General features: G+C 57.8%; 200 protein-coding genes, 3 tRNA genes, 1 other RNA gene and 2 pseudogenes (1 of these 206 cut by a window edge). 103 read left to right on the top strand and 103 right to left on the bottom strand.

The window, feature by feature from the left end; genetic code table 11:
• Positions 1-142: the start of a homogentisate 1,2-dioxygenase gene (gene hmgA / locus KGB06_RS13885; protein WP_223516608.1), read on the bottom strand. 1,163 nt of this gene lie to the left of the window's left edge; only the first 142 of its 1,305 coding nucleotides appear in the window; it begins with the start codon at positions 140-142; the stop codon falls past the left edge of the window.
• A 164-nt stretch (positions 143-306) separates the two neighbouring features.
• Between hmgA and KGB06_RS13880 the strand changes: the two genes are divergently transcribed.
• Positions 307-1,101, top strand: a complete 795-nt coding sequence (locus KGB06_RS13880; protein ID WP_223516606.1) for an IclR family transcriptional regulator — start codon at positions 307-309, stop codon at positions 1,099-1,101.
• A gap of 33 nt (positions 1,102-1,134) precedes the next feature.
• Here KGB06_RS13880 and KGB06_RS13875 read toward each other — a convergent pair whose 3' ends face one another.
• The 4 genes from KGB06_RS13875 to KGB06_RS13860 all read right to left on the bottom strand — a co-directional run bounded on the left by KGB06_RS13875 (position 1,135) and on the right by KGB06_RS13860 (position 9,753).
• Positions 1,135-3,528 carry a dermonecrotic toxin domain-containing protein gene (locus KGB06_RS13875; RefSeq protein WP_223516604.1) on the bottom strand — a complete coding sequence of 798 codons (2,394 nt, stop codon included), beginning with the start codon at positions 3,526-3,528 and terminating at the stop codon, positions 1,135-1,137.
• 172 nt (positions 3,529-3,700) lie between these two features.
• On the bottom strand, positions 3,701-6,262 hold the full coding sequence (locus KGB06_RS13870) for a LuxR C-terminal-related transcriptional regulator (RefSeq protein WP_223516602.1): 2,562 nt from the start codon (positions 6,260-6,262) through the stop codon (positions 3,701-3,703).
• 306 nt (positions 6,263-6,568) lie between these two features.
• Positions 6,569-7,936 carry a DUF1329 domain-containing protein gene (locus KGB06_RS13865; protein WP_223516601.1) on the bottom strand — a complete coding sequence of 456 codons (1,368 nt, stop codon included), beginning with the start codon at positions 7,934-7,936 and terminating at the stop codon, positions 6,569-6,571.
• A gap of 23 nt (positions 7,937-7,959) precedes the next feature.
• Positions 7,960-9,753 (bottom strand): DUF1302 domain-containing protein, encoded by a 1,794-nt coding sequence (locus tag KGB06_RS13860; RefSeq protein WP_223516599.1) that lies wholly within the window; start codon positions 9,751-9,753, stop codon positions 7,960-7,962.
• A gap of 794 nt (positions 9,754-10,547) precedes the next feature.
• Here KGB06_RS13860 and KGB06_RS13855 point away from each other — a divergent pair.
• From KGB06_RS13855 to KGB06_RS13825, 8 genes are all read left to right on the top strand, one after another.
• Positions 10,548-12,767, top strand: a complete 2,220-nt coding sequence (locus KGB06_RS13855; protein ID WP_223516598.1) for an S-type pyocin domain-containing protein — start codon at positions 10,548-10,550, stop codon at positions 12,765-12,767.
• 1 nt (position 12,768) lies between these two features.
• A complete protein-coding gene (locus KGB06_RS13850) occupies positions 12,769-13,029 on the top strand; it encodes a bacteriocin immunity protein (RefSeq protein WP_223516596.1) in 261 nt (86 codons plus the stop codon).
• A 275-nt stretch (positions 13,030-13,304) separates the two neighbouring features.
• Positions 13,305-13,568, top strand: a complete 264-nt coding sequence (locus KGB06_RS13845) for an immunity protein (protein ID WP_223516569.1) — start codon at positions 13,305-13,307, stop codon at positions 13,566-13,568.
• A gap of 153 nt (positions 13,569-13,721) precedes the next feature.
• Positions 13,722-14,156 carry a bacteriocin immunity protein gene (locus KGB06_RS13840; protein ID WP_223516567.1) on the top strand — a complete coding sequence of 145 codons (435 nt, stop codon included), beginning with the start codon at positions 13,722-13,724 and terminating at the stop codon, positions 14,154-14,156.
• 124 nt (positions 14,157-14,280) lie between these two features.
• On the top strand, positions 14,281-14,409 hold the full coding sequence (locus KGB06_RS13835) for a bacteriocin immunity protein (RefSeq protein WP_223516701.1): 129 nt from the start codon (positions 14,281-14,283) through the stop codon (positions 14,407-14,409).
• Positions 14,388-14,468 carry a hypothetical protein gene (locus tag KGB06_RS30095; protein WP_411741849.1) on the top strand — a complete coding sequence of 27 codons (81 nt, stop codon included), beginning with the start codon at positions 14,388-14,390 and terminating at the stop codon, positions 14,466-14,468. Before KGB06_RS13835 ends, KGB06_RS30095 begins: the two co-directional genes overlap by 22 nt.
• The gene (locus KGB06_RS13830) at positions 14,458-14,721 is read left to right on the top strand and encodes a bacteriocin immunity protein (RefSeq protein ID WP_223516565.1); all 264 of its coding nucleotides are present in this window, start codon (positions 14,458-14,460) and stop codon (positions 14,719-14,721) included. Before KGB06_RS30095 ends, KGB06_RS13830 begins: the two co-directional genes overlap by 11 nt.
• A gap of 212 nt (positions 14,722-14,933) precedes the next feature.
• Positions 14,934-15,701 (top strand): N-acetylmuramoyl-L-alanine amidase, encoded by a 768-nt coding sequence (locus KGB06_RS13825; protein ID WP_223516563.1) that lies wholly within the window; start codon positions 14,934-14,936, stop codon positions 15,699-15,701.
• A gap of 73 nt (positions 15,702-15,774) precedes the next feature.
• On the opposite strand, the gene KGB06_RS13820 is transcribed toward KGB06_RS13825, so the two are convergent.
• The 4 genes from KGB06_RS13820 to KGB06_RS13805 form a co-directional block, all read right to left on the bottom strand.
• On the bottom strand, positions 15,775-16,686 hold the full coding sequence (locus KGB06_RS13820; protein WP_223516561.1) for an SDR family oxidoreductase: 912 nt from the start codon (positions 16,684-16,686) through the stop codon (positions 15,775-15,777).
• A gap of 111 nt (positions 16,687-16,797) precedes the next feature.
• A complete protein-coding gene (locus tag KGB06_RS13815) occupies positions 16,798-17,700 on the bottom strand; it encodes an alpha/beta fold hydrolase (protein WP_223516559.1) in 903 nt (300 codons plus the stop codon).
• Positions 17,700-18,482, bottom strand: a complete 783-nt coding sequence (locus KGB06_RS13810; RefSeq protein ID WP_223516557.1) for a class II aldolase/adducin family protein — start codon at positions 18,480-18,482, stop codon at positions 17,700-17,702. Before KGB06_RS13810 ends, KGB06_RS13815 begins: the two co-directional genes overlap by 1 nt.
• Positions 18,483-18,676: 194 nt before the next feature.
• Positions 18,677-19,129, bottom strand: a complete 453-nt coding sequence (locus tag KGB06_RS13805; RefSeq protein ID WP_223516555.1) for a flavodoxin — start codon at positions 19,127-19,129, stop codon at positions 18,677-18,679.
• A gap of 100 nt (positions 19,130-19,229) precedes the next feature.
• Here KGB06_RS13805 and KGB06_RS13800 point away from each other — a divergent pair.
• Positions 19,230-19,705: pseudogene (locus KGB06_RS13800) on the top strand (PAS domain S-box protein).
• Positions 19,706-19,759: 54 nt separating this feature from the next.
• Entirely contained in the window at positions 19,760-20,365 is a 606-nt protein-coding gene (locus KGB06_RS13795; RefSeq protein WP_223516554.1) for a hypothetical protein, read from the top strand.
• Between the two features lie 3 nt (positions 20,366-20,368).
• Here the strand turns inward: KGB06_RS13795 and KGB06_RS13790 are convergent, their stop codons facing one another.
• Positions 20,369-21,328: a MerR family transcriptional regulator gene (locus tag KGB06_RS13790; protein WP_223516552.1), complete on the bottom strand. Its 960-nt coding sequence runs from the start codon at positions 21,326-21,328 to the stop codon at positions 20,369-20,371.
• 207 nt (positions 21,329-21,535) lie between these two features.
• Here KGB06_RS13790 and KGB06_RS13785 point away from each other — a divergent pair, with 207 nt between their 5' ends.
• From KGB06_RS13785 to KGB06_RS13735, 11 genes are all read left to right on the top strand, one after another.
• Positions 21,536-22,105 (top strand): antibiotic biosynthesis monooxygenase, encoded by a 570-nt coding sequence (locus KGB06_RS13785; protein ID WP_223516551.1) that lies wholly within the window; start codon positions 21,536-21,538, stop codon positions 22,103-22,105.
• An 84-nt stretch (positions 22,106-22,189) separates the two neighbouring features.
• On the top strand, positions 22,190-22,900 hold the full coding sequence (gene folM / locus KGB06_RS13780; protein WP_223516549.1) for a dihydromonapterin reductase: 711 nt from the start codon (positions 22,190-22,192) through the stop codon (positions 22,898-22,900).
• A 21-nt stretch (positions 22,901-22,921) separates the two neighbouring features.
• Positions 22,922-23,500, top strand: coding sequence for a GTP cyclohydrolase I FolE (gene folE / locus KGB06_RS13775; RefSeq protein ID WP_223516547.1), 579 nt, complete (start codon positions 22,922-22,924; stop codon positions 23,498-23,500).
• The gene (gene folX / locus KGB06_RS13770) at positions 23,500-23,871 is read left to right on the top strand and encodes a dihydroneopterin triphosphate 2'-epimerase (protein ID WP_008054404.1); all 372 of its coding nucleotides are present in this window, start codon (positions 23,500-23,502) and stop codon (positions 23,869-23,871) included. Before folE ends, folX begins: the two co-directional genes overlap by 1 nt.
• Before the next feature lie 68 nt (positions 23,872-23,939).
• Positions 23,940-24,236 (top strand): DUF1244 domain-containing protein, encoded by a 297-nt coding sequence (locus KGB06_RS13765; protein ID WP_007944633.1) that lies wholly within the window; start codon positions 23,940-23,942, stop codon positions 24,234-24,236.
• A complete protein-coding gene (locus KGB06_RS13760; protein ID WP_223516545.1) occupies positions 24,229-24,567 on the top strand; it encodes a HopJ type III effector protein in 339 nt (112 codons plus the stop codon). The genes KGB06_RS13765 and KGB06_RS13760 overlap by 8 nt, the downstream gene beginning before the upstream one ends.
• A 207-nt stretch (positions 24,568-24,774) precedes the next feature.
• Entirely contained in the window at positions 24,775-26,025 is a 1,251-nt protein-coding gene (locus KGB06_RS13755) for an aspartate aminotransferase family protein (protein ID WP_223516543.1), read from the top strand.
• Positions 26,026-26,152: 127 nt separating this feature from the next.
• Positions 26,153-27,127, top strand: coding sequence for an amino acid ABC transporter permease (locus KGB06_RS13750; RefSeq protein WP_223516541.1), 975 nt, complete (start codon positions 26,153-26,155; stop codon positions 27,125-27,127).
• A 6-nt stretch (positions 27,128-27,133) separates the two neighbouring features.
• The gene (locus KGB06_RS13745; protein WP_317849403.1) at positions 27,134-27,925 is read left to right on the top strand and encodes an amino acid ABC transporter ATP-binding protein; all 792 of its coding nucleotides are present in this window, start codon (positions 27,134-27,136) and stop codon (positions 27,923-27,925) included.
• Between the two features lie 46 nt (positions 27,926-27,971).
• Positions 27,972-28,805: a transporter substrate-binding domain-containing protein gene (locus tag KGB06_RS13740; RefSeq protein WP_223516539.1), complete on the top strand. Its 834-nt coding sequence runs from the start codon at positions 27,972-27,974 to the stop codon at positions 28,803-28,805.
• Between the two features lie 161 nt (positions 28,806-28,966).
• Complete coding sequence (locus KGB06_RS13735) at positions 28,967-30,250, top strand: NAD(P)/FAD-dependent oxidoreductase (protein WP_223516537.1); 1,284 nt, start codon at positions 28,967-28,969, stop codon at positions 30,248-30,250.
• Between the two features lie 150 nt (positions 30,251-30,400).
• Here KGB06_RS13735 and trxB read toward each other — a convergent pair whose 3' ends face one another.
• The gene (trxB, locus tag KGB06_RS13730) at positions 30,401-31,363 is read right to left on the bottom strand and encodes a thioredoxin-disulfide reductase (RefSeq protein WP_223516535.1); all 963 of its coding nucleotides are present in this window, start codon (positions 31,361-31,363) and stop codon (positions 30,401-30,403) included.
• A 313-nt stretch (positions 31,364-31,676) separates the two neighbouring features.
• Here trxB and cysZ point away from each other — a divergent pair, with 313 nt between their 5' ends.
• From cysZ to KGB06_RS13715, 3 genes are all read left to right on the top strand, one after another.
• The gene (cysZ, locus tag KGB06_RS13725) at positions 31,677-32,423 is read left to right on the top strand and encodes a sulfate transporter CysZ (RefSeq protein WP_223516533.1); all 747 of its coding nucleotides are present in this window, start codon (positions 31,677-31,679) and stop codon (positions 32,421-32,423) included.
• A 216-nt stretch (positions 32,424-32,639) separates the two neighbouring features.
• The gene (locus tag KGB06_RS13720; RefSeq protein WP_223516531.1) at positions 32,640-34,229 is read left to right on the top strand and encodes a family 20 glycosylhydrolase; all 1,590 of its coding nucleotides are present in this window, start codon (positions 32,640-32,642) and stop codon (positions 34,227-34,229) included.
• A gap of 47 nt (positions 34,230-34,276) precedes the next feature.
• Positions 34,277-35,476, top strand: a complete 1,200-nt coding sequence (locus KGB06_RS13715) for a glycosyltransferase family 4 protein (protein WP_223516529.1) — start codon at positions 34,277-34,279, stop codon at positions 35,474-35,476.
• A gap of 119 nt (positions 35,477-35,595) precedes the next feature.
• On the opposite strand, the gene KGB06_RS13710 is transcribed toward KGB06_RS13715, so the two are convergent.
• From KGB06_RS13710 to KGB06_RS13700, 3 genes are all read right to left on the bottom strand, one after another.
• On the bottom strand, positions 35,596-36,699 hold the full coding sequence (locus KGB06_RS13710; protein ID WP_223516528.1) for an NADH:flavin oxidoreductase: 1,104 nt from the start codon (positions 36,697-36,699) through the stop codon (positions 35,596-35,598).
• Positions 36,700-36,894: 195 nt separating this feature from the next.
• Entirely contained in the window at positions 36,895-37,377 is a 483-nt protein-coding gene (locus tag KGB06_RS13705) for a glutathione peroxidase (RefSeq protein WP_223516526.1), read from the bottom strand.
• Between the two features lie 121 nt (positions 37,378-37,498).
• Positions 37,499-37,984 (bottom strand): peptidylprolyl isomerase, encoded by a 486-nt coding sequence (locus tag KGB06_RS13700; RefSeq protein WP_223516524.1) that lies wholly within the window; start codon positions 37,982-37,984, stop codon positions 37,499-37,501.
• Here KGB06_RS13700 and KGB06_RS13695 point away from each other — a divergent pair.
• The 3 genes from KGB06_RS13695 to KGB06_RS13685 are packed head-to-tail and all read left to right on the top strand — an operon-like array spanning position 37,953 to position 41,357.
• Positions 37,953-38,291, top strand: coding sequence for a DUF3565 domain-containing protein (locus KGB06_RS13695; protein WP_223516522.1), 339 nt, complete (start codon positions 37,953-37,955; stop codon positions 38,289-38,291). The two genes, KGB06_RS13700 and KGB06_RS13695, sit on opposite strands and share 32 nt — an antisense overlap.
• A gap of 60 nt (positions 38,292-38,351) precedes the next feature.
• The gene (gene pta / locus KGB06_RS13690; protein ID WP_223516520.1) at positions 38,352-40,451 is read left to right on the top strand and encodes a phosphate acetyltransferase; all 2,100 of its coding nucleotides are present in this window, start codon (positions 38,352-38,354) and stop codon (positions 40,449-40,451) included.
• Positions 40,452-41,357 (top strand): acyltransferase, encoded by a 906-nt coding sequence (locus tag KGB06_RS13685; protein WP_223516519.1) that lies wholly within the window; start codon positions 40,452-40,454, stop codon positions 41,355-41,357. It abuts the gene before it with no gap.
• A gap of 154 nt (positions 41,358-41,511) precedes the next feature.
• On the opposite strand, the gene cysN is transcribed toward KGB06_RS13685, so the two are convergent.
• The 3 genes from cysN to KGB06_RS13670 form a co-directional block, all read right to left on the bottom strand.
• The gene (cysN, locus tag KGB06_RS13680; protein ID WP_223516518.1) at positions 41,512-43,410 is read right to left on the bottom strand and encodes a sulfate adenylyltransferase subunit CysN; all 1,899 of its coding nucleotides are present in this window, start codon (positions 43,408-43,410) and stop codon (positions 41,512-41,514) included.
• 9 nt (positions 43,411-43,419) lie between these two features.
• Entirely contained in the window at positions 43,420-44,337 is a 918-nt protein-coding gene (cysD, locus tag KGB06_RS13675) for a sulfate adenylyltransferase subunit CysD (protein WP_007942729.1), read from the bottom strand.
• 233 nt (positions 44,338-44,570) lie between these two features.
• Positions 44,571-45,329: a Nif3-like dinuclear metal center hexameric protein gene (locus KGB06_RS13670; RefSeq protein ID WP_223516517.1), complete on the bottom strand. Its 759-nt coding sequence runs from the start codon at positions 45,327-45,329 to the stop codon at positions 44,571-44,573.
• Between the two features lie 102 nt (positions 45,330-45,431).
• On the opposite strand from KGB06_RS13670, the gene algW reads away from it, so the two are divergent.
• The 3 genes and pseudogenes from algW (at position 45,432) to KGB06_RS13655 (ending at position 47,660) form a co-directional block, all read left to right on the top strand.
• Positions 45,432-46,592 carry a Do family serine endopeptidase AlgW gene (gene algW, locus KGB06_RS13665; protein WP_223516516.1) on the top strand — a complete coding sequence of 387 codons (1,161 nt, stop codon included), beginning with the start codon at positions 45,432-45,434 and terminating at the stop codon, positions 46,590-46,592.
• Between the two features lie 49 nt (positions 46,593-46,641).
• Positions 46,642-46,844, top strand: a pseudogene (locus KGB06_RS13660) (hypothetical protein); the annotation flags it as partial.
• A 393-nt stretch (positions 46,845-47,237) separates the two neighbouring features.
• A complete protein-coding gene (locus KGB06_RS13655; protein WP_223516515.1) occupies positions 47,238-47,660 on the top strand; it encodes a hypothetical protein in 423 nt (140 codons plus the stop codon).
• 76 nt (positions 47,661-47,736) lie between these two features.
• On the opposite strand, the gene hisC is transcribed toward KGB06_RS13655, so the two are convergent.
• The 10 genes from hisC to KGB06_RS13605 all read right to left on the bottom strand — a co-directional run bounded on the left by hisC (position 47,737) and on the right by KGB06_RS13605 (position 55,701).
• Positions 47,737-48,789, bottom strand: a complete 1,053-nt coding sequence (hisC, locus tag KGB06_RS13650) for a histidinol-phosphate transaminase (protein ID WP_223516514.1) — start codon at positions 48,787-48,789, stop codon at positions 47,737-47,739.
• Between the two features lie 2 nt (positions 48,790-48,791).
• Entirely contained in the window at positions 48,792-50,117 is a 1,326-nt protein-coding gene (gene hisD, locus KGB06_RS13645) for a histidinol dehydrogenase (protein WP_223516513.1), read from the bottom strand.
• Between the two features lie 124 nt (positions 50,118-50,241).
• The gene (gene hisG, locus KGB06_RS13640) at positions 50,242-50,877 is read right to left on the bottom strand and encodes an ATP phosphoribosyltransferase (RefSeq protein ID WP_007942738.1); all 636 of its coding nucleotides are present in this window, start codon (positions 50,875-50,877) and stop codon (positions 50,242-50,244) included.
• A 142-nt stretch (positions 50,878-51,019) separates the two neighbouring features.
• Entirely contained in the window at positions 51,020-52,285 is a 1,266-nt protein-coding gene (murA, locus tag KGB06_RS13635; RefSeq protein WP_150782105.1) for a UDP-N-acetylglucosamine 1-carboxyvinyltransferase, read from the bottom strand.
• 22 nt (positions 52,286-52,307) lie between these two features.
• Positions 52,308-52,547 (bottom strand): BolA family protein, encoded by a 240-nt coding sequence (locus tag KGB06_RS13630; protein ID WP_007912386.1) that lies wholly within the window; start codon positions 52,545-52,547, stop codon positions 52,308-52,310.
• A gap of 113 nt (positions 52,548-52,660) precedes the next feature.
• A complete protein-coding gene (locus KGB06_RS13625; protein WP_223516512.1) occupies positions 52,661-52,966 on the bottom strand; it encodes a lipid asymmetry maintenance protein MlaB in 306 nt (101 codons plus the stop codon).
• On the bottom strand, positions 52,963-53,616 hold the full coding sequence (locus KGB06_RS13620) for a phospholipid-binding protein MlaC (RefSeq protein WP_223516511.1): 654 nt from the start codon (positions 53,614-53,616) through the stop codon (positions 52,963-52,965). The genes KGB06_RS13625 and KGB06_RS13620 overlap by 4 nt, the downstream gene beginning before the upstream one ends.
• 11 nt (positions 53,617-53,627) lie before the next feature.
• Positions 53,628-54,095, bottom strand: a complete 468-nt coding sequence (mlaD, locus tag KGB06_RS13615) for an outer membrane lipid asymmetry maintenance protein MlaD (protein WP_223516510.1) — start codon at positions 54,093-54,095, stop codon at positions 53,628-53,630.
• Positions 54,095-54,892 (bottom strand): lipid asymmetry maintenance ABC transporter permease subunit MlaE, encoded by a 798-nt coding sequence (mlaE, locus tag KGB06_RS13610; protein ID WP_007942748.1) that lies wholly within the window; start codon positions 54,890-54,892, stop codon positions 54,095-54,097. The genes mlaD and mlaE overlap by 1 nt, the downstream gene beginning before the upstream one ends.
• Entirely contained in the window at positions 54,892-55,701 is an 810-nt protein-coding gene (locus KGB06_RS13605) for an ATP-binding cassette domain-containing protein (protein WP_007942749.1), read from the bottom strand. The genes mlaE and KGB06_RS13605 overlap by 1 nt, the downstream gene beginning before the upstream one ends.
• A gap of 276 nt (positions 55,702-55,977) precedes the next feature.
• Here KGB06_RS13605 and KGB06_RS13600 point away from each other — a divergent pair, with 276 nt between their 5' ends.
• The 10 genes from KGB06_RS13600 (at position 55,978) to KGB06_RS13555 (ending at position 63,001) form a co-directional block, all read left to right on the top strand.
• Entirely contained in the window at positions 55,978-56,952 is a 975-nt protein-coding gene (locus KGB06_RS13600) for a KpsF/GutQ family sugar-phosphate isomerase (RefSeq protein WP_223516509.1), read from the top strand.
• Positions 56,952-57,476, top strand: coding sequence for a KdsC family phosphatase (locus KGB06_RS13595; RefSeq protein ID WP_223516508.1), 525 nt, complete (start codon positions 56,952-56,954; stop codon positions 57,474-57,476). Before KGB06_RS13600 ends, KGB06_RS13595 begins: the two co-directional genes overlap by 1 nt.
• Before the next feature lie 7 nt (positions 57,477-57,483).
• On the top strand, positions 57,484-58,056 hold the full coding sequence (gene lptC / locus KGB06_RS13590; protein ID WP_223516507.1) for an LPS export ABC transporter periplasmic protein LptC: 573 nt from the start codon (positions 57,484-57,486) through the stop codon (positions 58,054-58,056).
• The gene (gene lptA / locus KGB06_RS13585) at positions 58,043-58,591 is read left to right on the top strand and encodes a lipopolysaccharide transport periplasmic protein LptA (RefSeq protein WP_223516506.1); all 549 of its coding nucleotides are present in this window, start codon (positions 58,043-58,045) and stop codon (positions 58,589-58,591) included. The genes lptC and lptA overlap by 14 nt, the downstream gene beginning before the upstream one ends.
• Positions 58,591-59,316 carry an LPS export ABC transporter ATP-binding protein gene (lptB, locus tag KGB06_RS13580; protein ID WP_007942755.1) on the top strand — a complete coding sequence of 242 codons (726 nt, stop codon included), beginning with the start codon at positions 58,591-58,593 and terminating at the stop codon, positions 59,314-59,316. Before lptA ends, lptB begins: the two co-directional genes overlap by 1 nt.
• 183 nt (positions 59,317-59,499) lie before the next feature.
• Entirely contained in the window at positions 59,500-60,993 is a 1,494-nt protein-coding gene (locus tag KGB06_RS13575; protein WP_223516505.1) for an RNA polymerase factor sigma-54, read from the top strand.
• A gap of 74 nt (positions 60,994-61,067) precedes the next feature.
• Positions 61,068-61,376, top strand: coding sequence for a ribosome hibernation-promoting factor, HPF/YfiA family (gene hpf / locus KGB06_RS13570; RefSeq protein WP_046026821.1), 309 nt, complete (start codon positions 61,068-61,070; stop codon positions 61,374-61,376).
• Between the two features lie 12 nt (positions 61,377-61,388).
• The gene (gene ptsN, locus KGB06_RS13565; protein WP_223516504.1) at positions 61,389-61,853 is read left to right on the top strand and encodes a PTS IIA-like nitrogen regulatory protein PtsN; all 465 of its coding nucleotides are present in this window, start codon (positions 61,389-61,391) and stop codon (positions 61,851-61,853) included.
• 2 nt (positions 61,854-61,855) lie between these two features.
• Positions 61,856-62,713 (top strand): RNase adapter RapZ, encoded by an 858-nt coding sequence (gene rapZ / locus KGB06_RS13560; protein ID WP_223516503.1) that lies wholly within the window; start codon positions 61,856-61,858, stop codon positions 62,711-62,713.
• Positions 62,714-62,728: 15 nt separating this feature from the next.
• Positions 62,729-63,001 (top strand): HPr family phosphocarrier protein, encoded by a 273-nt coding sequence (locus KGB06_RS13555; RefSeq protein ID WP_223516502.1) that lies wholly within the window; start codon positions 62,729-62,731, stop codon positions 62,999-63,001.
• Between the two features lie 157 nt (positions 63,002-63,158).
• Here the strand turns inward: KGB06_RS13555 and pmbA are convergent, their stop codons facing one another.
• Positions 63,159-64,505: a metalloprotease PmbA gene (pmbA, locus tag KGB06_RS13550; protein ID WP_027924526.1), complete on the bottom strand. Its 1,347-nt coding sequence runs from the start codon at positions 64,503-64,505 to the stop codon at positions 63,159-63,161.
• 107 nt (positions 64,506-64,612) lie between these two features.
• Here pmbA and yjgA point away from each other — a divergent pair, with 107 nt between their 5' ends.
• Entirely contained in the window at positions 64,613-65,137 is a 525-nt protein-coding gene (gene yjgA / locus KGB06_RS13545; protein WP_007901505.1) for a ribosome biogenesis factor YjgA, read from the top strand.
• Between the two features lie 60 nt (positions 65,138-65,197).
• On the opposite strand, the gene tldD is transcribed toward yjgA, so the two are convergent.
• The 8 genes from tldD to mreB form a co-directional block, all read right to left on the bottom strand.
• Complete coding sequence (gene tldD, locus KGB06_RS13540) at positions 65,198-66,640, bottom strand: metalloprotease TldD (protein WP_223516501.1); 1,443 nt, start codon at positions 66,638-66,640, stop codon at positions 65,198-65,200.
• A gap of 18 nt (positions 66,641-66,658) precedes the next feature.
• On the bottom strand, positions 66,659-67,507 hold the full coding sequence (locus KGB06_RS13535) for a carbon-nitrogen hydrolase family protein (RefSeq protein ID WP_223516500.1): 849 nt from the start codon (positions 67,505-67,507) through the stop codon (positions 66,659-66,661).
• A gap of 221 nt (positions 67,508-67,728) precedes the next feature.
• Positions 67,729-71,532: a YhdP family protein gene (locus KGB06_RS13530; protein WP_223516499.1), complete on the bottom strand. Its 3,804-nt coding sequence runs from the start codon at positions 71,530-71,532 to the stop codon at positions 67,729-67,731.
• Between the two features lie 75 nt (positions 71,533-71,607).
• Positions 71,608-73,065: a ribonuclease G gene (gene rng, locus KGB06_RS13525; protein WP_223516498.1), complete on the bottom strand. Its 1,458-nt coding sequence runs from the start codon at positions 73,063-73,065 to the stop codon at positions 71,608-71,610.
• A gap of 57 nt (positions 73,066-73,122) precedes the next feature.
• Positions 73,123-73,719 carry a Maf family protein gene (locus KGB06_RS13520; RefSeq protein WP_223516497.1) on the bottom strand — a complete coding sequence of 199 codons (597 nt, stop codon included), beginning with the start codon at positions 73,717-73,719 and terminating at the stop codon, positions 73,123-73,125.
• Positions 73,720-73,767: 48 nt separating this feature from the next.
• A complete protein-coding gene (gene mreD / locus KGB06_RS13515; RefSeq protein ID WP_223516488.1) occupies positions 73,768-74,259 on the bottom strand; it encodes a rod shape-determining protein MreD in 492 nt (163 codons plus the stop codon).
• Positions 74,259-75,413: a rod shape-determining protein MreC gene (gene mreC, locus KGB06_RS13510; RefSeq protein WP_223516697.1), complete on the bottom strand. Its 1,155-nt coding sequence runs from the start codon at positions 75,411-75,413 to the stop codon at positions 74,259-74,261. The genes mreD and mreC overlap by 1 nt, the downstream gene beginning before the upstream one ends.
• Positions 75,414-75,555: 142 nt before the next feature.
• Complete coding sequence (gene mreB, locus KGB06_RS13505; RefSeq protein WP_002555108.1) at positions 75,556-76,593, bottom strand: rod shape-determining protein MreB; 1,038 nt, start codon at positions 76,591-76,593, stop codon at positions 75,556-75,558.
• A 211-nt stretch (positions 76,594-76,804) separates the two neighbouring features.
• On the opposite strand from mreB, the gene gatC reads away from it, so the two are divergent.
• The 6 genes from gatC to KGB06_RS13475 all read left to right on the top strand — a co-directional run bounded on the left by gatC (position 76,805) and on the right by KGB06_RS13475 (position 82,030).
• Positions 76,805-77,092: an Asp-tRNA(Asn)/Glu-tRNA(Gln) amidotransferase subunit GatC gene (gatC, locus tag KGB06_RS13500; RefSeq protein ID WP_046026838.1), complete on the top strand. Its 288-nt coding sequence runs from the start codon at positions 76,805-76,807 to the stop codon at positions 77,090-77,092.
• A 16-nt stretch (positions 77,093-77,108) separates the two neighbouring features.
• Positions 77,109-78,560: an Asp-tRNA(Asn)/Glu-tRNA(Gln) amidotransferase subunit GatA gene (gatA, locus tag KGB06_RS13495; RefSeq protein ID WP_223516486.1), complete on the top strand. Its 1,452-nt coding sequence runs from the start codon at positions 77,109-77,111 to the stop codon at positions 78,558-78,560.
• 10 nt (positions 78,561-78,570) lie between these two features.
• Positions 78,571-80,016, top strand: a complete 1,446-nt coding sequence (gatB, locus tag KGB06_RS13490; RefSeq protein ID WP_150782085.1) for an Asp-tRNA(Asn)/Glu-tRNA(Gln) amidotransferase subunit GatB — start codon at positions 78,571-78,573, stop codon at positions 80,014-80,016.
• Between the two features lie 150 nt (positions 80,017-80,166).
• Positions 80,167-80,541, top strand: a complete 375-nt coding sequence (locus KGB06_RS13485) for a septal ring lytic transglycosylase RlpA family protein (RefSeq protein WP_223516484.1) — start codon at positions 80,167-80,169, stop codon at positions 80,539-80,541.
• A 50-nt stretch (positions 80,542-80,591) separates the two neighbouring features.
• Positions 80,592-81,653: a calcium/sodium antiporter gene (locus tag KGB06_RS13480; RefSeq protein ID WP_223516482.1), complete on the top strand. Its 1,062-nt coding sequence runs from the start codon at positions 80,592-80,594 to the stop codon at positions 81,651-81,653.
• Entirely contained in the window at positions 81,650-82,030 is a 381-nt protein-coding gene (locus KGB06_RS13475) for a carboxymuconolactone decarboxylase family protein (protein WP_223516480.1), read from the top strand. Before KGB06_RS13480 ends, KGB06_RS13475 begins: the two co-directional genes overlap by 4 nt.
• Positions 82,031-82,188: 158 nt before the next feature.
• On the opposite strand, the gene KGB06_RS13470 is transcribed toward KGB06_RS13475, so the two are convergent.
• The 5 genes from KGB06_RS13470 to kdgD form a co-directional block, all read right to left on the bottom strand.
• Entirely contained in the window at positions 82,189-83,130 is a 942-nt protein-coding gene (locus KGB06_RS13470) for an AEC family transporter (protein WP_223516478.1), read from the bottom strand.
• Positions 83,131-83,290: 160 nt separating this feature from the next.
• Positions 83,291-84,844 (bottom strand): galactarate dehydratase, encoded by a 1,554-nt coding sequence (garD, locus tag KGB06_RS13465; protein WP_223516476.1) that lies wholly within the window; start codon positions 84,842-84,844, stop codon positions 83,291-83,293.
• Between the two features lie 11 nt (positions 84,845-84,855).
• Positions 84,856-86,235 (bottom strand): MFS transporter, encoded by a 1,380-nt coding sequence (locus KGB06_RS13460; protein WP_223516467.1) that lies wholly within the window; start codon positions 86,233-86,235, stop codon positions 84,856-84,858.
• 182 nt (positions 86,236-86,417) lie between these two features.
• Positions 86,418-87,863, bottom strand: a complete 1,446-nt coding sequence (locus KGB06_RS13455; protein ID WP_223516465.1) for an aldehyde dehydrogenase family protein — start codon at positions 87,861-87,863, stop codon at positions 86,418-86,420.
• A 61-nt stretch (positions 87,864-87,924) separates the two neighbouring features.
• Positions 87,925-88,836, bottom strand: a complete 912-nt coding sequence (kdgD, locus tag KGB06_RS13450; RefSeq protein WP_223516463.1) for a 5-dehydro-4-deoxyglucarate dehydratase — start codon at positions 88,834-88,836, stop codon at positions 87,925-87,927.
• Positions 88,837-89,072: 236 nt separating this feature from the next.
• On the opposite strand from kdgD, the gene KGB06_RS13445 reads away from it, so the two are divergent.
• Entirely contained in the window at positions 89,073-90,377 is a 1,305-nt protein-coding gene (locus KGB06_RS13445; protein WP_223516461.1) for a phospholipase, read from the top strand.
• A 14-nt stretch (positions 90,378-90,391) separates the two neighbouring features.
• The gene (locus KGB06_RS13440; RefSeq protein ID WP_223516459.1) at positions 90,392-90,583 is read left to right on the top strand and encodes a hypothetical protein; all 192 of its coding nucleotides are present in this window, start codon (positions 90,392-90,394) and stop codon (positions 90,581-90,583) included.
• A gap of 631 nt (positions 90,584-91,214) precedes the next feature.
• Here the strand turns inward: KGB06_RS13440 and KGB06_RS13435 are convergent.
• From KGB06_RS13435 to KGB06_RS13420, 4 genes are all read right to left on the bottom strand, one after another.
• On the bottom strand, positions 91,215-91,964 hold the full coding sequence (locus KGB06_RS13435) for a FadR/GntR family transcriptional regulator (RefSeq protein WP_223516457.1): 750 nt from the start codon (positions 91,962-91,964) through the stop codon (positions 91,215-91,217).
• Between the two features lie 174 nt (positions 91,965-92,138).
• Positions 92,139-93,866 (bottom strand): ABC transporter ATP-binding protein/permease, encoded by a 1,728-nt coding sequence (locus KGB06_RS13430; RefSeq protein WP_223516456.1) that lies wholly within the window; start codon positions 93,864-93,866, stop codon positions 92,139-92,141.
• A gap of 96 nt (positions 93,867-93,962) precedes the next feature.
• The gene (locus KGB06_RS13425; RefSeq protein ID WP_007942792.1) at positions 93,963-94,523 is read right to left on the bottom strand and encodes a response regulator transcription factor; all 561 of its coding nucleotides are present in this window, start codon (positions 94,521-94,523) and stop codon (positions 93,963-93,965) included.
• Positions 94,516-95,778, bottom strand: a complete 1,263-nt coding sequence (locus KGB06_RS13420; protein WP_223516454.1) for an ATP-binding protein — start codon at positions 95,776-95,778, stop codon at positions 94,516-94,518. Before KGB06_RS13420 ends, KGB06_RS13425 begins: the two co-directional genes overlap by 8 nt.
• A gap of 317 nt (positions 95,779-96,095) precedes the next feature.
• Here KGB06_RS13420 and KGB06_RS13415 point away from each other — a divergent pair, with 317 nt between their 5' ends.
• Positions 96,096-96,812, top strand: a complete 717-nt coding sequence (locus KGB06_RS13415) for an SIMPL domain-containing protein (protein WP_223516452.1) — start codon at positions 96,096-96,098, stop codon at positions 96,810-96,812.
• 224 nt (positions 96,813-97,036) lie between these two features.
• Here the strand turns inward: KGB06_RS13415 and KGB06_RS13410 are convergent, their stop codons facing one another.
• Positions 97,037-97,405 (bottom strand): DUF6124 family protein, encoded by a 369-nt coding sequence (locus KGB06_RS13410; RefSeq protein ID WP_223516450.1) that lies wholly within the window; start codon positions 97,403-97,405, stop codon positions 97,037-97,039.
• A 1,419-nt stretch (positions 97,406-98,824) separates the two neighbouring features.
• Here KGB06_RS13410 and KGB06_RS13405 point away from each other — a divergent pair.
• The 8 genes from KGB06_RS13405 (at position 98,825) to KGB06_RS13370 (ending at position 109,586) form a co-directional block, all read left to right on the top strand.
• Positions 98,825-100,450, top strand: coding sequence for an ABC transporter substrate-binding protein (locus KGB06_RS13405; protein ID WP_223516448.1), 1,626 nt, complete (start codon positions 98,825-98,827; stop codon positions 100,448-100,450).
• 306 nt (positions 100,451-100,756) lie between these two features.
• On the top strand, positions 100,757-102,358 hold the full coding sequence (locus tag KGB06_RS13400; protein WP_223516446.1) for an ABC transporter substrate-binding protein: 1,602 nt from the start codon (positions 100,757-100,759) through the stop codon (positions 102,356-102,358).
• A gap of 176 nt (positions 102,359-102,534) precedes the next feature.
• Positions 102,535-103,947 carry an OprD family outer membrane porin gene (locus tag KGB06_RS13395; RefSeq protein ID WP_223516444.1) on the top strand — a complete coding sequence of 471 codons (1,413 nt, stop codon included), beginning with the start codon at positions 102,535-102,537 and terminating at the stop codon, positions 103,945-103,947.
• A gap of 77 nt (positions 103,948-104,024) precedes the next feature.
• Positions 104,025-105,620 carry an ABC transporter substrate-binding protein gene (locus KGB06_RS13390; RefSeq protein WP_223516442.1) on the top strand — a complete coding sequence of 532 codons (1,596 nt, stop codon included), beginning with the start codon at positions 104,025-104,027 and terminating at the stop codon, positions 105,618-105,620.
• 74 nt (positions 105,621-105,694) lie between these two features.
• Positions 105,695-106,705, top strand: a complete 1,011-nt coding sequence (locus KGB06_RS13385) for an ABC transporter permease subunit (RefSeq protein WP_223516441.1) — start codon at positions 105,695-105,697, stop codon at positions 106,703-106,705.
• A 10-nt stretch (positions 106,706-106,715) separates the two neighbouring features.
• Positions 106,716-107,627, top strand: coding sequence for an ABC transporter permease subunit (locus tag KGB06_RS13380; protein ID WP_223516439.1), 912 nt, complete (start codon positions 106,716-106,718; stop codon positions 107,625-107,627).
• A 10-nt stretch (positions 107,628-107,637) separates the two neighbouring features.
• On the top strand, positions 107,638-108,606 hold the full coding sequence (locus KGB06_RS13375) for an ABC transporter ATP-binding protein (protein ID WP_223516437.1): 969 nt from the start codon (positions 107,638-107,640) through the stop codon (positions 108,604-108,606).
• Positions 108,606-109,586 (top strand): peptide ABC transporter ATP-binding protein, encoded by a 981-nt coding sequence (locus tag KGB06_RS13370; protein WP_223516435.1) that lies wholly within the window; start codon positions 108,606-108,608, stop codon positions 109,584-109,586. The genes KGB06_RS13375 and KGB06_RS13370 overlap by 1 nt, the downstream gene beginning before the upstream one ends.
• A 189-nt stretch (positions 109,587-109,775) precedes the next feature.
• Here KGB06_RS13370 and KGB06_RS13365 read toward each other — a convergent pair whose 3' ends face one another.
• From KGB06_RS13365 to KGB06_RS13350, 4 genes are all read right to left on the bottom strand, one after another.
• Positions 109,776-110,030 (bottom strand): hypothetical protein, encoded by a 255-nt coding sequence (locus KGB06_RS13365; RefSeq protein WP_223516433.1) that lies wholly within the window; start codon positions 110,028-110,030, stop codon positions 109,776-109,778.
• 155 nt (positions 110,031-110,185) lie between these two features.
• Positions 110,186-111,424 (bottom strand): MFS transporter, encoded by a 1,239-nt coding sequence (locus tag KGB06_RS13360; RefSeq protein WP_223516431.1) that lies wholly within the window; start codon positions 111,422-111,424, stop codon positions 110,186-110,188.
• The gene (locus KGB06_RS13355; RefSeq protein WP_223516429.1) at positions 111,417-111,701 is read right to left on the bottom strand and encodes a hypothetical protein; all 285 of its coding nucleotides are present in this window, start codon (positions 111,699-111,701) and stop codon (positions 111,417-111,419) included. Before KGB06_RS13355 ends, KGB06_RS13360 begins: the two co-directional genes overlap by 8 nt.
• 490 nt (positions 111,702-112,191) lie before the next feature.
• On the bottom strand, positions 112,192-113,775 hold the full coding sequence (locus KGB06_RS13350) for a peptide chain release factor 3 (protein WP_223516427.1): 1,584 nt from the start codon (positions 113,773-113,775) through the stop codon (positions 112,192-112,194).
• 456 nt (positions 113,776-114,231) lie between these two features.
• Between KGB06_RS13350 and KGB06_RS13345 the strand changes: the two genes are divergently transcribed.
• From KGB06_RS13345 to KGB06_RS13325, 5 genes are all read left to right on the top strand, one after another.
• Positions 114,232-114,948: an ABC transporter permease gene (locus KGB06_RS13345; RefSeq protein ID WP_223516425.1), complete on the top strand. Its 717-nt coding sequence runs from the start codon at positions 114,232-114,234 to the stop codon at positions 114,946-114,948.
• 20 nt (positions 114,949-114,968) lie between these two features.
• Positions 114,969-115,862, top strand: coding sequence for a glycine betaine ABC transporter substrate-binding protein (locus KGB06_RS13340; protein ID WP_223516423.1), 894 nt, complete (start codon positions 114,969-114,971; stop codon positions 115,860-115,862).
• Between the two features lie 12 nt (positions 115,863-115,874).
• On the top strand, positions 115,875-116,567 hold the full coding sequence (locus KGB06_RS13335; protein WP_223516421.1) for an ABC transporter permease: 693 nt from the start codon (positions 115,875-115,877) through the stop codon (positions 116,565-116,567).
• Between the two features lie 222 nt (positions 116,568-116,789).
• Entirely contained in the window at positions 116,790-117,947 is a 1,158-nt protein-coding gene (locus KGB06_RS13330; protein ID WP_223516419.1) for a betaine/proline/choline family ABC transporter ATP-binding protein, read from the top strand.
• Positions 117,948-118,414: 467 nt separating this feature from the next.
• Positions 118,415-119,578 carry a type III PLP-dependent enzyme gene (locus KGB06_RS13325; protein WP_027924486.1) on the top strand — a complete coding sequence of 388 codons (1,164 nt, stop codon included), beginning with the start codon at positions 118,415-118,417 and terminating at the stop codon, positions 119,576-119,578.
• 58 nt (positions 119,579-119,636) lie between these two features.
• Here KGB06_RS13325 and KGB06_RS13320 read toward each other — a convergent pair whose 3' ends face one another.
• Complete coding sequence (locus KGB06_RS13320; RefSeq protein ID WP_223516417.1) at positions 119,637-120,404, bottom strand: tetratricopeptide repeat protein; 768 nt, start codon at positions 120,402-120,404, stop codon at positions 119,637-119,639.
• A complete protein-coding gene (locus KGB06_RS13315) occupies positions 120,401-121,081 on the bottom strand; it encodes a Fe2+-dependent dioxygenase (RefSeq protein ID WP_223516415.1) in 681 nt (226 codons plus the stop codon). Before KGB06_RS13315 ends, KGB06_RS13320 begins: the two co-directional genes overlap by 4 nt.
• Before the next feature lie 208 nt (positions 121,082-121,289).
• Between KGB06_RS13315 and KGB06_RS13310 the strand changes: the two genes are divergently transcribed.
• Together KGB06_RS13310 and KGB06_RS13305 are read left to right on the top strand one after the other, a co-directional pair.
• Positions 121,290-123,614, top strand: a complete 2,325-nt coding sequence (locus KGB06_RS13310) for a TonB-dependent receptor (protein WP_223516413.1) — start codon at positions 121,290-121,292, stop codon at positions 123,612-123,614.
• A 233-nt stretch (positions 123,615-123,847) separates the two neighbouring features.
• Positions 123,848-126,376 carry a PepSY domain-containing protein gene (locus KGB06_RS13305; protein WP_223516411.1) on the top strand — a complete coding sequence of 843 codons (2,529 nt, stop codon included), beginning with the start codon at positions 123,848-123,850 and terminating at the stop codon, positions 126,374-126,376.
• Between the two features lie 122 nt (positions 126,377-126,498).
• Here the strand turns inward: KGB06_RS13305 and KGB06_RS13300 are convergent, their stop codons facing one another.
• From KGB06_RS13300 to ptsP, 4 genes are all read right to left on the bottom strand, one after another.
• The gene (locus KGB06_RS13300) at positions 126,499-128,040 is read right to left on the bottom strand and encodes an alkaline phosphatase D family protein (protein ID WP_223516409.1); all 1,542 of its coding nucleotides are present in this window, start codon (positions 128,038-128,040) and stop codon (positions 126,499-126,501) included.
• A 165-nt stretch (positions 128,041-128,205) separates the two neighbouring features.
• Positions 128,206-129,945 carry a PTS fructose-like transporter subunit IIB gene (locus tag KGB06_RS13295; RefSeq protein WP_223516407.1) on the bottom strand — a complete coding sequence of 580 codons (1,740 nt, stop codon included), beginning with the start codon at positions 129,943-129,945 and terminating at the stop codon, positions 128,206-128,208.
• 11 nt (positions 129,946-129,956) lie between these two features.
• Complete coding sequence (gene pfkB / locus KGB06_RS13290; protein WP_223516405.1) at positions 129,957-130,898, bottom strand: 1-phosphofructokinase; 942 nt, start codon at positions 130,896-130,898, stop codon at positions 129,957-129,959.
• Positions 130,898-133,759 (bottom strand): phosphoenolpyruvate--protein phosphotransferase, encoded by a 2,862-nt coding sequence (gene ptsP, locus KGB06_RS13285; RefSeq protein WP_223516403.1) that lies wholly within the window; start codon positions 133,757-133,759, stop codon positions 130,898-130,900. The genes pfkB and ptsP overlap by 1 nt, the downstream gene beginning before the upstream one ends.
• Before the next feature lie 290 nt (positions 133,760-134,049).
• Between ptsP and cra the strand changes: the two genes are divergently transcribed.
• The gene (gene cra / locus KGB06_RS13280) at positions 134,050-135,045 is read left to right on the top strand and encodes a catabolite repressor/activator (protein WP_223516401.1); all 996 of its coding nucleotides are present in this window, start codon (positions 134,050-134,052) and stop codon (positions 135,043-135,045) included.
• Between the two features lie 3 nt (positions 135,046-135,048).
• Positions 135,049-135,825, top strand: coding sequence for a TatD family hydrolase (locus KGB06_RS13275; protein ID WP_223516399.1), 777 nt, complete (start codon positions 135,049-135,051; stop codon positions 135,823-135,825).
• On the opposite strand, the gene KGB06_RS13270 is transcribed toward KGB06_RS13275, so the two are convergent.
• The 4 genes from KGB06_RS13270 to ampD form a co-directional block, all read right to left on the bottom strand.
• Positions 135,826-136,215 (bottom strand): hypothetical protein, encoded by a 390-nt coding sequence (locus KGB06_RS13270; protein WP_223516398.1) that lies wholly within the window; start codon positions 136,213-136,215, stop codon positions 135,826-135,828.
• Between the two features lie 253 nt (positions 136,216-136,468).
• Positions 136,469-137,173, bottom strand: a complete 705-nt coding sequence (locus KGB06_RS30090; RefSeq protein WP_411741848.1) for a methyl-accepting chemotaxis protein — start codon at positions 137,171-137,173, stop codon at positions 136,469-136,471.
• Positions 137,174-138,680: 1,507 nt separating this feature from the next.
• Positions 138,681-139,517, bottom strand: coding sequence for a regulatory signaling modulator protein AmpE (ampE, locus tag KGB06_RS13260; protein ID WP_223516394.1), 837 nt, complete (start codon positions 139,515-139,517; stop codon positions 138,681-138,683).
• Positions 139,514-140,074, bottom strand: a complete 561-nt coding sequence (gene ampD / locus KGB06_RS13255; RefSeq protein ID WP_223516393.1) for a 1,6-anhydro-N-acetylmuramyl-L-alanine amidase AmpD — start codon at positions 140,072-140,074, stop codon at positions 139,514-139,516. The genes ampE and ampD overlap by 4 nt, the downstream gene beginning before the upstream one ends.
• Positions 140,075-140,226: 152 nt before the next feature.
• Here ampD and nadC point away from each other — a divergent pair, with 152 nt between their 5' ends.
• A complete protein-coding gene (gene nadC / locus KGB06_RS13250) occupies positions 140,227-141,075 on the top strand; it encodes a carboxylating nicotinate-nucleotide diphosphorylase (protein WP_223516391.1) in 849 nt (282 codons plus the stop codon).
• Between the two features lie 107 nt (positions 141,076-141,182).
• Here the strand turns inward: nadC and KGB06_RS13245 are convergent, their stop codons facing one another.
• From KGB06_RS13245 to rlmE, 17 genes are all read right to left on the bottom strand, one after another.
• A complete protein-coding gene (locus KGB06_RS13245; RefSeq protein ID WP_223516389.1) occupies positions 141,183-141,488 on the bottom strand; it encodes a DUF6388 family protein in 306 nt (101 codons plus the stop codon).
• 250 nt (positions 141,489-141,738) lie between these two features.
• Positions 141,739-141,814: transfer RNA gene (locus KGB06_RS13240), tRNA-Thr, on the bottom strand.
• Between the two features lie 131 nt (positions 141,815-141,945).
• Positions 141,946-144,051, bottom strand: a complete 2,106-nt coding sequence (gene pnp, locus KGB06_RS13235; protein ID WP_007942868.1) for a polyribonucleotide nucleotidyltransferase — start codon at positions 144,049-144,051, stop codon at positions 141,946-141,948.
• Positions 144,052-144,246: 195 nt separating this feature from the next.
• Complete coding sequence (gene rpsO, locus KGB06_RS13230) at positions 144,247-144,516, bottom strand: 30S ribosomal protein S15 (protein ID WP_003177875.1); 270 nt, start codon at positions 144,514-144,516, stop codon at positions 144,247-144,249.
• Positions 144,517-144,633: 117 nt separating this feature from the next.
• A complete protein-coding gene (gene truB, locus KGB06_RS13225; RefSeq protein WP_027924464.1) occupies positions 144,634-145,551 on the bottom strand; it encodes a tRNA pseudouridine(55) synthase TruB in 918 nt (305 codons plus the stop codon).
• 3 nt (positions 145,552-145,554) lie between these two features.
• A complete protein-coding gene (gene rbfA / locus KGB06_RS13220; protein WP_007942872.1) occupies positions 145,555-145,956 on the bottom strand; it encodes a 30S ribosome-binding factor RbfA in 402 nt (133 codons plus the stop codon).
• Between the two features lie 159 nt (positions 145,957-146,115).
• On the bottom strand, positions 146,116-148,647 hold the full coding sequence (infB, locus tag KGB06_RS13215; RefSeq protein ID WP_223516387.1) for a translation initiation factor IF-2: 2,532 nt from the start codon (positions 148,645-148,647) through the stop codon (positions 146,116-146,118).
• A 27-nt stretch (positions 148,648-148,674) separates the two neighbouring features.
• Positions 148,675-150,156 (bottom strand): transcription termination factor NusA, encoded by a 1,482-nt coding sequence (gene nusA, locus KGB06_RS13210; protein WP_007942874.1) that lies wholly within the window; start codon positions 150,154-150,156, stop codon positions 148,675-148,677.
• A 47-nt stretch (positions 150,157-150,203) separates the two neighbouring features.
• Entirely contained in the window at positions 150,204-150,662 is a 459-nt protein-coding gene (rimP, locus tag KGB06_RS13205; protein WP_010463487.1) for a ribosome maturation factor RimP, read from the bottom strand.
• 138 nt (positions 150,663-150,800) lie between these two features.
• A tRNA-Met gene (locus tag KGB06_RS13200) sits at positions 150,801-150,877 on the bottom strand.
• A gap of 96 nt (positions 150,878-150,973) precedes the next feature.
• A tRNA-Leu gene (locus KGB06_RS13195) sits at positions 150,974-151,059 on the bottom strand.
• Positions 151,060-151,081: 22 nt separating this feature from the next.
• Complete coding sequence (gene secG / locus KGB06_RS13190; RefSeq protein ID WP_109787598.1) at positions 151,082-151,465, bottom strand: preprotein translocase subunit SecG; 384 nt, start codon at positions 151,463-151,465, stop codon at positions 151,082-151,084.
• A gap of 4 nt (positions 151,466-151,469) precedes the next feature.
• The gene (gene tpiA / locus KGB06_RS13185; RefSeq protein ID WP_223516386.1) at positions 151,470-152,225 is read right to left on the bottom strand and encodes a triose-phosphate isomerase; all 756 of its coding nucleotides are present in this window, start codon (positions 152,223-152,225) and stop codon (positions 151,470-151,472) included.
• Positions 152,226-152,291: 66 nt separating this feature from the next.
• Complete coding sequence (gene glmM, locus KGB06_RS13180) at positions 152,292-153,629, bottom strand: phosphoglucosamine mutase (protein ID WP_223516384.1); 1,338 nt, start codon at positions 153,627-153,629, stop codon at positions 152,292-152,294.
• Between the two features lie 16 nt (positions 153,630-153,645).
• The gene (gene folP / locus KGB06_RS13175) at positions 153,646-154,497 is read right to left on the bottom strand and encodes a dihydropteroate synthase (protein WP_223516382.1); all 852 of its coding nucleotides are present in this window, start codon (positions 154,495-154,497) and stop codon (positions 153,646-153,648) included.
• 8 nt (positions 154,498-154,505) lie between these two features.
• The gene (ftsH, locus tag KGB06_RS13170) at positions 154,506-156,416 is read right to left on the bottom strand and encodes an ATP-dependent zinc metalloprotease FtsH (protein WP_033048677.1); all 1,911 of its coding nucleotides are present in this window, start codon (positions 156,414-156,416) and stop codon (positions 154,506-154,508) included.
• A gap of 200 nt (positions 156,417-156,616) precedes the next feature.
• A complete protein-coding gene (gene rlmE / locus KGB06_RS13165) occupies positions 156,617-157,249 on the bottom strand; it encodes a 23S rRNA (uridine(2552)-2'-O)-methyltransferase RlmE (RefSeq protein WP_223516380.1) in 633 nt (210 codons plus the stop codon).
• 105 nt (positions 157,250-157,354) lie between these two features.
• Here rlmE and KGB06_RS13160 point away from each other — a divergent pair, with 105 nt between their 5' ends.
• Positions 157,355-157,663 (top strand): YhbY family RNA-binding protein, encoded by a 309-nt coding sequence (locus KGB06_RS13160; RefSeq protein WP_007942889.1) that lies wholly within the window; start codon positions 157,355-157,357, stop codon positions 157,661-157,663.
• Between the two features lie 9 nt (positions 157,664-157,672).
• Here the strand turns inward: KGB06_RS13160 and KGB06_RS13155 are convergent, their stop codons facing one another.
• The 8 genes from KGB06_RS13155 to grpE all read right to left on the bottom strand — a co-directional run bounded on the left by KGB06_RS13155 (position 157,673) and on the right by grpE (position 168,134).
• Entirely contained in the window at positions 157,673-158,077 is a 405-nt protein-coding gene (locus tag KGB06_RS13155) for an MFS transporter (protein ID WP_223516378.1), read from the bottom strand.
• A 28-nt stretch (positions 158,078-158,105) separates the two neighbouring features.
• On the bottom strand, positions 158,106-158,582 hold the full coding sequence (gene greA, locus KGB06_RS13150) for a transcription elongation factor GreA (RefSeq protein ID WP_223516377.1): 477 nt from the start codon (positions 158,580-158,582) through the stop codon (positions 158,106-158,108).
• Complete coding sequence (gene carB, locus KGB06_RS13145; protein ID WP_223516375.1) at positions 158,579-161,800, bottom strand: carbamoyl-phosphate synthase large subunit; 3,222 nt, start codon at positions 161,798-161,800, stop codon at positions 158,579-158,581. The genes greA and carB overlap by 4 nt, the downstream gene beginning before the upstream one ends.
• 118 nt (positions 161,801-161,918) lie before the next feature.
• Positions 161,919-163,055 carry a glutamine-hydrolyzing carbamoyl-phosphate synthase small subunit gene (gene carA / locus KGB06_RS13140; RefSeq protein ID WP_223516373.1) on the bottom strand — a complete coding sequence of 379 codons (1,137 nt, stop codon included), beginning with the start codon at positions 163,053-163,055 and terminating at the stop codon, positions 161,919-161,921.
• Positions 163,056-163,314: 259 nt separating this feature from the next.
• A complete protein-coding gene (gene dapB, locus KGB06_RS13135; protein WP_223516371.1) occupies positions 163,315-164,118 on the bottom strand; it encodes a 4-hydroxy-tetrahydrodipicolinate reductase in 804 nt (267 codons plus the stop codon).
• 10 nt (positions 164,119-164,128) lie between these two features.
• Positions 164,129-165,253 carry a molecular chaperone DnaJ gene (gene dnaJ / locus KGB06_RS13130; RefSeq protein WP_223516369.1) on the bottom strand — a complete coding sequence of 375 codons (1,125 nt, stop codon included), beginning with the start codon at positions 165,251-165,253 and terminating at the stop codon, positions 164,129-164,131.
• A gap of 295 nt (positions 165,254-165,548) precedes the next feature.
• Complete coding sequence (gene dnaK / locus KGB06_RS13125; protein WP_223516367.1) at positions 165,549-167,465, bottom strand: molecular chaperone DnaK; 1,917 nt, start codon at positions 167,463-167,465, stop codon at positions 165,549-165,551.
• Between the two features lie 102 nt (positions 167,466-167,567).
• A complete protein-coding gene (grpE, locus tag KGB06_RS13120; RefSeq protein ID WP_223516365.1) occupies positions 167,568-168,134 on the bottom strand; it encodes a nucleotide exchange factor GrpE in 567 nt (188 codons plus the stop codon).
• A 240-nt stretch (positions 168,135-168,374) separates the two neighbouring features.
• Between grpE and recN the strand changes: the two genes are divergently transcribed.
• The gene (recN, locus tag KGB06_RS13115; RefSeq protein WP_223516363.1) at positions 168,375-170,048 is read left to right on the top strand and encodes a DNA repair protein RecN; all 1,674 of its coding nucleotides are present in this window, start codon (positions 168,375-168,377) and stop codon (positions 170,046-170,048) included.
• Positions 170,049-170,123: 75 nt separating this feature from the next.
• On the opposite strand, the gene fur is transcribed toward recN, so the two are convergent.
• Positions 170,124-170,528: a ferric iron uptake transcriptional regulator gene (gene fur / locus KGB06_RS13110; RefSeq protein ID WP_003197684.1), complete on the bottom strand. Its 405-nt coding sequence runs from the start codon at positions 170,526-170,528 to the stop codon at positions 170,124-170,126.
• A 97-nt stretch (positions 170,529-170,625) separates the two neighbouring features.
• Between fur and KGB06_RS13105 the strand changes: the two genes are divergently transcribed.
• Positions 170,626-171,147 (top strand): outer membrane protein assembly factor BamE, encoded by a 522-nt coding sequence (locus KGB06_RS13105; RefSeq protein WP_223516361.1) that lies wholly within the window; start codon positions 170,626-170,628, stop codon positions 171,145-171,147.
• Positions 171,148-171,207: 60 nt separating this feature from the next.
• On the opposite strand, the gene KGB06_RS13100 is transcribed toward KGB06_RS13105, so the two are convergent.
• The 3 genes from KGB06_RS13100 to KGB06_RS13090 are packed head-to-tail and all read right to left on the bottom strand — an operon-like array spanning position 171,208 to position 173,360.
• Positions 171,208-171,522: an RnfH family protein gene (locus KGB06_RS13100; protein ID WP_223516359.1), complete on the bottom strand. Its 315-nt coding sequence runs from the start codon at positions 171,520-171,522 to the stop codon at positions 171,208-171,210.
• Positions 171,515-171,949, bottom strand: coding sequence for a type II toxin-antitoxin system RatA family toxin (locus KGB06_RS13095; protein WP_223516357.1), 435 nt, complete (start codon positions 171,947-171,949; stop codon positions 171,515-171,517). Before KGB06_RS13095 ends, KGB06_RS13100 begins: the two co-directional genes overlap by 8 nt.
• Positions 171,950-171,956: 7 nt before the next feature.
• Positions 171,957-173,360 carry a sodium-dependent transporter gene (locus tag KGB06_RS13090; protein ID WP_223516356.1) on the bottom strand — a complete coding sequence of 468 codons (1,404 nt, stop codon included), beginning with the start codon at positions 173,358-173,360 and terminating at the stop codon, positions 171,957-171,959.
• A 118-nt stretch (positions 173,361-173,478) separates the two neighbouring features.
• Here KGB06_RS13090 and smpB point away from each other — a divergent pair, with 118 nt between their 5' ends.
• Entirely contained in the window at positions 173,479-173,961 is a 483-nt protein-coding gene (smpB, locus tag KGB06_RS13085; protein ID WP_007942908.1) for an SsrA-binding protein SmpB, read from the top strand.
• 136 nt (positions 173,962-174,097) lie between these two features.
• Here smpB and KGB06_RS13080 read toward each other — a convergent pair whose 3' ends face one another.
• The gene (locus KGB06_RS13080; RefSeq protein WP_223516354.1) at positions 174,098-174,865 is read right to left on the bottom strand and encodes an FCD domain-containing protein; all 768 of its coding nucleotides are present in this window, start codon (positions 174,863-174,865) and stop codon (positions 174,098-174,100) included.
• A 263-nt stretch (positions 174,866-175,128) separates the two neighbouring features.
• On the opposite strand from KGB06_RS13080, the gene KGB06_RS13075 reads away from it, so the two are divergent.
• The 17 genes from KGB06_RS13075 (at position 175,129) to KGB06_RS12995 (ending at position 191,889) form a co-directional block, all read left to right on the top strand.
• A complete protein-coding gene (locus KGB06_RS13075) occupies positions 175,129-176,823 on the top strand; it encodes a lactate permease LctP family transporter (protein WP_223516352.1) in 1,695 nt (564 codons plus the stop codon).
• A 149-nt stretch (positions 176,824-176,972) separates the two neighbouring features.
• A complete protein-coding gene (locus tag KGB06_RS13070) occupies positions 176,973-177,797 on the top strand; it encodes a (Fe-S)-binding protein (RefSeq protein ID WP_223516350.1) in 825 nt (274 codons plus the stop codon).
• Positions 177,794-179,248, top strand: coding sequence for a LutB/LldF family L-lactate oxidation iron-sulfur protein (locus tag KGB06_RS13065; RefSeq protein WP_223516348.1), 1,455 nt, complete (start codon positions 177,794-177,796; stop codon positions 179,246-179,248). The genes KGB06_RS13070 and KGB06_RS13065 overlap by 4 nt, the downstream gene beginning before the upstream one ends.
• Positions 179,248-179,919 carry a lactate utilization protein C gene (locus KGB06_RS13060; protein ID WP_223516346.1) on the top strand — a complete coding sequence of 224 codons (672 nt, stop codon included), beginning with the start codon at positions 179,248-179,250 and terminating at the stop codon, positions 179,917-179,919. Before KGB06_RS13065 ends, KGB06_RS13060 begins: the two co-directional genes overlap by 1 nt.
• On the top strand, positions 179,916-182,726 hold the full coding sequence (locus tag KGB06_RS13055) for an FAD-binding and (Fe-S)-binding domain-containing protein (RefSeq protein WP_223516344.1): 2,811 nt from the start codon (positions 179,916-179,918) through the stop codon (positions 182,724-182,726). Before KGB06_RS13060 ends, KGB06_RS13055 begins: the two co-directional genes overlap by 4 nt.
• 200 nt (positions 182,727-182,926) lie before the next feature.
• A complete protein-coding gene (locus KGB06_RS13050) occupies positions 182,927-183,205 on the top strand; it encodes a hypothetical protein (RefSeq protein ID WP_223516342.1) in 279 nt (92 codons plus the stop codon).
• Positions 183,206-183,305: 100 nt separating this feature from the next.
• Positions 183,306-183,699, top strand: a transfer-messenger RNA (tmRNA) gene (gene ssrA / locus KGB06_RS13045).
• 165 nt (positions 183,700-183,864) lie between these two features.
• Positions 183,865-185,076, top strand: a complete 1,212-nt coding sequence (locus KGB06_RS13040; protein WP_223516340.1) for a tyrosine-type recombinase/integrase — start codon at positions 183,865-183,867, stop codon at positions 185,074-185,076.
• Between the two features lie 104 nt (positions 185,077-185,180).
• Entirely contained in the window at positions 185,181-186,071 is an 891-nt protein-coding gene (locus KGB06_RS13035; RefSeq protein ID WP_223516338.1) for a DUF6387 family protein, read from the top strand.
• Positions 186,072-186,255: 184 nt separating this feature from the next.
• Positions 186,256-186,528, top strand: coding sequence for a helix-turn-helix transcriptional regulator (locus KGB06_RS13030; RefSeq protein ID WP_411741847.1), 273 nt, complete (start codon positions 186,256-186,258; stop codon positions 186,526-186,528).
• A gap of 1 nt (position 186,529) precedes the next feature.
• Positions 186,530-187,054 carry a Rha family transcriptional regulator gene (locus KGB06_RS13025; RefSeq protein WP_223516336.1) on the top strand — a complete coding sequence of 175 codons (525 nt, stop codon included), beginning with the start codon at positions 186,530-186,532 and terminating at the stop codon, positions 187,052-187,054.
• Positions 187,055-187,353: 299 nt separating this feature from the next.
• Positions 187,354-187,563 (top strand): hypothetical protein, encoded by a 210-nt coding sequence (locus tag KGB06_RS13020; protein WP_223516334.1) that lies wholly within the window; start codon positions 187,354-187,356, stop codon positions 187,561-187,563.
• On the top strand, positions 187,560-187,802 hold the full coding sequence (locus KGB06_RS13015; protein ID WP_223516332.1) for a hypothetical protein: 243 nt from the start codon (positions 187,560-187,562) through the stop codon (positions 187,800-187,802). The genes KGB06_RS13020 and KGB06_RS13015 overlap by 4 nt, the downstream gene beginning before the upstream one ends.
• Positions 187,799-188,107 (top strand): hypothetical protein, encoded by a 309-nt coding sequence (locus tag KGB06_RS13010; RefSeq protein WP_223516330.1) that lies wholly within the window; start codon positions 187,799-187,801, stop codon positions 188,105-188,107. Before KGB06_RS13015 ends, KGB06_RS13010 begins: the two co-directional genes overlap by 4 nt.
• Before the next feature lie 3 nt (positions 188,108-188,110).
• Entirely contained in the window at positions 188,111-189,061 is a 951-nt protein-coding gene (locus tag KGB06_RS13005; protein WP_223516328.1) for a toprim domain-containing protein, read from the top strand.
• Positions 189,048-190,853 carry a DUF927 domain-containing protein gene (locus tag KGB06_RS13000; RefSeq protein WP_223516326.1) on the top strand — a complete coding sequence of 602 codons (1,806 nt, stop codon included), beginning with the start codon at positions 189,048-189,050 and terminating at the stop codon, positions 190,851-190,853. The genes KGB06_RS13005 and KGB06_RS13000 overlap by 14 nt, the downstream gene beginning before the upstream one ends.
• A gap of 511 nt (positions 190,854-191,364) precedes the next feature.
• On the top strand, positions 191,365-191,889 hold the full coding sequence (locus KGB06_RS12995) for a hypothetical protein (RefSeq protein ID WP_223516324.1): 525 nt from the start codon (positions 191,365-191,367) through the stop codon (positions 191,887-191,889).
• A 442-nt stretch (positions 191,890-192,331) separates the two neighbouring features.
• Here KGB06_RS12995 and KGB06_RS12990 read toward each other — a convergent pair whose 3' ends face one another.
• The 9 genes from KGB06_RS12990 to KGB06_RS12950 all read right to left on the bottom strand — a co-directional run bounded on the left by KGB06_RS12990 (position 192,332) and on the right by KGB06_RS12950 (position 206,504).
• The gene (locus KGB06_RS12990) at positions 192,332-194,452 is read right to left on the bottom strand and encodes a 3-hydroxyacyl-CoA dehydrogenase NAD-binding domain-containing protein (RefSeq protein ID WP_223516322.1); all 2,121 of its coding nucleotides are present in this window, start codon (positions 194,450-194,452) and stop codon (positions 192,332-192,334) included.
• Positions 194,453-194,524: 72 nt separating this feature from the next.
• Complete coding sequence (locus KGB06_RS12985) at positions 194,525-196,303, bottom strand: acyl-CoA dehydrogenase C-terminal domain-containing protein (protein ID WP_223516313.1); 1,779 nt, start codon at positions 196,301-196,303, stop codon at positions 194,525-194,527.
• A 6-nt stretch (positions 196,304-196,309) separates the two neighbouring features.
• Positions 196,310-198,829: an efflux RND transporter permease subunit gene (locus KGB06_RS12980; protein WP_223516311.1), complete on the bottom strand. Its 2,520-nt coding sequence runs from the start codon at positions 198,827-198,829 to the stop codon at positions 196,310-196,312.
• Between the two features lie 16 nt (positions 198,830-198,845).
• Positions 198,846-199,937 carry a WD40/YVTN/BNR-like repeat-containing protein gene (locus KGB06_RS12975; protein WP_223516309.1) on the bottom strand — a complete coding sequence of 364 codons (1,092 nt, stop codon included), beginning with the start codon at positions 199,935-199,937 and terminating at the stop codon, positions 198,846-198,848.
• Positions 199,938-200,062: 125 nt separating this feature from the next.
• Positions 200,063-201,421, bottom strand: a complete 1,359-nt coding sequence (locus KGB06_RS12970) for a DUF1329 domain-containing protein (RefSeq protein ID WP_223516307.1) — start codon at positions 201,419-201,421, stop codon at positions 200,063-200,065.
• A 41-nt stretch (positions 201,422-201,462) separates the two neighbouring features.
• Positions 201,463-203,457 carry a DUF1302 domain-containing protein gene (locus tag KGB06_RS12965; protein ID WP_223516305.1) on the bottom strand — a complete coding sequence of 665 codons (1,995 nt, stop codon included), beginning with the start codon at positions 203,455-203,457 and terminating at the stop codon, positions 201,463-201,465.
• Positions 203,458-203,709: 252 nt separating this feature from the next.
• Positions 203,710-204,186, bottom strand: coding sequence for a 2,4'-dihydroxyacetophenone dioxygenase family protein (locus KGB06_RS12960; RefSeq protein ID WP_223516303.1), 477 nt, complete (start codon positions 204,184-204,186; stop codon positions 203,710-203,712).
• Positions 204,187-204,297: 111 nt separating this feature from the next.
• On the bottom strand, positions 204,298-205,167 hold the full coding sequence (locus KGB06_RS12955; protein WP_223516694.1) for a TauD/TfdA dioxygenase family protein: 870 nt from the start codon (positions 205,165-205,167) through the stop codon (positions 204,298-204,300).
• 284 nt (positions 205,168-205,451) lie between these two features.
• Positions 205,452-206,504: an AraC family transcriptional regulator gene (locus tag KGB06_RS12950; protein ID WP_223516301.1), complete on the bottom strand. Its 1,053-nt coding sequence runs from the start codon at positions 206,502-206,504 to the stop codon at positions 205,452-205,454.
• A 109-nt stretch (positions 206,505-206,613) separates the two neighbouring features.
• Between KGB06_RS12950 and KGB06_RS12945 the strand changes: the two genes are divergently transcribed.
• From KGB06_RS12945 to KGB06_RS12930, 4 genes are all read left to right on the top strand, one after another.
• Positions 206,614-207,636: an alpha/beta fold hydrolase gene (locus KGB06_RS12945; RefSeq protein WP_223516299.1), complete on the top strand. Its 1,023-nt coding sequence runs from the start codon at positions 206,614-206,616 to the stop codon at positions 207,634-207,636.
• A gap of 37 nt (positions 207,637-207,673) precedes the next feature.
• The gene (locus KGB06_RS12940) at positions 207,674-209,329 is read left to right on the top strand and encodes a 3-(methylthio)propionyl-CoA ligase (protein WP_317849398.1); all 1,656 of its coding nucleotides are present in this window, start codon (positions 207,674-207,676) and stop codon (positions 209,327-209,329) included.
• 140 nt (positions 209,330-209,469) lie between these two features.
• Positions 209,470-210,786: an MFS transporter gene (locus tag KGB06_RS12935; RefSeq protein ID WP_223516297.1), complete on the top strand. Its 1,317-nt coding sequence runs from the start codon at positions 209,470-209,472 to the stop codon at positions 210,784-210,786.
• 58 nt (positions 210,787-210,844) lie between these two features.
• Positions 210,845-211,855, top strand: coding sequence for a YeiH family protein (locus KGB06_RS12930; RefSeq protein ID WP_223516295.1), 1,011 nt, complete (start codon positions 210,845-210,847; stop codon positions 211,853-211,855).
• Between the two features lie 1,437 nt (positions 211,856-213,292).
• On the opposite strand, the gene KGB06_RS12925 is transcribed toward KGB06_RS12930, so the two are convergent.
• Both KGB06_RS12925 and KGB06_RS12920 read right to left on the bottom strand, forming a co-directional pair.
• Positions 213,293-214,165, bottom strand: coding sequence for an oxygenase MpaB family protein (locus KGB06_RS12925; protein ID WP_223516293.1), 873 nt, complete (start codon positions 214,163-214,165; stop codon positions 213,293-213,295).
• Positions 214,166-214,243: 78 nt separating this feature from the next.
• Entirely contained in the window at positions 214,244-214,666 is a 423-nt protein-coding gene (locus KGB06_RS12920; protein ID WP_223516285.1) for an ester cyclase, read from the bottom strand.
• A 131-nt stretch (positions 214,667-214,797) separates the two neighbouring features.
• Here KGB06_RS12920 and KGB06_RS12915 point away from each other — a divergent pair, with 131 nt between their 5' ends.
• Complete coding sequence (locus KGB06_RS12915; protein ID WP_223516283.1) at positions 214,798-215,691, top strand: LysR family transcriptional regulator; 894 nt, start codon at positions 214,798-214,800, stop codon at positions 215,689-215,691.
• A 1,057-nt stretch (positions 215,692-216,748) separates the two neighbouring features.
• Here the strand turns inward: KGB06_RS12915 and KGB06_RS12910 are convergent.
• The gene (locus KGB06_RS12910; RefSeq protein WP_223516281.1) at positions 216,749-217,675 is read right to left on the bottom strand and encodes an HNH endonuclease; all 927 of its coding nucleotides are present in this window, start codon (positions 217,673-217,675) and stop codon (positions 216,749-216,751) included.
• A gap of 308 nt (positions 217,676-217,983) precedes the next feature.
• On the opposite strand from KGB06_RS12910, the gene dsr1 reads away from it, so the two are divergent.
• The 7 genes from dsr1 to KGB06_RS12875 all read left to right on the top strand — a co-directional run bounded on the left by dsr1 (position 217,984) and on the right by KGB06_RS12875 (position 229,110).
• On the top strand, positions 217,984-221,811 hold the full coding sequence (dsr1, locus tag KGB06_RS12905) for an anti-phage defense-associated sirtuin Dsr1 (RefSeq protein ID WP_223516279.1): 3,828 nt from the start codon (positions 217,984-217,986) through the stop codon (positions 221,809-221,811).
• A gap of 1,155 nt (positions 221,812-222,966) precedes the next feature.
• A complete protein-coding gene (locus KGB06_RS12900) occupies positions 222,967-224,811 on the top strand; it encodes a DUF6119 family protein (RefSeq protein WP_223516276.1) in 1,845 nt (614 codons plus the stop codon).
• Between the two features lie 969 nt (positions 224,812-225,780).
• The gene (locus tag KGB06_RS12895) at positions 225,781-226,380 is read left to right on the top strand and encodes a hypothetical protein (RefSeq protein WP_223516274.1); all 600 of its coding nucleotides are present in this window, start codon (positions 225,781-225,783) and stop codon (positions 226,378-226,380) included.
• 361 nt (positions 226,381-226,741) lie between these two features.
• Positions 226,742-226,951: a hypothetical protein gene (locus KGB06_RS12890; RefSeq protein WP_223516272.1), complete on the top strand. Its 210-nt coding sequence runs from the start codon at positions 226,742-226,744 to the stop codon at positions 226,949-226,951.
• Between the two features lie 299 nt (positions 226,952-227,250).
• Positions 227,251-227,679 carry a class I SAM-dependent methyltransferase gene (locus KGB06_RS12885; protein ID WP_223516270.1) on the top strand — a complete coding sequence of 143 codons (429 nt, stop codon included), beginning with the start codon at positions 227,251-227,253 and terminating at the stop codon, positions 227,677-227,679.
• A 507-nt stretch (positions 227,680-228,186) separates the two neighbouring features.
• Positions 228,187-228,390: a hypothetical protein gene (locus KGB06_RS12880; protein ID WP_223516268.1), complete on the top strand. Its 204-nt coding sequence runs from the start codon at positions 228,187-228,189 to the stop codon at positions 228,388-228,390.
• A 342-nt stretch (positions 228,391-228,732) separates the two neighbouring features.
• Positions 228,733-229,110 carry a DUF6124 family protein gene (locus KGB06_RS12875; protein ID WP_223516267.1) on the top strand — a complete coding sequence of 126 codons (378 nt, stop codon included), beginning with the start codon at positions 228,733-228,735 and terminating at the stop codon, positions 229,108-229,110.
• A 130-nt stretch (positions 229,111-229,240) separates the two neighbouring features.
• Here KGB06_RS12875 and KGB06_RS12870 read toward each other — a convergent pair whose 3' ends face one another.
• Positions 229,241-229,663, bottom strand: coding sequence for an organic hydroperoxide resistance protein (locus KGB06_RS12870; protein ID WP_223516265.1), 423 nt, complete (start codon positions 229,661-229,663; stop codon positions 229,241-229,243).
• Positions 229,664-229,809: 146 nt separating this feature from the next.
• Between KGB06_RS12870 and KGB06_RS12865 the strand changes: the two genes are divergently transcribed.
• The coding region (locus tag KGB06_RS12865) for a hypothetical protein (RefSeq protein ID WP_223516263.1) at positions 229,810-230,686 on the top strand (877 nt) is incomplete at its 3' end.

Below are 230,686 nucleotides of genomic sequence, written 5' to 3'. Positions count from 1 at the left end.
ACAATTCGGTGTAGAGGCCATACGGGGCTTTTTGCGGGGAGTTCTGGCCGACGGGCAATGCGCCAGGCAACGCTTCACTGCTGAACTCGTTGCCGAAGCCAGACTGATAAGCCAGCGCTGACGCGGTTGAATCAGGGTTCATGGAGCCTCCTGAACAGGGAGAAGGCGATGACCTGTCACTCTGTTGCAGAGGTTCGGCACGCCCGGGTTATTTTTATCGTAATCTGATTACGCATAACGTAATTTGATTGGTATTGACCGTCAAGCTATAAAGACGCCCATTCGTCCCGGGATCAGACCGCCTCCATGGAAACGCCGCGCAACAACGACAAACAAAAAGTCCGCTCGGCCGAGGTCGGCACCGATATTCTCAAGGCTTTGGCCGAGTTGTCGCCCTCGACCTCGCTTTCGCGCCTGGCCGAACACGTGCAGATGCCGGCGAGCAAGGTTCACCGCTATTTGCAGGCGCTGATCGCCAGCGGTTTTGCCGAACAAAACACCGCCACCAACCATTACGGCCTGGGCCGTGAAGCGTTGCGCGTGGGGCTGGCGGCACTCAACAGTATGGACGTGCTGAAAGTCGGCGCCCTGCCCTTGGCCGAGTTGCGCGATGAACTGAACGAAACCTGCTTTCTGGCGGTGTGGGGCAATCAGGGTGCGACCGTGGTGCACATCGAACCCGCCGTGCGCGCGGTGACGGTGGTGACGCAATTGGGGTCGGTGTTGCCGTTGCTCAGTTCATCTACCGGTCTGGTGTTTGGTGCTTTTCTGCCGAAACGGGAAACCGTGGACTTGCGCGATCAGGAACTGCAAACCGCAACCGCCCATGCGCTGGCGGACGATCAAGCCTATGCGGCGTTATGCGAACAGATCCGCGAACGCGGTCTGCATCATGTGCATGGCTTGCTGATGCCGGGGGTCGACGCGTTGTCGGCACCGGTCTTCAATGCGGTCGGGAACGTGGCAGCGGTGATGACCATTGTCGGCCCGACCTCGTTGTTTCACGCCGACGAAAACGGCCCGGCGGCGCAACGACTGCTGGCGGCGACGCGGGCCGTGAGTTGGCGGATGGGGTATCAAGCCGACGATGTCAGTCGTTGAGTCAGACGCGACATCGGCGATCAGTCATTGCCACTAGCTGATGGTGGTTTTACTGGTGATGCTCTCAGGGTCGTCGAGAATTTCCTGAATGACCTCCAGCGCCCGCTCATGCAATCGCGGTTGCCCGGTTATATCAGCGAACAGTTTCTCGACGGTATACACATCACCCAGCAATCCGATCAGGTCTTTCTGCAATTTGGTAGCCTTCGACAGCCCATAACCTGCCTTGCCCAGGGTCGCCAACTCAATCACCGCCTTCGCGAAATGACTCAGGGCCTTGGACCGATTGCCCTCGGTATAGGCGTGAACACCTTGCACCAGATTCTGAGTCAGCAAGGCGACACTCAATGCGATACCGACGGGGGCGTAGACAATGGCGATGACGCTCACCGCCGATACCACGGCGTTGTACACCAGGCCGGTGATGATCTCTTCAAGGCTTTGCGTTTTCTCGTCGACATCAGAAATGACTTTGGTCAACACGTCGTAATAGCACCAGTACAAATCCGTGATCCGACTGTTACGCCCCAGTGTCGGCGCCTCGATAAAATTGGCAACCTGCTCGAGATCCGTCAGATAAGTACCAACCTGCGGCTGATATTTCCCAAACACCCGATCGTAGAAGTAGTCGCCGAGGCCGTGGGTTTTCACCGCTCCCACGAAGTCCTCGAACGGCCTCAGCTCGCGTCCATCCGGAGCATCCGGGGTATACAGATATTCCACAATCTTCCCGGCAACATGCAGCCTGAAGACGAATACCCCTACGACTAAACGTCCCCTCAGATGAAGTTTGTACAGCGCACTGTGGCGCACCTCGTCAGGCGCCTCGCCCTCCGGGCTGGTCGCTTGCGGATGATCGAACGCCGCAACAACCTTCATCAGTTCATCGACGTGTTCCTTCACCAACCGACCGGTGAACAGCGCCTGCGTGACTGCCACACGCATCTGGCGCTGCATGATCCCCATGTATAACTGCTGCTTGAAATAGCCATTGGAGCGGTCGATGTAGGTTGCACGCAACATGTCGATGTACTTCTCGCCCGGACGCAGCGTTCTCGACCATCCGGCAACTTGGTGAATAGAGAGTTGGTTAATGGGTGGATGGTCAGTCGCTACCGTGAAACGCGGGTAGCCGTCTCTATCGGCGTTATTAGAGTAAAAATGCACCTCGTCGGCAATCAGCCGGGTCAGTGTCATCTGTTGACCCCGTTCGATTTCCACAAAAATCCGGTGAGGGTCGACAGCGACTTGTTCACCTCTGGACAAGAGCACTTCTTCAATCTGTCGTTTGATCAACTGGTGGCAAAAACGCTCGTAGCTGACAAATCCGCCCTCACGCACTTCAATTGTTTTCAGTGCCCGAAGTTCGCAAGTCATCCGGGTAAAGTTCTGGCGCTGCTGGTCTGTAGCGGTCCGATAACCATAGGGTGTGTGGTGTTCTTCTTGAGCCACCAGCCAGGCCCGATGGTTATAAACAAGGGTGTTCAGCACTTCGTCCCCCGTGTAAGGGGTAGGCGCGAGTGCCACGCCACGCCATAGATTGGGCAGTTTCAAGACTTGTTTCAGATAACCGCCGATTGCCTCGCGATCCAGTGAGTGGGAGCGCCACAACAAGTAGTCTCGCCCCTCGGATGTTTGCGTCCAACCGCCAATATCAACACTCACTTGTCTTAGCGTCGATAGCTTGTACCAGTCCTGCCCGCCAGGCGAATCCGGAGCATACAGAAGCCAGTCGTCCTGGCTGGGGCTGCGGCTGCCGACGGCAACCAGCCCCAGGAGTGGCCGGCTATCGTCACGCAACTGCAATGGCGCGATGATCAAGTTCGCATCCCCGTCCACAGCACGTTGAACCCGTTGGAGACTGTTGTCGTCGAGATGACCCTGGAGCTTCGCGGCAAATGCACTCAGCAGCAATTGATCCCGGGTGACACTGTTCATGGCGGTGAGCACCCCATTGCGCTGGAACAGATCCCGGAATGCGGCACCGTAGGCGGCGCGCACATCCTCGGCCAACGTCTGCTCCAGCCATTGCTGGTTCAATCCCGGAGGAAGGCCTTCACCCTCAAATGTGATGCTTCCCCGCTCACCTTCCTCGTGCAGCCCGCACGGGAGCAAATCCGTCAGGGAGCGTTTGTCCTCCTGCATGACTCGACGCCCGGCCACATTGAAGCTGTAACGGCTGGAGGTCATCAGGTCGTCGGGATCCAGCGTGCTGCCAAACTCCAGTTGCAGTACCTGACTGGCAATACTTTTTGCGTAGGTCTGCAGACTGGCGTGTGTTCCCAGTTGTTTATCCAGTTCGGCCTGACTTGTAATCAGCTGTTGTTCCAGTTCGACATAATTAAGTTGCTCGCTAACATCGGCACGTTCAAGCCACTGCGGACGACTGCCATTAGTTACGGGTATGTATTTGTTCATGACGTTCATATTGCTGCCCTTGGTTAATAAAAATGACGGAACGAAAAAATCGCACCGCCCAAATTAACCCAAGACCAAAAAACACCAAAACCACTTAGCAATACCAACTATTTACAATTCAAACCACATGTAAAAATCCAGATCTTGAACATCAAGCCCGGGACTTGATTGATCACCTGAATCAATCCCACAACCCCAACAACTTTGCCTTCGCCACCGCTTGCGTCCTGCGTTCAACCCGTAACTTTCCATGTATGCGCCGGCTATGGGTTTTAACGGTATGCAACGATATAAACAGTGCATCGGCAATTTCTTGATTTGAATGACCAAGCGCAATCAGCTTTAAAACTTGCAGCTCACGCTGACTTAATGTTTCCGTTGCATCTGCACGACTGCAAAGTTCATTGCAAGACAACAGCGAAGTCTGCTCATCGTGCAACCACAAGGGCTGACGCAGGTTTAACTCATTTAACGCCTGGAATGTTTGATACCGGGCCACGTTACGTACGCCCTCCTGCAACACGTCACTGGCCTTCGTGGTTTGACCGCCAAGCCAAAACACTTCGGCCAAAGCCAGTTCTAATTCGGTAGCGAGCGCCCACATTCCACGCGTCTGCGCTTGTCTCATCAATGATTCAATCTGTGCTGCTGCATCGATTGCATCCAGCTCTGAGCGAGTTCGGGCGAGGATCAACAAATACTCGATGCGCGGGATCAGCTCAAGTGTGGCCGGTGGCGCCTGCCGCGCCTGCGGCCCGCGATAGTGCTTGAGTACCCGGCTCAAGGCTTCGCACGCCAGTTCGGCGCGCCCCTGTTGCAACCAGAAATGGCTACTGACTTGCAGCAGCACGCCTCGATAAACCGTGTCTGGAACATGCCGTTGCTGCATCAGTCTCTCTGCGTCGCGCAGCAGGACGAACGCCTGAGCATAATCGCGCTGATTTGCCGCCACTTGTGCCAGACCAAGAAAGCCGTACAGCACGCGCTTGTCGTGACTGCGTAAGCACTGCTGCAGACCGACCTGAAAAAATGCCTCGGCGCGCTCATCGTGCCCTTGGCACAATGCAAGCCGGCCCCGACGTAACGCGATTCGACCGAGCAATGGCACCGGTCGCTCGACTGGCTGACTCAGTAATTCATGGATGATGGCGAGCAGGCTTTCCGCGCGCTGGGGAGCGCCGCGCTGTTCAAGCAATTGCGCATGATCGAGCTCCAGGAGCCCTTCGAACACCAGCGAGTCCTGCGCACGCGCCAGGCACAACGCCTCACGATTCAACGCTTGCGCCACATCAAGCTCGCCCCGCAACAATGCCTGCTGAGTCAACCCCGACAAGCACATCACGCGCACCGTCCAGAGCTCGGGGCCGAGGTCGTTCAACGCATCGAGAAAATGTGCGCGCGAACCGTCCATCCGCCCCTGCAAATGCAGGAGCCACCCCTGTTGCGCCTGCCACCGTGCAACCAGTTGCCGCTGCAGAATCGCCGAAGGCTGCGGAGTGAATCGCGACAACTGTTCGATGCATTCGGCAGCTTGCTCGAATCGCCCGGCAAACAACGAGGCCGCCGTGATCAAGCCGACCAGTTGCGGTGAGCCGAACATAAGCTCTTCGCCTTGATGCTCATACAAACGCAATAACAGCACGACGGTCTGTTCCTCGAACAAGTGCTCGAAACTGAAATGCTGCAACAAGCTCACGGCGACTTCGAATTCTTCAGCCAGCAATGCCTGTTCAAACGCTGCTTTCCAGTCAAGTTCAGTGGCGAACCACTGGCAGGCACGACGATGCCAGGAGCGCCCGGCAGGCCATTGTTCATCGCGCATCAATTGCGTAAGCGGCGGGAAAACCCGTAGCCAGTCGGTGGAATCTTGCCAGGGTTCGATAAAGCACCCCAGTTCCTGCAAGGTCTTGAGGCATTGCGCGCCCTCACCCGCGCCAAACAGGTGATCGCACAGCCGTGCATTAAATCGTGGCAAATGCGCGAGCACCCGCCAGACCTCGGTCAATTCCGGGGTCAGGGAGGTGAACAGTTCATGTTCAAGGTAATCGAGCAACGTGTCCGGTCGACCGTGCAGTGAGTCGTTGCGTGACCAGTCGCACTTTTGCAGCAGCGCCACGCGAACCCCGGCGCACCAGCCGCCGCTGCGCTGGATGATCTTGCTGGCGGCGGTATTGGCATCGGCTGGCGTCAGGTGGTGCAACAGCGAGGCGATTTCAGCCTGATTGAAGGCCAGCGCGGAGCACTCACATTCGAACAGTTCGTCATCGAGCAACAATCGTGGCCAATTGCATTGCGGGCGACGGCGGGTCCCCATCCACCAGCTCAACATCGGGTTGCTGACGGCCAGCATGCGATCGAGCAGTTGATCGAGTCCCGGGTTCGGCACGCGGCAATAATCGTCAAGAAACAGCCAGGTCGGCGATTGCAAACGAGCCAGCGCGCGGAGCATCGCGGCCTCTTCCGATGACGCCAGCCCCAGTGACTCCGCCAGACGCTGACGAAAGTCCTCCACGCTCATGGCGACACCCGACAGTGGCAACCAGCACACCCGGCACTGCGGAGGTGCCTGCAACAGGCAGTCGGCGAGCAGCGCCGACTTGCCACTGCCGGCGGGAGCGCAAATTAATTTCACCCGCGCGGACGACGCCAGCAACGGCTCGCTCAAGCGATCACGCGACAGGTGATGCGAAGACAGACGGGGCAAAAATCCAGATCGGTCCAGACACGGAGTCATGGCGGTCATTACGGCGTGCCTTTTTATAATTGTGGGGCAACCCTAGACCTGTCTAACCCGCTTGTTGAGAAGTATTCAGCACGCTGATTGGTGCCCATAAAAAAGGCGACCGTGCGGTCACTGTCGATCAGTCAAGGCGTTGAACGCCGCAATCCTTGTGGGAGTGAGCCTGCTCGCGATGACGGCGGTACAGTCAACACTTACGTTGCCTGACAGTCCGCCATCGCGAGCAGGCTCGCTCCCACAGGTTTTGCTCCTTGACTGATCGACAGTGACCGCACGGTCGCCTTTTGCCCTGCGTCTGTATCAACCGTTTTACCGGACACCCTCGGCACGCAACGCCGATGGCGTGTAGTCGGCAGCCTTGGCTACGAAGCCAAACTCGAAACTGTGTTTCTCTTCGTTCTTCATTCCCAGCGCGATGTATCGGCCGGCAATAATGTCGTAGAGCGCTTCCAGCGTATAAGCCTGGGCCTGGTGATCGTAATAGTACTGAGCATGCCCCTCAGCCACTCGCCACAGTTGACCGCGACCGTCGTAGTGATCCACCAGCGCTGCTTGCCAGCTGTCTTCGTCGATGTACATGTGGCGCTTGGCGTAGATGTGGCGCTCGCTCGGCTTGACCGTGCCGATCACTTCCCAGACGCGGTGCAGTTCATAACGGGTCAGGTCCTGGTTGATGTGGCCGGCCTTGACTATGTCGTCGTATTTGAGGCTCGGCGAGTCGAGTTTGTAGCTGTTGTAGGGGATGTACATTTCCTTCTTGCCAACCAGTTTCCAGTCGTAGCGATCCGGTGCACCGGAGAACAGGTCAAAGTTGTCAGACGTGCGCAGACCGTCAGCGGCGGTGCCCGGTCCGTCATAGGCCACTTGCGGGGCGCGACGCACACGACGCTGACCGGCATTGTAGATCCACGCCAGACGCGGTTCCGTCACCTGATCGAGGGTTTCGTGCACCAGCAGCACGTTACCCGCCAGGCGCGCTGGCGCGGTGACCGACTGTTTGAAAAAGGTCAACACGTTGCCGGCTTTGTCCCCGTCCAGATCCTTGATCAGTTGCGGGACGGCAATTTCTTCCTCGAAGCGGATCGGCGTGTAGCTGCCGTTCGTTTGCGGGGTCACCTGGGTGATGATGCGTTTGACGTTGCCACCGTGGTAACGGGTGATGTGGTTCCACAGCACTTCGACACCGTTCTTGGGAATCGGGAACGCGTAGTAACGATTACCGGTAAAGCCAGCCAGGCCGTTACCGTCGTTGATGGTGGTCACATTCAGCGCACTGCGCTTGGCCGACTCGAAAATTTCCGGCGGCACAGCCACGGTGCGATGGGTCGGGTAAACCGGAATTTTGTAGGTTTCCGGATAGCGCTTGAACATCGCCACCTGGCCTTCTGACAACTTGTCCTTGTACTTGTCGACGGTCGCGGCGGTGATGACAAACAGCGGTTTTTCGCTGGCGAACGGGTCAGACAGGAAGCCTTTGCTGTCAACGGCGCCAGCGTTTTTCGGGATGCCGCCGGTCCAGGCAGGGATCGAGCCGTCGGCGTTGCCAGCCTTCTCGGCGCCCAGCGGCGTAAGGCTGGTACCCAGTTTGTTGGCTTCTTCCGGCGAGACTGCCGCCATCACGTTGGCAGCCAGCAAGCTCAGGGCCAGGGCGCCGCATTGCAGAATCATCTTGTGCATTGAAATCATCCTTCTCAGCCAGATCAGAAGTTCACGCCGAAGCTCAGCGCCACGAAGTCGCGGTCTTCGAGGACGTTGAAGTCACCGCCAAAGAAGTCGGTGTAACTCAGGCTCGCGGTATAGGTGTTGCGGTAGTCGGCATCGACACCGACGCTGACCGCCTTGACGCCTTTGTTGAACAGCCCGTTGGGGCCATAGCCAGCGACGTCGTGCGCCCAAGACAAGTTGGGTTTGAGGTTGATCCCGCCGATCACGTTGGCGTAGTCAAGGATTGCCCGGGCGCGGTAGCCCCAAGAGGTCGAGGTCACGAAACCTTCGGTTTCACCGGCGAAGCCGTACTGGCCGTAGACCGAGTCGCGGCCATAACGCAGTTCGCTGCGCCGCTCCAGACCACCGACGAATACCGCTGCCGCTTCACCAACCACGGTCAGTCGTTGCGCACCCAGTACCTGGTCGAAGAACTGCGTCATGGTGCTCTGGATTTGCGTGACTTCCTTGCGGCGGTAGCCTTTGTTGTCGCCGCCAGGCGTCGTGACGATGGGCGATGCGGCACCGCCGGCAATCGGGTTAAGCAAGGCCAGGGTCAGGTCGTTGGTGTTGACCTGTACCGGAGCATTAGGGCGATAGCTGATCTCGCCGCTCCATGCGGTGCCGGTCGGTAATGTCGTAGCGAAGCTCGCGCCATAGAGACGAATGTCTTCCGGGTAATCGAGGTAATACTGACCGCGACCCAGCATCACACTTTGGGCCAGACCCGCGCCGCTCCCCGGTGCCAGACGGTTGGCGACGGCGACCATGCCCGGCAGGCTGGCCAGTGTCGATGCGCCGGCCGTGACGGTACCGACCGTTGGTGTGCGGCTGTGGTAGTTGATGAAATACAGGCCGTACTCGGTGTCATCGCCGAGCCAGCGCAAGGCCATGCCCCACTGCCCGGAATCCCTCGCATCGCGGTCGCCGCCACGGGGAACGACCACACCTTCGCGGGTCACTAGAATCGGCTGGCCAAACGCGGCTGCCACCGGCGCCAACGGCGCAATCGCGGGGCTGCCGACGGTGTAGTTGTTGTTGCAACCATCCGCCGCTACGTCGACAGCGAAGAACGTGCCGCAGTTGTCGAGAACGGTCTGGTCCCACTCCAGTTGGTAGAACCCGTCGACCGAGAGCTGATCCGTCAGGCCTTGGGAGACGTACAGCATGTTCACCGGAATCAGGCCTTCCTTGATCTCGGCACCCGGACGACGAAACGCAGAAACGTCAACCGGGTTGATGCTGTTGATCGAGTTGCCGATGAAGGTACTTTCACCCCAGCTCACCACTTGCTTACCGGCGCGCACGCTGCCCGGAAGTTCGGCGATGGAGTAGTTGTGATAAACGAAGGCGTCGAGGATTTGCGAGCCTGCGGACTTGGCGCCTTCCTTGCGGCCGTGGTCGCTGATTGGCTTGAACGGGCGAGTTTCGTCCTCCAACTCGAAGTCGTACCAGTACTTGCCACGGACGAATACACCGGTGTCGCCATACTTCAGTTCGAGGTCGTGAATGCCTTTGAAGATTTTGGAAAAGGTTTCGCCTTTCGAGAAGTTCTGCCGCCCGTCATCACCGGTCGATGACTGTCCGGTCCCGCCGTTGACAATGCCCACCAAAGAATCATCGGCATCGCGCATGCCCCAACTCGCGCCGACGGACAGTGAGGAGTCAAACGTCCCCTCGATCTCCCCGATATTGAATGAAACAGCCTGCGCCTGGGCGCAGCAACCCAAGGCAACCGTAGCGGCCAGCGCTTGCGGTGTGAAGATGGCGCGCATTGTTGTTTTTGTCATGCGTCTTCCCCGGTGAGTGACAGAAGGCCCCACCCTACTGCCGCAACCCGGGAGCGATAAGCGCACCAAGGAGGTATTCGTGGTGTACCTCTAAAGGATGAATGGCCAGACGGGACGCGGGTTTGCGCGGGGCATGGATGGGCTGGATGGAGGGTTATCAGCCAGATGCATGGGTGAGGTGAATGCCGACTTGTAGCAGCTGCCGAGCAACGCGAGGCTGCGTCCGGCTGCGCAGCAGTCGTCAATTGACCCTTGCGAATCTCAGGTGATTTCATAGGGAATGTTTACGACTGCTACGCAGGCGGACGTCCGAACGCGGCCCGAACCTTCGGCAGCTGCTACAGGCCAAGACAACACGGGACTGTTGCTCAGACTGCAACACTGCATGTCGCGAATCGCTATTTTTCCTTTGGGCTCAGCGACTTATTCTTGCCGGGCTTTCACGGTGAACAGCCGGATAGCACGAAGCGATGGTGTGAGATCAGTCCACTCCATTGGCGACAGAATTCAGATGAATCGACGTTTTATCGATTGATCGCCCTGTGTTCACTGACGTTGATTTGTAGCTCCTGATCCAACGTCTTACTTTGGCCGCTGCGTTTGCAGCGGCCTTTTTTATGGGCAAGACACAAAAATTTCTGAATTTAACGCGGGAAAAATCTTTCGATCTGGATAGAAGCAGCAACTACTTACTATCCAAAAAGAAAACGCCTACACGTTTCACAGACCCAACATTTTCACCCCTGACATAAGCTTTTTCTTCAGCGAGCGACAACCACTCATGGAAGAACGATATGCCAGAGAAACAAGCTCCCCCGCCGACCTCACATGTTGCCGGAGAACATGGGAAAATTGAATTGCCAACAACTTATGTTGGTAAACAACCAAAGCCTGGAACAAACCCAATAGGAGGTGGATTTCGCGTCCCGCCGACTCGCCCCGGAGGAATTGGCTCCGGCCTCACACTAAACGAACAACTTCGGCGCGAAACCCGGGATAATATTAAAGTTACGGAGAGCTCCGTAAAAGCCGAACACAGTGCAAAACTTCAGAACTTACCAGGATCGACAGAAATTGATCTGGCAAACCTGAGAGCTCAACATCCGATATCAATAACGAGCCCAACACAAGCGTATCAACACGAACTCAACATCAGAAATTTATTAATCCAACAAAAGACAGCTGAACTACACACTCAAACCTCAGTAGCTAATTCCTTCTATGGACACAGCCCAATCGGCAAAACAATTGGTGATTATTTAGCCAAAGCTCAAACGCTTGAAAGACCTGTAACACCTTACGGGCCCGTTTATGCAAGGTGGGTGGCCTCCTATAAAGCCGCTTACTCTGCAAACTTCCTAACAGAGCAGATTCAACTTTTACATACCCAACAAATACATGTGCAGAACCTTCTTGTCGCTACTCAAGCGCAAGAACAACGACAACTAGAAGCGGAGCGCGAAGCTCATCGAGTGGCGGCAGAGCTGGCGCGCGTAAATGAGGAGGCTGCGGCAAGAGCTCGTGAGCAAGCGCGACTTGCCGCTTTGGAGAACGCGCGGCGAGTGGCGGAGGAACAGGCTCGAGAGCAAGCAAGACTGGCCGCATTGGAAAGCGCACGGCAATTGGCGGCTGAGCAGGCACGGATTACGGCGGAAGCGGCAGCACGGCAGGTCGCTGCGGAACGGGCTCTTCTCGAAGCACAAGCCGAGGTCAAACGGCAGGAAGAACAGGCGAAAGAGGCGAAAGAGCGAGAGGAGGCTAACGCCAAAAAGCAGGTGGAAAACCTCGCAAGATTGAATGAGATGGCTGCGATGTACAAAGCGTGGGAAGCCTCCCGTGCTAGCCGGCCGTTTCCCGTATTAGGCTGGTCCGCGGCAGCGGGCCCGGTGTTCACCTTGGAAAACGGGCGTCTGGCCGCCGGTGCCGCAACTACTCAAGCAGTCAGGACAGCTCTGCAAACCTCAGTTACCACTGTGGTCACGGCAAGCACCGCAGCGGCAAGCGCGGTGATGGTTGGATTTGCCGCGCTGTTGTTTCCTTCACCATTGGGTAATGGCGAGCGCCCCCAATTGAGTGCCCGCCTGTCGAGCTTGGTGCCCGACAACGTTCATACCTGGGATCTCTCGATCACGGAATACGAGCCCGACAACCTCCACGCCTTGAGCATCCCTCTCTCGGATCTCACCACAGATATTGACGACTTGCATGCCGTTGCCAAAGCCAATGGGAAAGTCAGATTGCCGGTCGCTATCGGCTCAAGGAAGGAGGGGAACTCAACTGAGTACTTTGTCGTAACTACCAATGGCACATCGGTGCCGGGCGACGTGCCGGTACGACTCGCCACTTTCGATTCAGACCTGAATGTCTACAGGTCTTACAACCCGGATGCCCCATCAATCGGCATAGCCTGGACGCCGATTGTCAAGCCTGGCGATGCGTCAACCACCCTCCCCGCAAGTGAACCGAACATAGCCGTTTATGACGGAACTGCCTTAACCGCCTTAGAAGGAAGGCTTGATGAATTTCCGGAGCTGGATCTATACAGCTTTGGCGGCTTTATTACAGTCTTCCCGACAGAGTCGGGGCTTCCTCCGATCTTCACGATGTTCAGGGATCGGCGGGATGAACCCGGTGTAGCTAGTGGTTATGGCGACCCCGTATCGGGCATTTGGCTGGAGCCCGCTTCAAAAGGCATTGGTGCGGTGATTCCCAATCAGATTGCAGGCAAGCTTCGAGAGCAGAACTTCTCGAATTTCAGATCTTTTAGAGAGACGTTTTGGAGATCTATAGTTGAAGATCCTGCATTGGCTAAACAGTTCACTACCCAAAACATTCAACAAATGAAAAACGGAAGAGCCCCTTTCTCGCATAAAAAGGACTGGGTAGGAGGTAAAATAAAATTCGAACTACATCATCTCCATTCTGTTTCCGACGGTGGCGATGTCTACGATTTTGACAACATACGAGTCGTCACTCCAAAACTACATACCGAGCTTCACAAAGGAGGAAACTAATATGAGAAAGCTTAATATTTCCGACTATACCGAAACAGCGTTTCTCGAGTTCTTGAACAAAATTTGCCGCTCTGAATACACTACGGAAAAAAAACTAATACGCGCAGTACTCTTGTTTGATGAGTTGACAGAGCATCCAGACGGAGCTGACTTAATTTACTACGCAGAGTCAGACGAAGATTCCACACCCGAAGCTATCATTGAAAAAGTAAAAGCGTGGCGAGCCGCCAACGGAAAGCCAGGCTTTAAAATAGAAGAATAGAGATAAAACTGTGGAGCCGGCAGACGTGCTTGGCTCCACTTTCCGGCATGTCACCTCAAAAGCGACAATCTAGAGTCATAAAAAAGAAACCTATTAAAAGGGGACTGTCACTAACCGCTCCCCGGCTCACCGGAATGGAACAACGCTCACACAGCCACACTTGAGGATTATAAATTTAGCAACAGTGAGGCTTTATTGTACTCGGAAGAGGCACTCAATGCTGAAAGCAAACAAATCGACCGTTTTTACAAAAATCTTCTCAAAGGAGAGTTCCAGTGAGCACTATCGAACAGATTATAAAAAATGAGCCTATTGAAGATGTCGTGACAGCTTTCGGTATTGGCTTGGCCTATCCTTCGCTCGATAGAATGATTGGACGCTATAGATTTGAAGTCATCGCAAATGGCGAACTGCTTCGAACCTACTCACGACTTTTCGATGAGGGGATACTCGCTAACGATGAAGGACCGGTCGCCACCAAAGGACCGAACTGGATAGAACCGAAATTCATTACAGAAAAAAATATACCTGATTTGTAGCTGATACCAAGCCGCTGCAATCCGGCGGCTTGGTATTTACAACATTTAAATCGAATACTTCTACAAATTCCCCATCATTTCCTTCGGCGCTTCAATATTGTCCTTCGGATGCGCCGCCCTTCAAAACTCACTCCAACAAATGGGGCAGATAAGATGAACCTTAAAAAAACACTTGAAGAATATAACGAATCCGAATACACGACCCTTATACAACGCCTGTTCAACGGAGAGTATTCATCGGAAGCAGAACTCGATGAAATCGTTGAGAACATCGTAAATACTTCGGAGCATCCGAACGGGTCGGACATTTTGTATTACCCGGAACCGGGTGTTGAGGACAGTCCTGCCGGTGTATTAAACGCCATTAAACATTGGCGAGCAGAAAACGTAAAACCCGGCTTCAAAGCAGAAAACTATAATCTGGAAAAGGGAGCATGCGATCACGCATATTTCATTTACATTACCTTACTACAACGAAGACCTCTGCACCCCCATTACTTCCTTCAGTGCCCCAATATTGTCCTCGGGCGCGCAGCCACTAAAAAAACACATACAGAGTTTTACAATAGAAGAAACCAACATGAGTAAGCTAAATATTCCCGACTATACCGAAGCAGAGTTTCTCGAGTTCTTAAAAAAATTTGCTGATCTGAACATCCTACGGAAAAAGATTAAATACGCGCAGTACTCTTGTTTGAGGAGTTGACAGAGCATCCAGACGGATACTGACTTAATTTACTACTCAGACTCAGACGAAGATTCCACACCTGAAGCTATCATTGAAAAAGTAAAAACCTGGCTAGCGGCGCAGTCTACGACATGGAAAATCTTAGTATATTGACACCACAGCAGCACATTGAAACCCACTCCAAAAAAGGAGACAAACAGGATGAACTTTAAAAACAAATTTGAAGAATATACAGAATCTGAATATACAAGCCTTATAAACCGTTTAGTTGTAGGCGATTACTCATCAGAGAAAGAGCATGACGCAATTGTTGACAACATCGTAAGCACTTCAGAACATCCAAACGGAACAGACATCCTGTATTACCCCGAACCGGGTGTCGAAGACAGCCCTGCCGGCGTATTAGAAGCTATAAAGCAATGGCGAACCGCCAACGGAAAAACAGGCTTCAAAAAAGAAGAATAGCGATAAAACCGTGGAGCAGACAGACGTGCCTGGCTCCACTTTCAAAGCTGCCACTCCTCAACCCAGACTTCTACTGCCTACGCATTCTTCGGAAAGCGACTACAGGCTTCTGTAAACACGCGAAGCGCCCCCGCCATTAATGTTAATTACAGGTCATTCATCCACGCCTAGGGTGCGCTGACTTTAACTTAACTATTAACGAGCAATCTTTCATGAAACCTATCATCTACAACAAACTTCATTCTACTCAGAGTTCCAACAGCCGCGTACGCTTTCTGATTTTCCACTACACGGCCGGTAACTTCTCCAGTTCAGTCAATGCATTGACCGGCCCGAATGTCAGCGCACACTATCTGGTTCCGGACATCACCGATCCGAGCTACTTGAACGCAGGCCACACCACGCAGGAAGTCTTCAGTCTTGTCGACGAAACCCGGCGCGCCTGGCATGCGGGCGTCAGTCAATGGGGTAACCGAAGCAATCTGAATGACACGTCTATCGGTGTCGAAATCGTTAACCTGGCGACGTTCAGCCAAGGGGTTTTCAATTTTCCGCCGTATCAGCCTGAACAAATTGCCGCGATGGAAGAACTGGCGCTGAACATCCTTGAACGCTATCCGGATATCAGCCCGACCCAAGTCCTGGGCCACTCTGATGTTGCGGTCGGTCGCAAGAGTGACCCAGGGCCGAAATTCCCTTGGCATGCACTTTATTTGAAAGGCGTTGGCGCCTGGTTCGACGATGCCACCCGCGACACCTATTTGCAGCAATACAACGAAACCGGCATTCCTGCCCGAGCCGAATTGCTGAAACTGTTCAGAACCTATGGCTATGACGTTTCAAATGCATCAACCGATCAAGGTTTCGCACAACTTGTTCGAGCCTTTCAGTTGCACTTCCGCCCTGAAAATTACGACGGGATCATGGATGCGCAAACGGCAGCAAGTCTGGCGGCATTGGTTCGCAAATATTTTCCTTGATAGCCACAGCAAACTAAAACGCTCTGAACATTAACAACCAGCAAGGTCAGAACGGTGACCTTGCTGGCTTCCATTAAAGCGAATACTTCTGCAGATTCCCCATCATTTCCTTCAGCGCTTCAATATTGTCCTTCGGATGCGCTGCCCCCTCAAAATCACAAATCTGCTCCCACCGCGCCGCCACGTCTTCCGGTGAGAACCCCACCCGCGGATCAAACCCGGCACCCAGGCTGCGCTCCCAACGCACCTTGCCCATCCAGCCGCCGCCAACTTCAAACAACCCGGAAGTCTCTTTGCAATTTTCACTGGCCAAATACACCACCAGCGGGCTGACCAGTTCCGGTTTGAGTTGCTCGAAAACTTGCGGCGGGATCAGGCCTTCGGTCATGCGAGTGCCGCCGGTAGGCGCGATGGCGTTGACCTGGATGTTGTTCTTGCGGCCTTCGATGGCGAGTGTGCGAGTCAGGCCGTAGAGGCCGAGTTTGGCCATACCATAGTTGGACTGGCCGAAGTTGCCGTAAATGCCCGATGTCGACGCAGTGAAGATCACGCGGCCGTAGTTTTGCTCACGCATGTGCGGCCAGGCGGCACGGGTGACTTTGTAGGCGCCTTCGACGTGGACGCGGTAAACCAGATCCCAGTCGGCATCCTCCATTTTGTGGAAAGTCTTGTCGCGCAGGATCCCGGCGTTGTTGACCACTACATCGATACGACCGAAAACATCGAGCGCGTGCTGGACGATTTTATCGCCGTCAGTGACGGAGTCGTGGTTGGCCTCGGCAGTCCCGCCGGCCTCGCGAATTTCGGCCACTACGCGGTCTGCTGCCGACGCGTTAGCGCCCTCACCTTGCGCTGAGCCGCCGAGATCGTTGACCAACACTTTGGCGCCCTGTTTGGCGAACAGCAGCGCATGTGCCCGCCCCAGGCCGCCGCCTGCACCGGTGACGATCACGACTTTATCTTCGAAGCGCACAGTCTCATTCATGGGGGAACTCCAGCAGGCCAAGGGACGATGAACCCGAGTGTCAGGCACGGCGCTGCTGGTCACAATGAACAAGGGTCGGGCTGAATGGTGCCCGATAAGGCTGGGGGATAATCAGGAACAGGCAGCCCTGCGCGGGGGTAATGCCTGCCGATCACGAAACTCCAGATAGTGCTTGAGTACCTGCCCCGGCGCTTCGATCTGGGGGTAATGGCCAATTTCGGCCAGCAGGATCGTGTCCGGATTGGGGATCAGTTCGCGATAGCGCGCGACCATATGTGCACCGGAAATCGGATCGACCTCGCCATCAATGACGCGCAGCGGCACTTCACCGCGCTGCATGGCGCCGACCCAACGCTCGCGCTGGACACGCCGCTCTGGAATATACGTGATGAGCTTGTGCATGATCCGCGAACCTTGGTTGCTGTTGATCAGCCCCCAGAAATCATCCATCTCACTTTCGGTCGGCCGGGTCATCCGCCCGAAAATCCGCCGAAAACTCTTCACCAGCGCGTCACGCGTGAAAGCGCGGCCAATCATCCAGCCCAAGGGGCTGAGCAACAGTTTTTGCGCCAGCAGCGGACGATGGGTTTCCGGAAACAGGCCACCGTTGAGGAACACACAACTGGCGATGTGAATGCAGGTTTCGTAATGTCGGGCCAACAGTTCCTGCGCCACGCTGTCGCCATAATCGTGGGCCAATACGTGCACCGGTTGCGTGACACTCAAATGCGCCAGCAACGCCTGTTGCAAGTCGGCCTGTTCGATCAGGCTGTATTCATGGTTCACCGGTTTGGCCGAATCGCCGAAGCCAAGCATGTCGCAAGCAATTACTCGATAGCGCTGGGCCAGTGGTTGCCACAGGTAATGCCAATCCCAACTGGCGGTCGGGAAGCCGTGGATGAGCAACAGCGGCTCACCCTGCCCGGCCGTCCAATAGCGGATAGTCTGGCCATGGAATACAAACGTCTGGCCGCGTTTGCGCCAGACACACAGGGGGATCTCGGCGAGTGGCATTAGAGTTTATAACCCGGGTTTTGTTGATCGAGTTTACGTAGCAGCGCTGGCCAGGCCAACGCGCCACCCATCCCTTGAGTACTTTTGGTCACGCCGGCGATCATCGCCTTGGCGCCGTCCAGAATCTGCGGTTCGATAGCGATCAGTTCGGCGCCGCCGTTCTGTGCCAGCACCTGAATATCGCAGGCGCGCTGGAAGGTGAACATCATCAGGAACGTGTCGGCGATGGTGCTGCCACAGGTCAGCAAACCGTGGTTGTGCAGCATCAGGAAATTGTTTTCACCGAGGTCGGCTTGCAGGCGCGCCTTCTCTTCATGGTTCAGCGCAACGCCTTCATACGCGTGGTAAGCCAGGCTGGACAGGACAAACAAGGATTGCTGGCTGATCGGCAGAACGCCCTGCTTTTGCGCCGACACCGCAACGCCGGCAGCAGTATGAGTGTGCAGCACGCAGACCACATCGTGGCGGACTTCATGCACGGCGCTGTGAATGGTGTAACCCGCCGGGTTGATGTCGTATGGACTGTCCATCAACTTGTTGCCGGCCTGATCAACCTTGACCAGGCTCGATGCCGTGATCTCATGAAACATCAGCCCGAACGGGTTGATCAGAAAATCTTCGGTACCGGGCACTTTGGCCGAGATGTGCGTAAAGATCAGATCGTCCCAGCCATGCGCGGCGACCAGACGATAGCAGGCCGCCAAATCGACTCGGGTCTGCCACTCGGCGGCACTGACTTTACCTTTGACACTGTGGGGCGACTGGACGGGGGCAACATTCACGGCATGACCTCCTATTCTTATTGTTCTGCTGTCGTCACAGCAGTCTAGTCAGCCCCCGGTCTTCGTGTAGTTGCATTGGCAGCCAGCTTGATGGCCTAGCGAGTCAGTGGCGCAATGAGTCTGGATCCATGTCAAAGGACCGACGCCAATAACCATATTCAGCAATTTCATCAGAACCATGACGAACCCGATTTTCACTGCAATGCGCTGACCAAATCTGCCAGCCAGGGCTCGGCATCGGTTTCGGGGGTCACAGTTTCGCTGGCGTCCAGGCGCAGCATGGGCAGCACTTCACGCAGACCCAGTTCACTGAACAATTCACGCATCTGCTCGCCGCCGCCACAGAAGGTATCGCCATAGCTCGCATCGCCCAGGCCGATGACCGCTCCCGGCAGACCGCGCCAGGCAGCGGGCAACTGATCACGAATCATCGAATACAAGGGTTGCAGGTTGTCCGGCAATTCACCCATGCCGGTGGTCGACGTCACCGCCAGAAACGCTTGCGGTTCGAAAGCCAGGACATCGGCCAGCGACGCGCGTGGGTTGTGCATTGTTTCGAAACCGGCGGTCTTCAAAATACTCGCGGCGTGACGGGCGACTTCTTCGGCCGTGCCGTAAACCGAGCCGGAAAGGATGGCGACTTTCATCTATCTGATCCTGAAACTGAGTGAAAACCGGATATTAACAGCAGGACCTGCATTGTTCTTTTAGAATGCAGCACTCAATCACTGCGGAAAGGATTCTCCGATGATCAATGCTCAGCTGCTGCAAATGGTGATCAATGCTTCTAACGACGGCATCGTGATTGCCGAAAAGGAAGGCGAGCAGGACAACATCCTGATTTACGTCAACCCGGCATTCGAACGTCTGACGGGGTACACCAATGAAGAAATCCTCTATCAGGATTGCCGCTTCTTACAGGCCGGCGACCGGGATCAGGCAGCGCTTGCCACCATTCGCGAAGCGTTGAACAGGGAAGGATACTGCAGGGAAATCCTCAGGAACTACCGCAAGGACGGCACCCCATTCTGGAATGAACTCTCGCTGTCGACGGTGAAAAACCCGAACGACGGGCAGACTTACTTCGTCGGTGTACAGAAGGACGTCACGGCCCAAGTCAAAGCGCAACAACGTGTGGTGCAACTGGAAGCCCAGTTGGCCGAAGCACACGCCGAACTTTCTGCGCTGAAGCGACGAACGGCAAAAACAAAACGGTGAATTAATGGTCATTAACTACAATCACCAATGACTTTGTATCTATACCTTTCGAGCATGCCATGCAGCGCGACGCACTCCTGACTCAGGACGAACTGGATTTCATCCAGACAATGCAACATAACCCACAGCTCAATGTGCGGGATGCGACGTCGAGCCTGCTCGTTAATAGTGGTTCGCAGATACGTGATTTGCTCACGCGCCTCGCGGCTCATGAGCAAGTCACCATTCATGCCAACTTCGAAAATCAGCAAATGACCTTTCCGCTGCACCTGGTGGAAGACGAGTTTCATGCGCTGCATTTGCGTTTGGGCGTGCCAAGCATTTACGAGGACGGGCCAATGGTTCGTCCTTGGCGCCTGGCACTTGAAGAACCGGTGGCGCTGGAGAATGCCAAAGGCCAGCCAGGCACAATGTATGTGCACGAAATCTCGTTCAAAGGAGTTTTGCTGGAAGTCCGCAACAAGACCAAGCCACCCAAACACTTCGCCTTGTGGTTCAGCCCGTCAGGCTACGAACGGATTGCTTTGCGCGGTACCTTTGAGCGTGAAACCGAGCAAGGTTTCTTCGCCTACGAATTGAGTCAGTCTGACAAGGACGAAACCGAGCGTCTGCGCCAGTACATCCTTCAGCAACATCGCCTGACACACCCCGCGCTGCACATCTGAATTTCAGGTTTCAAGGTTTCCCGCCAGGAACTGTTTCAGACGCTGGCGCATTACCCTTCCGTCGTTCCCCAGACACCCGATCGATGATCCGGTCAGGCTTTCCTGAGCCAGTTCCGACTTATCCCCGGCAAGCATCAACTGACAATCCAGGCTCATCGCCAGACGATTGAGCCGTCGTGGTAATTCAGGGGCCGGCGAATTATTGGACACCAAAACCAAAGCATTGGGTTTGACCCGCTCGCAGACCAGGGTCAACTCGTCGAAAGGCTGTCCAATCGCCAATAACTGAATAGCCGAGTCAACACTGCTCAGGAACAGCGCCGTGAGCAGCACGTCGAGTTCACGGCATTGATCGGCCATCGCACAGACAATGATCCGACGCGGTTGCATGACCCGCGCCATCATCAGCCGTTGCAACACGCGAGAACGTAGAAAGGCGTCCAGAAACAGCCACTCGCTGGTCTGGCCGAATGCTTCATGGCGATGCAACAGTTGTTTCCAGAGCGGAAGAAAAATGTCCTGAAACACTACCGACAGCGGATAACTGGAGAAAATCTGCCCATAGATTTGATCCAGTTGAACTTCATCAAAGGCCTTCACCGCAACCTGGACCTGTTGCTGCCACTGAGCGTAGTCGGCGTGCACGAGTTCGGTGGGAATGATCTGCGCCAGCACTTTGAGTGGCTCGGTCTTGGCCAGGATCTTGCCGACTTTGCTGACCGCAACGCCGCGGTCGATCCAGTCGAGGATGCTACGAACCTTCTCGATATCGTGCATTGAGTACAGACGATGCCCACTTTCGGTGCGAGTAGGCTGGATCAAACCATGACGCCGCTCCCAGGCGCGCAGCGTAACCGGGTTGATGCCCGTCAGACGCGCTACCTCACGAATAGGAAAGAGCTCTTCCCGATCCAGGGACAGATCCGATTGCGGGGTAGAAGTAACGTCAGTCAGGACAGGCATCGGATAGTCGACGTCCACGGATGAAATTGGATCCCATTCTAACTCTCCCGCCGACTATTCAACACCTTGATAATCGACGCTCATGCTGGTGTATTGGCCAGAATCAGGAATAATCCTTGCTTGTCTCAAAGCGCAGCCCACCACCCCGGTGTTGCGCCTGGCGAAACTCCTACCCGGAGTAACGCAACTGTCATATGGAGATACACAATGTCTACCTCACCCGTCACCCTGATGGTTGCGCGTCGCGTTGCCGAAGGGCGCTATCAGGACCTTATGGTCTGGTTGCGCGAAGGCGAACAATTGGCCACCGATTTTCCCGGCTATCTTGGCTCTGGCGTGCTCGCTCCGCCGCCCGACGATGACGAATTCCAGATTATTTTCCGCTTTGCCGACGAGCAGACCCTGCACGCTTGGGAACACTCTGCGTCACGCACGGCCTGGCTGGCGCGCGGCAGCGACCTGTTTGGCCACAACACGGAACATCGCGTCAGCGGAATTGAGGGCTGGTTCGGCGCGGTCGGTCAGCGCCCGCCACGCTGGAAACAGGCGGTGGCAATCTGGTTGGCATTCTTTCCGGTGTCCCTGTTGTTCAATTTTGTCCTCGGGCCTTTGCTGAGCGAAATGAGCCTGCTGCCACGGGTGTTCATCAGCACGCTGTGCCTGACGCCGTTGATGGTCTACTTCTTCATTCCATTGTCGACCCGTCTGCTGGCCAACTGGCTGAACAGCGCGGTACCACGGCCGCTGCCCTCCGAGCCCCTCCCACAAAATCAATGATCCCAATGTTGGGGTGAGCCCCACGGTAGGTGAATGCCGCCGCGCGCTGGTATAGTTTTGCTCTTACCGCGACGCGAGCCATTCATGACTTCTTCCGCAGCCCCCATCCTCATCACCGGTGCCGGCCAGCGTGTTGGCCTGCATTGTGCGCAGCGTTTGATTGAAGACGGCCAGCGGGTAATCTTCAGCTACCGCAGCGAACGTCCCGGTGTCCAGACGTTGCGCGATCTGGGCGCCACCGCGGTGTTTGCCGACTTCTCCACTGAAGCCGGGATCCTCGCATTCATCACCGCCCTGAAAACCCACACTAATAGCCTGCGGGCGATTGTCCATAACGCCTCCGAATGGCTGACCGAAACGCCGGACACCGACGCCGCCGCCTTCACCCGCATGTTCAGCGTGCACATGCTTGCGCCTTACCTGATCAACCTGCACTGTGGGGACTTGCTGCAACGCTCACACCCTGCGGACATTGTGCACATCAGCGATGACGTGACCCGCAAAGGCAGCAGCCAGCACATTGGCTACTGCGCCAGCAAAGCCGGGCTCGACAGCCTCACCCTATCCTTCGCTGCGAAATACGCGCCAACAATCAAGGTCAACGGAATCGCGCCCGCCCTGCTAATGTTCAACCCCGAGGATGACGCGGTTTACCGCGCCAAGGCGCTGGCCAAATCCGCGCTGGGCATCGAACCCGGCAGCGAAGTGATCTACCAGAGCCTGCGCTATTTGCTCGACAACCCTTATGTCACCGGCACCACCCTGACCGTCAACGGCGGACGGCACATCAAATAAGATGCCCCGCGAGGATGCTACATGTCGCTAACCCTGCCCCAGAACGCCCTGTCCCAGAGCTACCGCGAGATTCTCATCGGTCTCGGTGAGAACCCGGATCGCGAAGGCCTGATCGACACCCCGGTGCGGGCGGCCAAAGCCATGCAGTACCTCTGTCATGGCTACGAACAAAGTGTCGAAGAGATCGTCAACGGCGCGCTGTTCGCCTCCGACAACGATGAAATGATCATTGTCGACAACATCGAGTTGTACTCGCTCTGTGAACATCACCTGCTGCCCTTCATCGGCAAGGCCCATGTGGCTTATATTCCAACGGGCAAGGTGCTGGGTCTGTCGAAAATTGCGCGACTGGTGGACATGTTCGCCCGTCGCCTGCAAATCCAGGAAAACCTCACCCGGCAAATCGCCGAGGCGGTGCAACAGGTGACCAATGCCGCCGGCGTAGCGGTGGTCATCGAAGCCCGGCACATGTGCATGATGATGCGCGGTGTCGAGAAACAGAATTCGACCATGAACACCTCGGTGATGCTCGGCGCCTTCCGCGAGTCGAGCAACACCCGCCAGGAGTTCCTGCAATTGATTGGACGGAGCACGTCGTAATGCCACAACTTCAACCAGGAATGGCACGCATCCGGGTCAAGGACCTGTGCCTGCGGACCTACATCGGAATCAACGAGGATGAAATCCTCAACAAACAGGATGTGCTGATCAACCTGACCATCCTGTATGCGGCCCAGGAAGCGGTGCGTGACAACGACATTGATCACGCGCTGAACTACCGCACCATCACCAAGGCAATCATCGCCCACGTAGAGGGCAATCGTTTCGCCCTGCTCGAACGGTTGACTCAGGAGTTGCTGGACTTGGTGATGGCCAACGAGTCGGTGCTGTACGCCGAGGTTGAGGTCGACAAACCTCACGCGCTGCGATTCGCCGAATCGGTGTCGATTACGCTCGCGGCAAGCCGCTGACCGCGTCTGGCGCATTGTTCGCCAGACTTTTATCATCCGCGCCACGAAATGACCGAACAGAGGCCCCCATGACCGATCAACAACGCCTGGAACTTGAAGCCGCCGCCTTTCGCCGGCTGGTGGCCCACCTGGACAGCCGCAAGGATGTACAGAACATCGACCTGATGAACCTCTCCGGTTTCTGCCGCAACTGCCTGTCCAAGTGGTACAAGGCCGCCGCAGACGAACGCCAGATCGACGTCAGCCTCGATGACGCCCGCGAAGTGGTTTACGGCATGCCGTACGCCGAATGGAAAGCCCAATACCAGCAAGAAGCCAGCGCCGAACAACAAGCGGCGTTTGCCAAAGGAAAACCCAATGAGTGATTTGAATACCCTGCGCGCCAGCCTCAAGAGTGGCGAACACGTCTTTGCCGATACCCTGGCCTTCATCGCCGCCGGTTACGACTATCAACCGCAGGCTTTCAACAACGGTGGCGTGGAAAACGCGGCCGGTCAGAACGAAGGTTCGTGCAAGACCCTGGGTCTGGCGCTGCTGGAAGGTCTGAGCGATGAAGAAGCGCTGCTGGCGTTTGGCGAGCATTACCGTTCGGTGGTCGCAACGCCTGATGGCAGCGACCACGGCAATATCCGCGCTTTGATTGCCAATGGCCTGGCCGGGGTGAAGTTCACTCAGAAACCACTGACTCACCGCTGAATAAAATGCAGGAGCACGGCTTGCCGGCGATAACGATCTCAAGGACGCCATCGCCGGCAAGTCGGAACGCCGCCCGCGTGCTCCTACAGTCGCGGCACACCACATCCCGACTTTTAAGATTGACCCGGCAACTTTATTTCGTTTGCCGGGTAACGCTGCTCGCGGCTTAGATAAAAAGAAGCATCCCTTCTTCAGAGTCGGTCATCCATGAGCAGCGAATCCATCAGCCAGTCGATCAACATCGTTCATCCTGTCACGCTCAGCCACGGCAAAAATGCCGAGGTCTGGGACACCGATGGCAAGCGTTACATCGACTTCGTCGGCGGCATCGGCGTACTGAACCTCGGCCATTGCCACCCGCGCATCGTCGAAGCCATTCGCGAACAAGCCACGCGACTGACCCACTACGCATTCAACGCCGCCCCGCATGTGCCTTACATCGAGCTGATGGATCGCCTGACTGCGTTCATTCCGGTGGACTACCCGGTCAGCGGCATGCTCACCAACAGCGGCGCGGAAGCGGCGGAAAATGCCCTGAAGATCGTCCGTGGTGCAACCGGCCGCACCGCCGTGATCGCCTTCGACGGTGCCTTCCACGGCCGTACCCTCGCCACCCTCAACCTCAACGGCAAGGTCGCCCCCTACAAACAGAAAGTCGGCGTGCTGCCGGGCCCGGTGTTTCACTTGCCGTATCCGAGCAAAGACAACGGCGTAACTTGCGCCGACGCCTTGAAGGCCATGGACCGACTGTTCAGCGTCGAGATCGACGTCGATGACGTGGCGTGTTTTATCGTCGAACCGGTGCAAGGCGAAGCGGGCTTCCTGACGATGGACGTGGAATTTGCCCAAGCGCTGCGAAAGTTCTGCGATGAAAAGAACATCCTGTTGATCGCTGATGAAATCCAGTCCGGTTTCGGCCGCACCGGCCAGCGTTTTGCGTTCTCGCGACTGGGCATCGAGCCAGACTTGATCCTGCTGGGCAAAAGCATTGCCGGCGGCGTGCCACTCGGTGCGGTGGTCGGGCGTAAAGCGTTGCTCGACACCTTGCCCAAGGGCGGTCTGGGCGGGACTTATTCGGGCAATCCCATCGCCTGCGCCGCCGCGCTGGCGACGCTGGATGAAATGACGGATGCCAACTTGCAAGCCTGGGGCGCGCAGCAGGAAGAAGCGATTGTCAGCCGTTACGAAGCCTGGCGCGACAGCAAACTTTCACCGTATCTGGGTCGTTTGACCGGCGTGGGTGCGATGCGCGGCATCGAGCTGATCAATGCCGATGGCACGCCGGCGTCGGCCCAGTTGACGCAACTATTGGCATTGGCACGAGACGCCGGTTTGCTGTTGATGCCCAGCGGCAAGTCGCGCCACATCATCCGACTGTTGGCGCCATTGACCACCGAAGCGGCGGTGCTGGAGGAAGGGCTGGACATCCTTGAGGCATGCCTCGCCAAACTGTCTTGATAGCAAATGAGTTCAGGGACTGACATAGCGAATTAAGTTCGCTTGTTGTCCCCGAATCCGCACCGCAATACTGACTAAAACCCCCTTTACTTAGCGAGATCATCACCACCTACACATTGAGGCAGTCATGTATCACGACAATATAATTTATAAGAAAAAGTCCAACGATCCTCAATTCCTGCTCGCCGTCGCCGTGGTGCTGTTCCTCGGCTCCTACCTGATGAACCTGGGCAACAGCGCCCTAAGCCATTTTCTGCAACCGCTGCTAGGCAATGCCCCGGACAGCCTCACCGCTCGCAACATCGCCATCGGCCTTGGTATTGCGGCACTGGGCACGCTGAACTTCCATGTCCTCGGGCGCTTGAAGTTCAAGGTGCAAACCACCGTGGTGTGGGTCGAGCTGCTGATCCTGTTTCTCGCTTTCTTCGATACCTTCGACCTCTCCTACAGTTTCATTCTCGACAAAGTCGGCTTCCTGATCCTCCAGGGCGCTGCCACCACCTTGTACATCTCCGCCTTGGCCATTGTGATCGCGTTTGTGCTGGCGTTGATCGGCGCAGTGGCCAAGTTGTCGAACAATGGCTTGGCCAATGCCCTCGCCTCGTTCTACACCTCGTTCTTTCGCGGCGTGCCGCTGCTGATTCAGATCTACCTGATTTACCTGGGCCTGCCGCAACTCGGCTATGTGGTTGACGCGGTGCCGGCCGGCATCCTTGCGCTGTCGCTGTGCTATGGCGCCTACATGACCGAAATTTTCCGTGCCGGTATCCAGAGCATTCCGGTCGGCCAGTGGGAAGCTTCGCGTGCCCTGAACATCAGCCCGTTCAAAACCCTCAGCCGCGTGATCATGCCCCAGGCCTTGCGGGTGATTATTCCGCCGACCGGCAATCAGTTTATCGCCATGCTAAAGGACAGTTCGCTGGTGTCGGTGATCGGCGTCTGGGAACTGATGTACCTGGCCAAGACCCAGGGTCGGGCAGACTTCCGCCACCTGGAGATGTTGATCACTGCGGCGATGATCTACTGGGCGCTGTCGTTCATTCTCGAACGGGTGCAGGCGCGAATCGAAAAACGGGTCAACCGTTCCACGGCAAGGGGCTGATACGCGATGACTCGAACCAATACCGCTGAACAACTCGACCTGGCCGCGGCTGTAAAACCTGGCCCCGCGATGATTTCGATCACTGGCCTGAACAAGTGGTACGGCAATTTTCACGCCTTGCGCGATGTCGACCTGAACGTCGCCACCGGCGAAATTCTGGTGGTGTGCGGGCCGTCAGGCTCGGGCAAATCGACGATGATTCGTTGCATCAATCACCTGGAAAATTTTCAGAAAGGCCACATACAAGTCAACGGCATCACCCTCACCAGCGAAGCGGAAAGTGTCAGCGCCGTACGCAGCGAAATCGGCATGGTGTTTCAGAGCTTCAACCTGTTCCCGCACTTGAGTGTGATGGATAACCTGACGCTGGCCCCGCAACTGGTACAGGGCGTGTCATCCGCCGAAGCGAAAAAACGCGCGCTGGTTTATCTCGAACGCGTACGAATTGCCGAGCATGCCGACAAGTACCCCTCGCAACTGTCCGGCGGTCAGCAGCAGCGCGTGGCGATTGCCCGGGCGCTGTGCATGAATCCCAAAGTGATGCTGTTCGACGAACCGACCTCCGCGCTGGACCCGGAAATGGTCCACGAGGTGCTGGACGTCATGAGCGAATTGGCCACCGACGGCATGACCATGATCTGCGTGACCCACGAAATGGGTTTTGCCAGCAAGGTAGCCGACCGGGTGCTGTTCATGGATCAGGGACAGGTCATCGAACAAGCCACCCCTGCCGAGTTTTTCAACAACCCGCAGACCGAACGCGCGCAGAAATTTCTGTCGCAAATCATCGGTCACTGAGAAGCGCTTTACCCCCGCATAACAATAACGAGAAGTGGAGATGGACATGCTCAGTAAGAAACACGCAATCACCCTCGCAGCCTCCTTGTCACTGTTGTTTGTCGGCGTCGCCAATGCCGGTGCCGTGCTAGACAAAATCCAGAGCAGCAAGACGTTGACCGTTGCCACGTCGGCGACCTGGCCACCGCAGGGATTCATCAACGACAAGAATGAAATCGACGGTTTTGATATCGATGTGTCCAAGGAAATTGCCAAGCGTCTCGGCGTCGAGGCCAAATTCATCACACCCGACTGGGATGTGATTACCGCAGGCAAGTGGAATGGCCGCTGGGATGTTTCTGTGGGCTCGATGACCGCGACGAAGAGTCGTGCGCGGATTCTCGATTTCCCCGGGACTTATTACTACGTGCCTTATGTGTTTGCGGTGCACAACAAATCCACGGTCTCCGACCACAAAGCACTCAATGGCAAAACCATCGGCGTCGAAGGCGGCACTACGTCAGAAGACTATTTCAGCCAGGCGCTGGCCATCGAAACCACTGACGTACCGCCAGTTGTCTACGACGTAAAAACCGAAAAAATGAAGACCTACGCCGGCTCCGTCGGCCCGCTCGACGATCTGCGCCTGGGCGATGGCACCCGGCTGGACGCAATCCTCACGCAACGCAGCACCCTGGATGCCGCCGTCAAGAAAGGCTATCCACTGCGCGCCGTCGACAACGCTGTGGTGTTTTATGAGCCGCTGGCCATTGCCACCGACAAGGGTGACCCGGAGCTAAAAGCCAAGCTGGGTGAAATCATCGGTGAGATGCACAAGGACGGCACGCTGACCAAGCTGTCGGACAAGTGGTACGGCGTGGATTACTCGACTCTCAAGTAGTACGCCTGTCCACTGTGGGAGCGAGCCTGCTCGCGATGGACGTCAACGATGACACGGCTTTGCTGAATGCCCGCGTCGCCCTTGCGTTTTTTCGCGAGCAGGCTCGCTCCCACAATGTTTGACGTACGCATAATTTACTGGCCATTTCTCAAGGATTGACCATGTCCTTCCCCAACACCTGGTATTCCCAAACCTCGCTGCCACGCGCAGCCAGGCCAGAATTGAACACCAACGAAACCTGCGATGTGTGCATCATCGGTGCCGGTATCGCCGGTCTCACTGCTGCCCTGGAGCTGACCCGTCGCGGCAAGCGCGTGATCATCCTTGAAGCCAATCAGGTGGCCTGGGGCGCGTCCGGCCGCAATGGCGGCGTGGTCTCACCGGGTTGGGCTGAGGGGTCTGGAGCGATTCGCAAGAAACTTGGGCTGGAACACGCCAGGGCGCTATTCCAGATGTCGGCCGAAGGTGTGGAGATCGTCCGCCGCAATATTATCGAACTGGCTTTGCCCGGTTGCGCGCCATCCGCTGGCACGATTCGGGTCAAGCGCTACGACGACGGCGCTGGTGTGAAAAACCACATCGAAACCATGCGCCGCGACTTCGGTTATGAACTCAACTACCTCGATACCGCCCAGGTCCGCGAACGGGCTCACACCTTGCGCTATTTCCAAGGCGTCGAAGATCCGAACGCCATGCACTTCCACCCGCTCAATTATTGCCTGGGCCTGGCCCATGCCATTGAAACGGCTGGTGGCAGAATTTTCGAGCAATCGAAAATGCTCGCCTGGCATCGCGAAGGTAACGACAAAATCGTCAAGACCGCGCGTGGCACCGTAAGCTGCAAAGATCTGGTGTTTTGCGCGGGCGGTTATGGCGGCCCTGAGCTGCAAAAACTCAGCCGCGCTTACCTGCCCATCGCCACCTACGTGGTGTTGACCGAACACTTGGGCGACTCGATCAAAAACGTCCTCGACTCCGGTGCGGCCTTCTCCGATGACCGTCGAGCTTCGGACTACTATCGCATCGTCGAAGGTGACCGCCTGCTTTGGGGCGGACGCATTACCACCCGCAACGAACAGAATGAGAAAGCGCTTGCAGCCATGCTGAAGGCCGACATGGTGTCGGTTTATCCGCAACTGGCTCCGGCAAAAATCGAATTGGCCTGGTCCGGCCTGATGGGTTACTCCACCAATAAAATGCCCAACCTCGGGCTACTGGAACCGGGCGTCTGGGCCTGCACTTCTTTTGGTGGTCACGGTTTGAATACCGGCTCAATCGGCGGCAGGGTGATTGCCGAAGCCGTGTGCGGGGAAAGTGCGCGCCATGAGTTGTTCAAGCCTTACCTGCTGGACTGGAATGGCGGGCCGTTTGGTCGAGTGGCGGCCAATGCGATCTATAAATCGCTGAAGGTGATGGACTATGTCCAAGAGCGGCTCAAGGGCTGAAGGTCCCACACTTCCCCTGTGGGAGCGAGCCGGCTCCGGGCGGCGTTCCGACGATGGCAATTTATCATTCAACATTGATGTCGATTGATACACCGCTATCGCGAGCACAAAAAAACCGGCTGAAAGCCGGTTTTTTTCATTTCAACGATCTCAGAACTTGGCGTTCTGCAGGTCGTCCAGGTAACGCTCAGTGTCCAGTGCTGCCATGCAGCCAGCGCCGGCCGAGGTGATGGCTTGACGGTAAACGTGGTCAGCCACGTCACCGGCGGCAAAGATACCTTCGACGCTGGTCGCCGTCGCATTGCCTTCACGGCCGCCTTGCACCACCAGGTAGCCGTCTTTCAACGTCAGCTGACCTTCGAACAACGAGGTGTTCGGGGTGTGGCCGATGGCGATGAACACGCCGTCGACTTTCAGCTCGTCGAAGCTGCCGTCGTTGTTCTTCAGGCGAGCACCGGTCACGCCCATGTTGTCGCCCAGTACTTCGTCCAGGTTCGAGTTCAATTTCAGCTCGATCTTGCCTTCGGCAACCCGGGCATTGAGCTTGTCGATCAGGATCTTCTCGGCGCGGAAGGTTTCGCGACGGTGGATCAGGGTCACCTTGCTGGCGATGTTGGCCAGGTACAGGGCTTCTTCAACAGCGGTGTTGCCGCCGCCGACCACAGCCACAGGCTTGTTGCGATAGAAGAAACCGTCGCAGGTCGCGCAGGCCGAAACGCCTTTGCCCATGAACGCTTCTTCGGACGGCAGGCCCAGGTAACGAGCGCTGGCGCCGGTCGCAATGATCAGAGCGTCACAGGTGTACGTCGCACTGTCGCCGACCAGGGTGTACGGCTTGGAAGCGAAGTCCACGGCATTGATGTGATCGAAAACGATCTCGGTTTCAAAGCGCTCGGCGTGTTCTTTCATGCGCTCCATCAACGCCGGGCCGGTCAGACCGTGGACGTCGCCCGGCCAGTTGTCGACTTCGGTGGTGGTGGTCAGTTGACCGCCGGCTTGCATGCCGGTGATCAGCAGTGGCTTGAGGTTGGCACGGGCGGCATAGACCGCAGCGCTGTAACCGGCAGGGCCGGAACCGAGAATAATCACTCGCGAATGACGGGCTTCAGACATGACCTGCTCCTGTTGACCGGCCCTGAACACCGGGCGCGGAACGCCGGGTTGCCGGCGGGAATAAAAAAGGACCGTGGTTGACCTTGGGGAAGGTTTGAGAACGACAGTCCTGCAAAAAGATTGGGTGCAGCGTATCGAGGGGGCGAAGATTAAGGAAATACGGTTTAACAATCCAGCTCATAGGTGGTCTCTATCCCACTGCCGAGACTATAAAGACGTCTTTGTTACAGTGAATGTCGATTCCACTGCCGCGCTTTCCCCCTTCTGGCAAAGCCGGTAAGGTCGGCGCGATTACCTCTGCCCGGAGCACGTTATGCCCGCACCTGTCCTGTCCGGACCGCAATACCTGCGCGAAGGCCTCAAGCTGGTTCTGAGCCCCAGCCTGCGTTTATTCGTGTTATTGCCGCTGGCAATCAACCTGGTGCTGTTCGTCGGATTGATTTATCTGGCCGGCCATCAATTCAGCCTGTGGGTCGATACGCTGATGCCGACCCTGCCCGACTGGCTGAGTTTTCTCAACTACATCCTCTGGCCGATTTTTGTGGTGCTGGTGGTGTTGATGGTGTTTTTTACCTTCACCATGCTCGCCAACGTCATCGCCGCGCCTTTCAACGGCTTCCTCGCGGAAAAAGTCGAAGTGGTGGTGCGTGGCACCGACGATTTCCCGGCCTTCAGCTGGGGCGAGCTGACCGCCATGATCCCGCGCACCCTGGCCCGGGAGATGCGCAAACTCGGCTATTTCCTGCCACGGGCAATCGGGCTGTTCATCCTGTCCTTTATCCCGGTGGTGAACATCATTGCCGCACCGCTGTGGCTGCTGTTCGGGGTGTGGATGATGGCGATCCAGTACATCGACTATCCGGCGGACAACCACAAGCTGGGCTGGAACGAAATGCTCGCCTGGCTGCGGCAGAAACGCTGGCAGAGCATGAGCTTTGGCGGCAGCGTGTATCTGGTGCTGCTGATCCCGGTGGTGAACATCCTGATGATGCCGGCCGCCGTGGCCGGGGCGACGTTGTTCTGGGTGCGTGAGCGCGGCGCGGAAGCGTTGGAAAAGTGACCGATCGCCATTGCAGCATTGAAAATTGCACCAGTTCTCTCGGGGCCGTTTGATGGGTCACTGCCATGTTTTTTCATGAGTGAGTCTTCCGACCTGTTATTTCTGACAGTAGTCAGCAAACTGATTTCTATAGCTAATAGAACGTTGGCTCACCCGCGTTGAGAATATCCAAGTTGTCCGGGTCGAATCCTTCCTTGTCACTTGGAGATCAGACCAATGAATAACAAATCAAGACGACTTCCCCCCACCCTCGACGATAAGCGCTTTCCATGGACCAGCTTCAGCCCTGCTGTCCTGAATGCTGCGGACGAAGTAAACGGCGTTCCATTTACTATCAGTGCGAGCACGATAATTTTTATCCAAAGCGAAAACCTGCGGCCCTTGGCAACGCGTTTAGCTTTCGGGTTCGCAGGGGCAGCCGGACTTGAAAAACCGCCCACCATTCTTCTCAAGTCCGAAAGAACTCAGCATGCTGGTGATGTAGACCTGACACTGACGGCGCCAATCACGGGGAGCGTACCGATCCCTCCCAATGGGCAAAGTGAGTGTTACCGGATCGATATCCTGGAAACTGTTCAAGTCTACGCAGCAACGCTAAAGGCCATGGCCCGGGCATTGACGACCCTGAATAAAGCAGCCTGGGTTTCTTCGACACTCACTGCAGCGGTAATCATCGATGCCCCGGTCTACGCCGAACGCTCGGTAATGATTGATGTGGGACGCAAGTATTACAGTGTCGAATGGATGAAAAACCTGTTACGCGAGATGGCCTGGAACCAACTCAATATGCTGCATTTGCACCTGACGGATAACGAGGGGGTACGGGTAAACTTCCCTTCCTTCTGCGACATCGCCAGCCCCGAAGCCTGGACTGCAGCGCAACTCACGGACATTCTCGACACCGCTGCCTCTTATCACATTGACGTCATCCCTGAGATTGAAACACCCGGGCATATGAATTGGATTCTGCGTAACAGGCCAGAGTTTCAACTTGAGCTCTCGAACGGCACGATTGTTTCGAAGGCGCTCGACTTCAGCATCCAAGCTGCTCGAGACTTTCTCAAAACTCTGGTCAGCGATCTGCTCAACATGTTCCCGAACAGCCGCTATCTGCATTTGGGGGCTGACGAGTATTTTCTCAGTCCAATCAGCCACAACAACACGCCACAATTAGCGCAGTATGCGCGTCAAGAATCCGGCAATCCCAACGCGACCTCAGAGGATGCCGTGAGATTCTTCGTCAACGACCTTGCCAAGCTTGTCCAGGAAAACGGCAAAATCGCGCGGGTCTGGAACGACGGAGCCGTCAATCGAAATGCGGCTATCAATCTGGACAAAACAGTAGAAATCGAATGCTGGAGCCTGTGGGGTTCGATTGGCGGTCGTAACGAGATGAGTGCGAAGGAATTAGTTGATGCCGGCTACACCGTGAAGAACTCTCACGGCGACTTTTACTTCATCATTCGCAAGGATTGGGAGAATGTAATCCACCCCAAACATTCGCCTCATGGAATCTATGATGTTTGGCGTCCCAACTACTTCATCGCCGAGGCAGGAAGGGAAATAACGGTGATTCCTCCGAATATTCCAACTATGGCGGGTGCGGGCATTCAGGTCTGGGCAGACGAACCTGACTACCTCCCTCCTGAAGCGGTCTGGTCAGATCTGATTAAGTGGATACTGCCTCTGGGTCAGCGAACCTGGGACTCGCCGCATGCAGCTCCTGATTATAAATCTCTGTCGGAAATCGCGCGTTCTGTTGCTCATCCTCCACCTGAACCAGCCGACAAAAATACGTCGACGTAAAGCCGGCGATCGTCACAAATCCATCATCGCTCTGAAATAACCAAGACATGGCCTCAGCCGACACTGAGGTCATGACGACAGCTCTGCATATCACCCTGATCACTGAAACATTCCCACCGGAAATCAACGGCGTGGCCAATACCCTTGGTCGCTTGTGCGATGGCTTGCGCGCGCGTGGGCATCAGGTGGAATTGGTGCGGCCACGTCAGGTGTGTGATCAGCTGTTGAGCAGTGACGATGATTTGCTGTTGTGTCGCGGCTGGCCGCTGCCAGGTTATCCCGGTTTGCAATGGGGCCAGTCGTCTATGCACAAGCTGCTAAGGCGCTGGACGCGGCATCGCCCGGACGTGCTGTACATCGCCACCGAAGGGCCACTGGGCTTGTCGGCGTTACGCGCAGCACGGCGGCTGGGGATCTCGGTGGTCAGCGGTTTTCACACCAACTTTCAGCAATACTCCAGCCAATACGGGCTGGGGGTCCTGACCCGATTGCTGACTCACTACCTGCGCTGGTTCCACAACCGCTCGACCCTGACACTGGTGCCGAGCCCCAGCCAGCGGATGGAGCTTGAGCGTCGGCAATTCGAGCGTTTGGCATTGCTCTCTCGGGGTGTCGACAGCCAATTGTTTCATCCGAGCAAAAGGCTGATATCGCTGCGCGAACAGTGGGGATTGGCCGAAGATGACATTGCAGTCATTCATGTCGGGCGCTTGGCACCCGAGAAAAACCTGGGCTTGCTCAAGCGCAGTTTCGACGTGCTGAAATCCACTTATCCACAGCGCAACCTACGCTTGATCGTGATCGGCGACGGCCCGCAACGAACGGCGCTGGAGCAGGAACTGCCCGAGGCGGTTTTCTGCGGTTCACAACGGGGCGAAGCGTTGGCCAGTCACTATGCGTCAGGCGATGTATTTTTGTTTCCGAGCATGACCGAAACCTTTGGCAACGTGGTGCTTGAAGCACTGGCGTCGGGATTGGGTGTGGTCGCGTACGACCAGGCGGCTGCGGCCCAGCATATTCGCCATGGCTACAGCGGCGTGCTGGCAATGCCGGGGGATGAAGAGGCGTTCTGCGAGGCGGCAGTGTGGCTGCTGGAAGAGCGCGAGACGTTGCGTTGCGTGCGGTTGAATGCGCGCCAACATGCGAGCAGGCAGGGTTGGGCGGCGATTATCGAGCAGTTTGAGGGGCAGTTGCGGGGGGCTTGTGTCCGGGAAGTGGTGGTACCTGAGGCACAGACCTTATCCTGACTCTTCGGTGACATTGTGTCCGTCTTCGCGAGCAGGCTCGCTCCCACATTGGATTTGTGAACGACACAGAACCACTGTGGGAGCGAGCCTGCTCGCGAAGAGGCCCTTCCAGGCGCCGCTTAAACCAAGCTCATCAATGCCTCGCGGCTGAATGGCAGGATGTCTTCTTCACGCCCGTCGCGCACTTTCTGCGCCCAGTCCGGATCGACCAACAACGCACGACCCACAGCCACCAGGTCAAACTCCTCGTTGTTCAAACGCTCCAGCAGTTTTTCCAGGCTGGCCGGTTGGGCGATCTTGTCGGTGTTGACCATGAATTGCAGGAACTCGCCATCCAGGCCAACGCTGCCCACGGTGATGGTCGGTTTGCCAGTGAGTTTGCGGGTCCAGCCCGCCAGATTCAGCTCGGAGCCGTCGAATTCAGGCTCCCAGAAACGGCGTGTCGAGCAGTGGAAAATGTCCACGCCGGCATCGGACAACGGCTTGAGGAATTCACCCAGTGCTTGCGGGGTTTGCACCAGACGCGCGGTGTAATCCTGCTGCTTCCATTGGGAGAAGCGGAAGATGATCGGGAAACCTTCGCCGACCGCCGCGCGCACGGCTTGAATCAGCTCGATCGCGAACCGTGAACGGTTCGCCAGATCGCCACCGTACTCGTCGGTGCGCTGGTTGCTGCCTTCCCAGAAGAACTGGTCGACCAGATAACCGTGGGCGCCGTGGATTTCCACGCCGTCCATGCCAATGCTCTGGGCATCTTTGGCGGCTTGGGCGAACGCGGCGATCACGTCCTGGATGTCTTGCCTGGTCATGCCGTGAACCACGACCTGACCGTCTTTCAATTTTTCCGACGGGCCGTAACCCGGAACGCTGGCGTCCGGTTCGGTGCCGATACGGCGCACACTGCCGACATGCCACAGTTGTGGAACGATCTTGCCGCCTTCGGCATGTACGGCGTCGACGACTTTCTTCCAGCCGGCCAGCGCCGCTTCTCCGTAGAAGTGCGGTACGTTCGGGTAGCCGTTCGAGGCCTTGTGACCGACGGTCGTGCCTTCGGTGATGATCAAACCCACACCGGCAGCAGCGCGACGACGGTAGTACTCGATCACTTTGGAGTTGGGCACGCCACCCGGCGAAAACGAACGGGTCATCGGCGCCATGACGACACGGGTCGGCAGTTCAAGGGTGCCGAGATGGAACGGTTTGAACAGGGCTTTGACGGGCATGGGACGCTCCACGGGGAATGATTTTATGACGATGATAATATGGGGAGCGCAGCGTATTGAATAGCACTATTGATTGCAGTGATTAAGGCCTAAAAGTTCGTAAATATTGTAGGAGCCGGCTTGCTGGCGAATCAGGCGATGCGGTGTGTCAGATACGCCGCGTTCGCTGGCAAGCCAGCTCCTACAAGGAGGATGTCAGCTCAGTGCTTTTTCGATGGCATGAACGACGGTCGGATCATCCGGCGACGTTCGAGGCGAGAACCGCGCCAGCACACGACCGTCCTTGCCCAGCAGGAATTTTTCGAAGTTCCAGGTAATGTCACCCGGGAATTCCGCACCCTCGCCCGCCAGCAGGCGATACAACTGATGACGCTCATGACCGTTGACTTCCAGCTTGCTGGACAACGGAAAGGTCACGCCATAGTTGAGGCTGCAAAACTCCTGAATCTCTTTCTCGGAACCTGGCTCCTGCCCGGCAAACTGGTTGCAAGGCAAGCCCAGCACGCTGAAACCTTTACCTTTGTATTGCTGGTAAAGGTTCTCCAGCGCCGCGTACTGTGGGGTCAAGCCACATTTGGAGGCGACATTGACCACCAGCACGACTTGCCCCTTGAAGGGCGCCAGCGGTAGTTCCTGTCCATCCAAGGCTGTCAACTTAAGGTCGTGAAAAGCACTCATGACGAACTCCAAATTCCCGTGTTCTTCTCGAAACAGCCACTTGGTATGCCACCAAGGACAGCCGCGGACTAAAAAGGCGCCCTCGGGCGCCTCTCCAGTTCTCTGAGCTTAGCGCAGAAAATCAGTGGTGATGGCCACCTTCGCCATGGACGTGACCATGAGCGATTTCTTCCTGGCTAGCATCACGGATGTCGATGATCTTGACCTGGAAATTCAGGCGCTGACCGGCCAATGGGTGGTTGCCGTCAACGGTGACTTCGTCGCCGTCCAGATCGCGAATGGTGACGATCTGCATCTGGCCGTCCGGAGCGGAAGCGTGGAACTGCATGCCCACTTCCAGTTCATCGACGCCTTCGAACATGCTGCGGCTCAGGGTGCTGACCAGTTCGGCAGCGTATTCGCCGTAGGCATCTTCAGGTTCAACGGCTACGGTCAGCTCGTCGCCGACGGTTTTGCCTTCCAGAGCCTTTTCCAGGCCCGGGATGATGTTACCTGCGCCTTGCAGGTAGACCAGCGGCGCGCCACCGGCGGAGCTGTCGATGACCTCACCAGCGTCGTTGGTCAGGGTATAGTCGATGGAGACAGCCTTATTGGCGGCGATCAGCATGGGGCGAGACCTTTTGCATAAGAGTGAAGAAAGGCCAAGTTTAGCGAAGCAATCGTCCGAAAGCGAACACAACCCGGACAGAAGGTTCGAGGCGCCTGGCGTAACGGTCACCGGATTCCATCAGGATGAGGACGGGCATTGGGTGGCCGAGCTTTCCTGCGGCCACACCCAGCACCTGCGCCACCAGCCACCGTGGCAATCGCGCGCCTGGGTCCTGGACCCCGCGCAACGTATTGAAAAAATAGGCCAGCCCTTTGAATGCGGTTGGTGCGCACAAGGCCCGGTTAGCGATAACCTTGACGACTGAATTTCGGTAGACGACCAGACATAGATCGTCACCATTGCCATGCACCTTTAGAGAATCCGCATGCAAACTTTTTTTATTGCACCCACCGACTTTGGTGTGGGTCTGACCTCCATCAGCCTCGGGCTGGTACGCACGCTTGAGCGTGCAGGCCTCAAGGTCGGTTTTTTCAAACCGATTGCCCAGCCACATCCGGGTGACACCGGACCGGAACGCTCCACCGAACTGGTGGCCCGCACCCACGGCTTGAAGCCGCCTCAGCCGCTGGGCCTGGCACATGTCGAGCGCATGCTCGGCGATGGTCAGCTGGATGAGCTGCTCGAAGAAATCATCACGCTTTATCAGCAAGCCGCCGTCGGCAAGGATGTGCTGGTCGTCGAAGGCATGGTCCCGACCCGCAGCGCCAGCTACGCCGCGCGGGTCAATCTGCATTTGGCCAAGAGCCTGGATGCCGACGTGATTCTGGTCTCCGCACCGGAAAGCGAAGCCCTGACCGAACTCTCCGGTCGCGTGGAATTGCAGGCGCAATTGTTCGGCGGGCCGAAAGACCCGAAAGTCCTCGGCGTGATCCTTAACAAGGTCAAGACCGACGAAAGCATGGACGTCTTCGCCACGCGCTTGAAGGAACACTCGCCATTGCTGCGCAGCGGTGATTTCCGACTGCTGGGCTGCATTCCGTTCCGGCCGGAATTGAACGCCCCGCGCACTCGCGATGTTGCGGATTTGATGGGCGCACAAATCCTTAATGCCGGAGATTACGAAACCCGGCGCATGACCAACATCATCATATGCGCCCGCACCATGCGTAACACCGTGGAGCTGCTCAAGCCCGGCGTGCTGGTGGTGACGCCCGGTGATCGCGACGACATCATCCTCGCCGTCAGCCTCGCCGCCATGAACGGCGTACCCCTGGCCGGGCTGCTGCTGACCAGCGACACCCTGCCCGACCCGCGCATCATGGACCTGTGCCGTGGCGCGTTGCAGGCGGGTTTGCCGGTGCTGTCGGTGAGCACCGGCTCCTACGACACCGCCAATCAGTTGAACGGTTTGAACAAGGAAATCCCGATCGACGACCGCGAACGCGCGGAGATCATCACCGATTTCGTCGCCAGCCACCTCGATGCCAACTGGCTGCACCAGCGCTGCGGCACCCCGCGTGAGATGCGCCTGTCGCCCGCCGTATTCCGCTACCAATTGATCCAGCGCGCCCAGGCGGCCAACAAACGCATTGTGCTGCCAGAAGGCAGCGAGCCGCTGACCGTGCAAGCGGCGGCGATTTGTCAGGCGCGTGGCATTGCCCGTTGCGTGCTGCTGGCCAAACCGGCGGACGTCGAAGCCGTGGCTCGCGCTCAGGGTATCGAGTTGCCACCGGGGCTGGAGATTCTTGACCCGGACTTGGTCCGCGAACGCTACGTAGAGCCGATGGTTGCGCTACGCAAGAGCAAAAGCCTCAACGCGCCAATGGCTGAGCAGCAACTGGAAGACACCGTGGTGATCGGCACCATGATGCTGGCGCTGGATGAAGTCGACGGCCTCGTGTCCGGCGTCATTCACTCCACCGCCAACACCATTCGCCCGGCCCTGCAATTGATCAAGACCGCGCCGGGCTGCACCCTGGTGTCGTCCGTGTTCTTCATGCTGTTTCCGGAAGAAGTACTGGTCTACGGCGACTGCGTGATGAACCCGCATCCGAGTGCCAGCGAACTGGCCGAAATCGCCCTGCAAAGCGCCGACTCGGCCGCCGCGTTCGGCATCACCCCGCGTGTGGCGATGATCAGCTATTCCAGCGGTGAGTCCGCCAGTGGCGAAGAAGTCGAGAAAGTGCGCGAAGCAACGTTGCTCGCCCACGAACAGCAAAACTCGCTGTTGATTGACGGCCCGTTGCAATACGACGCCGCTGCCAACGAAACCGTGGCCCGGCAATTGGCACCCAACAGCCAGGTCGCCGGTCGCGCCACGGTGTTCGTGTTCCCCGATCTGAACACCGGCAATACCACCCACAAAGCCGTGCAGCGCAGTGCCGATTGCGTGAGCCTCGGCCCGATGCTGCAAGGCCTGCGCAAACCGGTGAACGACTTGCCGCGCGGTGCGCAAGTCGATGACATCGTCTACACGATCGCATTGACCGCGATCCAGGCAGCCAACCGACCTATGGATGTTTAAATGCTGGATCTCCTGCCTGCCGCCGCGCGCGGCGTGATTGCATCGTTGTTGCTGGTCCTCAATACCATTGTGCTGTGCTCGTTTCTGTTCTGCGTGGCGATTTTCAAGGCGCTGCCGTTCGCCATTACCCAACGCTTCACACTCTGGCTGATGAACCACACCCATGAGGCCTGGATCAGCAACAACAAAGCCTGGATGAACCTGGTTTGCCGCACCCGCTGGCACCTCAGCGGCCTGGAAGGTCTGGACTATCAGCACTCGTACCTGATCACCAGCAACCACCAGAGCTGGGTCGACATCATGGTGCTGCAATACGTGCTCAACCGACGCATCCAGCCGCTGAAGTTTTTCCTCAAGCAAGAACTGATCTGGGTGCCGGTGATTGGTCTGGCGTGGTGGACGCTGGGCTTTCCGTTCATGAAGCGCTACTCCAAGGCGTATCTGGAAAAGCACCCGGAGAAAAAAGGCAAAGACCTGGAAACCACCCGCAAGACCTGCGCAAAGTTTCGCAACAACCCGGTGGGGATTTTCAACTTCGTTGAGGGCACCCGCTTCACCGAAGGCAAACATGCGCAGCAGAAATCACCGTTCAAGTATTTGCTCAAACCCAAGGCTGGCGGCATTGCGTTTGTGCTGGATGCGATGGGTGAGCAGCTGGAGTCCATCGTCAACGTAACGATTCACTATCCGGGCGGGCGTCCGGGGTATTGGGATTTGCTCTGCGGGAATGTGAAGGATGTTGTCGTGCATTTTCAGGAACTGAAGATTCCGCCGCAGTTTATAGGCAAGAACTACGACCAGGATGGGGAGTATCGATTGCAGTTTCAGGGGTGGATCAACCAGTTGTGGCTGGACAAGGATGCGTTGCTGGAGCAGATGCATCGCGAGTATCCACCTAAGCAATAGAGTGCCTGTTCGGGCCTCTTCGCTGGCAAGCCAGCTCCTACAAGGGAAATACGCTCAACTGTAGGAGCTGGCTTGCCAGCGAAAACGATTCCAAGGGCACAAAAAAAACCGCCGATGATCACTCATCGGCGGGTTTTTTATGACCGGCTAACGCTTAGATCGCGCCGCGACTACGCAGCAGATCCAGCACCTGCTTGACGCTTTCTTCCAGCGACAGCGATTGGGTGTCGACCACAAGGTCAGCGTCCAGCGGCACGTCGTACGGGAAGGAGTCGCCCGGGATGTTGTCGCCACCAGCGGCGTACAACCCTTGCGGATCACGTTCAGCACAAACGGTCGGCGAGGCCTGGACGTAAACAGTCAGCAAACGCTCCTTGCCGATCAGCTCCCTGGCCTGCTCACGACCTTCAGCATTTGGCGCAACGAATGCAGCCAGGGTCAACAGACCGGCTTCGTTGAACTGACGCGCAACGTGCGCCGCACGACGCCAGTTCTCGGTACGCCCGGCGCGATCCTGTGGCAGACCTTTGTTCAGGTCATGACGCAGGTTCTGACCATCCAGCACAAACACCGCACGGCCCATGTCGAACAGTTTGCGTTCAACCGCGTAAGCCAGGGTGCTTTTGCCAGCGCCCGACAGGCCGCTGAACAACACGGTGGCCGGTTGCTGGCCGAAGCGCTGCGCGCGTTCTTCGGTGGCGACGTGAGCGAGTTTGCCATGGTGCGTGCTGCTGCCATGCGCCACTGGCTGAGCGATGATCATCCCGGCGGCGACGGTGCCATTGGTCAAACGATCAATGACGATGAACGAACCGGTGGTGCGGTTACTCGCGTAACCGTCCAGCGCGATGGCCGCATCGAGGCTGATCTTGACCCGACCGATCTCGTTCAGCTGCAAGGCGCTGGCCGGACCTTCTTCCAGGGTGTTCACGTCAACGCGGTTGACGATGCTGGTGATCGAACCCGGCACGTACGTCGTGGCGCGTTTGATGTCGTATTTCTTGCCCGGTAGCATCGGTTCTTCGGCCATCCACACCAGCATGGCGTCGAAGGCGTCAGTCACTTGCGGCTGGTTGTCGGCGTGCACCAACAGATCGCCGCGGGAGATGTCGATTTCGTCTTCCATGGTCAGTGTCACTGCCTGACCCGGACCTGCATGCTCCAGCTCACCTTCGAAGGTGACGATGGATTTCACGCGGCTGCTCTTGCCCGACGGCAGCACAACGACTTCGTCGCCCTTGTGCACGACGCCGCTGGCCAGGGTGCCTGCAAAGCCACGGAAGTTCAGGTTCGGACGGTTGACGTACTGCACCGGGAAACGCAGGTCGGTGTAGTTGCGGTCGCTGGCGATTTCGACGGTTTCAAGAATTTCCATCAACGACTGGCCGGTGTACCACGGCGAGCGCTCGGACTTGTTCACCACGTTGTCGCCCTTGAGCGCCGACATCGGCACGAAGGCCATGGTGGTCGGCTTGAAGGCGATGCCTTCGGCGAACTTCAGGTAATCGGCCTTGATCGACTCGAAGACTTTTTCGTCGAAGCCATTGAGGTCCATCTTGTTGATGGCAACCACGATGTGTTTGATGCCCAGCAACGAAGCAATAAAGCTGTGGCGACGGGTCTGGGTCTGCACGCCGTAACGGGCGTCGACCAGGATGATCGCCAGGTCACAGGTGGACGCACCGGTTGCCATGTTGCGGGTGTACTGCTCATGGCCGGGGGTGTCGGCGATGATGAATTTGCGTTTGGCGGTGGAGAAGTAACGGTAAGCGACATCGATGGTGATGCCCTGCTCACGCTCGGCCTGCAGGCCGTCGACCAGCAAGGCCAGGTCGATGTCATCGCCGGTGGTGCCGACTTTTTTCGAGTCGCGGGTAATGGCTTCCAGGTGATCTTCGTAGATCATCTTGGAGTCGTGCAGCAGGCGCCCGATCAGGGTGCTCTTGCCGTCATCGACGTTGCCACAGGTCAGAAAGCGCAGCATTTCCTTGCGTTCGTGCTGGCCCAGGTAGGCGAGGATGTCCTCGCTGATCAAATCAGATACGTGCGACATGACAACCCCTTAGAAATAACCCTGACGTTTCTTTTCTTCCATCGAGCCTGCGCCATCGTGGTCGATGACCCGGCCCTGGCGTTCGGAAGTTCGCGTCAGGAGCATTTCCTGAATGATGTCGGTCAGGCTGGTCGCCTCGGACTCGACCGCACCGGTCAGCGGGTAGTCGCCGAGCGTACGGAAACGGACCTTCTTCTTGACGATGCGCGCCTTGTCTTCATCGCTCAGGTGATTGAGCAGGCGTTCGTCGTCGATCATGATCCAGGTGCCGTTCATCTCGATAACGTCGCGCTCGGCGGCGAAATACAGCGGCACAATCGGGATGCCTTCGAGGTAGATGTACTGCCAGATGTCCAGTTCGGTCCAGTTCGACAACGGGAACACGCGGATCGATTCGCCCTTGTTGACGTTGCCGTTGTAGACGTTCCACAGCTCCGGACGCTGGTTTTTCGGGTCCCAGCGGTGCTTGGTGTCGCGGAAGGAATACACGCGCTCTTTGGCACGGGATTTCTCTTCGTCACGACGGGCACCACCGAAAGCGGCATCGAAACCGTACTTGTCGAGGGCCTGCTTGAGACCTTCGGTTTTCATGATGTCGGTGTGCTTGGCACTGCCGTGGGTCAGCGGGTTGATGCCCTGCGCAACCCCGTCAGGGTTGACGTGCACCAGCAGGTCAAGGCCGAGTTCTTCAACCATGCGGTCGCGGAACGCGTACATTTCCTTGAACTTCCACTGGGTGTCGACGTGCATCACCGGAAACGGAAGTTTGCCCGGGAAGAATGCCTTGCGCGCAAGGTGCAGCATCACGGCGGAGTCTTTACCGACGGAGTACAGCATCACCGGGTTATCGAACTCGGCGGCGACCTCGCGGATGATGTGGATGCTTTCGGCCTCCAGCTGTTTCAGATGCGTCAGTTTGTCGACCATGGCTACTCACGAAAACGATCTTATGGACGGCCAGCGGGCCGTGTTCGAGCGAGGAATCCTAGCACAGCGACCTCTTCTAATCAGGACGCCAGCTAGATCGAAAGGGTATATGAATATACCCCCTCGTTTGGGCCGTTGAATGGCTATCCCCCATAGGAGCAAGGCTTGCCCGCGATGGCATCCTTGAGATCGCTATCGCGGGCAAGCCTTGCTCCTACAAGGGAGGTCGGTCATCAGATCGGGTTCGGGCAATCGATGAAGATGTGTTCGAGGGCAAACCGGCGCGCCAGATAATCGCCCAGCGCCTGTACGCCATAACGCTCGGTGGCGTGGTGGCCGGCGGCGATGAAGCTGATGTCGTTTTCCCGGGCGCTATGGAAAGTCTGCTCGGAGGCCTCGCCACTGAGGTACAGATCGACACCGGCCAAAATCGCCTGGTCGATGTAACCCTGGCCGCCACCGGTGCACCAGCCTACCCGGCGAATCGTCGCACTGCCTTCGATCAGCAGCGGCTCGCGGCCCATGACTTCCTGGACACGACGGGCGAAATCACGCGCCGTCATCGGCTCGCTCAACGAACCGACCAGGCCGACGACTTTAAGGTTGTCTGGATCCAGCGGGCCTTCGACGGTGATATCCAACTGCCGGGCCAACTGCACGTTGTTACCGACTTCCGGGTGCAGATCCAGCGGCAAATGGTAGGACAGCAGGCTGATGTCGTGCTTGAGCAAGGTTTTCAACCGACGCTGCTTCATGCCGGTAATACACGGGTTTTCGCCCTTCCAGAAATAACCGTGATGCACCAGCACCAGATCGGCCTGGGCTTCGACGGCAGCGTCCAGCAGCGCCTGGCTGGCGGTGACGCCACTGACAATGCGCATCACTTGCGGTCGGCCTTCGACCTGCAGGCCGTTAGGGCAGTAATCGGCAATTTTGGCGCTGGCGAGGTAACGGTCGGCTTCTTCGACCAGGGTGCTCAGGGCGACGGCCATAAAAGACTCCTAAATATCCCGTTCAGAGGCGCGCGTGGCCTCGTATAATGCGCGACATTATGGGCGGTCTCATACCGCCTGCAACCTTTCAGGACGTGCTTAATGCTCAAGGCGCTGCGTTTTTCCGGCTGGCCGCTGTTGGCCGGTGTGCTTATCGCTCTTTTGATAATTCAGCGTTACCCGCAGTGGGTCGGGCTTCCAAGCCTTGACGTGAATTTGCAGCAAGCACCGCAAACGACCAGCGTGCAACAGGGGCCGGTGTCTTACGCCGACGCCGTCACCACGGCCGCACCGTCGGTGGTCAACCTGTACACCACCAAAGTCATCAACAAACCGAGCCATCCGCTGTTTGAAGACCCGCAGTTCCGCCGCTTCTTCGGCGACAATTCGCCCAAGCAGAAGCGCATGGAATCGAGCCTCGGTTCCGGTGTGATCATGAGCCCGGAAGGCTATTTGCTGACCAACAACCATGTGACCATGGGTGCCGACCAGATCGTGGTGGCGCTCAAGGATGGCCGCGAAACCCTGGCCCGTGTGATTGGCAGCGACCCGGAGACCGACCTCGCGGTCCTGAAGATTGATCTGAAGAACCTTCCTTCCATCACTGTCGGCCGTTCCGACAACATCCGCATCGGCGACGTGGCGCTGGCCATCGGCAACCCGTTCGGTGTCGGCCAGACCGTGACCATGGGCATCATCAGTGCCACTGGGCGTAACCAGTTGGGCCTGAACAACTACGAAGACTTCATCCAGACCGACGCCGCGATCAACCCCGGCAACTCCGGTGGTGCGCTGGTGGACGCCAGTGGCAACCTGACTGGCATCAACACCGCGATTTTCTCCAAGTCCGGCGGTTCGCAAGGCATCGGGTTTGCGATCCCGGTCAAACTGGCCATGGAAGTGATGAAGTCGATCATCGAACACGGCCAGGTGATTCGCGGTTGGCTAGGCATTGAAGTACAGCCGTTGAGCCAGGAACTGGCGGAGTCGTTTGGTCTGTCGGGACGTCCGGGGATTGTGGTCGCGGGGATTTTCCGGGATGGTCCCGCGCAGAAGGCTGGCCTGCAATTGGGCGATGTGATTCTCTCCATCGACGGTGAGCCAGCGGGTGATGGGCGCCGTTCGATGAACCAGGTCGCACGGATCAAACCGATGGACAAGGTCACGATTCAGGTGATGCGCAATGGCAAAGAGCTGAAGCTCACGGCCGAGATCGGCCTGCGTCCGCCGCCGGCGCCGGTCAAAGAGAAAGAAGAAGAGTAAGCATTAACCCAAGGAATATGGGCTAACAGCAGACATGTCGTCTTGAACAATGGCCGCGGTGGCAAGTCTTGCCCTCGGCCTGTTGCGAGATGCGGTCTTCGCCGAAGAGTCCGACACCCTCGAACTGAACACCTTCAGCGTTACTTGCGACTACTAATCCCATCGGCGGGTTACCGCGCCACTCGCTCCTCCAGCGCAACTAAAACCGACACCGCGAAACGCGACGTCCCGCAGTCCGTTTGCATGGTTCCTGCCGTGAGTTCAAATATCTGGGCGGTTACCGGCCAACCACACCGTTGACCTGCTGGCGCTTCGCAGGGCCTGCGAAAACGTCACCGTGACCCTGGTGGGTAATGGAGGGTTAAATGTGATATCGACTCACACACAAGTCCCGATAAACAACAACCAGGTTACTTCCAGCCGAGGTCTGTTCTACTCAATGAATTTTATCAACGAATCGCATCATGAGTAACAATAAGTACTGCGACGATTACTAACCTCAATCAACAATGCTTATTCCAAATCAAGCTAAGCAACTGTCATTTCTGACAGTAGCCCTCGAACCATTCCAAGGTTACCGTTCATATCGCAAAAGGCAGAATCACAGAATAAAACTTACTATTTATAACTAAAGGAGCTGCACTCGTGACCAGTCTTAATCCTGTAACAGCAAATAGCGCCCAGAAGATAGGCACCTTTACGGCCACCATTGAGCGCGAACCCGATTTTCTTGCTAAAGACGTGTTATTACACATGTTCGCAGGTGAGAAATCTGGCGGAATAATTATTGGTTCTACATCTTCGACTTATAATCTTGCTATTGGCTTTCCCCCTGGCATCGATGAAAACAAAAAGGTAACACTACGCTACCCAACTGACTTCCCAACCCAAAACCATCTTCAATGGTCTTACAACTTTGGAACAACCAACCTCATCGCTCAAACCGGCGAAATAACAATAACATTGACATCAAACAGCGGCGTGAGCCGAGCCACCGGTGTGTTCGAATTCATTACAAACGAAACAACACCTCGAAAAGTCTCTGGCACATTTGACGCAAGCCGCTGAGAAAGTACGCCAAGAGCAGCCTGACCAAGCTCACGATAATTAAGCTTGGTCAGTGCAACAATTCCCGTAATGATTCCTACAGATCACCGAGGCCGTCGATCAGCGCCTGATTCTGCTCAGGTGTGCCGATGGAGATCCGCAGGAACTGGGCAATCCGCTCCTGCTTGAAGTGCCGAACGATCACACCCTGCTCCCGCAACTTCGCCGCCAACCCGGCCGCATCGTGCGTTGGGTGACGGGCGAAAATGAAGTTCGCCGCCGACGGCAATACCTCAAAGCCCTTCGCCTCCAACTGCCCGATGACCTTGTCACGGCTATCGATGACCAACCGGCAGGTCTTGTCGAAGTACTCGCGATCCTCAAACGCCGCCGCAGCCCCCACTATCGCCAGACGATCCAGCGGATAAGAGTTGAAGCTGTTCTTGATCCGCTCCAGCGCCTCGATCAGGTCCGGATGCCCCACCGCCAGGCCAACCCGCAGGCCGGCCAGCGAACGGGACTTGGACAGGGTCTGCGTCACCAGCAGGTTTGGATAACGGTCGACCAGGCTGATGGCCGTCTCACCGCCAAAGTCGATGTAAGCCTCATCAACCACGACCACCGAATCCGGGCTGGCCTTGAGAATTTGCTCGACGGCGTCCAGCGCCAGCAGGCAACCCGTGGGGGCGTTCGGGTTCGGGAAGATGATCCCGCCGTTCGGCTTGGCATAGTCGGCCGGGTTGATCTGGAATTGCTCGTCCAGCGGCACGGCGTCGAACTTGATGCCATATAACCCGCAATAAACCGGATAGAAGCTGTAGCTGATGTCCGGGAACAGCAGCGGCTGATCGTGTTGCAGCAAACCGTGAAAGATGTGCGCCAGGACTTCATCGGAACCGTTGCCGAGGAACACCTGATTGCCCTGGACGCCGTAGTACCTGGCAACAGCCTGCTTGAGCACATCGCTGTTCGGGTCCGGGTACAAACGCAGGTTATCGTTCAGTTCGGTCTGCATGGCGGCCAACGCTTTGGGCGATGGACCGTATGGATTTTCGTTGGTGTTGAGCTTCACCAGTTTCGTCAGTTTCGGCTGCTCGCCCGGCACGTAAGGCACCAGGCTCTTGACGAAGGGGCTCCAGAATTTACTCATCTTCAGTTCCCCTGCTTGTCGTCAATGATGCGGAATTCGGCGCTGCGGGCGTGGGCGGTCAGCGACTCGCCACGGGCCAGTACGGAAGCGGTCTTGCCCAGTTCGGACGCACCCTGCTCGGAGCAGAAGATGATCGACGAGCGTTTCTGGAAGTCGTACACACCCAGCGGCGACGAGAAACGCGCGGTGCCGGAAGTCGGCAACACGTGGTTCGGACCGGCGCAGTAGTCGCCCAGCGCTTCGGATGTGTGGCGACCCATGAAGATCGCGCCTGCGTGACGGATGTGCGGCAACCAGGCTTGCGGATCAGCGACCGACAGCTCCAGGTGTTCCGGGGCAATGCGGTTGGCCACTTCGATGGCTTGCGCCATATCGCGGACCTTGATCAGCGCACCACGGCCATTCATCGAGGTTGCGATGATCTCGGCACGCTCCATGGTCGGCATCAATTTGTTAATGCTCGCGGCAACCTTGTCGAGGAACTCGGCATCCGGACTGACCAGAATCGCCTGGGCGTCTTCATCGTGTTCGGCCTGGGAGAACAGGTCCATGGCGATCCAGTCCGGATCGGTCTGGCCGTCGCACACCACGAGAATCTCGGACGGGCCGGCGATCATGTCGATACCGACCTGACCAAATACGTGACGCTTGGCGGTGGCGACATAAATGTTGCCCGGGCCAACCACTTTGTCGACCTTCGGCACGCTTTCGGTGCCGTAGGCCAACGCGGCAACCGCTTGCGCGCCGCCGATGGTGAATACGCGGTCGACGCCGGCGATGCAGGCCGCGGCCAGTACCAGTTCGTTGATTTCACCGCGCGGGGTCGGTACCACCATGACCACTTCGGTCACACCAGCCACTTTGGCCGGGATCGCGTTCATCAACACCGAGGACGGGTACGACGCCTTGCCGCCCGGTACATACAGACCGGCGCGGTCCAGCGGCGTGACCTTCTGGCCGAGCACCGTGCCGTCGGCTTCGGTGTAGGTCCAGGAATCCTGTTTCTGTTTTTCGTGGTAGCTGCGCACGCGGGCTGCGGCTTTTTCCAGGGCTTCGCGCTGAGGCACGGTGATCCTGGTCAGCGCCAGTTCCAGACGTTCGCGCGGCAGGATCAGGTCGGCCATCGAGGCGACTTCCAGGCCATCGAACTTCTGGGTGAATTCCACCAGCGCCGCATCGCCACGCTCGCGCACGGCTTTGATGATGTCCAGCACCCGCTGATTGACCGAGTCGTCAGACACACTTTCCCAGCTCAGCAGATGATCCAGATGATGTGCGAAATCCGGGTCAGCAGCGTTGAGTCGGCGAATTGCAGTCGGTGCGGTCATAGCGAGAGCCTCATAGGAATGGCAAAAACTCAGGCGCCCGAAGCTACCATCGATCCGCTTGGGCACCTGAGAATTCTGGCTATGAGGCGGATAGACGGGCGCGACTTAACGTCGCGCAGGTAAATCAGCCGCGGTGTCGAGACTCCACTGCCTTGCGCAGGGTGTCGATCAACGCCTGGATTCGGGCGTGCTGCATTTTCATCGAAGCTTTGTTGACGATCAGCCGGGAGCTGATGTCGGCAATGAAATCCTGGGGTTCCAGGCCATTGGCGCGCAGGGTGTTGCCGGTGTCGACCACGTCAATGATCTTGTCCGCCAGACCAATCAGCGGCGCCAGCTCCATCGAGCCGTAAAGCTTGATGATGTCGACCTGGCGACCCTGCTCGGCGTAGTAACGCTTGGCAACGTTGACGAACTTGGTCGCCACCCGCAGGCGGCCCTTAGGCTCGACATCGCCGACACGGCCGGCAGTCATCAGCTTGCAGAGGGCAATTCGCAGGTCCAAAGGCTCGTACAAGCCCTGGCCGCCATATTCCATCAGCACATCTTTACCGGCGACGCCGAGGTCCGCGGCACCATGTTCGACGTAGGTCGGCACATCGGTGGCGCGCACGATCAGCAGACGTACGTCAGGCTGGGTCGTGGGAATGATCAGCTTGCGACTCTTGTCCGGATTCTCGGTCGGCACGATACCCGCTTCAGCCAGAAGCGGCAGGGTGTCGTCAAGGATGCGGCCCTTGGACAGTGCGATGGTCAACATGGGAAACGTCAGTCCTTATCAAGGTACTCATGCCCGGTCGCAAACGGCGCCGGACATACTTCGAGGCTTTCTCAACAATGAAAAGACTGCCTCGATTTGAAACGAATTCAACGGGCACGTCCATGTGCCCATGCAGCAAAAACTAGCCCGGTACGCGGCGGATCTTGGCGCCGAGCATTTGCAGTTTCTCTTCGATGCACTCGTAACCACGGTCGATGTGGTAGATGCGGTCGATCAGGGTGTCGCCTTCAGCGATCAGCGCCGAGATGACCAGGCTGGCCGAAGCACGCAGGTCGGTGGCCATGACTGGTGCGCCCTTGAGCTTTTCGATGCCGGTGACGATGGCGGTGTTGCCTTCGACCTGGATATGAGCGCCCATGCGGTGCAGTTCGTATACGTGCATGAAGCGGTTTTCGAAGATCGTCTCGATCACTGCGCCCGTGCCTTCGGCAATGGCGTTCAGGGAGATGAACTGCGCTTGCATGTCAGTCGGGAACGCCGGGTATGGGGCAGTCCGCACGTTGACGGCTTTTGGCCGCTTGCCGTGCATGTTCAGCTCGATCCAGTCTTCGCCGCAGGTGATTTCAGCGCCCGATTCCTTGAGTTTCTCAAGCACGGCTTCGAGGATGGTCGGATCGGTATCCTTGACCTTTACACGGCCGCCGGTCACGGCAGCAGCGACCAGGTAAGTACCGGTTTCGATTCGGTCGGGCATCACCTTGTAAGTGGTGGTGTGCAGACGCTCGACGCCATCGATGGTGATGGTGTCGGTGCCCGCGCCGGAAACCTTGGCACCCATGGCGTTCAGGAAGTTGGCCAGGTCGACCACTTCTGGCTCGCGTGCGGCGTTTGCCAACACACTGCGACCCTTGGCCAGGGCAGCGGCCATCATGATGTTTTCGGTACCGGTCACGCTGACGGTATCGAAGAAGAAGTTCGCGCCGCGCAAGCCGCCTTCTGGCGCCTTGGCCTTGATGTAGCCGCCTTCGACGTCGATGACCGCGCCCATGGCTTCAAGGCCACGGATGTGCAGGTCAACCGGACGCGAACCGATGGCGCAACCGCCAGGCAGTGCGACTTCGGCTTCGCCGAAACGGGCAACCATCGGGCCGAGTACCAGGATCGACGCACGCATGGTTTTAACCAGTTCGTACGGTGCGATCAGGGTCTTGATGGTGCGTGGGTCGATTTCGACGCTGAGCTTCTCGTCGATCACCGGCTCAATGCCCATGCGACCGAACAGCTCGATCATCGTGGTGATGTCGTGCAGGTGCGGCAGGTTGGCCACTGTAACCGGGCCATCACACAGCAGGGTGGCAGCCAGGATCGGCAGGGCAGAGTTCTTTGCCCCGGAGATGCGGATTTCGCCATCAAGACGAACGCCACCGGTAATAATCAATTTATCCATAAGAATCTCGACGCCCTTGGGCTCAGGTGCGCTCGGCCCAGGCCGCGCTGCTGAAAAATTTCATAGTGACCGCATGGATGCTGCCATCGGTGATCCATGGGTTCAAATGGGCATAGATCTGCTGCTGACGCTTCACCGGGCTCAATGCCGCCAGTTCATCGCTAATCACGTTCAGCTGGAAATTGCAGCCTTCGCCCTCAACTTCTACCAACGTTCCGGGCAGCTTTCCTTCAAGGAAGCTCTTCACTTCTACGGCCTGCATGCTCAACCTCAATCGGCGCCCTGTGCGCACGGGTCGGACATCATACAAAAAAGCCCCGCGCCTGCGAACCCCGCTAAGCAGGACTCTGACGGGGGGCTTCTTTATAGATGCGGTCAGGGGTGCGCCAACAGCTCGGTCAATTCGCTGACCTGAGCGATTTCACGCATGTCTTCGGGCATCGCGCGAATGCTCAGCGCCTTACCGGCCGCCTCTGCATCACGCATGAAGCACAGCAGCAGCGACAAGCCGACGCTGCTGGATTTCAACACTGCCGAACAATCAACCACCAGTTCAGTAGCCGTGCTGGACTTGATCAACGCCTGCCCCTGCTTGCGCAGATCCGGGCCGGTGCGATAGTCCAGCATGCCACTCAACTGCAGCTCGCCGGTTTCGCTGATGCGAATGGCCGACACACTCATTGGGGTTTTTTCTCGGGGGATTTTTCAGTGGCTTCCTTGGCTTTGGCGACTTCCCCGGCCCAGCTGTTGATGGTCTGGTCCAGGTTGTTGCCATTGCGCTGCATCGCATCAGCGAATTGATCACGGAACAGCTTGCCGATGTTGATCCCGTTGATGATCACGTTGCGCAGCTTCCACTCGCCATTGATCTTTTCCAGTGTGTAAGACACAGGATAGATCGCGCCGTTACTGCCTTTGACGGTCATGCCAACACTGGTGCGATTGCCGGACTCGTCTTTGGCGGGATCAACGGTGATGCCCTGGTTGTTGTATTCAAGCAAAGCATTGCCATAAAACTGGAACAGACCCTTTTTGAAGTTTTCTTCAAAGGTTTTCATCTGCGCCGGCGTGGCTTTCTTTGAATACTTGACCGTCATGATGCTCTTGGAAATACCCTCGGCATCCACCACAGGTCCGACGATCGTGTTCAGCGCCGTATAAAAGTCCTGCGGGTCCTGCTTGTACTTCTCTTTATTGGCCTTCAGATCGGCCAGCATACGGTTGGTGGTGTCTTGTACCAGTTCGTGCGCGGAAGGCGCCGCCACGGCGTGGGACACCAACGGAAACACCGCGAGCATTACCAACAGGCCACGTCGCAAGGTAGAGATCATTTAACAGTTCCTCATTTAGCTTCTTTGCTAACGGTATTGAGCAGGAATTTACCGATCAGGTCTTCGAGCACCAGCGATGACTGCGTGTCATGGATGGTTCCACCATCCTTGAGCAAGGCTTCTTCGCCGCCCACGCTGATACCGATGTACTTCTCGCCCAACAGGCCAGCGGTCAGAATAGATGCAGTGGAGTCAGTCGGCAGGTTATCTACTCGCTTTTCCAGTTGCATGGTCACCCGACCGGTGAAGCTGTCGCGGTCCAGATCGATCGCTGTGACCTTGCCGATGGTCACACCGGCCATGGTCACTTTGGCTCTGACAGTCAAACCGGCGATATTGTCGAAGTAGGCATAAAGTTTATAGGTGTCGGTGCTCGGGCTCGGGGACAGTCCACTGACCCGCAAAGCCAGCAACAGCAAAGCCAGGATGCCAGCCAGCAAGAAAAGGCCGACACCGATTTCCAGGGTGCGGTTTTGCATCAGAAATCTCCAAACATCAAAGCGGTCAGAATAAAGTCCAGGCCGAGAACAGCCAAAGAGGCATACACCACGGTCTTGGTAGTGGCACGACTGATCCCCTCGGAAGTGGGCTCACAGTCATAGCCTTGGAATACGGCGATCCAGGTCACGACGAACGCGAAGACGATGCTTTTGATGATGCCATTGAGCACATCATCAGTGAACGTCACGCTGTTTTGCATGTTCGACCAATAGGAGCCTTCGTACACACCCAGCCAGTCGACAGCCACCCACGAGCCGCCCCAGATACCCACCACGCTGAAGATCATCGCCAGCACCGGCAGGGAAATGAAGCCGGCCCACAGGCGCGGGGCAACAATGTATTTGAGCGGGTCGACACCAATCATTTCCAGACTGGACAACTGTTCGGTGGATTTCATGTTGCCGATTTCGGCCGTCAGCGCCGAACCGGCACGCCCGGCGAACAACAGCGCTGTCACAACGGGACCCAGTTCACGCAGCAGCGTGAGCGCAACCATCTGCCCGACCGCCTGCTCCGAGCCGTAGCTCGACAGAATGTTGAAGCCTTGCAGCGCCAGCACCATCCCGATGAACACCCCGGAGACCACAATGATCACCAGGGACATGACGCCCACTGAATGCAGTTGCTTGATCAGCAGACCAAAACCGCCGCCGATGCCACCGCGACCGAGCAAGGCATGAAACAGGAATATCGTCGAACGACCGAACACCGCCAGCACATCGATGCCGGCGTGGCCAAACCGGCGCACGCGTTCTATTAATGAAATCTTGCGCATCAACGCTTCCCCAGAAGATCTGCGCGGTAATCCGTCGCTGGAAAGTGGTATGCGACCGGACCGTCGGGTTCGCCGGTCATGAATTGACGGATCCGTGGCTCCTGCGAGTTCATCAACTCCTCGGGAGTCCCCTGCCCCAATACCTGGCCTTCGCCGACGACATAGATGTAGTCGGCGATGCTCGCGGTTTCGGCCAGATCGTGGGAGACCACGATACTGGTGATGCCCAGCGCATCGTTGAGCAAGCGGATCAGGCGCACCAGCACGCCCATGGCGATGGGGTCCTGGCCGACAAAGGGCTCGTCGTACATGAGGATCTGCGGGTCGAGGGCAATCGCCCGGGCCAGCGCAACACGACGCTTCATGCCGCCGGACAATTCGTCAGGCATCAGGTCGATAGCACCACGCAAGCCCACGGCCTGCAATTTAAGCAGGACGATGTCACGGATCATTTCTTCCGGCAGCTCGGTATGAACGCGCAGCGGGAAGGCGACGTTCTCGAACACGTCAAGGTCGGTAAACAGGGCGCCGCTCTGGAACAGCACTCCCATGTGCTTGCGCGCATCGAACAGATCACTGCGCGACAATTTCGGCAGGTTCTGACCGTTGACCCAGACTTCGCCCTTTGTTGGACGCAATTGTGCACCCATCAATCGTAACAGCGTGGTTTTGCCACACCCGGACGGTCCCATGATGCCGGTGACCTTGCCACGCGGGATACGGATATCGACGTTATTGAAAATGCTGCGCGTACCGCGCTTGAAGGACAGTCCCTTCAGCTCGACCGCGTAGGCGTTATCGGCACTCATCTAATCTCCTTGCGATGCAGCCTCTCACTCGGACGCCTGACTCTCTGACGAAAGCACATACCTCCCCGGGCAGGCCGAACTGGCCGCGAACTATATCACTGCAAAGGCCCGGCGCCCAAGGCCAAAGCCAGCCCATCTTCAGTAACATCATCGGCAAAAAGCCTTGTTTAGAGGGGATTGCGTCATCGGGAATGACAAAGCGCAACGAACTTGCGTGAGGGTTTTGATCATTACCGCTATAATCGCCGCCTTTCATCAGGCTATACGATTTCCGACATGAGCCAATCCAGTGACCTGATTCAATCAGCACAACGCACCATCCGCCTCGAACTGGAAGCCGTAGAAGGCTTGCTGCCCCACATCGACGCAGATTTCGTACGCGCTTGCGAGATGATTCTGGCCAGCAAAGGCCGCGTGGTTGTGGTCGGCATGGGTAAATCAGGACACATCGGCAGCAAGATCGCCGCGACCCTGGCCAGCACCGGCACCACGGCTTTTTTCGTCCACCCCGCCGAAGCCAGCCACGGCGACATGGGCATGATCACGCGGGATGACATCATCCTGGCCCTGTCGAACTCCGGCTCCACCAATGAAATCCTGACCTTGCTGCCCCTGATCAAGCGTCTGGGCATTCAATTGATCAGCGTGACCGGCAACCCGGAATCCCCGCTGGCCAAGGCCGCCGAGGTCAACCTCAACGTTCACGTCGAACACGAGGCCTGCCCGCTGAACCTGGCACCCACCTCCTCCACCACGGCCGCCCTGGTGATGGGCGATGCCCTGGCCGTCGCGCTGCTGGAAGCTCGTGGCTTTACCGCTGAAGACTTCGCCTTTTCCCACCCCGGTGGCGCGCTTGGCCGACGCCTGCTGTTGAAAGTGGAGAATGTCATGCACGCCGGTCAAGATTTGCCACAGGTTCAGCGTGGCACCCTGCTTAAAGACGCATTGATGGAAATGACCCGCAAGGGCTTGGGCATGACCGTCATTCTGGAAGCTGATGGCAAACTGGCCGGGATCTTCACCGACGGTGACTTGCGTCGCACACTGGATCGCAGCATCGACATCCACAGCGCCACCATCGAACAGGTCATGACCGCTCATGGCAAGACCGCCCGCGCCGAAATGCTCGCCGCCGAGGCCCTGAAAATCATGGAAGACCACAAAATCAACGCGCTGGTGGTGGTCGACAGCGAAGACCGTCCGGTCGGCGCCCTGAACATGCACGACTTGCTGCGTGCGGGAGTAATGTAATGAACACGGACCTGCTGCAACGCGGCCAACAGATCAAACTCGCGGTGTTCGACGTCGATGGCGTGCTGACCGACGGGCGCCTGTACTTTCTCGAAGACGGCAGTGAATTCAAGACGTTCAATACGCTCGACGGCCAAGGCATCAAGATGCTGATGGCAGCGGGCGTGCAGACCGCTATCATCAGTGGCCGCAAAACCCCGGTGGTCGAACGACGAGCGAAAAACCTCGGCATCCCCCACCTTTATCAGGGGCGCGAAGACAAACTGGTGGTGCTGGACGAGCTTCTGGCTCAACTCAACCTAAGCTATGAACAAGTTGCCTATCTCGGTGACGACTTGCCGGACCTGCCGGTGATTCGCCGCGTCGGCCTGGGTATGGCGGTAGCCAACGCCACCAGCTTCGTGCGTGAAAACGCCCATGGCATTACCGTTGCCCGGGGTGGCGAGGGTGCCGCTCGCGAATTCTGCGAATTGATCCTGCGCGCCCAGGGCCGCCTCGATGCGGCCAACGCTGCGTACCTGTGAGCCGACTATGCTGAGCAAAAAGTTTCGTAACATCCTGTTATTCAGTTGCATCGCCGCGCTGTTCGCTGCGGTCGGCTACTGGAACATCAGCCCGGAACGCTTCCTCGACAAACCAGTGGTCAAGGTCGATGAAAGCACGATCGACTATTACGCGACCAACGCCCACAGCGTGCAGTTCCTGCCGGACGGCAAATTGCAGTACGAAATGACGTCCGACAAGGTCGAACACCTGAAAGCGTCCGAGGTCACATTGCTGACCAATCCGGACCTGAACATGTTTCGCGGCACCGAGTTTCCCTGGCACGTCCAGAGTGAACACGGGGAAGTCAACCCGGATGGCACCCAGGTCGAGCTGATCGACTCGGTACGCATCACCCGTTTCGACGAAAAAAACCGCAGGACCCTGATCACCACCACCCGTATGACTGTGTTCCCGCAGCAGCAATATGCGCAGACCGATCAACCCGTTAGTATCGACGGCGCTGGCGGTGTATCGACAGGCATCGGAATGAAAGCGTACTTGAAAGAAAGCAGGATACACCTGCTATCTAACGTAAGAGGACAGTATGAGGCTCGTTAAAACCCTCCCTATTTTGCTCAGTCTGGGCGCAGCACTGGGAAGCGTGAGCGCCTGGGCTCTGCCGGAAGATCAGCAACAGCCTATTCGCATTCAGGCCGACGACGCCCAGCTGGACGACAAGAACGGCGTTGCCACCTATACGGGCGACGTGATCATCACCCAGGGCTCGATGAAGGTTACCGGCAATAAAGTGACCATGACCCGCACCCCGACTGGCGACATTGACGTGGTGACCTCGGTGGGCAATCTGGCCTACTTCGAGCAACTGCAAACTGCAGGCGACCCCAAGCCTGTCCAGGGTTGGGGTGTGACCATCCAGTACCATGCCGCGCAAAATCGCGTAGTACTGATCGACAAGGCAAAAGTTGTCGACAAGGACAACAACATCACCCTAGGCGAGAAAATCGTCTACGACACCGAGAAAAAACTCGCCAGCGCCGGTCGCGCTACCGGCAGCAAGGTGACCGAGTCGCGTCCGCGTATCGACATGGTGATCCAGCCGAAGAAAAAAACCGACGAGCAAAAGGCCCCGTAATGGCAACTCTGAAAGCTCAGCATCTGGCCAAGAGCTACAAGAGCCGCCAGGTCGTGCGTGACGTCAGCCTGTCGATCGACAGCGGTCAAATCGTCGGCCTGCTAGGTCCCAACGGCGCCGGCAAGACCACCTGCTTCTACATGATTGTCGGCCTGGTGCAGGCCGATCAGGGCCGTGTGCTGATCGACGATCTGGACGTCAGCCACCAGCCAATGCACGGTCGTGCAAAGGCCGGTATCGGCTATCTGCCGCAAGAAGCGTCGATCTTCCGCAAACTCTCGGTCGCCGACAACATCATGGCGATCCTCGAGACGCGCAAGGAACTCGACAAGGCCGGACGTCGCAAAGAGCTGGAAAGCCTGCTGCAGGAATTCCACATCAGCCACATCCGCGACAACCTCGGCATGAGCCTGTCGGGCGGTGAACGCCGCCGCGTGGAAATCGCCCGGGCATTGGCTACCAACCCGAAATTCATCCTGCTCGACGAACCCTTCGCCGGCGTGGACCCGATTTCGGTCGGCGACATCAAACAGATCATCTACCATCTCAAGGCCAAGGGCATTGGCGTGCTGATCACTGACCACAACGTCCGTGAAACCCTGGATATCTGCGAAACCGCCTACATCGTCAACGATGGCCAGCTGATCGCCGAAGGCGATGCCGCCACTATCCTGGCCAACGACCTGGTTAAAGAAGTCTATCTGGGCCATGAGTTCCGCCTGTAAGCGTTGATGTGTCTGGCTAGTCGACTGAGCGCTTATCACAGTAAAAATCAACAGGTTTTTATTGTTACAGCGCTCTAGGCAAACACTTCAGTTTCAGGCATATAATTTGCTTATGTTTGGCGCTCCGGCGCCCTGTAGTGGATGGCGCATGTGCGCCGGCGAATAAGGTGTTAAGCCCCTGCCATGAAACCATCGCTAGTCTTGAGAATGGGCCAGCAGCTGACGATGACACCGCAGCTGCAACAGGCCATCCGCCTGCTCCAATTGTCGACCCTGGACCTGCAACAGGAAATCCAGGAGGCCCTGGAGTCCAATCCGATGCTCGAACGCCAGGAAGAAGGCGACGACTTCGACAACGTCGACCCCTTGGCCGACAAAGCCGAGCAGCAACCCAACGCCGACATTCAGGAACCCTCCTACCAGGAAACCGCCCCCACGGTGGACAACCTCGAGGAAGGCGACTGGAACGAGCGCATTCCCAATGAACTGCCGGTCGATACCGCATGGGAAGACGTTTACCAGACCAGCGCCAGCAGCCTGCCGAGCAACGATGACGACGAATGGGATTTCACTACTCGCACATCGGCTGGCGAGAGCCTGCAAAGCCACCTGTTGTGGCAACTGAACCTGGCACCGATGTCCGACACCGATCGCCTGATCGCCGTGACTCTGATCGACTGCATCAACAATCAGGGCTATCTGGATGAAACTCTCGAGGAAATCCTCGAAGCCTTCGATCCGGAACTGGACATCGAACTGGACGAAATCGAAGCCGTCCTGCACCGCATCCAGCAATTCGAGCCGGCCGGTATCGGCGCTCGTAACCTGGGCGAATGCCTGCTGCTGCAATTGCGCCAATTGCCAGCCAATACGCCTTGGCTCGCCGAAGCCAAACGCCTGGTCAGCGACTACATCGATCTGCTCGGCAGCCGCGACTACTCCCAGCTGATGCGCCGGATGAAGATCAAGGAAGATGAACTGCGACAGATCATCGAGCTGGTCCAGAGTCTCAACCCGCGCCCCGGCTCGCAGATCGAATCCAGCGAAGCCGAATACGTCGTTCCCGACGTTATCGTGCGCAAGGACAACGAACGCTGGCTGGTGGAACTGAATCAGGAATCAGTACCACGACTGCGGGTCAACGCCCAATACGCCGGGTTTGTCCGTCGCGCCGACACCAGCGCCGACAACACCTTCATGCGCAATCAGTTGCAAGAGGCCCGCTGGTTCATCAAGAGCCTGCAAAGCCGTAACGAAACACTGATGAAAGTCGCCACCCAGATCGTCGAGCATCAGCGCGGCTTCCTGGAATACGGCGACGAAGCCATGAAACCACTGGTCCTGCATGACATTGCCGAAGCCGTGGGCATGCACGAGTCGACGATTTCACGGGTGACCACGCAAAAATTCATGCATACCCCACGGGGTATTTATGAGCTGAAATACTTTTTCTCCAGCCACGTCAGCACCTCCGAAGGCGGTGAATGCTCGTCCACAGCGATCCGCGCGATCATCAAAAAGCTGGTTGCCGCGGAAAATCAGAAAAAGCCGTTGAGTGACAGCAAGATCGCTGGTTTACTGGAGGCACAAGGCATTCAGGTGGCTCGCCGCACCGTCGCCAAGTACCGCGAGTCCCTCGGGATCGCGCCTTCGAGCGAACGCAAGCGGTTGATGTAGAGCCACGCCACAGCGTTCCAGTGGTAGATCATTTGATCTACCGCTTTATGCACTGGCAACGAAGGAGAAGCTGTATGCAAGTCAACATCAGTGGACACCAACTGGAAGTGACCGAACCTCTTCGCACCTACATCGGCGAAAAACTCGAACGATTAGAGCGGCATTTCGACAAGATCACCAACGTGCAGGTCACGATGACGGTCGAGAAGCTGAAGCAGAAAATCGAAGCCACCCTGCATATTCCCGGCAATGAAGTGGTCGCAAACGCGGAACATACCGATATGTACGCGGCGATCGACTCACTGACCGACAAGCTGGATAAACAACTCAAAAAGCATAAGGAAAAGACCCAGAGCCTCCTCCAGGGTGCGACCGGTCGTTAACACTCCCAACCCATGATCCGACTTGAAAACATCCTGACCCCCGGCCGTTCCCTCGTGAACGTGCCGGGCGGCAGTAAAAAGAAAGCCCTCGAGCAAATTGCCAACCTGATCGCCCGGGAAGTGCCGGATCTGGAGATGCAAGATGTCTTCGAGGCATTGATTGCCCGTGAAAAACTCGGCTCGACCGGTTTTGGCAACGGCATCGCCATCCCCCACTGTCGCCTGAAGGGCTGCGAGTCACCCATCAGCGCCTTGATGCACCTTGACGCCCCCATTGATTTCGACGCCATCGACGGCGCCCCGGTTGACCTGCTGTTTGTACTGCTGGTCCCGCAAGCGGCTACCGATGCGCACCTGGAACTGCTCCGCCAGATCGCCAGCATGCTCGATCGCAAGGAAGTCCGTGATCGTCTTCGCAGCGCTCCGAGCAACGAAGCCTTGTATCAGGTTGTCCTGGACGAGCAAAACGGTCAGTAATCATGCGCTTGATCATAGTCAGCGGCCGCTCCGGCTCAGGTAAAAGCACCGTCCTCGATGTTCTCGAGGACAACGGCTACTACTGCATCGACAACCTGCCCGCCGGCCTGCTGCCGGAGTTGGCGGAACGCGCACTGATTCATACCGAACTGGCACAACCGCTGGTCGCCGTATCCATTGATGCGCGTAACTTGCCGAGTCACCTTTCGCGGTTTCCCGAACTGCTGGATGAAGTCCGGAGCCGGCATATCAAGTGCGATGTGCTGTACCTGGACGCCGACGTAGAAACCCTGCTCAAGCGCTTTTCCGAAACCCGCCGTCGTCACCCGCTGAGCAACGCCAACCGTTCGTTGGCAGAAGCCATCGAGGACGAAAGTAATCTGCTGGGTCCGATCGCCGATCTGGCAGATCTCAAAATCAATACCACCCACCTGAACCTGTATCAGCTGCGCGATACCATCAAGCTGCGCCTGTTGAACCAGCCGGAAGCCGGTACTGCGTTCCTGGTCGAGTCTTTCGGATTCAAGCGCGGCATGCCGGTCGACGCAGACCTGGTGTTCGACGTGCGCTGCCTGCCCAACCCTTATTGGAAGCCGGAATTGCGCGCTCAGTCCGGGCTTGATCAACCGGTGGCCGAGTACCTGGCAGCCCAACCGGACGTCGAAGAGATGTTCCAGGACATATCATCGTATTTGCTCAAGTGGCTGCCGCGCTTTGCCGCGAGCAACCGCGCTTATGTCACCATCGCCATTGGCTGCACCGGAGGACATCATCGCTCCGTCTACCTGACCGAACGTCTGGGCCAGGTCCTGCAACAATCCCTGAAGAACGTCCAGGTCCGCCACCGCGACCTCAGCTAAAGGATTCACATCGCGATGCCTGCTCTGGAAATCGAAATCATCAACAAGCTGGGCCTGCATGCCCGTGCTTCTGCAAAATTTGTTGGAGTGGCGGGTAAGTATCCGTGTCAGATCAGGGCAGGGAAGACGCCAGAATCAATGGTTGACGGGAAAAGTATCATGGCCATGATGATGCTCGCCGCCGGCAAAGGCACCAGAATTCACTTGAGTACCGAAGGCGAGCAAGAACAGGAAGCGCTGGATGCGCTGGTGGCGTTGATCAATAACTTTTTCGAAGAAGGCGAGTAAAAACTGCCCTCTGTAGCAGCTGCCGCAAGCTGCGTCAGGCTTCGCCAGCTGCTACAACGTCCGCATAGGCGGCTGACTCCCACAGGGGACGGTGCAAGGCGCATAAAAAAGGCGCGCCACCCGATTGGGTGGCGCGCCTTTTTTGAAGCGGTAAGGGTCAGCTACCCGCCACCGTCATCCGCTCGATCAGCACCGACCCCGTGCGAATGTTGCTGCGCAACTCCAGGTCATTACCAACCGCAACGATCTGCTTGAACATGTCACGCATGTTGCCGGCGATGGTGACTTCCTGCACCGCGAACTGGATCTCACCGTTCTCGACCCAGAAACCCGCCGCGCCTCGGGAGTAATCGCCGGTGACCATGTTCAGGCCCTGGCCCATCAGTTCCGTGACCAACAAGCCACGACCCATGCGGCGCAACAACGCGGCCTGATCTTCGTCCCCATGGGTGACGAACAGGTTGTGCACGCCGCCAGCGTTGGCGGTGCTTGGCATGCCGAGCTTGCGCCCGGAGTACGTGCCGAGGATGTAGGAGACCAACTCACCCTTTTCGACGAACGGTTTGGCGTAAGTCGCCAGGCCATCGCCATCGAATGCGGAACTGCCCAAGGCGCGCATCAAGTGCGGACGCTCGTCGATGGTCAACCATTCCGGGAACAGCTTCTGACCCAGCGTGCCTTCCAGGAACGATGATTTTCGATACAGACTTCCGCCGGAAATGGCCGAGAGGAAGCTGCCAAACAAACCACCGGCCAACTCAGCGGAAAACAGCACCGGCACTTCGCAGGTCGGCACCGGACGCGCACCCAGACGGCTCGCCGCCCGTTGCGCGGCACGCTGACCAATGCTCACCGGGTCGGCCAGCAAATTGCCCTGACGGTTTACGTCGTACCAGTAATCGCGCTGCATCTGACCGTCGGCCTCGGCGATCATCACGCAGCTCAAGCTGTGGCGCGTCGACGCGTAGCCGCCGATAAATCCGTGGCTGTTGCCGTACACGCGGCAACCCTGATGGGTGCTGAGCGTGGTGCCGTCAGCGTTCTTGATCCGGCTGTCGGTGGCAAACGCGGCGGCTTCGCAGGCCAACGCTTGTTCGATGGCTTGCTCCGGCGTGATATCCCATTGGTGGAACAGGTCGAAATCCTGCAGATCGCGAGCCATCAGCGCGGCATCAGCCAGGCCCGAGGCTTCGTCTTCGGAAGTGTGTTTGGCGATGGCCAGCGCCGCAGCGACGGTCTCGCGAATCGCCTCAGGACCGCTCGCCGAGGTGCTGGCCGAACCTTTGCGCTGGCCGACGTACAAGGTGATGCCAAAGCCCTGATCGCGGTTGAATTCGACAGTTTCGACCTCACGCTGACGGACCGACGTTGACAGGCCCTGCTCCAGGGACACGGCAACTTCGCAGGCGCTGGCGCCCTGACGCTTGGCTTCAGCGATGATCTGCTCGACTTGTTCTTGCAGTGCCGGCAACGCTTGTGGGCCGACGCTTTCAACTGCACTCATGCTGTTCTCCACTCAAATTCTGCTTTCGGTATGGCCTTCGAGCGACCGGGCCGGACAAGCGGCCCCCGACTGGTTATCATGGCGGCGTTTCTTTGCGGACGGCCACCATGGTTGATTCTTACGACGACTCCCTCGATACGGGAGAAAAAAGCAAATCCCAGGTTAAACGCGAGCTTCATGCTCTGGTTGACCTTGGCGAGCGCCTTACAACACTCAAGCCTGACTTGCTGGCAAAACTGCCGTTGACCGACGCTATGCGCCGGGCCCTGGCCGATGCGCCCAAGCACACCGCGAATATCGCGCGTAAACGGCACCTTATGTTCATCGGCAAACTGATGCGCGATCAGGACACTGACGCCATTCTGACTTTGCTCGATCAACTCGATGCCTCCACCCGGCAGTACAACGAACGTTTCCATGGCCTGGAACGCTGGCGCGATCGCTTGATCGCGGGCGACGATGCAGTCCTGGAGAAGTTCGTGCTCGACTACCCGGAGGCTGATCGTCAGCAATTGCGCTCCCTGATCCGTCAGGCCCAGCACGAATTGGCGACCAACAAGCCACCGGCATCGAGCCGTAAAATCTTCAAGTACATCCGTGAGCTGGACGAGACTCAACGCGGTCTGCGTTAAGTCCCTTCCGGGGTGAGCCGCCAAGCGGCTCACCCGAAGCTTCACTTTTTCAAAAGCCACTTATGCGCCTGTGCCACCCACAGTGATCGCATCGATTTTCAGCGTTGGCTGGCCGACACCCACCGGCACCGACTGCCCATCCTTGCCGCACGTCCCAACGCCGCTGTCCAGCGCCAGATCGTTACCGACCATCGACACCTTGCTCATGGCTTCCGGACCGTTACCGATCAATGTCGCGCCTTTGACCGGCGCAGTAATCTTGCCGTCTTCAATCAGATACGCTTCGCTGGTGGAGAACACAAACTTGCCGCTGGTGATGTCCACCTGTCCACCACCGAGGTTGGCGCAGTAAATGCCGCGCTTCACCGAGGCGATGATTTCTGCCGGATCGCTTTCGCCCGCCAGCATGTAGGTGTTGGTCATGCGCGGCATTGGCAGGTGGGCGTAGGACTCACGACGACCGTTGCCGGTACGGGCCACGCCCATCAGGCGGGCGTTGAGCTTGTCCTGCATGTAGCCTTTGAGTACGCCATTTTCGATCAGCGTAGTGCACTCGGTCGGGGTGCCTTCGTCATCGACGCTCAGGGAGCCGCGACGGCCTGCCAACGTGCCGTCATCAACGATGGTGCACAGTTTGGACGCAACCATTTCGCCCATGCGCCCGCTGTAGGCAGAGCTACCCTTGCGGTTGAAGTCGCCTTCCAGACCGTGGCCGACCGCTTCGTGCAGCAGCACGCCGGACCAGCCGGAACCCAACACCACCGGCAGCGTACCGGCCGGTGCCGGAATGGCTTCAAGGTTGACGAGTGCCTGACGCAACGCTTCACGGGCGTAGCCCATGGCGCGGTCGTCACCGAGGAAATAGCGGTAATCGGTACGCCCGCCGCCACCATGTCCACCGCGCTCGCGGCGACCGTTTTGCTCGACGATCACGCTCACATTGAAGCGCACCAGCGGTCGTACATCGGCGGCCAGGCTGCCATCAGTGGACGCGATGAGGATACGTTCCCAGACACCGGCCATGCTCACGGTCACTTGCTGGATACGTGGGTCGAGGGCGCGAGTGGCTGCATCGATGCGTTTGAGGAGTTCGACTTTTTCGGCACGGGTCATCACTTCCAGCGGGTTATCGGGCCCGTACAACTGGGCGACGTCCTGCGTGGTGAACGCCTGCACCGTACCATTCTGCCCGGCGCGGGAGATCGAACGCGCGGCACGGGCCGCCGCACCGAGGGCTTCCAGAGTGATGGCATTGCTGTAGGCAAAACCGGTTTTTTCACCCGATTGCGCACGCACGCCGACGCCTTGGTCGAGGTTAAAGCTGCCTTCCTTGACGATCCCGTCCTCCAGCGCCCAGGACTCGGAAATCTGCCCCTGGAAATACAGGTCGGCGGCATCGATGCCCGGGCCGGCCAGATCGCCGAGCACGCCTTGCAGGCTCTCGATCGTTACGCCGCCGGGCGCCAGGAGGTGTTCACTGACTGAGGACAACAACTCGCTCATATGCTTTACGCCTTAAATTCATCGTTCTGAGGCAGGTCGCTGAGCGCCCTGCGAGAAAAAGCGCCGGTGACTGGACACCGGCATCCGCGCCCTGATGGACGCCTGTTCGCTGCTATCGCGTTCGGCCAGCAGCACGGCCTCGCCTTGATCCTGTTGCGCCAGCACCCGCCCCCAGGGGTCGATGATTGCGGCATGCCCCCAGGTTTCTCGCGGCCCTGGATGAGTCCCACCCTGAGCGGCCGCCAGCACATAACATTGCGTCTCGATGGCGCGGGCGCGAATCAGCACATCCCAATGCGCAGCACCGGTCACCGCCGTGAACGCCGACGGCGCAGTAATCAGCTCCGCTCCGGCGGCGCGTAATTCGCTGTACAGCTCCGGGAAGCGCAGGTCATAACACACCGTCAGCCCGACTCGACCGACCGGTGTATCCGCAACCACCACCCCACTGCCATAAGCATAGTCATCGGACTCGCGGTAACGCCCACGATTGTCCGCCACGTCCACGTCGAACAAATGCAGCTTGTCGTAGCGCGCCACCGTCTCGCCATGATCATTCACCAACAGCGAGCAGGCATGCACTTTCGCCGTCGGCTGATCCACCGGCGGCAACGGCAACGTGCCGGCCACTATCCATAACTTGAGGTCGAGGGCGGTCTGTTTCAACCATGGCAGGATAGGGCCGTCGCCCAACGCTTCGGCACGGCCGATGTCGGCGATGTCGCGACGGCCCATCGCGGCGAAGTTTTCCGGCAATACGGCGAGTTGCGCACCGCTGGCCGCCGCCTGTTCGAGCAGCCGGCGTGCCTGAGTCAGGTTGGCCAGCACGTCGCTCTGGCTGACCATTTGAATCACCGCTACCGACATGGTCTTTCCTTACTTGAGAAGTGTCAGCCTGTAGCAGCTGGCGGAGCCTGCGTCCGGCTGCGCAGCAGTCGTAAAATCGGTCGACATGGTCTTTCAGATAAACCGTGCAATCCGGATTTACGACTGCTGCGCACTCGAACGCAGGCTTCGCCAGCTGCTACACGACCTGCGTTTAACCATGCTACTCCATCGGCCCGGGACATGGCTTTTGAAAAAGAGCGTCAAAAAGGCTTGTCGAAAGTGATTTTCGGATCTTTCCACGGGCCTTTGACCGTGTATTGGACACTGGCAAAACGGGCCATGCGGTCACCGATCAGTTTGTCGATCAGGAACAGCGCGCCGCCGACAGCCGGAGCGCCGACAAGCAACGCCGCGATCGGCAAGTTATTGGTCACCGGCAACGTCACCAGCATCTTGGCGTCGATCCGGTCACCCACCAGGTTCAAGGTGCCATCAAGTTCAAGGTTGGTGGACGGACCGGTCATCCGGATCGGTTCACGGGTGACGTAGACGCCATTGGTCCCGACCAGCACACCTTTGACCCGGTCATAACTCAGGCCTTTTCCGAACAAGTCGGAAAAGTCCAGGCGCAAGCGTCGACCGATGGAGTTGAAATTAAGCAGGCCGAAGACTTTCAGGGCCTGGGCACTGGCGTCGACCTCAACAATCTGGCCCTTGGTAATCGTCGCATCAAGGGTGCCGGAGAAACGCTTGGTGGCCAGCCAGGCCGGCGACCCGGGCCAGCGACCGTCAACGTCTGTATGAAATTTTTCACTGGTGACACTCGGCGCAAAGCCCCAGGCTTTGAGCACATCGGCAAGATTCTTGCCGCTGATCCGCCCCTTGTACCAACTGCTGGAGTTACCGGGCACGCCTTCCCAGCCGCCACTGCCTTGCAACAGAATCCCTTTGAGGCCCATGTCCAGCGCATTGAGCGCAATACCCTTCCCGGTCGGACGGATTTTCATTGACCAGCCGCCCACCAGATCCTGCCCCAGGAACAGCTGGTTGATGGTGATGTCCAGCGCCGGAATTTTTGTCGGGTCCACCGTGACCAATGGATCGGGCGCGTTCTCGTCGGTCACTACCTTGGGATCCGCTGCGGGCAGGCGCACGTATTGCAGATTGACCGTGATCGGTGCGCCTTTCGCATCCGGAACTCCGACGGTGCCTTTGACCTGCTGACTGTCGAGTTGCAGAGCCCAATTGGCGGGCTTTCGGTTCAGCTGCACAGAAGCCTGATCGAGGGTAGCGCCCAGCGCACTGAGCTTGCCAACCTTGAAGTCCGCACTGCTGAGCAACTGTTTGGCACTGTCGCCCGAAACCTGGCCGGCGTACTTGTCGACCAAATCCTTCCACGGGCCGACATCCAGCTCCGACAGCACGCCCCGCACCCGCAGACCTTTGGCACCGGGCAATACGGCATCGCCACCACCGAGGAACAGCTCACCACGCCCCTCGGAAAAATTGCCGTTCGGTGCTGCAAACGTAAAGTTTGCCAACTGACCATAGTTGACCCAGTAGCGCCGATCTGGCCCTTGCAAGGTCATGCGAAACGACGTATCGCGGCCAGCATCGGCCGTCATGCCGAACGGAGCCGGTAAATCGACTGTCACACCTTTGAGGTTGGAATTGACTATCAACTGACTGTTAGCGCCGTCCAGGTTCAGTTGCAGCCGATATGGGATCACCCCGAAAACCGGTACCGGCTGAGTCACGTGCAACCAGTCAGTGAGTTTTTTGACTTCGACCTGACCGGAAGCCGTGACGCGTGTCTTGAGTTGACTCGCATTGCCATCGGCGAAAATCTGCGCAGTGACCGGCTTATCAAAGGCGCGGGCGCTGATGTGCTGCCCGCTCAACCCCTTGGTGCTGTCAAAGCGGAAATCGCCCTTGAGTTGAGTCAATTCCAGCACTGGTTCAGCCAGTTTCAGTCGCGCCTTGGCGGTCTTGAAGTCGACGATAATCTTCGGCTGCTCGCCTTTGGCCAGCGGGATATCCAATTTCACTTTACCCTGTAGATCCCCCTCACCTTCCCAACCGGCGAAGGTTGCAGCAGTGCCTATCGGCGCTTCCTGAAGAATTTTCAAGCCATCGCGCAAGTCGCCGGCGAATCCACCGTCGAGGAATAGATGGACGTTTTTTCCATCAGGGACATGGGGAATATCGACGTAAATATCGCGAACCTGCGTGTCGAGCAACTGGCCCTTGCTGGCCAGAACCCGCACGCCACTGTCTTCAACAAACACATCACCTGTGACCTTGCTGACATGCGGCCAGCCCGGCTGGAAAGCCAGCTCGGCATCGTGCACCTTGAAGAACAGGCTGATGCTGCGGTCGGTATCGCCGGCGCCAGGTTTCAGCGACCCCTGATACTGGAAGAAACCTTCGTCCACAGCGCCCTTGATAATGGCCGTACGCAGCCATTCGTCCAGCGCCGGGCTGAGCATTGTCGGCAGGTACTTGGCGGTGTAACTGCCATCCCCATCGACCATGCCGACCCGCAGATCCATGTAGTCATCCTGAGTGGGATCGAAATGCAGGCGAATCAGGAAGTCGCCGGCAATCTTGCCCTCTTCACCGAGCACCTTGAGGTACGGCGCGATCAAGGTGAAGCCTTCTTTGTCGAGCTTCCAGGTCAGCGTCGCGTTGGCCTGAAGGTATTGCCATGGCTTGGCGAAAATGGGGGTCAGGTGCAGGACAAAGTCCTTGCTGTCCATGCGCAGCTCGCCCTTGCCGAGGTCACCGCTGATGCTGCCGCTGACATTTCGCGCCGCCGGAGCGCCGTAATAGGCATCAAAACCTACCCGGTCGAGGTTCGCGGCAAAGCTGAACTTGCTGTCGTCAGTGGCATTGGGTCTAAAGTCGATCAGCACATTGCGCAGCCCGCCGGTCACCTTGAGCTTTTCGACCGCCGTGGCAACACCTTCGGGCAGTGGACCCAAGGCGTTCAGCAGCGGCGTAAGCGGGGTGAGGTCGAGGCGGTCGGCTTGCAAGTGCCAGAGCTCTTCGACCTTGTCGGTCGCTGAAGTTTGTTTGAGTTGCAGATGCGATTCCCAGCGCGTCTCGCCGAAGCTCATGGCCAGGGGATCCAGGGTCACCACGACGCCTTCGGCGCTGCGCTGGAAATAGCCTGTGAGCGCCAGATTGTTGATCTGGATCGGCTTGCGTTCGGCGTAAGCCCCTTTGAGCTGCAGTGCGTTCAAGCGGATTGCAGCGCTTTGCAGTGTGCCCTGGCCCCAATTGATCCAGAGCTCGCCACCGGCCTTGATCTCGGAAAAATTCCATTGCTGGGTAAGGCGTTCGGGCAGCCACTTCGACCAATCACTTTGCGGCAGGCTCATGTAAGCCTCGGCTTCACCATCGCGCCATTCACTGGCGCGGATATGGGTGCGAAGGCTCATGGCCACTGGTTGGCCGTCTGGCAAGGTCAACCGGGCATCAAGGCGCTGGCGGGCAGCACCGACTTTCAAATTAAGGCCGACGTAGGTCAGGGTCAGCGGCGGATGATCCAGTGGTTGCAAGGTCACCTGACTGTCAATCACCGACAACTGCTGGACCATCTGCAGACGGTTGAGCAGTTGTTCAGGGTCAAGCGGCTGATCCTTCTGCACCGGTAGACCTTCAAGCGCCCACTTCCCGTCGTCACCTTCCTTGAGGCTGATCTTCAGGCCGTTGAGTTCCAGGTGAGCGATGCGCAGCTGGCGAGCCAACAAACTTTCCACCAGGTCCGGCACCGCACGCACCTGGTCCAGGCGCAGGGCATTTGCGCCCTCTCCGACTGTCACATCATGAGCCAGCAAGATCGGCGCAAAACCACTCCAGTTACCTTCCAGCTTGCCGATTTTCAGCGGCATGCCCAAGGCTTCGCTGGCTTTGGTTTCGGCTTCTGTACGGTATTCGGCCACCAGAGGCGTCAGTTCACGGCCAAGGCTGACGTACAACGCCATCAACACCAATAACAACGCGCACAGGCCCAGCCCCCAGCGGGTCAGTGCGACCAATATGCGTGTCAGACGCTCCATGTCAGGTGGCTCCCATGGCAAAAATGCTGCAAAAAGCTGAGGCCAGCCGTTCTAGTAAGGATGAAACACAGCGATTCAGAGCAACACCACGTCGTATTGTTCCTGGGAATACATGGTTTCCACCTGGAATCGAATCGTGCGTCCGATAAATCCTTCCAGTTCGGCAACATTACCTGACTCTTCATCGAGCAATCGGTCGACTACTTTCTGGTTCGCCAATACACGATAGCCTTCCGCTTGATAGGCGCGCGCCTCGCGGAGGATTTCTCGAAAAATTTCGTAGCAGACCGTTTCCGGCGTCTTCAGTTTGCCTCGCCCCTGGCAGCTGCTGCACGGTTCGCACAGTACTTGTTCAAGACTTTCGCGGGTGCGCTTGCGGGTCATCTGCACCAGGCCCAATTCGGTAATGCCGATGATGTTGGTTTTGGCGTGGTCGCGTTCCAGTTGCTTCTCGAGCGTGCGCAATACCTGGCGCTGGTGTTCCTCGTCTTCCATGTCGATGAAGTCGATGATGATGATCCCGCCCAGATTGCGCAGGCGCAGCTGTCGGGCAATGGCGGTGGCGGCTTCAAGGTTGGTCTTGAAGATGGTTTCTTCAAGATTGCGATGGCCGACAAAAGCCCCGGTGTTGACGTCAATGGTGCTCATGGCTTCCGCCGGATCGACCACCAGGTAACCGCCCGACTTGAGCGGGACTTTGCGTTCCAGGGCTTTCTGGATTTCGTCTTCAACGCCATACAAATCGAAAATAGGCCGCTCGCCCGGATAGTGTTCAAGACGATCGGCGATTTCCGGCATCAGTTCGGCGACGAACTGTGTGGTTTTCTGGAAGGTTTCTCGGGAGTCGATGCGGATCTTCTCGATCTTCGGGCTCACCAGGTCACGCAAGGTCCGCAACGCCAGGCCGAGGTCTTCGTAGATCACACTCGGTGCGCTGATGGTTTTGATCTGCTCGTTGATCTGATCCCAGAGCCGGCGCAGGTAGCGGATGTCCATGAGGATCTCATCGGCGCCAGCCCCTTCGGCAGCGGTGCGCAAAATGAAGCCGCCAGCCTCTATGATGCCTTCTTTGGCCACGCAATCGGTGACCACCTGCTTGAGGCGCTCGCGCTCGGCCTCGTCTTCGATCTTCAGCGAAATACCGACGTGAGCGGTGCGCGGCATGTACACCAGATAACGCGATGGAATCGACAGCTGTGTCGTCAGGCGTGCGCCTTTGGAGCCGATCGGGTCTTTGGTGACCTGGACCACCAGGCTCTGGCCTTCATGGACCAAGGCACTGATGCTTTCGACCGCCGGGCCTTCGCGCAGGGAAATTTCCGAGGCGTGAATGAACGCCGCGCGGTCCAGACCGATGTCGACGAACGCCGCCTGCATGCCTGGTAATACCCGTACGACCTTGCCTTTATAGATGTTGCCGACGATCCCGCGCTTTTGCGTTCGCTCGACGTGGACCTCTTGCAGAACACCGTTTTCGACCACCGCCACGCGCGATTCCATCGGCGTGATGTTGATCAGAATCTCTTCACTCATGGCAGGGTCTCGTTCAGGCGTATTCACGATAATGGCTGCATCTTGTCAGTACGACGCTCAGCGCGCGTTAAGTGTTTGCCAACAGGGTATGCCGAAATGGCTGAGAAGTTCTGCGGTTTCGCACAGCGGCAATCCGACCACAGCCGAGTAACTGCCGTTGAGCCCGGCAACAAATACCGCCCCCAGTCCCTGAATTCCGTAGCCACCCGCCTTGTCGCGAGGCTCATGACTGGCCCAATAGGCTGCCGCTTCTTCGCGACTGATGTTGCGAAACCGCACCAGACTGCGCACCACCCGAGACTCGCAGCGCTCTGCGTCGAGTACGGCGATGGCGGTGAGCACTTCATGCTCACGGCCGGCCAACAGCATAAGCATGGCGCACGCTTCGGCTTCGTCCACCGGTTTACCAAGAATTTTGCCGTCCAGCACCACAGCGGTGTCAGCTCCCAGCACGCAAAAATCGGCATCGGACACGACGGTTCCGTGCCCGGCCTCGGCCTTGCCGCGCGCCAGGCGCTCGACATAAGCCGACGGGGATTCTTGAGGTAATGGGGTTTCATCGATGTCCGCGCTGATGGCGGAGAATGGCACGCCGATCTGCGTGAGCAGTTCACGCCGACGCGACGAGCCAGAGGCGAGGTATAGCTGTTTCATCAAGACATCTCCCTGTCTGGTGCAGGTGCGGGCAAATGCCTGACCGAATTAATTGATTTTGTAGCGCCGACGCAGACCACGCAAACCGTAGCTGACCCATGGCCACAGCAACGCACTGACCAGGGCCGGCAGTACCAGCGCCAGCGTTGGTTGACGATTACCGGTCAAGGCACTCAGCCATAGTTGAACAAGCTGTGCGAGGCCGAAGATCACCAGAATCACCAGGCTCTGCTGCCACATCGGGAACATGCGCAAGCGCTGTTGCAGCGACAGTACCAGGAAGGTGATCAACGTCAGGATCAGCGCATTCTGGCCAAGCAACGTGCCATAAAGCACGTCTTCAGCCAGTCCCAGGCACCAGGCGGTGAGCATGCCGACTTTTTGCGGCATGGCCAACGCCCAGAATGCGAGCAGCAACGCCAACCACAGCGGGCGGAGAATTTCCATGAATTGCGGCAACGGCGAGACGCTGAGCAACAGGCCGACGGCAAACGTTACCCAGACCATCCAGCCGTTTCGGGAGGCTTTGACACCGACCATTATTCTTGTCTCCCAGTGGTAGCCGGCGCGGGGACAGGCGGTTTGGCAGCAGGCTTCACGACGGTGGGTGGCGTTGCCGGCGGTTTAGCGGCTGCAGGTGCTGCCTCTGGCGGCTTTTTAGCGCCCGGTTTCGCAGCAGCAGGCTTGGCCGGAGTTGCAGTAGCCGGGGCAGCGGGCGCGACAGGTGCGGCCGGCGCGGCAGCAGGTGCAACCGTTGCAGCAGGTGCCACAGGAACCGGTTTGGGTACAGTCGCCGGAATGATCGGGCCACCGCCGTGCTGGTCCAGTGCTTCCTGCGCCTGGGCCGCTTCGTTGGCGCGCTCCTCGGCCGTGCGGCCGTCACTGTACACCAGCAGCAAATAACGGCTGCGGTTCAACGCGGCGGTCGGTACGGCGCGAACGATGGCAAACGGCTGTCCGGAGTCGTGAATCACTTCCTTGACCGTCGCCACCGGGTAACCCGCCGGGAACCGCTGACCAAGGCCGGAGCTGACCAGCAAATCACCTTCCTTGATGTCGGCGGTATCGGCTACGTGACGCAACTCGAGGCGTTCCGGGTTGCCGGTGCCGCTGGCAATCGCCCGCAGACCGTTACGGTTCACCTGCACGGGAATACTGTGGGTAGTGTCAGTCAGCAGCAATACGCGGGAGGTGTAGGGCATCAACTCGACCACCTGCCCCATCAGGCCACGCGCATCGAGCACCGGCTGACCGAGGATCACACCGTCGCGCTCACCTTTGTTGATGATGATGCGATGGGTGAAAGGGTTAGGGTCCATGCCGATCAACTCGGCCACTTCGACCTTCTCGTTAACCAACGCGGAGGAGTTGAGCAACTCGCGCAGCCGAACGTTCTGCTCGGTGAGGGCGGCAAGCTTCTGCATGCGGCCTTGCAACAGCAGGTTTTCGGTTTTGAGTTTTTCGTTTTCGGCGACGAGTTCGGTACGGCTGCCAAATTGGCTGGCCACACCCTGCCATAGCCGCTGCGGCAGGTCGGTGATCCAGTAAGACTGCATCAGCACCAGCGACATTTGGCTACGCACTGGCTTGAGCAGTGTGAAGCGGGCATCGACCACCATCAGCGCGACCGATAGCACGACCAGCACCAACAAGCGCACGCCCAGTGAAGGCCCTTTGGTGAAAAGCGGTTTAATAAGCCGCTCCTCCCAGGCAAATGTTCTCTTTATTCATACGGCATCAAACCGGCCTGGATGCAGACTGACAGAAGATAAACGCCAACAGGCAGCACTGCAAAGTGCTGCCTGCGCGCCAACAGCATAGATGCAACCGGCGAAATCACTCGCTGGAAAGCAGGTCCATGGTGTGTTTATCCATCATTTCCAACGCACGGCCACCGCCGCGAGCAACGCAGGTCAGCGGGTCTTCGGCGACGATCACCGGCAGACCTGTTTCCTGGGCCAGCAACTTGTCGAGGTCACGCAGCAAGGCGCCACCACCGGTCAGTACCAGACCGCGCTCGGCGATGTCGGACGCCAGCTCGGGAGGCGATTGCTCCAGTGCACTTTTCACAGCCTGAACGATGGTGGCCAGGGACTCTTGCAGAGCTTCCAGCACTTCATTGGAGTTCAGGGTGAAAGCACGTGGAACGCCTTCGGCCAGGTTACGACCACGAACGTCGACTTCACGCACTTCGCCGCCCGGGTAGGCCGTACCGATTTCCTGCTTGATGCGCTCGGCGGTGGACTCGCCGATCAGGCTGCCGTAGTTGCGACGCACGTAAGTGATGATCGCTTCGTCGAAGCGGTCGCCGCCAACCCGTACGGATTCGGCGTAAACCACACCGTTCAGGGAGATCAGTGCGATTTCGGTAGTACCACCACCGATATCGACCACCATCGAACCGCGTGCTTCTTCAACCGGCAGACCGGCACCGATCGCGGCAGCCATTGGTTCTTCGATCAGGAACACTTCACGAGCACCGGCACCAAGGGCCGATTCACGGATGGCACGACGCTCAACCTGAGTGGATTTGCACGGAACGCAGATCAGCACACGAGGGCTAGGCTGCAGAAAGCTGTTTTCGTGAACCTTGTTGATAAAATATTGCAGCATCTTTTCGCAGACGCTGAAATCGGCAATCACGCCGTCCTTCATCGGACGAATGGCAGCAATGTTGCCCGGCGTTCGGCCGAGCATGCGCTTCGCTTCGGTGCCGACAGCAACGACACTTTTCTGGTTACCGTGTGTCCGAATAGCCACAACCGATGGCTCATTCAGGACGATACCGCGCTCGCGCACGTAAATAAGGGTGTTGGCAGTGCCCAGGTCAATGGAAAGATCGCTGGAAAACATGCCACGCAGTTTCTTGAACATGGGAAAGGGACCCTAGGCAACGCGTGGGTAAAAAAGTGCGGCAAACTCTAACAACGACAGGGATTTTGGGCAAGGCGCCAATATGTTAAATTGGCCGCTTTTCTGTGCACCAACCCCCACAATCGCGGCCTTATGACCGTAGAAATGCGGTAGTGTTCAGACAATCTAACACACGGACGCCGTCCGTTCTGTTTTCCACTGGAGAATCGCAATGGCGCTTGAACGCTCCGACGTGGAAAAAATCGCTCATTTGGCCTGCCTTGGCCTCAATGATGCCGATCTTCCACAAATCACCTCAGCCCTGAACAGCATTCTGGGTCTGGTCGACGAAATGCAGGCGGTCAATACCGACGGTATCGAGCCGCTGGCCCACCCACTGGAAGCCAGCCAGCGCCTGCGTGCAGACGTCGTGACCGAGACCAATCATCGCGAGGCCTATCAGTCCATCGCACCAGCGGTCGAAAACGGCCTGTACCTGGTTCCGAAAGTCATCGACTAAAGGGAAAGAGCCTGCAATGCATCAATTGACTCTGGCCGAGATCGCCCGCGGACTCGCCGATAAAAAGTTTTCTTCCGAAGAGCTGACCAAGACCCTGCTGGCGCGTATCGCCCTGCTCGATCCCCAGCTCAACAGCTTCATCAGCCTCACCGAAGACCTGGCGCTCCAGCAGGCGAAAGCCGCTGACGCACGCCGGGCCAATGGCGAGAGCGGCGCCCTGCTCGGCGCGCCGATTGCGCACAAAGACCTGTTCTGCACCCAGGGCATCCGCACCAGCTGCGGCTCGAAGATGCTCGACAATTTTAAAGCACCATACGACGCCACCGTCGTTGCCAAGCTGGCCGCTGCCGGGACTGTAACCCTGGGCAAGACCAACATGGACGAATTCGCCATGGGGTCGGCCAACGAGTCGAGCTACTACGGCCCGGTAAAAAACCCGTGGAACCTGGAACACGTGCCTGGCGGTTCGTCCGGCGGTTCGGCGGCTGCGGTTGCCGCGCGCCTGCTGCCTGCGGCTACAGGTACCGATACCGGCGGCTCCATTCGCCAGCCCGCTGCGCTGACTAACCTCACTGGCCTGAAACCGACGTACGGTCGCGTTTCGCGCTGGGGCATGATTGCCTACGCCTCCAGCCTCGATCAGGGCGGGCCGATGGCGCGCACCGCCGAAGACTGTGCAATTTTGTTGCAAGGTATGGCCGGCTTCGATCCTAATGACTCCACCAGCATCGACGAGCCTGTGCCTGATTACAGCGCCAGCCTGAACGGTTCGCTGCAAGGCCTGCGCATCGGCGTGCCGAAAGAATATTTCAGCGCCGGTCTCGACCCGCGCATTGCCGAGCTGATCCACAACAGCGTCAAGGAGCTGGAAAAGCTCGGTGCCGTGATCAAGGAAATCAGCCTGCCGAACATGCAGCATGCGATTCCTGCGTACTACGTGATCGCTCCGGCAGAAGCCTCGTCCAACCTGTCGCGTTTCGACGGCGTGCGTTTCGGCCATCGCTGCGAAAACCCGAAAGACCTGATCGATCTGTACAAGCGCTCCCGTGGCGAAGGTTTCGGCCCGGAAGTGCAGCGCCGGATCATGGTCGGTGCCTACGCGCTGTCGGCCGGTTACTACGACGCCTACTACCTCAAGGCGCAGAAGATTCGTCGCTTGATCAAGAACGACTTCATGGCAGCCTTTAATGAGGTCGACATCATCCTCGGCCCAACCACGCCGAACCCGGCCTGGAAGCTGGGCGCCAAGAACAGCGACCCGGTCGCTGCGTACCTGGAAGACGTCTACACCATCACCGCCAACCTCGCCGGCCTGCCAGGCTTGTCCATGCCAGCCGGTTTCGTCGATGGCCTGCCGGTGGGCGTGCAACTGCTCGCCCCGTATTTCCAGGAAGGTCGCCTGTTGAACGTTGCCCACCAGTATCAGCTCAACACTGACTGGCACACCCGCACCCCAACCGGCTTCTGAGGAGACATACATGCAATGGGAAGTCGTGATCGGGCTGGAGATTCACACCCAGCTCACCACCCGGTCGAAAATCTTTTCCGGTAGTTCGACCACGTTCGGTTCCGAGCCGAACACCCAGGCCAGCCTGGTCGACCTGGGCATGCCCGGCGTACTGCCGGTGCTGAACCAGGAAGCAGTGCGCATGGCGGTGATGTTCGGTCTGGCGATTGACGCCGAGATCGGCCAGCACAACGTGTTCGCCCGTAAAAACTATTTCTACCCGGACTTGCCGAAGGGCTACCAGATCAGCCAGATGGAATTGCCGATCGTTGGCAAGGGCCACCTGGACATCGCCATGGAAGACGGCACGATCAAACGTGTCGGCGTGACCCGTGCGCACCTGGAAGAAGACGCCGGTAAAAGCCTGCACGAAGAGTTCAACGGCGCCACCGGCATCGACCTGAACCGTGCCGGCACACCGCTGCTGGAAATCGTGTCCGAGCCGGACATGCGTAGCGCCAAGGAAGCCGTGGCTTACGTCAAGACCATCCACGCACTGGTGCGCTACCTGGGCATCTGCGACGGCAACATGGCCGAAGGCTCGCTACGTTGCGACTGCAACGTGTCGATCCGTCCGAAAGGCCAGGTTGAATTCGGCACTCGCTGCGAGATCAAGAACGTCAACTCGTTCCGCTTCATCGAGAAGGCGATCAACAGCGAAGTCCAGCGTCAGATCGAGCTGATCGAAGACGGCGGCAAAGTGATCCAGCAGACCCGACTGTACGATCCGAACAAGGACGAAACCCGTCCGATGCGCAGCAAAGAGGAAGCCAACGACTACCGTTACTTCCCTGATCCGGACCTGCTGCCGGTGGTCATCGAAGACTCGTTCCTCGACGACGTACGTGCGACCCTGCCGGAATTGCCGCCGCAAAAACGCGAGCGTTTCCAGGAGCAATTCGGTCTGTCGGTCTATGACGCCAGCGTGCTGGCGACCAGCCGCGAGCAAGCCGATTACTTCGAGAAAGTCGCGAGCATCGGCGGCGACGCCAAACTGGCGGCTAACTGGGTGATGGTCGAGTTGGGCAGCCTGCTCAACAAGCAAGGCCTGGACATCGAACAGTCGCCGGTTTCCGCCGAGCAACTGGGCGGCATGCTGTTGCGCATCAAGGACAACACCATCTCCGGCAAGATCGCCAAGGTGGTGTTTGAAGCGATGGCCAACGGCGAAGGCAGCGCGGACGAAATCATCGACAAGCGCGGCCTCAAGCAAGTGACCGACAGCGGCGCGATCTCGGCGGTGCTGGACGAGATGCTTGCGGCCAATGCCGAACAGGTTGAACAGTACCGCGCGGCAGACGAAGCCAAACGCGGCAAAATGTTCGGCTTCTTCGTCGGCCAGGCCATGAAAGCCTCCAAAGGCAAGGCCAACCCGCAACAAGTGAACGAATTGCTCAAAAGCAAGCTCGAAGGCTGATGACAATGGAGCCAGCCTTAACTACTGGCGCCATTCCCTGTGGGAGCGAGCCTGCTCGCGAAAGCGGTGTGACAGTCGATAGAAATGTTGAATGTGACGCCCCCCTTCGCGAGCAGGCTCGCTCCCACATTTGTATGTGGAAACCTTTGAATGAAGCGTCTACTTAGCGCCTGCGCCCTGCTCGCTCTGCTGGCCGGTTGTGCCAGTAACGATGCCGTCGATCCACACGGTTACGACAAAACCGGCACGGCGTCCTATTACGGTGCCAAACACCAAGGCAAACGCACCGCCAGTGGCGAGCGTTTCGACAAGAACTCCATGACCGCCGCCCATCGCCAGTTGCCCTTCGGCACGCGGGTGAAGGTCACCAATCTGAACAACGACAAGTCCTGCGTGGTCCGCATCAACGATCGCGGGCCGCATACCCGCGGACGTCTGATCGATCTGTCCCATGAAGCCGCCGAGCGCTTGGGCATGATCAAAAGCGGCACCGCCAAGGTTCGTGTGCAAGCCCTCGACGACTGACAGACGGAGCACCAACCATTTTCGGACTTGCCGATTTACCCCTGATCAGTGTGATTGAACTGCTCAGCGGCCTGGTTTTACTGATCGCAGGCGCGGAGCTGATGGTGCGTGCCGCCGTGCGCCTCGCGGCGCGGTGGCATGTGCGGCCGCTGATCATCGGCTTGACCATCGTCGCTCTCGGCAGCAGCGCACCGCAGATGGCGGTCAGCCTGCAAGCCACCCTCGCGGAAAATGCCGACATCGCCGTCGGCAGCGTGATCGGCAGCAGTATCTTCAACATTCTCGTCACCCTCGGGCTCTCGGCGCTGATCATTCCGCTGCGCGTTTCGCGGCAACTGGTGCGCCTGGATATTCCGCTGATGATCGGCGCCAGCCTGCTGGTGTTCGTCCTGGCCTGGAATGAAGAACTGACCCGAACGGATGGCGTAATACTGCTGGCCGCACTGGCGCTATACCTGAGCTTGCTGCTGCGCCAGTCTCGGCACTCGGCTCGTCCGACATCGAGCGATCCGCTAAGCCGTCCGCCCCCTTGGTTCGTCAGCCTGCTGATGATCGTGGCCGGGCTGGCGATGCTGATCTACGCCGGGCATCTGCTGTTGGGGGCTGCAGTAGAGGTGGCGACCGACCTGGGGTTGTCGGAACGGATCATCGGCCTGACCATTGTTGCCGTCAGCACGTCCCTGCCAGAGCTGGCCACCTCATTGATCGCAGCCCTGCGGGGTGAGCGGGAGATTGCCGTGGGCAACGTGATCGGCAGCAACCTGTTCAACCTTCTGGGTGTACTGGGCGTGACGGCACTGATCGCGCCGTCGCCCCTGTCGGTCTCACCCAATGCCCTGGATTTCGACTTGCCGGTGATGCTCGGTGTCGCGGTGTTCTGTCTGCCGCTGTTCTACACCGGCTACCGGGTGACCCGGGCCGAAGGTTTGCTGTGTCTGGGTTTGTACCTGGCTTACGGGCTGCACGTGGTGTCGTTCACTACCGGCATGCCACTGGCCGCCAAGCTTGAACACCTGATGCTGTTTTTCGTTCTGCCGGCGCTGGTGGCGTTTCTGCTGTTCACGTCCCTGCTCGCCTGGCGTCGCCAACACCACAAGAGGGATGTGCCATGACCGACAATAAAAAACCTGGCGTTGAAGTCCGCCGCCAAGTGATGGGCGACGCCTTCGTCGACCGCGCACTGGGCAATGCCACTGAGTTCACCCAACCGTTGCAGGATTTCGTCAATGAACACGCCTGGGGCGCTGTCTGGAACCGAGATGGCCTGGCGCTGAGAACCCGCAGCCTGATCACCCTCGCCGCGCTGACCGCGCTCAAATGCCCGCAAGAATTGAAAGGCCACGTGCGCGGTGCACTGAACAACGGCTGCACGGTGGAGGAGATTCGTGAAACGCTGCTGCATTGTGCAGTGTATGCCGGCGCCCCGGCGGCGATTGATGCGTTTCGGGCGGCGCAGGAAGTGATAGAGAGTTATCAGAAGCCGGAGTAAAAATCCGAAAATTGTGGTGAAAGGTCTGCCGCCATCGCGAGCAGGCTCACTCCTACAGGGGGATCTCCTTTGTTCCACAAGTTGTGTGAACACCGAAGATCACTGTGGGAGCGAGCCTGCTCGCGATGAGGCCCTCTAAAACACAGCAGATCCTGCAGTCAGATCCACCCACCCCACTGCAACAAAAAGATCCCGATGTTGGTGGTCACCGCCGCCATCAACGTGGTGATCACAATGATCGCCGCCGCCAGTTCGTGATTGCCATTGGCCTGCCGCGCCATGACAAAACTGGCGGCAGCGGTCGGGCTGCCGAAGTACAGAAACAGTATCCCCAGCTCCGCCCCACGAAAGCCCCAGAGCCACGCCCCAAGGGTCGTCAGCACCGGCAGGCCGATCATCTTCACCAGGCTTGAGCTGAACGCCATGTTGCCGCTCTTGCGCAACGCTGCCAGCGACAGCGTCCCACCGATGCAGATCAGCGCCAACGGCAACGTGGTCTGCGCCAGGTACTGCCCGGATTTCTCCAGCCAGCCCGGCAAGCCAATATTGAAATAGGCAAACGGCGCCGCCGCAAACACGCTGATGATCAACGGATTGCCGCTCACGCTTTTGCAGATGCTCCACGGATCGGACTTGATCACCGGGCTGTACACCGCCAGCACAATGGTCGAGAGCGTGTTGTAGAACAGAATCACCAGCGCCGCGAGAATCGCGCCGAGGGATATCCCGTAATCACCGTACATACTCGCGGCCAGCGCCAGGCCGATCACCCCGTTGTTGCCGCGAAATGCACCTTGGGTGTAGATCCCCCGATCTTCACGCGGGCACTTCCAGATCGCCCACCCCCAGGCAATGGCGAAACTCACCAGCGTTGCAATCGAGAAGTAGATCAGCAGCGCCGGTTGTAGCGCGGCGTGGAGGTCGGCATGCAGGATGCCCAGAAACAACAACGCCGGCATGGTGACGTTGAACACCAGGGCCGACGCGGTGTGGATGAAGTTGTCGTTGATCCAGTTGATGCGCTTGAGCAACGCCCCCAGAAACAGCATGGCAAACACCGGCGCGGTGATGTTCAGGGTTTCGAGGAAGATAGCCAGCATGCCGGGGGGAACCTTGGGTGAGCGTCGTTAGGGGGCTAATGATAAGCCACTCAGTCCTTCGGCGTCTGGTAGACCGCTATCTCGAGCAAGCTTTGCTCCTACAGGTCTGCGTCGTACGCACGTAGGAGCAAGGCTTGCCCGCGATGCAGGCGACTCGGTCCTATGTGATCGGCGCCGGGTTGAACAGGGTGATGTCGTTATGCAGCTTGTGCTGCTCGGCCCACGTCTGTTTCTTGCCGCTGGCCACGTCCAGGTAGTAGTGGAACAACTCCCAGCCGAGGTCTTCAATCGAAGCGCGCCCGGTCGCAATCCGCCCGGCATCGATGTCGATCAAATCCGGCCAGCGCTGCGCCAGCTCGGTACGGGTCGAGACCTTCACCACCGGTGCCATCGCCAAACCATACGGTGTGCCGCGTCCGGTCGTGAACACATGCAGGTTCATCCCTGCCGCCAATTGCAACGTCCCGCAGACAAAGTCACTGGCCGGGGTCGCGCAGAAGATCAGCCCTTTGCGCTTGAAACGCTCGCCAGGGCCAAGCACCCCATTGATCGCGCTGCTGCCGGACTTGACGATCGAGCCCAGGGACTTCTCGACAATGTTCGACAACCCGCCCTTCTTGTTGCCCGGCGTGGTGTTGGCGCTGCGATCCGCTTCGCCCTTGGCCAGGTAACGGTCGTACCAGTCCATTTCCCGCACCAGCTCCCGAGCGACTTCCTCGGTCTCCGCGCGGGAAGTCAGCAAGTAGATGGCGTCGCGCACTTCAGTGACTTCGGAAAACATCACCGTCGCACCGGCACGCAGCAACAGGTCCGAGGCATAACCCAGCGCCGGGTTGGCGGTGATCCCGGAAAACGCATCACTGCCACCGCACTGCATGCCCAGAATCAGCTCGGACGCCGGCACGGTTTCCCGGCGACGCTGATCGAGCTTCTTCAGACGGGTTTCGGCCAGCGCCATGATCTGCTCGATCATCTCGGTGAAACCGTGACTCGAATCCTGCAAGCGGTACAACCACGGCTCGCTCAGATCCACCGAACTGTCGTTCTCGTGCATCACCTGTCCGGCCTGCAACTTCTCGCAGCCCAGGCTGATCACCAACGCTTCGCCGCCCAGGTTCGGGTTGCGCGCCAGGTTGCGCACGGTGCGGATCGGGATATACGCGTCGGCCGCCGTAATCGCCACACCACAGCCGTAACTGTGGGTCAGCGCCACCACGTCATCGACATTCGGGTACTTGGGCAGCAACTCGTCCTTGATGCGTTTGACCGCATGATCGAGCACGCCGGTGACGCACTGAACAGTCGTGGTAATCCCAAGAATATTGCGCGTGCCGACGGTGCCATCGGCGTTGCGATATCCCTCGAACGTAAAGCCTTCCAGCGGTGCCTGCGCCGCCGGCACTTCGGTGGATAGCGGCAAGCTGTCCAGCGGTGGCGCGGTGGGCATGCGCAGTTGATCTTCCTTGACCCAGCTGCCGCGCGGAATCGGCTGCAACGCGTAGCCAATGGTCTGGCCGTAACGAATCACCTGGCCGCCTTCGGGAATGTCTTCCAGCGTGACTTTGTGGCTCTGTGGCACGAAGTCCACAGTCACCAGGCCATCCGGAAACTCAGTGCCGGCTGGCACGCCTTGGTCATTGACCACGATCACTACGTTGTCCCGCTCGTGCAGGCGGATGTAGCGCGGCGAGTCGGAATGTTCAATCAACTGCATGACGCCGCTCCTCAGGAATGCGCTTGTGACAATTTGTTGTTTGTTTCAGGACCGCTGACAGGCGGCTCCTTGAGTACTACACGTTTGATCGGACCGACGATCACCAGGTAGCTGAACACCGCAACCAGTGCGTTGCAACCGACAAACACCAGCGCCCATTTGAACGAACCGGTGGAGCTGATGATGTAGCCGATCACGATTGGCGTGGTGATCGACGCGATGTTGCCGAACATGTTGAACAGGCCGCCACTCAAACCGGCGATCTGTTTCGGCGACGTGTCGGAAACCACCGCCCAGCCCAGTGCACCAACGCCTTTGCCGAAGAATGCCAAAGCCATGAAGCCCACGACCATCCATTCGATGTCGACGTAGTTACAGGCCACGATGCTGCTGGACACCAGCAAGCCAGCGATGATCGGCGCCTTGCGGGCGAAGGTCAGGGAATGGCCTTTGCGCAGCAGGTAATCGGAAATCACACCGCCCAACACACCACCGATAAAACCGCAGATCGCCGGCAACGAGGCAATAAAACCGGCCTTGAGGATGGTCATGCCGCGTTCTTGCACCAGGTACACCGGAAACCAGGTCAGGAAAAAATAGGTGATTGCGTTGATGCAGTACTGGCTCAAGTACACGCCCAGCATCATGCGATTGGTCAGCAGCTGACGCACGTAGTCCCACTTCGGACCTTCAGCAGGTTTGTCGACCGCTTTCCCTTTGCCTTTGTCCTGGTCCAGGTCGACCATGCCGCCGTTCTCGGCGATGTGCTTGAACTCGGCCTCGTTGATCTTCGGGTGCTGACGCGGGCTGTGGATAACTTTCAGCCAGATGCCCGAGAAGATGATGCCGACGACACCCATGACGATGAACACGTGCTGCCAGCCGAAGCTGTAGACGATCCAGCCCATCAGCGGTGCAAACAACACGGTGGCAAAGTATTGCGCCGAGTTGAAGATCGCCGAAGCCGTACCGCGTTCAGCAGTCGGGAACCAGGCCGCCACAATGCGTGCGTTGCCAGGGAAGGATGGCGCTTCAGCCAGACCGACCAGGAAGCGCAGCATGAACAGCGCTACCACCGCGGTGGACATGCCGAACTCGCCGACATAACCCTGCAACACAGTGAACAGCGACCAGGTGAAGATGCTCAGTGCATACACTTTTTTCGAGCCGAAACGGTCCAGCAGCCAGCCACCGGGAATTTGCCCGGCCACGTAGGCCCAACCGAATGCAGAGAAAATATAACCGAGGGTGACCGCGTCGATACCGAGGTCTTTTTGCAGGCTGGAGCCCGCGATGGCGATAGTGGCCCGGTCGGCGTAGTTGATCGTGGTCACCAGAAAAAGCATGAGCAGGATCAAATAGCGGACGTGGGTCGGCTTGGTCGCTTGCATGTAGATGTACTCCCACTGATTATTTTTATGCGGGTACTAACGGTGTTCTGCAGGCGCTGGCTTTTTGTAGGAGCCGGGCTTGCCCGCGATACAGACACCGCGCAGTGTCAGTCACAACGCGGTGATGCTATCGCTGGCAAGCCAGCTCCTACACAGGCCGGCTCCTACGGGTATTGCGTGTATCAGGAACCGATGTAAGAGGTCTTCACCACGGTGTAGAACTCTTGCGCATAGCGACCTTGCTCGCGGGATCCATAGGATGAACCTTTACGCCCGCCGAATGGAACGTGGTAATCCACGCCAGCGGTCGGCAGGTTGACCATAACCATCCCGGCCTGGGAGTGGCGTTTGAAGTGGTTGGCGTACTTCAGCGACGTAGTGGCGATACCCGCCGACAGACCGAATTCGGTGTCGTTGGCCATGGCCAGTGCTGCTTCGTAATCGGCAACGCGAACCACGTTGGCTACCGGGCCAAAGATTTCTTCGCGGCTGATGCGCATCTCGGCTTCGCTGTCGGCAAACAGCGTTGGCGCCAGGTAGTAGCCTTCGGTGTCACACGTCACCAGACCGCCGCCGCTGACCAGACGAGCACCTTCGGACTGGCCGATGTCGATGTACTTCATGTCTTGTTCAAGCTGAGCTTGCGAGACGACCGGACCAATGTCGGTGCCGGCTTTCAGCGCGTGGCCGACCTTGATCGACTTCATGCGTTCGGCCACGGCTTCGACGAACTTGTCGTGGATGCCGGCGGTAACGATGAAGCGGCTCGAAGCGGTGCAACGCTGGCCAGTGGAGTAGAACGCGCTCTGTACCGACAGCTCGACCGCTTGCTTGAGATCAGCATCGTCGAGAATGATCTGTGGGTTCTTGCCACCCATTTCCAGCTGAACCTTGGCCTGACGCGAGACGCAGCTGACCGCGATCTGACGACCAACGCCCACGGAGCCGGTGAAGCTGATGCCGTCGACTTTCGGGCTCTGCACCATCGCATCGCCAACCACACGACCGCTGCCCATCACCAGGTTGAACACGCCGGCCGGGAAGCCTGCGCGGGAGATGATTTCAGCCAGGGCCCAGGCGCAACCCGGCACCAGATCGGCGGGTTTCAGCACGACGCAGTTACCGTAAGCCAGGGCCGGGGCGATTTTCCACGCGGGGATTGCGATCGGGAAGTTCCACGGCGTGATCAGGCCAACCACGCCCAATGCTTCGCGGGTCACTTCAACGTTCACACCCGGGCGTACCGACGGCAGGTAGTCGCCGGACAGACGCAGGGTTTCACCGGCGAAGAACTTGAAAATGTTACCGGCGCGGGTCACTTCGCCGATGGCTTCAGGCAAGGTCTTGCCTTCTTCACGGGCCAGCAAGGTGCCGAGTTCTTCGCGACGGGCGAGGATTTCAGTGCCGACTTTGTCCAGCGAGTCGTGACGAGCCTGAATGCCCGAGGTCGACCAGGCCGGGAACGCGGCGCGAGCGGCGTCGATGGCGGCGTGGACCTGAGCCAGATCGGCTTTGGCGTAGTGGCCAATGGTGTCGGTCAGTTCGGACGGGTTGATGTTGGCGCAGTATTCACTGCCCGCAACCCATTCACCATTGATGTAGTTATCGAAACGCTTTGCATCTGCCACGAGATGTTCTCCTCACGCAAATGGCCGCTGAACAATCAGCGGCCTTGCTTAATCGAAAGTGTTACTGCGCACCCTGCTTGTCGATCAGCGCGGCAAGCATTTCGTACTCTTCGCGGGTCAGATCGGTCAGCGGTGCACGCACAGGGCCTGCGTCATAGCCGGCAATTTTTGCCCCGGCCTTGACGATGCTCACTGCGTAACCGGCTTTGCGGTTACGGATGTCCAGGTACGGCAGGAAGAAGTCGTCGATGATCTTGCCGACGGTGGCGTGATCTTCGCGAGCGATGGCGTGGTAGAAATCCATCGCGGTTTTCGGGATGAAGTTGAACACTGCCGAGGAGTAAACCGGCACGCCCAGAGCCTTGTAAGCCGCTGCGTAAACTTCGGCGGTCGGCAAACCACCCAGGTAGCTGAAACGATCACCGAGGCGGCGACGGATCGACACCATCAGCTCGATATCGCCCAGGCCATCCTTGTAGCCGATCAGGTTCGGGCAGCGCTCGGCCAGACGTTCCAGCAAAGGTGCGGTCAGGCGGCAGACGTTACGGTTGTATACCACCACGCCGATTTTTACCGATTTGCACACGGCTTCAACGTGGGCGGCAACGCCGTCCTGGCTGGCTTCGGTCAGGTAGTGCGGCAGCAGCAACAGGCCTTTGGCGCCCAGGCGCTCGGCTTCCTGAGCGTATTCGATGGCTTGACGGGTCGAACCGCCCACGCCTGCCAGAATCGGCACGCTGGTTTCGCAGGTGTCGACGGCAGTCTTGATGATTTCCGAATATTCGCTGGCCGCCAGAGAGAAGAACTCACCGGTGCCGCCCGCGGCGAACAATGCCGAGGCGCCGTATGGGGCCAGCCATTCGAGACGCTTGATGTAGCCCGCGCGATTGAAATCGCCCTGAGCATTGAAATCGGTAACCGGGAAAGACAACAGACCGGAAGAGAGGATGGACTTCAGTTCTTGTGGATTCATTATTCGAACACCCTGGGTAGCAACGTTTGTGTGTGAGGAAACCGTTCAGCTTTCGCCGAGTTGTAGGTCATCGTACAACTTAAATAATAACCGTCAACTGCATTTCATCGCCGTCTGCTGATTTTTTGTGGGACGAGTATTTTCTTGACGTAGGAAATTTCTCATCTATGATCGAAATGACTGTATATGCATACAGCTAAATAAGTTCGTACCGATGACATATCAAGGAGAAAGAAATGTCAGGTCTACACACAAAACCGCAGGAAACCCCCAATCAGGTCATTGCCAATCTGGATGATCTTTTTACCGAGGACGGCATTACCATCCGCGCCAACGAACACTTGGTTCTGCGCCTTGGCGAGCAACACAATTCGGCATCTTTACCGACCGCATCAGCATCCGTGTATGCCCTGAAAGGCCAGCCTCAGCTGCGTTTCGAGGGGGGTGAGCACACCGCAATCGGCGACACCACGCTGCTGCGTTTCGTCAAGGATGCCCCCGCCATTCCAGCGGCACAGGTTGAGCTGCATCTGCCCAACGGCCTGGCGCTGACCTATGGCCAGGTCGTTGCGTTGGGGGGTGATTTTTATGGCATTCCCGATCAGCCCATCAGTGATGGCGCGACGCCTGTAGATCGCATCCAGCGTTTCGCCAGCGCCTTTAACTCCCTCGCCGTTCTGCCGGCCTCCAATGCCGAGGCGAAGCAGATCCTCGCCGTCATGCAAAAGGAAATCGCCGCGGTTAACCAGGCGATCCAGGACGGCAAACAACCTCACGAGGCGTATGACGCCCTCGGAGATACGTTGTCGGAAGAGTGGAACAAGATTACCGGTGGCGGCAGTTTTGTCTCGGCTCTGTTCCCTTTCGGGCGTTATCTGAAACTGGCCGCGAACAATTCCGACCACTTTGCCGAAGGGGCACTGGCGGCCTATATCGCAGGCCACACAGCGGCCGTGCAGCAAGCCGTGCTGGCGAAAAACAGTGGTGATGAAAAACAGCTGGAAATCGCCTACGCGATGAATGCTTTTGCTGATCACTACCTGACCGACCTGTTTTCCGCCGGGCACTTGCGCGTCCCCCGCAAGCAATTGGCCGCGGTGGTCACACCCAGCGACCTGGGCTCGCTGATCACCCGCTTCATGCACGATGAAGACAGCAAGTTCGGCCTCAATGTGCGCAACGGCAACGGCGACCAATGGCGAGCCTACGGCGACAAGCGTTATTTCGATGCGATCGACAGCGCCAACCGTCTCCAGGTTAATCAAGCGGTACAGCTTTCTGCGGATGAAATCTTCGCGGCGTATCTCAGCGGCGTCGCACCGCTGCCCGGCAATTTCAGCGCCTTGAAAAAGTTGCCGGACCTGCAAGCCGTGCTGAACCCTGCTGGCAATTTCTCGCCACTGTTCAAGGTCGAGGGCAACAAAGTGCTGCGACGCAAGGACGTCAACAACCTGAACGACACCGCCACCATCGACGACTGGTGGGGCTGGAGCACTTACTTGCTGCTCAAGGACTACACACCCACTGGCAACGTTGCCTGATAAGGAGATCGATGATGACTATCAAATTGAAATTGGAACTGGCTTCGGGGCAATCGCTTAAGGGGGCGCCGCTGGAGTTGTTGTCCAAGGGCGTGGTGATTGGGCGGGCGGTGGTGGATGAGCGTGGGAATGTGGCGTTCGATACCAAGGCCAGGGAGGCTGAATTGGCTGTGAGGGTAGATCGCTCGATCTTGCGCACTGGCTGACGTTTTCACCAGGGCTGCCGGCCCTATCGCGAGCAGGCTCGCTCCCACATTTGATCGAGAGTGAACAACACTAGTGTGCTCACTGAAGATCCCTGTGGGAGCGAGCCTGCTCGCGATTCTGCTGGACACTGCGATAGCTGGAAATAAACGCTGACCGCTCATCGAAACTGTAATTTCTGACAGTAGCTAAGCACTGGAATACATAACAAAAATTGCGGGGTATCCAGCAAAGGAAAACTGATCATGACAACGCAAGTACCCAGCCCAAAAGTTGTAGATGTTAATTTCATTGATCTTGGTAATGAACTTTCCAGGAGCAAAAACAGCGTCTGCGTGTAAATCCAAGTCGATACCACGGGCTTAGCTCCCGACACCAAAGTAACTTGCCATTTCAACGTATTGCCATCTACGGACTGGTCTCTCAGCGGAACTGTTGAGACTGGACAGCCACTCAGAATCCGTGTCGAACCCAGTCAGTACAATAGTCACGTAGGTAAATTGGCAAAGGTCAGATGCTCGATTGCAGGAGACTCTTCTCAGGAGCTTTCGGTGGCGATTGTCGAATAATCAAGGAAACCGGGCTGAACGCCTTTGCGGCAAAAAGGCGTAGGCCCACCTATCGAATTGCCTCTTAACCCCGCTGCGCCTCAGCCTCTTCATGCGCATGGCGCAGGCGCTCGCGGCTGTTGGTCAGGTGCAAGCGCATCGCCGCCCGCGCTGCATCCGAATCCTGGCGGGCGATGGCGTCGTAAATTTCTTCGTGTTCACGGCTCAGACGATTCATGTAGTGCTGCTGGTCGTCATGGGCCAGGCGTGCCGAATTCAGCCGCGTGCGCGGAATGATGCTGGTGCCCAGGTGGGTCATGATGTCGGTGAAGTAGCGGTTACCGGTCGCCAGCGCAATTTGCAGGTGGAACTGGAAGTCCGAGGCGACCGCATCGCTGGCATGGGAAGCGCTTTCGTTGAGGGCGTCCAGTGCTGAACGCATCAGCGCCAGCTGCTCGGCGCTACGGCGTTGCGCAGCGAGACCGGCGGATTCCACTTCGAGGCTGATGCGCAATTCCAGAATGGCCAACACGTCACGCAGGGTGACCACCGTCGCCGGGTCGATACGGAAACCGCTTGGGCTCGGGGTATCGAGCACGAAGGTACCGATGCCGTGACGGGTTTCAACCTGCCCGGCTGCCTGTAAGCGGGAAATCGCTTCGCGCACCACGGTGCGGCTGACGCCATGGGCGTCCATGATCGCCGACTCGGTGGGCAATTTGTCGCCGCGCTTGAGGTGACCGTCGCGGATCTGCTCGGACAGCACCGTCACCAATTCCTGTGCGAGGCTGCGGCGCTTGCGAGGGAGGCGTGGTGCGTCGTTCGGGTTTTCCATGGTGAACTTCTGTCTCGAAAATTCGGCTGAAACCGCATCATAGCTCAACGCGGTTGTACGATCACCGTCGGTGTAGGAGCAAGGGTTGCCCGCGATGAACGATAACGCGGTCGTTCGGATAGACCGAGTTGTGGCCATCGCGGGCAAGCCTTGCTCCTACAGGGATTGCGGTGTTTATGCGGTCACGGTCTGGTCCACCAAATGGCCGTTCTCGATACGAACATGCCGTGGGTGGAAACGTTTCAGGCTGCTGCGATGCCCGACGCTGACAATGCTCAAGCCCGGTATTTCATCGATCAACGCCTGATATAGCGACGCTTCGTCCTCTTCATCCATCGCCGAGGTCGCTTCGTCCATGTACAGCCATTTCGGTGCATACAGCAGCGCACGGGCAAACGCCAAACGTTGCTGCTCACCCGGCGAGAGCATGCGCTGCCAGTGGTTCGCTTCATCCAGACGTGAAACGAGGTGCGGCAAACGACAGGTTTCCAGTACGTGAACGTAGCGTTCCTGCGGATAGGTATCGCCAGCCTGTGGATAACTCAGCACTTCACGCAGGCTGCCAATCGGCAAGTACGGCTTTTGCGGCAGGAACAGGTAGCGCGCCGACGGCAGACGAATACTGCCGTGACCCGCCGGCCACAGATGCCCCATCGCGCGCAACAAGGTCGACTTACCGCTGCCGGAACGACCGCTGAGCATGACACGCTCGCCCTCTTCCACCGCCATGTCGGCGTTGGTCAGCAGATGACGGCCGTCCGCCAGATCAAGGCCGAGGTTGTGGATCTTCAGTTCATCACCCTGATTCTGTACATCGATGGCCGGCTGGCGCTCTTCGTTGTCAGTCATGGCCTGACGAAAACTCAGCAGACGATCACAGGTGGCGCGCCATGAAGCGAGGTTCTGGTACGCACTGATAAACCAGCTGAAACTCTCTTGAACGTTGCCGAACGCCGAACTGATTTGCATCAGTTCACCGAGCTCGATCTTGCCGGCGAGGTAACGCGGCGAGGCAACGATGAACGGGAAGATGATGGCCGCCTGGCTGTAACCGGCGGTGAAGAATGTCAGGCGCTTGGAGACTTTCATGATGTCCCAGAAGTTATGCCAGACCATCCCGAAGCGGCCACTCAACCGACGATTTTCGTTCGGTTCTCCGTTGTACAACGCGATGCTTTCGGCATTCTCGCGAATCCGCACCATGGAGAAACGCAGGTCGGCTTCAAAGCGTTGTTGTTGGTTGTTCAGACCGATCAAGCGACGACCGATCAAATGCGTCAACCAGCTACCTACCACCGCGTAAACCAGTACGCACCAGAACATGTAGCCGGGAATAGTGATACCGAAGACTTCAATACTGCCCGACACCCCCCACAGAATGATCGAGAACGACACCAGGCTGACGATATTGCGCAGCAGCCCGATACCCAGCTCAAGGGTGTTGGATGTGAAGTTGTTAAGGTCTTCAGAAATCCGCTGGTCCGGGTTATCGGTGTAGCCGCCCTGCTCCAGCTGATAGTAGTTTTTGTTGCCAAGCCAACGGGCAAAGTGTTTCTCGGTCAGCCAGGCTCGCCAGCGGATGGTCAGCATCTGCGTCAGATAAAGCCGGTACACCGCACCGACAATCGCCACGGCCGCAATCGCGCAGAAATACAGAATCAGCTGCCAGAAGGCCGCTTCATCTTTCTTTTGTAAGGCGTTGTAAAAGTCCTTGTACCAGGTGTTGAACCACACCGAGATGCCCACGCTGATCAGCGACAACGCAATCACCGCGATCAGCAGGGTCCAGGCCTTGACCTTCTCTTCACTTCGCCAATAGGGCGTGATGATCGCCCAGACCTTGCGGAAAAACTGCCCGCGCACGGCATCGTTGACCGCGGAATATTCAGCGTTCTGATTCATGGATAAGGCTCGATAGGGAAAAGAACACACACGAACCGATCATAGTTGATCGGTTCGGGTTATCGCGAGAGCTGGCGATGATCGTTCAGCGTCCGTTCAGCGGCGGACCGGACGTTTCTGCAGTTTGCGCTGCAGGGTTCGGCGGTGCATGCCCAGCGCGCGGGCCGTGGCCGAGATGTTGCCTTCGTGCTCGGTCAGCACGCGCTGAATGTGTTCCCACTGCAAACGGTCCACCGACATCGGGTTTTCCGGTACCAGGGTATCGAGGTCGGCGTGTTCGGACAGCAGCGCGGCCAAAACGTCGTCGGCGTCGGCCGGTTTGCACAGGTAATTGCAGGCGCCGCGCTTGATCGCCTCGACGGCGGTGGCGATGCTCGAATAACCGGTGAGGATCACCACGCGCATTTCCGGGTCCAGCTCAAGCAACTTGGGCAACAAGACCAAACCCGAGTCACCGTCCATTTTCAGGTCCAGCGCGGCGTAATCCGGCAGATCGGCCTGGGCGATGGTCAGGCCTTCTTCGGCAGAGCCAGCAGTGCTGACGCGAAAACCACGGCGGGCCATGGCACGGGCCATCACGCGGGTGAAGGTTGCATCGTCGTCGACCAACAGCAAATGCGGCAGTTCTTCGCCTTCTACTTGGATCTCGTCACTCATGTTCGTCTCCTCGGGCGACACGGGGCAGGCGCAGCTCGGTGAGCGTGCCGCCTTCCTCATGACTGTAGAGTTTCACTGAGCCGCCGGCGCGTGTCACGCTGGCCTTGCTCAAAAACAGGCCCAGGCCGAAACCTTTGCCCTTGGTGGTAAAAAATGGTTTGCCGATCTGTTCGGCGATGGCCAGTGGCACACCGGCGCCGTGGTCGCGAATGCTGATGGTCAAGTCTTCGGCGTTCCAGTCCAGCGTCACTTGCAGCCCTTCCGGGCACGCATCGGCGGCGTTGTTCAGCAAATTCAGCAGCGCTTGAGTCAAGTCCGGCGGCGGCGCCATGCGCGGCACGGTGCCCTGACCCAGACGCTGGAAGCGGTAACTGGCTTCCGGGCGCATCAGGTGCCAGCGGTTCAGCGCTTCGTCGAGCCAATCGGTGACATCCTGCATCTCCACCGCCAAGCGGCGATTGGCCTCGGCGGCACGCACCAGTTGCTGCAAGGTCTCTTTGCAGAGTTTGACCTGATCCTGCAACACGCTCAAATCGTCCTGCAACAACGGGTCGTGATGGTCCTGGCGCATCTCCTTGAGCAACACGCTCATGGTCGCCAGCGGCGTGCCCAGTTCATGAGCCGCGCCTGCCGCTTGCGTCGCTACAGCCAGCAATTGCTGATCACGCAGGCCTTCTTCACGACGAATGGCGCGCAGTTCTTCCTGACGACGCAGCTCTTCAGCCATACGCGCGGCGAAAAATGTAATCACCGCCGCGGCCAGCGCGAAACTCAGCCACATCCCGTAGACCTGCAGGTTTTCCCGAGCGATCGGGAAGGTTTGCAGTGGATAGAACCGCACGAGCAGCAAGGTGTACATCGTCAACGCGATACCGGACAGAATCACCGAATAGCGCCATGGCAACGTCACCGCGGCGATGGTCAGCGGCACCAGGTAATAAGAGACGAACGGGTTGGTCGAGCCACCGGAGAAATACAGCAGGGCACTGTGGATAAACAAGTCGCAGGCCAGTTGCAGCGCGTATTCGAGCTCGGTTACTGGCCATGACGTACGCAGTCGAACAGCCGTGAACACGCACAGCAGCATCGAACACCCGAGGGTCATCGCCAGCTGCACCCACGGCAGCGGCAGCAGGTCGAACCAGTAGGCCAATCCCACGGAACCGGCCTGAGCGGCGAGTACTAAAGTGCGGATGAACGTCAGCCGCCAGAGGTTCTGGCGAGTGGCAGAAGTGATTTGAACGGGGGCGAGCATGAGCTCTCCTGATGAGCGCTCCAGGCGGATCGCACGGAGTATAACCAAGCGCGGGGGCTGACAGGCAAAAGTGCGGCAAAGCGCCACATGGCAAAAAGGGTTGTGGCGTCTATAAGGGCGCCTTCGCGGGCAAGCTCGCTCCCACATTGAATGCGTCCCCCTGTGGGAGCGAGCCTGCTCGCGATTGACCGCGAAGCGGTCACCTGCATTCCATCTGTATAGAAGTTGTAACTGTGCGAACCGGATCATCAAAGCTAGAGTCTGATGGTTTCACGCAGGCTCGGACCCAACACCTGCGCACCGCCCAAGGAGCTTTCATGCACACATTGCGCCGCTGCACCGCCCTTCTCGCCCTGAGTGTCGGCACCCTCGCCAGCCTCCCGGCCCTGGCCGTCGACGAGTTGCACTACAACCAGATTTCCCTGCGTGCCGAAGTCAGCCAGGAAGTGGCGCGCGACCTGATGATCGTGACCCTCTACACCGAAGACCAAAACACCGACCCGGCCAAACTCGCCGCCGACGTCAGCACCACCATGAACAAAGCGCTGGCCCAGGCCAAACAGGTCAAAGACATCACCCTGCGCCAAGGCAGCCGCAACAGCTACCCGATCTACGACACCAAGGGCCAGAAAATCACCGGCTGGCGTGAACGCGCCGAACTGCGCCTGGAAAGCTCGGACTTCGCCGCCCTGTCGAAACTGACCGGCGAACTGCTCACCGACCTGAAAATGGGCGGCATGGACTTCGCCATCGCCACGCCGACGCGCAAGGCCAGTGAAGACGCGCTGCTGAAAGATGCCGTGACGGCCTTCAAGGCCCGCGCGCAACTGGCAACGGATGCGTTGGGCGGCAAGAGCTACAAAATCGTTAACCTGAACTTGAACAGCAATGGTTATCCACAGCCGTACATGCGCGGGCCGATGATGATGAAAGCCGCCGCGATGGATGCAGCGCCGGTGACACCGGATGTTGAGGCGGGCACGAGTCAGGTCAGCATGACGGCGGATGGGGCGATTGAAGTGTTGATGCCTTGATTCTTTAACACGTACAAAAAAACGGCGATCACTGGAGTGATCGCCGTTTTTTGTTGCCTGCCAGAAGCCAGGTTGAACCAGCAATTTCTGCTGTGGTAAATCCGACGCCATCGCGAGCAGGCTCGCTCCCACAGTTGATCTCCGGTGTTCACACAATTTGTGCAACAAAGAAGATTCCCTGTGGGAGCGAGCCTGCTCGCGAAGAACGATAACGCGGTCTCCGATCAGCCTTGCGGATCAACGTTATCCAGCGCCCGATTCACTGCCAACTCCGCCAGCATGATGATCTGCTGAATCGCCAACACCGTATTACGCTGCGGGCCGATCAGGTTGGCGGCGAAATCACTGGTCATGACACTCGCGGAAGCCAACGACTCGCAGGCTTGGGCCAAGAGGCTTTCGGTGTCCATGTTCGGGGCGATCATGTACATCGTGCTGGGGCGGCGGGGTTTTTCGGTGTATTGCGAGGGGGGATCGAGGTAGTAGTCGAGGGCGCGTTTGATGGCTTCGCGGTCTTTGAGTAACGTCTCGACGCGTAAGTCTTCGGCTTCAGCTTCGGGGGTGGTGGGCGGATCGGGGATTAACTTATCCATGGAATACTCCTACTTAAAAATGGGAGCCATCCAATGTCGTTTCCACACGACAAATAGGTGGCGGCTGCACGCAGGGTGGAAATACCGGTTAGTAGGACCCGGCCAGACCGAAGTCTGCCCACGCACAGCCGCCATGACGCAGTTTGCAGACGAAAGACGACGTCGGCAACGATTACGATGGTCCAGCTATGCGGCTACTAAGAGTTCCAGGTTTCCACACCCGGTCGCTGAAATCGCAGCGACGGCCAAAGGTTAGAAGGACCGCTTCCTACCCGGCAACCTGAAAAATGCGTGGGAAAGCTCTGTGTTTTTTACACATTGCCAAACACATAAAAGCAGAATGAATATAAATCGGGGATAGCAGAAAGGGCTGGTTGGCTGTCAGGTCGTCATCGCGAGCAGGCTCGCCACAGGGAACGGTGTACACCTGCTAGAGATTGGTCGGCTGTCTGGCCGCCTTCGCTGGCAAGCCAGCTCCTACAGGGGAATGGTGTACATCTGTTGGAGATTGGTCGGCTGTCTGGCCGCCTTCGCTGGCAAGCCAGCTCCTACAGGGGAATGGTGTACATCTGTTGGAGATTGGTCGGCTGTCTGGCCGCCTTCGCTGGCAAGCCAGCTCCTACAGTAGATCGGTGTACACCCGCCGCTCTTCACCACTCATCAGGCCGAGCGTTAGCTCGCCTGCAGCTCTTGATCTTGATCCACCCGCCCCTTCGGGAGGCTGAGTGGAGGTGTGCATCCGGGGAGTGGCGCGCAGCGCCGTTCGACGCAGTCGAACACGCTGCATGTAGGTCGTCGCGAAGCAGACCGGAGGGCAGTGTCCCCGGATGGATACCGGAGCGAAGGAACGCCGAGCCCAGGCGAGGGGCCGGACGCTCGGGGCGAGCCTTTTTGGTTCCTTTTGTGGCGTTTGACAAAAGGGACTCGCTGTAAGAGCGAAACCGCCGGCGGCCGTTGCCGCAGGAATGGATATGTACACCTGCAAGAGACTGGTCGGCTGTCAGGCCGCCATCGCAGCGATGCGGCGACCCAACAAACCAGCTCCCACCTTTTGGATGTGGACACAAACAAATACGGGGTAACAGTCCTGTTCTATCATCCCTAAGGCGCTACCGAAAGCACCGGCGGTTGCACCCCCAAACCGAGGGTATAAATAAGTAACACCGCGCGCCATCCGAGTGCGCAACACGAAGCAATTGCCCTGCATCGGTGCGCCCGGTTGCACCGAAAAAAACCTGCGCAAACGGTCAATTGCGCCTGAATTTATACATATGCGACATTAAGGTACGTACGTGCCACTGTTTAACGCCTATGCTCGATCAGGATCTTGCATTGGGTACGGCGCCTGCATAAGTATCCGCAGGGTCGGCTCACGAGGTCGTCCTATAATTCCAAAAAAGCCACAATCATGAGGCCACCATGCTTAAAAACGCGGTCATTCCGTTTTTGCTCGGCGCCAGCTTATTAGCTAGCGCACCCTTCGCCCAAGCCGCGACTAACCTGGTGTTCTGCTCCGAAGGGAGCCCGGCCGGTTTCGATCCAGGTCAATACACCACCGGCACCGACTTCGACGCCTCTGCGGAAACCATGTTCAACCGTCTGACCCAGTTCGAGCGCGGCGGCACCGCCGTGATTCCTGGTCTGGCGACCAGTTGGGACATCTCCCCGGACGGCCTGACGTACACCTTCCACCTGCGCGACGGCGTCAAGTTCCACACCACCCCGTACTTCAAGCCGACTCGTGATTTCAACGCCGACGACGTGCTGTTCACCTTTAATCGCATGATTAACAAGGATGACCCGTTCCGCAAAGCGTACCCGACCGAATTCCCGTACTTCACCGACATGGGGATGGACACCAACATCACCAAGATCGATAAAGTCGACGACAAAACCGTCAAGTTCACCCTGAAAGAAGTTGATGCCGCGTTCATCCAGAACATGGCCATGAGCTTCGCCTCGCTCCAGTCCGCCGAGTACGCAGCCCAGCTGCTGAAAGAAGGCAAAGCCGCCGACATCAACCAGAAGCCGGTCGGCACTGGTCCGTTCGTGTTCAAGAGCTACCAGAAAGACTCCAACATCCGCTACACCGGGAACAAGGACTACTGGAAGCCGGACGACGTGAAGATCGACAACCTGATCTTCGCCATCACGACCGACCCGTCGGTGCGTATTCAGAAGCTGAAGAAGGGCGAGTGCCAGATCACTCTGTTCCCGCGCCCGGCCGACCTGAAAGCGCTGCAGGAAGACAAGACTCTGAAGGTGCCTAACCAGGCCGGTTTCAACCTGGGTTACATCGCCTACAACGTGATGCCTAAGGTCAAGGGTCAAACCGATGCAAACCCGCTGGCCGAGCTGAAAGTTCGCCAGGCACTGGACATGGCCGTCAACAAGCAACAAATCATCGACTCCGTGTACCAGGGCGCCGGCCAACTGGCCGTCAACGCCATGCCTCCGACCCAGTGGTCCTACGACACCACCATCAAGGATGCGCCGTACAACCCTGAGAAAGCCAAAGAGCTGCTCAAGGAAGCCGGCGTGAAAGAAGGCACCGAAATCGTTCTCTGGGCGATGCCGGTACAGCGTCCATACAACCCGAACGCCAAGCTGATGGCAGAAATGCTGCAGTCCGACTGGTCCAAGATCGGTCTCAAGGTCAAGATCCAGAGCTACGAGTGGGGCGAGTACATCAAGCGCTCCAAAGGTGGTGAAAACCAGGCGATGCTGATTGGCTGGAGCGGTGACAATGGTGATCCGGACAACTGGCTGAACGTGCTGTTCGGCTGCGATTCGCTGGAAGGCAACAACTTCTCCAAGTGGTGCGACAAAAAGTTCGACGGCATCGTCAAGGAAGCCAAGCGCACGACCGATCAGGCCAAGCGCACCGAACTGTACAAACAGGCGCAACACGTCCTCAAAGACGCAACGCCAATGACACCTATCGCTCACTCGACGGTGTTCCAACCTATGCGCAACGAAGTGCAGGATTTCAAGATCAGCCCGTTTGGCTTGAACTCCTTCTACGGCGTCAGCGTCAGCAAATAAGGTGTTGCAACGGCGACGTTTCTGACGTCGCCGTTGTTTTACCTGCCGAGAAAGTAGGAAAACTCTTACATCCAATTCCACTGCGCACTACTGCAGTGGCGTCGGACGCGTTGCCTTTTCCTACGAGTCTTTAGGACTCTACGCATTTACTGCCAGATCCACGGCTCATACCGTCGGGTTCTGACCAGCTCATGCGTGGGCTATCGGTTTTTGCTGCAAGCAGGGTTTGAAATCAATGATCCTCCACGTTCCAGGACGGAACGGCGGCTCATTGTCAAAACACTCGTGAATATAAGAGGGAGCGTCATGCGCCATACCTTGGTTTTATCCGCATTGCTGGGCACCGGCCTGTTGGCCGCCACCTCCATCAGCCAGGCCGCCAGTAACAGCCTGGTGTTCTGCTCCGAAGGCAGCCCCGCCGGTTTCGACACGGCGCAGTACACCACTGCGACCGATAACGACGCCGCCGAGCCGCTGTACAACCGTTTGGCAGAGTTTGAAAAAGGCGCGACCAACGTCGTACCGGGCCTGGCCACGAGCTGGGATATTTCCGGGGACGGCCTTACGTACACCTTCCATCTGCGCGAAGGGGTGAAATTTCATACCACCCCATACTTCACGCCGACCCGCGACTTCAACGCCGATGACGTGCTGTTCACGTTTAATCGCATGCTCGACCCGCAACAACCTTTCCGTAAGGCTTATCCGACCGAGTTCCCGTACTTCAACGGGATGAGCTTGAACAAGAACATCGCCAAGGTCGAAAAGACCGGGCCGCTGACCGTGGTCATGACGCTCAACAGCGTCGACGCCGCGTTCATCCAGAACATTGCCATGAGCTTCGCTGCCATCCTGTCCGCCGAATACGCAGACAAGCTGCTGGCAGACGGCAAGCCGAGCGACATCAACCAGAAGCCGATCGGCACTGGCCCATTCGTATTCAAGAGTTACCAGAAAGACTCCAACATCCGTTACACCGGCAACAAGCAGTACTGGGACCTGAGCCGAGTCAAACTCGACAACCTGATTTTCGCCATCAACACCGACGCTTCGGTGCGGGTGCAGAAACTCAAGGCCAACGAGTGCCAGATCACCCTGCATCCGCGCCCTGCCGATGTGACTGCGCTGAAGAACGACAGCAAACTTCAGCTCATCGAGAAGCCTGGCTTCAACCTCGGTTACATCGCCTACAACGTTCGACACAAGCCTTTCGACCAGCTCGAAGTGCGTCAGGCGCTGGACATGGCGGTGAACAAGCAAAGCATTCTCAACGCCGTCTACCAAGGTGCCGGGCAATTGGCCGTCAACGCCATGCCGCCGACCCAATGGTCTTACGACGAAACGATTAAAGACACCGCCTACAACCCGGAAAAAGCCAAGGAATTGCTCAAGGCCGCCGGCGTGAAAGAAGGCACCGAAATCACCCTATGGGCAATGCCGGTTCAGCGCCCTTACAACCCGAACGCCAAGTTGATGGCCGAAATGCTCCAAGCTGACTGGGCAAAAATCGGCCTCAAAGTGAAGATCGTCAGCTACGAATGGGGCGAGTACATCAAGCGCACCAAGAATGGCGAACACGACATCAGCCTGATCGGCTGGACCGGTGACAATGGGGACCCGGACAACTGGCTCGGCACGCTTTACAGCTGCGACGCCATTGGTGGCAACAACTACTCCATGTGGTGCGATCCGGCTTACGACAAGCTGATCAAGCAGGCCAAGGTCGTCACCGACCGGGACCAGCGCACCGTGCTCTACAAACAGGCGCAGCAGTACCTCAAACAACAGGTACCGATCACGCCAGTCGCCCACTCGACGGTTAACCAGCCGTTAAGCACCAAAGTCGAAGGGTTCAAAGTCAGCCCCTTCGGCCGCAACGTGTTCTCGGGCGTCAGTATCGACCAATAACCGATTAGCCAGAACGCTGGGGGCGCATTGCGCCCTCACGCAAGCGTATTGCCGAAATTCGCCAGTCCGGCGTACAGCAAACGTTTGCGAAGCCTTGTTTGCGTTCTAAACCAAATAGCCGGATCACCCAATAAGACCGGCATTAATAAAAAAAAAGAAACCGAGGAGCTTCACCCATGAAACTGAGCAGCAGTGCGATATTGGCCCTGGCCATCAGCAGCGTAACCGCCACGGCTTACGCAGAAACCCAGAGCCAGGAATTCACCCCGGTGACGGTCAACACCAAAAGCGCACAAGCCGACGCAACCGGCTTTGTCGAAGGCCAGTCGATTTCCGGCACTACGCGTAACTGGTACGCCAACGAACAATTGCATCGCGGCAGCAAGTTCACTTACCTCAAAAACGGTGTACCCACCCCGACGGATCGCCGGATCAACTGGGTTCAAGGCACCATCGTCAAGTACAACTCCGGCTTCACCCAAGGCGCCGTGGGCTTGAGTACTGAACTGGCCGCCTACAACGAAATTGCTCTGGAGCGCGATCGCGAGAACCTGGCTTCCAACAACGGTGGCGCACCGGGCACCCGTCCAGGCGCGGGCAACAACCGTACCCTGACCAAAGAGGGCGGCGACGCTCAAGGTCAGTGGAGCAAGCTGGGTCTTGCCAACGTCAAGGCGCGCGTCTCCAACACCACCCTGACCGCCGGCCGCATGAACTTCAGCAGCCCGATGGTCGACGTCATCGGCAACCGTGCGCTGCCTTCGAGCTTCGAGGGTGTGGCCATCCACAGCGAAGAGCTGAACAACCTGGCATTCGATCTGGGCACTTTCGATCGCAACTCACCGCGAACCGAAGAAAGCCTGAGTAAATTTCGTAGCGAATACGCCAACAGCTTCGTTGAAACCGATCACGTTCATACCGGCGGTATCACCTTCACACCCTTCGCCAGCCTGACCACCAGCCTGTGGGCGACCCAGGCTGAAGACCTCTGGAACCAATACTACTTCGGCGCCAATCACATCCTGGGCGACAGCCAGGTGCTGAGCCTCAACACCAACCTGAATTACTACAAAACCCAGGAAGAAGGTAAGGCCCTGCTCGGCAACATCGACAACGACACCTACTCCCTGTCGTTCGGCCTGACTCACCGGGCTCACACCCTGACCTTCTCGTACCAGCAAGTGGAAGGTAACGAGTACTTCGACTACCTGCACGAAACCAACGGCATCTACCTGGCCAACTCCCTGCTGTCGGACTTCAACGGCCCGAACGAGAAGTCCTTCCAGATCGCCTACGGCCTGAACATGGCCGAATACGGCGTGCCTGGCCTGAAGTTCAACATCTACCAGGCTCGCGGATGGGACATCGACGGTACGCACTACACCGGCACGGCCTACGACGTTAAGAACATGGACGGCGAACATCATTACGAATACGGCATCGGTTCTACGTACGCCATTCAGAGCGGCCCGTTCCAGGCCAGCACTGTTCGCGTGACCTATACCGCTCACCGTGCCAGCGAAAACCAGGGTGACGGCAGCATCAACGAGTTCCGCCTCGTGACCACCATTCCGTTCAATATTCTGTGATGCACCTGCCCAAAGGCTGATTCAGAGACGAATCAGCCTTTGGGTTTTGACCTTTAACCGATTGCAGAGGGTTCTTGATGAAAATGCTTCCCCTACGTGCGGCCATCACGGCCGCGTTGCTGAGTGTCGCTGTTGGCGTTGCGGCCAAACCCCTGGTGGTCTGCACCGAAGCCAGCCCGGAAGGCTTCGATATGGTCCAGTACACGACCGCAGTCACCGCCGATGCGGTGGCCGAAACCCTCTTCAATCGCCTGGCGGACTTCAAGCCCGGTACCACCGAGGTGATTCCGGCACTGGCCGATTCCTGGGACATCAGTGAAGACGGTCTGACTTACACGTTCCACCTGCGCAAAGGCGTCAAATTCCACACCACCGACTATTTCAAGCCGACCCGCGACATGAACGCCGACGACGTGGTCTGGAGTTTCCAGCGTCAGCTGGACCCGAACCACCCATGGCACAAACTGTCGAGCGTGGGCTTCCCGTACTTTGAAAGCATGGGCTTCAAAGATCTGCTCAAAAGCGTCGAAAAAGTCGACGACAACACCGTCAAATTCACTCTGACCCGTCGCGAAGCGCCGTTCCTGGCGGACATCGCCATGGCCTTCTCCTCGATCTACCCCGCCGAATACGCCGACCAGTTGCTCAAGGCGAACAAGACCGGCGACCTGAACAACAAGCCAATCGGCACCGGCCCGTTCGTGTTCCAGCGTTATAACAAGGACGCTCAGGTTCGTTTCAAGGCCAACCCGGAGTATTTCCGTGGCAAACCACCCGCTGAAGCCTTGATTCTGGCGATTGCCACCGACAACAATGTGCGCCTGCAAAAACTCAAGGCCAACGAATGCCAGATCGCGCTGTATCCCAAGCCCGATGACATCCCGAGCATCAAGAAAGACACCAACCTGAAGGTTGATGAGCTGAACGCGATGACCGTTTCGTACATCGCGATGAACACCTCTCACAAGTACATGAGCGATGTACGCGTGCGCAAAGCCATCGACATGGCGTTCGACAAGGCCGCCTATGTCAATGCTTTGTTCGGCAAAGGCAATGCAACCGTGGGCGTCAACCCGTACCCTGACACCCTGCTGGGTTACAACCACGCCCTGAAAAACCCGCCGCGTGATCTGGACAAGGCCCGCGCCCTGCTCAAGGAGGCCGGCGTACCAGAAGGCACTACATTTACACTGTTCACCCGCAACGGCGGCGGTCCGACCAACCCGAACCCGATGCTCGGTGCGCAGATGATGCAGGCTGACTTGGCTCAGGTCGGGATCAACGTCGATATTCGCGTCATGGAATGGGGCGAAATGCTCAAGCGTGCGAAAAACGGCGAGCACGACATGGTTTCCGCCGGATGGGCGGGTGATAACGGCGACCCGGATAACTTCCTGACGCCTATGCTGAGTTGCGAAGCAGCCAAGAACGGCGAAAACTACGCACGCTGGTGCAACGAGAAATTCCAGACGCTGATCGACGAAGCCCGAGCTAAAGTGAACCCGACGGAACGTGCAGCGCTCTACGAGCAAGCCCAGGAGGTTTTCAATCAGGACCAGCCATGGATCAGCATGGCACACACCCGTATGTTTACTGCAATGCGCAACAACGTAGAGGGCTATCACATTAGCCCGCTTACCACGAATAACTTCGCCACCACCCAGGTGAAGTAAATAAGAAAACTCCCGGTGTCCCTGACTCCAGGGACACCAGGCACGCCTAACCGGCTGATGAGGTAGACCAGAAGATGTTTAGTTTTATTGCCCGCCGATTGGGGTTATTGATCCCCACGTTCTTCGGCATCACCTTGCTGACTTTCGCGTTGATTCGCATGATTCCAGGCGACCCCGTGGAAGTAATGATGGGCGAACGTCGAGTCGACCCCGAAATGCATGCTCAGGCAATGGAACGCCTTGGTCTGAACAAACCGCTGTATGCCCAATACCTGGACTACATCGGCAAACTGGCTCACGGCGACCTCGGCGAATCGCTGCGTACCCGTGAAAGCGTGTGGAGCGAGTTCACCTCTCTATTCCCCGCGACCCTGGAACTGTCCATGGCCGCCCTGTTGTTCGCCGGCATCCTGGGCCTCCTGGCCGGGGTGATTGCGGCACTCAAGCGAGGATCCCTGTTCGACCATGGGGTGATGGGCATCTCCCTGGCGGGATACTCGATGCCGATCTTCTGGTGGGGCCTGATCCTGATCATGTTCTTCTCGGTGAGCCTGGGCTGGACCCCGGTGTCCGGGCGGATCGATCTGCTCTATGACATCGAGCCGCGCACCGGCTTCATGCTTATCGACACGCTGCTGGCCGATGACGTCGGCGCATTCTTCGACTCCCTGCATCACCTGATCCTGCCGGCCATTGTGCTCGGCACCATCCCGCTGGCCGTTATTGCGCGGATGACCCGTTCGTCGATGCTCGAAGTACTGCGTGAAGACTATATTCGTACCGCCCGCGCCAAAGGCCTGTCGCCGTCGCGCGTGGTGTTCGTGCACGGCCTGCGCAACGCGCTGATTCCGGTACTGACCGTGGTCGGCCTGCAAGTCGGCACATTGCTGGCGGGTGCGGTTCTGACCGAAACCATCTTCTCGTGGCCCGGCATCGGCAAATGGCTGATCGAAGCCATTGGCGCACGGGATTATCCCGTGGTGCAAAACGGCATCCTGTTAATAGCCTGCCTGGTGATTGTGGTCAATTTCGTAGTGGACATCCTCTACGGCTTTGCCAACCCACGCATCCGTCACCAGCGCTGAGATCATGACCATGACCACTCCAATTCCAGCGGTAGCAGTCGATCAAAGCCTGCTGTACCCGTCCCCGTACAAAGAATTCTGGCACGCGTTTTCCCGCAACAAAGGCGCCGTCGCCGGCCTGATGTTCATGTTGCTGGTGATTTTCTGCGCGATCTTCGCGCCGTGGGTTGCCCCGCATAACCCGAGCGAACAGTACCGTGACTTCCTGCTGACCCCGCCAGCCTGGCTGGAAGGTGGGCAGTTGCAGTTCCTGCTCGGCACCGATGAATTGGGTCGCGACCTGCTGTCGCGCCTGATCGCTGGCTCGCGTCTGTCGCTGATGATCGGTTTGTCGTCGGTGGTGATGTCGTTGATTCCGGGGATCCTGCTGGGTCTGTTCGCCGGTTTCTTCCCACGCCTGCTCGGCCCGACCATCATGCGTCTGATGGACATCATGCTGGCCCTGCCGTCCCTGCTGCTGGCCGTGGCGATTGTTGCCATCCTCGGCCCTGGCCTGATCAACACCGTGATCGCCATCGCCGTGGTGTCCCTGCCGTCCTATGTTCGTCTGACCCGCGCCGCGGTGATGGGCGAACTGAACCGCGACTACGTGACCGCCGCGCGCCTGGCCGGTGCCACGCTGCCACGCCTGATGTTCATCACCGTGCTGCCTAACTGCATGGCACCGCTGATCGTTCAGGCCACCTTGAGCTTCTCCTCGGCGATTCTCGATGCCGCCGCACTGGGCTTCCTCGGTCTTGGCGTACAACCGCCAACCCCTGAGTGGGGCACCATGCTGGCTTCGGCTCGCGACTACATCGAACGCGCCTGGTGGGTGGTAAGCCTGCCTGGTTTGACCATTTTGCTCAGCGTGCTGGCAATCAACTTGATGGGCGACGGCCTGCGCGATGCGCTGGACCCGAAACTCAAGAACGCCGCCTGAGGAGATTCAAATGTCACTGTTAGAAATCAAGAATCTCAACGTTCGCTTCGGCGACAAGAACGCCGTTCCGGTGGTCGACGGCCTCGACATTACTGTGGAAAAAGGCGAAGTCCTGGCCATCGTTGGCGAGTCGGGTTCCGGTAAATCCGTGACCATGATGGCGCTGATGGGCCTGATCGAACATCCGGGGATCGTCACCGCCGACGCCCTGAATTTCGATGGCAAGAACATGCTCAAGCTCAGCAACCGTCAGCGCCGGCAAATCGTCGGCAAAGACCTGGCCATGGTCTTCCAGGACCCGATGACCGCACTGAACCCGAGCTACACCGTCGGTTTCCAGATCGAAGAAGTGCTGCGCCTGCACCTGAAAATGTCCGGCAAGCAAGCCCGCAAGCGTGCCATCGAGCTGCTGGAAAAAGTGGAAATCCCTGGCGCCGCGAGCCGTATGGACGCTTACCCGCACCAACTGTCCGGCGGTATGAGCCAGCGTGTGGCGATCGCCATGGCGATTGCCGGCGAACCGAAACTGCTGATCGCTGACGAACCGACCACTGCACTGGACGTAACGATTCAGGCGCAGATCATGGACCTGCTGCTGGCGTTGCAGAAAGAACAGAACATGGGCCTGGTGCTGATTACCCACGACCTCGCGGTCGTGGCCGAAACCGCCCAGCGCGTGTGTGTGATGTACGCCGGCCAAGCGGTTGAAGTCGGTCAAGTGCCACAGCTGTTCGACATTCCGGCGCATCCGTACAGCGAAGCATTGCTCAAGGCGATTCCGGAACACAGCCTCGGTGCCACGCGCCTGGCCACGCTGCCAGGCATCGTTCCAGGTCGTTATGACCGTCCGCAGGGTTGCCTGCTGTCGCCGCGTTGCCCGTACGTGCAGGAAAACTGCCGTCAGCAACGCCCAACCCTTGACCCGAAAAGCAACAGCCTTGCCCGCTGCTTCTACCCGCTGAATCAGGAGGTGGCGTAATGGCCGTCGTACTTACCGCCCGCGACCTGACCCGTCACTACGAAGTGTCCCGTGGCCTGTTCAAGGGTCATGCGACCGTGCGCGCCCTGAACGGTGTGTCTTTCGAACTGGAAGCCGGCAAGACCCTCGCCGTTGTAGGCGAGTCGGGCTGTGGCAAATCCACCCTGGCCCGTGCTTTGACGCTGATCGAAGAGCCGTCCTCCGGCTCCTTGAAAATCGCCGGCCAGGAAGTCACCGGTGCCGACAAGGCCCAGCGCAAGCAACTGCGCAAAGACGTGCAGATGGTGTTCCAGAGCCCGTACGCGTCGCTGAACCCTCGGCAAAAAGTCGGTGACCAGCTCGGCGAACCGCTGCTGATCAACACCAACCTGAGTGCATCCGAACGTCGCGAGAAAGTCCAGGCGATGATGAAGCAGGTGGGCTTGCGTCCCGAGCACTACCAGCGTTATCCGCACATGTTCTCCGGCGGTCAACGCCAGCGGATTGCCCTGGCCCGCGCGATGATGTTGCAGCCTAAAGTGCTGGTAGCGGATGAGCCGACCTCGGCATTGGACGTGTCGATCCAGGCGCAGGTGTTGAACCTGTTCATGGATTTGCAGCAAGAGTTCAACACCGCCTACGTGTTCATCTCGCACAACCTGGCGGTGGTGCAACACGTGGCTGATGACGTGATGGTGATGTACCTCGGTCGCCCGGTGGAAATGGGTCCGAAGAACGACATCTACGAGCGCCCTCTGCACCCGTACACCCAGGCGCTGTTGTCGGCCACGCCGACCATTCACCCGGACCCGAACAAGCCGAAAATCAAAATCGTCGGCGAGTTGCCTAACCCGTTGAACCCACCGTCCGGCTGCGCTTTCCACAAGCGATGCCCGTACGCCACCGAGCGTTGCAGCACCGAAGAGCCGGCCTTGCGCCTGCTCGACAGCCGCCAGGTGGCGTGCCATTACGCCGAGCAGTTCATCGACGGCGCAGCGTAAAAATGTGGGAGCGAGCCGGCTCCGGGCGGCGTTCCGACGATTGCGCCCTTTCATTCGACATTGATGTCGACTGACCTGACGCCTTCGCGAGCAGGCTCGCTCCCACAGGGATATCGGAGCTGTTCACTAACCCCTTCTACTTCGATTGCTTAGCTATCGGGGCAGAAGGGGTTTTATTTTGTACGTCAGTTACGTTTGGCTATCGCCTTCATCGTCGTCGGTGTCCGGCTCTTCAGTGGTCGAATCGTCATCGTCCTTGCTGCCACCCTGATCTTGGTCCCCAGGCTCTGATTCGCCCTTGGCGATCATCAGGCCAGTGTGTGTTACCTGGCCGCTCGACGCCTGTTCACCATGGTCCGGGCACTCTGCCCATGCCGCCGACATACCCACGCACAACATCACTAAAACCTTAAGCAACAGCACAATGCGTTGAAAAATGCTCATAGCCGAATCCATCCTTTTTGGGGTGACGCTTGGGCGCCTGACTGACGCTGAGTCAAATCTAGTTCCGATCAGCGTGGTTCTCCAGTAGGACGCTAACGAGGCGGTGGAAATGCCATTGGCGGGGAGATTGGTTTTGAATAAGGTCTATAACCAGATCAGCTAAATGAAGCAGGATCACTGATCGCCGATAAAAATACTCTTTCCTGCTCCGACACACGAGTCGCTTGATAAATCAGCGGTAGAGACGACAACGCCAGAGCCGCGCTGGCGAGCCAGACGCTATGCCCGCCAAAATAACCATAGAGCTGGCCTCCAAGCGTCGGCGAAAGCAGCACGCTCGCACTCCAGCACATGGTAAAAAGACCAAAGTACTGCCCGCTCTTGCCCGCTTGCGCACGCTGCATGACCAGCACATTGAGAGTCGGCATAAAGAGAATTTCACCAACCGTCCAAACGACCGTCGACAGGCAGACAAACAACATTCCGGAACCCAGAGGCAGCATTCCCAGTCCGCAAGCCAACAACAAACTGCCTGCCAACAGTTGCCGTCGCGCGCCCCCTCGCTCCGCCCAGTGAGACAACGGAATCTGCAACGTCACCACTAGCATCGCATTCAAAGCGAATTGCCACCCGATGACCTCCGTACCTAACTGATAGTAATCGAGCAAGTAATTGCCCAGCATGCTGTAAACCGGTTCAAAGGCCAGGCCGAGCAAGACAGACGCCCCCAACAACCAAAGGAAATGCTTGTCCCGATACGGCACGCATGAAACTGAATCCGTATCGGTGGCCCCCTTCATCAAAAAAGCTTTGCGATGAAATGTCGACCGGACAAACCAGACCAATGCCAGCACCGTCATTGCCGCACTGACAAAAAACAGCAGGCGAAAATCAGTCTGCGCCAGGACGCCACCCGCCACTCCAGCTACCGCCATCCCCAGATTGCTCCCGACACGGCTCAACGACTGAGCGCGAGCACGTTGCTTAACTTCGCAATGCTCCATAAGCAAACGCTGATGAAGCGTACGAATTGCACCGTCGAGCGCACCACTGAACAGCAGTAACCCGGCAAGAAAAGACACATCAGTGACCAGCCCCAACAAGACCAGTATCCATGCAGAGACAAAAAACAACGCGGCGGTGAGCCGCGCAGTGGGGAAATGATTACTCAGCAGCCCTCCCACCATAGAACCTACCGGTAAGCCGGCCCCGTAACCGGATAACAACCAGCCAACCGTCTCAATCGGAAATCCCAGTTCCTGACGCAGGTAAAACGCCATGAATAGTTTGACCATGGCACTCAATCGGCTGATAAAAATCAACGCAGCAAGGACCCAGGCCATTGGACAGAAGTAGCCAGCGAGCCGAGTCACATGAGTAAACCGACTAATCATTCCATTGGTCCAGATCGAGACTCACATGACTGTTAATGCCTTTTGAAACGAAAGGAATATCCGAGCGAATTTTATGGTTTGCATCGTAAAAATACTGCGCAGGCAACCTCATGGAAGGTTCAAAAGCATCGCTGCTACAGACTTCGAAATCGGCAGCTGTACTGGCTATCAGATCGTAGTAACGCTCGATGACAGAAATCGGGCTGTTTGGTCGCATGGTTACCAACGTATCTATACCGCTTTTCATCACGTCCATTTGTCGGGTGCGCCTGCTCATGGAAGGTCACTGTTTGCGAAATGTCCTCCGAACACTAGACGTCAACAATTGAGCTGTCGCCGGTAAAAGACTGGGGTATTGAAAAGTAGACTCGAGCTACAAACCCCAGAAAGGAAACCGACAGAAATACTTTACATACGTGTCGACTCAGGCTTCGCCATGCCCTGACGCAGCTGCTGGATGTCAGCGGATCACGCAGGTTTGAACGGCGGAAAAGTCTTGGAGATATTTCTGGATGATCGATGTCATCTAGAGTCCGGTGCGCTAAGGCGAAGCGGCATAAATCAGCCAGGAAACGGCCTGCCAACACAAAACCTGTGGGAGCAAGCGTGCTCGCGATGGCTGACTAACCTTCAACACCGGCGTTGCATGAAAAAATGCATCGTCGGAACGCCGCCCGGAGCCGGCTCACTCCCACAGGGGGAATGCTTCAGGCAACAAAAAACCCCGCAGCTTTCGCAACGGGGTTTTCGGTGTTTCGACTCAGCGCTTAATGATGCTCACGCGTCGCACGGAATTTCACGTCCGGCCAGCGCTCTTCCATCAACGCCAGGTTAACCCGGGTCGGGGCCAGGTAGGTCAGGTGACCACCGCCGTCGACTGCAAGGTTTTCCACGGCCTTGATCCGGAACTCCTCAAGCTTCTTCTTATCGTCGCAATCGATCCAGCGCGCGGAATAAACGGTAATCGGCTCGTAGGAGCACTCAACCTTGTATTCCTCTTTCAAGCGGCTGGCGACCACATCGAACTGCAGCACACCGACGGCGCCGAGGATGATGTCGTTGCTGCGCTCAGGGAAGAACACCTGGGTCGCGCCTTCTTCGGCCAGTTGCTGCAAGCCCTGACGCAGTTGCTTGGATTTCAGCGGATCGCGCAGACGCACGCGACGGAACAGTTCCGGGGCGAAGTGCGGGATACCGGTGAAGCCCAGGACTTCGCCTTCGGTGAAGGTGTCGCCGATCTGGATGGTGCCGTGGTTGTGCAAACCGATGATGTCGCCGGCAAACGCTTCTTCCAGTTGCTCACGCTCGGAGGAGAAGAAGGTCAGCGCGTCGCCGATCCGCACGTCTTTGCCGGTGCGCACGTGGCGCATCTTCATGCCTTTTTCGTACTTGCCGGAGCAGATACGCATGAAGGCGATGCGGTCGCGGTGTTTCGGGTCCATGTTCGCCTGGATCTTGAACACGAAGCCGGCGAATTTCTCCTCGACCGGTTCTACGGTGCGCTCGTTGGCAACACGGGCCAGCGGTTTCGGCGCCCAGTTGACCACGGCGTCGAGCACGTGATCGACACCGAAGTTACCCAATGCAGTACCGAAGAACACCGGGGTCAGTTGACCGTCGAGAAATTCCTGCTGGTTGAACTCGTGGCAGGCGCCCTGCACCAGTTCCAGTTGATCAACGAAGCGATCGTACTCGTCGCCCAAGTGTGCGCGAGCTTCATCGGAATCGAGCTTCTCGATGATTTTTACATCGGTACGCTCGTGGCCGTGACCGGCGGTGTACACGATGATGTAGTCGTCGGCGAGGTGGTAAACGCCTTTGAAGTCGCGGTAGCAACCGATCGGCCAGGTGATCGGCGCGGCCTTGATCTTCAGGACCGCTTCGATTTCGTCGAGCAGTTCGATCGGGTCGCGGATGTCACGGTCGAGTTTGTTGATGAAGCTGACAATCGGCGTATCACGCAGACGGCAAACGTCCATCAGCGCGATGGTCCGTGGCTCTACACCCTTACCGCCGTCGAGGACCATCAATGCCGAGTCGACCGCCGTCAGGGTGCGGTAGGTGTCTTCGGAGAAGTCTTCGTGGCCCGGGGTGTCGAGCAGGTTGATCATGTGGTCGCGATACGGGAACTGCATGACCGACGTGGTAATCGAGATACCACGCTGCTTTTCCATTTCCATCCAGTCGGAGGTGGCATGGCGGTCGGACTTGCGAGACTTCACCGTGCCCGCAATCGCAATCGCCTTGCCCATCAGCAAGAGTTTCTCGGTGATGGTGGTTTTACCGGCATCGGGGTGGGAAATAATGGCGAAAGTGCGGCGTTTCGCGACTTCGGCGGCCTGTTTGGTCATGGGAAATCGCCTGGCAGGTGATTCAAAAAAGGGCGGCGAGTATAGCGCAAACCGACTGTCACGGACCACCGCTCGTAGGCCCACCGAACACCGCATCACTCTGTAGGAGCCGGCTTGCCGGCGATGGCATCGCCTCGGTCTGTCAGATACACCGAGGTGATGCCATCGCCGGCAAGCCGGCTCCTACAGGTACGTGGTTGGGCATCAAGGGTGGCTATCTGCTGTTAAATATGGAACCTTTTAAAAGGTGCAGACGTCCACTCCCCTGTTACGGCACTCGTATCAGGGGCTGAAAAATCAGCAAGTTAGCCTGACGAGGCTGCGCTTATGGCTCGATCTCATGTGGTTTTACCCGCATGAAGAGCTGCTTCTCGCGAACGTTGATTTTCCCGGCAGCCAGGAATGGACAGCCGTACGGGACTGCGTTCGCCGACAAAAGAAAAAAGGAGTCCGCCTGTGGCTATTCGCTATGGCAAAGGGCTGATAGGAGGAGCGGTTGTCGTCGCCCTTCTGGCCCTGCTGGTCCATTGGATTGGCATCAACACGATCGAACATTACCGCGACGATTTGTTGTTTTACCTGCAAGCTCATCTGATTCTCGTCCTCGCTTCCATGCTGGCTGCCCTTGTTGTGGGTATCCCCGCCGGCATCTTCCTCAGCCGTCCGACCATGGTGGGACGCGCTGAACGCTTCATGCAGCTCTTCAACATCGGCAACACCGTGCCGCCTCTTGCCGTACTGGCCATCGCCCTGGGCATCCTCGGCATCGGTAGCGGCCCTGCAATCTTCGCCCTGTTCCTCGCCTCGCTGTTGCCGATCGTGCGCAACACCTATGAAGGCCTGAAAAACGTTCAGGGTTCACTGAAAGAAGCCGCCGTCGGCATCGGCATGACCCCGACTCAAGTGCTGTGGCGAGTCGAGTTGCCGAACGCGGTGCCGATCATCATTGGCGGCGTGCGCGTGGCGCTGGCGATCAACGTCGGCACGGCACCGCTGGCATTCCTGATCGGCGCCAACAGTCTGGGCAGCCTGATTTTCCCCGGCATCGCCCTGAACAATCAGCCGCAATTGCTGCTCGGCGCGGCCTGCACCGCCCTGCTGGCCTTGCTGCTCGACGGTCTGGTGACACTCGCCAGCCGCCTCTGGCTCGAACGCGGCTTGCGCCCGTCTTAAGCCTCGGCAAAGGAAATTTCATGAAAAGTATTAGCTTGTTACTAGGCTGCGTCCTGCTGTTCGCAGGATTTGCCCAAGCCGCTGAAAAACCGGTGATCCGCATCGGCGCGCGGGTGTTCACCGAACAAACCCTGCTGGCGGAAATCACCTCCCAATACCTGCGCACCAAGGGTTACGACACTCAGGTGACCGGCGGACTGGGCAGCAACCTCGCTCGCAGCGCCCACGAAAGTGGCCAGCTGGATTTGATGTGGGAATACACCGGCGTGTCGCTGGTGGCTTACAACCACATCACGGAAAAACTCGACAGCGCCCAGTCCTACGCCAAGGTGAAAGAACTCGACGCGAAAAAAGGCCTCGTCTGGCTGACCCCGTCGAAGTTCAGCAACACCTACGCCCTGGCCCTGCCGGAAAAAACCGCGAAGGCCTATCCACAGATCAACAGCATCAGCGAGCTGAACACGGTGTTGCAGGCTGAGCAGAAACAGAATCACCTGGTCGCGCTGGACACCGAGTTCGCCAACCGTTCCGACGGTCTGAACGGCATGGTCGACCTCTACGGCATGAACCTGACGCGCAAAAACATCCGGCAAATGGATGCTGGTTTGGTCTACACCGCCCTGCGCAACGGCCAGGTATTTGCCGGTCTGGTCTACACCACTGACGGTCGATTGAACGCCTTCAAGCTGAAACTGCTCGAAGACGACAAGCACTACTTCCCCGACTACACCGCCGCACCAGTCGTGCGCCAGGTGTACCTCGACGCCCATCCGAAACTCGCCGAAGAACTCAAGCCGCTGGCCGAACTGTTCGACGACGAAACCATGCGCCAGCTCAACGCGCGGGTCGATGTCGATCACCAAAGCCCGTCATCCGTTGCCGCCGATTTCCTGCGCCAACATCCCATTAAATAAGGAGGAAAAGACATGGAATTTCTGAACGCCTTTTCCCATCTCGACTGGCCATTGGTGTTGCACCTGACCTGGCAACACATCACCCTCGTCGGCATCGCTGTGACGTTGGCGATCGTGGTCGGCGTGCCGCTAGGCATCCTGATGACGCGTTTCCCGACACTCGCCGGCCCGTTGCAGGCCAGCGCCACGGTGTTGCTGACCGTGCCGTCGATTGCGTTGTTCGGCCTGCTGCTGCCGTTCTACTCCAAATTCGGCCAGGGCCTCGGTCCGATGCCGGCGATCACCGCAGTGTTTCTGTACTCGCTGCTGCCGATCATGCGTAACACCTACCTCGCCCTGACCGGTGTCGAACCGGGTATTCGCGAAGCCGCGCGCGGCATCGGCATGACCTTCGGCCAGCGCCTGCGCATGGTCGAACTACCGATCGCGGTGCCAGTGATCCTCGCCGGTGTGCGCACCGCCGTGGTCATGAACATCGGTGTCATGACCATCGCCGCGACCATCGGCGCCGGTGGCCTCGGTGTACTCATTCTCGCTTCCATCAGCCGCAGCGACATGTCGATGCTGATCGTCGGCGCCGTGCTGGTCAGCCTCCTGGCCATCTTCGCCGACCTGCTTCTGCAATGGCTGCAACGCACGCTGACGAGTAGGGGGTGTTCGCCGCAAATGGCGGGCGCGCCGTCGCCCCACAAAGCGCAAGACTAGGCGCGAGGAGAGAGATTTGGTTTCTTCAAATGAACGACGAGCAACGACGGATTGCGCTTTGTGGGGCACGGCCCTCCGGGTTGGAGCTGTGATCCCGCCGGGCTGCGTTGTGGGACTTGAAAAGGAAACGACATTTCCTGCGTCCCACGCCTTGCCCGGCGGGATCACAGCTCCAACGCGCTCCGCCATTTGCGGCGAACACCCCCTACCTGGACTCCTGAAATGATCGAACTTCAAAACCTCAGCAAGACCTTCCAAAGCAACGGCAAAGATGTGAAAGCCGTGGACTCGGTAAGCCTGACCGTCAATGAAGGCGAAATCTGTGTGTTCCTCGGGCCATCGGGCTGCGGCAAAAGCACCACGCTGAAGATGATCAACCGACTGATCAAACCGACCTCGGGCAAGATCCTGATCAACGGCGAAGACACCACCGACCTCGACGAAGTGACCTTGCGTCGCAATATCGGCTACGTGATCCAGCAGATCGGTCTGTTCCCGAACATGACCATCGAGGAAAACATCACCATCGTTCCGCGCCTGCTGGGCTGGGACAAACAGAAATGCCACGACCGCGCCCGCGAGTTGATGAGCATGATCAAGCTCGAACCCAAGCAGTACCTGACTCGCTACCCGCGTGAGTTGTCCGGCGGTCAGCAGCAGCGGATCGGCGTGATTCGTGCGTTGGCCGCGGATGCGCCGCTGTTGCTGATGGATGAGCCGTTCGGCGCGGTCGACCCGATCAACCGCGAGATGATTCAGAACGAGTTCTTCGAGATGCAGCGGGCGCTGAACAAGACCGTGATCATGGTCAGCCACGACATCGACGAAGCGATCAAGCTGGGCGACAAGATTGCGATCTTCCGCGCCGGAAAACTGTTGCAGATCGATCACCCGGACACCCTGCTGGCGCACCCGGCGGATGATTTCGTCAGCAACTTCGTCGGCCAGGACAGCACGCTCAAGCGTCTGTTGCTGGTGAAAGCCGAAGACGCGGCGGACAACGCGCCGTCGGTCAGCCCGGAAACGCCGGTGGCCGAGGCGCTGGAGTTGATGGACGAACTGGACCGCCGATACGTCGTGGTGACCTGTGCAGACAACAAGGCTCTAGGCTATGTGCGACGCCGCGATTTGCACCGTCAGGCCGGGACTTGCGCGCAGTATCTGCGTGAGTTCAATGCCACGGCGGCGTACGACGAGCATTTGCGCATTCTGCTGTCGCGCATGTACGAGTTCAATCGTTCGTGGCTGCCGGTGATGGATGCTGAGCGGGTGTTTCTGGGTGAAGTGACTCAGGAGTCGATTGCCGAGTATTTGAGCTCTGGCAAGTCCCGTGGGGGCAAGACCAGCATTGTTTCGCCAGCCGAGACTGCGTTGGCCTGATCTGACGCCATCGCGGGCAAGCCTTGCTCCTACGGGATTGGTGTCGTGCAAACGAAATTGGCACGCCACAAAACTTGTAGGAGCAAGGCTTGCCCGCGATTGGGGGCACCACAAATCCCTCTGACACCCCTCAAATACCCATCCAACGGGAACATCACACTGTCATGCAGGTCGGTTACATCAGTAACTGACAGGGACCGCACGACGGAACCGTGTAAAAACGCGACATTTTTTGTTGATCTCAAGCCCCTCACGCCCTAAAGTTCGCGCCGAACGTCCATGCTGGAAACGATCCATCCGGCTCAAGTACTGACGACGAGACAGCAAGGCCAAGGGAAAGCACCGATTCCCATGGCCTTTTTGCTTTCGGCGACATGCCTTGGGAAGTAGGCGAACCAAAGTGGGGATACGGAGGACGTTCATTTGCACCCATTGTTAATTTCAGTTTGCCAGTAGGAGTTCCCAGCATGTCGATCAACGTCGAAGACTATTTCGCGCGCGATACCTTCAACAAAATGAAGGCCTTCGCCGACAAACAAGAAACCCCGTTCGTGGTGATCGACACCGCGATGATCAGCCAGGCCTATGACGACCTGCGCGCCGGTTTCGAATTCGCCAAGGTCTACTACGCGGTCAAGGCCAACCCGGCCGTCGAAATCATCGACCTGCTCAAAGAGAAAGGCTCGAACTTCGACATCGCGTCGATCTACGAGCTCGACAAAGTGATGAACCAGGGCGTCGGCCCGGATCGCATCAGCTACGGCAACACCATCAAGAAATCCAAGGACATTCGCTACTTCTACGAGAAGGGCGTGCGTCTGTATGCCACCGACTCCGAAGCCGACCTGCGCAACATCGCCAAGGCTGCACCGGGTTCGAAAGTCTACGTGCGCATCCTCACCGAAGGCTCGACCACGGCTGACTGGCCTTTGTCGCGCAAATTCGGCTGTCAGACCGACATGGCCATGGACCTGCTGATCCTCGCCCGTGACCTGGGCCTGGTGCCTTATGGCATCTCGTTCCACGTCGGCTCGCAACAGCGCGACATCAGCGTCTGGGACGCAGCGATCGCCAAGGTCAAAGTGATCTTCGAGCGTCTGAAGGAAGAAGACGGCATTCACCTCAAGCTGATCAACATGGGTGGCGGCTTCCCGGCCAACTACATCACCCGCACCAACAGCCTGGAAACCTACGCCGAAGAAATCATCCGCTTCCTCAAGGAAGACTTCGGTGATGATTTGCCGGAAATCATCCTTGAACCAGGCCGTTCGCTGATCGCCAACGCCGGCATCCTGGTCAGCGAAGTGGTGTTGGTCGCGCGTAAATCCCGTACCGCCGTCGAGCGCTGGGTGTACACGGATGTGGGCAAGTTCTCCGGCCTGATCGAAACCATGGACGAAGCCATCAAGTTCCCGATCTGGACCGAGAAGAAAGGCGAGATGGAAGAAGTGGTCATCGCCGGCCCGACCTGCGACAGCGCCGACATCATGTATGAAAACTACAAATACGGCCTGCCGCTGAACCTGGCGATCGGTGATCGTTTGTACTGGTTGTCGACCGGTGCGTACACCACCAGTTACAGCGCGGTTGAGTTCAATGGCTTCCCGCCGTTGAAATCGTTTTACGTGTAAAAACCACACGCAGAAATCAAAAAGCCCATGACGTGTCATGGGCTTTTTTGTGTCTGCGTTACAGCGGTGTCAGTTGCCGCTCAAGTTCGATAACACGTTGGGCATATTCGGGTGCCAGTGCGCGAAATTGTGGATTCTCAGCGTTTGACAAGCTCTTGCTCGCGACCCGCAGGAAATTCAGATTTCCACCGGCCAATGCTTTATGCAACCAAGCCAACGCCTCTTCGGCATTCCCTTCCTCGGCCAGCACAGCGGCATAACTGAACTGCCCACGGAAATCCCCACCGACCGCCGAACGTCGATACCAGTCGCGGGCCGCTGCCTGAGCTGCGGGGCACACCCGCCCTTCCTCCAGATAGCGCCCCAACAGGTTCATCGACTTCGCGTGACCCAATTCAGCCGCGTGGCGATAGAGATTAAACGCTTGTGCCTGGTCTTCGACCACTCCTCGCCCGGTGGCCAGCAGGTTGGCGTAGTTGTACATCGCCCAATCGAGCCCCCTCTGCGCCGCGATTCGGTAATGCCGTGCGGCAACCGAAGCATCCGCCACACAACCCCACCCATGCTCATGACAACGCCCGAGCATGTTGCGAGCCATCAGGTGCCCGCCATGCGCGGCGATCACGAACCAGCGCAACGCCAACGTCTGATCCTGTGCGATGCCGTTCCCATCCAGCAGAATCTGCCCCAGCAAGGCCTGAGCATCGAGTACGCCTTCGCGAGCAGCCATCAAAATCGCCTGGGCTGCGCGCGCCGGGCTTTCCTCCAGCATGGCCTTGAGCGAATCACCGTCGAGGACTTCCTCGCGGCGCAGTTGATAACTCATACCTCGACCCAGCGGCGAAGCAAGTTGTGATAGGTGCCGGTGAGGCGAATCAACGAAGGATGATCCGGCATGTCCTGCGTCAACTGCTGGATCGCCCCGTCCATCTCGAACAGCAGCGCGCGCTGACTGTCTTCGCGCACCAGACTTTGTGTCCAGAAGAACGAGGCGTAACGCGTGCCGCGTGTGACGGCGTTGACCTTGTGCAGGCTGGTGCCGGGATACAAAACCATGTCCCCCGCCGGCAGCTTCACGCGTTGCGTGCCGAAGGTGTCCTGGATTTCCAGTTCACCGCCGTCGTAGTCCGCAGGCTCGCTGAAGAACAGCGTCGCCGAAAGATCGGTGCGCACCCGCTCGATGCTGCCCTTGGGCTGGCGTACGGCGTTATCGATATGAAAATCGAAACTGCCGCCGGCGGTGTAGCAATTCAGCAATGGAGGAAAAACCTTGTGCGGTAACGCGGCGGACATGAACAGCGGATTTTTCCACAGCCGATCGAGCATCGCCGCTCCCACTTCCTTGGCCAGTGGATGACCTTCAGGCAGCTGTAGATTGTGCTTGGCCTTGGCCGACTGATAGCCGGCGGTGATCTTGCCGTCCGCCCAATCGGCCTGTTCCAGAGCCTCACGAATGCGCTGCACTTCTTCTTTCGCGAACAAGCCGGGAATGTGCAGCAGCATGGCAAAGACACCTGAAATCAAAGGAGCGCTAATGGTATTGATTCTTATTGCTTCTGTAAAACCCTCACGACGGACGAACCACCAAAAACCGTAAGGTAAAATTGTAAAGAATGTAAATTCTTCGCAAATAATAACGTTTCGCAATTGATACAAATACGCGTCTACCCTATATTCCGCGGCCTCAAATCCTTGGGGAGGGGAATTCAAAATGTCGCGTCAACAACCACACGTACCGGTCAGTTCACCACGTTTGCTCGCATCGGCCATTGGCATGGCAATTACTGCCGGTTCTGCGGGCCACATGGTTTTCGCGGCGGAAAAAGCCGACGAAAAAGCACCGAGTAATGTGCTGTCGCTGGGCGCTACCGCCATCACTGGCGAGGCTCAGGACGAGACATCCTACTTCGTCGAAAAAGCCTCCTCATCCAAGTACACAGCGCCGCTGGTCGATACTCCGCGTTCGATCACCGTCATCCCGCAACAAGTCATCAAGGACACCGGCGCCCTCAATATGCAGGACGCGCTGCGCACCGTTCCGGGCATCACCTTCGGTGCCGGTGAAGGTGGCAACCCGCAAGGCGACCGTCCGTTCATTCGTGGTTTCGACGCGCAGGGCGATACTTATCTGGACGGTGTGCGCGACACCGGTTCGCAGAGCCGCGAGATCTTCGCCGTCGAATCGATTGAAGTCAGTAAAGGCCCGAACTCGGCCATGGGTGGCCGTGGCGCTGCTGGCGGCACCATCAACCTGGTGAGCAAAAAGGCCCACTTGGGTGACTCGTTTGATGGTGGTTTTACCTGGGGTTCGGACCAGACCCAACGTTACACTGTGGACGGCAACTATCAGTTAAATGACACCACCGCTGGCCGTCTGAACCTGTTGAGCCACGAAAGCAACGTCGCTGGCCGTGACAGCGTCGACTACGACCGCTGGGGCGTTGCGCCATCGCTGGCTTTCGGCCTGGGCACCGACACCCGCGTCAACCTCGATTACTACCATCTGGAAAATAACGACACACCGGATTCGGGCATTCCCTACTCCATTCCGGCTGCAGGTTCGGCTGCCCGCACTAAATCCAACCCGGACAAACCGGACGACGGCGGCGACAGCACAAACTTCTACGGCCTCAATGACCGAGACTTCCGCAAGGGCCGCACCGACACCGCGACCTTCGCCATCGAGCACGATCTGAATGACGCGATGACCGTCAAGAACACCTTGCGCCACGGTTCCAGCATGCAGGATTACATCCTGACCCAGCCGGACGACAGCAAGGGCAACGTCAACAATGGCACCGTCTGGCGTCGGGCCAACACCCGGGTCAGCAACACCGAGACCACGACTAACCAGACCGATCTGTTTGGTGACATCTACATCGCCGGGTTCAAGAACAGCTACTCCACCGGTATCGAGTACACCCACGAGGAGAGCCAGAAATCCTCGTACAACGTCAACACCGACACTACGCCACTGACGACAACCCCTCCTCCAAGCTTCAACTGCAACCCTGCGATTATCGGTGCACCAAGCGGTTACAACTGCACATCGCTGTCCAACCCGAACCCGAACGATCCATGGAACGGTGCGATCTCGCGTAACTATGCCGGCACCGACACCAAGGCCGATACGTACGCGTTGTATGTGTTCGACACCCTGGAGTTGTCCCAGCAGTGGTTGTTGAACATGGGTCTGCGTTACGACCATTTCGACACCGACTACAAAACCTTCAACGGTTCCAGCGTGACCACGTCCAAGGGCGATGACACCAGCGAATTCGTCACCGGTCAGTTCGGCGTTGTGTACAAACCGGCGGAAAACGGCAGCATCTATGCGTCCTACGCGACGTCTGCCACGCCACCGGGCAACACCTTGGGTGATGGTGCGGAAGGCAACCCGTTGGGTGGCACACCGGATCGCAACGGCAACCTGCTGAAAAGCGACATGGAACCGGAAACCACCAAGAACTACGAAATCGGTACCAAGTGGGACCTGATGAATGATCAGCTGTCGCTGACCGCCGATATCTTCCGCACCGAAAAAGATAACGCCCGCGTTCAAGTCAACACAACGACGTTTGAAAACGTCGGCAAAACCCGCGTTCAAGGTGTCGAGCTGTCGGCCACCGGCAGGATCACCGACAAATGGCAAGTGTTCGCCGGCTACGCCTACATGGACAGCGAGCAAATCGACGGCGGCCCGCTGGGTGCAGTCAATGATGGTAACGAACTGCCTAACACGCCGAAAAACAGCGCCAGCGTGTGGACGACCTATCAGGTCATGCCGAGGCTGACTGTCGGTGGCGGTGCGTTCTATGTCGACGATGTATTCGGCAACGTGGCCAACACCACCATGGTTGAATCTTACGTTCGTTACGACGCGATGGCGGCCTACAAGCTGAGCAAAAACGTCGACCTGCAACTGAACGTGCAGAACCTGACCAACGAAACGTATTACGACAAAGCCTTCTCGACCCACTTCGCCAACCAGGCGGCGGGCCGTACGGCATTGCTGAGCACTAACTTCCACTTCTGATCTAAGTGGGAGCGAGCCTGCTCGCGAATACGGTGTCTGTCGCACTTAATCGGTTGCGGCTGACATAGCCTTCGCGAGCAGGCTCGCTCCCACATGGAGAGTGGCTGGCAATAACGCCAGGCCCCGTTCATCTACATGAGCGGGGCTTTTGTGCGTAAAAAAGAATGTTTCTCGACAACCCACGGCATAATGCGCGCCGTGATGACACTTTTTGAACGAACAAGGCGAGCGACGTGTTGAAGAAAACCCTGTTCCAGTTGCACTGGTTTTTCGGCATCAGCGCCGGGCTGGTCCTGGCCCTGATGGGCATCACCGGGGCAACGGTATCGTTTCAGGATGAAATCCTGAGTGTGCTGAACCCTTCCGTGTTGCAGGTCGAGAAGCAGGTTGCTGGCGTCCTGCCGCCCGTCGAACTGGTCGAGCACATCGAAGCCGCGTCCGGCAAAAAAGTCTCGATGCTCTTCGTCGAGACCGACAGTGGCAATGCGGCCAAGGTGTTTTTCACGCCTCCACCGGGCCAACGCCGTGGCGAGATGCGCTACTTCGATCCGTACACCGCCGAGTTCATGGGCGACGCCACCGGCCAGGATTTCTTCGGCTTCGTGCTGCAACTGCACCGTTTTCTCGCCATGGGCGACACCGGTCGCAACATCACCGGCGCGTGCACGCTGATTCTGGTGTTCTTTTGCTTGTCCGGTCTGTACCTGCGCTGGCCGCGCCAGTGGAAAAGCTGGCGTGCCTGGCTGACTCTGGACTGGAAGAAAAAGGGTCGTAGCTTCAACTGGGATTTGCACTCGGTGGCCGGCACCTGGTGCCTGGTGTTTTACCTCTTTGCGGCGCTGACCGGGTTGTCCTGGTCGTATGAGTGGTACAACAAAGGCCTGACCCGTTTGCTGTCCGACGCACCGCAAAACGAGCGCGCGCGCGGTGGTCGCGGTCCTGCGCCGAGCGGTCCGGCACCAACCGCCGACTACGCGGCGATCTGGAGCAGCGTCTACAGCGCCGCGGGCCCGGCACTCAGTGCTTACAACGTCCGTATGCCGCCAGTGGCCGGTCAGCCGGCGACCGTGTTCTACCTGCTGAAAACATCCCCCCACGACCGTGCCATGAACCAGATCACCCTCGATCCGGTGACCGGTATCGTCAAGCAGCACGATCGCTACAGTGACAAGAGCCTGAAGGCGCAATGGCTGACCAGCATTTATGCACTGCACGTCGGTAGCTACTTCGGCATTGTCGGGCGGATCATCCTGACGATTACCGCGCTGACCATGCCGTTGTTTTTCGTCACGGGCTGGTTGCTGTACCTGGATCGTCGGCGCAAGAAAAAGCAGATCAAGGACGCACGCAAAGGCCTCGATCAACCGGGCAGCGATGCACCGGCGTGGCTGATCGGCTTCGCCAGCCAAAGCGGTTTCGCCGAACAACTGGCGTGGCAGACAGCGGGACAATTGCAGGCCGCCGGACTGCCGGTGAACGTGCAGCCGCTGGCGAGTGTCAGCGAACAGGATTTGCTTGATTCCAGTAATGCGTTATTCGTGGTCAGCACCTTCGGTGATGGCGAAGCGCCGGACAGTGCCCGCGGGTTCGAACGCAAGGTGCTGGGTCGGGCGTCGAGCCTGCAAAGCCTGAACTATGCGGTACTGGGCCTCGGTGATCGCCAGTATCAACACTTCTGCGGCTTCGCCCGACGCTTGCACGTCTGGTTGGGTGAGCATGGCGGCAAGACTTTGTTCGCGCCGGTGGAAGTCGACAGCGGCGACCCGTACGCCTTGCGTCACTGGCAGCAACAACTGGGCCTGTTGACCGGGCAAACACCGGTCGACACCTGGCAAGCACCGAGTTACGACAACTGGACACTGACCCGCCGCGACTTGATGAACCCGGACAGCAGCGGTTCGCCCGTGTACTTGCTGGGTCTTACCGCCCCGTCCACCAGCAGTTGGCTGGCCGGTGATCTGGTGGAAGTGTTGCCGCGTAATTGCCCGTGGGCCATCGAGCACTTCCTCGATGGCCTGGGCATCGACGGTCGTGCTTCGGTGGCGTTTGATGGCTTGTCACAACCTTTGGAGCAAGCACTCGCCACGCGCCAGCTACCGGAAAACAGAGCCCACCTGGTCGGCTTGCACGCTCAGGCATTACTCAATGCATTGGTTCCATTGGCCATGCGCGAATACTCCATCGCCTCGATTGCGGCTGACGGCATTCTGGAACTGATCGTGCGTCAGGAAATGCACGCCGACGGCAGCCTGGGCATCGGCTCCGGCTGGCTGACCGAACACGCACCCGTGGGAGGTACCATCAGCCTGCGAGTGCGGCGCAACAGTGGGTTCCATCTGCCGGCCGAGCCGGTGCCGATGATCCTGCTGGGCAACGGCACCGGCCTGGCCGGGCTGCGCAGTTTGCTCAAGGCGCGGATTGCCGATGGTCAACAACGGCATTGGCTGTTGTTTGGCGAACGTAATCGGGAACACGATTACCTGTGCCGCGATGAGCTGGAGGAGTGGTTGATTTCGGGCGATCTGGAGCGACTCGACCTGGCGTTTTCACGGGATCAGGCCGAGAAAATTTATGTGCAGGATCGATTGCGTGAGTCAGCGGATGAGCTGAAGAAATGGCTGGCTGATGGCGCCGTCATCTACATCTGCGGCAGCTTGCAAGGAATGGCATCGGGCGTCGATCACGTACTCAACGAACTGCTCGGGATTGCTGAGGTAGATCGCCTGATCGAACAGGGCCGCTACCGCCGCGACGTTTACTGACACCCCACCCTCCCTGTGGGAGCGAGCCTGCTCGCGAAGGCGATCTTACAGACAACGAAGATGTTGAATGTAATGACCTCTTCGCGAGCAGGCTCGCTCCCACAGGGGTGGTGCCACTTCAATTAGACCGGCTGCACCTTCTGTTCAAACACACTAACCCCATCCAGATCCCGCAACACCACCCTCATCTCCCCTGTCTGCCCGTCAATATTCACCTCGCCAAAAAACTGAAACCCGGCAAACGGCGAGGCGTTCTGCGTAGGCGATGCCTTTTCGAATACCACCTCAGGCCCGAACGTCATATCCAGCGAATCCGGCCCAAAACTCCCTGCGTTCAGGGGCCCGGCGACAAACTCCCAAAACGGCTCAAAGTCCTGGAACGCGGCACGATCCGGGTGGTAGTGATGCGCCGCGCAGTAGTGCACATCCGCCGTCAAAAATACGAAATTTCGCACTTGCTGCGCCCGCAAGAATCCCAACAATTCAGCGATTTCCAGTTCACGTCCCTGGGCCGGTCCCGGATCACCATTGGCCACCGCTTCCCACCGCGTCACGCCGGGGCTGACCTCTCCGTCGGGTGAGCCAAGGCCAATCGGCATGTCGGCGGCGATGACTTTCCACTGGGCTTGCGAGCCTTTCAATGCCTGCTTGAGCCAGTCCAGTTGCTCACGCCCGAGAAAGGGTTTGGCAGCGCCGAGGTTGTCATCGTTAGCGCCGCGATAACTGCGCATGTCGAGCACAAACACATCGAGCAGCGGCCCATAGCCGAGCTTGCGATAAATCCGCCCGCCGTTGTCGGCGCTCTGCAAGCGCATCGGTGCATATTCGAGCCAGGCCTGACGCGCGCGGCCCACCAGGCTGTGGATATCTTTCTCCTGGTAGCGTGCATCGAGTTGCTTGCCCGGTGACCAGTTGTTCACCACTTCGTGGTCGTCCCATTGCCAGATCTGCGGGACCTCGGCGTTGAAGCGGCGGATGTTTTCATCCATCAGGTTGTAGCGATAATTGCCGCGAAACTCATCCAGGGTTTCGGCGACCTTGCTCTTGGCTTCGCTGGTGATGTTGCGCCACACCCGGCCACTTTCGGTGGTCAGTTGCGCGGGTATCGGGCCGTCGGCGTAGATGGTGTCGCCGTTGTGGATAAAGAAATCCGGCAGGCGCAATCGCATGGCTTCGTAGATGCGCATGCCGCCGATGTCCGGGTTGATGCCGAAGCCCTGGCCGGCGGTGTCGCCGCTCCAGACAAAACGAATGTCACGGCGAGTTTGCGGCACGCTGCGCAAATGGCCGAACCAGGGTTCGCTGGCGACACCGCTTTGGGCGTCCTCGAAGGACACGCGATAGAAAATCGCCTGATCGGCGGGCAGCCCGGTGAGCTCCACGCGCGCAGTGAAATCGGTGCGGGCATCGGCCAGCGGCGAGACAAATCGGCGCGGGTTGCTGAACAGGCTGCGGGTGTCCCACTCCACGACCATCCGCGCCGGGCGGTCGCTGCGGCTCCAGATCATCGCCCGGTCACCCAGCACGTCGCCGGACTGCACACCGTCGGTGAGTTTCGGACGATCCTTGACCGAGGCGATCACGGCCGGCGCAAGCCCCGGCAACAGCAGCCCGGCGCCCACCGCCTGCATGACACGACGGCGACCGAGGTCGAATTCGCTCATGGCGTTCTCCCTGAAAAGGGAAACTAAAGCACATGCCCTTGTAGCCGGCATAACATTGTCCACTGTGGGAGCGAGCCTGCTCGCGAAAGCGGTGTAACAGTCACCATGTTTGTTGAATGTCAGACCGCATTCGCGAGCAGGCTCGCTCCCACAGTGGGGATAGTGTCAGGCGCTGGCGGGTTCCAGCGCCAGCTCGACCACTTCGGGCCGTTTGAGCAGCGCATACGCCACTGCCGTCAGCAAACTCCCGGCGACAATCGCCAGCAAGTACAACAGCGCATGGTTGATCGCATTCGGGATCGCGAGCACAAACAAACCGCCATGCGGCGCCATCAGTTTGCAGCCGAAATACATCGACAATGCCCCGGCCAGCGCGCCACCGGCAATGCTCGCCGGGATCACCCGCAACGGGTCTTTCGCAGCAAACGGAATCGCCCCTTCAGAGATGAAGCACAACCCCAGCACCAGCGCCGCCTTACCGGCTTCACGCTCAGTTTGGGCAAACTTGCGTCGCGCGATGAACGTGGCGATGCCCAGGCCAATCGGCGGCACCATGCCGGCAGCCATGGTCGCGGCCATCGGTGCATAACTCTGCGACGCCAGCAGCCCCACCGAGAACGCGTAAGCCGCCTTGTTGATCGGCCCGCCAAGGTCGACGCACATCATGCCGCCCAGCAACACACCGAGCAGAATTGCGTTGGTGGTGCCCATGCTGTCGAGGAAGTGCGTCAGCCCTTCGAGCATCCCGGCCACCGGTTTGCCAACCACGTAAATCATCACCAGACCGGTGAACAGGCTCGCCAGCAACGGGATGATCAGGATCGGCTTCAGCGCCTCAAGACTCTGCGGCAAACGCGCGTAGCGATTGATCGCCTGAGCGGCATAACCGGCGATGAAACCGGCAATGATCCCGCCGATAAAACCGGCCCCCAGGGTGCTCGCCAACATACCGCCGATCATCCCGGGCGCCAGGCCAGGCCGGTCGGCAATCGAGTAGGCGATGTAGCCCGCCAGCAGCGGCACCATCAATTTGAACGCAGTCTCACCGCCAATCTGCATCAGCGCTGCCGCGAGCGTGCCCTGCTCCTTGAACGCGGTGATGCCGAACACAAAGGACAAGGCAATCATCAACCCGCCCGCCACCACCATCGGCAGCATGAACGACACCCCGGTCAGCAGGTGTTTGTAGACGCCCGTCTTCTCTTGCGTGGCCGGGCCTTTGGAGCCGATGGCCGCAGTTTCCTGCCGACCTTCGGCCAGCGCTTTGTTCAGCGTCGCTTCGGCGTGTTTCAGCGCAATGCCGGTGCCGCAGCGGTAAATCTTCTTGCCGGCGAAACGCTCGGTGGCGACTTCGATATCACAAGCCAACAGCACCACATCGGCATCGGCAATCACCGCCGCGCTCAACGGATTGCGCGCGCCGACTGAGCCCTGGGTTTCTACTTGCAGGTCATAACCCAGACGCTTGGCCGCTTGTTGCAAGGCTTCAGCGGCCATGAACGTGTGTGCGACGCCGGTCGGGCATGCGGTGACCGCGACCAGTCGTGGCGCGTTTTTCGTGGGGGCGACGGGCTCGGCGACCACTTCGGGGGCAGCGTACATCTGAGCTTCTTCAGCGCCGCGCCGCAGCACCGCTTCAACATCTTGCAGGGCTTGCGCCGGGGTGCTCTGGTAAACGCGCTTGCCGACAAATCGAGTCATGTCCACCGGCGCGCTGGTCACCAGCAACACCCACTCGGCGCCCTCGATTGTGGTCGCCGACAGTCGCCGCTCCGGATGCGCCGCATCCACCACTTCGACACAGGTCATCCAGCCCTGACGCTGAGCCGCCGCATCGAGCAAGCGTGCGCACAGCACACTGGTAACCATGCCGTTCGGGCAGGCCGTAACAATGGCTAACTTCATCACAAACCCTCTTATTGTTCTGTCAGGACGCGCACGCGCACACCCTGTTCGAGCTGCGCCAATTGCGCGGCATCACCGATGCCAAAACCGATCTGGGTGACCGCCATCGCGGCAATCGCCGTGGCGGTGCGCAGGGTCTGTTCTGGCGTATCGGCGCTGAGCAATCCATGCAGCATGCCGGCCAATAACGAATCGCCCGCGCCCACCGTGCTGGCGACGCTGACCTTGGGCGGCGTGGCATGCAGCGCCGAACCGACACTGAACCAGTTCACGCCATCAGCCCCGTGCGAAATCACCACGTGCTCGATGCCTTGAGCGTGCAAACGGCTCGCAGCTTCGGCCTGTGCCGCAACCGAAACGACCTCGCAGTCCAGCACATCGGCCAGCTCTTCGGTGTTCGGTTTAATCAGCCACGGTCCGGCCTTGAGCGCCACACGCAACGCTTCACCGCTGGTGTCGAGGGCGACGTTCAACCCGAGTTTTTTCAGACGCACAATCAACGCCTGTAACCAATGCGCACTGACGCCTAGCGGCAAACTTCCGGCGACGACGACCACATCATGACCTGGCGCAATCTGCACGAGCCTGTCAAACAACGCCTGCTGCGCGGCTTCACTGACCCTCGGCCCCGGACCGTTGAGGTCGGTGATGCGCCCGTCGCTTTCCGCCAGTTTGATATTGCTGCGAGTCTCGCCGGGAACACGGATGAACGCGTCGACAAAACCGCGTTTGGCAAACAGGGTTTCGAACGCTTGGAGGTTGTCCTCCCCGAGGAATCCGCTGACGGTCACCTGATGACCAAGGTCCGCCAGCACTTGCGCCACGTTCACGCCTTTACCGGCAGCGTGAGTGTGCATGGCATCGCTGCGGTTGACCTGACCGGGCACCAGGCGTGGCAACTGGACGGTGAGATCCAGCGCCGGGTTGAGGGTCAGGGTTAAAATCCGGGCCATTACAGAGCCTCCACTAATGCGCGCACTTCATTGGCGCTGCCCACGGCCAGGGCCTGTCGGGCGAGAATTTGGGTCTGGGCGAGGCTGAGTTCGCGAATGCGCGCCTTGACCTCGGCGATGCTGCGGCCCGACACGCTGAGTTCGTCCACCCCCAGTCCGACCAACACCGGCACCGCCAGCGGATCGGCCGCCAACTCGCCGCAGACACCGACCCATTTGCCATGGGCATGCGCCGCGCGCACGGTGATGTCGATCAGTTGCAGCACCGCCGGGTGCAAGCCATCGGCCTGGGCGGACAAGGTCGGATGACCGCGGTCGATGGCCAGGGTGTATTGCGTCAGGTCGTTGGTGCCGACGCTGAAGAAGTCGACCTCTTTGGCCAGCACCGGCGCCAGCAAGGCGGCCGATGGCACTTCGATCATGATCCCCAGTTGCAGGTCGGCGACCGGGATTTCCAGACGCAAACGTTCGGTCATGTCCCGCGCCTGTCGCCATTCATCGACGCTGCCCACCATCGGAAACATGATCCGCAGCGGACGGTTGTCGGCGGCCCGCAGCAAGGCGCGCAATTGCGCTTCCATGATTTTCGGGCGTTGCAGTGTCAGGCGAATGCCACGCACGCCGAGGAACGGATTTTCTTCCTTGGCGATGGGCCAATACGGCAGCGGTTTGTCGCCACCGACGTCGAGGGTTCGCACTACCAGCGGCCGACCGGCCAAGCCGTCGAGGACGCGGCGGTATTCGACTTCCTGAGTGGCCTCGTCCGGCGCCTGCGAGTGGGCCATGAAAATCAGTTCGGTGCGCAATAAGCCAATGCCTTCGGCGCCCTGCTCCACCGCGCTGGTGACGCCCGCGCTTTCGCCAATGTTGGCAAACACTTCGACCGCGTGACCGTCGGTGGTCAGCGCCGGTTGATGACGTAGCTCTGCCGCCACTTTCAGGCGCTGTTCGCGGGTGTCTCGCTCTTCGGTGGCGCGCTGCAAGGTCAGCGCATCGGCGTCCACATGCAGGCGGCCGCGTTGGCCATCAATCAGCAACGGCGTACCCGGCGCCAGCAGCAACACGGCCTCCCCTGCACCGACCAGCGCCGGAATACCCAGCGCTCGGGCGACAATGGCGCTGTGGGCCGTTGCGCCGCCGCGAGCCGTGAGAATGCCGGCGACGCGAGCCGGATCGAGACGCGCCACATCGGACGGCCCCACTTCGTCCATCACCAGAATGTAAGGCTGGTCCGGCTCGCTCGGTGTTTCGACGCCGCTCAATTGCGCCAGCACGCGCCGGCCGATGTCGCGCAAATCAGCCGCACGCTCGGCGAGCAACGCATCCTGCAACGATTCCTGTTGTTTGGCCGCCGCTTCGATCACCGCCATCCACGCCGCCTCGGCGCTTTCGCCTTGCTTGAGGCGGGTGTCGACTTCATCGGTCAGTTCCGGGTCGTCGAGCATTTCCTGGTGAGTGATGAAAATCTCGCGGATGGCTTTGGACTTGCTGCGTTCGATCAAGCCGTCGATGTCGCGACGCACCTGCGCCAATGCGTGTTTGAGACGCTCGCGCTCTATGCCGGCAGACTCACCGCGCAGTGGATAATCGATGATTGGCAGCACCTGAATATGCGCCGGACCGATGGCAATGCCCGGGGCCGCGGCGATGGCTTGAACCACACTGCCGGACGCCGGGGCGAGCAGCACTTCGGCCTCATCGGCGACTTCTTCGCGCTGTTGGCTCACCGCCGGCAATGGCTCGACCTCTTCACCGAGGCCTTCTTCGATGGCAGCCAACAGGGCCGGCAAGGCATCGGCAGCAATGCTCGGTTCGGCAACGAATTCGAGCACCTGGCCCCGATGGGCGCCGAGGCTGAGCAGTTTACTCAAGCTTTTTACCGACACCGCGCTGTCCTGGCCGTCGACGATGCGTACGCGAATTTCACCTTCAAAACTTTTCGCCAGTTGCGCAAGGATCTTCGCCGGGCGCGCATGCAAACCATGGGCGTTGGCCAGGGCGATGCGCGCGCTCGGCCAATCCGCCGGCAGTTCGCCGCCGAGGACTTCGAGCACTTTGCGGCTGCTGGTGGCGCGTCCCAGTTCGTGGCCGCGACCTTCAATCAGTAACGCACACAGACGTTCGAGCAAGGCCTGATGCGCTTCACCGAGGCTGGCCAGGCAGAACAGGCCGCTGAGCGGCTGGCCGAGGTAGCGTATCGGTTTGTCTGGGGTGACGAAGGCCAGGCCAGGGCGCTTGACCGTTTGCTCGCTGTGCAACCACCACAAGCCGTCGCCCAGCGGCAACGCTTCGACCTGTTGCAACACGGCGGAGAAACCGTTGCTCACGCAATCGGCCTGGCGCAGCAAACGTGCACCGCGCCAGACCAGTTCTTCGAAGTCATCGGCGGACACACCCAGGCCAATCATCTGTGCATCCAGCGCCAACTCCTGCGGCGCGCCTTGCAGCAGTTTCAACAAGGCCTCGGCGGAACTCGCACGGCGCAAGGCCTGGCCCAGATCGGTTTCGCCGAGGGCGCGGGTCAACAGTTGCAACAAACGCAAATGCTCATCGGACTTGGCCGCGATACCGATCGCCAGGTAAACGATCTGGCCGTCCCCCCAATCCACGCCCTCGGGGAACTGCATCAGCCGCACGCCGGTGGTAAACACCAGGTCGCGGGTTTGCGGTGTACCGTGGGGGATGGCAATACCTTGTCCGAGAAAGGTCGAGCCCTGAGCTTCACGCGCCTGCAAACCGGCCAGATACCCCTCGGCAACCAGGCCATCGTCGACCAGATGCTCGGCCAATAGCTGTAACGCAGCGGACTTATCCACAGCCGACTGGCCCATGGAAATCTGCTCTATGGTGAGCTCGAGCATGCTTTCTCCTTTTTGGCGTCTGATGACGCTAGGTATTGTTTTGAATGGATCAGCTTAGGCGCTTAATCTTCACTTTTGGCGGTTTCACGGCAGAACCGGCCATAGGTGCTTACAGTCCCGAAAATACGCCTGCTGAAACGTTTAATCTAGAATACTTGGCACGTTACTCGATAATGTCTCATCCTTGAAGCCCAACTTGTCGGATGTGCTTGGACATTAGTCGTCTGCCTGATTCGGGTAGGATTGGCGAAAATGTCGGGGCAAGCTCGAAAAAACAAGGAAATCCCGAGTTGAAACTCAGTGATATCGCACAGTTGGCCGGTGTGTCCGTAACCACCGCCAGTTATGTCATTAATGGCAAGGCCGAACAGCAACGCATCAGCAGTGCCACTGTCGAGCGCGTGCGCGCGGTCGTCGAACAACACGGCTTTACACCCAATCCTCAAGCGGCCGGGTTGCGCAGTCGGCACACGCGCACCTTGGGCTTTATTCTGCCGGACCTGGAAAACCCCAGTTACGCGCGAATCGCCAAACTGCTGGAACAAGGTGCCCGGGCGCGCGGCTATCAATTGCTGATCGCCAGTTCCGACGATGCGCCGGACAGTGAACGGCAATTGCTGCAACTGTTCCGTGCCCGGCGCTGCGATGCGCTGATCGTCGCCAGTTGCCTGCCGACGGGTGATGACAGCTATCGCCAGTTGCAGGCCAAAGGTATTCCGATCATCGCCATCGACCGGGTCATGGAACCCGAGCATTTCTGCTCGGTGATCAGTGATGACCGCGAGGCCAGCCTGCACTTGACCCGCAGTCTACTGGACCCGTTGCCCAAGCAGATCGCCTTGATTGGCGCGCGCCCCGAGTTGAGCATTAGCCAGGAACGCGCAGCCGGCTTCAAACAAGCGCTGGACGGGTTCCAGGGCGAGGTGTTGATCGAGCACGGCGAGTCGTTCAGCCGCGAGTGCGGCAAGCAGTTGATGGAAGAAATGCTCCAGCGTCTGGGACATCTGCCGAATGCTCTGGTGACCACCTCCTACGTGCTGCTTCAGGGTGTGTTCGATGCCTTGCACGACTATCCGCTAAAAACCCGTCCGTTGCGCCTGGGTACGTTCGGCGACACGCAGCTGCTGGACTTCCTGCCGCTGCCGGTCAACGCCATGGCTCAGCAGCATCAGTTGATCGCCGATAAAGCCCTTGAACTCGCACTGGCCGCCATCGAGCAGTCCGATTACCAACCCGGCGTGCAGGCCATCGCGCGGACTTTCAAGCAGCGTATTCACCGGGACTGAACCGTGGAGCTGATCGACAGCCACACTCATCTGGATTTTCCGGATTTCGACGAGGACCGTCAGGCACTGCTGGCCGAAAGCCGCGCCCTGGGCGTGCAGCGGATGGTGGTGTTGGGGGTTTATCAGGCAAATTGGCAGCGAGTCTGGGAGCTGGTGCAAAGTGATCCCGACTTGCATGCTGCATTCGGTTTGCACCCAGTGTATCTGGAGGACCATCGACCTGAAGATCTACAGGAACTCGGTGACTGGCTGACGCGTCTGGCCGGCCATCGGCAGCTGTGCGCAGTGGGCGAGATCGGTCTGGATTACTTCATCGAAACCCTCGACCGAGAGCGCCAGCAGGCGCTGTTCGATGCGCAACTGCAACTGGCGGTGGACTTCAATCTGCCGGCGCTGATTCATGTGCGGCGCAGCCATGCGGCGGTGATTGCCACGCTGAAACGCTTTCGATTGAAACGAGCAGGGATCATCCACGCCTTTGCGGGCAGCAGGGAAGAAGCGCGCGAGTACATCAAGCTGGGTTTCAAACTGGGTCTGGGCGGCGCCGCGACCTGGCCACAGGCGCTGCGGATGCACCGTGTGCTCGCTGATTTACCGTTGGAGTCCGTGGTGCTGGAAACCGACTCACCGGATATGGCGCCGGCCATGTTTCCCGGTCAACGCAACAGCCCGGCACACTTGCCGGCGATCTGCGCGGCACTGGCGCAGATCATGGCGATCAACCCTGAGCAATTGGCCGCCGCCAGCACGGCTAATGCTTGCGAGCTGTTCAACTGGTAATCAGTCGGCGTGGGCCTTGGCGGCTTCCAGAATCAGCGTGAGGTGTTGCCGGTGCCGGGCGAACTGAATAACGAGGAAGTAGACCAGTATCGCAACCAGCGAAAAATTCACCTGTTCGACCACGCTGAGCATTCCGATCCATTCCATGACCAACGCCACCAGGACCGCAGTGCACACCATCACCAGGGTGCTCGCCCGGAGCATGGCAAGTGAGTCGAGAGACTTGAAGCGCTTGATCTGTTTCGGGTCGATCAACTGCAAGGCTTTATGGCAGTGAGTACAGGCGAACGACTCGTTGATTGCAATGGCGTTGAGTTGCCAGGCTTCGAGCACACAGGTACACCCGCAATGGGCGCATTGCCCCTGGATTCCGATGGTTGCGACAGACATAACCGTGCTTCCTCATGGCAAGCCTGAGTGAATGATCCTCCTTCATTGAAGACGAAAAATCAGAGCACTGAGGACAACAGGCCATTATCTGCCCGAAAAAAGAAAAGTACTACAAATCGTGTACAAAACCTGTAGGAGCGAGCTTGCTCGCGAAGACTGACTAACATTCAACATCCAGGTCGACTGTTATGCCGCTTTCGCGAGCAACTCGAATCGTCGCACCGCAGCTCCCACATTTGTTCGCGGTGTGCCATCAAACTCGAAACGCGCTGATCAGGTGTTTGAGTTCCACCACCTGAGCCGACAACGCACGGCTGGCATCCTCGGTTTGGTGCGCCCCCTCTGCGGTGCGCTCACCGGCACGGTTGATCTCGACAATGTTCTGATCGATATCGTGGGCGACGGCGGTCTGCTGCTCGACAGCAGCAGCGATTTGCTGGTTCTGGTCAACGATCATGCCAACGGCGCCGAGGATGTTTTCCAGCGCCTGCTGGACCTTTTCCGACTGCCCGACCGTGCCATCGGCCACCTGATGACTGATGCCCATGGCTTTCACCGCCGCGCCGACTCCGCTGTGGAGCTTGCTGATCATCTGTTCGATTTCTTCGGTCGATTGCTGGGTGCGTTTGGCCAGCGTCCGGACCTCATCGGCCACCACCGCAAAACCACGCCCCTGCTCTCCGGCCCGCGCAGCTTCAATGGCCGCGTTAAGGGCCAAAAGATTGGTTTGTTCAGCGATGCTTTTGATCACTTCCAGCACGCGGCTGATGGACTGGCTGTCGCTGGCCAGTTGATTGATCACCAGCACCGACTGATCGATCTCACTGGCCAATTGCGCGATGCTGCCCTGCTGGGACGCTACCAGCCCGCGACCGTTGATGGTCTCGTCGTTGACGCTGTGGGCGCTGCTGACCGCAGCAGCCGCACTGCGCGCCACCTCAAGGGAGGTGGCCGACATCTGGTTCATGGCCGTGGCGACCTGCTCGATTTGCGTACGCTGCCCGGCCACCGCCTGGTTGCTCTGGGTAGAAACACTTTGAACCTGCCCGGCCTGACGCTCGACCTCATTGACGGTCTTCCCGACTCGCTCGATCAGGTCATGGATTTTCTTCACGGTGCCGTTGAACACCTCGCCCAACTCGCCAAGCTCATCGCGGCTTTCAGCGCGGAAGGTCACCGTCATGTCGCCGGCAGCGACCGTGTCCATCATTTCGCCAAGCCGCTTGAGGGTGGTGCGGGTTGAAGCGTAGAAGCCGCCGTAAAGGTAGAAAATCAGCACAAACACCACCGACAGCGCCACGGCCTGCAAGACCATGTGGGTGCGATTTTGCTCCAGTCGCTGCTGCAACTGGGTGCCGAGGAACTTCAGTGTGGCTTCGTTGAGTTGGTAAGTTTGGTCCATCAGGCCGGTGACCTGATCGTAAAAGCTCTGCCAGGGTGTATCGAGTGTGTCCGCCATCACCACTTTTTCTTCGAACAGCTCACTGGCTTTTTTCAGCGAGGCCTTGCTGCTATCAGCTTGCGCAGCCAGGGTTTCGCGCGCCGCCTTGCTGGAGCCCAAGGTGTCCTGCAACCTCAAGCCGTATTCGCCCTGAAGCTTTTCGATCTGCGCCAACAGTTCATCAAATCGAGTGCTCGACGCAGAGTTGATAAAGCCTTGCCCCAGCGAAAAGGAACCCATCGCCCGGCCTTCGCCCAGCAGTTGGGTCACACGCGGAGTGACGTTGGTGATCAGCTCACTCAGTTGACGCATGTCACTTTGGCTGTCGCGACTGAGGCCGGCCTGAGTGGCGATGATCTGGCTGAAAATCTGCGCGTTGCCGAGCAGTTTTCCGATCATGCCACTTTTGCTTTGCAGGGAGGTTTCCGCTTGCTGGGCTTTGAACGCGGCGATCATTTCATCGCGTTTGCCGTCGAAAGCCGTGATCTGCTCCGAATCAGTGGTCATCGCCGTCAGCCCTTGCAGGCGCGCGAGGATGCTTTGCTCCAGCGCGCCGATCTTCGACTCGACATTGCCGGCCTTACCGGACTGGCCGAGCGTGACGTTGATCTGTACCAGATTGTTCAGGGTTTCCAGGTCTCGCCGAAGGGTCAGGCCGCTGCCCAGCAGCTCGAGGCTCTGCAGTTCGACTTGCGTGCCCTGAAATTCACGATAGGAGTCGCGCACCAGATAAAAGTTGGTGACCAGCATGGGCACAAGGAACAGTACGCTGATCAGGCTGAACTTCATGCCGAAGCTCAGGCGGTTCATCAGCGCGACGGCGGGATAGAGCAAGCTCTTCACTGGAAGTCTCCCTTTGAGTTCTTATTTTTATTTGGCAGGCGCAGATCGGCGGCAGATAGCCACCATTCAGCGCTATCCCTGTATATCTTAAATCGGCAGGATGTTTTGTAACTTAAGGTTAACGCGGGGAAGTACGCGCCTGTAGCAGCTGGCGCAGCCTGCTGCTACAGGGATTGATGTGTTAAGGCAGGACAGTCCACAGCGCAAAACCGGCGTACCAGAGCACCGCCGCGCGCAGCAGCAACTCCCAGATCCGGTCCAGGCTGTTGATGCCATCCGGTCCGACGACCGGAGCCGGAATTTCACCGGCTACCAGACCGACTTTCTCGATCAACTGAGCGGCGCTGATGTTCCAGTTCAGTAACTCATGCAACATCACCCGGCTGACCGCCACAAAGTTGCCGATCAGTGCAAAACTCATCGCCAGCAACCGCACGGGCACCCAATCAAAAGCGTGACGCAATTGTGCCGCGCGCTCGACCACGGCCGGGTTCTGCCCATGCTCCTCGGCCAATGCCAGCAAGCGATAACTCAGGGCAGCAACCGGCCCCAGCAAGAAGTACCAGAAAATGACCGCAAAGAAACTTTGGTAAGCCTCCCACAGCAGGTGCGCCTCGACCCGCTCCAGCAATTGCTCGGCGCTTTCGGCGCAAATATCCAGGTCACGAGTGGCCACATGCGTAGCGGCTTGCAGGTCTTCCCGGCGCCAGGCATCGCGAAACGGCCCCAGGTCGGCCAACAGATCGCCGCGGCCCAGGCTGTAAATCACCACCAGCAAATGCACCGGTAACGCGAGCAAACCGTAGACCACGGGGTCCAGCACCACCAGCAGCAACCCCAATAGCGCGACCGGTAACAACACCATAATGACCAGGATCAACCATGGCCGGTCGATCAGACGTGGCGTGACCTCAAGCTTGTTCAACTCGCGCACCCAACCGCCATCACGCTGGACCCGATGGCGCAGTGCCGAGAATTTCTCGATCCACACCGCCAACAGCAACACCAGAAAACTCATTTTCCTTCCTCTTCTGCCAGGGCTGCGCGATAGCGTGCCCAGTCGAATGCCGGTCCTGGATCGGTCTTGCGCCCCGGCGCGATGTCGCTGTGCCCACAAATGCGCTGCGCAGTGATGCCGGTGTAGGCGTTTTGCAGCTGTCGGGTCAACGCCGTCAGCACGAGATACTGAGCATCGGTGAATGGCAGATCATCCGTGCCTTCAAGCTCGATGCCCACCGAAAAATCGTTACAGGTTTCCCGGCCCTCAAAACTCGAAACACCGGCGTGCCAGGCACGCTCACTACAAGAGACAAACTGAGTGACAGTGCCGTCACGCTCAATCAGAAAGTGTGCTGACACCCGCAAGTCAGCAATGCCTTCAAAATAAGGATGCTCCGTGACATCCAGACGATTCTGGAAGAATTCCTGCACTTTGCCGGTAGCGAACTGCGCTGGCGGCAAGCTGATGTTGTGGATCACCAGCAGGGAAATTTCGCCCGAGGGGCGCGCATTGAAGTTGGGTGAGGGGCATAAACGCACGCCCTGACACCAACCACTCGCGGGGTCCAACTGCATACAGGTTCCTTCAACGACGACTGTGTTGGCACCCAGTATGCCGCGATAGCCCCTCCGGATGCGATCATTGCCGCAAATGGAAAGTCTATGAGACCTTGGGTTGGCTCGTGCCATGGCCCTATAATCGAGCCACTTTGTTTGTGGAGTCCGTTATGCCGAATCTACGTCTCGCCGACTTGACCGCCGAAATCGAAGCCAACGTACGCCGTGCGTTGCGCGAAGACATCGGCAGCGGCGACATCACCGCGCAGCTGATCCCGGCCGAACGCCTGGCAAAAGCCACCATCATCACTCGTGATGCTGCCGTCATTGCCGGCACTGCGTGGGTTGATGCGGTTTTCCGGCAACTGGACCCACGGGTCGCAGTGCATTGGCAGGTGTGTGACGGCGAACGGGTAAAACCCAATCAGGCGCTGTTCCACCTCGAAGGCCCGGCGCGCTCGCTGCTCACTGGCGAACGCAGTGCACTGAACTTCCTGCAACTGCTGTCGGGCGTGGCCACGCGTGCGCAGTATCTGGCGGATTTTGTCGCCAACACCCAAGTAAAGTTGCTCGACACCCGCAAAACCCTGCCCGGCCTGCGTCTGGCACAAAAGTACGCCGTCACCTGCGGCGGCTGCCACAACCATCGCATCGGTCTGTATGACGCCTTCCTGATCAAGGAAAACCATATTGCAGCCAGCGGGGGCATCCCTGAAGCCATTAACGCCGCGCACAAGATTGCCCCGGGCAAACCGGTGGAGATCGAAGTGGAAAGCCTGAGCGAGCTCAAAGAAGCTCTGGCGGCGGGTGCTGACATCATCATGCTCGATGAATTGAGCCTGGATGACATGCGTGAAGCCGTGCGCCTGAACGCAGGCAAGGCCAAACTGGAAGCCAGCGGTGGAATCAATGAAAGTACGTTGTTGCCGATCGCCGAAACCGGGGTTGACTACATTTCGATTGGCGCGATGACCAAGGACGTGAAGGCTGTCGATCTGTCGATGCGTTTGAGCCTCTGACCCGCATCGCAAACCTGTAGGAACCCGGCTTGCCGGCGATAGCGATCTCAAGGACGCTATCGCCGGCAAGCCAGGCTCCCACAAAGGCGGCTCCGAAGGTGTTTTTGTCAGACCACCAGATTGTTCATCTCGCAATACTCTTCCCACTCGACGCCCAGCACCTCGGCCGCCTCCTTGTGCAGCTTCAGGCGCTCAGCCTCGTACTCTTCCGGGGTTGAGGTGTACTTGAGCGTCAATTCCCACGGCTGCAAACCCTGGGCTTCGGCCTCGTCCTCGAATGCCCACTGGATCTGATCTTTCTGATCATCGGCGGGCAGGTCTTTGATTTCTTCCATCAATTCAGGCGCGTCCAGCACGTACTTCTTCAGCGCTTCCGCGTGCCTGGCGTCTCGGGTCAATTCTTTAACGGTCATGTCGTTCTCGCTGATCTGGGGAATGGAAGATGGATCTGGATCATCAAGGATCTCTCTGACGCAAAAAACCGGTTGAAGCCCGGTTTGTCTGGCCTTCAGAACCATTCGGGGATCATCTGAAAACTGCAAAATGGTACGTGTACAAGCACCGAATATAGGACGTTTGGTTGACGATTTATATGGACTTTTACATCAATTCGACAAAAAACGCTGGAAGGGCTTTGAGCGCAAAGGTGAAACAACAGAGGAATGGTGCCCGAGACAGGAATCGAACCTGCGACCTTCGCGTTACGAGTGCGCTGCTCTACCGACTGAGCTACACGGGCAGTGGGCTAAACCTAGCACCGGGTTTCAAGGCCGGCAACTTCACGCCCTGTTCCACAGACAAAAAAATGCCCCGCAGCTTTCACTGCGGGGCATTTTTTATAACGTTGAAGCGGTCAGGCGTGGGGAGTGATTAAACGCCCGAAGCCTTGGCTGCTGCTACGTCTTTGATGGACAGCTTGATACGGCCGCGGTTGTCCACGTCCAGTACCAGTACTTCCACTTCCTGGCCTTCTTTCAGGATGTCGGTCACTTTCTCTACGCGAGCGTCGCTCAGCATCGAGATGTGAACCAGACCGTCCTTGCCTGGCAGGATGTTGACGAATGCGCCGAAGTCGACGATGCGTTCAACCTTACCAACGTAGATCTTGCCAATTTCAGCTTCAGCGGTGATGCCCAGAACGCGTTGACGTGCTGCTTCAGCCGCTTCCTTGGTTTCGCCGAAGATCTTGATCGAGCCGTCGTCTTCGATGTCGATCGAAGCCTTGGTCTCTTCACAGATCGCACGAATGGTCGCGCCACCTTTACCGATAACGTCACGGATTTTGTCGGTGTCGATTTTCATCGCGATCATGGTCGGAGCGTTTTCCGACAGTTCGGTACGCGACTGGCCAATGATCTGGTTCATCTGACCGAGGATGTTCAGGCGCGCTTCCAGGGCTTGGCCCAGAGCGATTTCCATGATTTCTTCGGTGATGCCTTTGATCTTGATGTCCATCTGCAGCGCGGTAACACCTTTGGCGGTACCGGCTACTTTGAAGTCCATGTCGCCCAGGTGGTCTTCGTCACCCAGGATGTCGGTCAGGATGGCGAATTTCTCGCCTTCTTTAACCAGACCCATGGCGATACCGGCAACTGGTGCCTTCATCGGAACGCCGGCATCCATCAGGGCCAGGGAAGCGCCGCAGACCGAAGCCATGGAGCTCGAACCGTTGGACTCGGTGATTTCCGACACAACACGAATGGTGTACGGGAACACGTCAGCGGCAGGCAGCATGGCTGCAATCGAACGACGGGCCAGACGGCCGTGACCGATTTCGCGACGACCAGCGCCACCCATGCGACCACACTCACCTACCGAGAACGGAGGGAAGTTGTAGTGCAGCATGAACGGGTCTTTTTTCTCGCCTTCCAGGGTGTCCAGCAGCTGTGCGTCACGGGCAGTACCCAGAGTCGCGACTACCAGAGCCTGGGTTTCGCCACGGGTGAACAGAGCCGAACCGTGGGTCTTTGGCAGAACACCGACTTCGATGTTCAACGGACGTACGGTCTTGGTGTCGCGACCGTCGATACGTGGCTTGCCGTTTACGATGTTTTCGCGAACGGTGCGGTATTCGATTTCGCCGAAAGCAGCTTTGACTTCGCTGGAAGAAGGCTGGCCTTCTTCACCGGACAGCTTGGCAACCACCTGGTCTTTCAGTTCGCCCAGACGAGCGTAACGGTCGGCCTTGATGGTGATGGTGTAAGCCTGGGAGATCGCGTCGCCGAACTCGGCACGGATAGCGCCCAGCAGTGCGGTGGCTTCAGGCTGTGGAGCCCAGGTCCAGGTCGGCTTGGCAGCTTCAGCGGCCAGTTCTTTAACAGCGTTGATCACAACCTGGAACTCGTCGTGAGCAAACAGTACCGCGCCCAGCATCTGGTCTTCGGTCAGCTCTTTGGCTTCCGATTCAACCATCAACACGGCTTCCGAAGTACCGGCAACGACCATGTCCAGGCTCGAAGCTTTCTGTTGTTCGTAAGTCGGGTTCAGCAGGTAACCGGTGCTTTCGTGGAACGCAACGCGGGCAGCGCCGATCGGGCCATCGAAAGGAATGCCGGAGATAGCCAGGGCAGCCGAAGTACCGATCATCGCAGCGATGTCCGGATCGGTCTTCTTGCTGGTGGAAACGACGGTGCAGACAACCTGCACTTCGTTCATGAAGCCTTCTGGGAACAGCGGACGGATCGGACGGTCGATCAGTCGGGAAGTCAGGGTTTCTTTCTCGGAAGGACGGCCTTCGCGCTTGAAGAAACCGCCAGGGATCTTACCGGCAGCGTAAGTTTTTTCCTGGTAGTGAACGGACAGAGGGAAAAAGCCCTTGCCTGGATCGGCTTGCTTGGCACCAACGACAGTCACCAATACGCTGACGTCGTCGTCAACGGTGACCAATACTGCGCCGGAGGCCTGACGGGCGATGCGGCCAGTCTCGAGGGTAACGGTCGACTGACCGAACTGGAATTTTTTGATTACCGGGTTCACGGTGTCCTACCTTCTTTTGTGGCTCTTGGGGAACTTGTCTTCTTGCGAAATTCTTGGGCAATGTCGGGAATCGGCCCAACGCCTGTCCAGGGTAAAACGTATATCCAGATAAAACTTGAGGCTGGGAGCCTGCCATGCGCCAGCGGGAAATCCACTGACGCGCGACAGACAACCAACCTCTAGCGCAATCGCTTATTAGCGACGCAGACCCAGGCGACCGATCAGAGTCTGATAACGACCCAGATCCTTGCCTTTCAGGTAGTCCAGCAGCTTACGGCGCTGGTTTACCATACGGATCAGACCACGACGGGAGTGGTGATCTTTACCGTTGGCCTTGAAGTGACCTTGCAGCTTGTTGATGTTGTGGGTCAGCAGTGCAACTTGCACTTCTGGCGAACCAGTGTCACCAACAGCTTGCTGGTAGTCAGCTACGATTTGAGCTTTTTCTTGAACGTCGAGAGCCATGAGGCAATCCTTTTATCAGGAAACTGTTTCAAAGAAACAGCTTCAACAGGCCAGGGACAAATCCCTGTATCTAAAAATGAGTAGTGACCGTGCCTGTTAACAGCCACCCTCGTCCGGTCATTCTGACCGAATCAGTCGACGCGGCGCGATGCGCCCGTCTTCGCTCACTTCACCGATACCGATGAAGCGACCGTTGTGATCCTGTACCCGTACCATGCCGAACTTCGGTGCGTCCGGGGCTCGTACCGGTTGGCCGTTAAGCCAGTAGAACGAGCTGTGCTCCGAGAACTGCAACAGCGGCCAATCCAGCAGGCCGCTGTCCGATGGCATCAGGAAGCGATCAACCGCTTCATTGCCGCCTTCGGCATGTACCGCTTCCAACTCTTCAAGCGTGACTGTCTGCGCCAGCGTGAAAGGCCCGGCCTGGGTACGTCGCAATTCAGCAACGTAAGCGCCACAACCGAGTTTCTCACCGATATCCTCCACCAGGGTGCGGATATAGGTGCCTTTGCTGCAATCCACCGCAAGCCGCGCAGTATCACCTTCAAAGGCCAGCAATTCCAAGCGCGCAATAGTAACAGAACGCGGTTCGCGCTCCACTACTTCGCCTGCACGGGCCAGCTTGTACAGCGGCTGCCCATCACGCTTGAGTGCCGAGTACATCGGCGGTATCTGACTGATTTGCCCACGAAAACCGGGTAAAACAGCCTCGACATCCGCGCGACCAACGGTCACCGGGCGTTCCTGCAAAACTTCACCCTCGGCATCGGCCGTGGTGGTGGTTTTGCCCAGTTGCGCCAGGGTTTCGTAACCCTTGTCGGAATCGAGCAGGTACTGCGAGAACTTGGTGGCCTCACCGAAGCACAATGGCAACACCCCGGTGGCCAGCGGATCAAGACTACCGGTGTGCCCGGCCTTCTCGGCGTTGAGCAACCAGCGAACCTTCTGCAACGCGGCGTTGGAGGTGAACCCCAACGGTTTGTCGAGCAAGATGATACCGCTGACGTTACGACGGATACGTTTGACCTGAGCCACCGATTACTCCTTGGCGTCTTCGGGTTCAGCGGCTACCGGGTGCTGATTGTCTTCAGCCACCGCTCGCTCGATCAGGGCCGACAGATGCGCGCCACGCACGACGCTTTCGTCGTAGTGGAAGTGCAGCTGAGGAACGCTGCGCAACTTCATTTCACGAGCCAACTGCATACGCAGGAAACCAGCGGCGGAGTTGAGCACCTTGATGCTTTGTGCGATGTCTTCGGCGTTGTCCTGCCCCATCACGGTGATGAAGATCTTGGCGTGACCGACGTCACGGCTGACTTCAACAGCGGTAATGGTGACCAGGCCGACGCGCGGGTCTTTGACTTCACGACGGATCAGCTGTGCCAGCTCACGCTGCATCTGATCGCCGATACGTTGGGTACGGCTGTATTCTTTTGCCATGTCTTGTTACCTGTTACTGCCCCACGGTGAAACCCGAGGGGTCTGAAAGCGGCAAACGCCCGGCCTGACAAAAGCCAGACCGGGCGTTGCGTTTAGAGTCCTGACGCCGTGCCGCGCATCTGCATGCGGCGGCTCACCGTGGCCCTTGAAGTGCGCAAGTTAGAGGCTGCGAGCAACCTGAACCTTCTCGTAGACTTCGATCTTGTCGCCAGCTTTGACGTCGTTGTAGCTCTTGACGCCGATACCGCATTCCATGCCGGCACGTACTTCGGAAGCGTCATCCTTGAAGCGGCGCAGGGATTCCAGCTCGCCTTCGAAGATAACGATGTCTTCACGTAGTACACGGATTGGACGGTTACGGTGAACAACACCTTCGATAACCATGCAACCGGCGATCGCGCCAAACTTCGGCGAACGGAACACGTCTCGCACTTCAGCGGTACCCAGGATGTTCTCGCGAACATCGCTGCCCAGCATACCGGTGAGGGCTTTCTTGACGTCTTCGATGATGTCGTAGATCACGTTGTAGTAACGCATATCCAGACCTTCCTGCTCGACGATCTTGCGAGCGCCCGCATCGGCACGCACGTTGAAGCCAAACAGTACAGCATTGGAGGCCAGTGCCAGGTTGGCGTCGGACTCGGTGATACCACCGACACCGCCACCGACAACACGCACTTGCACTTCGTCATTACCCAGGCCGTTCAAGGCACCGTTCAACGCTTCCAGCGAACCACGGACGTCGGATTTGAGGACGATGTTGAGCGTCTTCTTCTCTGCCTGGCCCATGTTTTCGAAGATGTTTTCCAGCTTGCCGGCGTGAGCACGGGCCAGCTTGACTTCGCGGAACTTGCCTTGACGGAATAGAGCCACTTCACGGGCTTTCTTCTCGTCCGACAGCACGCTCATCTCATCGCCAGCGTCCGGGGTACCGTCCAGGCCGAGGATCTCGACAGGGATGGAAGGACCGGCTTCTTTGATCGGCTTGCCGTTCTCGTCGAGCATGGCACGTACCCGGCCATAATTCGAACCGACCAGGACCATGTCGCCTTGGCGCAGGGTACCGTCTTGAACCAGAACGGTAGCTACCGGGCCACGACCTTTGTCGAGACGCGATTCAACCACGACGCCACGGCCTGGAGCCGATGGAGTCGCTTTCAGTTCGAGAACTTCAGCTTGCAGCAGAACAGCTTCGAGCAACTCGTCCACGCCAGTACCGACTTTCGCCGAAACCGATACGAACGGGGTGTCGCCGCCCCACTCTTCCGAGGTCACGCCGTGAACCGACAGTTCGCTACGGATGCGATCGAGATCAGCGCCCGGCTTGTCGATTTTGTTCACTGCAACAACCAGTGGAACACCGGCAGCCTTGGCGTGCTGAACGGCTTCAATGGTCTGCGGCATCACGCCGTCGTCCGCTGCAACCACCAGGATCACGATATCGGTCGCCTTGGCACCACGGGCACGCATTGCGGTAAACGCGGCGTGACCCGGGGTGTCGAGGAAAGTGACCATGCCGCGATCAGTTTCAACGTGGTACGCACCGATGTGCTGGGTGATACCGCCGGCTTCGCCAGCAGCTACCTTGGCACGACGGATGTAGTCGAGCAGCGAGGTTTTACCGTGGTCAACGTGGCCCATTACGGTCACAACCGGTGCACGGGAGAACGTCTCACCTTCAAACTTCAGGGACTCGGCCAGGGAATCTTCCAGAGCGGTGTCGCTGACCAGGGTCACTTTGTGGCCCAGTTCTTCGGCTACCAGCTGAGCAGTTTCCTGATCAAGCACCTGGTTGATGGTCGCTGGAGTACCCAGTTTGAACATGAACTTGATGATTTCAGCAGCCTTGACCGACATCTGATTGGCGAGATCGCCAACAGTGATGGTCTCGCCAATCTGCACATCACGCACGACAGGGCCGGTTGGGCTCTGGAAACCGTGGGCGTTGCGTTTCTTCAGCTTGGCCTTGCCGCGACCACCACGACGGAAGCCATCGCTTTCTTCGTCGGTAGTACGTGGCGCAACACGTGGAGCAGGCGCTTTCTCTTTGACCGAAGCACGATGCGGAGCGTTTTTGCGCTCGCCATCGCCACCGCCGCTGCGACGATTGTTATCGTCGGCACGTGGTTTGTCCGGACGGCGCTGTTCGTTCTGCTTGTTACGAACGTCGGCAGACGGGGCTGGAGCAGCGGCGACAACCGGCGCGCTTTCACGCACAGGTTCGGCAACTGCAGCAGGCGCTGCAACAGCGTTGGAAGTACCAGATTGCGCAGCAGCAGGCTGGCGACGCGCTTCTTCTTCGGCGCGACGCTTGGCTTCTTCTTCAGCCTTCTGACGAGCAGCATTTTCTACTGCGCGACGTTCTTCCAGTTCACGTTTGCGCTCGGCTTCGATTTCTTCCGGGCTGCGCTGTACGAAAACTTTCTTTTTACGCACTTCAACGCTGATGCTTTTGCTGCCAGCAACACGCAGGGTGCTGGTGGTTTTACGCTGCAGCGTGATCTTGCGTGGTTCTTCCACTTTCGCCTTGTGGCTGCTTTTCAAATGAGTCAGCAAAGATTGCTTCTCACTGTCAGTCACATTTTCTTCGGCGGCGGTGTGCGGCAGACCTGCCTCACGCATCTGCTGCAACAGGCGCTCTACCGGTGTTTTGACCTCATCGGCCAGTTGTTTCACCGTGACTTGCGTCATGCACTTCTCTCCTCAGGCCGCGCCTAATTACTCGAACCAGTGGGCTCGGGCGGCCATGATCAACTTGCCGGCACGATCATCGTCAATGCCGTCGATGTCGAGCAGGTCGTCAATAGACTGCTCGGCCAGGTCTTCGCGGGTAATTACGCCGCGCACCGCCAGTTCCATCGCCAAATCCTTGTCCATACCCTCAAGCGAGAGCAGGTCTTCGGCCGGATGGGCGTCTGCCAGCTTTTCCTCAGTAGCGATGGCTTTGGTCAACAAACGATCCTTGGCACGAGCGCGAAGCTCGTTGACGGTTTCTTCGTCAAAGCCGTCGATGTTGAGCATTTCTTCCAACGGTACGTAGGCAATCTCTTCCAGGCTGGTGAAGCCTTCATCTACCAGCACCTGTGCCAGGTCTTCGTCGACTTCCAGCTCGTCGATGAAGTTGCGCAGGATGTCGCCGGTTTCTGCTTGCTGCTTAGCCTGGATGTCCGATTCGGTCATCACGTTCAGGGTCCAGCCAGTCAATTGGCTAGCCAGACGCACGTTCTGACCACCGCGACCAATGGCCTGAGCCAGATTGTCTGCGCCAACGGCGATGTCCATTGCATGGGCATCTTCGTCAACGATAATTGCCGCCACTTCAGCCGGCGACATTGCATTGATCACAAACTGAGCCGGGTTGTCGTCCCACAGGACGATGTCCACACGCTCACCGCCCAACTCACCCGACACTGCCTGGACGCGCGAACCGCGCATACCGATGCAAGCGCCCTGCGGGTCGATGCGTTTGTCCTTGGAACGGACCGCGATCTTGGCGCGCGAACCCGGGTCACGGGACGCAGCCATTACTTCGATCAGGCCTTCAGCGATTTCCGGCACTTCGATGCGGAACAACTCGATCAGCATTTCCGGCGCGGTACGCGACAGGATCAACTGCGGGCCGCGGTTCTCGGTGCGGATTTCCTTGAGCAGCGCACGCAGGCGCACGCCGACACGGAAGGTTTCGCGAGAAATGATGTCTTCACGAGCCAGCAACGCTTCAGCGTTGTTGCCCAGATCGACGATCACGTTGTCGCGGGTCACTTTCTTCACGGTGCCGGAGATGATTTCCCCCAGGCGCTCGCGATAGGCGTCAACGACTTGAGCGCGCTCGGCTTCACGAACTTTTTGCACGATGACTTGCTTGGCAGTCTGTGCAGCGATACGGCCGAACTCGATGGATTCAATTTTTTCTTCGACTACATCACCAACCTTGGAACCAGGGTGCGTTTCGGCAACCTTGCTCGGCCAGGTTTCAATGGCCGGATCGTCCAGGTCTGCTTCTTCGACGACCGTCCAGCGACGGAATGTCTCGTAAGCACCGGTGTGGCGATTGATTTCCACACGCAGATCGACTTCGTCCTCGAAACGCTTTTTGGTAGCAGTGGCCAGAGCCAACTCCAGCGCTTCAAAAATTACGTTTGCCGGTACGCCCTTTTCATTGGATACCGACTCAACAACCAGCAGTACTTCTTTGCTCATCGTACGCCTCGCCTTTCGCAAGCCATTGGATCCGCGGGATCCGCGTCTCAGTCAAAACTGGGAATAATGTTGGCCTTGTCGATCATATCGATCGGCAACAGGAACTCATGGTCTTCTACCTGCACCACGACGTCCTGCTCTTCTACACCACGCAGAAGGCCCTGAAAGTTGCGTCGTCCTTCAAAAGGCGAGCGCAGCTTGATCTTCACTTGTTCACCGGCAAATTTTGCAAACTGCTCAATAGTGAACAGCGGGCGTTCCATGCCAGGCGAGGAAACCTCAAGGGTATATTCAACGGCGATCGGATCTTCAACATCCAGGACACCGCTGATCTGACGGCTGACAATGGCACAATCGTCCACCAGCACGCCGCCCTCTTTATCGATATAAACGCGCAACATCGAGTGACGACCCTGAGCCGAAAACTCAATACCCCAGCATTCATAGCCCAGGGCCACGACCACCGGGGCCAACAAGGCCTGCAACTCTTCTAGCTTGCTCGACACCTGAACCCCCTCGTGCATGTATGTGCATGCTATGCAAAATAAAAAAATGGGCGAAACGCCCATCCTTGAAACGCCGTCGAACAGCGGCGTAGAAAGTGTCCAGCTAACAAAAAGCCCCTTAAAAGGGGCTCCTTAAACTGGTTGCGGGGGCCGGATTTGAACCGACGACCTTCGGGTTATGAGCCCGACGAGCTACCAGACTGCTCCACCCCGCGACAAAGCTGGGGCGGAAGTATACGACCGATCCCTGACAGGGTCAATGTAACCTTCCACCTACAAGAAAGCCCGCAACAGCGGGCTCTCCTGATAATTGGTACCGAGAAGGGGACTCGAACCCCTACACCCTATGGGCACAACCACCTCAAGGTTGCGTGTCTACCAATTCCACCACCTCGGCAATACTACGTTTGAAACCCTTCTTACTTTTGCTCTTGAGCTGGAGGCACGTCAGTCGCTGGATTAGCCGACTTTTGCTCTTGAAGCACCGGGACATCATCAGAAGCCGGTTGCTGCTTTGGAACTTCCAACACCGCTGGATTTGGGAGACCTACTTGAGTCAGCTGGTGAGCTTTCTCTTTAGCAAAGTAACCTAACCCTAAGCTGGTTATGAAAAAACCTGCGGCAAGTATAGCAGTAAACTTACTAAGAAAGGTAGAGGAACCTTGGCTTCCGAACACAGTATTTGAAGCACCTGCTCCGAAAGACGCGCCAGCATCCGCACCTTTACCCTGCTGCAGCAATACCAGAGCAACTACGCCCAATGCACCCAACAGATGAAAAACGACTACGACTGTTTCCAGCATTTTTTCAGTTTCCCGCGGCGCGACAGATCGCACCGAACTCATCTGCATTCAGGGAAGCTCCACCAATGAGCCCCCCATCGATATCCGGCATGCCGAACAGTTCGACCGCATTGGCCGCCTTCACGCTGCCGCCGTATAGAAGCCGCACACCTTGTGCGACTTCAGAATTCTCTGCCGCCAACTGAACGCGAATGGCTGCATGCACATCCTGCGCCTGTTGCGGCGAAGCAGTCAGCCCGGTACCAATGGCCCAGACCGGCTCGTAAGCAATTACTGCATTTGCAAAAGCACCGACACCCAGCTCCTCTATGATACTGCCCAGCTGACGCCCGACAACCTCAAGAGTTTTCCCGGCTTCACGCTGCTCAAGGGTTTCCCCTACACACAACACCGGAATCAAGCCACATGCCTGTGCCGCGGCAAACTTGCGAATCAGCATCTCGTCTCGCTCGCCCATTATCTGGCGGCGCTCAGAGTGCCCGACAAGCACCAGGGAACAGCCTGCGTCCACCAACTGACTCGGCGCGATTTCACCGGTCAATGCGCCTTGCCCGGACTCCACCGCAGAGTTCTGCGCGCCGACCGAAATCGACTTTCCTTCCAAGCCATCAATCACTTGATTGATATGCAAGCAAGGCGGGAATACCGCTACATCAACACCGCTCGGCAAGGCCAGATGACTAAGGCCATTGATCAGCTCAGCGACGCTGGCGCGGGTACCGTGCATCTTCCAGTTACCAGCTACCATAGGGCGACGCATGCTGTACCTCGTCGGTCAAAGTGGGCGCAGATGTTACCCAACACAATCATGGCTGGCAAGCCGAATTCAGGCAGAAACTTCAGTAACCAGTTTTGCCAGCTCTTCGGCGTAACCGCGAACCTGTGTTTCGTCCTCGCCTTCGACCATGACACGCACCAATGGTTCTGTCCCGGACTTGCGCAAGAGCACACGACCACGACCCGCCATAGCCTTGGTGACGCGATCGCTGGCCTCCTTGACCGAAGGATGCTCGAGCGGATTCGAACCACCGCCAAATCGGACATTGATCAGCACCTGCGGGCACTTACGAAGCGCCTGACGAGCCTGCGCCAGACCTTCGGAACGCCTTTTCAGCGCCATCAGAACCTGCAATGCCGCGATGATCGCATCACCAGTAGTAGTGTGGTTAAAGCAGACGATATGCCCCGAGTTCTCACCACCCACCAACCAGTTGCGCTCAAGCAAGTCAGCGATGACATACCGGTCGCCAACGTTGGCGCGCACAAATGGAATCGACAGATCAGCCAGCGCCAGCTCCAGACCCAGGTTGCTCATCAGCGTACCGACCACGCCACCTTGCAGCATGTCTCGCTCATGCAGATCGCGGGCGATGATGTAGAGCAGCTCGTCACCGTCAACAATGGCACCCGTATGATCGACCATCAGGACGCGATCACCGTCACCATCGAATGCGATACCCAGATCGGCGTGTTCGGCCAATACGGCAGCCTGCAATTGACCCATATGGGTCGAACCGCAATTGTCATTGATGTTCAGCCCGTTAGGCTGAGCGGACAGCACAACGACTTCAGCCCCCAACTCGCGAAACACACTCGGGGCAACCTTATAGGTCGCGCCGTGAGCGCAGTCGATGACGATCTTCAGGCCCGCGAAGCTGGTACTGGTCGGGACGCTGCTTTTGCAGAATTCGATATAACGGCCAGAGGCGTCGTTGATACGTGACACTTTACCGATCTTGCTCGACTCAACCACGGTCATCGGCGTATCGAGCAACTCTTCAATCATCAACTCGACTTCATCCGGAAGCTTGGTGCCCTTTCCGGAGAAGAACTTGATGCCATTGTCATCGTGAGGATTGTGCGAGGCACTGATCACGATACCGGCTTCGGCATGAAAGGTGCGCGTCAGGTAGGCGATCGCCGGTGTAGGCATCGGGCCCAGCAGCATCACGTCAGCGCCTGCCGACGTCAGACCGGCCTCGAGTGCCGACTCGAACATATAACCGGAGATTCGGGTGTCTTTGCCTACCAACACCTTGCAGGCGCCCATCTTGCGGAACGCCATGCCCGCAGCCCAACCGAGCTTGAGCATGAAATCAGGAGTGATCGGGTATTCACCGACCCGGCCACGAATACCGTCGGTGCCAAAGTATTTTTTACTCATAAGTGCTCCATCATTTTTATTCGGCTGATTCCACTGCGGCGATCATCCGCACCACATCCACTGTTTCGGCTACATCATGGACGCGCAATATACGCGCCCCATTGGCCGAAGCCAGCGCTGCGAGCGCCAGACCACCGTACAGACGCTCCCCAACCGGGCGATTCAAGGCCTGACCAATCATGCTCTTTCGCGAAACCCCGACCAACAGAGGCCGCCCCAAGACATGCAAGGCTTTCATATGCTTAAACAAGCTTAGATTGTGCTGCAAGGTTTTCGCGAAGCCAAAACCCGGATCAAGAATAATCCGCTCCGACGGAATTCCCGCCGACGCGCACTGAGCCATGCGTTCAGCGAGAAATTCGCCCACTTCTTTGGTGACGTCCTGGTAGAACGGATTGTCCTGCATGTCACCCGGCTCACCGAGCATATGCATCAGACACACGGGCAGCCCGGTGGCTGCCGCAGCATCCAGGGCGCCGTCTCGACGTAACGAGCGCACATCATTGATCAAGCCAGCACCCAACCGCGCAGTCTCGCGCATAACCGCCGGTGTGGAGGTATCGATAGAAATAATCACATCCAGTTCGCGATTGATGCGCTCAACGATAGGCGCTACGCGCTCCAGCTCCTCAAGCGGCGAAACCGCCCGGGCACCTGGCCGGGTTGACTCGCCACCGACATCAATGAGCGTGGCACCTGCAGCCACCATCGACTCGGCGTGACGCAGAGCCACATCGAGCTGACTGTATCGGCCGCCATCAGAAAAGGAATCAGGAGTGACATTGAGTATGCCCATGACATGCGTCTGGGCCAAATCAAGAACCCGGTTGCCGCAAGGCAACCGGGTCGAGGACTGAACAGAAGTCATTTCAAACCTTATACGTCAGCAGCCGGACCGCCGATCGGTGTTTCCGGACGCTCATCCTGCACCACCGGAGGTGTTCCGGAAGTACCGGTACCGCCTGACCAGTCACGAGGTTCGCGAGGCGCACGACCCGCCATGATGTCATCGATCTGATCAGCATCGATCGTCTCGTACTTCATCAAGGCATCCGCCATGGCATCAAGCTTGTCGCGGTTATCCGTGAGGATCTGCTTGGCCGTGCCGTAGCACTGATCAATGATGCTGCGCACTTCCGAGTCAATCAGCTTGGCTGTCTCACCGGAGAAGCTTGCGCCCTGCCCACCACCGCCGCGACCAAGGAACACTTCGCCCTCTTCTTCGGCATACATCAACGGACCGAGTTTTTCCGACAAGCCCCACTTGGTCACCATGTTCCGCGCAATCTGGCTGGCACGCATGATGTCGTTGGACGCACCCGTGGTGACGCCATCGAAGCCCAGGGTCATTTCTTCAGCAATTCGGCCGCCGTAGAGCGAGCAGATCTGGCTGATCAGCGCACGCTTGGACAGGCTGTAACGATCTTCTTCCGGCAGGAACATGGTCACACCCAGCGCACGACCGCGCGGGATGATCGAGACCTTGTAGACCGGATCATGCTCAGGCACGACGCGACCAACGATAGCGTGGCCGGCTTCGTGATAAGCAGTGTTCTGCTTTTCTTTCTCGGACATGACCATGGATTTGCGCTCGGCGCCCATCATGATCTTGTCTTTCGCCAGTTCGAACTCTTTCATTTCGACGATACGCTTGCCGGCACGGGCTGCGAACAAGGAGGCCTCGTTCACCAGGTTAGCCAAGTCAGCACCGGAGAAACCAGGTGTACCACGAGCGATCACTGCCGGAGCGACGTCGTCACCCATTGGCACTTTGCGCATGTGAACCTTAAGAATCTGTTCGCGACCACGAATGTCTGGCAGACCCACCACAACCTGACGGTCGAAACGGCCTGGACGCAGCAATGCCGGGTCCAATACGTCCGGACGGTTAGTTGCAGCGATAACGATAATGCCGTCATTCATTTCAAAGCCGTCCATCTCTACCAGCAACTGGTTGAGAGTCTGCTCGCGCTCATCGTGACCACCGCCCATGCCGGCGCCACGGTGGCGACCAACGGCGTCGATTTCATCGATGAAGATGATGCATGGCGCGTGCTTCTTGGCCTGCTCGAACATATCGCGAACACGGCTGGCACCGACACCGACGAACATCTCGACGAAGTCAGAACCGGAGATGGTGAAGAACGGCACTTTCGCCTCGCCGGCAATCGCCTTGGCCAGCAAGGTTTTACCGGTACCCGGAGGACCGACCATCAGCACGCCGCGTGGAATACGACCGCCCAGGCGCTGGAACTTGCCCGGATCCCGGAGGAACTCGACCAACTCGCCAACTTCTTCCTTGGCTTCGTCGCAACCGGCAACGTCAGCCAAGGTAGTTTTTACCTGATCTTCGGAGAGCAGGCGCGCCTTGCTCTTGCCGAAGCTCATTGGCCCGCCTTTGCCGCCCGCGCCACCCTGCATCTGCCGCATGAAGAACATGAACACGGCGATGATCACCAGGATCGGGAAGCTTGCGACCAGGAGTTGAGTCCAGATGCTTTGCTGTTCAGGCTGCTTGCCTTCGACTACGACGTGGTTGTCCACGAGGTCGCCGATCAGACCATTGTCCTGGATTGCCGGACGGATGGTCTTGAAACTGTCGCCATCGGTGCGTTTACCGGTAATCACGTAGCCGTCAACTGCTACGCGCTCGACCTTGCCATCCTTGACTTGCTGGATGAAGTCGGAATAGTTGAGGGTCTGCGGCTCGTTAGGGCTGGAGAAGTTGTTCATCACTGTCACCAGGACAGCCGCGATGATCAACCACAGGATCAGATTCTTTGCCATATCGTTCAATTAACTACCCTCTGAAGCAAGCTCCGCTAATGGCGCGCGCTTCGCATGATATTCACCGGCCTAACTTACTACATTACCTACGGCTCTGGCAGGCGCCGTCTGTAACCCTTTGTGAAACACTTTCTACACAATATTCGCTAAAGCACACGGGGCGAAATACGAAAAACCTATCACCCCGGTAGAAAAAACTTTTATTCCTCACTGCGTCCGCGGAAACCACGGCCCAGCAAGTACTGCTCACGAGAGCGATCGCGCGACGATTTCGGCTTGCGCGTCGTGACCTTCTCGAACTGCTTGCGTACGCTCTTGTGGTATTCGTCAAAGCCTTCACCCTGGAAGATCTTGATCAAAAAGTCACCACCTGGCTTCAACACCCGAGTTGCGAGATCCAGTGCCAATTCGCACAGAAACATCGATTTCGGCATATCAACAGAGGCCAGTCCACTCATATTGGGGGCCATATCAGAAATCACAAGGTCCACTTCTTTATTTCCGACAGCCTCAAGGATTTGTGCGAGCACGGCATCCTCGGTGAAGTCGCCCTGAATGAAGGTCACATCAGGGATGCTGTCCATTTCCAGGATGTCGGAAGCGATCAGTGTACCTTGCCCGCCAATCAGACGACTGGTCACCTGGGACCAGCCACCGGGCGCGGCACCAAGGTCGATCACACTCATGCCCGGGCGGATCAGACGATCTCTTTCCTGGATCTCCAGCAACTTGTAGCTGGCACGGGAGCGGTACCCGTCTTTTTGCGCCATTTTGACGAATGGGTCATTGAAATGCTCTTGCAGCCATTTAAGACTTGTCTTGGAACGGGCCACGGGCCACCTCGAAAATAAAACGGGTCGTGATTAACTGGGCGGTCCCGGACTCGCTCGGGTAAACTGGCCGCCGCTTTTTACAAGATCAGACGCAGGGGTCAGATTATGCCGCTCACTCAAGAGCAGAAGAAACAGTACAAATCCATTGGCCACCATCTGAAACCAGTTTTGATTGTGGCTGACAACGGTTTGACTGAAGGTGTGTTAGCCGAACTTGAACGCGCGTTGGCGGATCACGAGCTGATTAAAATCAAGCTCAACATCCTCGATCGCGAATCGCGCCTGGCGTCCATTGCAGAACTCTGCAAGGTCGGTAAAGCGGATCTGGTTCAGGTCATCGGCAAGATGGCACTGATTTACCGCAAGAACTTCAGCGTCAATAAGCAACTGTCGAACGTCCATCGCTTCAAGTGATGGCAAGGGTCAAGGGTGTGCTTCGCGCACCCTGCCGCTCCTCCCCGGCACCGGCTGCAACACCAGCACCAACCCGGAAAAGCCCAGAACAAGATAGCTGAATACCTGCCAACGCACTGCATCCGGCCAACCGAAGCGCACAGCGAAAAACATCGCGCACGCACACAGCGCCATCAGCAGCAGCTGCCCACGAATATCGCACCATAGACTGACAAGGCCCTCGGCCTGAACCAGCACCAAAGCCTGAAAAATCACACACGCTGCGGCAAATCCCGCCAACAGCGCATTCAGCATGCCTGCAATTTCGTCGATCAGCAGCGGCGCCAGGCCTATTTGACCCAACGCCGGCACCAGACCGATGTGTAACAGCCACAGGCCGCCAACCCACAACATCTGAGCCAGCTGCCAAGCCATCGCGCCTGCACGAAGCGGGCGCAGGCCTTTAGACGTGGCGAACTTCGACAATCTCGTACTCGATGACGCCGCTTGGCGTTTTCACGGCCACCACGTCACCCTCTTCCTTGGCAATCAAGGCGCGGGCCAGTGGCGACCCGACCGAAATCTTGCCAAGTTTGAAATCAGCCTCATCCTCACCAACGATGTGGTAAGTGACGCTTTCATCAGTCTCGACGTTGGCGATTTCAACGGTGGTGCCGAAGATCACTTTGCCGGTGTGAGGGATGGTCGTGACGTCGATGATGACCTGATTCTGAATCCGGCCTTCGATGTCACGAATCCGCGCCTCGACCATCCCCTGCTGCTCACGAGCAGCGTGGTATTCGGCGTTTTCCTTCAAGTCACCCAACTCACGGGCCGTCCCGATGTCCTGGCTGAGCTTGGGACGGACGACCTTGGTCAGGTGAGCGTGTTCTTCTTCCAGGGCTTTCGCGCCCTGGACGGTCATTGGGTATTTGATCATGCCTTCAATCCTGCGTGTAGATCCTGCAAGCGGCGCACGGTCTTCTCGGGACCGAACTTCAGCGCTTCGCAGATGGCTTCGCCAGCAGCAATAGTCGTGGTGCAGTAGATTTTGTGCTGCAAGGCATTACGACGAATGGAGTACGAGTCAGCGATCGACTGACGACCTTCGGTGGTGTTGATGATCAGTGTGACTTCGTCATTCTTGATCATGTCGACCACGTGCGGACGACCCTCGGTCACCTTGTTCACACGGCGCACTTTCAGGCCTGCGGCCTCGATCAGCTTGGCAGTACCGGCAGTGGCAACCACTTCGAAACCCAAGTTGATCAGATCACGGGCTACGCCTGCAACCAGTGGCTTGTCGTCGTCACGCACGCTGATGAACGCAGTGCCGCCGGTCGGCAGCACTTCGCTGGCGCCCATCTGAGCCTTGGCGAATGCTTCGCCGAAGGTGTCGCCCACGCCCATCACTTCACCGGTGGACTTCATCTCTGGGCCGAGGATCGGGTCCACGCCAGGGAATTTGGCGAATGGGAACACCGCCTCTTTCACGCTGTAGAAGTTCGGAATGATTTCTTTGGTGAAGCCGATTTCTTTCAGGGTTTTACCGGCCATTACGCGAGCCGCGATCATCGCCAGGGAAACACCGATGCACTTCGACACGAACGGAACGGTACGGGAAGCGCGCGGGTTGACTTCGATGACGTAGATGTCTTCGCCTTGCAGTGCCAACTGAACGTTCATCAGGCCGACAACGCCTAGTTCCAGGGCCATTTTCTTGACCTGTTCGCGCATCTCGTCCTGGATGTGTGCAGGCAACGAGTACGGCGGCAGGGAGCACGCGGAGTCACCGGAGTGAACGCCAGCCTGCTCAATGTGCTGCATGATCGCGCCGATCACCACGTCGGTGCCGTCGCAAACAGCATCCACGTCCATTTCGATGGCGCAGTTGAGGAAGTGGTCGAGCAGCACCGGGCTGTCGTTGGACACTTTCACCGCGTCACGCAGGTAGCGCTTCAGCTCTTCTTCTTCGTAAACGATTTCCATCGCGCGGCCGCCCAGTACGTAGGACGGACGAACCACCAGCGGGTAACCGATTTTGGCGGCGGCACGAATCGCTTCGTCTTCGCTGCGCACGGTAGCGTTTGGCGGCTGACGCAGGTTCAGCCGCTCAACCATTTGCTGGAAGCGCTCACGGTCTTCGGCACGGTCGATGGCGTCAGGACTGGTGCCGATGATCGGTACACCGGCTTCTTCCAGGGCGCGCGCCAGTTTCAGCGGGGTTTGGCCGCCGTACTGGACGATCACGCCTTTTGGCTTCTCGACGCGGACGATTTCCAGCACGTCTTCCAGGGTCACTGGTTCGAAGTACAGGCGATCGGATGTGTCGTAATCGGTGGAAACGGTTTCCGGGTTGCAGTTGACCATGATGGTCTCGTAACCGTCTTCGCGCAGGGCCAGTGCAGCGTGTACGCAGCAGTAGTCGAACTCGATGCCTTGGCCGATTCGGTTTGGACCGCCGCCGAGGATCATGATCTTGTCGCGACCCGATGGCGCGGCTTCGCACTCTTCCTCGTACGTCGAGTAGAGGTAAGCGGTGTCGGTGGCGAACTCGGCCGCGCAGGTGTCAACGCGCTTGTAGACCGGGTAAATCTCAAGCTTGTGGCGGTGGCGGCGCAGAGCCTTCTCGGTCACGCCCAGCAGCTTGGCCAGACGCATGTCGGAGAAGCCTTTGCGCTTGAGGCGGAACATCAAGTCGCGGTCGATGCTGGCCAGCCCCAGGGTCTTGACCTTCTCTTCTTCCTTGATCAGATCTTCGATCTGCACCAGGAACCACGGGTCGATCATGTTCATGCCGAAGATATCTTCGACCGACAGACCGGCGCGGAAGGCGTCAGCCACGTACCAGATACGCTCGGCGCCCGGCACGGTCAGCTCGCGCTTGAGCACGCTCATGCTTTCCGGATTGCTCAGGTCGAGCTTCTCGTCCAGACCACAAACGCCCACTTCCAGGCCACGCAGGGCTTTCTGCAGGGATTCCTGGAATGTCCGGCCGATGGCCATGACTTCGCCGACCGACTTCATTTGAGTAGTCAGGCGTGCGTCAGCTTTCGGGAATTTCTCGAAGGCGAAACGTGGCAGCTTCGTGACGACGTAGTCGATGGACGGCTCGAAGGATGCAGGAGTAGCGCCGCCGGTGATTTCGTTCTGCAGCTCGTCCAAGGTGTAGCCGATCGCCAGCTTGGCAGCGATACGCGCAATCGGGAAACCAGTGGCCTTCGAGGCCAGTGCCGAAGAGCGGGATACACGCGGGTTCATCTCGATGACTACCATACGGCCAGTGTCCGGGCAGATGCCGAACTGGACGTTGGAGCCGCCGGTTTCCACGCCGATCTCACGCAGTACCGCCAACGAGGCGTTACGCATGATCTGGTATTCCTTGTCCGTCAGGGTCTGTGCTGGCGCAACAGTGATCGAGTCACCGGTGTGCACGCCCATCGGGTCAAAGTTTTCGATCGAGCAAACGATGATGCAGTTGTCCTTCTTATCGCGGACAACCTCCATCTCGTACTCTTTCCAGCCGATCAGCGATTCGTCGATCAGCAGCTCTTTGGTCGGCGACAAATCCAGACCGCGGGCGCAGATTTCTTCGAACTCTTCACGGTTGTAAGCGATACCGCCACCCGTGCCGCCCATGGTGAAGGACGGACGGATGATGCACGGGAAGCCGAGCTTTTCGAGGACCGCGTTGGCCTCTTCCATGCTATGGGCGATACCCGAACGCGGGCAGTCCAGGCCGATGGATTTCATCGCCTTGTCGAAGCGCGAACGGTCTTCAGCCTTGTCGATGGTGTCAGCGTTGGCGCCGATCATTTCTACGCCGAACTTCTCCAGAACACCTTCGCGCTCCAGGTCCAGGGCGCAGTTCAGCGCGGTCTGGCCGCCCATGGTTGGCAACAGGGCGTCCGGACGCTCTTTCTCGATGATCTTGGCAACGGTCTGCCACTTGATCGGCTCGATGTAGGTCGCGTCGGCCATGGCCGGGTCGGTCATGATGGTCGCCGGGTTGGAGTTCACCAGGATGACGCGGTAACCCTCTTCGCGCAGGGCTTTACAGGCCTGGGCGCCGGAGTAGTCGAATTCGCAGGCCTGGCCGATAACGATCGGGCCAGCGCCGAGAATCAGGATGCTTTTAATGTCTGTACGTTTTGGCATGGGTTTGTCACTCAAATCCGCAGGTCAGTCGGCAAGCCGTCTTGTTCAATCTTTGAAGCCTTGAGGGGGCCGCCGGTGTCGGGACCGCCCTCAAGCTTTGCACCATCAAGACGAGCGATCAGCGTCGCTTGGCCATCTCGTTGATGAAGCGATCGAACAATGGCGCTACGTCGTTCGGGCCAGGGCTGGCTTCCGGGTGACCCTGGAAGCTGAAGGCGCTCTTGTCGGTACGCTCGATGCCTTGCAGGGTGCCGTCGAACAGCGATTTGTGGATCGCGCGAACGTTGGCTGGCAGGGTCGCTTCGTCTACCGCAAAACCGTGGTTCTGGCTGGTGATCATCACTACACCGCTGTCCAGATCCTGGACCGGGTGGTTGGCACCGTGATGGCCGTGGCCCATTTTCAGGGTCTTGGCGCCGGAGGCCAGAGCCAGCAGCTGGTGACCAAGGCAAATGCCGAATACCGGAATTTCGGTTTCCAACACATCTTTGATCGCCTGGATCGCGTAGTCGCAAGGCTCCGGATCACCAGGGCCGTTGGACAGGAACACGCCGTCCGGCTTCAGAGCCAGCACATCAGCAGCAGGCGTTTGCGCAGGCACTACAGTCACGCGGCAACCGCGCTCGACCAGCATGCGCAGGATGTTCAGCTTGACGCCGTAGTCGTAGGCCACCACGTGGTACGGCAGCTCGGAAGCGTCGATGGTCGCGTGGCTGTCGGTTTTCAGATCCCAGACGGTCGAGCGCCATTCGTACTGCTCTTTGGTGCTGACGACTTTGGCCAGATCCATGCCTTTGAGGCCAGGAAAACCCTGTGCGGCGGCGATGGCGGCGGCTTCGGAAATGTTGTCACCGGCCATGATGCAGCCGTTCTGTGCGCCTTTTTCACGCAGGATGCGCGTCAGGCGGCGGGTGTCGATACCGGCGATAGCCACAACGTTGTTGGCTTTCAGGTAATCGGACAGAGACATCGTGTTACGCCAGTTGCTCGCAACCAGTGGCAGGTCACGAATGACCAGGCCAGCGGACCAGACACGGTCGGACTCGGCGTCTTCCGGTGTGGTGCCGGTGTTGCCGATGTGCGGGTAGGTCAGGGTAACAATCTGTTGGGCGTAGGAAGGATCGGTAAGGATTTCCTGATAGCCGGTCATTGCGGTGTTAAACACCACCTCACCAACGGTTTGACCGTCGGCTCCAATGGCTTCGCCGCGAAAAATGCTGCCATCAGCAAGGGCGAGTATGGCTGGCTTAGTCAAGAAGACCTCCCGTAAATAAAGCCTGAAAGGGCGATCGCAGGTTGTAAAAAAGCGGAGTGACGTATGGACACGTCACCCCGCTTCTTCACCGAATAATTCTGCGCGCTTTTAGTGGACACACTAAAGCTGTAGCTTACAGAAAAAGGCATTTTTGGTCTACCGCCAATGAGCCCGAAAGGCTGGAGAATGCGACAGGTCGTCGCTTGGCGGGGTAAAAACGGGCTCAAACGCAGGGCTTGAACCCGATTTCGGGTGCATCTTAACGCAGATCGAGTACGTCTTGCATGTCATAAAGGCCAGGCTCACGACCATCCAGCCACAACGCAGCACGCACCGCGCCCTTGGCAAAGGTCATGCGGCTCGACGCCTTGTGGGTGATCTCGACACGCTCACCGTCGGCAGCGAACAGCACCGTGTGATCACCCACGATGTCACCGGCACGCACGGTGGCAAAGCCGATTGTCTCGCGAGCACGAGCGCCGGTTTGGCCTTCACGACCATAAACCGCCACTTTCTTCAGATCACGCCCCAGCGCATCGGCAATCACTTCACCCATGCGAACAGCGGTACCGGACGGCGCATCGACTTTATGCCGATGATGGGCTTCAGTGATTTCGATATCGACATCATCACCCAACACGCGAGCAGCCGTGTCGAGCAACTTCAGGCAAAGATTGACGCCGACACTGAAGTTGGCGGCGAAGACGATCGGAATGTCCTTGCCCGCTTCCGCCAGCAATTGCTTCTCTTCAACGCCGAAACCGGTGGTGCCGATAATCATCGCCTTGTGATGTTTGCGGCAGAACGCGAGGTTCTTCAGCGTCACCGTCGGGTGCGTGAAGTCGATCAACACGTCGAACTCGTCAACCACCCGATCCAGATCACCCGACAACGGCACACCGATACGGCCCAGCGCAGCCAACTCACCGGCATCTGCGCCAACCAACGTGCTATCAGGACGATCAATGGCAGCCGTCAGACCGGCGCCTGGCGTTTGCTGCACCGCTTCGATCAGGGTTTTGCCCATGCGCCCGGCGGCGCCCATCACTGCAATACGTCGCATGCCTGTCTCCTTACAAATCGCCGAAGAAGCGCTTCACACCTTCAAACCAACCGGTGGTTTTTGGCGAATGGCTGTTGTCGTCCGCCAGGGAGCTGCGGAACTCTTCCAGCAATTCACGCTGACGACGACCCAGGTTGACCGGGGTTTCGACCGCCACACGGCACATCAAATCACCTGCTCCGCCGCCACGCACTGGCGCAACTCCTTTGCCGCGAACACGGAACTGCTTGCCGGTCTGGGTCCCCTCAGGGATTTTCAGTTTGACTCGACCATCGAGGGTCGGAATCTCCAGCTCACCGCCCAACGCCGCATCGACAAAGCTGATCGGCACTTCGCAGAACAGGTGCTTGCCGTCACGCTGGAATATCGCGTGCTCGCGCACATTGATCACTACGTACAGGTCGCCCGTCGGCCCCCCCTGAGCGCCTGCCTCGCCTTCGCCGGACAGACGAATGCGGTCACCGGTATCGACACCGGCCGGCACTTTCACGGAAAGGGTTTTGTACTCTTCGACACGACCTTCGCCATTGCAGGAGCTGCACGGATCGGAAATGATCTTGCCTTGGCCGTGGCAGCGCGGGCAGGTTTGCTGCACCGAGAAGAAACCCTGCTGCATGCGGACCTGGCCAATACCGCCGCACGTCGGGCAAGTGACTGGCGAGGAGCCTTTTTTGGCACCCGAGCCGTCGCACGGCTTGCAGTTGACCAGTGACGGAACGCGGATATTCACGGTGGTACCGCGCACCGCCTCTTCCAGATTCAATTCCAGGGTGTAACGCAGGTCGCTGCCGCGCTGGGCACCGCCACGGGAACCGCCGCGACCGCCACCGAAGAAGTCACTGAAGACATCGCCAAAGATGTCGGAGAAGTTCTGACCGCCAAACCCGGCACCGCCGCCGCCCATGCTTGGGTCGACACCGGCATGACCGTACTGGTCGTAGGCCGCGCGCTTGCTGGAATCGGACAGTACTTCGTAGGCCTCGTTGGCCTCCTTGAACATATCTTCCGACGCTTTGTCATCGGGATTACGGTCCGGGTGGTGCTTCATCGCCAGGCGACGGTAGGCCTTTTTCAGGTCCGCTTCGCTTGAGCCACGCTCAACACCCAATACTTCGTAATAGTCACGCTTTGCCATAAGTCTTTGCACTCTTAAGGACGTCCGGCAAACCTCTCCTGAGCCTTGCCAAACTCGTTGAGCCCCAATACAGGCCCGGACCCAACTCACGTCAATTCAACGATCCTGGTCTTTGATTCATTACGGTACTTTCGGCTCGAAAAGCAGGAGCATTCCCGGCCATACCCAACATCCGAGCGCTGTCGCATGCTGTAAAAATTCGCTAACTCCAGACACGCCAACGCGGGAGCAAGCTCCCGCGCGGCGACATCCTACCAGTCACCGCCTGAAGGCAGTCAACCGGGCGACCAACAACTTACTTGTGGTCTTTGACTTCTTCGAACTCGGCATCGACAACGTCGTCAGCCTTTTCAGCTTTTTCGTCGTGCGGTGCCGCGCCTTCAGCAGGCTGAGCCTGTTCGGCGTACATCTTCTGCGCCACTGGAGCAGAGACTTTCGACAGCTCTTCAACCTTGGCTTCGATTGCAGCTTTGTCGTCGCCTTTGACGGCGGCTTCCAGGGCAACCACTGCAGCTTCGATGGCAGTCTTCTCTTCAGCGGTCACTTTGTCGCCAGCATCTGCGACCATTTTGCGCGTCGAGTGAACCAGTGCATCGCCCTGGTTACGGGCAGCGGCCAGCTCTGCGAACTTGCTATCTTCCTCGGCGTTGGCTTCAGCATCGCGAATCATCTGCTGAATTTCTTCCTCGGACAGACCGGAGTTAGCCTTGATCACGATCGACTGAGTCTTGCCGGTGGCCTTGTCTTTGGCGCCTACGTGCAGGATGCCGTTGGCGTCGATGTCGAAGGTCACTTCAATTTGTGGCACGCCACGTGGTGCTGGTGGAATCTCGGCCAGGTCGAACTTGCCCAAGGACTTGTTCTGAGCCGCTTGCTTGCGCTCACCTTGCAGCACGTGAATGGTCACAGCGCCCTGGTTGTCATCGGCAGTCGAGAACACTTGCGATTTCTTGGTAGGAATCGTGGTGTTTTTCTCGATCAGCGCGGTCATCACGCCACCCATGGTTTCGATACCCAAGGTCAGCGGGCTGACGTCCAGCAGCAGAACGTCTTTAACGTCGCCGGCCAATACCGCGCCCTGGATAGCAGCACCCATGGCAACAGCTTCGTCCGGGTTCACGTCTTTACGAGCTTCTTTACCGAAGAACTCGGTCACCAGCTTCTGAACCAGTGGCATACGGGTCTGACCGCCTACCAGGATCACGTCGTTGATCGCGCCAACGTCGATACCGGAGTCTTTCAGAGCGATGCGGCAAGGTTCGATGGTGCGTTGAACCAAGTCTTCAACCAGTGCTTCCAGCTTGGCGCGGGAAATCTTCACGTTCAAGTGCTTAGGACCGGTAGCGTCTGCAGTGATGTACGGCAGGTTCACATCGGTCGACATGCTCGAAGACAGTTCGATCTTGGCTTTTTCAGCGGCTTCTTTCAGGCGCTGCATGGCCAGCGGGTCACCTTTGAGGTTCATGCCGCTTTCTTTCTTGAACTCGTCGACGAGGTAGTCGATCAGGCGAATGTCAAAGTCTTCACCGCCCAGGAACGTGTCACCGTTGGTGGCCAGTACTTCGAACTGGTGCTCGCCATCGACTTCTGCGATTTCGATCACGGAAACGTCGAAAGTACCGCCGCCCAGGTCGTAAACGATCACGGTGTGATCGCCCTTCGCCTTGTCCATACCGTAAGCCAGAGCGGCCGCGGTTGGTTCGTTGATGATACGTTTAACGTCCAGACCCGCGATGCGGCCGGCGTCTTTGGTGGCTTGACGCTGGCTGTCGTTGAAGTAGGCCGGAACGGTGATCACCGCCTCAGTCACTGGCTCGCCGAGGTAGTCTTCGGCGGTCTTCTTCATTTTCTTCAGAATTTCAGCCGAGATTTGTGGCGGCGACATTTTCTGGCCGTTCACTTCCACCCATGCGTCGCCGTTGTCAGCCTTGGCGATTTTGTAAGGCACCATCTTGATGTCTTTCTGTACGACTTCCTCGTCGAACTTACGACCGATCAGACGCTTCACCGCGTACAGGGTGTTATGCGGATTGGTCACAGCCTGACGCTTGGCCGACTGGCCCACGAGGATTTCGCCATCGTTGGCGTAAGCGATGATCGACGGCGTAGTACGCGCGCCTTCAGCGTTTTCAATAACTTTGGCTACGCCGTTTTCCAGCACGGAGACGCAGGAGTTGGTAGTCCCCAGGTCGATACCGATAATTTTGCCCATGTTCACTCTCCCGAAACTTTGGATTTGGTTGCCGCAGCAGTGGTGGCTAACTGCGGTAGCACTTAAACGCTTGACTTATAAATGGGGGCCTTGCGGCCAATTTCAAGCCTGCTCGTCAATCGAAGGCGAAACTGGCGCAGGGGCCTTGCTGACCACGACCATGGCCGGGCGCAGCAGGCGACCATTGAGCTGATAGCCCTTCTGGAACACCTTGAGCACGCTGTTCGGCTCGACGTCGGCGCTTTCCTGCATGGCCATTGCCTGATGCTGAACAGCATTGAACGGTTCGCCATGCGGATCGATGGCTTCCAGCTGATAGCGCTTCAAGGTGTCCTGGAACATTTTCAGGGTCAGCTCAATACCTTCGCGCATTGGGCGGATGGTTTCGTCGTCCGGGTTGGACAACTCCAGACCACGCTCCAGGCTGTCGACGATCGGCAGCAAATCGCCTGCGAATTTTTCCAGGGCGAATTTGTGCGCTTTTTCTACATCCTGCTCGGCGCGACGGCGGACGTTCTGCAGATCGGCGGCAACACGCAAAGCCTGATCCTGCGCGCCTGCCAGTTGCTCTTCGAGCACTTGTACACGAGCCGCCAGGTCTTCACCCGAAGCCGCGGAGCCCTGGTTGGCGTCTTGATTTTGCGTATCCACTGTCTGTTCGTCAGCCATAGATTTCTCCTTTCAATATCGTCCGTGAGCTCAACTCACGCTTCTGCCCCGGTATATGGGGCCGCAAAAATCAGCTTCAAGGGGGTTGTTGTGATTAACCCTACAAAAAGCGCTGCATTGCGATTAGCCGATGCACCAGGCATTTCGTCAGACCGAGCAAATAGAGCCAAGCAGGGGCATTGTCAGGCGCAAATAAAACACTGTATAAATAACCAGACCTAAAGCCTGGGAGCGGCCTTTATGCTGGTGCACCTGTCCGTACATAACTACGCCATCGTTGAACACCTCGATCTCGAACTCGATCGTGGGATGAGCGTGATCACCGGGGAAACCGGCGCCGGCAAGTCGATCATGCTCGACGCCCTGGGTCTGACGCTGGGCGATCGAGCCGACAGTGGCGTGGTTCGCCCCGGCGCCGACAAGGCCGACATTCTGGCGACCTTTGACCTGGTCGACATCCCGGAAGCCAGCGCCTGGCTCGCCGAGCGCGACCTCGAAAGTGATGGCCCGTGCATCCTGCGCCGGGTGATCACCGCCGAAGGCCGCTCCCGTGGCTATATCAACGGCACGCCCTGCCCGCTCGGCGACCTCAAAGCCCTGGGCGAACTGCTGATCGATATCCACAGCCAGCACGAACACCAATCGCTGCTCAAGACCGACACCCACCGCCGCCTGCTCGACGAGTACGCCGGCGCGACGGACCTTGCCCGCCAGGTCCAACTGGCGGCCCAACGCTGGCGCCAGACCCGCCAGGAACTGGAACGCCTTTCCAACTCCGGTGACGAGCAACGCGCTCGGCATCAATTGCTCAGCTATCAACTTGAAGAGCTGGAGAACCTCGGTCTCGGTGAAAACGAGCTGGAGCAACTGGAACAGGAACACAAGAACCTGACCAACGCCGAAACGTTGCTGGGCATCTGCCGACAAGTCGTCGAGCAGTGCAGCGAAAGTGATTCCGGCAATGTCCTGAACGCCCTGACCGTCAGCCTCAACCGCCTCTCGAGCGTCAACAATTCGATCGGCGCCCTGGGTGAAGCCAGCAGTCTGCTGACCAGTGCGCAGATTCAGGTAGAAGAAGCAGTGGGCGAGTTGAACCGCTTCCTCGACAATTTCGACGCCGATCCGGCGCGACTTCAATATCTGGAAGAACGCCTCGATGCGATCTACACCATGGCCCGCAAACACCGCATCCAGCCGACGGAAGTCGCAGAGATGCAGCAGCGGCTGCTGGATGAAATCGAAACCCTGAATGCCAACGATGAATCCATCGAACGGCTAAGCGATGAGCTAGCTTCCTATGCCCGCCATTATCAGGAGAAGGCGCGCGAGCTGAGTGACTTGCGCCATCAAGCATCGAGCAGCCTGGCCAGCGCCGTCGAACAAGAGATTCAACGACTGGGTATGCCTGGTGGTCGCTTCACTATCGAACTGCGCCCTAACAGCAGTGATGAGTTGCTGCCTAACGGCCTTGAGCAGGTCGAGTTGCTGGTAAGCGCCAACCCTGGCCAACCATTGAAGGCCCTGGCCAAAGTGGCATCCGGCGGTGAGCTATCGCGGATCAGCCTGGCGATTCAGGTGATCACCGCACAGACCTCTCGTGTACCGACACTGGTGTTCGACGAAGTGGACGTGGGTATCGGTGGTCCGACCGCCGAGATCGTAGGCCAGTTGTTGCGGCGCCTCGGAGAGCGCGGGCAAGTGCTGACAGTGACTCACTTGCCGCAAGTGGCGGCGCAGGGTCACCAACATTTATTCGTGCACAAGGTTCGCGGCGAAGAGGCGACCCACACAGCCGTTTCCAAGCTGAGCAAGAATGATCGAGTGGAGGAAGTGGCGCGAATGCTGGGTGGCATCGACCTGACCAAGGAGTCCTTGGCTCACGCGAAAAAAATGGTCGTCACCGCAAAAGTTTAAGAACGGCAGACAGCACGAAGGCGACCCTGGGGTCGCCTTCGTTCGTTTCGCGAATGTGAAATTCGCGCGACATGCTTACTTTTTCTTGCGTACGTACAGCACCAGATTGTGATCAACCATCTCGAACCCATACTTGTCGACGATGGCTTTCTGCAGGCGCTCGATTTCTTCGTCGAAGAATTCGATCACTTCGCTGGTTTCGACATTGACCATATGGTCGTGATGCTTGCCATCATCCAGCTCGAAGACCGCGTGGCCTCCGTCGAAGTTGTGCCGCACCACAAGGCCAGCTGCCTCGAACTGAGTCAGTACACGGTAAACCGTGGCCAGACCGACGTCCTCGCCAGCCTCCATCAGCGCCTTGTATACATCTTCGGCACTCATGTGGCGCTGCTCGGCGGAATCGAGCATTTGCAGAATTTTGACCCGTGGCAGGGTCACTTTGAGGCCGGCTTTGCGTAGTTCGCTATTTTCAACCATGGTCAGCTTTCTCGCGATGCTGCTTCGCAGCTTCTCTTAATGCGGGTATGATCGGCGTTTACGTTGTCCCAGCCAAGATAGTGGAAGTCGCCCACCGATGCAAAACACCAAGCTCTTGCTAACCAGTTTCACCTTTGTGGGACTGCTCGCACTCGCCGGTTGTTCATTCCCCGGGGTTTACAAAATCGACATCCAGCAGGGCAATGTCGTCACGCAGGACATGATAGACCAGTTACGCCCGGGAATGACCCGCAAGCAAGTACGGTTTATCATGGGCAACCCTCTGCTGACCGACACGTTCCATGCCGATCGCTGGGATTATCTGTACAGCATGCAACCGGGTGGCGGTGAACGCCAGCAGGAACGCGTTACCGTTATCTTCAACTCAAATGATCAGCTTGTCAGCCTTTCTGGTGATTTCATGCCCGGCATGAGCCGCGATGAAGCCATTCTCGGCACCGACACGCCAATCAAAGAACCAGTAGAACACCTCGAGCTGCCGAAACCGGAAAAACCGGTCAAGCCAGGTTCGTTGCTGGACCAGATCCAGAAGGACGTCGACGGCGTAGAAACGGTCCCAGTCCCGACGCCAGAACCGCTGGGCACCACGCCGCAATAATTTGCGACGCAATAAAAAACCCGGAATATCCGGGTTTTTTATTGTCCAGCGTTTAGCGACTCACTGATTCCGGGCTTTAGCCTCGGCCGCCTTGGCGGCACGCAACCGACGAACTTCCTTCGGATCCGCCAATAATGGCCGGTAAATCTCGATGCGATCTCCTGCCTGAACCGGGCGCACCTGCGGGTCGGCAATGACCTTGCCGAATATTCCCACCGGGCAATTACCCAGATCCAGCTCAGGAAATTGAGCGCCGACCGTAGATCGGCGCAACGCTTCGCGCACCGATGTGCCCTCAGGCACAGCGACCACCTGCAATACCTGACGATCAACGGCGGCATACACCACCTCGACCTCGATCACGGACTCAACCATGAATCTGTTTGGCGCGCTGGCAGAACGCGTCCATCAGCGTGTTGGCAGCCTGATTGAACAAGGGCCCCAGCGTCGCGCGAACAATCGGTCCGGCGTAGTCGAACGACAGGTCCAGACTGATTTTGCAGGCCTTCTCAGTCAGCGGCTTGAACACCCAGATGCCGTGCAATTGAGTGAAAGGGCCTTCTTCAAGATTCATTTCGATCGAATGGCCGGGCACTAATGTGTTTCGAGTAACGAAATGCTGACTCAAACCACCCTTGGCCACACCCACACTGGCACGCATATGCTCAGGTGAGCTTTCCAGCACCTCGGCAGCCGAGCACCATGGCAGAAACTCGGGATAACGCGCTACGTCGTTGACCAGGTCATACAGGGCCTGCGCCGGGTACGGCAGCAGGGCCGAACGTTGAATATGCGTCGTCATGTCAGCGTCACTTCCACAGCTGGGCGGCAAACACTACGAGAATGCCGATGGGCGCCACATAGCGCATCAAGAACAGGGACAAGCCAAACAGCATCGGGCTGCGGATCGACAACTCGTCACGCACCGCTTCACGCCCCATGATCCAGCCTGCAAACACCACGAAACACAAACCACCGAGTGGCAACATGATCCGCGAGGTGAAGAAGTCGATCACGCCAAAGAAGTCCAGACCGCCGGCCGCGCCCCATTGGTAGAGGTGAAACATTCCGCCTTCGTTCACGAAAAACTTGGCTTCCTTCCAGATATTGAAGGAAAACACCGTGCCCAGCCCGACGAACCAGCAGATGAATGCCAACCAGAACGTCACCCAGGCGCGGCTGACTTTGGTGCGCTCAACCAGGTACGCAACCATCGGCTCCAGCAGTGAAATCGCCGAACTCCAGGCGGCGACCGCGACCAGCACGAAGAACACTACGCCCATCAACTGGCCAAACGCTACGTTACCAAAGGCAAATGGCAGACTGACAAACATCAGGCCAGGGCCTTCGCTCGGGTTCAGACCCGCGGCGAACACAATCGGAAACAATGCCAGACCGGCCACCAACGAAACGAACGTATCGAGCAGCGCCACGCCGACGATAGTGCCGGAAATCGACGAGTGCTTCGGCATATAAGCGCCGTAGATCATGATCGAGCCAACACCCACACTCAGCGAAAAGAACGCGTGACCCATGGCGGGCAGCAAACCGTCGAGGACTTTTTCCGGGTGGAAGTCGAACATGAAATGCACACCATCCATGAAATGGCCGGTGGTCATGCTGTAACCCAGCAGAACGATAACCATCACAAACAGCAGCGGCATCATGATGCGCAAGCTGCGCTCAAGCCCGGCGACCACGCCTTTGGCGATCACGACGGCCGACAGCAGCATGAAAATCGTGTGCCAAAGTGTCAGGCGCCACGGATCGGCAATCACATTGCCGAAGTACGCGCCGACCTGATCAGCCGTCACCCCCTGAAAATCGCCACGCCCCATGTCGATGATGTAATCCAGCGACCAGCCGCCGACCACGCTATAGAAAGACAGGATCAGCAACGCCGTGATCATCCCGGCGAAAGCGCCCCAGGACCACTTGGCCGAGTGCCCTGCCTCCAGCGCCAGCACCTTCAAGGCGTTGGCCGGACTTTGCCGTGCACGACGCCCGATCAGGGTTTCAGCCAACATGACCGGCACACCAATCAGCGCGATACAGGCCAGGAACATCAGCACGAAAGCCCCGCCGCCGTAGACGCCGACCATGTACGGGAATTTCCAGATACTACCCAGGCCCACGGCCGAACCGGTCGCGGCGAGTATGAAGACCCAGCGGCTAGCCCAACTGCCGTGGACAGAAACCTTGTCTGTCGACATCGTTATCACGCCCAAGCGTTCAAAAAAGAGGCCGCATTGTCCGGGATTCAATCAACCTGCTCAAGCACGTAGCGATACCGTAGCCGACTCGCGCGCAACTCCCTATAATGCCGCCCCTATGGCTAAACAGAAGAAACACCCCACAGGGACCATCGCGCAGAACAAAAAGGCGCGACACGATTACTTCATCGAGCATAAGTTCGAGGCTGGTCTGGTCCTGGCCGGCTGGGAAGTAAAAAGTTTGCGGGCAAGCAAGCTGCAACTGGTCGACAGTTACGTGCTGCTCAAGGATGGCGAAGCCTGGCTGCTCGGCAGCCACATTACGCCGCTGATGACGGCCAGCACCCACGTCATCGCTGACCCGACCCGTACCCGAAAATTGCTGCTCAACCGTCGCGAGCTGGAAAAGCTGGCCACCGCCGTGCAGCAAAAAGGTTATGCCTGCGTGTGCTTGTCCTGGTACTGGAGCAAGCACATGGTCAAGTGCGAGATCGCGCTGGGCAAGGGCAAGAAGGAATACGACAAGCGTGACACCGAACGCGAACGCGACGCCGGTCGTGAATTGGCGCGTGCTGTGCGCAACAAGGGCAAGGAAGATTAATTCCCCTGCTGCTTGATACCGCCATCGCCGGCAAGCCGGTCTCGCTCCCACATTTGTTTTGTGTCGCTCACAAATACAGTGTGGGAGCGAGCCTGCTCGCGAAGGCGATAGCACAAATCATCGCAAATCCAACTGACTACATCCCCTTGCGCCGCTCCGCCCGAGCCATACGCTGCACTTCCTGACGCACCTCTTCCAGCACTTCCTGCACATACAAAATGTGTCGACTGGAGACTTCCCGCGCCTGCTCCGCTCGCCCTTCGATAATCGCCGTGTACAACTCCCGGTGCTGCGTGATCAGCATGTCGCGGGTTTCGGTGCGTTGTTTATACATGCCGCCAATGTTGGTCACCACATTGCGCTTGAGCAGATCGAACAGCCCGCGAATCGTGTGCAGCAACACCGCGTTATGACTGGCTTCAGCAATGGCCAAGTGGAAACTGGCGTCCGCCGCGCCTTCTTCGGCCCGACTCACGTCGTCATGACGCGAATAACAATCCTGCAATACTTCAAACGCAGCTGTCAGCCGCTCACGGTCCACATCAGTGGCGCGTAATGCCGCGTAATAAGCACAGGACGCTTCCAGGGTGTGGCGAAACTCCAGCAGATCGCGCTGCGCCTCGGGGTTATTTTCCAGCAGGTGCAGCAATGGATCGCTGAAGGTCGACCCCAACGAATCGACGACATAATTGCCCCCGCCCTGACGACTGACCAGCAAGCCCTTGGCGGCCAGTTTCTGAATCGCCTCGCGCAACGAAGGGCGTGACACGCCGAACTGCTCGGCCAGTGCACGTTCAGCCGGCAAGCGCTCACCGGACTTTAGCGTGCCTTCGAGGATCATCCCCTCGAGCCGCTCGACAATATCGTCAGACAAACGGCGCTGACGAATCTGATCAAACCCCATAACTCAATTCTCCACGATCCCGACCGCTCGCCGGGCTCTCTATTCTGGCCTATTGGCGCGACGCCAGCACCTGGCAAGACGACGCTCGATCAAACCGGTCAGCAGCATTGCGCACGGCTTATTCGACAAAAGTTTTAGGGCGGCAAATTGACACACCGCACATAACGCTTTTACCCTAGCCAACAGCGATTGTAAATTGGTATTACCAATTAACCAAGAACGCTGCACAGTGCCTGACCAACAACAATTAGGGGCCACCCCATATGCAAACCTGGCAACAGCTCTATACCCCGCTCGGCAGTCTCGGCATCTCCGCCCTCGCGGCCGTTATCCCTATCGTGTTTTTCTTCCTGGCGTTGGCGGTGTTCCGCCTCAAAGGCCACGTGGCCGGCAGCATCACCCTGGCGTTGTCCATTGCCGTGGCGATCTTTGCCTTCCAGATGCCGGTCGACATGGCGTTCGCCGCCGCCGGTTATGGCTTTGCTTACGGACTGTGGCCCATCGCCTGGATCATTGTGGCGGCCGTGTTCCTCTACAAACTGACAGTCAAGAGCGGCCAGTTTGAAGTGATCCGCAGTTCGGTACTGTCGATCACCGACGACCAGCGCTTGCAAGTGTTGCTGATCGGGTTCTGCTTCGGTGCGTTCCTCGAAGGCGCCGCTGGTTTCGGTGCACCGGTAGCAATCACCGCAGCACTGCTCGTCGGTCTGGGCTTCAATCCGCTGTATGCGGCCGGCCTGTGCCTGATCGCCAACACCGCGCCCGTCGCATTCGGCGCCTTGGGGATTCCAATCATCGTCGCCGGGCAAGTGACCGGCATCGACGCGTTCAAGATCGGCGCCATGACCGGTCGCCAACTGCCGCTGCTGTCGCTGTTCGTGCCGTTCTGGCTGGTGTTCATGATGGACGGCATGCGCGGCGTGAAGGAAACCTGGCCTGCCGCGCTGGTGGCCGGCTTGAGCTTTGCTATTACCCAATACTTCACTTCAAACTTCATTGGCCCGGAACTGCCAGACATCACCTCGGCCCTGGTGAGCCTGATTTCCCTGACCCTGTTCCTTAAAGTCTGGCAGCCGAAACGCGCCGCCGGCCAGCACATCGTCGGCGCCGTCTCGGCGTCCGTGGTGACCGCCAGCGCCGGTGGTTTCGGCCAGAAGCGCACCACCGTCGCTTCGCCTTACAGCCTCCTGGAAATCATCAAAGCCTGGTCGCCGTTCCTGATCCTCACCGTGCTGGTCACCATCTGGACCCTGAAACCGTTCAAGGCGATGTTCGCTGCCGGCGGCTCGATGTACAGCTGGGTGTTCAACTTCGCCATCCCGCACCTGGATCAAATGGTGATCAAGGTTGCACCGATCGTAGCGGCTCCAACCGCTATTCCGGCGGTGTTCAAACTCGATCCGATCTCCGCAACCGGCACTGCTATTTTCTTCTCCGCGCTGATCTCGATGCTGATATTGAGGATCAACATCAAAATTGGTCTGACCACTTTTAGAGAGACCTTCTACGAGCTGCGCTGGCCGATTCTGTCGATCGGCATGGTGTTGGCGTTTGCTTTCGTCACCAACTACTCGGGCATGTCGTCGACCATGGCCCTGGTACTGGCCGGCACTGGTGCAGCTTTCCCGTTCTTCTCGCCGTTCCTCGGCTGGCTGGGTGTGTTCCTGACCGGTTCCGACACCTCCTCCAACGCCCTGTTCAGCTCGTTGCAAGCGACCACCGCGCACCAGATCGGTGTCAACGATGTGTTGCTGGTGGCGGCGAACACCAGTGGCGGCGTGACCGGCAAGATGATCTCGCCACAATCGATCGCCGTGGCCTGCGCCGCGACCGGTCTGGTGGGCAAGGAATCGGATCTGTTCCGCTTCACCCTCAAGCACAGCCTATTCTTTGCAACGATAGTCGGTTTGATCACCTTGGCTCAGGCCTACTGGTTCACCGGCATGCTGGTGCACTAAGTACTACACGTTAAAAAGCAAAAACCGACGCCGGACCACGATTCCGGTGTCAGCAATTCACAACCCGGTCTGCAAGGCTGCTGAAAGTTGCCCCCACTATTTTCAGCCGCCGCAGCGGACGGATAACCGGGACCACCCGGAGACGCCTGATGAGCGAGCTTTTTTACAACGCTGTGCCAAACGCGACCCGCGTCGCCCCGCCACTGCCCGAGCCTCGGCAGTACCCCAGCGAGAAACCGTCACGGGTCTACCTGTTCGGGACCTGCGTGGTGGATTTGTTCTACCCGGAAGCCGGGATGGACGCGATTCACTTGCTGGAACGCGAAGGCATTCGTGTCGAGTACCCGCAAGGGCAAAGCTGCTGCGGACAACCGGCCTACACCTCGGGCTACACCGAGCAGGCAAGGACGGTGGCGCGCTCGCAACTGGCGCTGTTTGCCGGGGATTATCCGGTGGTGGTGCCCTCGGGATCCTGTGCCGGGATGTTGCGCGAGCACTACGCCGACTTGTTCAAGGACGAGCCGGACACGTTGAAACAGGTTCAAGCCCTGGCGGCCAGGACGTATGAACTGGCCGAGTTCCTGTTGTTTGTCTGCAAAGTCCAGCTCAAGGACGGCGGCGAGCCGGTCAAAGTAGCGTTGCACACGTCGTGCTCGGCACGCCGCGAGATGAACACCCACCTGCACGGTCGCGAGCTGTTGTCGCAACTGAGTAACGTGGAGCGGGTCAATCACGATCACGAAAGTGAATGTTGTGGCTTTGGCGGGACATTCAGCGTCCGTATGCCAGACATTTCCGGTGCGATGGTGGCGGACAAGACCCGGTCGTTGAAGGAGTCCGGCGCACACAAGGTACTCAGTGCCGACTGCGGTTGCCTGATGAACATCAACGGCTCGCTGGAGAAACAAAAGGAAGCGTTGCGCGGCCAACACCTGGCCAGTTTCCTCTGGCAGCGAACCGGAGGTGCCCGATGAGCACTTCCACGATTATTCCGACGGTCAGCGTCGAAGAAGATTTCCGCGCCAGGGCCCACAAGGCTTTGGACGACAAGCAACTGCGAAACAACTTTCGCACTGCGATGGATTCACTGATGGCCAAGCGGGCAGCGTCTTTCAGCGATGCCCACGAGCGAGAACATTTGCGAGCGCTGGGCAATGCTGTCCGCGCCCGTGCGTTATCCAAGTTGCCCGACCTGCTCGAGCAGCTTGAACAGAACCTGACCCGCAACGGTGTGACAGTGCACTGGGCGGAAACGGTGGACGAAGCCAATGGCATCGTCCTCTCGATCATCCGCGCTCACGAGGGGCGGCAAGTGATCAAGGGCAAATCGATGGTCAGCGAAGAGATGGAGATGAACCATGTCCTCGAAGCTCAAGGCATTGAATGCCTGGAGTCGGACATGGGGGAGTACATCGTCCAGCTCGACCACGAGAAGCCTTCACACATTATTATGCCGGCGATCCACAAGAATGCCGGTCAGGTCGCGTCCTTGTTCCACGACAAACTTGGCGTGGAATACACCAAGGACGTTGACCAACTCATTCAGATCGGTCGCAGAGTCTTGCGGCAGAAATTCTTCGAAGCGGACATCGGCGTCTCCGGCGTCAACTTCGCCGTGGCCGAAACCGGCACCCTGTTGCTGGTGGAAAACGAAGGCAACGGTCGCATGACCACCGCCGTACCCCCAGTGCACATTGCCGTAACCGGCATTGAAAAAGTCGTGGAAAACCTGCGCGACGTGGTGCCGCTGTTGTCGCTGCTGACCCGCTCGGCGCTGGGTATTCCGATCACCACCTACGTCAACATGATCTCCGGCCCACGCAAGGAGCATGAACTCGACGGCCCTCAAGAAGTGCACCTGGTGCTGCTCGACAACGGTCGTAGCCAGGCGTTTGCCGACAGCGAACTGCGCCAGACCCTGAACTGCATCCGCTGCGGCGCCTGTATGAATCATTGCCCGGTCTACACCCGAATCGGCGGCCACGCCTATGGGGAGGTTTACCCTGGGCCTATCGGAAAAATCATCACGCCGCACATGGTCGGCCTGGCGAAAGTCCCGGACCACCCCAGCGCGTCATCGCTTTGCGGTGCTTGCGGCGAAGTCTGTCCGGTAAAAATCCCTATCCCGGCACTGCTGCGACGCCTGCGGGAAGAGAACGTCAAAGCGCCGGACAGCCCGCATCAAGTCATGCGCGGCCAAGGCAGTAAGTATTCGCGCAAAGAGCGGTTCATCTGGAACGCCTGGGCCATGCTCAACAGCTCGCCGACGTTGTATCGCCTGTTCGGTTTCTTAGCCACTCGCCTGCGCGCGCTGACGCCGAACAATGTCGGACCGTGGACGCAGAACCACAGCGCACCTAAACCCGCTGCCCGCTCACTGCACGACATGGCCCGCGAACATCTGGCCAAACAGGGAGACCGTTGATGAGCGCCAAGCAAAACATCCTCGCCAAGTTACGCAAAAGTCTGACTGGCACCACGCCTGTGCCTGACGAATTCGATGTCGAACTGGTGACAGCGCCCTACACGTACACGCCCGAGCAACGTATCCCGCAGTTGCGCAAACTGATGGAAGCGGTGCACACCGAAATCCATCTGACGTCGGGCGAAGGTTGGCCTTCGCTGCTGGCCCAGTTGTTGCGGGATCGTCAGCTACCAAGCCTGTTGATCGCGCCTACGACGCCTCACGGGCAACGCCTCTCACAACATTGGGCGAGTAATTTGGGGCTGCCGACGCTCAAAGCCTACGACCGCCCGATTGAAGAATGGAAAGCCGAGCTGTTCAACGACACCCCGGCCAGCCTCACCGGCACCCTCGGCGCAATCGCCGCGACAGGCAGCCTGATTCTCTGGCCGACGCGTGAAGAACCGCGCTTGATGAGCCTGGTACCGCCGGTGCATTTCGCCCTGCTCAAGGCCAGTGATATCCGCGACAACTTCTATCAGGTGCAGCAGGAATTCGAATGGGCCCAAGGCATGCCGACTAATGCTTTGTTGGTGTCCGGCCCGTCAAAAACCGCAGACATTGAACAAATCCTGGCCTACGGCGCGCACGGTCCGAAAGACCTGGTGGTTTTAATCCTGGAGGACCAATGAGTCTATCGGCGGCTTTCCTGAGAGATGCACAGCAACTGATTCCCCAAGAGCGACGTTTCGACGACCCACTGTCGACCTTGGCCTTCGGCACTGACGCCAGTTTCTATCGACTGATTCCGAAACTGGTGATTCGTGTCGAGTCGGAAGACGAAGTGGTTTCGCTACTCAAACTGGCGCAGCGAGATCAAGTCCCGGTAACGTTCCGCGCCGCTGGCACCAGCCTGTCTGGCCAGGCCATCAGCGATTCGGTGCTGATCGTGCTGGGGGATAACTGGAACGGTCGCGAGATCCGTGGCCAAGGCATGCAAATCCGCCTGCAACCGGGCGTGATCGGCGCGCAGGCCAACGCCTGGCTGTCCCCGTTCGGACGCAAGATCGGCCCGGACCCGGCCTCGATCAACGCCTGCAAAATAGGCGGCATCGTCGCTAACAACGCTAGCGGCATGTGCTGCGGCACGGCGCAGAACACCTATCACACGCTGGCCGGCATTCGGCTGGTACTGGCCGACGGCAGCCGCCTCGATACCGAAGATACGGCCAGTGTCGCGGCTTTTCGTCAAAGCCATGCCTCACTGCTTGAACGCTTGGCCACCTTGGGCCGCGAGACTCGCGCCAATGCCGAACTGGCTGCAAGAATCCGCCACAAATACCGTCTGAAAAATACCACCGGACTGTCACTCAATGCGCTGGTGGATTTTGACGAGCCTGTGGATATCTTGAGCCACTTGCTGGTGGGCTCTGAAGGCACCCTCGGCTTTATCAGTGCGGTGACGTACGACACGGTGATTGACCACCCGAACAAGGCGTCGGCGCTGATCGTGTTCCCGGACGTGGAAACCTGCTGTAACGCCGTAACCGTGCTGAAAAGCCAACCGGTGTCGGCCGTGGAACTTCTGGACCGTCGCAGCCTGCGCTCGGTACAGAGCAAACCTGGCATGCCCGCTTTCGTACAGCACCTGTCGAACAATGCCTGCGCGTTGCTGATCGAATCCCGCGCAGCATCGTCCACCTTGCTGCAGGAACAACTGGCGCAGATCATGGCGTCACTGACCTCGTTCCCGGTGGAGAAACAGGTCGACTTCACCGAAGACCCGGTGGAAAACGCCCGCCTCTGGGCGATCCGTAAAGACACCTTCCCCGCCGTCGGCGCCGTGCGCAAAACCGGCACCACGGTGATCATCGAAGACGTGACCTTCCCGGTGGAACAACTGGCCATCGGCGTAAACCGCCTGATCGAGTTGTTCGACAAACATCACTACGACGAAGCGATCCTTTTCGGACACGCACTGGAAGGCAATCTGCATTTCGTCTTCACCCAAGGTTTCAACAATCCGGAAGAAGTCGCACGCTATCAGGCGTTCATGGACGACGTGGCGCAGTTGGTGGCGGTGGAATTCGGCGGCTCGCTGAAGGCTGAACACGGCACCGGACGCAACATGGCGCCCTTCGTCGAGCTGGAATGGGGCAGCGATGCCTACCAGTTGATGTGGCAGCTCAAACGCCTGCTCGACCCCAACGGCATTCTCAACCCGGACGTGGTGCTCAGCGAGGATCCGCAGATCCATCTCAAGCATTTGAAACCATTGCCGGCCGCCGACGAGATTGTGGACAAGTGCATTGAGTGCGGCTTCTGCGAACCGGTATGTCCCTCGAAAGGCCTGACCCTGAGCCCGCGCCAGCGCATCGTGATCTGGCGGGATATTCAGGCTAAAAAGCGCGCCGGCGTCGACACCACCGAACTCGAAGCCGCTTACGAATATCAAGGCATCGACACCTGCGCCGCCACCGGTCTTTGTGCGCAGCGCTGCCCTGTAGGCATCAATACCGGCGAGTTGGTGAAAAAGCTCCGCAGCCGTAACGCAACGCGTACGAAAACCGCCAACTGGCTGGAAAGCAATTTCGCCACCGCGCTGCAAGGCGCCCGATTCACCCTGCACGTCGCCAATGGCGCTCGGATGCTGTTGGGAGCACCACGCCTGGCGAAACTCTCGGCGACGCTGACCAAGTTGTCCAAAGGTCAGATCCCGCAATGGACCAACGCCATGCCGCAGCCGGAAAAAGCCATTCGTTTCAGCCCGACCGTGTCGGACGAGCGCCCCCGGGTGGTGTACCTGGCGGCCTGTGTATCGCGGGTCATGGGCCCGGCGGCGGGTGATATAGAGCAAATGTCGCTGTACGACAAAACCCGCAGGCTGCTGGAAAAGGCCGGTTACCAAGTGGTCTTCCCGGATAATCAGGACAACCTTTGCTGCGGCCAGCCATTTGCCTCCAAAGGTTACGCCGAACAGGCCGAACACAAACGCCAGGAACTGATCGGCGCCTTGCTGCACGCCAGTCGCGGCGGACTCGACCCGATTTACTGCGACACCAGCCCTTGCACCTTACGGCTGGTCGAGGATTTGGGCGAGGTTCGACTGGACCTGTACGACCCGGTGCGTTTCATCCGCACACATTTGATGGATCGCCTGGATTTCACTCCGCAGGAAGCGCCGATTGCGGTGCACGTCACCTGCAGCACCCAGCATCTGGGCGAAAGCCAGGCGCTGATCGATCTGGCGCGCAAGTGCAGCAAAACCGTGGTCATTCCGGAAGGCATTCACTGCTGTGGGTTCGCTGGAGACAAGGGTTTCACCACGCCAGAATTGAATGCCCATTCGCTGCGCACGCTCAAGGACGCGGTGCAACAATGCAGCGAGGGCATTTCTACCAGCCGCACCTGTGAGATCGGTCTGACGCAACATGGCGGCATTGACTACCACGGACTAGTCTATCTGGTGGATCGCGTTACCAAGGCTAGGGTGCTGTGATAGCAGGGCCTCAAGGAAGGTGCATTGATGTGCCTATCTTGATGTTCTTGCCGGAATCGACAGCTCTACGGCAGAAAAACAGAACCCTGACGTGCCCCCGCAGTCCACTGATCAAGTCCCGCTAATGTGGGACCTTCCCAATACTCGGTAGCCGATTTGATGGCCAGCAATGCCTGGCCCTTCTGCTCAAGGAGATACACATGAATCGTTCTGTTCTGTTAGGTCTGTTTATTACTGCTTCCATGATGGCTTCTACTTCTTTTGCCGCTGAAGACCAATGCGCGGTCAACCTGCAAACTATCGAAAATAACAAGGCTGATTTCCAGGGTTCAGGACTTGCGGAAAGTATCAAGGCAACCGTTGAGCAAGCCAAAGCCGATCATGCAAAAGGTACTAAAGCAGGCACTGACGCTTGCGTCGCTGAAACGAATGACCTAATCCAGTCCATGAAGGATGCCAAGAAAGGCGGTAATGGCTGACCGTTGCGCTCAGGGCCAACCTTCGGGTTGGCCTTCTACGCCTTGTTGGCGTACACTGCGCAGGCTTGTTGCTCACTTTGATTTACAGAGCAGCAGGCTCGGGGCCGTTTAGGATTCGACGCCGGTCGCGAAACTTTAGGTGCATGCCGAGTTGGTAACAGAACTCGTAAATCCACTGTTGCAACTTTCTATAGTTGCCAATGACGAAACCTACGGGGAATACGCTCTCGCTGCGTAAGCAGCCTTAGCCCTTCCCTCCTGGTACCTTCGGGTCCAGCAATCATCAGGGGATGTCTGTAAACCCAAAGTGATTGTCATATAGAACAGAATCGCCGTGCAGTACGTTGTGGACGAAGCGGCTAAAACTTACACAACTCGCCCAAAGCACCCTGCCCGTCGGGTCGCTGAGGGTTAACTTAATAGACACGGCTACGCATGTAGTACCGACAGCGGAGTACTGGCGGACGGGGGTTCAAATCCCCCCGGCTCCACCAAATAGCTGTTTAGACCTGTCTCGGACAGTCTACGAAACACCCAAGAAGCCCGCCCCGTGCGGGCTTTCTTGTTTCTGGCTGTACCTCCTTACCTACCCCTATAAACATTGCCCGTGTATCCTGCCGTGTACCTTTCAAAAAAATTGAAACTAGGGGATACACGCATTGAAACGTAGCGAAATCAAGCGCCGCCCATTGGCTGACACGGTCGTTTCAACCCTCGAACCGGAGGTAAAGGAATACCGAGAAAATGATGGCGACAGCTTGTATTTGCGTGTGCGACCAGACGGGAACAAATCTTGGCAACTGCGCTACAAGAAAGCTGACGGAAAATGGTCGTGGCTGGGATTAGGTAGCTATCCAGCAGTCAGCGGTGCAATGGCCCGCAAGAAAGCTGCCGAATTGCGAGCAGACGCTGCGCAAGGTAGCAACCCACTGGCAACCAAGCGTGCCAGAAAAGCGGCCGAAGACGAGGCTGCCGGCCACACTTTTGAGTCGCTTGCCCGCGAATGGTACGCGGCCAAACGTAAGAGCTGGAGCGATGGCACCGCGGTACGAACCATAGGAGCCTTGGAGCTTCACGTATTCCCGGTATTTGGCAAACGCATCTATCGCGAAATCCTGCCAATGGAGTGGATGGAGTTCTTGAGAGCGATGGAGCAGAAAGGAATCATCGAACAGACCAGCCGCGTCCGTGGTATGTGCCGGGAAATTTATGACCTTGCACGCGTTACCGGTCGTGCAACGCATAATCCCCTAGAGGGGCTGCACAAGTTTCTTCAGACCAAGGCTGCCGAGAACTATGCCCATGTATCCCCAGGGGAGTTACCGCCACTTCTTCGGGCTATCCGTGCGTACCCAAGCGCGACTGATATTCGTATCGGCCTTCACCTTCTTTCCATGCTCGCCTGTCGCCCTTCTGAATTACGCGAAGCGCGCTGGTCAGAGTTCGATCTGGACAAGGCACTGTGGTCGATTCCTGCTGAACGCATGAAACGTCGGCGTGAACATCTGGTGCCGCTGCCAACCCAAGCAGTCGAATTACTGCGCAATTTGCAGACGCTGACAGGAGCCTATCCGATGCTGTTCCCTGGCCGGAGCGATACAACCAAAGCCCGCTCCAATACGGTGTTCCTAATGGCATTACGTCGACTTGGGTATGAAGGTCGCCAAACCGGACACGGTTTCCGTCACATCGCCTCGACGATTTTGAACGAGCACGGGTTTGACGAAAACCATATCGAAGCTCAGCTCTCTCATGTCAAAGAGGGGATCGCAGGTGTCTACAACAAAGCGGTCTACCTTCCTCAGCGGACAACCATGATGCAATGGTATGCGAACCATCTCGATAACATAGCTGGTGGCGCGGTCGTCTAATTTGATTTCGGCAAGCTCGCAGACTCTGGACTTTCTAGGCCCCGTAGACAGATATAGACTAAATCCTATCCGCACTAACTACCGGCCCGCGACCTGGACACTAGATGAACAAGCCAAAAAAATGGTCCGTCCTGAATGACATAAAAGGACTTGAGCCGTATCACTACGACACCTGTTTCCCACCTAAGTGGTTCGATCTGGACAACTATAAAAATATAGTCAGCAAGTCCAGCAAGGATTGGTACGAAGCGATCATGACTCGAAACTTTGTCAATATAAAACTAAAAAATATCGTAATGGATGATGAAAGCCGGGTAGCCTTATTCATAATGTCTTTCAGTCAAGCGCAAGAAACACTCGCCCGTCTTAACAAAAGCAAGGAAGAAAGCGAACAGCTGGAAACCGCGATAATTAATATGGATGCCTTTGACTACGCTGAAATCCTTGGTACTTATGCGTACAACGCCCCAGACATATCAATTGACGAGATAATCCACGCGGACAACCTTATGCCAAGACGCCCGCCCAGCGACGCAAGTGATTCTGTAAGAAGCCAATATAAAAAAATCACGTATATTCCCGTATGGGACATGCCAAGCGAGTCAGAGCGCAATTATTTTTCTCGCCACAACAAACTTGCACCGGTCCTGATTGACGTTACAGCTCCAGACGAGGTTATAGCCAAGTCGGCGGTTGACTTTGCAAGATCAATAAGAGAGCGCTTTGACCTCTCAAATCTCAAGCAAAAAATAACCACTAAAGACTTTGAAAAATGGTCGGAACAAAGACTTCTTGCTTATATTGACTTGGAGCTTTGGTTTGGGGCTATTGGTGAAAAGCCTGCGGCTCACAAAATTGCAGATCTGCTTTTTCCTGACAAAATAGATGTAGACATCTCCGAGTACGTGCGAAAAACCGTTAGAAAAAATGCTCGGATACTAATGGGCGCAGAAACATACGACGCTTTAACCGCTCAATCTGGCGCAAATATTTAGCTATGATTTATTCCGGAAGCATTCTCAATGCCGAAGCTTCCGGAAGCAAATCCATAAATAATCTTCCGGACACCAGCACCAACCGCTAACTTCCGGACAAAATCAGCCCATATCGGCAACCTTCCGAAAAAGTTCGTCCGCGTATTAAATCTGTATCCGCCCAAGCCAATAACCGGATACAGATATGTACAACACTCCGCCAATTCAAACTAACAGCACTTTGTCCGCCATTCAGCAATTCGATCCTTGCACCATAATCATTCGGATGCCTGAACTGGAGGCCATGACCGGTCTCGCCCGCCCAACTGTCTACAAGCGACTCAAGGACGACCCAACTTTTCCACGCCCAGTACCGCTGAGTAACAGCAAGTCGCGTGGTTCACCGGTTGGTTTTGTGCTGGCCGAAGTACAGGATTGGATTCGCCAGCGCATTGCCCTGCGCAACGAGGCTGCCTGAAATGAAAAAGGACACGAGCCCCGAAGAGAAACGCAGCTTGTCACACGGCAATATTGTCACCGTCACCCTCGCTCAATCCCAAGGCGAGCCCCGTGTGGATAGTCGCGTGCTGGCCGAGCAGTTGGGTACGCAGCACAAAAGCAGCATTGAGCTGATCGACAAATACGCCGACAAGATCCGGCGGTTTGGCCATCTTCCGTTTCAAACCGAAGTTGGTAAACGCGTGCAAGGTGGCGGCAAAGCCGAACGCTTCGCCCTGCTGAACGAGGATCAAGCGTTCCTCCTGCTGGCGCTGTCTCGCAACACTGATCGCGTTGTAGAGCTGAAGTCGAGTCTGGTCATGGCGTTTCGCGAAGCACGTTATGGCATGGCCTGCCAAACGCTGCAGGCTCGCATACGGGAAGCAAGCCAGAGCGGTCGCCGGCTGGCTCACTGGCGCTATGAAAAGCCGGGGGCCTATCAGCATGTCGCGCACTTGCGGGAACAACTGCAGCTCACCCTCGGCCTGGAGGATGTGCGCCCTTGAACACCGCGCAACCATTCCTGCCCCTTGCCATGCATTTCCGTAAGCGTTATGGTTTGCTCGTCGCTGCAAACTCAGCGGCCGACCTTGGCGGGTCGATCAACAATAGGCGCAACAGCGCCCATCTTCGAATTGCAGGCGCTTTTTTTTCGACTGCAATTCAGAGTTATGGCGAGTTGCGCAGGAGCACCCTCGGGTGCGCCGGGTTCCTATTGTCCCGGTCCGCCAATCCTGTGCAATTCGCCACCCTTTCCTGCTTGGCGGCAGACCGCGGTGGTTCCTCAACAGTAGGAGCTTCACCCATGCAGCACATTCACGCCCTCAATCCGTCCAGCAACAGTTTGGCCATCGCCATCATCGGCGCCGAACTGATTGCCTATCGCGTCAACCGTTTGCCCGAGCAACGCGCCCACCTTCTTGGCTTGGTGCAGATGGCCAGCACCCTCGGCGCACTGAGTAAAACCGACCGCGCCACACTCGCCACTTCCCTGACCGTCGAGGAGGTGCAATGAACAACCTCCGCCAAATCACCGACGAAGCTCTCGACCTGATTGATGCCACCACCGATCACATCGGCCGGCTGACCGCCCTGATGACGGCCATTCGTGCCGACGCGAAACACAACAAGGGCCGCGACCTCGAAAAGCTGACCGGTTTGGGCCAGTACCTGAGCAGCGACTGGGACCACTATCTGGACGGCCAATCCAAGCGTTTGCGCGGTCAGTTGGATGTGATGGAGGCGTCGCTATGAACACCCTCAATTGCACGCCTGATACACCGATTATCGACCTGAACACTGACCAACGCCGCACGCTGATTGACCTCATTGAAGTCGAGCGCACTCACGCTTCCCACTGGTGGACGATGCTCAACGAAATGCGCAGCCGCGGGGAATTGCCGCATTGGGTGAAAGAGCAAGAAGTCGGGTCTGCCCCAGATCATGACCGTTGGTTAACTGATTGCTTCTCCACCAACCAAACGTTGTTCGGGCGTGCCTCTGTGCGCGGTGAAGCCAGCCAGCAGATGTTTCGCTGCCACCCTGATCTGAGGGGCTAACTGATGACGAATTTTCAACACTGCCAATCGGCGGTGACGCCATCGGCTTACGTAAAGAAAGTCACCGAGCCATCTAGCGTTACCCATCCAATCCTTTTCCGTGACGCACTTCAGTCAGTTTATGGCCCGCTCGATTGGCTGCCGGAGCCAGATGGTGCGATTCATCGTTTCCATGTTCCCGGCGACAAACAGGGCAGCGAAAACGGCTGGTATGTCTTGTACCTGGACGGCATCGCTTCGGGCGCCTTTGGCAGCTGGAAGGATGGCGGGACGCGCACCTGGTGCTCTCGTGAACCAATCGATCATCGCGAAGCGGTGGAGATTCGCCAGCGCATCGAGCAGGCCAAGCGCCAACGCGAAGCCGAGCAGCAACAGCACCAGCTCAAGGCGGCACTCCGGGCTCAGCGTTGGTGGCGCGATGCGCGGCGCGCTGATCCCACCCACTCGTATCTCATCGACAAGGGCGTCCGTCCGCATGGCCTGCGCCAGAGTGGTGATGCCTTGTTGGTACCGCTGTATGTGGCGGGCGAGCTGGTCAACCTGCAGCGCATTGCCCGCGACGGCAGCAAGCGCTTTCTGGCGGGTGGCCGGATCAAGGGCAGCTATTCGCCTTTAGGCGTCATCATCCCGGGCCAGCCGCTGTGCATCTGCGAAGGCTGGGCCACGGGCGCCACACTGCACCAGCATGGTTACGCCGTGGCCTGCGCCATGAACAGCGGCAACCTCAAGCCGGTGGCACTCGCTCTGCGCGCCCGTTACCCAGAGCAGCCCATCCTCATCGCCGGCGATGACGACCGGCTCACCGACGGCAATCCGGGGCGCACGGCTGCCAATGCCGCCGCCGCGCTCGTAGGTGGTCAAGTGGCTTTCCCAGAATGGCCAGAAGACGCCCCCGCCGACCTCACCGACTTCAACGACCTCGCCAATTGGAAGCGCGCCCATGTCCCTGCCTGACAGCAACGTCATCAGCCTTCGGCCCGATGCGCCGACCGTTACGCCTGAGCGCCCCTGCTGGGCCGTGTACGAACAATGGGTGACCAATGAGAAGGGCCGCAAGCTGCGTCCGGGTGTGTACCGCCACGGCTTCAAACGCGCAGCAGGCCAAGATGAGGACGATGCCGACAACGCCGCCGACGACCGTCCGATCATCGACGAATGGATCGCCAGTCCGGTGACCGTAACAGCGCGGACCACCAACAGCGATGACGGCAGCGAGGGGCGTTTGCTGCGCCTGTTTACCGACAGCGGCATCAAGGAATGGATCATTCCCATGGAGGTGTTCGGCGGCAGCGGTGAGGATGCCCGCCGCCAGTTGTTCGGCATGGGCGTCATCATTGCGTTGAAGAAGCGCGCCGCCTTTATGGAGTACCTGCTGGAGCAACGCCCGGAAGAAGTGTTTGCTACCACCGGCCGTCCGGGCTGGCACGAGTCGGGGGCCTTTGTCTTGCCGGGGCGCACCCTCGGCAGCGACAAGGTGCGTTATCAGGCCAGCGGCAAAGGCCAGAACCTGTTCAGCGTGCGTGGCGAGCTGGCGCTATGGCAAAGCGAAGTCGCCGCCAAGTGTGCGGGCAATCCGGTGCTGACGTTGGCGATTGGCTGTGCGCTGGCCGGACCACTGCTGAGTCTGGTTGGCGTACTCGGTGGCGGCGTGCACCTGGTGGGCGACAGCTCCAGCGGCAAGTCCCTGGCGCAATTGATTGGCTCGTCAGTATGGGGTGACCCCGGCGTGTTCGCCGCCAGTTGGGACATGACCAAAGGCGGCTTGGAGATCGAGGCGGCCGGGCGCAATGACACCTTGTTGCCGCTGGACGAAATCAAACGCGCCGATCCCAAGCGCGTGCAGGAAATGGCGTACTCGCTGGCCAACGGTCAGGGTAAAGGCACCATGACTCGCGAGCGGGAAGGTCGGGCCAAACTGAGCTGGCGCCTGCTCACCCTCTCCAGTGGTGAACGCTCCCTTTCCGAGCACGCCGCTATCTCCGGCAACGCCGCTCACGCCGGTGCCGAACTGCGCATGGTCGACGTGAATGCCGGTACGCGCGCCCATCGCGCCTTCGATGAGTTGCACGGCCTCGAGGGGGCCGACTTTCACCGCCTGCTCACCGTGGCCGTGAGTGCCCACCATGGCCACCTGGGCTCCGCGTTCGTCGAACAACTGCTCGCCAGCGACGACCGCCCCGGCCTGCTGGAGCACTTCGCCAACGTGCGCGCCAAGTTCGTCGAGGACAACGCCCAAGCCGGCCGGGTAGCCGACCGCTTCGCCGTGATTGCGCTGGCCGGGGAAATGGCCATCGCCTATGGCCTGCTGCCCTGGACACCGGGGAGCGCGCTGAGCGACTGCCAGCTGCTGTATGGCGAGTGGCTGGCGCGGGTCGGCAGCGGCAATGCCGAAGACCGGCAGATTCTCGCCGGCATCCTCGACTTTATCGACAAGCACGGCAGCAGCCGCTTCTCCGATGTGGATGACCACACACCCGACAGCAAAGTGTTCAACCGGGCCGGTTACTGGGAGTTATCCCTGGGTAAACGCCTGTACCTGTTCAACAAGTCGGCGCTGGTCGAAGCGGCCAACGGCTACGGCCTCAGTCGTGTGGTCAAGGCGCTGGATGGGGTGGGCGCATTCGCCAAGCGCGACACCGACAGAGACAGTCGCAAGACCAAGAAATATCGCCTGCCCGGGGGCGGGTCGGCGCGTTTGTATGTCGTCGATGCCGAAGCCATGGACCTGGACGCCGCCAGTGCATGACCACTCAACCCCAATGGCCGACTTCACAGGAACCTAGTTTTGTGGGGAACGCGGGGAACAGTGGGAACAGCCAATGTTTCCGGGGCTTTGGGGCGTTCCCCCTTATAGAGATGTTGGGGAACAGGGGGAACACACACCTGTTTTTCTATAAACGACCCTGCTTCTGCCCAGCGATCTGGCGGGGGGTGCTCGGCACATAGGGCGTGGCCAGCCGCCGATCCACCTCACTTATTATTTTTTTTGAGAACCACCCATGATTGAAAACACTCAAGCAACAAAACCAAACAACACCAAATTGCTGAAGGAGCTGGAGAGCCGGAAAACCGGAAAACCGGAAAACCGAGTTGGAGCGTCAGCATAAAGCGCTCAAGGCGCAGATCGAGCCGTTGCGGGAAACGCTCGATAGCCTCCAGTTACGTGTTGACGACTGCACTCAAGACCAGTGGCAACAGCGACTCCAGCTACAGGAGTTGCTAGTCTGGAGCGGGCCGCCACAAGTCTTAATTCGCAAATGTTGCACCCGGGCAAAGACATCTATCACCTTTCCATGTTGCTCAATGCCGACAAGCAAATTGTGGCCAACAACAAGCGGGACCAGGAACTCACGACAGAGATTGCTCGACTCAGGGACGGAGTGGAGCGCGTGCAGTGCGCCATGACAGACATCGAGGCCAAGCACGAAAGCGCCGCGAAGAGCGCTGACATGGCGCTGCAACTTGCGGTGCAGACGCGTATCCGAGCAACGGCCACGGGTGATGCCCCTGGCAACACCGCCGTGGAGAAGGCGACGCAGGAAGCAACAGCGGCCAGCCAACGCGCGCGTCAGGCCAAAGATAATGATGAGCCCCTACTGACCCCCTTGCGGGCCGAGTCCGAAGCCATCGACGTGCAGATTGCGAGTGCGCGGGAAGAACAAGGCATCGCTCGGGAAAAAGTCCGGGATTATCAGATCGCGAAGCTGGAGGACGCCTGGGACCAACAAGTTCAGCAACTCGTCACCATTGGCAATCACTTGGTGAACCTCGGCCGCGGCTAGGCGTTTCGCTTTCTGAAGATTCCCCATATGGCAGACCATAGTCTTTCAATTCACTATGGCGATCTGGTCGACGACACATCGGTGCTGCACGGGTGAAGCCGACCGTAGAGAAGGTGAACCCGTACCGGACTTGGGTCGCCAGTGCCGTCGAGCGACCGTTGGTCCGCGGCTTCGAAACCGTGGGCAAGAAGGTCGTGTTCTGGTCGGTAGTCTGCTGGGAGGCAGTAAAGTCAGGCGGTGAGCGGAGTATGACCCGTCCATTTTCCACCGAGCAAAAGGCGCAATGGGCGGCGCAGGTACTGACCGCGCACTACCCTGGCCGAGTGTATGCACTGCTACTACGGCCGACTTTCTCGTATGCCCCACGATACTTTCTGTGCTGGATTACCCTGAAAGAGCGATGGGCGGCCAGCTTTCGATGGCCGCCAAATGGTCGCAAAGGTCAGATACGCTCGACGCGGGTCTTGCCAGACGCAACCAGGCGTTCCAGCAAATGTGCTGGTTGGAACCACATGGTGCCATAGGCTCCAAGTGATTCTCGGTAATGGCCGATTCGTTCCAGTACCTGTGCCAGCCCCAGCCCTTCGGCGTAGTGCAGCGGGCCACCGCGCCAGGCCGGGAAGCCGTAGCCGTTGATCCAGACCAGATCGATATCGCTGCTGCGCTGGGCGATGCCTTCGTCGAGCAACTGGATGCCTTCGTTGATCAGCATCAACAGGCAACGGTCGTGAATTTCCTGATCGCTGATGACGCGACGCTGGATGCCCAATTCGCCAGCGATCTGCCCGGCCAGTGCGACCACTTCAGAGTCATCCTTGCGCTCACGGCCTTCGTAACGGTAATAGCCGCGACTGGTCTTCTGGCCAAAACGGCCCAGTACGTAAAGCGCATCGGCAAGCTTGCAGTAGCCGGGATCATGGGCAATGACGTCACGGCGCGATTCGCGCACCAGGAAACTGACATCGATGCCCGCCAGATCGTGCATGGCCATGACCCCCATCGCCAAGCCAAACCCGGTTAGCACATTGTCAATCTGCGCAGGCGTGGCGCCTTCCAGCAGCAGACGGTGCGCCTCGCGGGAATAGGGTTCGAGCATGCGGTTGCCAATGAAGCCGAAGCACACTCCGGACACCACCGGGATTTTGCCGATGCGTTTGGCGACTTTCAGCGTAGTGGCCAGGACATCGGCGGCCGTGGCCGTGCCGCGCACTACTTCAAGCAGACGCATGACATTGGCCGGACTGAAGAAATGCAGACCGACGACGTCCTGTGGCCGGCGCGTAACGGCGGCAATGACGTCGACATCCAGGGTGGAGGTATTGCTAGCGAGAATCGCACCTGGCTTGCACACCTCGTCCAGGGCACGAAACACCTGCTGCTTGATGGACAGGTTCTCGAACACCGCCTCGATCACCAGATCAGCGTCGGCGATATCGGCGTAGTTCAGAGTGCCGTGGATCAGCGTCAGTCGCTCATTCACTTGCTCGGCTGTGAGCTTGCCGCGCTGGACACTGGTGTCGTAGTTTTTGCGGATTAGTGCCAGGCCGCGCTCCAGAGCATCGGCCTTGAGCTCCAGCAGCGTCACCGCCATGCCCGCGTTGGCGAAGTTCATGGCAATCCCGCCGCCCATGGTGCCGGCACCAATGACCGCGACCCGGTTGACCGGACGAATCGACGTGCCGGCGTCCAGCCCCGGCAGCTTGCCGACTTCACGCTCGGCGAAGAACACATGGCGCAGGGCCTCGGACTCGCTGGAGGCCTCGGCCTCTTTGAACAGTTCGCCCTCTCTGGCCAGGCCCTCGGCCAATGGCAGGTTGCAGGCTGCTTCAATCGCCGCCACCACCCGCTGAGGTGCGCTCTGGCCTATCCAGCGCGACTGATTCGCCGCGCGGTAGTCGGCAAAATAGCCCGGCAGCAAGGCTGCGCCCGGGTTTGGGTGCGGCCAGTTCGGGCGGCACGGGCGGCCCGGCGCCTGTCTGGGAATCAGTGCTAAGGCCAATGCCTTGGCCGTTTCTAGCAAACTATCAACGGTGGGTGCCACCCAATCCAGCAGCCCCAGCACTTGTGCTCGATGGGTGCCGATCGGCTCGCCGGACGCAATAAATTTCAGTGCCGCAGCGGCGCCAATCAGACGCGGCAAACGTTGCGTACCACCAGCGCCAGGCAGCAAGCCAAGCTTGATTTCCGGCAGGCCAAGGCGCGCGCCGGCTTCAGCCACCCGGTACCCGCAGGCCATGGCGAGCTCCAGCCCACCGCCCAATGCCAGCCCACCGATGGCGGCGATTAGCGGTTTGTCTAACTCGGTCAGACGGGTCAGCAGACTTGGCAGGTCCGGCTTGGCGAAGGACGCCGGGCTACCAAACTCGGATATGTCAGCGCCGGCGCTAAACACAGAACCTTCACCGTGGAGAATAATCGCTTTCACACTGGCGTCCGCGACGGCACGTTCACAGGCCTCCAGCAATTGTTCGCGCAAGGCCTGGCCGAGAGCGTTGACGGGAGCATTGGCGAGGCCGATCAAGGCCAGCGGACCTTCGCAGCGATAATTGATTAAGCTATTCATATGTGATCTCTCTGTCGGATGAAGCAAATAAGCTGTCTTCACCCAGTTGGTTCTTCCTGAAACTGATCATGTTCAGAACTGTGCGGCATCCAGCGAATAGAGGCAGTCACTGCCAGCCTTGACCGAGACGCTGAGCGAGTGGATACGTGGTAGCAAGCGAGCGAAATAGAAGCGTGCCGTGCCCATCTTGCTGGCGTAGAAATCATCCTCGGCCTGTTTGCCCATAGCCGCCTTGGCCATGCGCGCCCACATATAGGCGTACGCGGTGTAGCCGAACACGTGCAGGTACTCGACAGAGGCCGCGCCGATTTCATTCGGGTTGCTTTGCGCCCGGTCCAGCAGCCACGCAGTCAGCTCATCGAGGGTATCCAAGGCAGCGCTCAACGGCTGGATGAACTCGCTCAGATCGGTACTGGCGCTCAGAATGAACTGGCGAATCTCGTCGGCAAACTGCCTGTAGAGTGCCCCGCCGCTGCCGACGATCTTGCGCCCGGCCAAGTCCAGGGACTGGATGCCGTTGGTGCCTTCGTAGATCTGGGTGATGCGCACATCGCGCACCAGTTGCTCCTGACCCCATTCGCGGATATAGCCGTGGCCGCCGAAGACCTGCTGGCCGTGGAGAGTGGTTTCCAGGCCCATGTCGGTGAGGAAGGCCTTGGCCACCGGGGTCAGCAGCGACACCAGATCCTGCGCGCGCTGGCGTGTCGGTGCGTCTTCGCTGTACTTGGCGATGTCCAGTTGCAGGGCTACGTAGCTGGAGAACGCACGGCCGCCTTCGTTCAAGGCTTTCATGGTTAGCAACATGCGGCGCACGTCCGGGTGCTCGATGATCGGGTCGGCGGCTTTGTCCTTGTGCTGCGCGCCGGTCGGTGCGCGGCTTTGCAGGCGGTCACGGGCGTAGGTGACGGCGTTCTGGTACGAACGCTCGCCCTGCGCCAGACCCTGGATACCCACACCCAGACGCTCGTAGTTCATCATAGTGAACATCGCCGCCAGGCCCTTGTTCGGCGCGTCGACGATCCAGCCGGTGGCGCCGTCAAAGTTCATGACGCAGGTGGCGGAAGCCTTGATGCCCATCTTGTGCTCGATGGAGCCACAGGACAGCGAGTTACGTTCGCCCAGCGAACCGTTGGCATTGACCATCACCTTGGGCACCAGAAACAGCGAAATGCCTTTTGCCCCGGCGGGAGCACCCGGTAGTTTGGCCAGTACCAGGTGGATGATGTTTTCGCTCAGATCGTGTTCACCACCGCTGATGAAAATTTTGCTACCGCTGATCTTGTAGCTGCCATCAGCCTGGGGCTCGGCTTTGGTGCGGATCAGGCCGAGGTCAGTACCGGAATGGGCTTCGGTCAGGCACATCGAACCGGTCCAGGTGCCGGCGTACATGTTTGGCAAATAGCGTTCCTTGAGCTCCTGGCTTGCGTGGGCCTTGAGCGCCAGGCAGGCACCCGCCGTCAGCATCGGGTACAGGCCGAACGACAGATTGGCCGAGTTGACCATTTCTTCAATCTGGGCGGAGATCGCCTTGGGCATCCCCATGCCGCCAAACTCCGGATCGCCGCCGACACCGCCCCAGCCACCTTCGGCAAAGGCAAAGTAGGCCGCCGGGAAACCGTCGGGCGTGGTCACTGCACCGTCGCTCCAGGTGCAGCCTTGCTCGTCACCACTGCGTAGCAGCGGGGCGATGATATCTGCGCTGATCTTGCCGGCTTCTTCGAGGATGGCGGCGGCGGTCTCTTCATCGATCACGTCGGCCAGGCCGGGCAATTGTGCCCAGAGCCGGGACACCTGGAAAACCTCGTTGAGGACGAAGCGCATGTCGCGCAGGGGAGCTTTGTAATCAGACATCTTGGCTTACTCGGAAGTGGTCACGGCATGCGGCATGCCAGGACGTTCAGTGGATTCAGTGTTTTCGGTTGCCGCGACAGAACCGGGCTCAGGAGCCCGTTCGCGCAGCAGGAAGTACGAAAGCGCAGGAATGAGGATCAGCGCGCCGAGCATGTTCCACAGGAACATGAAGGTCAGCAGGATGCCCATGTCGGCCTGGAACTTGATCGGTGACCAGACCCAGCACACCACGCCCGCGGCGAGGGTGATGCCCACCAGCCCGACCACGCGGCCGGTGAAGGACACGGCGTTGCGGTAGGCCTGGGACAAAGGCAGGCCCTGGCGCTGGAAGTGCAACTGCACGCTGAGCAGGTACAAGGCGTAGTCCACGCCGATGCCCACGCCGAGGGCGATCACCGGCAGGGTCGCGACTTTCACGCCGATGCCCATGGCCACCATCAAGGCTTCGCAGAGGATCGAGGTCAGCACCAGCGGCAACAGGGCCACCAGCGTGGCGCGCCAGCTGCGGAAGGTGATCAGGCAGAACAGCGTCACCGCCGCATACACGTACAGCAGCATGGTGCGGTTGGCTTCGCGGACCACGATGTTGGTCGCAGCCTCGATCCCGGCGGTGCCGGCAGCGAGCAGGAACTGGCGATCCGCAGTGCTGTTTTCCTTGGCGAACTTGTCAGCAATCGCCACCACCGCGTCCAGGGTTTCGGCCTTGTGATCCTTCAGGAAGGTGATCACCGGCATCAGCGAGCAGTCGGTGTTGAACAGCTCCGGGGAGTTGACCGAGGCTTGCTGGGCGGCGTAGTTGAGCACGTCCTGGTTGCGCTGGATGCTGTTGAGCTTGGGGTTGCCTTCGTAGGTGCCGGCGGTGATCTGGCGTACTGCGTTGACCAGCGAGGCCGTCGCCTGCACGCCCGGATACTGCTGCAGTTCCCAGGCCAGGCGGTCGGCCAGGACCAGGGTCTTGTAGTTCAGGCAGCCTTCCGGCGCCGTCTTGATCATCACCGCGAACAGGTCGCTGGACAGCGCGTAATGCTGGGTGATGTAGGCGTTGTCGCGGTTGTAGCGCGAGTCGGCGCGCAGCTCCGGCGCACCGCTTTCCAGGTCGCCGATCTTCAGGTTCAGGCTGACCATGAAACCGCCAATGCCCATCAACACCGCCACCAGAACGGCGCCCGTGGCCCACTTGGCGGTGGTGAAGCGATCGAGCGCGTCCCACAGTTTGCCGAAGCCTTTGTGCTTCTCTGCGCGGTTGTCGATCTTCAGCGCGCGCTCGGCGGCTTTCGAGCCGACACCGACATAGGACAGGGCCACCGGCATCAGCAACAGCGAGGTGAAGATCAGCACCGCGACGCCAATGCTGGCGGTGATCGCCAGGTCCTGGATCACCGGGATGTCGATCAGCATCAGCACGGCGAAGCCCACGGCGTCGGCCAGCAGCGCGGTGACGCCGGCGATGAACAGACGGCGGAAGGTGTAGCGCGCGGCAATCAGTTTATGGGTGCCACGGGCGATGTCCTGCATGATGCCGTTCATCTTCTGCGCCGCGTGGGACACGCCGATGGCGAAGATCAAAAACGGCACCAACACCGAGTACGGATCGATGGCGTAGCCGAGCCAGGCGACGATACCCAGTTGCCAGACCACCGCGATCAGCGAGCAGCCGACCACCAGCAAGGTGCTGCGCACGCAACGGGTGTAGGCGTAGATGATAATCAGCGAAGTGACCACGGCCAGGCCGAAGAACATCATCACCTGGATCAGGCCATCGATCAGGTCGCCCATGAGTTTGGCGAAGCCGATCACCCGCACCTTGTAATGGCCGGTGCCTTCGACCCCGGATTTACGCGCAGCGCTGTCGCCGGCGTATTCGATCTTGTCGCGCAACTGCTCTTCGAGCATCTGCGAGAAGGCGTGGTAGTTGATGCGCTGGCCACCGGCGGCGGCTTTGTCCATCAGCGGCACGATCAGCATGGTCGACTTGAAGTCGCTGGCCACCAGGCTGCCCACCAAGCCAGCGCGGGAGATGTTCTGGCGCAGTTGTTCGATCTGTTCAGGCTGCCCCGAATAGGTGTCGGGCATCACCGGGCCACCCTGGAAACCGTCCTCGGTGACTTCGGTCCAGCGCACGGCCGGGCTCCACAGCGACTTCATCCACGCACGGTCGACGCCTTCGGTGAGGAACAGCTGGTCGTTGACCTGCTTGAGCACGTCGAGGTATTCGGGGTCGAAAATATCGCCCTGGGTGTTCTCCACCACCACCCGCACCGAGTTGCCCAGGCCGCGCAGCGAAGCGCGGTTTTCCAGGAAGTTCTGGATGTAGGGCTGGCTCTGCGGGATCATTTTTTCGAAGCTTGGGCGCAACTCCAAGCGAGTTACCGCCATGAAGCCCAACACCACGGTGGCAAGCGCCATCAGCAGCATGAACAGCGGGCGGTAGTTGAACACCAGCCGCTCTAGGAGGTTGCCGGAGCGGTGGTCGAAATCCCGCAGTTCGCGGATCACCGGCATGGCGTCTTGTTTGATATTGCCCATGTCTGGGTTCTCGCTCTTAGGGTTCGAGGGCTGGATCGGCGGACAGCGTCCGGGCACCACGGCTGCCGGCCAGCACCAAGGCGCCATCGGCGGACTGGGTGGCGCCGGCGACCGGGGTCGGTGCCGGTTGCTGCTTCAGATGCAACTGCGCGCCCGTCCCTTGGCTGACCAGCATCTGCCCGCCCTGGGTGAACAAGCGATAATTGCCACGGGCATCGATCAGGCCCGCGGTGATGCTGACGTGCAGGCCGGTGTCCAGCGCAGTCCAGCTCTGGCCGCCGTCGGTGCTGCGCAACACGTTGCCGCGCAGACCGTAGATCAGCACTTCGCCGGGCTTGCCGAGCACGCCGAAAAAGCTGCCTTGATAAGGCGTCGGCACGGCAGCGAAGCGTTGGGTGCTGTCGTCCCACTTAAGCAGCAGGCCCTGCTCGCCAGCGATGTACACGCTGTCGCCGGTGGAGGCGATGGCGTTGAGGTGGAAACCCTGGGGGTTGTCGGTGCGGTCCTGGAATGGCGTCCAGGTCAGGCCACCGTCGTCAGTGCGCAGGATCAGGTTGAATACCCCGACCACATAGCCGGTTTTGTCGTTGGCGAACCAGACGTCGAGCAGCGGTTTGTCCGCGCCCTGCTCGGCTAGTCGTTGGCCTTCCATGGCCAACTGGGGCCATTGCTCATTGCCCGGTTCGGCGTTGGCCAGCGCCGTGTAATGCTTGACCAGCAAGGCGCCGATCTGACGACCGTCGAGCTGCTTGTGCCAAGTCGCGCCGGCGTCGCTGCTGTGCAGCACCACGCCGTCATTACCCACCGCCCAGCCTTGGGTGGTGGTCGGAAAACTCACCGCAGTGAGGTCGGCACTGACCGGTACGGCGGCCTGTTGCCAGTGGTTTCCCGAATCATCGGAAAACAGAATATGGCCACGCTGGCCGACGGTAATCACGCGCCCACCGGCACGGGTCATGCCGGACAACGGGCTGTTGACGGCCAAGGCACTGACCCTGGCGGGCAGGTCCAGCACATCGACGTAATCGGCCGCCTGGGTAATGCCCTGCGACAGGCCGAGCACAACGCCAAACGCCAGCTGCAACATATTATTTTTATACGAACACATACTGCGTCCTCTTCGGAAAACCGCGCCGGGGCACACATCCGTGTGCCAGACGTTCAAACCGAACACCCGCTCGGTCTCGCCACCTTGTGAGCAGCGGACCCTGCGGACGTTTTATTGCGGTTGGCTTAGCGAATACCGGCGCCGGCCAGGGATTCCGAGGACCACTGGGCCTTGGAGAGCGGCTCGATGTACTTGATGCCGCCGTAAGGGCCGACTACACCGTTGATGTTGTAGGTGCCGCCAACCAGGTCATAGATCATGAAGGGCGTCGAATCCGGCACCTGCTTGTCGTAGCTCTGGCTCAGGAAGGCGAAGGAACCGCGATAGAGCTGACCACGGGCGTCATATTGATCCGAGGCCAGAGCGGTCCAGCTGTCTTCGTCGAGGTAGATGCGACGCTTGGCGTAGATGTGGCGAGCACCGGCCTTGAGGTTGCCTTCGACGACCCATACACGGTGTTTTTCCCAACGCACGAAGTCCGGTGCCAGGTGATTGGCAGTGGTCAGCGACTTCGGATCCTGCACGTAGGTCAGCTTGTAGGTGTTGTAGGGCACGATCATTTCCTGCTTGCCCACCAGCTTCCAGTCGTAGCGATCCAGCGCACCGTTGAACACAAACACGTCATCGTAGGTGCCCGCACCGGCGGTACCCGGGTTCGGTGTGTCGTAGGCCAAGTTCGGCGCCAGTTTCACTCGGCGCTGCCCCGGCAAGTACTGCCAGGCGCGGCGTGGCTGCTGCAGCGGGTTGGCGGCATCCTTGAGCATGACCGCCTCGCCGGCGCGGCGCGCAGGGCCGGTGTACGACAACTTCATCTGGTAGTACACGTCGGCGCTGCTGATCGGCTGTGCGAGGTTTTCGTAGATCGGGTAGGAAATGAACACCTGTCCGGTGGTCGCCAGGGCAGGAACGCCGGCGGAGTCGACGTTCCAGGAGTCGTATTTGGAGCTGATGCTCACGCCCTGATAACGCAACAGGAAGTTCCACATCGCTTCGTTGCCCGATTGTGGAATCGGGAACGGCACACCCGGCAGCACGTTGTCGATGGCCAAGCCACCTTCCAGGGACTTGGCGCCGCTGGCGTTCTTCACGCCGTTGTCCAGAATGGCCTGGGGCAGCGAAACGGTGCGGTGCGTCGGGAACACATCGACACGGAACGTCGGGAAGCGCTTGGCCAGTTCTACCGTGGTCGCCGTGAGCAGGCCCTTGTATTGATCGACGTTCTTGCCGTCGATCACCATCAGCGGCTTTTCACTGGCAAACGGATCCGGGCGCATGCTGTCGCCGGCTTTGAAGCTGGCCGGCGCAGTGGTCAGGCCACCGTTGTAGGCGGGGATGGAACCATCAGCGTTCCCGGCTTTTTCAGCGCCCACCAGGGTCAGGCTGGAGCCCAGTTTGGCAGCTTCCTGGGTTGAAACAGCGGCCTGTGCCTGGGCGGCAAGGACCATGGCCAGCGAAGCGGCCAACACGGTTTGTGCGAATTTCATCTTGTTATTCTCCTGCTTGCGTTGAGCAAATCAGTGGTGAATCAAAAGGTGGTTTTCATCGTCAGGTACACGGCGCCGCGGTCCTCAGTCGTGGCACCCCCTCCGGAGAAGGACGAGTAGCCACCGGCGAAACAGGCGTAGTTTTCGTTGCCGCTAAAGGCGTTCGGCGCAGCGCCGTCACCGCCGGTTGGGCCGGTGCTCACACCACTGACATTGCACTTGTCGGTTTGGCCGAAAGAGTCCACGTACTTCAGGTCGATGAAGTATTTGTTGTACACAATGGCGCCCACGCCCACGGCATAGTTGCCGGTGTCCTGGGCACCGCCGCCGGAGACCGGTGACACACCATCGAGACCGACGTTGACGGACATCGGCGCGTTGAGGTCAACACCGGGGAATACCTGGTACCAGGTCGGTGTGAAGTTGACTGCCAGACCCCAGTTGTCACGGGTCGGCGCGTCGATACCGCGATAGCTGCTCTTACCTTTGTAGAGCGCCTCGTTTTCGCTATCGAGCTTGAGCAGGTTGCTGTAGTACAGCTCGGCAAGCACAGTGGCCTGATCGAACACCGGCGTTTTCGGCAGGGTCATCAGACCGTTGAGTGTCCAGTGCAAGGTGTCGCCGGTGGCGCTCATGCTGTCGCCACGGCTCGGGGTGTCGTAGACCACACCGGTAGCGTCCGTACGTGCAGGCAGCAGACCAAGCCCTTGACCCAGGCCCAGCGGGCTGCGGGTACTGACGACCGCCGGGATACTGGCCAGCGGCATGTTGTGACGGATGTTCAGGTCCGAACCGACGCTGATCCCGCCGACGTCCTTGGACAGGCTCAGGCCAAGGATCTTGATGTTGTCGGCATAGGCCAGTTGATAGGTGGCAGTGTCCAGCGAATTGAGCGTATTGACCACTGCAGGCACCTGCCCTGCCGGGCGGGTGCCGTTCGGGTTGGCCGAGGTAATGCCCCTGGCGTCCAGCCAGGCTTGCGGCAGGATTTCCGAGGTTTCGCGGTAGTAAACGCCGAGGGTGCCATCCAGCCAGGCCGGCGACCACTTGGCCATGACGCCCCAGTCGCCGCTGCTACCCGGTGTCAGGTCATGTCCGCGACGCACGTTGGTCAACGCGTTGCACGGCGCCAGGCCACAACCCAGCGGACTGCCAGGCACCACGCCGTTGGTGTTGCCGAGCAGGAACGATTGCGCACCAAAACCGACCAGGTCTGAACCACCGTAGTAAGTACCGGCTTCCGGCAGACGCGCGGCGTCCCAATCGAGGAAGTACTGGGCACCCACGGTCAGCTCGGGATTGACGGTGAACGACATCGACAACTGGTTACGCGGGACGAACAGTTCCTTGGCTTCGGTGCCCGGCGACGCGGCCAGCTTGGCCAGGTCGAGGCCGGACTGGCCGTAGCTGACCGAGTGCACCGGGTTAAGAATGGTCTCGCCCCAGAACACGTTGTGCTGACCGGCCTTGACGCTGAGCATCGACTCCTCGCCCACTTCGGTGCTGTAGAACACGAAGGCATCGAGGATTTCCCCAGACGGGCCGCTGTAGTAGCGCTGGGCATAATTGCTCAGGTGCGGGCTGCCAAAGCCGACGTTGTCGTTGGTGACGCCGGCCAGGCGTGGGTCGTTAGCGACCAGACCGGACCGTGAGTCATTGCCGTTGACGAACGGGTTGGAATTGGAACCGGTGTTGTCATAGGCCTTGTCGTACCAGCTGGCGGCGCTGACGCGAAAGCCCATGGCGTTCTTGTAGACCACGTCCATTTCGGTCAACAGGTCGATACGGTTGGTGATGTTGGTGCCGGCCTTGCGGAAGTTGTAGTCGCCGTCGTTGTTGTTCGGCGTTGCCAACATGCGCTTGTCGGCGCTTTCGGTGCGTACGCCGTAGTTGTACTTCACGGTGTTATCCAGACGCGCGGTCCAGTCCGGGTTGCCCAGATCGAGCTCGACCCCATGGGCCACCGGTACGGTTGCCGCGAGAATGGCCGAGGCCAGCAGACTGTGACGCAGGGTGAAGGGCTGAATGTGTTTCATAGTGCTAGCTCCATTTCTTATTATTGTTGGGGATGCTTGGACCGACGGAATCCATCCTCGGCCTTGATGAGCAGGAACTGATTGGTCAACTCCAGAGATGGCCTTCGTCGAACCTGACACTTGCTGCCGGAACGCAGGGGAGAAGGACATAGCAACCTGACATTCGAACAGTTAATTAAACCGCTCGGCCAAGATGGGCGGTCTCGACACCGGCTTCGTGGATAGCTATCGGTGTCGAGGGCCAGTTTTGCCTTAGTGGAAGGCAGTGAGATCCTGTGGTTGGATATCGTTCGCCTCGCAGTGATCGAGGTAGCGCTGAAGCGCGGTTTTCCAGTTCTCGATAGCGATGACCTTGTCGTTCTCATCGACGAAGATGAGGTCTCCGCTCACGATCACCAGTGTCAGCATGTATTCACCACCTTCAGTGCTGACTACCTCCGGTTGGTGAGTGGATGCGGCGGTCTCGTAGACAATGCTGCCCGGCCCCGCGATCCAGTCGTGCTCTTTGTACTTCCACTGGCCTTCCAGGGTGTACACGATGACGGTGCCGGAGTGATGGTGCCTCGGCAGTTCCATGTCGATGGGCGCCTTCATCAAAACGATGATCTCGCCGCGGATTGGGTCGAGCTTGAAATATTTCAGGAAGACGTTATCTGCATAAGGGGTGAAAGGAACCCAAGGCAGCGATTCGCCGTGCATAACGGCAGTTTCAACTTGTTGAAAAAGCATGACTATCTCCATTGCTATTGTTTTTGCCAGAAGCTGACCGCTCGGCTTGACCGGCGATGTACGCGCACGACAGATCCGGCGCGAGGCGCAGACTTCTGGAGATTGGGTGAATCAGATAAGAGGGTTACCGGTCAACGTCGCGCGGAGCATCTTGCGCGGCGCATTGCCATAGTCGGCCACCGCATAGTGCTGAACCTGCAGGTTGTCCCACATGGCAACCGTGTTGGTTCGCCACTTCAGGCGTACCTGGTATTCCGGAATTGCGGCTTGAGAGGCCAGGTAGTTCATCAGGTGATGAGCCTCCGGCATGAAGTCCTGGCCGTATCGCGCGTCCTCGAAGTTGTAGAAATTCGAGAAATGGGTCGTGAACGCGGAGTTGACAAACAGAACCTTTTCGCCCGTTTCAGGATGGATGAGCACAACCGGATGCTCAACGGAGGGGGTCTTCGCGGCCATCGCATGACGCTCTTCGAGCGGCAACTGGGCACCAAAGGTCTGCTCGGCACTGTGCTTTGCATACAATCCATCGATCCGTTGCTTGATGCTTTCGGGCAGCTTTTCGTAGGCCATCACCATGTTGGACCACATGGTGTCCCCGCCAGTCTCCGGACCCATTTCTAAACGCAATACGGCTCCGCGGGGTGGCGCCTTCTTGAAGGTGACATCGGCATGCCAGAAGTTTTCACGACTGATTTTCTCGACGAGGTTAGGCTTGCTCGGATCGATATTGCGGTACAGCATCAACAGCTTGTCTGCCTCCGGATGGCTCGGAGCAATGGGATGGGCTTCCAGTTCGCCAAATTGCGCTGCGAAATTCTGCTGCTCCATCGCGGTGATGTTTTGGTCGCGAAAGAACAGCACTTTGTGCTTGAGCCATAGTGCCCGGATCTCTGCGATCAGTTCCGGGTCCTGGGCAGCGTCGGCCAGACTGATGTTGCTGAGCTCGGCACCGATGTTAGGCGTGCAAAGCTCTACCTTGATCGAATGTTGAAGAACCGAAGGGCGGATGATCGCCGGTGCAACGGGCTTGGATTGCGGAGAACTGACTTGAAAAGCTGTTGTTTTTATCATTGAAATCTCCAGTCTCTGGATGTACGCCGGCATGCAATCGCATGCCCGGCAAATCAGACAGGATCAAAGCGAGCCAATGGCACCGCTTCGGACCCTTGGAGAGATGCTAGGGATTACCGTCGTCGCGCCTTTTGCAAGACAGGACAACATGTTTTCCTTTTGGGACAACGAAGTCGGCTGGGTATCCGGCTTTGTCAATGCTTCCCGGGAGGGGGCGGCGTCATATGGGAGGCCCCAGCTGCCGCCCGCTCACGATGCTGCATGGCCCACTCCGACGGGGACATGCCGAACTGGCAACGGAACCAGCGAGAGAAGTCGGCGCCCGAGGAAAAACCCACCAAGTCGGCGATTTCGTAGAGCTTGCGCTTGCTAGTCATCAGGTACTCTTCAGCGAGTTCGACGCGCACCGCATTGATCACCGAAAGTACACTCTCGCCGACTTCCGCCAAGCGCCGATTAAGCGTGCGGCGATGCATCCCCAAGTGCTGGGCGACGCGCTCTACCGAACAGGTTCCGGTGGGTAGCAGGATCCTGATGACCTGGCGCGCCCGATCCAGAGGATGATCGCCCAGGTCCACCAATTGCATATCCAGCCAGCGCTTTACTTCACGATTGAACTTGGGTGTGGCCGCGACAATCGGCAAGTCCACGTCGCGGGCTCGGCAGACGACGGCGTTGAACTCCTGCGCAAAGTCGATTGCCCTTCCGAGCACGCGGCGATGGACGTCCAACTTGGCTGGCCTGTCATGACTGAAGCAGATGGTCACCGGTTTGAAAGCATCGTGCGCCAGCGCCCGATAGGACCGAACAATAATGCCTGCTGTCATTTCGACCGCCTGGCGCAAAAGCCCCGGGTGCTTCAACTTTATATCCACATGCAGAAGCACCAGGTCTTCCGCGTCCTCCAGGCGCAATTGCACACCAGCATTATGAAGCCGCATATAGCGCGCGGACGACTCCATCGCAGCGCGCAGGGTGGGTTCCTCGCGCATCATCAGGGCAAGCATGCCCAGGTCGGCAAGGTCTCGGCGCTCTGCCATCAGCAGGCCGAAGGCTTCCTGGCCGGAAAGGCGTGCCGACTCTTCCAACAACCAGCAGACCGAATCACTGCTGACCAGCAGATTCGGATCGTCAAGCACACGGAGTGGCAATTTAGCCTGCCGCAACATCCGGAAAGGATCCAGCCCGACTGCTCGGGCGATGGACTCGTAGCTGGCCAAACTGGCACTGCGCATCAGGTTGGACATGCGGCACCCCTGTCCCATTTGGATAAATTGGTGTCCTGAATAGCCAAACTCAACCAACCCTATCTCGTCAAGCTCAAACCATACAAACAACAATATGACGAGTACTGCGATGAATTTGGAACATATCCACGACCTGTCCCTGCGGGACGTAGACGCTCCGCACACGTTCGCCCACAACTTCATTAACACCAACGGCATCCGGATGCACTACGTCGAGGAAGGCCAGGGGCCTCTGGTCATCCTACTGCATGGATTCCCCTACCTCTGGTACATGTGGCGACGACAGATCCCGGCCTTGGCGTCAGCTGGTTACCGAGTGGTCGTTCCTGACCTGCGAGGTTTCGGCATGTCCGACAGTCCCGCTGCGGTCGAGGACTACGACATGAGCCAAGCGGTGGGTGACATCGTTGGTCTGGTGCAGGCCTTGGGCGAAACCTCCGCAATCATCGTTGGTCACGACCTCGGGGCCTGGGTAGCCCAAGCCTGCGCCATGCTGCGTCCGGAACTGTTTCGCGCACTGGTCATGCTTAACACGCCGGTGCCGCCGCGCGGCAAGATCCGACCCACAGACGGCCTGCGGGCGATGGCCAAGGGCAAGGGCTACCACCACCTGTACTTCCAGCAGCTGGAAAAGCCAGACCGTGAACTGGCCGCCGACACGCGCAAGACCTTGCGCAGCATCTACTACTCGATCTCGGGCGATGCGGTCGGTGCCGAGCGCTGGCGCCTGTTCATCGAGCCGGATGAGCCCATCCTCAATGCCTTCACCGATCCGGTTGCGTTCCCCGCCTGGTTGAGCCCAGAAGCGATCGACTACTACGTGGATGAGTACACCCGTGCCGGCTTCACCGGCCCCTTGAACTACTACCGCTGCCGTGACCGTAACTGGGAGATTTCTGCATTTCTCGATGGCGCGGTGGTGCGCCAGCCCAGCATGTTCATCGGTGGCGCCAATGACCCATCCCTCGAGCCGCCGGAGGTTCGCGGGCTGTATGAGCAGCTCGACGATTACCTGGTCGGACTGCGCAAGAAGGTACTGCTTCCCGGTGTGGGCCACAGCGCGGCGGAAGAAAAGCCAGAGCAGATCAACGCGTTGCTTCTCGAGTTCTTCGAACAACTGGACAACAACTAAGTCGCTCCCGCGTTGGCTATGCGCCAAGGTATTTCACATGAACAATAATAAGAAGGTGTCCAACATGAATGGACTGATGCAGCAGCAGTCGCTGCTTATCTCAACGCTCCTCACCCATGCCGAGCGCCATCATGGCGACCAGGAGGTCGTCTCCCGCCGCGTCGAAGGTGATATCCACCGACAAACCTATCGCGACCTCGGGCAGCGTGCGCGTCGTCTGGCCAATGCACTCACTTCGCTCGGCGTCAGCTTTGGTGACCGCGTCGCCACGCTTGCCTGGAATGGCTACCGCCACATGGAGCTGTACTATGCCGTATCCGGCTCGGGTGCCGTGCTCCACACGCTGAACCCACGCTTGCATGCGGACCAGGTGAAATGGATCGCCAACCACGCAGAGGACAGCGTCCTCTTCTTCGATCTCACCTTCCTGCCGCTGGTCGAATCCATCGCTAGCGAAGTCTCGACCATCACCCGCTTCGTTCTCATGACGGACCGAGCGCATATGCCGGCGATTACCTCGATCCCCGATCTGCTTTGCTACGAAGATTTGATCGAAATGCACGTCGATGACTTCGTATGGCCAACCTTCGATGAGAACAGCGCATCGTCGCTGTGCTACACCTCCGGTACCACTGGCAATCCCAAGGGCGTGCTCTACAGCCACCGCTCGACGCTTCTGCACACTTATGCCGCCGCCCTCCCCGATGCCTTGAACTGCTCGGAGCGTGACACCATCTTGCCAGTGGTGCCGATGTTCCATGTCAACGCCTGGGGTCTGCCGTACATGGCCTGCATGGTCGGGGCCAAGCTTGTATTCCCCGGCCCATTGCTCGATGGAAAATCGCTCTACGAGTTGTTCGAGGCAGAGAAAGTCACCCTGTCCGCTGGCGTGCCCACCGTCTGGCAAGGCCTGCTTGCCCATGTCGAAGCAACCGGCAATACATTCTCGACCATGCGCCGGACGGTAATCGGCGGCTCGGCCTGCCCCCCGGCCATGATGGCGGCCTTCCAAGACCGCTACGACGTACAGGTGCTGCATGTTTGGGGCATGACCGAGCTGAGCCCGCTCGGGACCGTGTGCACCCCCAAGGCCAGGCACCTCGCCATGGATAGCGCCGAACGCCGCGCCCTGCAGACCAAACAGGGCCGGGTCGTGTACGGCGTCGATATGAAGATCGTCGGCGAGGATGGCAAGGAACTTCCCCGTGACGGCAAAGCCTCGGGCGAACTGATGGTTCGCGGCCCCTGGATCATCTCCTCTTACTTCAAGAGCGACGGTGGTGATCCCCTGGTGGACGGCTGGTTCCCGACAGGCGATGTCTCGACCATCGATACCGACGGCTTCATGAAGATCACTGACCGCAGCAAGGATGTCATCAAGTCCGGAGGTGAGTGGATCGGCTCCATTGATCTGGAAAACATCGCCATGGCTCATCCAGAAGTTGCGATGGCCGCGTGTATTGCGGCCCACCATCCGAAATGGGATGAGCGCCCGCTGCTAATCGTGACCCGCAAGCCCGGTAGCGAACTTTCGCGCGACGAATTGCTTGGCTTCTATGAAGGCAAGATCGCCAGATGGTGGGCTCCGGATGATGTTGTGTTCGTTGACAGCATCCCGCTCGGCGCGACCGGCAAGATGCTTAAGAACAAACTTCGTGAGAGGTTCCAGGACTACCGACTGCCCACCGCCTAAGGGCCGGCCTTCCTCAACGCTCGGGCGAGTAGTAACACGTTCCCATGCTTGCCCGAGCCGCACGCAGGTCAAGGCCCGGTTCACGAGTTCGATCAGGACCGTGCAAATAACAACAAGAAGCGCAGATTCAAGGAAACGCCATGACTGTTCACCACGCCCATGCAGACAAGATCGAAACTTCGACCGCCAGCGCGCCCCGGCTGTATGCCTGGGTCGTCTTCGCACTGAGTTTCGGCCTGCTGATTTCCGATTACATGTCGCGACAAGTGCTCAATGCAATCTTTCCGCTGCTCAAATCCGAGTGGACCCTGAGCGACGCCCAACTCGGCCTGTTGAGCGGAATCGTCGCTCTGATGGTGGGCCTGTTGGCCGTACCCTTGTCAATGATGGCCGACCGCTGGGGGCGGGTCCGCAGCTTGGTGCTGATGGCCGCGCTTTGGAGCCTGGCTACACTGAGCTGCGGCCTTGCGCAAAATTACGAGCACATGTTCCTCGCCAGGTTGTTGGTTGGTATCGGCGAGGCAGCCTACGGCAGCGTCGGCGTCGCTGTGGTGCTTTCGGTTTTCCCTAAGCACATGCGTGCAACTCTCATCAGCGCCTTCATGGCTGGCGGCATGTTTGGCTCAGTACTGGGCATGGCACTGGGTGGCCTCATCGCCGAGCACCTGGGCTGGCGTTCTGCCTTCGTCGTCATGGCGACATTCGGCCTGGCGCTCGCCGTCATCTATCCACTGGTAGTGAAGGAGGCGCGCCTTGGCAACTGCAATCAGGTCGCTGGCCAATCCGCCGAGACAGGCGGCAAGAGCCCGCTACGCACGCTGTACTCTAGTCGTTCGGTAATCAGCGCCTATGTCGGCAGCGGCCTGCAGATGTTCATCGGCGGCTCGTTGATAGTCTGGTTGCCAAGCTATCTGAATCGTTATTACCACATGGGTACCGATCAGGCTGGAATGATCTCCGCCCTACTGATCCTGACCGGTGGCGCCGGCATGATCCTCTGCGGCATCCTCAGCGACCGCCTGTGCCGCAAAGCTCCCGAGCGCAAGATTTCCCTGGCCATCGCCTACTGCCTGATCACCAGCATGTTGCTGTCAGTGGCCATGCTGTTGCCCCCCGGCGTGGCGCAACTGGTGGTCATCGCTCTGGCCATGTTGGTGGTCACAGGCACGTCCGGCCCAGCCGGCGCCATGGTCGCCAACTTGACCCACCCCTCGGTGCACGGCACAGCCTTCGCTACGCTGTCTCTGGCCAATAACCTGCTTGGCCAGGCGCCCGGCCCCTATATCACGGGCTTGCTGGCCGACAACTTTGGCCTCGACCGCGCCTTCCAGTTGATCCCGCTGATCAGCGTCGCCGCAGCCCTCGTGTTCTTCTACGGCAAACGCCACTACCAACGCGATATCCAGAAACGGGTGCCGACAGTCGCAGGTGCGACGCCAGCCGGGAGGATGTCATGAACGCCCCAATCAAGCCGCCCATGACACAACCACTGCCTTGCATCCAAGAGAGTCTTGCATGAGTTCCATAACCATCGCCTCGCTGGGGGTACGCAGCCAATTGCTGATTCCCGGTTTTATCGTCAGCGCCATGGTCGCCGCAGCGGCCACGTTCCTCTCCGAGCACTACGGTGCGCCCGTGATGCTCTTCGCATTGCTACTCGGCATGGCGATGAATTTTCTTTCCGGTGACGGGGTGTGCAAGCCGGGCATCGAGTTCACGGCCCGCGAGATCCTCCGGGTCGGTGTTGCGCTGCTCGGCATCCGCATTACGCTGGAGCAGATCGTTGCCCTCGGCTGGCAGCCGGTAGTGATGGTAGTGATGTCGGTCGTGGTGACTATCCTGGTGTCCATCGTCGCGGCCCGCGCCATGGGCTTCAACACCCTGTTCGGCCTGCTTACCGGAGGCGCCACCGCGATTTGCGGCGCGTCGGCGGCCCTTGCCTTGGCGGCAGCGCTGCCCGGTCATGCGAAGAAGGAGCAGGCGACGCTGTTCACGGTTATAGGCGTTTCGGCGTTGTCCACCGTGGCAATGATTCTTTACCCGATGATCGCCCAGTTTTTCAACTTGACCCCGCTCCATGCCGGTTTTTTCCTCGGCGGAACCATTCACGATGTCGCCCAGGTGGTTGGCGCCGGCTACAGCATGTCCCATGAGACTGGCGACAGCGCCACGGTTGTGAAACTGATGCGAGTGGCGATGTTGTTGCCGGTGATCCTCTGTGCAGCCATGATCACCCGCGCCCGCGGCGCCGAACCTGGCAGCAAGCGGCCACCGCTGCTGCCATGGTTCGCAGTGGGATTCGTTATCCTTGCTGCAGCCAACAGCACCGGGTTCATTCCACAGGTGGTTCAGGAAGCCGGCAACAGCCTGTCGCGCTGGTGCCTGGTGATTGCCATCAGCGCACTAGGAATGAAGACACAGCTCAAGGAGCTGGCCGCGGTGGGGATTAAACCGATTCTATTGATGGTGGGGGAGACCGTATTCCTTGGCGCATTGGTGCTGGCAATGCTGCACTGGGCCATGTGAGCCGAACCTCTGCGGGGGATATCGACGTTCCGCAGGAAAGCAATACCGTGGCCGGTGGCAGCCCGATGCATGGGGTATCGCCTGTAGATCGACATCAATCGAGGCAATACTCCGACACTCTGGGACCACCAGTCCAAGTTGTGTTCCAAGTGGATCCGGGCACGCGAATACATCAGCGTGAGCGGGCGATTTTTGCCGTGTTGCTCTACTACAGATTGCGGCGAAAGGAAGCTGCATTGCTGATCGTCGCTGAAATTCAAGAGCGGTTCGGCATCAAGCATCTGAGGATTCACGGTAACCCTAAGGTAGCTCCGGGCACCGTTAGATAGGGGTTCAATTCGGTCACGGCTCAGGCAGACAGGCGTTAGATTTAAAGATTCACAACACAGCCTGCACGCCACGAACGGCGGAGCCTGCGAGGCGATTGCACAATTTGTTAAAGCCGAGGTTTGAAACTGCGAGTGAGAGCGTTTTTAGCGCCCTGGCAATGCTCACCCCCAATGTGGAAAACAACGTTGGCGGGGTGCAGCTGCTGCCGGGGGTAATGGCGCAGATCTGCTCCATCCACCACTGGTGGTTGGACCTCAGATTGAGGGTGGAGAGATGCATCCAGATTTGGACGCATCTCTACTTGAGGTCGGAAAGCCTGCGCAGTAGATACCTCGAATCCAGGGTATGTACGACCAGCGAAATTCTGGGGGTTAAAGGTGGGATTTTCCCACTTTGGGTAACGCTCGCACCGTTACTTGATCGTTAGCGGTGATGCGCTCAAATCTGAGCGTATCACCTCACGTTCGTGCTCTCGCGAAACATATGCCTGCACGAACCGAAGGACTGCCATTCAGACGGCAAGGGCTTTGCGGCTCCTCGTGGGTTGAAGGAAGGTAGAAACGAAAATTCGGGTAATCCTCTGGAGGCCACGCCGCGTAAGGGCTGCAAGGCCTTTCAAGAATCAACCACAGTCGAGGAATCAATCCGTAGAAAAAGCCCATTGCAGAGCAAGACAGGAGCAAGACGGCCGACGGGACCGAAAGCGCCGTAGACAGCGCCGTGTCAGGGCTGGAGCCGTAAACCGAAATTAATCTTATAAGAGGATTTAAAGCGACGAAGCGTGTGAACCCGAGCCAGGCTTAGGCCTCGGTCAATGGTGCATTTCAGCGGGCAGATAGCATCTGCGGAGCGAGACCAAACTACTTTATGACCGACAACAAACGGCCGATTCTGTTGAAAAAAGTCGGTCTGCCCAAACGGCCTGATCATTGACTGGTGAAAACGCCTTTTCTGCACGCTGCTACGTGAAATCCGCGTCCGGAAGCCTCTGCCAAAAGTAAAGATTTCAATCTCGGACGCGTACTTTTCTGATGCGCAAACCATGGCCGACTGTTTTCAACAGAATCGGCCAAAAGCGGTCCTTCAAAATAGACTGTCAGGTTTGAGCTATTCAGTAAGCCCCATACGCCGACGAGCGCGGTTCAATGAACAATTACGTACCGCCCAACGCAGCACAGGCAAACTGCGTTTGACGCTTACACGAACCAATTTGCTTTTCAGCGGGCTCAGGGAGACATCGAACATCTCGCTGGCCCAGTGCGGTAAAAGGTCGACTCCAGCTTGCATCATCAACGTGCCGAACGGTCTCGCCAGCCGACTGGGTGACGGGGCGGCAAGCAAAAGCCTCAGCACTTCACGACTTCGCCAGTCGCATAGCAACTGCGGGCGCATTTGCTCGAGGTAGTCTGAAATTTCCCGCCTAGAGCGCGGCACCTTACGGGCGCCCAAACTCTCCGCGATAGACGCAGTTTCATCGTAGTAACGGTCTTGATCATCCAACGACAAATGCGGATTTTTATATCGCAGGTGTGCCGAAAGAAAACTGCTAACCTCACCGACATGAACCCAGGTTAGCAAATCTGGGTCGCTAGCAGCGTAAGGCCTCCCATCAAGAGCGGTGCCAATGATCTGCAAATGAATGGCGCGCACTTTTTCGATCAACCACTCGGCATCCTGTCGTGAGCCAAAGGTGGTTCCAGAAATAAATAATCCGGTTCGCCGCAATCGACCAATCATATCTTCGCGAAAACTCGAGTGATCCCAGACAGCTGCCAGCGCAAGCGGGTGTAACGCTTGCAACATAAGGGCGCTAATGCCACCGATCAGCATACTGCTGTAGTCTCCATGCACCTGCCAGCAGATCGAACTCGGCCCGAAAAGACCTGGGTCACCTTTGGGATTTTCCAGATCGATTTTGCCAAGAGACAAACCGGTCAAACTCATGACTTGAGTTTCAATACGACGACGAATAAATTCCATGACAACTCACTTGGAGAATACAAGCAACTCAAGTACGGCCTGGCTTCTTAGCGAAAAATACCAGGCCATATAATCTACTTAAACGTATTCAATAATGCCGAGCTGTTTCGCCATGAATAATTCATTTCGCTCAACAATTTCTTCGATAATCTTTCCATCAGCATTGAATCGAAAATAAGTTAACGCCGTCCATGCAAGGTCTTTTCCTGCGACATCAAACCCGTGCCAAGTATTAGACCCCTTGGCCTGATGCATCAATGCCACCACCACTACATCGCCAGCAACAACTTCTTTCTGGAAGGTCGTGTATATAGAGTCATATCGATCAGTCACATTCAGCCTCAACGCCTCTTTGAAAAGTTTCACACCAACGATAGGCGCAATACAGTCCGGTCTATGAACAACGACATCATCCGCGAAAAATTCCGCCACACGATCCACATCTTTTCCATCAACGCAGAATTTAAAATAGTTTTTTACGATCTCTAGATTATTACTCAATTTAATGCCTGTCGAATTTCCTTCAGCGCAGATCATCTTTGCTGCAAGGGATAGAAATAGATTAACGGTAGCAATTAAACTGAAAAAGCCTTTAACTGGAAATCACATTTCCGCTCACTGGAACAATGCTGATGGATCGCTGGACCGAATATGAGCTGTTTGTAAAGGTCACCGAGTTGGGCAGCTTGAACAAAGCAGCGGAGGCGTTGGGCTTATCCAATGCCGCTGCAAGCCGCCACCTGGCGGCGCTGGAGGACCGTCTAGGAGCGAGGTTGATTGAGCGCAGTACCCGTCGATTGTTTGTTACTGAGGTCGGGAAGGACTTCTACAACAATTCCAAAGCCGCTCTGCTGGCCATGCAAGGCGCCACCGACGCCGTCTCCGCGACCAAAAGCCATCCAACGGGTGTGTTGCGCGTTACCGCCTCTTTATCTCTGTGCCTACAGCATATATTGCCCCTGCTGCCGAAGTTCAATCAGCAGTACCCTGATGTTCGCTTAGACATCGTTGCTGAAAACCGTTACTACGACATCATTGACGACAACATTGATGTAGCTCTTCGGACACGTGAAAGTGAACCTGACACCAGCCTGGTGATTCGGCGCTTGACTGAGACACGGCGCACGCTAGCCGCGTCGCCTGATTATTTGCGACGTCACGGATGTCCCGAGCACCCTCAGGCATTAGTTGACCATCAACTCTTGCTTTACACCTACGCCACCGACCCTTATGAAATGGTTTTCCAGCGTGAAGAGGAGTCCATCACGATCTCGACAACAGCATCATTTGAGTCCAACGATGGTCTGCTCTTGCGGGCAGGAGCGCTGCAAGGGTTAGGCATTCTTGCGCAGCCCGCGTATGTGATACACGACGATATTGTTGCGGGTCGATTGATTCCAGTTTTAACCGACTGGAACCTGCCCAGATTAGCCATCAATCTCGTTTATACATCCCGACTGCATTTGCCTGCGAAAACGCGCGCATTCATCGACTTCATCGTCAAAGAGTTTCAGCATTTAGACTAACGCAAGGGCTCTATGCCCCGCCGTACCGGATGAAGATGGCTCAATTGCCCCCAATCCGAACCTTGAATACTTCACCTTGCATGTCCTACAAAGCCATTCCGCCAATTGTTAACACGTGGAACTGCCGCTGGACAGTTTTGATCTGTATCGCAGTCGCCCATCTCAAGCACTGAACCCATTTCTGACACCCGTTTAACTCCTCGCCTAATGACTAATGGGTCATCTGAAGCCTATCAATGGGTCCTCCCGAGGGGGTGGGGCTAGGGGGTAATTCGGGCCCCGCGCCTTCGGTATATATGACCTTTTTTCGGTGGTTGGTTGTTGTTTTGTCGATCACCGCAAGCCCCGCCCCCTATGGGTTTTGCGGTCCTATACATCGCAACAACTCAGGCCAGCCATATCGATGGGTGAATGGCCTAGGTTGGTGTATTGCCGATGGGCTGCCCTCGATGGTGAAAACAATCATTAACGGCATGGCCAGACTGATCGATTAACGATTGGGTCGTTAGACCGGGGTTCAAATCGGTCACGGGCTAGGTTGACCGGCGTTAGATTCGGAGATTCTGGTAATCCTCTGGAGCCCTTACAGGACAAGGCCTGCAAGGTCTTTCAGAAAACAACCATAGGTGAGGATTTATAATCACCTATTGCTGATCATCTGACTCAATTGGGAGAACGAGCCGCCGTTGATGTGCATTGATGACATGCTCAGACACCCTTGCGCATCGTCAATCACATGCGGCCATGAGGGCGGTGCCTCGCAGGTATTCCAGTCGGTACCCTCACACTCAACCACTCGGATTTATTCCGTCCTCTACTGCTACCTCATCAACGCACGCCCCGAACGTTATTCACCCCCTTGTGTCCGGTTTGACGACTCATACCCTTTGTGGCGATCGGCCGCACACGATCAATACTTTCCATTCTGCCTGCCTGCATTTGGCCAGAAGCGTCAACGCAGAATGGCCGGTACCGACACAAAGCAGGCATTCTTGAGAATACTTGGAGCGAGATAAGAGAAATTCAAGACCGCCTAACGAGGCACGATTGATTCAGGTTACGACTTCGCGACTGGGGAAACCTCCATCGAGTTAAATCGTACACGGACCTTGTGGGGGAAGCTGTCTTGATCCCTAGAAGAGAAGTCGCGTTCTATATGCTGTTGCTGGCCGTAAATTACGATTTCTTCTTTTGGCCTGGGATCGGGGAGGAAGGGAACTTCTGATTCCATTATGACACCCGACTCCATATCCAGCAGTGTCGGGACGATGGTCATCAAACTGTACCCCCCAAAGGCTATCCAAAAGATACAGTGTGGGAAGGTTTTAGTGTTCCGGCAATACAGCTTGTAGACGCACTTGTTGTAGTGCATTCCGGGGATGAGTGTTTCGACTACCAAGGCTGGACTAATGTTGAGGTCTTGGGGCGATAGAGGATTAAGCCATTCTAAAGTCGGTTTAAAGAGCCAAAGATTCTCATCTCTGGTAATCGAGACAGCGATCTTGCAGAGTGCTTTGTAGGCCATGAAAGGAACAAACGGCCTTCGCTGCATGAGCCACGAGACAGTGTTTTCATCCTCATGGTGCGTCAGCACGTCATCTTCGTTGAGCTTCACGGCCATGTGGTTTGTATGGCGATCGAACTGCAGGAAGTCTATCTTTTCGTCACTGTGCTTTGGCGTTTTGCGCGATTTGTTCGTGACCCCGTTCAACGTTCTGAAAGGGTGCGTATACCTCTCCAGGTGAGGCTCGATTGTATTTCCGAAATGCAAATTGCAATTGTCGCACTCGGAATTGAGGATGAGCTGGTGGTTCCCAAGAAACTCCGGGATAGCGTGGGCTTTGGTTTTGAAGGTTGTTGTTTCGTTGTTGCCGCCACAGAAGCGGCAAGTGAAGCGAGCTCCAAGGTAGCGCTTATGCCCTGCACCGGCCGTGCCTTTTTCAATCAGTTGAAACTCACCCATCAACAGATCTTCAGCACTCATCATTCATCCTCAAGTCAAATTTGTCCTACGAAACTGATCAACAAAACACCGTAAAGCCCTCGGCAGGCACACTCGCTACCTGAGAATCAGGGGGCGCCGTCAGCACCGCTGTGTAGTCCCTTCATCATGGCGAACGGCATATCACGAATTTGTAGTGCCCGCTTGGTTCGCCAGCTCGATTTAACACTTCAAGAGAAGAACCGTGGGAAGTTCGCTAGTGCGGATAGGCGAATCCCCAAATGCATGCTACATAAACCGTCGCCAAGATCTCGCGATGCCACCAAACGAATTTAAGGGAGAGCAAGGGAATGCAATTTGTCGCTAATGGGCCAGATATTCCCGATGAACTATTGCGGGCTCATGAGGAAGGTCGCGTAGTTTTCTTCTGTGGCGCGGGCATTTCCTATCCAGCGGGCCTGCCTGGTTTCAAGGGACTGGTAGAGCAGATTTATCGGCGAACGGGCACCACGCGTTCTGCCATCGAGCAGCAGGCTTTCGACCGCGACCAGTTTGATGCCACGCTCGACCTATTGGAGCGGCGATTACCAGGGCAGCGCCTCACCGTCCGACAAGCCTTGGCACAAGCTCTGAAGCCCAAGTTAAATCGCAAAGGTGCGACAGAAACTCATGCAGCCTTGCTGAGGTTAGCACGCAGTCGTGAGGGGGCTTTACGACTCGTCACCACCAACTTCGACCGCGTATTCGACACAGCAGCCAAGCGTACGGGGCAAGCATTCCAAGAATACTCTGCGCCGATGTTGCCTATTCCGAAGAACAGTCGCTGGAACGGACTGGTGTACCTGCACGGCCTACTACCCAGAAAGGTGGATGACACGGCATTGAACCGATTGGTGATGACCAGTGGTGATTTCGGACTGGCATATCTCACGGAACGTTGGGCCGCTCGCTTTGTGAGCGAACTATTCCGCAACTATGTGGTGTGTTTCGTCGGATACAGCATCAATGATCCGGTACTGCGTTACATGATGGATGCGCTAGCCGCCGACCGAATGCAAGGCGAAATTACGCCGCAGGCTTGGGCTCTGGGTGATTGCGAACCAGGGCAAGAACACCATAAAACTATCGAGTGGGAAGCCAAGGGTGTTACACCTATCTTATACGATGTTCCTGCCGGAGGCCTTGATCATTCGGCATTACACAACACCTTGCACGCGTGGGGGGAAACTTATCGTGACGGCGTGATGGGCAAGGAGCGTATCGTCGTTAGTCATGCCCTTGCACGGCCATCGGCCAGTACAAGACAGGATGACTTTGTTGGTCGAATGCTATGGGCGTTATCTGACAAGTCCGGGCTGCCAGCTCGACAGTTCGCGACGTTCAACCCCGTCCCATCACTAGATTGGCTGCTTGATGCATTCGATCAGTATCGCTACCTACACGGCGATCTCACCCGCTTTGGAGTGCCATCGCACAACGAGCCTGATACCAAGTTGCGTTTCAGCTTAGTCCGCCGCCCAGCGCCATATCCACTTGCACCACCCCTGATGCTGGTATCCGGCGGTGCCTCGAGCTCTCAGTGGGACGACGTTATGTATCAGCTCGCCCGTTGGCTGGTCAGGCACCTCAATGATCCGCAGTTGGTTATTTGGAGCGCGCAGCAAGGTGGACAACTACATGACCGTTGGTCATGGCTGATTGACGAACGGTTGAATGAATTTTCTCGCTTGGAGCGCGAAGGTAAAACAACGGAGCTGAATGAAATTCGCAGCCACGCACCTAATGCCATACCTGGACCATTGATGCGAACCTTGTGGCGCCTACTTCTCAGTGGCCGGGTAAAGTCGCCATGGCGCGAGTTTGATTTGTACCGTTGGAAGGATCGCTTGAAGCGGGACGGACTGACAGCCACTCTGCGACTCGAATTTCGTGAATTGTTTGCGCCCAGGGTGACATTGAGGAAGCCACTGCGGTGGGGCGAAGAATCAAATAACATCGATGAGCCCAACTCGCTTCGGCAATTGGTGGACTGGGAACTGGTGCTGGCCGCAGATCACGTTACCGCAATGCTTCGAGACCGTGTAGAAGACGGCTGGGAATCAGCTTTGCCGTCGTTACTGGAAGACATCCAGCAATTGCTACGCGATGCGCTTGACCTGCTGTGCGAGCTAGGCGAGGCCGACGATCGTAGCGACCGATCATATTGGGACCTGCCTTCTATCAGCCCGCATTGGCAAAACCGCGGCTTTCGCGACTGGATTTCGCTTATCGAACTGCTTCGCGATGCGTGGCTAGCAGTTCGCGATGTTAATACTGTCCGCGCGACACGGATCGCGCAGGTATGGTTCGAACTTCCATATCCAACGTTCAAGCGCCTGGCCTTCTTCGCCAGCAGCCAGGATGGCTGCATTGCTCCCGAGCAGTGGGTGGACTGGCTGCTGGCCGATGGAACTTGGTGGTTGTGGACAATGGATACGCAGCGAGAGGTATTGCGGCTTCTGGTACTGCAAGGTCACAGATTGGCACAGCCTGCCCAGGATCGACTGGAGACCGCAATTTTGGCTGGTCCGCCACGCGAGATGTACAAAGAGGAACTTGAACTGGGTCGTTGGCAAAGTTTGGTCAATCGATCTGTATGGCTACATCTGTCTAAACTTAACGCGTCAGGGCTCGCTCTGGGCGCAGCTGCCACAGCGCACTTGGAAGACCTTTCCCGTGCTAATCCGAATTGGCAGTTGGCGACTAACGAGCGTGATGAGTTCTCACATTGGATGAGTGGTACCGGCGACCCTGACTACGAGGAGCGCCGAGATATAGACATTGCGCCACACAAACGACACGAACTCGCTCATTGGCTCAATCAGCCACTACCCGATCGCCGTCCCCTCTATGAAGACACTTGGCGCGAGGTATGTCGAAAGCATCTAATGAACAGCCTGTTCGCGTTGAGCGACTTGGCACAAGAGGGCAAATGGCCGCCGGAAAGATGGCGGGAAGCGCTGCAAGTTTGGAGCGAAAAGGGCCGGGTGTTGCGGTCGTGGCAATACGCAGCTCCACTGATGCAGAAAATGCCAGATGTTGTGCTCCTCGATGTTGCGCATGGTGTGGCGCAGTGGCTAGAGGCCGTTTCCAAGTCGATCAATAGACATGAGGTCATCCTCCTGGAGCTATGTCGTCGCATGTTAAATCTGCCGTTGGAAGCTGGCTCCGGTATGACACGAAATGGAGAACCGCTCAACGAACCCGTGACCGAGGCGATTAATCACCCAATAGGTCGCGTTACGCAGGCCCTGCTGAACTTTTGGTTCAAGCGTGAGCCGAACGACAACGATCGGCTTCCATCCGAAATCGAGCCCTTCTTTACTGACCTCTGTGATGTTCGGGTGGATCGGTTCCGTCACGGCAGGGTGCTGCTAGGCTCGAGATTGATCGCGCTTTTCCGCGTAGATCGCCCGTGGACCGAGCAACACCTGTTACCGCTGCTTAATTGGACGATCAATCCGGTAGAGGCTAGAGACGCATGGGAGGGCTTTTTGTGGTCGCCCCGTCTGTACCGGCCATTGCTGATCGCATTCAAATCACAGTTCCTTGAAACTGCACACCACTACGCCGATTTGGGCGAGCATGCCCAACAGTTCGCGGCCTTTCTGACTTATGCGGCGTTAGGACCAATTGATGGCTACACAATGGAGGAGTTCCAATCTGCATTTGGAGTTCTTCCCCTAGAGGGACTACAGGAGTCTGCACAAGCTCTCTCGCAGGCCCTTGAAGGGGCCGGTGATCAACGCGAAGAGTACTGGAAGAACCGCATTCAGCCATTCTGGTTGCACGTTTGGCCTAAATCCCGCGAACTCGCGACTCCGCGCATTGCAGAGTGTTTCATTCGATTGATCATTGCAGCAGGCTCTGAGTTTCCCGCCGCATTGGCGGCAGTCCAAGACTGGTTGCACCCGATCGAACATCCCCAGTATGTAGTGCATCTATTGCAGAAGTCCGGGTTATGCGGTCGGTTTCCAAGAGATGCTTTGCGATTGCTGAGTCTAGTCATCGATGATCAGCCATGGGCTCCTCGTGAGCTGGGACAATGTCTGGATTTAATCGTGCAGACGACACCAGAACTGACCCAGAACGAGCGATATCAACGGCTCTTGGACTACTCCCGCCGACGAGGGGGATGAGTTGTGAGGGAAAGTTTTTAAAAGTCAGTTTTGGCAGGTTTATGCGATTGGTTACTTCGGATGCAAACGGCGCTCCGCGGCAACATATTGAGACGGTCGGTCATCTGCGATGCAATTACACAGAGCCATACCAAACACTAATGCTCTCCAGAGACACACCGGGGACCCTGGCACTGTGGTTGAAAGACGGGTGCGAAGACTCGCGCAAATTCGTTAGCGGCACCCCGTCAAAGTTAGTTAACTGGTTAACTCGGTTGGTTAACTTGGCTGAAAGCCTTACGGACCGTGGCTTGTAGCCCGGTTAACTAAGCATTTGAGCGGGTTAACTCGACTATCCTTCAATTCGCCTGATAGACAAGCGGGCCGTGGCTTTCAGAGCGGTTAACTAAGGAGTTAACCGACTATAACACTCGGTTAACTGGTTAACCGCTTGAATTGATCGGTTAAATCGGTTGAGAGCCAAGTGGGCTGGGGCTTTCAGGCTGTTAACCTAGGAGTTAACCGACTGATTTACTCGGTTAACTCCTAGGTTAACTGGTTAACTCGGTTGGTTAACTGGGCTGAAAGCCTTGGGAGCCGTGGCCTGTAGCCCGGTTAACTAAGCATTTGACCTGGTTAACTCGAGTATCCGTCAGTCTTTACCGGTGATATCTCGCGCTCACTCTCGCGTTTTAAACGCGGAGGTAATCCGTCATTTAATTTCGACCAATTACAACGAGAGTATTCGGGGGTGTCATTCCTCAAAACGCCCCCCTCCAACGCGGAGACTATGCGGCATTTTAGTCTTGCTGATCAGCTGCCTTCTCAGCCGATCTTTCCACCCTTCTGGCTATTTCTGTTCCCCCAAAAAAACACTGGGGTACAAGTTCCCCCGCTCAAGCCCCCGGAAACATTGGCTGTTCCCACTGTTCCCCCGTTCCCCCTTTTTTTGAAATCAGTCACACATTGGATGACGGACAATCGCGGCAGGTAGGGTGGGCGCGTGCGGAGAGTGTGTCTGCAGCATGCAATAAAATTTCCTAGTTAGCAGAACTGATCGGCTTTTGGACTCATTAGCAAACGACAGAGGCCTAGGGTACTCTGCAATGGATGGCAATGGGCCACTTTTAGCATGAGTTAGCCAAGCAGCGGCTATCGCTGCGCTTAGGAGGAGCGATGAGCATAAAAGGGAACGGGAAAAAGATACCGCTAAACGTCTATTTGCTGAAAGAAAACAATGGAATCCTATGGGACGATAAAGAAGTAATTGCTAGCCCAATAGGATCAGGCGGTAAACCCCAGAAAATTCAGACGGAAAAGCACCTCCTCGGCCCCGAGGGGATTTACGGTACTCTCTTCATTCGGAAGCCAATACTTGAAACTACACCTGATTGGCTTGAATTCATCGCCCAGGGGTTGAATGAGAGCGTAAAAACTAAGAGTTGGACAAATAAAAGCGTGTCCGCTCTTCTCATAGTGACTCATAACTCAAGACAGTTCGCGATCGCCTTTGGACATGGGCGGCACATGATTGAATCGCGGTTGATAGAAGATAGATTTGGCATAAGGGTTGTGCTAAATAGCGTTTCGCCAGACAGAATTGCCTCAATTGATCGGCAGACTTTTGATGCATCCCCAAGAATAAGCCGGACGCAAACTATAAAGGCGTCCTCAGTCTCTGACTACATGATTAATGCTGAGCAGGATCTGTTGAGGGGATTGGTAGGATTTACAAAGCCTGAATACTCTGATGTTCTTGGACCATTAATCGCTGGAATTGACTCATTTAAGGCTTCAGTTCCTGCAGAACTTGCAGGATTAGCAAATTTATTTACGACGCTGCTAGATCGCTCTGCTTCTAAGGACTATTTGTCCCGAAGTGTCGATGGCCATAATAGTGAATTCTCCTGGGTCGAAAATTTACTTCCTGTAAAGGACAAAGATGTCATTGAAGAGCTAGAGGCGCAGCTTTGGAACGCACTGAGATCTTCCGACAAGCATAATATGTGGCTTGCAATCCCCGATATTGTCGACTGGAGTAATGTGGCTGGATTTTCCTATCGGGCGGAAGCCGAGGGCACGGATATACAGGAAGTTCTGTATCTTGAAAAGTTCCTCGATACTTTTCGACGTGATGCGACGCTAGAAACTGTTAAACGTCGTGATATCTATATGATTCACACTGATGGGCGGATATCGGCGAGATTTAGTGCCTTCAAGTGTATTTATGCTGAGATAAAGCATAAGGCGAAGCTGTTTATCTTGCATGCCGGAAGCTGGTTTGGCGTAGAAGAATCTTTCCAAGCATCTGTTGAGAAATATTACTCTGATCTTGACAAGAAAGTCTTTGCTATTCCTTTTGTGGAATATGATCACTCCGGCGAAGGAGAATACAATGAGTACGTATGTGCTCAGGCGTCGTCCACTCATGCAATGCTTGATCGGCAGCTAATTAGATTTGGCGGCAGCTATGACAAGATTGAGGTCTGTGATATTTATAAGAAGCAAGGCGGAGGCGAGAGAGGGGAATTCATTCACGTAAAGAGAGGACGAGGATCTTCTAATCTTAGCCACTTGTTTGCTCAAGGCTTAGTTGCTTCTACGCTTTTAGTTCGTGAGTCTGAGTTCGTTAAGGATGTAAATAAGCAGCTAGCAAAACAAGGCTTCCCGGCGCTACCAGAGAAATTTGAGGCTAAAGGAAACGATATCGTATATGCAATAATTGATGGCGAGAACTCCTCTAGCCTAGACATCCCATTCTTTAGCAAAGTAACGCTTCAAAATTGCGGAAAGACTATAACTTCATACGGATACGGGATTAAACTCCTACATATCCCTGAATCTGCAGCGCACCGTATTAAGGTTGCTCAGAAGGTAGCGACAAAGAAGCTTAAAAAGAAAACCACAACTGCTGTTAAAACCAAAGTCAAAAAAAGCACGACAGGAAAAAGCACTACAAATCCATCAAGCGGAATTAAAAGCGGAGTAAAATCAAGCGAAATCAACCCAGTGCCTAACTAACTTAGCAACGTCGTGGGTTTTGATTCTGGATGATTGGTTTGCGAGCCTTGGTTTAAGGTATTCAAAGGCGATGTCGACTTGTTTGGTGTACTGAAGTACGAGAAGCAGGTAGCCCAGCAAGGAGACATCAGTGGCCTCTGGGTTTATTCGCCTGACCGAGTTGAATGGGTCCATCGTTCATTATCATAAACACGATGGGGAACCATTACCGTTCCGGTAACGATGCCCTTTTCGCATCAAGATCCTTTCAATTTCAACGTTGAAATTTCAGTAAGCTGGTACAGCTGCCGCTATCACGATGTCGCGTGTTTCCGCCCCCCGTTTCCTTAGGAATGTCTCAGGGGCCCTGGCGTTTTTTTTTCAGACGTTCACCCTCAATGGCGTGCTGTGAAGCAAATAGGCAGACGGTCTAGTGGATCTTCGCTTTACTTAAGCTGCACACAGCGAGCTAAGGTTTTGACGGATGGCAGGAGAGATGGCTAGTCATGGAAATATTTAGTGCTCGAGAAGAACATGCCCATCAAGGCTGGGTGTGGTTGCAGGATGCTTCCCTACCGTCTAGAGGCGTGATCAAAATCACAAACCCAAATACTAAAAAAAGCGTCTACTGCGAAGCCCTCCAAATTGACGCCAACTTTCTCAAAACCTATAACCAACCGCCCCGGCGGACCATAACAAAACCGGAGGAAACACTAGTCATAGGCTCCTGGTACAGGAGCGGCCTAGGCGAAATTGTTCCGCGAACCGAAGTATCGTTAACTGTCTGTGCCAGCAACTCCTGGATTGGGCAGTTCCGCGCTTGCGTTGGCCACCCTCAAGTAGTTGTTCGGCTGGCGGCGTGGCTTGGTGGCACCGGGCTCATTCTTGGTGTTATCGGCCTTATCCTGGGTATCGCTAGCCTTTGTTGAGTAATGAGGTTTCTGGACTGGATCATCAGTCGACCCATGATGTTAGCTCTCGGAGGAGCACATGAAATGTTGCCAATGCGCCACCCCTGCTATGTACCAGATAGGGGAAAACAACGTTCCGCTTTGCCTAGACTGCTACTTCAAACTCACCCAGATTCGACAGCAAGAGTTTGAGAACAGTGAGCGGATGATCAACTACCTGAATGATGAAATGTCATCCATTTCCGGCTTCCCACCAGACGGTCCTAAATTCCCTCCCCGTCCACGCCCCGTTGTTGTAGCAGGTACTAAATTGAACAATATTTCAGTCAATAACAGCGTCGTAGGCACGATCAACACGGGGTCCATCGGAACGGTTGATCAGTCAATCACAGCACTGATGCAAAACGGTGAGCAGGGGCTTGCCGAAACAGTGAAAGGTTTGTCGGAGGCAATTCTTCAGAGCGGCGACTTAACTCGGAATCAGAAGAACGAGCTGGTGGAGATCTTAAGCTTTGTGGCAAAGGAGTCTGCTGCGCCAAAAGATGCCCGGCGTAATACGGTCGCAATTTCGCTCTTAGAGAAAGCGACCAAAATTACTGAGCTTGCGTCTGACATAACGGACGTCTGTCAAAAGTGGTGGCCAGTCCTGTTTGCTGCCTTTTCAGTGGCTACCGGCTAACTCATGATTGAGCTCCACACCGAAAATCTGAGCCGAAGCAATTCCGATGAGAACATAGACTCGTTTGAGGGCAGCATACGCCAGCGTGTATCCCTACATGTATCCCTCGAATCACCACACCACTCCAACCTCAATGTTTACTGGTGATTTTTGTGCAAGTTCAAATGACCCCGGCTCCACCAATTGAGACACCAACGAAGCCCGCCCAGTGCGGGCTTTGTTGCATCTGGAGTTTCACATGTTGCTGAAGGTTGTTGTGGATTCATACAGGCCTCAGCGACTTTTCAGCAACTCCTTCCTCCGGTGTTCTGCCGTCCCACTCCCTCCCTGCTACGCTGATTTACGACACGGAGGAAATCCCATGCCGAACTCAGACCTACTCCCTTCCCTGCTCTTCAAGCTCAATGAAAACCAGCTCGCCCTTGAGGCTGCCATCATGGAGCTGTCGAACTGGGTCGAGCAGCGCGGATCGGCCGACGTTGCCGATAACGTGCGCGGCGCCATGGACACTATCGACAAGAATGAAGAGTTCATCAAAATGACGCTTGCGGTAATGATGACGCCGGAGTGACTGCCCGGTGTCAAATCCCACCTCCGGCGTCCTGCCGACCGAGTACAACCCCTATACAAAGGATGAGCAGCCAGATGGAAGTCATGGCACATCCTTGAAGAAAACGTGCTGGCCCAGCTTCAAGGTCTGCCTCGCAGCAGCTTGCGCGTTATCGCACTCAAGAACCGAGCAGCCATAGGGAATCGCCTCCTTGTAGGCCTTGCAGCAGTGGCCAACGGAGGTCATCGGCTGAATGTTGCAGCCCTCTCTTCTACCATGACACCAAGCGAGCTATCTGGGCGCCTGTAGTGGATAAGGTCGTGGGGTTGCTGGGTGGTTTTGGGGCGGTAGTGAATCAGGTCAGCCGGCCGGTCTGGGTGGACGTGGGGTGCGGCGACGGCGCGCTCGTCATGACGGCCGGAGACTACGGGTTTTCGGCAATAGGCCTGGATGCCCGCGCCGAAACCGTCAGCCAGATTCAGAACCTGGGCTTCAATGCACTGCAACATGACTTCATGACACTGCAATTTGAGGTCGTGCCCGATGTACTGTCCATGATGGATGTTCTTGAACACATGCCTTACCCGCTTGAAGCCTTACGCAAAGCAGCGCAAGTACTTCGCCCTGGCGGAGTGATTGTTATCAGCCTGCCTGATTTGACCTCTTCGAGCTGGAAAATCATGGATGCGGAGAAAGCCAACCCTTACTGGTTGGAAATCGAGCATTACCATAATTTCAGTCGCGACTGACTCGTTGCACTCTTGATCGACAGTGGTTTTGCCGTTGTCGATTTCGCAGTTCCGAACCGGTATAAAGCCCAAATGGAGCTTTATGCGGTGCGCCAATAACAAACCCAAGAGAGAAGAATGATCCAAAGCTCAGCATCTTCCAGGCAAGGCTGAGCCCTGGCTTCCTGACTCAAGAATAAAAACACCCGATGCACTGCACCGGGTGTTTTTTTGTTTACATGCGAGCGCGCAAGCAGAATGCGTTACTTCGCCTGAGTACCCCGCCCCCCCCATGCGCCAAGCCCTCCTGATCGTAGACATGCAGCACAGCTTCGCCCCGCCGCAATAGCTTATCGATGGCATCCGGACGCTCGTCGATCACTGGATCGAACAGACGGGCTGGCCGTCAGGCTTTGGGAGCATCCTATCAAGCACACAATGAAATCGACCGGGTTGTACTCTGTAACTTCATTGGACGGTTCAACACAATCAGACCTACGCTGTACTACTTCTCCCAAGGATGGCGCCATGAAATACAAAATGCTGATTGTCGCGTTAACCCTCTCCCTGTCGTCCGGTTGTGCGTACTACAACGACCGCACCACCGACACCAGCAAGAACGGGCGGATTGCCTGTGATGCCGAGCCTGCCAATCAGCCGGGCTGTTATACGAAGCAGTCGAAGGATTGGAGTTGGGGTGGGTTGAAGTTTGGGGTTGGGGCTTCGAACTAGTGTCAGCAAGGGACAGGTCCTACAGCTCTCGTGAGTGTGGGGATTGTTTCCGACAGGTTTTGACGGTTGTTGTGTGGGAAGCAGAGTGGATAGGCTTTGTCGGTCGCTGCATATCAGCGATCGGGTGTGGAAACCCGAAGATAAACAAACATGTCCCCATGGCATACTGTGGCGCTTTATTTCGGCCGCAGGTTCAAGTTATGGCGGCTGTGCGTGGGAGACCCTCGGGTCTGCCGGGTTTTGTCCGTTTATCTCGGTTTTTCCACCCCGCGCACAGTTGCCACCTATTCGAGTGGAATCGGAAGAGTGGCAGCTCCAATGACTTAAAAGGACGATATTGCCATGATTAAAGAAACCCCAAATCCGCCTGCCGCGGATGACGTCTCCCCCTACGAATCCCCCGATTCCAAAAAGCTCAACGACGCCGCCGACCGAGCGCTCAATCACTACCTCAATCCCTCCGCCCTCAAATCACCCGTGGCCCGCAAGCCAAGCACGATGTTTTTCGTCTCGCCGGATATGATGGATGAAGACCTGTTGGCGCATGCCTGTGAGTCCTTGGCTTCGGCGAGTGTGATGACGAGTAATTTCGCGGGGTATCTGGAAGGGCCGCATCGGCATACGGCGATGGCAATTCAGCAGATTGTGATGCTGGCGGAACTGGCGGTGAATCGGATGCTGGATAACTTCGAGCTGCCAAAAACTTCACCACACAGCTGATCCACCTGTGGGAGCGAGCCTGCTCGCGATGGCGGCGTGTCAGTCGACATCCATATTGAATGAACGATGGTTATCGCGAGCAGGCTCACTCCCACAAAGGCAATTCGGTGTGTGTGTGTGTGGGCGGGAGTCAAAGCACTTTCAAATCAACCGACACATGCCCGCGCGTCATCCGCGAATAGGGGCAGATTTGATGCGCAGCCTCAGCCAGTTCACGCTTCACCCCAGCGTCCAACCCGGGAATATTGACGTTCAACCTGACCGCCAACTGAAAATCCCCGCCACTGGTTTTACCCAGATCGACCTCGGCATCCACCGATGTATCTTCCGGCAATTTGATTTTCATCTTGCCCGCCGCCACCTGGATAGCGCCGATAAAACAGGCCGAATAGCCGAGGGCAAACAGTTGCTCCGGATTGGTGCCGGGCTTGCCCGAGCCGGGGGAGCTGAAGGTGACGTCGAGTTCGCCATCGCTGGACTTGCCGGTGCCGGTGCGGCCGCCGACGGTGTGTGTTTTTGCGGTGTACAGAACGGTTTCCAGTGCAGTACTCATGGCCGTGACTCCTGAAGGGAAGCGACAGAGTAGGCAAGCCTAGCAGTGCAGCATCTGCTCACAGGTGACGTTTGTCGGTTTTGTGTCTTCGCAGACTCGCTGGGTTTTATCTATCCTTTCGCTCCAGGTTCTCTCAGGAATAAAACATGAACCTCTGGATCAACGCCGCTCTGTTGGCCGTGGTTTCCACGTTTGCACACGCCGTCACCGAGCTCGCGCCTCGTGTCGAGCATGTCCCTTTCGATAAAGGCGCCGATAGCGTCAAGTTCAAGCACTCGATCAAAGGCCCACTCACCGCGCAGTACCGCGTCAGTGCAAAGGCAGGCCAGATACTGACCGCCGACCTCAAGCCTTCCAACGCATCCGCCTACTTCAACATCACCACCAAGGGGGCCGACTATGCGCTGTTCAACGGATCGATCATGGGCAACCACTTCATGGGCCCTTTGCCCGTCGATGGCCAATACACGGTTCAGGTGTACCTCATGCGCAACGCTGCACGGCGCAACGAGGTCGCCTATTACAGCCTTTCATTGAACCTCAGTCCCCCGACGGACAGCGCCCAACCGTTTGATCAGACTCTTGAACTGCAAGGCATACGTTTTCATGTGAAGGGGGAATGGGTCGACGGGAATCCTGTAGTGCGCATCTCGCCTCAAGGATTGGAAATCGACAACTCGGAGATCACTCGACCGCTCACCGGCAACATCGCACGCGCGGAAGTTGCCGACCTTGATCGCGATGGCTCACCGGAGATTTACATCTTCGCCCGATCACCCGGGCGCGGGATGTCGGGGGAGCTGGTTGCCTACTCGGCCAACCGCAAAAAATCGCTGAGTGAGATTTACCTTCCAGCCGTTAGTGAGAACGCGAAAATGGCGGAGGGGTATCAGGGGGAAGAGGAGTTTGCGGTGGTGGAAAATGCGCTGGTGCGACGGTTTCCGGTTTATGACAGTCCTGAGGCTGGGGCGGGAAGGACGGGGAAGATGCGACAGGTTCAGTACAGGTTGGTGGCTGGGGAGG

The organism is Pseudomonas sp. GL-B-19, from assembly GCF_019956415.1.
In the GTDB taxonomy this organism is placed as follows: domain Bacteria; phylum Pseudomonadota; class Gammaproteobacteria; order Pseudomonadales; family Pseudomonadaceae; genus Aquipseudomonas.
Note: the sequence above shows the minus strand (reverse complement) of the source record. Positions and strands in the feature narration are given on the sequence as shown.

What these genes read in the sequence shown, in the direction of transcription:
- KGB06_RS13880 (WP_223516606.1), top strand. Translation starts at nt 307, where the DNA reads ATGGAAACGCCGCGCAACAACGACAAACAAAAAGTCCGCTCGGCCGAG.
- KGB06_RS13875 (WP_223516604.1), bottom strand. Translation starts at nt 3,528, where the DNA reads ATGAACGTCATGAACAAATACATACCCGTAACTAATGGCAGTCGTCCG.
- KGB06_RS13870 (WP_223516602.1), bottom strand. Translation starts at nt 6,262, where the DNA reads ATGACCGCCATGACTCCGTGTCTGGACCGATCTGGATTTTTGCCCCGT.
- KGB06_RS13865 (WP_223516601.1), bottom strand. Translation starts at nt 7,936, where the DNA reads ATGCACAAGATGATTCTGCAATGCGGCGCCCTGGCCCTGAGCTTGCTG.
- KGB06_RS13860 (WP_223516599.1), bottom strand. Translation starts at nt 9,753, where the DNA reads ATGACAAAAACAACAATGCGCGCCATCTTCACACCGCAAGCGCTGGCC.
- KGB06_RS13855 (WP_223516598.1), top strand. Translation starts at nt 10,548, where the DNA reads ATGCCAGAGAAACAAGCTCCCCCGCCGACCTCACATGTTGCCGGAGAA.
- KGB06_RS13850 (WP_223516596.1), top strand. Translation starts at nt 12,769, where the DNA reads ATGAGAAAGCTTAATATTTCCGACTATACCGAAACAGCGTTTCTCGAG.
- KGB06_RS13840 (WP_223516567.1), top strand. Translation starts at nt 13,722, where the DNA reads ATGAACCTTAAAAAAACACTTGAAGAATATAACGAATCCGAATACACG.
- KGB06_RS30095 (WP_411741849.1), top strand. Translation starts at nt 14,388, where the DNA reads ATGGAAAATCTTAGTATATTGACACCACAGCAGCACATTGAAACCCAC.
- KGB06_RS13830 (WP_223516565.1), top strand. Translation starts at nt 14,458, where the DNA reads ATGAACTTTAAAAACAAATTTGAAGAATATACAGAATCTGAATATACA.
- KGB06_RS13825 (WP_223516563.1), top strand. Translation starts at nt 14,934, where the DNA reads ATGAAACCTATCATCTACAACAAACTTCATTCTACTCAGAGTTCCAAC.
- KGB06_RS13820 (WP_223516561.1), bottom strand. Translation starts at nt 16,686, where the DNA reads ATGAATGAGACTGTGCGCTTCGAAGATAAAGTCGTGATCGTCACCGGT.
- KGB06_RS13815 (WP_223516559.1), bottom strand. Translation starts at nt 17,700, where the DNA reads ATGCCACTCGCCGAGATCCCCCTGTGTGTCTGGCGCAAACGCGGCCAG.
- KGB06_RS13805 (WP_223516555.1), bottom strand. Translation starts at nt 19,129, where the DNA reads ATGAAAGTCGCCATCCTTTCCGGCTCGGTTTACGGCACGGCCGAAGAA.
- KGB06_RS13795 (WP_223516554.1), top strand. Translation starts at nt 19,760, where the DNA reads ATGCAGCGCGACGCACTCCTGACTCAGGACGAACTGGATTTCATCCAG.
- KGB06_RS13790 (WP_223516552.1), bottom strand. Translation starts at nt 21,328, where the DNA reads ATGCCTGTCCTGACTGACGTTACTTCTACCCCGCAATCGGATCTGTCC.
- KGB06_RS13785 (WP_223516551.1), top strand. Translation starts at nt 21,536, where the DNA reads ATGTCTACCTCACCCGTCACCCTGATGGTTGCGCGTCGCGTTGCCGAA.
- folM (WP_223516549.1), top strand. Translation starts at nt 22,190, where the DNA reads ATGACTTCTTCCGCAGCCCCCATCCTCATCACCGGTGCCGGCCAGCGT.
- folE (WP_223516547.1), top strand. Translation starts at nt 22,922, where the DNA reads ATGTCGCTAACCCTGCCCCAGAACGCCCTGTCCCAGAGCTACCGCGAG.
- folX (WP_008054404.1), top strand. Translation starts at nt 23,500, where the DNA reads ATGCCACAACTTCAACCAGGAATGGCACGCATCCGGGTCAAGGACCTG.
- KGB06_RS13765 (WP_007944633.1), top strand. Translation starts at nt 23,940, where the DNA reads ATGACCGATCAACAACGCCTGGAACTTGAAGCCGCCGCCTTTCGCCGG.
- KGB06_RS13760 (WP_223516545.1), top strand. Translation starts at nt 24,229, where the DNA reads ATGAGTGATTTGAATACCCTGCGCGCCAGCCTCAAGAGTGGCGAACAC.
- KGB06_RS13755 (WP_223516543.1), top strand. Translation starts at nt 24,775, where the DNA reads ATGAGCAGCGAATCCATCAGCCAGTCGATCAACATCGTTCATCCTGTC.
- KGB06_RS13750 (WP_223516541.1), top strand. Translation starts at nt 26,153, where the DNA reads ATGTATCACGACAATATAATTTATAAGAAAAAGTCCAACGATCCTCAA.
- KGB06_RS13745 (WP_317849403.1), top strand. Translation starts at nt 27,134, where the DNA reads ATGACTCGAACCAATACCGCTGAACAACTCGACCTGGCCGCGGCTGTA.
- KGB06_RS13740 (WP_223516539.1), top strand. Translation starts at nt 27,972, where the DNA reads ATGCTCAGTAAGAAACACGCAATCACCCTCGCAGCCTCCTTGTCACTG.
- KGB06_RS13735 (WP_223516537.1), top strand. Translation starts at nt 28,967, where the DNA reads ATGTCCTTCCCCAACACCTGGTATTCCCAAACCTCGCTGCCACGCGCA.
- trxB (WP_223516535.1), bottom strand. Translation starts at nt 31,363, where the DNA reads ATGTCTGAAGCCCGTCATTCGCGAGTGATTATTCTCGGTTCCGGCCCT.
- cysZ (WP_223516533.1), top strand. Translation starts at nt 31,677, where the DNA reads ATGCCCGCACCTGTCCTGTCCGGACCGCAATACCTGCGCGAAGGCCTC.
- KGB06_RS13720 (WP_223516531.1), top strand. Translation starts at nt 32,640, where the DNA reads ATGAATAACAAATCAAGACGACTTCCCCCCACCCTCGACGATAAGCGC.
- KGB06_RS13715 (WP_223516529.1), top strand. Translation starts at nt 34,277, where the DNA reads ATGGCCTCAGCCGACACTGAGGTCATGACGACAGCTCTGCATATCACC.
- KGB06_RS13710 (WP_223516528.1), bottom strand. Translation starts at nt 36,699, where the DNA reads ATGCCCGTCAAAGCCCTGTTCAAACCGTTCCATCTCGGCACCCTTGAA.
- KGB06_RS13705 (WP_223516526.1), bottom strand. Translation starts at nt 37,377, where the DNA reads ATGAGTGCTTTTCACGACCTTAAGTTGACAGCCTTGGATGGACAGGAA.
- KGB06_RS13695 (WP_223516522.1), top strand. Translation starts at nt 37,953, where the DNA reads ATGGAGACAGCCTTATTGGCGGCGATCAGCATGGGGCGAGACCTTTTG.
- KGB06_RS13700 (WP_223516524.1), bottom strand. Translation starts at nt 37,984, where the DNA reads ATGCTGATCGCCGCCAATAAGGCTGTCTCCATCGACTATACCCTGACC.
- pta (WP_223516520.1), top strand. Translation starts at nt 38,352, where the DNA reads ATGCAAACTTTTTTTATTGCACCCACCGACTTTGGTGTGGGTCTGACC.
- KGB06_RS13685 (WP_223516519.1), top strand. Translation starts at nt 40,452, where the DNA reads ATGCTGGATCTCCTGCCTGCCGCCGCGCGCGGCGTGATTGCATCGTTG.
- cysN (WP_223516518.1), bottom strand. Translation starts at nt 43,410, where the DNA reads ATGTCGCACGTATCTGATTTGATCAGCGAGGACATCCTCGCCTACCTG.
- cysD (WP_007942729.1), bottom strand. Translation starts at nt 44,337, where the DNA reads ATGGTCGACAAACTGACGCATCTGAAACAGCTGGAGGCCGAAAGCATC.
- KGB06_RS13670 (WP_223516517.1), bottom strand. Translation starts at nt 45,329, where the DNA reads ATGGCCGTCGCCCTGAGCACCCTGGTCGAAGAAGCCGACCGTTACCTC.
- algW (WP_223516516.1), top strand. Translation starts at nt 45,432, where the DNA reads ATGCTCAAGGCGCTGCGTTTTTCCGGCTGGCCGCTGTTGGCCGGTGTG.
- hisC (WP_223516514.1), bottom strand. Translation starts at nt 48,789, where the DNA reads ATGAGTAAATTCTGGAGCCCCTTCGTCAAGAGCCTGGTGCCTTACGTG.
- hisD (WP_223516513.1), bottom strand. Translation starts at nt 50,117, where the DNA reads ATGACCGCACCGACTGCAATTCGCCGACTCAACGCTGCTGACCCGGAT.
- hisG (WP_007942738.1), bottom strand. Translation starts at nt 50,877, where the DNA reads ATGTTGACCATCGCACTGTCCAAGGGCCGCATCCTTGACGACACCCTG.
- murA (WP_150782105.1), bottom strand. Translation starts at nt 52,285, where the DNA reads ATGGATAAATTGATTATTACCGGTGGCGTTCGTCTTGATGGCGAAATC.
- KGB06_RS13630 (WP_007912386.1), bottom strand. Translation starts at nt 52,547, where the DNA reads ATGCAGGCCGTAGAAGTGAAGAGCTTCCTTGAAGGAAAGCTGCCCGGA.
- KGB06_RS13625 (WP_223516512.1), bottom strand. Translation starts at nt 52,966, where the DNA reads ATGAGTGTGTCGGCCATTCGCATCAGCGAAACCGGCGAGCTGCAGTTG.
- KGB06_RS13620 (WP_223516511.1), bottom strand. Translation starts at nt 53,616, where the DNA reads ATGATCTCTACCTTGCGACGTGGCCTGTTGGTAATGCTCGCGGTGTTT.
- mlaD (WP_223516510.1), bottom strand. Translation starts at nt 54,095, where the DNA reads ATGCAAAACCGCACCCTGGAAATCGGTGTCGGCCTTTTCTTGCTGGCT.
- mlaE (WP_007942748.1), bottom strand. Translation starts at nt 54,892, where the DNA reads ATGCGCAAGATTTCATTAATAGAACGCGTGCGCCGGTTTGGCCACGCC.
- KGB06_RS13605 (WP_007942749.1), bottom strand. Translation starts at nt 55,701, where the DNA reads ATGAGTGCCGATAACGCCTACGCGGTCGAGCTGAAGGGACTGTCCTTC.
- KGB06_RS13600 (WP_223516509.1), top strand. Translation starts at nt 55,978, where the DNA reads ATGAGCCAATCCAGTGACCTGATTCAATCAGCACAACGCACCATCCGC.
- KGB06_RS13595 (WP_223516508.1), top strand. Translation starts at nt 56,952, where the DNA reads ATGAACACGGACCTGCTGCAACGCGGCCAACAGATCAAACTCGCGGTG.
- lptC (WP_223516507.1), top strand. Translation starts at nt 57,484, where the DNA reads ATGCTGAGCAAAAAGTTTCGTAACATCCTGTTATTCAGTTGCATCGCC.
- lptA (WP_223516506.1), top strand. Translation starts at nt 58,043, where the DNA reads ATGAGGCTCGTTAAAACCCTCCCTATTTTGCTCAGTCTGGGCGCAGCA.
- lptB (WP_007942755.1), top strand. Translation starts at nt 58,591, where the DNA reads ATGGCAACTCTGAAAGCTCAGCATCTGGCCAAGAGCTACAAGAGCCGC.
- KGB06_RS13575 (WP_223516505.1), top strand. Translation starts at nt 59,500, where the DNA reads ATGAAACCATCGCTAGTCTTGAGAATGGGCCAGCAGCTGACGATGACA.
- hpf (WP_046026821.1), top strand. Translation starts at nt 61,068, where the DNA reads ATGCAAGTCAACATCAGTGGACACCAACTGGAAGTGACCGAACCTCTT.
- ptsN (WP_223516504.1), top strand. Translation starts at nt 61,389, where the DNA reads ATGATCCGACTTGAAAACATCCTGACCCCCGGCCGTTCCCTCGTGAAC.
- rapZ (WP_223516503.1), top strand. Translation starts at nt 61,856, where the DNA reads ATGCGCTTGATCATAGTCAGCGGCCGCTCCGGCTCAGGTAAAAGCACC.
- KGB06_RS13555 (WP_223516502.1), top strand. Translation starts at nt 62,729, where the DNA reads ATGCCTGCTCTGGAAATCGAAATCATCAACAAGCTGGGCCTGCATGCC.
- pmbA (WP_027924526.1), bottom strand. Translation starts at nt 64,505, where the DNA reads ATGAGTGCAGTTGAAAGCGTCGGCCCACAAGCGTTGCCGGCACTGCAA.
- yjgA (WP_007901505.1), top strand. Translation starts at nt 64,613, where the DNA reads ATGGTTGATTCTTACGACGACTCCCTCGATACGGGAGAAAAAAGCAAA.
- tldD (WP_223516501.1), bottom strand. Translation starts at nt 66,640, where the DNA reads ATGAGCGAGTTGTTGTCCTCAGTCAGTGAACACCTCCTGGCGCCCGGC.
- KGB06_RS13535 (WP_223516500.1), bottom strand. Translation starts at nt 67,507, where the DNA reads ATGTCGGTAGCGGTGATTCAAATGGTCAGCCAGAGCGACGTGCTGGCC.
- KGB06_RS13530 (WP_223516499.1), bottom strand. Translation starts at nt 71,532, where the DNA reads ATGGAGCGTCTGACACGCATATTGGTCGCACTGACCCGCTGGGGGCTG.
- rng (WP_223516498.1), bottom strand. Translation starts at nt 73,065, where the DNA reads ATGAGTGAAGAGATTCTGATCAACATCACGCCGATGGAATCGCGCGTG.
- KGB06_RS13520 (WP_223516497.1), bottom strand. Translation starts at nt 73,719, where the DNA reads ATGAAACAGCTATACCTCGCCTCTGGCTCGTCGCGTCGGCGTGAACTG.
- mreD (WP_223516488.1), bottom strand. Translation starts at nt 74,259, where the DNA reads ATGGTCGGTGTCAAAGCCTCCCGAAACGGCTGGATGGTCTGGGTAACG.
- mreB (WP_002555108.1), bottom strand. Translation starts at nt 76,593, where the DNA reads ATGTTCAAGAAACTGCGTGGCATGTTTTCCAGCGATCTTTCCATTGAC.
- gatC (WP_046026838.1), top strand. Translation starts at nt 76,805, where the DNA reads ATGGCGCTTGAACGCTCCGACGTGGAAAAAATCGCTCATTTGGCCTGC.
- gatA (WP_223516486.1), top strand. Translation starts at nt 77,109, where the DNA reads ATGCATCAATTGACTCTGGCCGAGATCGCCCGCGGACTCGCCGATAAA.
- gatB (WP_150782085.1), top strand. Translation starts at nt 78,571, where the DNA reads ATGCAATGGGAAGTCGTGATCGGGCTGGAGATTCACACCCAGCTCACC.
- KGB06_RS13485 (WP_223516484.1), top strand. Translation starts at nt 80,167, where the DNA reads ATGAAGCGTCTACTTAGCGCCTGCGCCCTGCTCGCTCTGCTGGCCGGT.
- KGB06_RS13475 (WP_223516480.1), top strand. Translation starts at nt 81,650, where the DNA reads ATGACCGACAATAAAAAACCTGGCGTTGAAGTCCGCCGCCAAGTGATG.
- KGB06_RS13470 (WP_223516478.1), bottom strand. Translation starts at nt 83,130, where the DNA reads ATGCTGGCTATCTTCCTCGAAACCCTGAACATCACCGCGCCGGTGTTT.
- garD (WP_223516476.1), bottom strand. Translation starts at nt 84,844, where the DNA reads ATGCAGTTGATTGAACATTCCGACTCGCCGCGCTACATCCGCCTGCAC.
- KGB06_RS13460 (WP_223516467.1), bottom strand. Translation starts at nt 86,235, where the DNA reads ATGCAAGCGACCAAGCCGACCCACGTCCGCTATTTGATCCTGCTCATG.
- kdgD (WP_223516463.1), bottom strand. Translation starts at nt 88,836, where the DNA reads ATGAATCCACAAGAACTGAAGTCCATCCTCTCTTCCGGTCTGTTGTCT.
- KGB06_RS13445 (WP_223516461.1), top strand. Translation starts at nt 89,073, where the DNA reads ATGTCAGGTCTACACACAAAACCGCAGGAAACCCCCAATCAGGTCATT.
- KGB06_RS13440 (WP_223516459.1), top strand. Translation starts at nt 90,392, where the DNA reads ATGACTATCAAATTGAAATTGGAACTGGCTTCGGGGCAATCGCTTAAG.
- KGB06_RS13435 (WP_223516457.1), bottom strand. Translation starts at nt 91,964, where the DNA reads ATGGAAAACCCGAACGACGCACCACGCCTCCCTCGCAAGCGCCGCAGC.
- KGB06_RS13430 (WP_223516456.1), bottom strand. Translation starts at nt 93,866, where the DNA reads ATGAATCAGAACGCTGAATATTCCGCGGTCAACGATGCCGTGCGCGGG.
- KGB06_RS13425 (WP_007942792.1), bottom strand. Translation starts at nt 94,523, where the DNA reads ATGAGTGACGAGATCCAAGTAGAAGGCGAAGAACTGCCGCATTTGCTG.
- KGB06_RS13420 (WP_223516454.1), bottom strand. Translation starts at nt 95,778, where the DNA reads ATGCTCGCCCCCGTTCAAATCACTTCTGCCACTCGCCAGAACCTCTGG.
- KGB06_RS13415 (WP_223516452.1), top strand. Translation starts at nt 96,096, where the DNA reads ATGCACACATTGCGCCGCTGCACCGCCCTTCTCGCCCTGAGTGTCGGC.
- KGB06_RS13410 (WP_223516450.1), bottom strand. Translation starts at nt 97,405, where the DNA reads ATGGATAAGTTAATCCCCGATCCGCCCACCACCCCCGAAGCTGAAGCC.
- KGB06_RS13405 (WP_223516448.1), top strand. Translation starts at nt 98,825, where the DNA reads ATGCTTAAAAACGCGGTCATTCCGTTTTTGCTCGGCGCCAGCTTATTA.
- KGB06_RS13400 (WP_223516446.1), top strand. Translation starts at nt 100,757, where the DNA reads ATGCGCCATACCTTGGTTTTATCCGCATTGCTGGGCACCGGCCTGTTG.
- KGB06_RS13395 (WP_223516444.1), top strand. Translation starts at nt 102,535, where the DNA reads ATGAAACTGAGCAGCAGTGCGATATTGGCCCTGGCCATCAGCAGCGTA.
- KGB06_RS13390 (WP_223516442.1), top strand. Translation starts at nt 104,025, where the DNA reads ATGAAAATGCTTCCCCTACGTGCGGCCATCACGGCCGCGTTGCTGAGT.
- KGB06_RS13385 (WP_223516441.1), top strand. Translation starts at nt 105,695, where the DNA reads ATGTTTAGTTTTATTGCCCGCCGATTGGGGTTATTGATCCCCACGTTC.
- KGB06_RS13380 (WP_223516439.1), top strand. Translation starts at nt 106,716, where the DNA reads ATGACCACTCCAATTCCAGCGGTAGCAGTCGATCAAAGCCTGCTGTAC.
- KGB06_RS13375 (WP_223516437.1), top strand. Translation starts at nt 107,638, where the DNA reads ATGTCACTGTTAGAAATCAAGAATCTCAACGTTCGCTTCGGCGACAAG.
- KGB06_RS13370 (WP_223516435.1), top strand. Translation starts at nt 108,606, where the DNA reads ATGGCCGTCGTACTTACCGCCCGCGACCTGACCCGTCACTACGAAGTG.
- KGB06_RS13365 (WP_223516433.1), bottom strand. Translation starts at nt 110,030, where the DNA reads ATGAGCATTTTTCAACGCATTGTGCTGTTGCTTAAGGTTTTAGTGATG.
- KGB06_RS13360 (WP_223516431.1), bottom strand. Translation starts at nt 111,424, where the DNA reads ATGATTAGTCGGTTTACTCATGTGACTCGGCTCGCTGGCTACTTCTGT.
- KGB06_RS13355 (WP_223516429.1), bottom strand. Translation starts at nt 111,701, where the DNA reads ATGAGCAGGCGCACCCGACAAATGGACGTGATGAAAAGCGGTATAGAT.
- KGB06_RS13350 (WP_223516427.1), bottom strand. Translation starts at nt 113,775, where the DNA reads ATGACCAAACAGGCCGCCGAAGTCGCGAAACGCCGCACTTTCGCCATT.
- KGB06_RS13340 (WP_223516423.1), top strand. Translation starts at nt 114,969, where the DNA reads ATGAAAAGTATTAGCTTGTTACTAGGCTGCGTCCTGCTGTTCGCAGGA.
- KGB06_RS13335 (WP_223516421.1), top strand. Translation starts at nt 115,875, where the DNA reads ATGGAATTTCTGAACGCCTTTTCCCATCTCGACTGGCCATTGGTGTTG.
- KGB06_RS13330 (WP_223516419.1), top strand. Translation starts at nt 116,790, where the DNA reads ATGATCGAACTTCAAAACCTCAGCAAGACCTTCCAAAGCAACGGCAAA.
- KGB06_RS13325 (WP_027924486.1), top strand. Translation starts at nt 118,415, where the DNA reads ATGTCGATCAACGTCGAAGACTATTTCGCGCGCGATACCTTCAACAAA.
- KGB06_RS13320 (WP_223516417.1), bottom strand. Translation starts at nt 120,404, where the DNA reads ATGAGTTATCAACTGCGCCGCGAGGAAGTCCTCGACGGTGATTCGCTC.
- KGB06_RS13315 (WP_223516415.1), bottom strand. Translation starts at nt 121,081, where the DNA reads ATGCTGCTGCACATTCCCGGCTTGTTCGCGAAAGAAGAAGTGCAGCGC.
- KGB06_RS13310 (WP_223516413.1), top strand. Translation starts at nt 121,290, where the DNA reads ATGTCGCGTCAACAACCACACGTACCGGTCAGTTCACCACGTTTGCTC.
- KGB06_RS13300 (WP_223516409.1), bottom strand. Translation starts at nt 128,040, where the DNA reads ATGAGCGAATTCGACCTCGGTCGCCGTCGTGTCATGCAGGCGGTGGGC.
- KGB06_RS13295 (WP_223516407.1), bottom strand. Translation starts at nt 129,945, where the DNA reads ATGAAGTTAGCCATTGTTACGGCCTGCCCGAACGGCATGGTTACCAGT.
- pfkB (WP_223516405.1), bottom strand. Translation starts at nt 130,898, where the DNA reads ATGGCCCGGATTTTAACCCTGACCCTCAACCCGGCGCTGGATCTCACC.
- ptsP (WP_223516403.1), bottom strand. Translation starts at nt 133,759, where the DNA reads ATGCTCGAGCTCACCATAGAGCAGATTTCCATGGGCCAGTCGGCTGTG.
- KGB06_RS13270 (WP_223516398.1), bottom strand. Translation starts at nt 136,215, where the DNA reads ATGTCTGTCGCAACCATCGGAATCCAGGGGCAATGCGCCCATTGCGGG.
- KGB06_RS30090 (WP_411741848.1), bottom strand. Translation starts at nt 137,173, where the DNA reads ATGTCGGCCACCTCCCTTGAGGTGGCGCGCAGTGCGGCTGCTGCGGTC.
- ampE (WP_223516394.1), bottom strand. Translation starts at nt 139,517, where the DNA reads ATGAGTTTTCTGGTGTTGCTGTTGGCGGTGTGGATCGAGAAATTCTCG.
- ampD (WP_223516393.1), bottom strand. Translation starts at nt 140,074, where the DNA reads ATGCAGTTGGACCCCGCGAGTGGTTGGTGTCAGGGCGTGCGTTTATGC.
- nadC (WP_223516391.1), top strand. Translation starts at nt 140,227, where the DNA reads ATGCCGAATCTACGTCTCGCCGACTTGACCGCCGAAATCGAAGCCAAC.
- KGB06_RS13245 (WP_223516389.1), bottom strand. Translation starts at nt 141,488, where the DNA reads ATGACCGTTAAAGAATTGACCCGAGACGCCAGGCACGCGGAAGCGCTG.
- rpsO (WP_003177875.1), bottom strand. Translation starts at nt 144,516, where the DNA reads ATGGCTCTCGACGTTCAAGAAAAAGCTCAAATCGTAGCTGACTACCAG.
- rbfA (WP_007942872.1), bottom strand. Translation starts at nt 145,956, where the DNA reads ATGGCAAAAGAATACAGCCGTACCCAACGTATCGGCGATCAGATGCAG.
- infB (WP_223516387.1), bottom strand. Translation starts at nt 148,647, where the DNA reads ATGACGCAAGTCACGGTGAAACAACTGGCCGATGAGGTCAAAACACCG.
- nusA (WP_007942874.1), bottom strand. Translation starts at nt 150,156, where the DNA reads ATGAGCAAAGAAGTACTGCTGGTTGTTGAGTCGGTATCCAATGAAAAG.
- secG (WP_109787598.1), bottom strand. Translation starts at nt 151,465, where the DNA reads ATGCTGGAAACAGTCGTAGTCGTTTTTCATCTGTTGGGTGCATTGGGC.
- tpiA (WP_223516386.1), bottom strand. Translation starts at nt 152,225, where the DNA reads ATGCGTCGCCCTATGGTAGCTGGTAACTGGAAGATGCACGGTACCCGC.
- glmM (WP_223516384.1), bottom strand. Translation starts at nt 153,629, where the DNA reads ATGAGTAAAAAATACTTTGGCACCGACGGTATTCGTGGCCGGGTCGGT.
- folP (WP_223516382.1), bottom strand. Translation starts at nt 154,497, where the DNA reads ATGACTTCTGTTCAGTCCTCGACCCGGTTGCCTTGCGGCAACCGGGTT.
- ftsH (WP_033048677.1), bottom strand. Translation starts at nt 156,416, where the DNA reads ATGGCAAAGAATCTGATCCTGTGGTTGATCATCGCGGCTGTCCTGGTG.
- KGB06_RS13160 (WP_007942889.1), top strand. Translation starts at nt 157,355, where the DNA reads ATGCCGCTCACTCAAGAGCAGAAGAAACAGTACAAATCCATTGGCCAC.
- KGB06_RS13155 (WP_223516378.1), bottom strand. Translation starts at nt 158,077, where the DNA reads ATGGCTTGGCAGCTGGCTCAGATGTTGTGGGTTGGCGGCCTGTGGCTG.
- greA (WP_223516377.1), bottom strand. Translation starts at nt 158,582, where the DNA reads ATGATCAAATACCCAATGACCGTCCAGGGCGCGAAAGCCCTGGAAGAA.
- carB (WP_223516375.1), bottom strand. Translation starts at nt 161,800, where the DNA reads ATGCCAAAACGTACAGACATTAAAAGCATCCTGATTCTCGGCGCTGGC.
- dapB (WP_223516371.1), bottom strand. Translation starts at nt 164,118, where the DNA reads ATGCGACGTATTGCAGTGATGGGCGCCGCCGGGCGCATGGGCAAAACC.
- dnaJ (WP_223516369.1), bottom strand. Translation starts at nt 165,253, where the DNA reads ATGGCAAAGCGTGACTATTACGAAGTATTGGGTGTTGAGCGTGGCTCA.
- dnaK (WP_223516367.1), bottom strand. Translation starts at nt 167,465, where the DNA reads ATGGGCAAAATTATCGGTATCGACCTGGGGACTACCAACTCCTGCGTC.
- grpE (WP_223516365.1), bottom strand. Translation starts at nt 168,134, where the DNA reads ATGGCTGACGAACAGACAGTGGATACGCAAAATCAAGACGCCAACCAG.
- recN (WP_223516363.1), top strand. Translation starts at nt 168,375, where the DNA reads ATGCTGGTGCACCTGTCCGTACATAACTACGCCATCGTTGAACACCTC.
- fur (WP_003197684.1), bottom strand. Translation starts at nt 170,528, where the DNA reads ATGGTTGAAAATAGCGAACTACGCAAAGCCGGCCTCAAAGTGACCCTG.
- KGB06_RS13105 (WP_223516361.1), top strand. Translation starts at nt 170,626, where the DNA reads ATGCAAAACACCAAGCTCTTGCTAACCAGTTTCACCTTTGTGGGACTG.
- KGB06_RS13100 (WP_223516359.1), bottom strand. Translation starts at nt 171,522, where the DNA reads ATGGTTGAGTCCGTGATCGAGGTCGAGGTGGTGTATGCCGCCGTTGAT.
- KGB06_RS13095 (WP_223516357.1), bottom strand. Translation starts at nt 171,949, where the DNA reads ATGACGACGCATATTCAACGTTCGGCCCTGCTGCCGTACCCGGCGCAG.
- KGB06_RS13090 (WP_223516356.1), bottom strand. Translation starts at nt 173,360, where the DNA reads ATGTCGACAGACAAGGTTTCTGTCCACGGCAGTTGGGCTAGCCGCTGG.
- smpB (WP_007942908.1), top strand. Translation starts at nt 173,479, where the DNA reads ATGGCTAAACAGAAGAAACACCCCACAGGGACCATCGCGCAGAACAAA.
- KGB06_RS13080 (WP_223516354.1), bottom strand. Translation starts at nt 174,865, where the DNA reads ATGGGGTTTGATCAGATTCGTCAGCGCCGTTTGTCTGACGATATTGTC.
- KGB06_RS13075 (WP_223516352.1), top strand. Translation starts at nt 175,129, where the DNA reads ATGCAAACCTGGCAACAGCTCTATACCCCGCTCGGCAGTCTCGGCATC.
- KGB06_RS13070 (WP_223516350.1), top strand. Translation starts at nt 176,973, where the DNA reads ATGAGCGAGCTTTTTTACAACGCTGTGCCAAACGCGACCCGCGTCGCC.
- KGB06_RS13065 (WP_223516348.1), top strand. Translation starts at nt 177,794, where the DNA reads ATGAGCACTTCCACGATTATTCCGACGGTCAGCGTCGAAGAAGATTTC.
- KGB06_RS13060 (WP_223516346.1), top strand. Translation starts at nt 179,248, where the DNA reads ATGAGCGCCAAGCAAAACATCCTCGCCAAGTTACGCAAAAGTCTGACT.
- KGB06_RS13055 (WP_223516344.1), top strand. Translation starts at nt 179,916, where the DNA reads ATGAGTCTATCGGCGGCTTTCCTGAGAGATGCACAGCAACTGATTCCC.
- KGB06_RS13050 (WP_223516342.1), top strand. Translation starts at nt 182,927, where the DNA reads ATGAATCGTTCTGTTCTGTTAGGTCTGTTTATTACTGCTTCCATGATG.
- KGB06_RS13035 (WP_223516338.1), top strand. Translation starts at nt 185,181, where the DNA reads ATGAACAAGCCAAAAAAATGGTCCGTCCTGAATGACATAAAAGGACTT.
- KGB06_RS13030 (WP_411741847.1), top strand. Translation starts at nt 186,256, where the DNA reads ATGTACAACACTCCGCCAATTCAAACTAACAGCACTTTGTCCGCCATT.
- KGB06_RS13025 (WP_223516336.1), top strand. Translation starts at nt 186,530, where the DNA reads ATGAAAAAGGACACGAGCCCCGAAGAGAAACGCAGCTTGTCACACGGC.
- KGB06_RS13020 (WP_223516334.1), top strand. Translation starts at nt 187,354, where the DNA reads ATGCAGCACATTCACGCCCTCAATCCGTCCAGCAACAGTTTGGCCATC.
- KGB06_RS13015 (WP_223516332.1), top strand. Translation starts at nt 187,560, where the DNA reads ATGAACAACCTCCGCCAAATCACCGACGAAGCTCTCGACCTGATTGAT.
- KGB06_RS13010 (WP_223516330.1), top strand. Translation starts at nt 187,799, where the DNA reads ATGAACACCCTCAATTGCACGCCTGATACACCGATTATCGACCTGAAC.
- KGB06_RS13005 (WP_223516328.1), top strand. Translation starts at nt 188,111, where the DNA reads ATGACGAATTTTCAACACTGCCAATCGGCGGTGACGCCATCGGCTTAC.
- KGB06_RS13000 (WP_223516326.1), top strand. Translation starts at nt 189,048, where the DNA reads ATGTCCCTGCCTGACAGCAACGTCATCAGCCTTCGGCCCGATGCGCCG.
- KGB06_RS12995 (WP_223516324.1), top strand. Translation starts at nt 191,365, where the DNA reads ATGTTGCACCCGGGCAAAGACATCTATCACCTTTCCATGTTGCTCAAT.
- KGB06_RS12990 (WP_223516322.1), bottom strand. Translation starts at nt 194,452, where the DNA reads ATGAATAGCTTAATCAATTATCGCTGCGAAGGTCCGCTGGCCTTGATC.
- KGB06_RS12985 (WP_223516313.1), bottom strand. Translation starts at nt 196,303, where the DNA reads ATGTCTGATTACAAAGCTCCCCTGCGCGACATGCGCTTCGTCCTCAAC.
- KGB06_RS12980 (WP_223516311.1), bottom strand. Translation starts at nt 198,829, where the DNA reads ATGGGCAATATCAAACAAGACGCCATGCCGGTGATCCGCGAACTGCGG.
- KGB06_RS12975 (WP_223516309.1), bottom strand. Translation starts at nt 199,937, where the DNA reads ATGTGTTCGTATAAAAATAATATGTTGCAGCTGGCGTTTGGCGTTGTG.
- KGB06_RS12970 (WP_223516307.1), bottom strand. Translation starts at nt 201,421, where the DNA reads ATGAAATTCGCACAAACCGTGTTGGCCGCTTCGCTGGCCATGGTCCTT.
- KGB06_RS12965 (WP_223516305.1), bottom strand. Translation starts at nt 203,457, where the DNA reads ATGAAACACATTCAGCCCTTCACCCTGCGTCACAGTCTGCTGGCCTCG.
- KGB06_RS12960 (WP_223516303.1), bottom strand. Translation starts at nt 204,186, where the DNA reads ATGCTTTTTCAACAAGTTGAAACTGCCGTTATGCACGGCGAATCGCTG.
- KGB06_RS12950 (WP_223516301.1), bottom strand. Translation starts at nt 206,504, where the DNA reads ATGTCCAACCTGATGCGCAGTGCCAGTTTGGCCAGCTACGAGTCCATC.
- KGB06_RS12945 (WP_223516299.1), top strand. Translation starts at nt 206,614, where the DNA reads ATGAATTTGGAACATATCCACGACCTGTCCCTGCGGGACGTAGACGCT.
- KGB06_RS12940 (WP_317849398.1), top strand. Translation starts at nt 207,674, where the DNA reads ATGAACAATAATAAGAAGGTGTCCAACATGAATGGACTGATGCAGCAG.
- KGB06_RS12935 (WP_223516297.1), top strand. Translation starts at nt 209,470, where the DNA reads ATGACTGTTCACCACGCCCATGCAGACAAGATCGAAACTTCGACCGCC.
- KGB06_RS12930 (WP_223516295.1), top strand. Translation starts at nt 210,845, where the DNA reads ATGAGTTCCATAACCATCGCCTCGCTGGGGGTACGCAGCCAATTGCTG.
- KGB06_RS12925 (WP_223516293.1), bottom strand. Translation starts at nt 214,165, where the DNA reads ATGGAATTTATTCGTCGTCGTATTGAAACTCAAGTCATGAGTTTGACC.
- KGB06_RS12915 (WP_223516283.1), top strand. Translation starts at nt 214,798, where the DNA reads ATGGATCGCTGGACCGAATATGAGCTGTTTGTAAAGGTCACCGAGTTG.
- KGB06_RS12910 (WP_223516281.1), bottom strand. Translation starts at nt 217,675, where the DNA reads ATGAGTGCTGAAGATCTGTTGATGGGTGAGTTTCAACTGATTGAAAAA.
- dsr1 (WP_223516279.1), top strand. Translation starts at nt 217,984, where the DNA reads ATGCAATTTGTCGCTAATGGGCCAGATATTCCCGATGAACTATTGCGG.
- KGB06_RS12900 (WP_223516276.1), top strand. Translation starts at nt 222,967, where the DNA reads ATGAGCATAAAAGGGAACGGGAAAAAGATACCGCTAAACGTCTATTTG.
- KGB06_RS12895 (WP_223516274.1), top strand. Translation starts at nt 225,781, where the DNA reads ATGAAATGTTGCCAATGCGCCACCCCTGCTATGTACCAGATAGGGGAA.
- KGB06_RS12890 (WP_223516272.1), top strand. Translation starts at nt 226,742, where the DNA reads ATGCCGAACTCAGACCTACTCCCTTCCCTGCTCTTCAAGCTCAATGAA.
- KGB06_RS12880 (WP_223516268.1), top strand. Translation starts at nt 228,187, where the DNA reads ATGAAATACAAAATGCTGATTGTCGCGTTAACCCTCTCCCTGTCGTCC.
- KGB06_RS12875 (WP_223516267.1), top strand. Translation starts at nt 228,733, where the DNA reads ATGATTAAAGAAACCCCAAATCCGCCTGCCGCGGATGACGTCTCCCCC.
- KGB06_RS12870 (WP_223516265.1), bottom strand. Translation starts at nt 229,663, where the DNA reads ATGAGTACTGCACTGGAAACCGTTCTGTACACCGCAAAAACACACACC.